Here is a 162,446-nt window from a genome sequence, read left to right as displayed (position 1 = left end):
TGCCGCCCGGAGATCCCACAACCGGGCCGTCACCTCCGGAACCAGCCGCGCTGAGAACCGTGCCACCGAATCCGTCATAACCATCCTCCAAAACTGCCAGATGGTGCGCTGACCGGTTGAACCTCCCGTGTTATTTATTCCGTTTCGTGAGCTGACCCCTGGTAGATCGTCTCGTGCGACACCTGTATCTCCGGCCGGTCAGGGAAAGATCGGGCGAGGTCGTCGCTGAGCTGTTCAGGACTCCAATTCTTCACCAGCCGCTCTTCGACCGCAGCCGCAAGTACCGGATCATCAAGCCGCCACAATTTCGGTCGACGAGCCCTCACATCACAACGCTTCTGCGCCGCGTAAGCACGCTCAAGACGGTTAGGCGGGGCGCCGACCGTGATCGGCAGCCTGTATCAGACTGCCACTCAGAAGGCGGCGTACGTCGTGCTGATCTTCGAGTTGGCCCAGAGCAGCCGCAAGAGGCACGCGCGTGCCGCGTAGTCCGCGATGGCCTCTTCTCGCCCATAGTATGTGTTTTCCCCGCTCGCATAGGTGTGCCCGTCGGTGAAGCGGGCTTGCATGTTGAGTTGTTTGGCGAGGTGGATCGGCGCCCAGTACGCGCCGCCCTGGGACGCGAAGGCGTCTAGTGTGCTTCCATTTGTCGTGACGGTCGTGCCGATCATGTCGAGGTAGGCAAAGTCCATCCGGCTTCCGAACCCCCAATCGTTCGCCATCGGATAATAGATGTCAGACGGGTCGCCGGCCACCGTTGACGTGCCCGAGTAGATCGGTCCGCCGGGGGCGTTTACGGTCGTCGGGACGTTCGGATCGGAGGCGTACTGCGCGGGTGCGGCGCCGGGTGTCCAATTCAGGTCGACCAACGCGTCGTAGACGGGCGCGAACCCTCTGATGTCGGCGGCCGGCGTCGCCTTGCCCGCGAGGCTCTGATCGAGCACGCCCTGAGCCGTTATGAGCGGATAAAGCATGTAAGCGGGGTGCACGCGGTTGTGGTTCACAACAGTCCCGTCGTCGTAGACGTTGGTGCCGTTCAGCCATTGCGCCAGCGTCTTGCCGTTGACGACAAGGTTGCGCTTGGCCGCGGACAGGTCGCTAAGTCGGGCATTGGCGCCCAGCGCCAGCTCGAGGCGCTTCTGCATCCACGAGTTGTAATTTGCATGGTTCGGCATCATCGCGGTCGCGAGCTGCAGGATATTGGCGTCCCATGCCAATTCCTCGGCCTTGCTGTCGCCGGGATACTGCACTGTGCCCGAGAGGTCGCGATAATAAGGGATGGTCCACCCGATCATCCGATTGGCCTCTGCCTCGACCATGTTACGAACCTCAGCTCGCTCTGTTGTGTTCAGATAATCCCAGAATATCCACGCCGCATTGCCGGCTTGCGAGGCCCACAGCGCCGTCTGCCAACCCGAGCCACCGCTGACGCTGCTAGGGTGCGCGGATGTCCCCCACCCACCGGCGTTCGAGAAGTGCGAGTGCGCAATGCTGTCGATGAGCTTCTTAGTCATTGCTGTCGCGGTGGCAGTCGAGACACCGGTTTGCAGGGGGTCGTAGATGCCGAGGCGGATCGACGTCGCTAGCCCCATGGCTTCTGCGGCGGGCGGGCGGATGTTGTCCTCGGCTCCCCCACCCAGGTTCAGATAGGTGCTTCCACTCTGAGCCGCGTAATTCTTGGCGGTGTTCCACCACGTCGTGAGGGCGTACTTATTTGAATTGCGAAGGATCACCCTCGCAGACACGGACATCGAGTCCGAGGGGATAATTGGAAGGGCGGAAAAATCAATGGGTACGACGTTGGGGTCCGATGCGTATGCCGGGGCCACTACGCCTGCTCCGCTGAGCACGCCCGCAAGGACTATGGCCACCAGTGCTCGACTTCGAAATGTATTATTCATGTCCTTCTTCCTCTTTTACCGTCGCTGCGTTGCGACGAAATTGCCCCGACGCGTGTCAGCGGGGTGCGGCCTCGGACCGAACTATGTGAGCCAGAGCCGTCAACGCGACCCGCGCGATTGCCATTTGTCCACGGAGGTTGGGATGCAGGCCGTCGGGCAGCATCATCGATTCCCGCTTATGGCCGGAGCTAAAGGCCCGCTCGAGCCGAGCGACTCGGCTGGGAAAGATGCGCTCCACGACGTCTGCTCTCGCCGTGACGTTTTCCTGGCACCACCCCACTCCGGCGAGCTCTGCCGACGGATCGGCTGACAGCCAACTCTCGACGATGGGCGGTGGCGCGATGAAGATACCGTGCTCGCCCGTAACAGCGAAGATCAGTCTGTCCAGCTCTGCGAAATTCTTTTCGGATTCAAGAACGGAAACTGCGCATGGCCCGAGGGTGTCGGCTCCACGTCCAGGACGGTATTGGCGCGCATCGTTTGTACCAGCGAGCACAACCACTAAGTTCGGGTGCACCTCGCGAACTGAGCTCGCGAATCTCGCGAGCAGATCACCGGTGGTATCACCTGAGCGCCCCGACGTGACGATCTCTACTTCCGGGGCCAGGGCGATCTTGAGAATCTCTGCCCAGGATTCGTGATCGGCCGTGATTGAATCCCCGAAAAGCACGACTCGTCGACCTCGCAATCCCTCGCGGGCGACATCGATATCGTCCGGATCCCCTGAGGTGAGCTGCGCAGCCGCGCGTTCTATAGCGTCGCTTGACTGAGCGATAAACGACGATAGTTCCGCCGCTGTGACGCCGAGCACCGCCGCCTGCACCGACAGATCGAGCTCCGCACCAGGAAGTCCGCACAAAAGTGCCTCGGTTCGCTGAAATCGCATGCGCGACCGCGTAATGGCGTCGTGAGGCGATCCTGCGACGACCGTCGCCTCTTTCATTCTTGGGCCGTTCTGTCGAAGAGCTCGGCTTCAAGATCGCCGCCTGCCATGAGATCCAGGATCTGGTTACGCGTGCGCTCTCCCTTCCGGAATGCGTCCGCGACGCGGCCCTGTATCAGCACCGTGAAACGGTCTCCGACAGCGATCGCGTGGGTTGCGTTGTGCGTGATGAAAATGACCGCGATTCCGGACCGCTTGGACGCCTTGATCTGCCGAAGCACGACCGAGGATTCCTTCACTCCGAGCGCCGAGGTCGGCTCATCCAGAATGAGTACCTTCGCTCCGAAATAGCTGGCACGTGCGATCGCCAACGCCTGACGCTCCCCGCCTGAAAGCGTTCCGACGAGCTGGTCCGGGTCAGTCACCCGAGTGATGCCCATCGCGTGTATCTGCTCGAGGGCGACGCGATTGGCGCGCTTCGTATCGGTGCGTCGCAACAGACCGCGCCCGACCGTGGGCTCGACGCCAAGAAAGAAATTCTTGGAGACTGACATCAGCGGGATGGCGGCCGCATCCTGGTGGACCGTTGCGATTCCCAGCGCTTGCGCTTCACGCGGCGACGATAAGACGTGGCGCTGCCCCTCGAAAGTGAGAGAACCCGAACTCAAAGAGTGAACTCCTGAGAGAAGTTTGATCAGCGTGGACTTACCAGCCCCATTGTCTCCCAGTAGGCAATGGACCTCACCCGGGAACGCCGCGAGGTCGATCGAGTCGAGAGCGACGACTCCGCTGAAGTGACGAGACGCATTCTCCAGGGTGAGTATCGGCTTGATCGGGACTTCCACGCTCATTTGTTGCTCACCTTCGACGCTCCTCCCACGGAGAGGGCGAATTTGCGGATCGAGTTGTTCCCGAGCACAGCAAGCAGTAGGAGCGCCCCGATGAAGGCGGATGTCCAGTCGGTGTCCCAACCCGTGTAGAAAAGACCGATGCTCACAATTCCGTAGATTGCTGCGCCGAGACATGCGCCGATCACCGATCCGTACCCTCCGGTGAGTAGAACCCCGCCGATAACCGCAGCCACCGGGGCTTGGAACACAAAGCCCTGGCCTGACACGGCGTTGCCCGAATTGACCTCGGCGGCCGTGATCACTCCGAGCAAAGCCGCGGCGCCTCCGCTGATCGCGAACAGCGACAGCTTGACCCGATGTGTGGGCACTCCGGCCCGGCGCGCCGCTTCAACATTGCCACCGGTTGCGAATATCCACGATCCGAACGGGGTTCGTGTAAGCACCCAAGTCGCAGCAGCGGCGATGACGAGCCACCACAGAATAGCCACGTTGAACCCCGCGAACGAGCCGCCGAGGATCGCCCCCACCGGACCGTCGACGGTGATCGAGACCGTCGTCGTTGAGGCGACGAGTCTTGAGATGCCCAGCGCCAGGCCGAGCAGGATGAAATTCGCGGCGAGGGTAACGATGAACGACGGCATCCCGGTGCGGTTGACAATGACTCCGTTGAACGCGCCAACGAGTGCCCCCATGACGATGGCAACCGCCGCTGTCAACCACGTTGGCAAGCCGAACTGGCCGGAGAGTATTGCAACCAAGATTCCCGAGGCACCGACAACCGACCCGATCGAAAGATCGAATTCACCGGCGATCATCAGCAGAGCGATCGGGATGGCGACTATGCCGAGTTCTGCCGCGGTATTTAGCCAACCAGCGAAGCCTGTTGCGCTGAGAAATCCCGCATTCGCCCCGGCGATGCCGAAAAAAACGAGCATCGCGATTGTTACAAGCAGCGCCCCGGCATCCGGCCGACCAAGTAGCGCACGGCCGAGCCTGCGGCCTGCGGGCCGTCGCTGGGACAACTGCTCGGCGGCAGGGGTTGGTCGGGGTTGGGTTGCGATAGCCATGATGGCCTTTCAGCGCGGGACCGCGAGAGGCGGCCCCGCGCACTGGGTCGTGGAATGGAAGTCGTCGTGCCGGGCGCTAGTTGGCGCCGCGAATCCCGGGGAAGTTCGACGCCACGGCGAGCACTTTCTGCACATTTTGCTTCGTGATCACATTGGGCCCGGTGTTTACGGCACCCGCAGGCTTGACGCCGTACTTGAGATACTGCGCCGCGATCTGCAGGCCGTAGTACCCCTGCAGGAATGGCTGCTGATCCACCGAGTAGAGCAGCTCACCAGACTTGATCGACTTGAGTACCGCCGCCGATAGGTCACAGGTACCGATCGAAATCTGCGGGCGACCCACCTGCTTCGCCGCCGCAATGGATGCCACTGCCGGGCCGGCGCCAAGCGAGAAGATGTCGTTGATCTGCGGGTTGGCTTTCAGCGCACCAGCCACGACCTGCTGAATCTTCGCATTGTTCTGGCCATCTTCACTCGCGATCTGAAGCACCGTGCCCGTGCCTCCAGCTTCCTTGAGCGCTCCCAGGTAACCTGCGCAGCGAGCATCCAGCGTCGGGTTGCCCTGAACGGTATTCACACACAGGCCGACCTTGGCTCCGGCCGCGGCGGCCTGCTTGCCCGCCTCCGCTCCCATCGCCTCGGGATCCTCCCCGACGAATCCGATCGCCCCCAGGCTCTCCCACGTCGTGCGGCCGGAGTTCGTCACAACAACGGGAATGCCATCCGCTACCGCCTGCTTGATCAACGGGCTGAGCGCATCGGGAAAGTAGTTGCCTATGACGATTGCGGCCGGCTTGCGACCGATCGCCGCCTGTGTCAGCTTCTTGTAGACGTTCACGATGTCGGTGAAGTCCTTGCCCGCCACATATTGGTAGTTCAGCCCGAGGTCTTTGGCCGCAGCATCCGAACCCGCCTTGGTCGCTCCGAAGAACGGGTCAGAGAGCGGACCCGAGATGTCGAGGATAAGTCCGCCCTCGGTGGCACTTTTCTTCTGCGGCGTCTCCGCGCCCGCGCAGCCGCTCAACATCAGCGCCGCAGCTGAGATCGCGGCCAGGGAGGCGATCGCGAATTTCTTGTGGGGGTATCTCTTCATTGGGTTACTCCTGGTCGGATGGTTGATCGTCGCGCCGGTGCGTCCAGTCCGCGGTCGGCCCAAGGGCCGCACCGCCGACTCAACCTCGAGGCGAAGACCGGGCTACCTAGCGGCGAACCGATGGGAGCCGCAAGGCATAAAATGGACTGTATCCGTGATTGACTGCGCAGTCAAGGAACTTGGATAGATATATGCTTGCGCAGTCAACCGTGAAGTCCAGGGAGCACCCACGTGATCGATCCGGCGCGAAAACCTACGATGACCGACGTTGCCCGCGAAGCGGGCGTTAGTCAAAAGACTGTCTCGAGGGTGTTCAATGGCGAGCCCAATGTGCGCCCACATATCCATGAGCGGGTGCTCCACACGGCTGAAGAGTTGGGATATCGGCGCAATAGTCTCGCGGCCTCCCTTACCAGTCCGACCCGCGGGCGCACGATCGGAGTTCTCATCGAAGACCTAGCGGACCCGTTCTGGGCAGCGATGATTAGTGGAGTGGAAGAGCAGACGCAAGCGCGTAACTATTCGCTCCTGATCGCCAGCTCCGCCGAGGACCCTGGTCGAGAGCAACAGAATCTCGATATGTTCCTCTCGAGACAGGTCGACGGCATCATTGTGGTGCCGAGCAGCTCCGATCACGCCTACCTGCGCGCCGACATCGCTCGGGGGACAGCAGTGATCTTTGTGGACCGGCCTGCGACAAACATCGATGTCGACACTATTTCCATCGACCACTTCGCCGGTGCCCGTGCCGCGGCGCAGCATCTGCTCGCTCATGGCCACACCAAAATCGGATATGTCGGGCACACCGATCAAGTGTTCACGGGAACGCAGAGACGTCGCGGCTTCGAATCCGCTCTTGAGGAGGCCAACATCCGATTGCCAAAGAAATATCTGGTGACCAACGTTACTGATGCCTTGTCTTCCGAATCAGCCACTCTCGATCTGCTCAAGACTCCAGATCCTCCGACCGCACTCTTCGCCGACAACAACCGTGCCGCAGCCGGCGTTGTGCGCGCGCTGAACAAGCGCGACGCTTCGCACATCGCAATGGTCGGGTTCGACGATTTCGAATTCGCCGAAATGCTCGGAATCACCGTGATCAGCCACGATGGCAGATCCCTCGGCCGCTCTGCGGCCGCTCGCTTGCTCGATCGCCTCGACGGCCAGTCGCATGAGATAGCGCACCTGACCTTGCCCACGACTCTCATTGCACGAGGCAGTGGAGAGCGCCCACCGGAGCGGACTGATGGCCTCCTTAGTGCGGGTGTGGCCGACCCTCGATAGATCAACTTTTCACTCGTTTTGACTGTTGCGGAGAATGCCTGCGCGGATTGTGATGGCAACCTCCGGGGACGCGAAGAGTATGTGAGGGGAGCCATCGATTCGAGCTCCTTAGCGAACCTGGGCTGAACTTTCCGCAGACGCGCTGAGCTCGAATCTCCGGTTTTTGGGTTTTTGCTCGCGCTACCGACCCTCGCGCGCGACTCGAGTTCTTTATGTCGCGCTCAAGCCAAGCCGAGGCTTTTGCGAGGCCCGTTGTTCAGGTCGAGAGCGACTGCTTCGAGGTCCTCGGCGGACCAACGGGAGAGGTCCGTGCCTTTCGGGAAGTACTGACGCGGTAGCCCGTTGGTGTTCTCGTTCGTCGGCCGCTGCCAAGGCGAATGCGTCCGCGTAGACAAGGTTCATGCCGTAAATTGCCTATCATTTTCGCGAATCAGCTCATTAGGCGCGGCCGTGGGAGGTGCGTGATCGCCGGGAGATCGAGTCGAGGGTGACGGCGAGAAGTAGCACGATTCCGGTGACGATGAATCGGAAGGACGAGTCGAGGTTGAGTAGGGTGAGTCCGCTTGAGATCGACTGGATCACGATGATGCCGAGCAGGGCCGCGAATGCGGTGCCTCGACCACCGAAGAGGCTGGTGCCCCCGATAACCGCGGCGGCGATGGCGTTGAGGTTGACATCCCCGGTTCCGCTGCTCTGGCTTGCCGATGCGAGCCGTGATGCCGCGAGGATGCCGCCGACCGCAGCGAAGGTGCTGCAGACCATGAAGACGGAGGTGTATACCCAGCGCACATTGATGCCGGATCGGCGGGCCGCTTCGACGTTTCCTCCGACGGCATAGACAGATCGGCCCCATTTGGTGCGGGTGAGCATGTAGTGCATCACGAGTACGAGAGCGACGAAGAAGACGAACATCCAGCCCACTCCGCGCGTGATGTTGAGGTAGTAGAAGACCAGGCCGAGTGCAACTAGGAGCGCGCCGCTCTGAGTTGCGATGAGACCGGTCGAACGCGCGGACAGGCCGGCCCGGCGGCGAGCTCGCGAAGTGTTGAAGCCAATGAGGAACAGACTGACGGCGGCGAGTAGGGCGAAGACATACGACAGCAGCGGAGGCACGAAGGCAAGCTGGGCGAAATACACAAGGGGTGAGTCGAATGGGATGTTTATGGTGCCGTTGCCCTTGAGTACGAATAGTTGGAGTCCGAGAAAGCTGAGGAGGCCGGCGAGAGTGATCACGAAGCTGGGCACGCCGAAGCGATTGAAGATCTGACCGTAGACGAAGCCGATGGCGGTGCCGACGAGCACGGCGATGACCACCGCAATGACCACATTCCAGCGCTGATTGACGAACAGGATGCCGAGGATCGCAGCCGACAGCCCACTTACCGAGCCTACGGAGAGGTCGATCTGAGCAACCAGCAGCACGCAGACGATGCCGAGCGAGATTACGCCGACTGCGGAAGACTCCATGAGGAGGTTCACCAGGTTTGCGCTCGAGAGGAATCCGGGGTTCAGGATCTGGAAGATGGTCCAGATGACGGCGAGGCCGAGCACGACGGGAAGCACTCCGAGATCGCCGCCGCGGATCTGGTCGATAGCGGCGGCGATAGCACCGCGAATGCCGGACCGGTCGCGAAGGCGCTCGTCCTGCTGGTCGGTGGGCCGATTGCTCGCCGCGGTGGTCGGTGGGCTGGTCGGAAGGGTGCTCATCAGGAGATCTCCAGGTCGGATTGGGGTGCCGAGCGCAGGTCGATCTGCGCGGTTCGGCGGGTGACGGCGTTGTCAGTGGCTCCAGTGATGGCGGCGATGATGGTTTCGGGTGACACGTCTCCCACTCGGAATTCGCCGTTGTTTCGACCGAGTCGCAACACGACCACCCGGTCAGCGACGGCTTGCACGTCGGCCATGTTGTGGCTGATCATGATCACCCCGAGGCCGTTTTCGCGAAGGCGTTCCACCAGGTTCAGGACCTCGGCGGTTTGGGCGACTCCGAGCGCCGCGGTGGGCTCGTCGAGGATGATCACCTTAGGATTTCCCACCAGTGATCGGGCGATGGCCACTGTCTGACGCTGACCACCAGAGAGCGCGGCAATAGGGATGCGCACCGAGGGGATCTTTGCGGAGAGCTGACGAAGCAACTCCCACGAGCGCACTTCCATAGCTACCTCGTCCAGGCGAGCGGCGCGGAGTTCGCGCCCCAGGAACAGGTTGTTGATCACGTTCAGGTTGTCGCAGAGGGCGAGGTCCTGGAATACGGTCGCGATACCGAGGTCGAGTGCGGCGGTCGGGTTGGGGATCGACACTTCTCGGTTTTGGAAGTGGATGGATCCGCTGTCGGGAAGGTGCACTCCCGAAAGCACCTTTACCAGCGTGGACTTTCCAGCGCCATTGTCACCCACGATCGCGACGACTTCGCCCGGGGCGACCTCGAGGCTGATATCGGTCAACGCTGCAACGGCGCCGAAATTCTTGCTGACACCGCGCAGCGACAGGATGCTGGTCAGAGTCTCTTGGTTGGTGGTGCTGGTCGGCATGGGTGCCTCGCTCGCTTCTCGCCGTTGAGTGTGGTGGATGGTCGCTGCCGTCTCGCTCTGGGAGCGAGACGGCAGCGGGGAGAGCCTGTGTTACTTGATGCCGGCGGTGGCGCAGGCGGCCGCGTAGTCGGCAGTGCACACCTCCGATGCCTTCATGATGCCGCTGTCGAAAAGGATCGCCTTGATGTTGTCGATGGTCACGACATCCGGTGTGAACAATTCGGAGGGTGTGTCGTAAAGCGTGGTCTTCGCCGCCACCTTGTCGCCCTTGGCAAGGGAGTAGGCGACCTTGGCCGCTGCATCTGCGACGATCTTGATCGGTTTGGAGATGGTGTTGTACTGGTCGCCGGCAATGATCCGCTGGGCGGCCGCGACCTCGGCGTCATTTCCGGTCACCGGCGGGACGGCGGTGACTCCGGCTGCCTTGAACGCTGCGATCGTTCCGCCGCCGGTGCCGTCGTTCGCGGCGACGACTCCGGTGATCTTGCTGCCGTACTGGGTGATCTGGCCGCTCACCCAGTCCTGGGCGTTCTGTGGCTTCCAGTCCGGGGTGTCAAACTCGGCCAATACCTTGTGGTTGCTCTTGTCGACGGCATTGTGGATGCCTTTCTTGATGAGGCCGGCTGCCGCATCGGTCGGCGAACCGTTCACGATCAGGATTTCGCCGCCGGGCGCGTCCTTGTCGAGTTTGTCCATCAGGGACTGGGCGATCTTCTGGCCGATGCCCTCGTTGTCGAAGGAGACGTAGTAGTCAGCCTGCTTGTCCGGTATCGGACGGTCGTAGGCGATGATCGGAATCTTGGCGGCATTCGCCGAGTTGACGATGCTCGCTGCACCCTTCGAGTCGACGGCGTCGATGACGATCGCGTTGACTCCCTGGGCGATGGCCGAGTTCGCCTGCTGCTGCTGCTGGTCGGCACTGGCATTGGCGTTCGAGTAGATCACCTTGCACTTCGGGCAGAGCACCTTCATCTCAGCAACGAAGAGCGGCTTGTCCTGCTGCTCATACCGCGTCGAAGCGAGGTCGGGCATGAGGAACGCTATCTTGTACGCGCCGTCTGCGGGAGCGGCGCCCGTTCCGGTCTGCTGCACACACCCACTCAGCGCGAGGGCGGCGATGCCGGCGGCCACTGCGGCCACCGTCAGCCGTGAATAGATTTTCTTCATTGAATCTCCTTGGTGATGGGGTCCGTCAGCGATGACGGCACACAGGTTATGCGACTGAATCCGGCTGTTGGCCTCTACGATTTCAGTCAACTCGGCGAGAATAACATTAAAGACGTGATTTAAGTCAATTGCAATGTTATTTTGAAGTCCGAACTGTTTTTCGGGCCAGTATCATCAGATCGGGCTCACACCGGCCCAGGATGAGGGCGAGTTGAACGACACCGGATCAAGCCGACAGTCCCGCACGGTGCGCCAGCGCCGAATCGTCGACCACCTTGCCGGGGTGCCTACGGCGACGGCGGCAGACCTGGCTGCGCTCACCGGGATGAGCCTGATGACCATTCATCGGGATATTGATGACCTGGCCCGTCGCGGCATACTGCGTAAATTTCACGGCGGGGTTTCCGGGATGCCGACGACGGTATTCGAAAGCAGCTCCGACTTCCGGCTGCAGACCCAGACCCTGGCTAAGAGCGCACTCGCGAAGGTGGCCGCGGACATGGTGGAACCAGGCATGTCGATCATGCTGGACGACTCCACAACTGTGCTTTCGCTGGCACGGCTGCTCAATGACCGCGGCCCTCTCACCGTGATCACCAACTACCGTCAGGTCATCGAGGAGTTTCGCGAGAATGATGAGATTCGGCTCATCGTCGCCGGTGGACAATATTCGCGCACCCACGACTCGTTTATCGGGATGCCGAGCATCTCGTCGGTGGACGCTTTCGCCGTCGACATCGTCTTCCAGTCCACCTCCACGATGAGCGCGCAGATGACATTCCACCAAGAGCAGGACATCGTCCTCATGAAACGCTCGATGCTCGTCTCCGGCAGCCGCCGTGTACTGATGATGGATAGCACGAAGGTCGGTCGCACCTCGCTGCACCGCTACGTGCCTGTGAGCGACTTCACCGATGTGATCCTCACCGACGACGTGGATCCGGAAATTGTGGAGCAGGTCTCGCAACTCGCTGTTGTGCATCTCGCGTCGCTGACGACGTGAAATGCGGTCATCGGCGAGCAAATACTACCGTCCGACTTGATGTAATTAACATTCAGCATGTTACTATCGGCCATCGGGTAAAGGTGCTCTGACCGGCCAACGCCCGCCTGACACCAGAAAGGCAGCCGAATGACTCGCATTCTCGCTGCGGGCGATCATTTCGTCGCACCGGAACTCTTCATCGACGCGATCCGCGCGCGAGTTGGTGAAAGCACCGATCTCGCATTCACCTCACTCACCCTCGACTGGCCGCTAGAGCCCTTCGGTCGCATCGGCACCGTGGACGAGGCCAGCGGCAGCATCCCGCGGCTCATCGAGGCGCTCGATGGCGTCGAGATCGCCGTTACTCAGATGGCCGCCTTCAGCCGAGAGGTGTTCGAAAACACACCGGATTTGCGCCTGATCAGCGTCTGCCGGGGCGGACCGGTCAATGTGGACCTCGCTGCGGCGACCGCCGCCGGTGTCATCGTCGCCTTCGCGCCAGGTCGCAATGCCGTCGCTGCCGCCGAATTCGCCATCGGACTGATGCTGGCCGCGATGCGCCGCGTGGTCACCTCTGACAGCGAGCTCAAATCGGGACAGTGGCGGGGGGACTATTACACCTATGAGAACGCCGGACTGGAGCTGGATGGGGCGACCGTCGGCCTCATCGGCTACGGAGCAATCGGAAGTATCGTCTCACGCGTTCTGCGCGCCTTCGGTGCGACTGTCTTAGCCCATGACCCCTACGCGAATGCCGCGACCGTCGCCGCAGACGGGGTCGAACTCGTCGACTTGCCGGAACTTCTCAGCCGCAGCTCAGTGGTGAGCCTGCACGCCCGCCTGACGGCCGAGACGCACCATCTGCTGAACGCGCAGAATCTCAAGTTGCTACCCCACGGCGCAGTCCTCGTCAACAGTGCACGCGGGGGTCTCCTCGACTACGCACCTCTGCCAGACATGCTGGCATCCGGCCGGCTGGGTGCGCTCGCCCTCGACGTGTATGACATCGAGCCCCCGCCACCGGAATGGCCTCTCCTGGCCGCGCCAAACGTAGTGATGACGCCGCACCTGGCCGGGGCCACCCGTCAAACGGCCCAGCGTGCCGCCACAATCGCCGCGGCCGACGTCGCCCTCTATCTGGATGGTGATCGACCGCGTGCCGTGGCAAACCCCGAGGTGTGGAGCGTGCTCGAGGGTCGGAGTGCTCGATGATCATCGGAGTGGACATCGGCACGACGATGACGAAGGCCTCAGCCATTCGTCATGATGGCTCCGTTGGTGCAACCGCGAGCATGCGATCACTCCTCGAACAGGGCGAAGGCGGAAGGGTCGAGCAGGATCTGGACAACGTGATCGCCTCCGTCGCCTCAGTGGTGCGCGAGATCGCGAAATCAGTCTCAGAAAGAATCGAGGCGGTGGCGATCACCGGCCAGGGAGATGGGCTCTGGCTTCGCGATGCGCAGGGCCGTGCTGTTCGTCCGCCGATCTCCTGGATGGATGCCCGCGCCGCCGACATCGTGGACGCCTGGAACACCGGTGGGGCCAAGAGTGTGTCCGATCGAGTCTTCCGCCTTACCGGATCGGGGTTGTTCCCTGGTTGCCATGCGGCACTGATCGCCTGGCTGGCCGCCAACGAGCCGGAGTCCCTCGAGGCGGCCGCCGTCGCGGGCTACTGCGTCGATGCGGTCATCCACTCTCTCACTGGCGTGATGACGACGGATGCATCGAACGCATCGCTGCCGTTCCTCGATGTGCGCAGACGCGAATACGTCGACGAGGCGCTCCAACTCTGCGGCATCGCAGAGTGGCGCCACCTGTTGCCCACCCCGGCGGAGTCGGGCACTATTTTCACACTCGACCCTCACGGAGCCGAATTGCTCGGTCTTCCGGTCGGCACCCCGGTGACCGGTGGACCGTACGACTTGCAGGCCTGCGGCTTCGGGTCCGGCACTACGCGCGCGGGCGAGGGAACCCTCGTGGTCGGAACGACCCTCAGCTGCCAGGTGCTCACCACCGACACGACGATCGACCCGAATTCCGAGCCCGCCGGCATGTGGCTCTGCACCACAGATCGGGAACTTTTTCTCCGGGTGATGCCCTCAATGGTGGGCACCGCGAGCATCGACTGGTTCGTAGAGCTGTTCGCCCTCGCGCCCAAGGACGTGAACGACCTCATTCTGCAGAGCCCGCCGGGAGCGAACGGCGTCGAGGTGTTGTCGTTCTTCTCTCCAGCCGGCGAGCGGGCACCGTTCATCGACCCGTCGGCTCGCGGACAATTCTCCGGCCTTCAGCTGCGCACCACACGCGCCGACCTCATGCGCGGGCTCTGCGAAGGACTCGCATACGCAGCGCGTCACTGCTTCGAAGAGATGGGTCTCGAAGGGGAGGTCACCGCATGCGGAGGTGGTCTGCAGTCCGAGGCCTGGGCAGCGATCTTTGCCGACGTGCTCGGGCGGCCGCTCCTGCTTCCGAACGACACGGCGGTCGGAGCACGCGGCGCGGCGATGATCGCGTGGGCCGGACTCGGAACCCCGGTGGACGAGGAGCTCTGGCGCTCCCAACGCCGCCGCATCGAACCCGACCCTTCGCGAACCAAGTTCTATGACGAGGGCTTCGCGCGGTACCGAGCGCAGCTCGAAAGCGCCCGCGCGCTCTGGAAATAGGTAAACAGTGAACCCGGACACAACATGCCGATAACTGCTCTCTGGGTCGGAATCGACCTCGGAACGCAGAGCACGAAGGTGTCGATCGTCGACGAAGTCGGGCTGGTGATCGGGTCGCATGCTCTGCCCCTTAGGAGTCAGCGCTCCGACGATCGACACGAACAGGACCCTCAGGAGTGGATCAGCCAGGCCGGCACAGCGCTCGCCGCTGCTCTCGCAGCGCTCCCACCAGCATCGCTCGGCCGCGTCGCGGGAGTTTCCATCTGCGCGACGTCGGGCACCATCACGACAGTGGACGCAACGGGGCGGCCGCGCTCGCCCGGCATCATGTACGACGATGCTCGGGCAGGTGAGCTCGGCCAGGAGGCGAACGCGGCGGACCCGGCGCTGTGGGGAAGACTCGGCTACCGGATCCAGCCCACCTGGGCTCTTCCTAAGGTTGTCTGGCTCGCGCGAAATGGCCTGCTGTCCGAGAACCGTTGGATCGCCCACCAGGCCGATGTTCTCGCGGCCGCCATTGTCGGGACGCGGGTCGCATCCGACTGGAGCCACTCCCTCAAGTCCGGCTATGACCTGCTCGAACTCGAGTGGCCGCTCGGCGCCCTAAATGCCCTGGGCATCGACCCGGCCCGACTGCCGCTCGTGGTCGCCCCGGGTACAGAACTCGGCCGATCCTGCACGGCATGGGCGGACGCGACCGGGCTTCCCGCAGGCACGCCCGTCGTTGCCGGAATGACCGACGGATGTGCAGCCCAGCTCGGCGCCGGGACCTTAGGACTCGGGGACTGGCATACGGTGATCGGCACGACCATGGTCCTCAAAGGGGTGACCGACCAGATCATCACCGACGAGGCAGGCGCCGTCTATTCACATCGCGCCCCCCACGATGGGAGATGGTTTCCCGGAGGAGCGTCGAGCGTCGGAGCCGGAGCGATCACGGCCGCCCTGCCCTCTATCGATCTGGCCGGGGCATCCGCCCGACTCGGCGGCAGCGCCGGCAAGATCAGGTCTCTGGCGAGGTGCTACCCGCTGGCCACTGTCGGTGAGCGTTTTCCGCTGATTCGCCCCGATGCGCACGGGTTCGTCACGGTCGACGGGGTGGACCTCAGCCTCGCTGAAGCCGCACAGCTCCTCGATCCCGATCGTCTTCTCGCATCGATCATGATCGGAATCGCCTGCGTGGAGCGCCTCAGCTTCACCATGATGGCCCGCGCGGGAGCCACCCTCGACGGCACATTGAGCAGCTCGGGGGGTGGCACGAAAAACGATTGGTGGACACAGCAGCGCGCGGACCTGCTGGCTCGACCGATTACCATCCCCCGGTCCTCCGAAGGGTCGATCGGCATGGCAATCCTCGCCGCGTGGGCAGGAACGGCCGGAGCCACGCTCCCCGAGACTGCCTCGCGAATGTCGCCCGTCGGGCGAGTCGTCGAGCCACGCTCTGCGCCGGCTTCGGAATTGAACGACCACTATGACGGGTTCATCGCAACACTCATCGCGAAGGGATGGATCACATCATGACGACTCTTTTTCTCGTTCGTCACGGCGAGACCATCTGGCACGCCGAGAACCGCTACGCGGGGAGCACGGACATTGCACTCACCACGCTCGGCGTAGCTCAGGCCGAGCAGCTGGCGCGCTGGGCCGAACTACAACCGATCGATGCGGTGTATGCCTCACCGCTGTCGCGCGCCGTGATCACCGCAACACCATCGGCGACAGCCCTCGGGGTGCCTGTCACGGTGGACTCCGAACTCCGCGAGATCGACTTCGGTCGAGGGGAAGGACTCACGTCTACTGAGATGAATGAGTTGTTTCCCGAAGCTGCCGCGCGATTCACCGCCCGTCCCGCAACATCGCCGCTACCGGGCGGTGAGCCAGGGGCGGACGGCGCCGCCCGCGCCAGGGAGGCCCTCGGGAGGATCGTCGCGGCGCACCCCGACGGATCGGTTCTCGTCGTCATGCACTCGACGCTCATGCGCCTCGTCCTGTGCCGCACCCTTGGAATCCCCCTCGACCGCTATCGCTCGGTGTTTCCTCGCGTGCTGAACGCGGGTATCACCACGGTCTCGTGGACTGCGGAGGAAGTCGCGCTTCTCGGTTTGAACGTGCCTGCCGTCTGACGTCTCGCGCTGGTGCACGCGAATCGCCTCGTTGACGACCACAGTCGAGTCGATAGATCCGCAAAATCGCCAATTCTCGTCAGGGCGTGTGAAAAGGTCGACCATGGTCGTTCCAGTTCGAGTTGATGTCGGAAAGATCGCGATGCTCGGTGTCCACCTCGATCACCCCACTGGCCGCGAAATCTAACGCCGCGTCGGCCATTTCTCTTCGACGTTCCGGCGAGTAGACGCCAGCTCCACTCCCCCAGACGTGCGAATCGCACATGCGAAGGAGGGAAGAGTCCAGAGGAACGTGATCTCCGTCGAGTGCACCAAGATTTACCCCACCCATTCGGAACAGCGGATGCGGCGCCGACCGCGCCAAGGCCGGAAGCGCGGCAATATCTGGCCACCCCGCTGAAAACGGCCACGGAGTGACCGACCCTGGCAGCCATGCATCCAGAAAACTTGCCACGGCGCACCACCACCAATAGACCCTGCAATGGGCAATCCCCGTCCTCACTGCGCTTATGACCACCTCGCCACCCATGGCGAAGAGCATCGCTCCATCGCCGGACTGCTTCGCCGCACCTTCTCGACAGACGAAGGAAGGTCAACGCCGACACCAGGCCGTCTCGTTGCTCGGCCCACTGGTGCGACGACCTGAAACGGGATCTTATTCAGGTGGCGCTGCGTTGTCTCCTGAGATAGGACGGTCGAGGGCTCGACGATAGAGGTCGATCTTGCGGGTTATCGCGTCGAGATAGCCTTGCTGTTCGGTCATTGTCGCTGCGACCGCATCACGATGTTGTTCGAGATGGCTCATTCGCAGGGAAGTGGTGTCGTCGCCGGCCCGCACGAGGTCGGCATATTCGCGGATCCTGGCGATGGGCATTCCGGTGCGACGGAGCTGATGAATAAACTTGACGGCGTTCAGCTCAGTCTGGCTGTATTCGCGCTGACCAGTACTGCTGCGGGGAACGGTGAGAAGACGCGCCGTCTCGTAATACCTCAGGGCGGAAATGCTGAGTCCGGTTTCGAGCGACACTTCCCTGATGCTGTAGGTCAGTTTCGTCGGTAACGATCCAGGGTCTGCCCCGGTCAGTTCACCCATGTCGCCGTCAACTCAGTTACCCGCGACCCGTCGAGATCGACAAGTTTCGTGCTGACGAAGTCGCGAGCCCACGCGGAGGTCTGCACACGAAACACAGGTTCGGTGATTTCCAGCGATTCGACCAACTTGTCTGCTACCTCGCCGGGCGACTGAGCGGAGCTCGGATCGAACTGCTTGAGCGTGCGATCCAGGTAAGCACTGAGTGCTGGGGCATAGGGTCCAGCGGCCGACAGCATCGCTTCCGGATCCAGGCCGGCGTTTGCCACGAATTCGCTCGCCACGGCGCCGGGCTCAACAATGCAAATGTCGACTCCGACGGTTTTTGCGACCGGATGCAGGGACTCCATGAACCCTTCGACGGCAAATTTCGCTGCACAATAGGCCTCGTTGAATGGCTGGCCGATCGCACCCCCGACACTGCTGATCGTCACCACACGCCCACGCGTTTCTCGAAGGTGAGGGAGTGCGGCTTTGGTGAGCTGGACGACGCCGAAATAGTTGACCTCCATCGCAGCGCGATACCCCTCGATATCCATTTGCTCGATCGTGCCAACCGAGGCAGCACCCGCGTTGTTGACGAGCGCGTCCAGGCGACCGTGGCTCGCGATGATCTCCTCTACCGCGGTTGAGATTGACACTGAGTCGGTGACATCCAGTTCACGAATATCGAGACTCACGCCGGCGACCGCGGCCGCGTCTTCAAGGCCCGATGACCGGGCAAGAGTCCTCATCGTGGCGACGGTGATCCATCCCGCCTTCGCCAGAGCAACTGCCGCCATCATGCCGATCCCGGATGACGTTCCCGTGACCAGCACCGTCCTTCCTTCAGCACGGGACTTCGACGAAGGATTGGCCATGATTTGCTCCTATTCGCAGCCCGAATCACGGACCAAAGTTGGATTCTTATACTGAATCCTCGACCGCGCTCGAGGTCAAGCGAAGCCACCAAAAATCCCGTTTCAGACCAACCTAACCAACCAACCATCAACCACTTCTGCCTGATCGAATACCACCCATCGCGCAGGCGGGCCGCCTGTTGCCTGGGTCCGGCACCGTGGAGCCCTGCGGACGCGAGCGGCCGGCATAGCTTGGCTTTCCGAAACGGTGCGTGGTGGGCCGGTAGGTCATCTCCAGGGTGCGCGGGGTAAAAACGCAATTTTCGAGAAGCTCAAGGTCGGGTCGACCGTAAGGGGGACTGAGGGTGCGGTCGACTTCACCGGTTCCGCTCGAGCGGGAGTGATCGCTGGGCCCTGCGAATGCCCGAGATGGCCTGTTGGCCGGACCGATTTCGCCCTTCGTCCACGCAGCCCCGACCGACCGATACTCGCGCCGATAACAGGCTTTATGTCAATGGTTTGTTACTCTGATTGCAGTTTATGCAAGAGTAGAAACGGTGTCAGTGCCCCGAATTAAGCTGCGACTGCCTTCCCTTCCTCGGTCAGGGGCGCATTTTCGTATGGTGTCCGTCAGGAGTGCGAATGACCGAATGGATCAGCGCGAGACAGTTCCACGACGAGCCGGGCACTACTGGCTGGCACGTGCTCTACGGCGGCGCGCAGACGGTGTTCCCCACCGGATCATTCGCGACGGGCGTGGAGTTTGTTCGACGTATCGCTGCAGAGACAGCAGAGGTGGGCCGCGAACCCGACATCGACCTGCGTCCGGAGGCCGTGGTTGTTCGTACGGCGGCGTCGCCCGGGGGTCGGATCGACGCCGCTGACGCGGAGCTCGCTCGGCGCATCTCGGCGATTGCCCGGGATCTGGGCCTCGAGCCCGATCCTTCGCGGTTGCACACCATCCAGATCGCCATCGCGGAGGCGGAAGGGGTCAGCACACGCGACTTCTGGGTCGCCGCGCTCGGGTACGAGGTGATCGGCGGACTTATCGTCGATCCGCTGCGACGTGGGCCGCGAATGTGGTTCGACGAGCTCCGCGCGCCCGGGCGCGGCCGCACGCACATTGATGTGGCCGTCCCGAACGATCGGGTCAAGGCGCGGGTGGCCGCCGTCCGAGCCGCCGGCGGCCGCTTGGCAGACGACTCGCACGTTCCGGACTGGTGGACGATGGCGTCCCCGGACAACCACGGTGTCGACATTGTCGCGTGGGGCGATGTGGACGACGAGGCGTGAAGCAACACTCCGCAAGCCTTCCGTCCTTCGATTTCGACGCGTTCGCCGACGCATTCGACACCGAGCGGCGCGCCCGCGGCCTGAGTTGGTTTGAGTTCGCAGACGACTTGTGGGACCAGTCGTCGGAGCTCAACACGCAACGGCCGGACGACAATTGCCTGTGTGGCGGTGCAGTCTCGCGGCTGAGTGCACGGGGGGCCACCTCGTGCCAGTACGCGCTCTTCATGCTGCGTTGGCTCGGCCGGGCGCCCGAAGACTTCCTGACTGATCCCGCGATCGACGTTGGCGATACCCGACTACCGGAGGCGGGCCCAGAGAGCCGGCTTCGATGGGATCTGGGCGAGTTGTACGCCGCTCTCAATGATCGGCGACAGCAGCTAGCCCTGACCTGGGCCGAACTGGCCGAGGTGCTTGGCTGCACACCGAATCGCCTCACCAATCTGCGAACTGCCCGCCTCGCCGACCTGGAACTCGTGATGCGCGTCACCCAATGGATCGGCAGGCCCGCCGCCGCTTTCATTCATCCCGCGGCTTGGTGAATGATCAGCCGCGTCCATGTGCCGCGTGGCAGCCGCGCCCCCGTCGATCTCAGCGCGCGAACGTCACCTGGATGACGCCGCTCTCGGGCCCCCAAGCGGGCGCGTCCTCCGGCAGCAGGAACGCGCCGCGCACGTCATCGGCTATCGCGGCCGATCTGGCGGCCCGGCGACGACGCGGCAATTCGTGTACGCGGCGACTTGCCCTTGCGGCCCCCTGCACGGCTTCGCTCGGGTGGCTTGCCTGGTCGACGTCGGCCTGACCTCGATCGGCCTGCACCCGTGAAATGCCTTCTGCTGAGTCAGCGCCCAGAGAATCACACCTTCTGGATCCTCACCGGCTGGATCCATGCGAAACGTCAGCTCGCTGAGCCGAGGCACTAGTCCTGAATCGGCGTCAAGGAATTGCGCGGCCGGCATCAGAGCTGTGCCGTCGGAAGTCCAAAGGTAAAGGGCACCACCTGCGGCGATATCCTGGTCGACCGCGTCGGTCGTCGTTCCTAGGTATTCCGCCAAGGCTTCTGCGTCGAAGAAGGGGCCGTACTCGGCTCAGGGATTCTCTCCCTGCTCAGACACCAGACGCTGCACGCTCAGCCAGCTGCGCCGCTGTGATGGAACCTGCGACGTACTCATCCGCCGCGCGCTCCCATGCCTCGCGCCTGAGTCGCAAACGCAGCGCTTCCTCCGGCGACCTGGCCGCTTCAATCGCGGCTGCCTGCTCCTGTTGCTCGCGTTCGCGAAGAGTCATGCCCAACTCGGATCCGCTGCTCCCGCTCATGTCCTCAGGATACGCCGGGCCGCCGGCAAATAGCCCCGGCTCGATGAACTAACCGACCTTCAGCCCAAGCCGGAGTCATCTTCTTTGGTCGAGGGAGACCTGCTCCGGCCAGGAATGCGAGGGGCCGGATGCTACTCTCCCAGCCGAGACCATCCCTCGACGACCGCCGTCAGCACAATCTGTTCTGCGGCTATTTCTCCAAGCCGGTCAAAGGATTCGAAAACGGAGCTCCCAGGCTCACCGAGGTGCGCGTAGAGAAACGCGGCTTCGCGCCCAGCGAGAACTTGCTGCTTCCTGATTCGTAGGCGGCGTTCAGGAGTGTCCTCTTTAGTAGCCATATTCAGCGCCTCTATTTCGGGGGCGCTTTGGACTTTCTCCATCCATCGCCCTGCCGGCGATCGCTGCTGGCTGGCCGGGACGCTGTAGGTCTGCATGTGACTATATGTGTGCGGCGGCTCAGAGTCGATGATCTGAGCTTTTGGCTGCCACGCCTCACACCGCATTTGCATCATCGGTTTTGTGTATCAGTCGGACAAGCGCTCTCGTATGTCTCCGTCGTAGCTCTAGCAGACAACTTGTTTACCTTCAGGCCCTATCTCATGGCCTCGCCGTCGAATGCTCACATGCCGCTTCAGCTCGCATCCGAGATCCTCCGAGTTGCCGAGTAGTTGGACCCTCTCCTCGTCGTGCTTGGCGGCGGGCCAAGTCACCTGTTTCGTGGTCGCACTACTCTCTCGCGAAGGTCGCACAATTTGCACAATTTGCACAATTGGGACAATTGGCACAATTGGCACAATTGGCACAATTCGCGGCGGTCGCCGCACGCGCGCACCACCAGAAGCGAAGCGCCGAGAACTGCGAGCACGAGGTGGGAGCGCGGCGGTCGCCGTGACCTGGACGAGCTGGCCGAAAAAGGAGCCCAACGGCGGCGAGTGACCTGAGTCTTTCGAGCGGTAAAGAGGTCGGGCGCTGGCGCACCCTCCACCCAATATGAACACCCATTCGGAAACCCTTGACGTCGACCCCTCTACGAAGATCATCTCGGCCGTTCTGAACGCAACAGCCCGCCGCCACCACCTCGACAACGCAACCTCCGACATAGAACGCAGCCGCCTTCGGCGACCGTCACACCGCCGACGCCGGCACGTCGGCTCCACATAACTTCCGGGCGCTGCGCCTGGGCTGATGCGCTTCGCACCTCAACCGGTTCCATAAGGCTGCGCCTTTCGGAACCCTCCCCCGCTCGCGCCTGTCCGGGCGCTGGCGCGCCCTCCTACCGTCCTTCTCTTCCCCCGCTCATCTGCGTCTGGCTGCATGTCCGCCGTCACGTTGCACCGTTACGAAGTGCGCGGTCACCGGGGTGCACGTAAGCTCGAATGCCTTCACGATTCGGGTCGTCCGACAGCGCGTCTGCCGGAGCGTTTCCCTGTCCCGCCGACTTCGTCGTCGCTCCCCTGCCGGGGCTCCACGCATGCTGGGGTTGAGCAGGTCGAGGGTGCGCTGCTGGGCTCGGATCGTTCACCGGATCGGACGTGCAGCTTCCCGGGTCGCCTGTCGGGACGTCCAGCGTTTCGGGTGCTTGTCGACGGCTGGGCGTGGTGCGGATGTTCGGCAGCGCTCTGCTCTTCCGTAACGAAGGACGGGGCGGCCGGCATGGCGGGATCCGTTCCGGTTCACACCACAGACTCTCCCACCCGACTTGCTTCGCAATCCGGTTGCCCTGCCACTGCTCCGCAGCACCAGACCCTGCCGGGGGCCTCACGCACGGTTGGGTTGGACGGGTCGGGGCAGTTCCTGCGGGGGACGGGACGATGGGCGTTTCGGATGGCGATTCGGTGCGGGGAAGACGTGCGCTGCGTTGCGAAATGCCCCGGCAGGTGGCCCCCGGCAGGGTTCCGGATCAGCGCAGCTTTGACGGAAACAGTCGGAGTGCGCAGCACCTCAGCTGGATGCTTCGTCAGCGCAGCTAATGCCGTTCACATCGCTCAGCGCGCAGCGACGAGCGTGGAAGAGGAGGAACGTCAAGATGGCGCACGGGCGTAGTCGCCTTATTGCAATGAACCAAGGCGCCAAAGGCTAAGACCGTTCTGGGCGAATCTCAGTGCCTGCGCAAACTCAATGCCATAGCGGGGCGAGAATTGAAATGCACGCGCGTTCTCCATCGCTGTCGGATGATTCTGCAATTTCATTTACTGGCCCAGCAAGCGCTCGAATTTTATAGGGTGCACCAGCCTTTGACGTTCAATTCCGCCAGACAGCAACTGACCCATAACGCATTCCTTGTGCACCGGCGTTGCTGCCGAAGTCGCGCTGCGCGCATATCGTCGAATCGTTTGTCACGAAGCGACCGCGCTCTCCCGAATCCTGTGGAGCACCTCCACAAGCACCAGCACCTGCGCCCCCGTGAATAGCGACTCCGGCCCGGTCGGCGCAACGCCGGTGAACGGCTCCTCGTAAATCAGCGCGGGATCGACTACTCCGCGCTGGGTCAGTTGGTCGATCAACAGCTCGACGAAGCGGATCTGGTTGCCAGTCAGCGTGCTGCCCGCGGTGAACTCGGCCAACGCAGCTATGGCTGCCGTGCGGTCAAGGCCGACCATTGATCGCACGAATAGACCCAGGCCGTGGGATTCTTTTGCGGCCCAGTCGAGTTCGTTCTTCTCAAGTCCGCTTGAAATCATGATCCGTTCGAGGGAGAGCAAGTCAAGCGCGGTGAGCTGCTGGCCGTGACGCAGTTTGAAGAGCACAAGGTCGTCTTCATGGGAGCGGAGGAACGCGAAAGCCTTCTCCCGGAATCGTGCGCGATCGACGGCGATGGCAACGATTTTGATATCGCTGGCTTCGGAGGCGCCGCCCACATCGGCGAAGTTCGTGTAGACAATAGGTCGATCAACGATGTCGATAAGAGACACAAGTCCGCGCAGACGGAATCGCATCATTTCGAGCATCGGCACGGTCACGTCTTGCCACCACTCGTCCGTGGCGATGGCTGTGATCAGCTCGAGATTCGACGCAATAATGGGGATGCTCTTCTGCGCCGCCAGAGCATTCGCGATCGCTTGAATCCGCTTCTTCGCGGCGACAAAACCGGGATCTCCAACGAGAACTCCCAGTTGGGTGCGAAGTGCGAGCAGGTCGAAACGTTTGGCGAATTCATCCTGATCCAACACATCTACCGATGACGGCAACCCGTGAAGGGTCGCGGCCGCGACATAATCATCGCCGGTCATTTTTGTCCAGACCGCGGCATCCGCGTAGCGCTCCACGGCTTGACGTTTCGTTCGCACGACAAAGTTATCGAGGCTCATCCCCGCGACCTGGCCGTGCATGCGTGCGCTTAACCCTTCACGCAGCGCACCGAGTTCGGGGTCATCGGATGCGCCGTCGATGCCGGCGAGCAACGCGAGGCGTGCATCGAACAGCCGCTCCCCCAATGACGCTGCCGCGACGCTGTTGTCCGGGGCGACCGGGGCGTTGAAGTACTCGATGTTCTGGCACACATCGAAGATCAGAAAGTCCTTCTTGTTCTCCCCCGGCCCATACAGGTTGGGGCGCAGTCGCGTGCCGCGTCCAATCATCTGCCAGTACTTGGTCTTCGAGTGCACCGGTTTGAAGAAGACCAGGTTGACGACATCCGGGATGTCGATGCCCGTGTCGAGCATGTCGACCGAGATCGCGATCTGCGGCAGCTTCTCCGGGGACGAGAGGTCGTCGATGAGGCTTTGCGCGTAGGTGGTTTTGTAGGTGATGATCCGTGCGAAATGCCCGCTATATTGCGGGTAGTTGGCGTTGAAGCGACGCTCGATGAACTCGGCGTGTTTATTACTTCGCGCAAAGATGATCGTCTTGCCAAGCTTGTCGCCGCCGGCGACCATCCGGCCCTCGGTCATCAGCGCTTTCAGCACAATGTCGATCGTGTCGCTGTTGAACAGCCAGCCGTTGACGGCGTTCGCATCAACCTCGTCGGGGGGCGGGCCGTCACCCCAGTCGAGGGTGTCCCAATGCTCCTTCTCCGACTCGCTCAGGTCGTCGTATTTGATGCCCTGGCGAAGAAACTGGGTCGCAACCGATCTTCCAACCGGCGGCACGAGGAAGCCGTCGGCGATCGCATCTGTGAGCTCGTAAGAATCTGTGGGAATGCCATCCTCAAGGTCAAAGAGCCCGTAGGTGTTGTGGTCTACCTCGTCCTTTGGCGTCGCGGTGAGTCCCACCAGTAGCGAGTCGAAGTAGTCGAAAATCGCCCCGTATTTTTGGTACACCGAACGGTGAGCTTCATCGATCACAATCAGGTCGAAGTAGCCGGGTCCGAATCGCCGGAGGTCATCTTCACCCTGGTCGATCAGCCCCATCATGGTCGGATAGGTGGACACGAAGACGCGCCCCTCCGAATCGCGATCCGTCACGAGGTTGACCGGTGCGGAATCCGGCAGGTGCGCCTTGAACGCGTTGGTCGCCTGGTTCACGAGCGCGACGCGATCGGCCAGAAACAGAACGCGTTTGGCCCAGTTCGCGCGCACCATCAGATCCGCCAACGAGATGACGGTCCGGGTCTTGCCGCTTCCGGTCGCCATCACCAGCAGCGCGCGGCGTTCGTTCTGCTCGAACGCCTCGGACACTTTGCGTATCGCCCGGTGCTGGTACGGACGTTCAGCGATGTCACTGTTCAGCGGCAGGTCGCCGAGTCGCTTCCGACTGGTGCGCCGATGGATGAGCAGGGCGAGTTGGTCGCGCGTGTAGAAACCCTGCACCTGGCGCGGTGGATACATCGCGTCATCCCAGATCCAGTGCTCGTACCCGTTCGTGTAGAAGATCACAGGACGCTGACCGGTCATTATTTCGAGGGCATCCGCATACAACTTCGCCTGCTGTTGCCCGGCGTTCGAGTCCTTCTTGGTTCGTTTCGCCTCGACCACACCGAGCGGGAGGCCGTCTTCCCCCCACAGCACGTAGTCGACGAAACCGGTGCCCTGCGCGTTCGGCATGCCGGTGACGGGAAACTCGATCTCGCGCGGCGCGGTCAGCGGCCATCCTGCCTCGCGAAGCAATACATCGATGAAGAGATCACGGGTTTCGTCTTCACGGTAGTCGTGAGTATCAACGACCACGGCATTGGCCGCCTTAGCGAGAACGACCTCCTCACGCAAACGCTCCAGCTCAGCCTGCAGGGATTCGTTGTCCGCACGGGATGTCGCAAGCGCAATGTCAGCGACAGCGAGTTGGGCAGCCAACGCCTGAAGCTGTTCGATCGTTCTCGCCGCCGCTCCGGACCGGGGACGCGGAATGGATGCCGCATCGAAAACCAGACCCGTCGATGGGCGGTCCTCAGCCTGTAGTGAGTACCGCGCAGCGATCCACACGAAGACATGGAAGAGCTCCCGGACCACCGGCAGGCTGTCGGTATGCCCCAGCGGTGCCATCCGATGCACGGCATAGTTACCTTGCGTGCGGATGATGTTCAGTTTTGCGAGGATCGCAGGGCCGACCAGCTGTTTAAACGTTGGCTCGTGCAGCAGCGCGGAGAGGTCGTCCTTATACGGTTTGCGCAACGATTCGTCCGCTTCGTAGAGCCAATTCACCAGCAGCTCGGCAGTACGCCTCGAGTAGAAGACTGCGGAACGGGGATCACCGAACGTGTAGTGCTCGGCTCGGCGCGCCTCGTCGGCGATCGCAGGCCACTGGGCACGCGCGAAATCGAAGTTGCCCAAGTGGATTCCTCACCTTCGCGTAGTTCTCCCAAGGCTATCGGCGTTGATGAGGGTCGGTGAGGAGAGGTCGGGCATTTTCGTCCCCAATTGGAGGGTCGAAACACGCAATGTCGGACGGTGCTGGTCAACTGCTCTACTTGCCACCCGGCGGGTCGTCGGCTCACAGCGTTACCGATGCAACCGCGTGGCTTGCCGCGCACCAATACCAGGAGACACCATGTCTGACAACACCAACCCGCCTGTTTTGGCGTCCGAACCGCCCGCCCCCATCCCACCTGCCTCGAAAGGGGGAGTGTCGAAGGCCGCTCTCGTGGTCGGCATCGTCGCGGCCGTGCTCGCGGTGATCCCCGGCCCAAGCTTCGTGGCGTTCATTCCCGCGATCGTCGCCATCGTGCTCGGTCTGGTGACGCTCATCCGCAAGCATCCGACGCCGAAGCGCGGCATTGCCGCCTCTGTGATAGGCGCGATCGCGCTTATCGTCGCGATCATTGTCAGCCTGGTGGTGATCATCGGCGGTGCGGCGGGGCTCTCCAAAGTCTCATCCGACTCGGCCGCCGGCACGAAGCCCAGCACGAGCAGCACTGAACCGAAGGCTTCCACCACCCCGTCCGCTGCGCCCAGCCCAGAGCCGACCACCCCCGCGACGCCCGTCGTCGCGGCGGACACCGTGTACACCGGCACCGGGGACTCCGTCGTTCCCGTCGTCCTCCCTGACGGTGACGGCCCTGCCGCTGCCACGATCACCGGGAACGGATCGAGCAACTTCGCCGTGTGGTCTCTCGACGCGAGCATGGCGCAGCAGGACCTGCTGGTCAATACGATCGGCGCATACACCGGAACTGTTGGCATGGACCTGAAAACCAGTCAGCACACGAAGGCACTCCAGATCACATCGAATGGGCCCTGGACAGTAACAATCCACTCACTGGCCAGCCTGCGCGCGTTCACGGGTAACGCGACGACGGGGACCGGCGACGACGTGGTGATCTATCGCGGCGCGGCAGGCGCCGCAGCGATCACCAACACCGGTAGCAGCAACTTCGCCGTGTGGACCTACGGCAGCCGCTCCAACCTGGCCGTCAACGAGATCGGCGCCTACACCGGAACCGTCGTCTGGCAGAAGGGACCGTCGCTGGTAGTCGTCACCTCCGACGGACCGTGGACGATGACGGTCAACTGAGACCGAGCGTGCCGGGCACCCGAGCCCGGCACGCTCTTCGGTTCGGAATGAAACCGCGACCGCCGAGATAGCCCCACAGACTCGCACTCTCTCACGCGCGAGAACACCGGGATCGCTGGACATTTCCACCCCGATGTACAGACGCAACGTGCATGCAGCTGGGCGACCGCCTCGACTTCTAACCAAGCCTTCTTGACAGCGGCCCGCAGGGATGTCTTACCCTGCGCTCAGCCCTCCTGGTCGTCGATTTCGTCCGTACCGCGCAGACGACGAAGGCGTTCAGCAAATCCGTTGGCGAGTCTGTCTTTCGTCGATATGGCGCGATCAAAGGTCTCAGTTCCGAGACGCATACCGGCATCGAAGGTCTCGTTTCCGAGCCGCTTGCCGGCGTCGACCCCCTCTACTCCCGTCCTCAGCACCGTGTCCCTCGCATCCGTGGCCGCGTCCATCCACCGTCTTGCTTCGACGGACTCGCGACCACGCTCAATGCCGAGGTGCCCGTGAAAATCTCCGATTCCACTCGCGACGTGGTTGCTCGACTCCACGACAGACCGGGAGGCTATCGGGTGGAGCAACACCTTCGTATTCGCTCTGGACGCAGACGCATCCATGCGAGCCATCAAATGTTCTGTGCTCCGCGCGATCAGTTTCAGCCGGTTCTCGCGGGCGGTTTTGAGACCGAGGCGGTGTTGGTTCAGATCTTCCGGAGTCGCGTCGAGTACTCGGTCTATTTCGAGCACCGCAAGGGCATCCTGCAATTGAAAACATCGCGCGAGAACCGCGAGCCACTCCCCAACCTTCGACTCGGCCTCCTTGGCTGTCAGAGCAAGATCAGGCAGGTTCGCTTTCAGCTCCAGCTTCTCCGCAAGCGCATCCAGTTGTCTCAACGAATATGCCTGGGTCCGCGCGATCGTCATCGACGTACCCTGCACCTTCGACCAGGTAACCTCCGAGACTCGGCCCACCTGACCTCGCACGGTCATCGCCTCCTCAATCACGAAATCCACACCGATCATGTCCGCGAAAACGGCGTCCTTCTGCGCGCGAAGCACATCGTCGACCTTCGCGTCAATGATGGCGAGATACTCAGTGATCTCATCCATGGCCTGCTGCAGTGCAAGCTGCGCCATTATGCCCGCAGCACCAGCCAAGGTCGCAGGATTGGCCAGGATCGAAGCCGGACCTTGTGCGAATTGGACGATGCCCTGAATGTGGCCGCCCGCCCCTTGAACCACTCCCATGCTCAGACCGGACGCAGAATTGGTCATCAAATCGTTTCCATGCTTCCCGATGAGCTGAGCAGACTGCTGGGTCAGTTGCACCCATCGACCTGAGCCCTCGGCAATCGCCGAACCCGCCTGTGCCAATCCGGTCGCCCTAGACAGGGCAGGCGATAGTCGATGCAGCCCAAGGTCCTTCGACTGCAACCCCTCCGAGACAAGAAAGCGTTCGACAGCCGATGGATCCCCGATGACTGCCAGGCCATCGCCGTCACTGATCAGCTGAATCTCGTTGTCCATCGTTCGCTCCTGGAGTGTGGGCACGCAAGGCCTGCGAAGGACGAGGTGCATTTCACAGTAAAAAGTCCCCTCCGACATCTTGCCATCGGTCCTTGGTTGGCGTGATCCCCAGAAAGGAGGCCGTGCCTGTGCGGCTCAGTTGAAGATGTCGGCGACGCTACTCGAAGTAGTCCTCGTCGACCTCGACCACGTCATACGTTCGCTTCACCTGCACCGCGACGCGATACCGAATCATCAATTGCGCCAGACGGGATCCATCGATCAGGACAACTCGGCTGGGAATGCGATCGACATACTCGATCGCGCCTGAGCTGAAAGTACTGGTGGTGACGAAGACACCCTGAGTGGCGCCCTTGTCGGCGAGTGCACCGACGAAGCCCTGCAGCTCTGGACGCTGGACCGCGTTCCCGACTCCGTAACGCTTCGCCTGAATATAAACGCGGCTAAGACCAAGGGCATCTTGGTCGATTACACCATCAACGCCTCCATCTCCTGTGCGACCCAACCGGGTGACACGCTGTTCGGCCCCGCCGTACCCCATCGCGATGAGAAGGTCTACGACTGCCTGCTCGAAGAAATCGGGATGCTGTTCTCGAAGCCGGCGGATGATCTCGATCGACACGTCCGCTTCGAATTTCGCAATGCCTGATTCGATCTGCTCAATGGGATCCTCGTCGCCGTCATCTTTACCGGACATTCTCGCGCTCCCGTTGGCAGCCCGCCCGCCCGTTGGCACATAGTCCTGAAATGCGGCGATCTGTTTGAGGGCCTTCTCCTCGATGCCACCGGGGTTCTCGTAAAGAAGCACCTTGCCAGCATCTGTAATCTGAAACTTCGCTCGTGCGGGCTTATCGATGCACTGGGCTCTCGTGAGGAACGACATCGCCCAGCCCACGCGATTCAACGCGCGATACTGGCCCGAGGGCAGAACCTCCTCACGTTCAGCCGAAGTTGTCCCCGCAATTTCCAGGACTGCCTCCTCAAGGGGTCGCTTATCCCAAACACTGCCGTCAGACAACACCTCGAGAAGCGGCTTCATAAAGGCCGGCCAGAGAGGGATGGTGGATACGCGCTCTGGGGTCTCGGGTGAAAGCGAGTCGCTCATAGTTCTCCTCTAAATGCGCGGTGCTGAAGCGAGGCGAAGAGTTCGTCGAATTCGGAGAGGTGAATTGAATGTGATTCGCGCAGGCACTCGATCTCAAGGATCCGCCGGGCGAAGTCCTCTTGGATTTGGAAAGGTGGTAGAGCAATTGATATTCCTAGGAGTACCGGCTGGGAGATATTTTTCATTGAACCGCCACTTCCTGTCGCTCGGTCGCTGATAACGCGCCGAAACTCGGGTCGCGAAAGCGCCTTCCAGACCCACACTGGATCGACGAGGCCATCTCGCTTCCATGCGAACTTCCAGAGCTTGTCTGGCAGAGTAACTCTGGGTACCGCGTGGAGGACGTACGCTGTCGCGCCAACAAGCTCAGCCGTGTTTGCCCTGCTGAAGAGAAGATCGCCCCGCTCGATGAAGTGGCTCTTTAGAGGTGTATATCCAATCGGGAGCGGCTTCGATTCGTTCGGAAGAAAAGTCCCGGTCGTCACTGAGCTGATCTTCAGCACCCGTGGAGACCGTTCATCTCGGTCATCTCCTGATCCGACAACGCTCTTGCCTGTAGTAAACCCGGCTACGAAGTCAGAAATCACCGCGGTTTTCCACCCTCGATCATTCCGGACAATGTTCCCGAACACTTCATTAAATGTCGATTCGGCGAGCTCGTCCAGGAGAGTCATCGCTTGGCGGCGCTTGGCGCGCAGGACGTCAGCGCGGTCCAGGATCTCTGCGATTCGGCGTTGTTCGGGGAGGGGTGGGAGGGGGATCGGAATTCGCTCGGCACTCGACTTAGTCAGTTTTCCTCGTGTCGAACCCGAGATGAAGGGCAACAGATTTCGATTCTCAAGAACACGGGCGAGATAAGCGATGTTCAATTCCGGTTTCGGACGAAGCACGTGCGCATGGTTATTGACCCATGACGGGCCGCAGATCGGATAGGCGACTCCCTTCTCACGCTCGTCGAAATGTCCTCCGTCCTCGGCCAAGAGCACGAGTGGTTCATCGAAGATGAACCCAGTTACAGAGTCCTGTTGTCCGTTCGCACCGAAGTAGGGCACGGGACCTGGCACCCGATCCTTCTCAGTTATCGGTCTTCGGAGGTGATCTAGAAAGGTGACGACACTCCCGAGGGGTACCTCGCGCCACGTCATCGGCGAGCACTCAGAGCGCTGGCGAGCTCGGCGGTCGCGTCCGTGATCTCGCGCTCTAGGGCGGCGAGGTCGGCGAGTATCTCGGCCGGGGCCCGGTGCGCGACCTCGTCGTGCTCAACCTCGCGGTAGCGGTTGAGGCTGAGGTCGTAGCCCTGAGCTACAATGTCGACCTTGGGCACGAGGAAGGATTGTGCGGTCCTGGGGCGGGAAAGTTCTGGGTTGTCGGGTCTCGACAGGCTTGACCATCGGGTTAGTGCATCCGGGAGGTCGTTAGCCTCGGTGGGCGTGCGCTTGTCGTCGAGGCTGAAACCGTCGGCGCGCACGTCGTAGAACCAGACGTTATCGGTGCCGCCCGAACTCGTCTTGGTGAACAGCAGTATCGCCGTGGAGACTCCGGTGTACGGCTTGAAGGTGCCGCTCGGCAGCTTGATCACGGCGTCGAGTTTGTGGTAGTCGACCAGCATCCGTCGCAGCGCCTTGTGTGCGTTGGACGATCCAAAGAGCACGCCGTCGGGAACGATGACGGCGGCGCGTCCGCCGTTCTTCAGCAGACGAATCGTCAGCGCGAGGAACAGAAGCTCGGTCTTCTTGGTCTTCACGACCTTGAGCAGGTCCTTGGCGGTCGTCTCGTAGTCGAGGCTGCCGGCGAAGGGCGGATTTGCGAGCACGAGCGTGTACTTGCCCTCGACACTCGGATCGAAATACTCCTCTGCAAGCGAATCTCGGCGCTGGATGGTGGGGTTGTCCACACCGTGCAGTTGCATGTTCATGCTGCCGATGCGGCTCATCGACGCGTCGGAGTCGAAGCCGGTGAACGCGAGACGGTTGAAATGGTCGCGGCTGGCGGCATCCGCCCAGATCTCCGGATGGTGCTCGCGCAGGTACTCCCCTGCCTCCACCAGGAAGCCAGCCGTGCCGGCGGCGGGGTCGATGATCGTGTCCTCCGGGGTAGGCGCCATCAACTCTACCATGAGTGTGATGATGTGGCGGGAGGTGCGGAATTGCCCGTTCTGCCCGGAGGTGGCGAGCTTGCTCAGCATGTACTCGTAGATGTCGCCTTTGGTGTCCCGGTCATCCATCGGGATGTCCTGCAACAGGTCGACCACCTTCGACAGCAGAGCCGGAGTCGGGATGGTAAAGCGCGCGTCCTTCATGTTTGTTGCGAAGGATGACCCGGTCTCACCGAGTCCGCGGATGAACGGAAACACGTTTTGGTCGATCACGTCGTACATCTCCTGCGGGGAGGAGTTCTGGAAGTGCGACCAGCGGAGGTCGCTGTAGGGGCGCGGGCGGCGACCCGTGTCATCCATGCCGTCGGGGAACACGGGGTTCTCGATGGGCGTGCCGAGAGTGTTGCCCTTGCGCTCGGCCAGCGTGTGCAGGTCATCGAGGCGTTTGATGAAGAGCAGGTAAGTGATCTGCTCGATCACCTCGAGCGGGTTGGCGATGCCACCGGACCAGAAGGCGTTCCAGACCTTCTCGACCTGGGATTTCAGTTCGCCTGTGACCATGGAGTGTTGCCCTTCGAGACTTACGCGCATCGTGCGCACGGTGTTGAGTCTTCCAGATGGTGACTCACTTGATCCTCATCCGCTGATCTGCGCAAGACGCCGACGATCTTTGAGCAGCACCTCCCTGATACCGCCCCATCTCGCTGGTCCCCGCAGATCCCGAACAGCAGGGATCACTAAAACTGCTGATCAAATGCCATATTTATGGACGCATCCCGGGATCCCGGGATTGCGGAGCGCAAGTAGTGGTCAGGTAGATAGTTAGAGCGAAGAGGTCAGTCGCCGCGACCCTCCATATATATACAAATAACTTGGGATCTTGGGATTCTTTCTTCTTCCAGCAGTGGATCCCTTTGTTTGCTTGCGTTTAACGATCCCCGGGACCTGGGATCCTCAGGGATGGTGGGGATCATTTTACCTCCGGCCGCTTCGCTGTTCGGATTGTGATGAGCCCCACCGGCTGATAGCGGCCGGGAATCGGCGACACCGGCGACATGCGGTTGCTTTTGTGCCGCCACGATCCACGTCGCCCCGAGTCCGTGGCTGAATGGAGGCTCCCGGGGATCTCGCAGCCCAGTAATCACGGCGATTCCAGCCGATTCTCGATACTGCGCATAGAGACAGCATGACCACCTTCCGAACTACCCAGCCCACCCACCCACTCACTCCCTGGACCGCTTCCGCGTATGCCCCTGCGAATTCGTTCTCTGGGGCCAACAAACTCGCCTCTTCTGGCGTGGCCCCACTGGTCGCGCTCGCTCGCGGCTACGAGACTCTCGAGCAGCCGCAGGTTGCTGAGTTCGCGAAGCACAATAGCCTCGGTGCCGCCAACTCCAAGCAGCATGGTCAGGTGCTTGCTGCGACCCGTCGCGGAGACGTTATGGTCGTGCGCTGGTATCGCGCCGACCAAGTCGCGACCGCTCACACAGCCGGACTGACACCTGTTGCGAGCAGCCTGCAGCTTCGTCCAGGCATCCCACGCGAGAGCCCCACGACCGGGAAGCTCCTCAAGTACGAGAACTTGGTAGGGAGCCAAAGCGTCATCGATACCAACCCGGCCACACCTGCGGAGTGGTTCACCTCGTCGCCAAAGATTCTCATCACTGAGGGTGTCCTCAAGGGAGACAGCGCGCTGACGGCGCTGCTCCGCGCGAACGGTGTCACTGACGAGCAGCTCTTTGTGAAGGGAAGGGTATCCCGCGAGGAGGCGATTAATCGTCTGCACGCAATCATGATGGGAATCCCAAAATCCAAGCAGGTGACCATCCTTTCCTTCGTAGGGGTGGGCAACTGGAAGGGCAACGACGTCTGGGTCAGCCTCAAGCTGTCCGGCCGTCAGCTCCTCCTCGCCTTCGACGGCGACATCGACAGCAACTGGAACGTCTGGTCCCAGGCGAACAACTTGTGGGGATTCGCGGAAGGCCGTAAGGCCCACGTGAAGCTCGTCGACCTGAGCGTCGACGCTGACGGTGAGATGGTGGAACTGCTCGCCGACACCGGTTCAGCCAAGCCGGAGAAGGTAGGCATCGACGACTTCCTCGTCCGCCACGGCTCATGGGACGACCTTCTCACCCGTATCAAGGATGAGCTTCCGGATGCGCCCGCCCGCTCACGCCACGACGTCCCTGTCGGGACGTGGCAGGTTTCGGAGGATGGCACCTCCGTTCAGGAGTACGTCGCGGGCCCTCCTGATGGCTCTGGGTACCCCGGGACCGCTCACTGGAAGGTGCAGGTGAACATTGGCGGTCGCGTCGTTGCGGTGGAAACCCACCGCGCACCCACCGAGGAAGAGGTTGAGACCGCTCACTTCGACGAAAACATCAACCCAGCCGACATCGCCACCGCCGATACGTGCCGCATCGAGCTTAAGTGGATTCAGGATGACGGAACTGTCACGTCAGGCGAGGTGACCGGCCCGGCCACCCTTCTGATGTACCCACCTTCCGAGTGGGACAAGCGGCACGCCAGCATCCCGAAGAGCCTGCTCCTGCACCCGGAATGGCCACCACGGAAAGGCTCCGACTGGCTTTCCGCAATCAAGGCCAACAACGAGACGCCCGCGGAGCAGAACGTCGCGTGGTCGACGATGGGGTGGGTGCCCGTCGAGAGCACCGCGGTGTGTGCCTTCATTTCGGGCCGAACCGTGATTGCGCCTACGGAAACGAGCCGCCTGCGCACGATAGCGGGAGTCAATGAGGTCGTGCTGCCTGGCTCATCGAAATTCAGCCTTCCCGAAATCGAGGGCGAGGTCATGGGCGAGGCGTGGAAGGCTCAGGTCCGCGAAGACCTCAACTCCCTCTACGAGCACTACATCACCCTCGCACCATGGACAAACATCGACATCGCCGCCGTCGTCATGGCCGCCGGCCTCCGACCTGCGGTCCCAGTCCGATGCACCACGAACCTCTATGTCCAGGGACCTCCCGGGCAGGGAAAGTCGTGGACGGTCGCCCAGATTCTCGCCTTCCACCAGGCCCGCAAGACGTGGAGCAACAAGATGCTCCCCGGGTCGATGAAGGACACCGGGACGTCCATCGAACAGGCCATCGCCCAGACCAACATCTGGGTAATGGACGACCTTGCCCCATCCCCCGACCGGCGCCAGAACGACCTCGAACAGTCCAAAATCGGGGACATCATTCGTTCGGTGCACAACGGTTCTTCCAAGCGTCGCTCCGGTACTGAGCTGAAGGCCCGGGAGGTGTTCACCCCCCGCGCTCTGATGATTACCACCGCGGAAAACGAACACACTATTAACTCCGTCCGTGACCGTTCGGTGATTCTGAGCCTTGGCAGGGGCTCGCTCCGCGATGGTGAAATCGAATTCGAGGGCCAGCCTGCGCGAACACCGGTTGAGATCATGGACGAGTTCCGGGACAACAACCGTGCACCAGGACGGCTGATGCGGGCTGCAGTTCAGGCGATGCAGTACGTCGCCGTGCTAAACGGCTGGGACGTTCTCCTCGAGCAAATCGCGACAATCAAGAAAGACCTCGAAGTCATTGCCCGCGCTGTCATCTCCCAGGTGAAGGTGGACGGCAAGTCCGACTCGCGCCACGTGGAAATGGCTGTCGACCTGATGCTTGGCCTCGCGCCGCTGAACATTCTCGCCGAGATGGTGGAAGACGACCGGTTACTCGCCATGTTCGAGCCCGAGACCGCCGACAACCTTCCGGAGCGGATTGCTCGCGTGCTGTCCGTGTCGTTCCAGAGCCAGGGTGAGTCAACGCCGGGCCGGGCAATTTTGGCCGCCCTCAGCGACCTGCTTTCGGCCGGTCGCGGTCATATCCTGAACGCGAACGACACAACTGCCGCACCCCTGACCGGCGACCACGCCGGTTCTAACCGTGCCCTTGGCTGGCAGGCCGACAGCCAAGGCAACTTCCGCCCGCTAGGAACTGCAATCGGCGTGCTCACGGCGGCTGGGAAGAACAGCCCCATGGACCTGATCATGCTGGACCCCACTGTCGCGTTCGACCTGGCGCAGAGGTATTCCAGCCGCACACTCCCGCCCGGCTCATCCGCCAAAATGGTGTGGCTCGCCTTGTGGAGTGAAGCGCTCGTCCATCCGATTTTCTTCAAGCGCAAACTGGACAAGGACGGCCGTCCCACAAAAATCTTCGTTGTGGACGGGCGGAAGCGGACCGGAATTCCCGTACACCTCGACAGCATTATTGGGGCGGAATCACTCCCGGGGGTGGCCTTGAAGGCGTAACCGACCAACGCCGAGACAAGGGTGATCCCCGAAGTGAGGGACGCCGTTCGCGCCGGTGCAGAGCGAAGCAACCTCTCGCTCGCCCTCTATCTTGAAGCTTTCGTCTTGAGGTGCATCCAAGCTGAAGGGGAGATGCCGCTCCTGACGGTCCACGGGAAGACCCCCGGCGACACAATCGACGAATCGACTGTGTAGTTCGGATCCTGTCAGGGCCCCACCTGTGACCCGATTATCTTGCCGGAACCTACTCGTCGTGCGACTAGGACGGCGATGAGTTGAGACGGGCAATTCGCAACTCTAAAAGCGGCAGATAGGCCGCCTCGCGTTCAATCCCGACCGCACGCACCCCAGCACGGGCACAGGCCTCGAGAGTAGTACCGGTGCCAGCGAATGGATCGAGCACCAGCTGACCTGGCCGCGTCGTCAAAGCCACGAGCCACTCCATCACCCCCACAGGCTTCACCGAGGGACCGGTGATTCCATCTACTTCTGGACGTTCCGCTCTGGTCGCCTTCGGGTGATGATAAAAACTTCGATAGAAACGGGACGCATCTTCGTTACGCCCTCTCTTGCTGAGACCCTGACGTCGTATCTCCGCGACTGGGCAACTCTCTTCGCACCGGTCTTCATCACACCCGACGGCGTGTTGGAGGAGGACGTTTCCCGGCAGCCGTCCGGCCGGCGGCGGTGATGACTTCCTCCCCTCCGGCCGATTCACCCGCCAAGTCGCCGTTAAGTTCACTTTCCCAGGAGTGCGGCTCCGCTCCTCGCCGCCGACCGGGAGACGAAGTGCGTCGACGTTGAAACCGCCCGCACCTCCGGCGTCGATGAGGGCTGGCAGCGAATCGTTCGAACCCAAATTTCGAGCCAGCACGATCGGCTCGAACGACGGTCGCAACATGTTGCCCCAACCTTCGTACTCGCTCGCAATCGCAGTCCCGCCAACTCGCCTCAGCTCATCGTCCAGGTGGCGGAATCCAGCAGGGTAACCCTGCCCATGGATCCAGGAAATTGTGTCTGCAATATCAAAACCAGCATCTTCAATCGCGACGGACATTCGCGCAAACGACTTCGGATGCCCCATCGCCACCAAATTAGCTCCGGGCTTCAACACCCGTCGGGCTTCCGCCCAAAACGTCCTGTCGAACGCGATCCTCGAACGGTCCCAATGCGGTCGTCCGACCTCCCGCTCGTTCTTCGTTATGGCGATTCCAAACGGCGGATCGGTGATCAGGCAATCAAAAGAGTTGTCCGGTAATTTCGCCAACGCATCGCGTGCATCAGCGTGGACGAAAGAAATCAAATCACCGGCCGTATCGCGCTCTTTCCGGACCGGATTGATTGTCATGTGAGACCAACCGTATCGCTCAACTCCCCTTCCAACTTCCGCCTAACCCAGGCTCGAGGGGTGACGGACCGAGACGGGCGGTGGAGGGGAGGCGTGCCTCTCATCCTTCTACGGCCCCACGACCGCAAGTGGAAGGCACCAATGGGGCGGGTGAAGGTGATCTCGCCGCAGAGCGATTCAGGGCTTCTGTGAGGAATGAGGGAATTCGGCTAGTTGGACGGCGCTGGTCGACTCGATTCCATCGGCGGAGTGGGGGAGCCGCAGCCCGTACCCCAATGAACGGACTTTGCGAGTGCCGCGCATGTACCTGTTGTAGCGGGACAATCCGGTACTTGAAAGGCCGGGAGGCCAAACCATGAACACCACAAGCTCTGCCGAACACATCCTCGAAAACGAGTCGCCGACTAGCTCGCCCTTCCTCACCGAGGAGCAGGCTGCAGCGCGACTGCAGCTATCACCCAGAACTCTCCGGAACTGGCGGAACCTCGCGCAGGGACCCGCTGCTCTGAAACTCGGAGGCGCAGTTCGGTACCACTCTGATGCACTCGACGCCTGGGCGCTCGGGAGCGCCGCCTGATGGCCCGCGCGAAGCTCAAGCCCGGTAGTTGGGGGAACATCTCGACTTCTGGCGAAGGGGACAAATGGGTCGCGAAGGCCCTGTACTGCTCCCCGCGGACCGGCATAACTCGACAGGTCACGAAGGCCGGAAGGACTCGTGAGCTGGCCGCATCGGCCCTGCTTGACCGCCTGAGGGGCGGCGACGGAAGCGTCAGCGGCGACTCCGTCCGCATAGGCGGACTAGACCCGGTCTCGAAACTCATCGAGAAAACCATGGCTCGCAAGGTGGCCGAAAAGAAGGCCGGCGCCCAGAGCATGGCTCGTTACGAGTCGACGGTACGCAACCATCTGCTTCCCAAACTCGGCGCATTCCAGGTCGACGCTTTGGATATAGTCGTGGTTGACGATTTCCTGATCACACTCAACGAAACTGCGCCGTCTGAGGCGAGACGCGCAAAAGTCCTCATCGCGGCGATGGTGAAGCTCGCCGCCACGCATAAGGCCATCCCCGACAATTTCATGGCGAGCACCTTCACGCCGCCCGCCAAGAAATACGACATCGTGATTCTGACGATGCCCCAGATTGACCGAATGCTCGGGGCGATCGACGCGTGGGGGCAAAGTCCGGATAGACGCGGCCCGCGCCCGGACGGTCGACTCGGTGAGGTCATCCGACTCGCCCTAGGTTCTGGCCTTCGAATTGGGGAGGTCGTCGGCCTCCGCCGACGCGACGTCCGGCCACCTTCAGCGGACGGTGCGCCGTGGACCGTCACCGTCGCGGGCACCATCGTCGTACCGAACCGCGGCCCAATTTTCCGCCAGGCTTGGCCCAAGACCGAGAATTCTGTCCGCACCGTTCCCGTCGCGTCCTTCGCAGCCGAGGTTCTGATGCACCGAATGTCCGAAACCAGCGACGCCGGACCGGACCAGATCCTCTTCAGCACACGCACCGGCGGGTTCGTTTCGCCCGCGAACCTGCGTCGGTCCTGGAGGAGGATTCGAAGCCAGGACGACCTCCAAGACTTGGAGCAAATCACGCCGCACGCTCTTCGTCGGACAGTCGGCACGCTTCTCGCAAAGGAGATCTCCCCGGAGTACGCAGCCAAATACCTCGGTCACGGACACGGCACCTCGGTCCTCTACGCCCACTACGTGAAATTCATAAACGAAGTGGACGATAGCGGCAGCGGAGCGCTCGACCACCTGCTGCCGCGTCGGGCGCTGAACTCCTGACGCCCTCGGATCAAATAACGAAACCCCTGCCATGTCGGCGGGGGTTTTGTTGTGTCAGCTTGGACTATTTCGGTGAGTAACCGGTGAGTTTCGCATTTGTACGCCGGGTCAAATTAGGTCTGACACCGATACAAACGCTGGTCGCAGTGCATAAAAAGTGCACCCCCCCGGACTTGAACCGGGAACCCACTGATTAAGAGTCAGTTGCTCTGCCAATTGAGCTAGAGGTGCGTTCGGTTCTCACGGCAAACGGGAGAACCAAGGGACAACATTAGCATCGCCGGGGAGGTGTCGCGAACCGTCCTCGGCAGACGGCGGATCCGTAGGATTGAGCACAGCAATCAGTGCAGTCGAAGGAGCACAGCGTGACGACATCAACCAAGCTCGAGGCCGGCCAGGCCGCCCCCGCATTCACCCTCACCGACCAGGACGGATCCCCCGTCTCCCTGAGCGATTACGCCGGCGACAAGGTCATCGTCTACTTCTACCCCGCGGCATCCACTCCCGGCTGCACGACAGAGGCCTGCGACTTCCGCGACAACATCAACTCGCTCAAGTCGGCCGGCTACACGGTGCTCGGGATCTCGAAGGATGCCGCACCGGCCCTCAAGAAATTCCAGACCGAGCAGGGACTCAATTTCCCGCTACTCAGCGACCCCGACCTCGCGGTGCACAACGCCTATGGCGCGTACGGCGAGAAGTCCCTCTACGGCAAGACCGTCACCGGCACCATCCGGTCCACCTTCGCCGTGGACGAGGCCGGCGCCATCACCCTTCCGCTCTACAACGTGAAGGCAACCGGGCACGTCGCCTCGCTGCGCAAGAAGCTGGGAATCGACGGCTGAGACCCGGCGCCCCTTCATCGATCGGGGCTACTCGACCGGGGCCTCGTCCCGGCGACGCGTCGCGGCGATCACCGACGGGGTGAAAAGCAGGATGATCACGCCCGCGGCCGGCAGGATGAGCAGCCACCCGATGTCCGGACGGGAGAACGGCGCCGAAAAACTGCCGATCCCCACGGCGATCTGGAGGATCTGCCAGGTGATCGCGCCACTACGGATCCAGGACCGGCCGCGCAGAGCATGAACGGCCATCGTGCCCACCCAGATTGCCGCCAACACGTCCAGCAGGAGCAGGGCGATCGCGGTCGCGATCGAGTCCGGACGGGCCACAAGAAGCTCGATGACGAGGTAGCACGCGACCGCGACGAGGGCCGCGCATTCGAGCGCCAGCAGGAACGCCAACAGGAGCAGAAGCGCCGGCCGGCGCGAGACTCTCGGTTCACTCATAGCTGTGGAACCCCGTCCGACTATTGATTTGCTACAACCAGTATGAGATTCTATGTGAGGTTGATTTGCACTCACAGGGCCGTGAGCATCCACCAAAACCCCCGGAAAACTTTCCCCAAGCTTGGGTCTACGACCCTGCTCAGGGCTCTATGGCCCTGCGTTCGCAACAAAAGGAGCACCCCCAGATGGACTGGCGCGACAAAGCCGCATGCCTCACGGCCGACCCCGAACTCTTCTTCCCCGTAGGGAACACCGGTCCGGCTGTCGACCAGATCGACAAGGCGAAGGCTGTTTGCGCACGCTGCAGCGTCACCGAGATGTGCCTCCAGTACGCGCTCGAGACCAGCCAGGATTCCGGTGTCTGGGGCGGACTCAGCGAAGACGAGCGTCGCGCTCTCAAGCGCCGCGCTGCTCGCGCCCGCCGCGCTTCCTAGGCGGCCGAGGGAGTCTCGATTCGGGCGCTGGAGCGCCCTACTCGACCACCGAAAACCGGCGCTAGAACGCCCTACCCGACCAGCGGAGTGGCTACTTCGTCAGCCAGGCCAGCGGAATCTCGATGGTCACCTCTGTGCCGCTGCCCACCATGGTGTGCCAGTCGATGGTGCCACCGAGTTCACCCTGAATCAGGGTGCGCACGATCTGGGTGCCGAGGCCTGAGCCGACCTTTCCCTCGGGCAGCCCACCGCCGTTGTCCCGCACCTGCACGGTGAGTGTCTCCTCGCTGCGGTCGGCGATGATCTCCACGTTGCCTTCGCGACCGGCGAGACCATGCTCGACCGCATTCGTCACGAGTTCGGTGAGCGCGAGCGAGAGTGGCGTGGCGTACTCGCTCGGCAGCGCACCGAAACTGCCGGTGAAAGTGGGATGCGCCTTCGTGTTGTGAGTGGATGCCACCTCGGCGATCAGCTTGAGCACCCGGTCGAAGACCACGTCGAAATCGACGTTCTGGTTCAGACCCTCGCTCAGGGTGTCGTGGACGACCGCGATGGCCGCGACCCGGCGCATCGCCTGGTTGAGTGAATCGCGTGCCTCGTCGGAGTGAGACCGCCTGGCCTGGATGCGCAACAGCGAAGCAACGGTCTGCAGGTTGTTCTTCACGCGGTGGTGGATCTCGCGGATGGTCGCATCCTTCGTGATCAGCTCGCGCTCCTGGTGTCGCAGCTCCGTGACATCCCGGCAGAGCACTATCGCGCCGACCCGTTCGCCGCGATCCCGGATCGGGATGGCACGCAGCGACACCGTCACCCCTTTGGCCTCGATGTCCGTGCGCCAGGGAGCGCGTCCGGTGACGACGAGCGGCAGGGATTCATCGACCACGAGCTTTCCGCTGAGCAGTGTCGTCGTCACCTCGGCGAGCGACTCGGCCTCGAGTTCACCGGCGAAGCCCATGCGGTTGAATGCGGAGAGCCCATTGGGGCTCGCGAAGGTCACGATGCCATCGACATCCAGGCGCAGGAGTCCATCTGATGCGCGCGGTGCACCGCGCCGGGGGCCGGTCGGGGCGCCGAGGTCGGGAAAGTCTCCCGCGCAGATCATGGCGAACAGGTCATTGGCGCACTCGTTGAAGGTGAGCTCCTGCCGGCTCGGCGTGCGCGCTTCGCTGAGATTGGTGTGCCTGGTGATGACGGCGATCGGATGCTCCGTGGTCTGCGAGCCCGTCACCGACAGTCGTCGAAGCACGGGTACCGCGCGCACGCGGGTGGGAGTCTCCTCGTACCAGTCGGGCGCCGCGGAGTCCACGATCTGCGCGGAACGGAATGCCTGCGTGACCTGGCCCTTCCACTCCGGCTTGATCGCCTGACCGACGAAGTCGCGGTAGAAGAGGGTTGCCGAGCTCGACGGGCGCGCATGCGCGACGGCCACGAAGTCGTCGTCGTGGGTGGGAACCCAGAGCACGATGTCGGCGAAGGCGAGGTCGGCGAGGAGCTGCCAGTCACCGACGAGGAGGTGGAGCCATTCGACATCCGCCTCGTCGGAGCGGCCCTGGGCGAGAACGAGGTCTGAGAGCGTCGACACGAGCCCCAGTTTAGGCGCGCTCGCGAGAGCCCCGGTTTCAGCCGATCACGCTCACGGTCAGGTCGGCGTCCGGCCCCCACCGGAATGCGAGGCGCGAGGAGGCGGTCACCCCGGCCGTCGCGTCGGCGGCCGTGGAGTCCACCTGGTAGTTGACCGGCGCGATGGAGAGCCCGCTGCGGGCGAAGGCCCGAACGGTCGCGCAGGCGATGACGTCGTGCCCGCTCGGTGCGGTGCTCAGCAGGCAGACCTGGTCATCGGAATCGCGGTAGGCGAACACCTGCACCCCATAGAAGGACCCGAGAAAGCGGGTGGTGTCGCGCACCTTCTGCCGCGCACCCGGCTGCCCACCGGTGAACACCGACGGGGCGATGTCGAGGGCGCCCTGCGGACGATTGAACACCTTGAGCAGACCCGCGGAGGGCGTGAGGGCCGGCGCGAGAGCGGTCGCTGTCGCCGGCACAACGGCTGCGACGAGAATTGCGGCGGTGGCGGAGAAGACCAGTACGGGGTACCGGCGCAACACTCGGGCGAACGGCCCGGACGGGGCGGATGGCACTGGCTCTGCCTCAGGCTCAGGCCCTGGCTCACGCTCTGTGTCCAACACCGCCGTGCGACGTGCCGTCGAGATGGCGTCGTCGAGCGTGTGAGCATCGCGCTCGAGGGTGCGCTCCAACAGCCGTAGCCGCGCCTCACTCTCCCCGATCCAGACGGAGCCCGAGGCATCCGCGATCTCGACCAGTGGTTCGTCTGCGATGGGGCGCCCGTAGACCCGTGCTCGCAGTTCGCCGAGCTCCACGGAGGGATCCGCAGCACCGGAGGCAGACGGCGTCGATGGGCAGAGGCGCCAGTGCAGCGCATCGTCGAGGGAACCCGGACCGGACCAGGATGCCCTGAGCGCGGCCTCGAATCCCGGCTCGGCCAGGAGCCGGGAGAGTTCGGTGCCGGACACAGCCACCGCGCGGATCGGATGATCGCCGCCCATGCCCAACAGGCTAGTCATTCCGGGCTCGCACGGAAAGGGGTCCTGCGTTACGGGGACTGAATGCGGGACAATGGGGCGGATGCGCGGATCTCACCGCGCCCGGTGTGAGGAGCACACATGGCAGAGAAATCGGCAAAGAAGTCGGTCGCCAAGAAGCTGAAGTCGGCGAAGAAGGCGATTGCTAAGAAGCCCATCGCAAAGAAGGCGGTCGCGAAGAAGCCCATGGCGAAGAAAGCCGTCGCAAAGAAATCATCCGACTCGAAGGCTGCCCGGTCCGAGCTGAAGAAGCTCCTGGTCAAGGCGGAGAAACGGGCCGCCAAGGCAGGCGAGAGAGCGTCCGCTGAGGCAAAGTCCCTGAAGAAGGCCGCGTCGAAGAAGACGTCGGCCGTGAAGAAGGATGCGGCGGCTCTCGTGAAGGCGGTCAAGAAGGACGCTGCGGCCACGGTCAAGACGGCGAAGAAGGATGCCGCAACGGTCGTTGCCGAGGCCAAGAAGGCGACACCGGTTCGCGCGCCGCGCACCCGGGTCGCGACGCCGACGACACCATCGTCCGCGCTGACCGTCGTGGCCCTGCGGGCGCGCGCCCGTGCGGCTGGAATCGTCGGTTATTCACGCATGAGAAAGGACGATCTGCTGGCGAGCCTCAACTCGAAGTAGCTCCGGGGCGGGGTCACGCCCGCACCGCAGCAGTGCGCCGGCGCCACCCGCGTCGCACCACGGGAGGCGGCTGTGGCAGGATGCACTCGCGCACGAAAGCCGCGACGGCCGCGCGCGCCGGTGACCTGGGGGCGACATCCACAATGCTGCGTCCGGTGAGGATCGCCGCGTCGAACGCCGGGAGGTCATAGGGCACGAGCACGGGACTCGAGATGCCGCCGAAGCGCTGCAGCGTCTGGCGCACCTGCCCGGATGCCCCTGGCCCGATCGCACTCTCGCGCACCCTGTTCATCACCACGGTCACCCGATCGGTATCGATGGTCTCGAGCAGGTCGACGTGGGCGCGCAGGAAGCGGGAGAGACCGACCGGATCGGCCGCTCCGACAGCGATCACCTCATCCGCGGCCCGCAGGGCGGCGATGGTCGCTCCGTTGCGTCTCGGCGCGAACAGGTCGCTGCTGATCTCCTCGTCGTTTTCCAGGCTCGCACCGGTATCGAGAATCGTGTAGTCGACCCAATCCCGGCAGGCCCGGATGGCCGCGGTCACCCGCTCCCCCGAGAGCTCTGGCCATCGGCTCGGTCTGCCGATCCCGGTGAGCACCCAGAAGCTGCCGCGAGCGGTGAGGTAGCGCTGGCCGATCCGCTCGAGTTCCGGTTGGGTGAGGGCATCCGCCCCGGCGAGCCGACAGGCCGCCGCGAAACCGGGCGCCTCGTCGAGCAGGCCGAGGGCAGGCGCGATCGAACCACTGTGCGTATCGACGTCCGCGACCACGACGGTGGCGCCCGACGCGGCAAGTTCGGCGGCGAGACAGATCGACATCGAGGTGCGCCCCGGTGCTCCGGCGGGGCCCCAGACCGCGATCACCGTTCCGTTTCGGGGTGCCGATGCGACCTCACCGGTGCCCGACTTGTCGGCAAGGAGCATCCCGACTTCGGACCATTCGGCGTCAGCGGCGACGACCTCGAGAAGACCGAGGCCCGCGGCATAGCGCCGATCGGCATCGGATTCGACGAGGGCGATGATGCGTACCCCCACGGCATCCGCCTCGACCATCAGGCGGTCGTTCAAGTACCGGGTGGATGCCGCGACGATCGCGCAATCGGGGGCGGTGTGCACCAGCTGGGAGGCCAGTTCGTCGGCGCTGGAACAGCGGATCGAGAGTTCGAAGCCGTGTCGTGCGAGCTGCATCGCGGTGCTGTCTTCGAGCTCGAGCGGGAGGGCGAGGGCGACTGTCGGCATCGGTCATCCCTTCGCGGGGATGCTTGTGGGCACCAACAACAGGGCATCGGCGTTGGCGATCGCCTCCAGGACCGCGGCGATCTTCGTGCGCGGAACCAGGAGCTCCACCGACTGGACGGTGCGGTCCACGATCACCCCGTCTTTCGCTATCACCCGCACCACGGTCGCAGAATCGACCAACACGGAGGGCGGACCGAAGACGTTGTTGTCGGTTTCTTTCGCGTTCCAGAGATCGACGACGCTGCCCTCTGCAATGGATCGGGCGAGTTCGCCGTTCACTCCGACCACGACCGAAGCCCCCACCGCGCCGGCGACCTCCCCGACCGCCGACGATGGCACGAGCTCTCCCGCCGACACGGGTCGTGTGACGACGAATCCCTCTTGCGGGACATCGCCATCGCGGAGGTATTGGGCGCCGAGGGATCCCAGTCGAACGCTGCGGGCATCCAGGTCGGCGGCCTTCACCCGATCGCCGGGAATGAGGGTGGAACGGGCCGCGTAGACCAGCACACTGCTGTCGGCTGCAGTGACCACGCCGACGACTCCGAGCACCGACACGATCACGAGACCGACGCCGATCGCAAAGCGGGGATCGAACCAGAACGATCGCGGAGCACGATCCGAGTCGGATCGGCTCCGACCGAATCCCGGGGCCTTGGGCGTGCGCCTCGGCGCCTGTACGGTGCTCACCAGTTGCCTCCTCGCCCACGCGGCCGCGCCGCAGGATTCCATGGTCCCGACCATCGCACTCCCCCGCGAAAGTTATCCACAGCCCCGTCGCGCGGATTGTGCGAGATCCATAATCGAGGGATGACGCCGCACTCGGATCCCCCCGGCCAGGATGCCGCGCTTGGCCGCTTCCTGACTCTCGCCGACACTGCCGACCTGCTCAATGTCTCTGCGAGCCAGGCCTACGCCCTCGTGCGATCCGGGGAGCTTCCGGCGATCAAAGTGGGCGGCCACGGTCACTGGCGCGTGGAGCGGGCCGTACTGGAGTCCTACATCGACGCCAAGTACGAGGAATCGAGGCGGAGGAGTCTCTGGCAGCAATCGGACTACGCGAGTCTCTCGGAGTACTCCTTCGGACTGCGGGGCGCCGCCGGCGCCGCATCACCCGAATAGCGGTTACAGTCTCACGAGCAGCACTCGCGAGAACGGCACGACCTGGTAGTGGGTCACGAGGCGCTCACGCCGCGCCGAGCCGACTTCGTGCACCGCGAGGTCCAGATGATCTCTTCCGACCCGATCGATGGTGCCGCTGACGACCCCGTCGTGCAGGACGAGTTCCACGGCTTGCCGGCGCCGGCACAGGTCGCGCAGCACGAAGGCGAGACCAAGCCGCCGGGACAGTCCCCGTTCGCTCTCCGGGGTGGTGGCATCCTCGAGACTGGTGCTCACCTGTGCGCGGCTGAGCCTCACGCCGGCGATCGCGTCGAGCGGCAGGATGAACTGGGCGCGGCGGGAGGACGCGTCGACCACATCCCCCGAGACCCAGTCCCGTCCGAATGTTCGCAGCGACAGCTCGAGTGTCACCCCGTTGGAGAGGGATACCCTCACCGGTTCGGAGCACTCACCCCGGCTCAGCGCCCGAAGGCGATCACGCAGACTGAGACGGCCGAGGCGCAGCCGTTCCTCCTCTGCACGCAGGTCGATCTCCTCGGCACCGAGCTCCTGCTCGAGCTGGCCCTCGAGATCGTCGAACAGGTTGTCCCAGCGCATGACGCGACGCTAGCGGGTGAGCATCCCTATCGAGCAGGTTATCCACACCCCCGCGTTGGGGCATGGACAGCATGCCCCCGCAACTGCTTTAGTGTGCTCACCCCCAATACGGGGGTAGACCCGTTCTTCACCCTCACCCGTGGGAACCGCATATGAGCGATGCACTTCCAGCACAGCACCGGGCACTCCCCGCGCCGGTCGAAGCGCTGCCGAGCAAAGTCATCCGGTCGCCGTTCCAGCCGGACGAGTTCTTCGGCTCGCAACCCGCGACGCGGGCCACCCTGCCCGATCCCCAACCTCTGCTGGAGAACCTCACCCGCTGCGTCATCGAGATCCTCGCCGGGGCCCGTGAGCTGGAGCAGATCTCCCGCTGGGTCACCGACGACGTCTATCGTCATCTTCTCAAGCGTGTCGTCTTGTCGACGCGCGCCCGCCAGGCCACCGGTCAGGTCGTGCGTCGGCCTACCTTCTCCATCGGATCGACGTCGGTGTGCGAACCTCGCGACGGGGTCGTCGAAGCCGTGGTCATCGTGCACGGCCGCGCCCGCACGAGGGCGGTGGCCTTCCGGCTGGAAGGCCTCGACAGTCGCTGGCGCGCGACCGCCATCAACGTTCTGTAGAAACGCTCCCTGGCCTAGCGCTCGGGGTGCTCGTCATCGTCGTCATCGAGTTCGGCGAGGGCCCCATCGCGGGACTCGCTTGCCTTGACCACGACGCGGTCACGTGCTTCCTCGCCGCGTTCGCGCAGCTCGGCGGCCGTGCTCGAGACGCGCTCCCGAAGCTCCTCCGCGGTCTCGGTGGTGCGACCCGCGACATCCTTCGCCATTCCGGTGGTTCGGTCGGCAACGTCGCGCGACATCGTGGTCGTCTTGCCGGCGACATCCTTCGCCACGCTGGAGACCCGCTCGGCGATGTCGGTGGCCACCGTGGCCGTGCGGTCCGCAACGGCCCGGGCGGCATCCGCCGTCGCTCGCGCGCCATCCGTCACCGCAGCAGGGGTGGCTTTGGCGATCGACTCCGCCTTCGCCCGCACCACCGGGGCCTGCTGGCGGGCGTATCCTTCGACCTCGGTGCGGGTCTTGCGCACACCGGGGCTCTGCCACAGCCGCTGGCCCGCGCGCTTGATCTGCTCGTAGCGTTCACGGCCCGCGCGAGCTCCGAGGACATAACCGACAGCGAGCCCGATGACGAGCAGGAACTTGGATCTCATGAGACCAGCCTATTGAGTGCAGTCGGAAGCGCGAGGGGGTTGACGCTCAACGGATCGGTGGTCCGACGCCGGGAGGCGGAGGATCAGCCCTTGCGCTTGTCTTGCGCGCGCCGCTCGGCCCGGTTCGTCGGGGCGGCGCCCGCGCCACCCTGGCCGAATGCGCCACGCTGGCCCTCGGCGGTGGCAGCCTTGCCGAAGGCCGATCCCGCGCCCGCCGCCTCCTGTGCTTCCTGCGCCTTGGCTGTCGAGGCCCGATCGAGCTGGCCGCGCGCATTGCGCACCTCCACCTCGCCCTGGTTGTCGGCATCCGGCGCGGAATAGCTCAGTCGTTCGGCCGGGGCGGCGTTTCCCGTGAGGCCCTTTGCCGCGACGGTCGGAACAGCGGCGGTGGCCTCGCCCCCGGTCACCTCGACCTCGAGGTTGAACAGGAACCCGACGGATTCCTCGCGGATCTGGCCCATCATGCTCTGGTACAGCGCGAAACCCTCACGCTGGTACTCCACGAGGGGATCGCGCTGCGCCATCGCGCGCAGCCCGATGCCGTCCTTGAGGTAGTCCATCTCGTAGAGGTGATCGCGCCAGCGACGGTCGATCACGGAGAGCACAACGCGACGCTCGAGCTCGCGCATGGCCGGTTCGCCGAGTGCGGTCGTGCGGGCGGCGTACTGCACCCGGGCATCCGAGAGGATCTCCTCGGTGAGGAAGGCCGTAGTGACGCGGTTGCGGGATCCGGCCTCACTGAGCAGCTCATCGATGGTGATCGACACCGGGTAGAGCGTGCCGAGCTCGGTCCAGAGGGCTTCGAAGTCCCAGTCGTCGGCGTGCCCGTCCGAGGTGTGCACGTCCACGACCTCGGTGATCACATCTTCGAGGAACTTGGAAGTGCGGTCCTGCAGGTCATCACCCTCGAGAATGTGGCGACGGTCACCGTAGATCGCTTCGCGCTGGCGGTTGAGAACGTCGTCGTACTTGAGCACGTTCTTGCGGATCTCCGCGTTGCGGGACTCGACTTGGCTCTGGGCACTGCGGATGGCACGGCTCACCACCTTCGACTCGATGGCCAGGTCATCCGGAACGCTGCCGCGACCCATCAGGGACTCGGCCGCGGCGGAGTTGAACAGTCGCATCAGGTCATCGGTGAGAGACAGGTAGAAGCGGCTCTCACCCGGGTCGCCCTGACGACCGGAGCGTCCGCGAAGCTGGTTGTCGATGCGGCGGGACTCGTGGCGCTCGGTGCCGAGAACATAGAGCCCTCCGGCGGCGACCACCTTCTCGGCCTCCTCCTGCACGACGCTCTTGACCCGGTCGAAGACCGTGTCCCACTCCTTCTCGTACTCCTCCGGAGTGTCGACCGGGCTGAGGCCCCGCTGGTTCATCTCGGCGACGGCGAGGAACTCCGCATTGCCTCCGAGCATGACGTCGGTGCCTCGGCCTGCCATGTTGGTGGCCACCGTGACGGAACCGAGGCGTCCGGCCTGGGCGACGATCGCGGCTTCGCGAGCGTGGTTCTTGGCGTTGAGCACCTCGTGCTTCACGCCGCGCTTGGCGAGCAGTTTCGAGAGGTACTCGCTCTTCTCGACGCTCGTCGTGCCCACGAGCACGGGCTGGCCCTTGTCGTGGCGAAGCACGATGTCTTCGACGACCTGGCCGAACTTGGCCTCTTCGTTCTTGTAGACGAGGTCGGACTTGTCCATGCGCTGCATCGGCTTGTTCGTGGGGATGGAGACCACGCCGAGCTTGTAGGTGGCCATGAACTCTGCGGCTTCGGTCTCGGCCGTTCCGGTCATCCCGGAGAGCTTCTTGTAGAGGCGGAAGTAGTTCTGCAGCGTGACGGTCGCGAGGGTCTGGTTCTCTGCCTTGACCTCGACGCCCTCCTTGGCCTCGATCGCCTGGTGGATGCCCTCGTTGTAGCGACGTCCCATCAGGATGCGGCCGGTGTGCTCATCCACGATCAGCACCTCGCCGTTCATCACGACGTAGTCCTTGTCCTTCTTGAACAGGGCCGATGCCTTGATCGAGTTGTTGAGGAAGGAGATGAGCGGGGTGTTCGCCGACTCGTAGAGGTTGTCGATGCCGAGGTAGTCTTCGACCTTCTCGATGCCGGGCTCGAGCACGCCGACGGTGCGCTTCTTCTCGTCGACCTCGTAGTCCACCTCCGGAACCAGCTTGGTTGCGAGGTTCGCGAACTCGGCGAACCAGCGATTCGCCTCGCCCGATGCCGGACCGGAGATGATGAGCGGCGTGCGGGCCTCGTCGATGAGGATCGAGTCCACCTCGTCGACGATCGCGTAATTGTGACCGCGCTGCACCATGTCGCTGGCCTGCCAGGCCATGTTGTCGCGCAGGTAGTCGAATCCGAATTCGTTGTTCGTGCCGTACGTGATGTCTGCGGAGTACTGCTCCGCTCGCTCCTGCGGCGTCTGGCCGGACAGGATGACGCCGGTGGACATCCCGAGGGCGCGGAAGATACGACCCATGAGCTCGGACTGGTAGCTGGCGAGGTAGTCGTTGACCGTGATCACGTGGACGCCGCGGGACGGGATGGCGTTGAGGTAGGCGGCGAGGGTCGCCACGAGGGTCTTGCCCTCCCCGGTCTTCATCTCCGCGATGTTGCCGAGGTGCAGCGCTGCGCCACCCATGAGCTGAACGTCGAAATGGCGCATCCCGAGGGTGCGCTTGGCCGCTTCACGGACGGCGGCGAACGCTTCGGGCAGAAGGTCCTCGAGCGACTCACCGTTCGAGTAGCGCTCGCGGAACTCCACGGTCTCGTTCTTCAGGTCCTCGTCACTGAGTGCACTGAAGTCGTCTTCCAGGTGGTTGACCGCTTGCGCGTATCGCTCCAACCGTCGAAGGACTCGACCCTCGCCGACACGGAGGACCTTTTCGAGAACGTTGGCCACTGCTAACTCCAGATGAATGTGGGATACGCCACGACAGCGCCGCGGAGCGGCGCCTGTGACCAGTTCGTAATAGTAACAAGACTAGCCGGTGGCATAGCTGTCGGTCGGATCCGCGCGTACTGTGAGCCCGCTGTGCGGCGACCCAGAAGTGGGGCCACCGCGACAGCGGTGGCCCCACGGTCTGAACAGAGCTAGCGGTCAGCCGCGCTTCTTGCGCGAGGCGGCGGACGCCTCCTGCAACTCGGCGGAGGAGTCATCCAGACCGATGACGCCGTAGTCCCAGCCCTTCCGCCGGTAGACCACACTCGGCCGGTCGGTCTCGGCATCCATGAACAGATAGAAGTCATGACCGACGAGCTCCATGAAGTACAGCGCGTCGTCGACGGTCATCGGCACCTGGGTGAACACCTTCTTGCGGATGACCACCGGACTCCAGGCCTCTTCCTCCGCTTCCGCATCCCCGTCTTCGATCACGGAGACGGAACCGGTGCGTACCTTCTCCATCACGGCGGCATCCGCCGGTCGCACGTCGGTGCCACTGAATCCACCGGCGGTCGCTTCTCGCAGCGAGGTCGGCCGATGCTGCCCGCGGTGTACCTTGTGGCGGTCCTTGGCCCGTCGCAGTCGCTCGACGAGCTTGTCCAGCGCGAGATCGAGGGCCACATACTTATCGGACCCGTTGGACTCCGCCCGCACGAGCGGTCCCGGTCCGATCAGGGTGAGTTCGACCCGATCGTCGCCACTCGAGCCATTCTTCTCGTTGTGTCGACTCACCTTGACTTCGAAAGCGAGGGCCTTATCTGCGAGGTGGGAGATCTTCTCGGCTTTTTCGGTTGCATATGACCGAAATCGATCCGTGATCCCTACGTTGCGACCGTTGATGGAAATTTCCATGGCGCTCCCCAGTTCCTATTGACTTGACGGCACGTCGCCCAGTGGAACCAGGCGATAATTCCGCGCCTCTTTTCCCCACCGTAGCCCTCGCCATGCATCGCTGTCACTGCTTATCTGAAGCTCTTACGACAAACCCAGTGAATGCCGAGGTGTTGCCGCGACGACCGCCGCCGCCACCACCTCGGCACCGCCCCCGCGAAGCGCGCGGATCGCTTCACTGAGTGTTGCGCCGGTGGTGAGCACGTCGTCCAGCACGAGAAATCGTCGGCCTTCGAGGCTTCGTGCTGCGATCATCGACCCGGCGAGGTTCACCGCTCGCTGTTCACGGTCGAGGGTCTTCTGGCTCGCGCGCTCGTGCAGGTTTGCGAGCTCCCGGACCGGGCGGGGCAGCCCCGCCACGCGTGCCAGCACGCGCACCGGGTCGTAGCCCCGTCGGCGAAACGACGCTCGACTCGTGGGAGGCACCGCGAGCTCCATCTCGCCGGCGGCCTGGGCGCCGGCGCGACTGACCGCACCGCTGAGCGCCACAGCCAGCGCCCTCGCGACATCCGTTCGACCCTGCTCCTTGAAGCCCAGGATGACCCGGCGCACCACTCCGTCGTAGGTGAGGGCCGACCACACCGGAGTGCCGTCGTCCAGCGACCTCGGGAATGGACGCGGGGCGAGCTGGGTGCGGCAGGCCGCGCAGAGTGCACGGTCGTCGCCGCCGCAACCGGCGCACGACACCGGCAGCAGAACCGCGAGGGCATCGAGGGCGGCCTCCCGTAACCGACTCGTCACTGCGACCGGCGTCTGTGCGGATGACATGGCACCAGTCTTGCTGGCTCACCCCGGTGAATGGCTCGCCTCGATCGATCCGCGGGCTCAGCCGGTGGCCGGAGCGCTGGGGAGGACGAGAGCCAGGGAGGAGGAGACCCACGGACGATGAGAGCCAGGAGAGCTAGCGCTGAGTCGCGATGAAGTCCACGGCGACCTTGGAGGACTGCCAGCTGCTGCCTCCCCAGGTATAGATGGCCGAGTCGTCCCGACCGACCACGCGGAGGCCGTCCTTGCCCTTGTTGCCACCCACGATCTGTCGCGAAGGGATCAGGGAACTGAGCGCGGTCTTCTGCCCACCGATGGCGAACAGTTCGACTCGGGACTCCCCATCGGCGGTGATGAGCGTGCCCACGGTCCACTGGTCGACCCACGTGGCGTCCACGGCCACCCCGTTGCCGAGGGAGACATCCACGATGGCGGGACCGAGACCGGTGGGCTCGAGCTTCTCGTTGCGCAGGATGGCTGCCACCATGAGCCGCGGCCCGGTCGGTGTCGACAGGAGCATCAACACCCGCGCGCCCTCCCGGGAGACCTCCAGGGAGACCATCTGCGATCCGTCCTGCAATTTGGCCGAGATGCTGTGCTGCGTGCCATTCGAGTCGAAGACGATGATCGAGTTGGGCGCACTCGCGGGAACCGACCAGAGGTACCCGTCTTCGTCGAGCGACGGCGCGATGAGATCGGGCCGCGGATCGATCAGGACGGGGGCTCCGCTCTTGCGCACGAGCGAGACTCCCGCGCTGCCGAGGACCGCAACGTCCTGCTGGTCCGACGAGAGCGTGGCATCCTTCGGTGCGAGCGCGACGACCTTCGAGCTGATGCCGGCGAGGTCGGCGACGCGGTTGTTGGCATAGAACCCGAACTCGTTCTTGCGCAACACCAGGGCCTGGCTGTCGACGGACATGTCGACCTGGGGCGCCGCCGCACCGAGATCGTCGATCTGCACGGGTGTCCCCTGGATCGAGAGACTCACCTGCGAGATGCTCGGCACCGACCGGAGGCTCTCGGTGAGTTGGAGGTACATGTACTGGCGATCCCGGGCGCTGGCCTCGAGAGCCTCTTTCGAGAGATCCACTTCCGCGACCCCCTCGACCAGGGTCACCACGCTGCTGGCGTCGGAGAGCTTCGTGCCGTCGGGGAACCGGGAGAATGCCGCCCCCTTGAGCCAGTCCGGCGGGCCCGCGAGCAATGCGGTCACGATGCGCGTGGATGCGGTTCCGCTCGCGTACCAGCGGATGTCGGGAACGAGGTACTGGTTGTCGGGCGAGAAGAAATACACCGGGTACTGGCGGAAGATGCGCTCGAAAGCCTGGTCCGCGAGCACGATGCCATCCGGTGCCGCGCTGATGCGCCACTGGCCGCCCTCCTGCACGAAACTGAAGGGCAGCGTGAAGGACTGGCTGCTCTGCGAGTAGGCACCCGAGCCGTCGACAGTGCCCGTGGTGTCGAAGGAATAGGTCAGCTTCGTGTCGTCGACCTGGCTGATCTGCGGCGCGCCCGAGCGCACCAGCACGCTCTGCCGCGGATCCCACTTGGTGGAGAACGCCTGCGACAGGAACTGCTTGGAGATGGCGTATCCGCCCGTGGCCGAGGTGAACGAGGCGATGAAGCCCTTGAGGATGCCCTGTTGGGTCGCACCGCGCTCCGGCCCTTCCGGGTTGAAGGCGACATTCGATCCACTGCTGTCTTCGCTCAGGGACAGTCCGGCGTTCACTGGCCCGGAATCGGGGATGCTCACGCAGGCGCTGAGCGCGAGCATGGACGCCGCAAGCGCGGCGGCGAGCAGCGCGCGGCGGAGCCCCTGGCCGCGACGCTCAGGCACCCTGCACCTCCTCGAGGTGGATGGCGTCGTCCGGCGGCAGCTCGAGAGGAGACGAGACGATCGGCAGCCCCCGCTCCCGCGGAAGAGTGAGACGGAAGCAGGTGCCCACGCCCGGCTCCGACCAGACCTCGAGCGTGCCGTCGTGCAGCGTGGCATCCTCGAGCGAGATCGCGAGACCGAGGCCGGTACCACCGATCGTGCGCTGGCGAGACGGATCCGCGCGCCAGAACCGGTCGAAGACCCGCGAGACATCCGCCGGTTTCATGCCGATGCCGTAGTCGCGCACCGTGAGTGCGATCGCCGTGGCATTGCTGTCCACCATCACCACGATCGGGTTCCCCTCACCGTGCTCCACCGCGTTGCCGAGCAGGTTGCGCAGTACGCGGCGGATGCGGCGAGCGTCGATCTCCGCCTCGAAATACCCTCCCGGCGCGACCAGCCGCAGCGAGGACCCGCGCTGCTCGGCGAGTGGCTGCATGCCGTCGACGGCATCTTCGACCAGGCGCACGAGGTTGGTCGGCTCCAGCTCGAGTTCCACTGCGCCGGCGTCATACCTGCTCACCTCGAGCAGGTCGGCGAGAAGCACCTCGAACCGCTGCACCTGGGTATGAAGGAGCTCGGCCGTGCGAGCCGTAGCAGGGGCGAAGTCTTCGCGATGGTCGTAAAGAACGTCTCCAGCGAGACGGATGGTCGTGAGTGGCGTTCGCAGTTCGTGCGAGACGTCGGAAACGAAGCGCTGCTGAAGTCGTGACAACTCGGCGAGCTTGGTGATCTGCTTCTGGAGGCTGTCGGCCATACCGTTGAACGAGCGTGCGAGGGTGGCGATCACGTCGTCCCCCTTCTCCGGAATACGCTGCTCCAATTGGCCGGCGGCCAGCTTCTCACTGGTTTCTGCCGCGAGCCTGACCGGCCCGACGACCAGCCGCACCACCGTGTACGTCACCGCGCCGATGAGCAGGACGAGCGCGAGCCCGCCGAGGGCAAGGGTTCGCTGCACGTAGCCGAGCGTCGTCTGCACCGACGAGAGGTCGTAGACGAGGTAGAGCTCGTAACTTCCGGCGGCCGGCACTCGGATCTGTGACCCGACGACGAGTCCGGGTGCGCCATTCGGAAGCGTCGCCGACTGGTATTGCACGTGGGTGACATCTTTGATCACCCGCGCCCGCAGCGAGTCGGTGACGACGCCATCGGGAAAGTTGGTGGATGACAGGGGCTGCATGTTCTGCGGGGTCTCCGCCTGACCCGGCGTGCGTTTGATGGCGAACTTGGTGCTGCCCGGCGCCGTCGTCGAGGGCAGGATCTTGTCGGTCACGGAGTTCGCGACGTTGTCCAGCTCGACCGTCGGCGCCTGGTCGTCGGCCGGCTGTGCGGCGTCGAAGGTGCTCTGGGCCTGATTGTGGATCGTGCGCGCCTCCTCCTGCACCTGCACGCTGCGCGACGCGAACAGGTTGTTGGAGATGCTCACGGAGATGAACGCGCCGATCACGATGACGGCCAACCCCGAGAGCAGCACCGTGATGGCCACCGTGCGGAACTGCAGTGAGACCCGCCAGAACCGCACGAGGCGGTTGACGTAGGAGCGCCAGTCGAAGCTATTCACGAATCACAGATCGTCATGACATACCGCTGGTGTCAGTTGCTGGAGCCCGCGCGATAGCCGACGCCCCGCACGGTCATGACGATGCGCGGGTTGTCCGGGTCTTCCTCCACCTTTGCGCGCAGTCGCTGCACGTGCACGTTGACGAGGCGGGTGTCGGCCTTGTAGTGGTAACCCCATACCTGCTCGAGCAGCATCTCCCGCGTGAAGACCTGCTGCGGTTTGAGGGCCAGGGCGAGGAGCAGTTCGAACTCGAGAGGCGTGAGGTTGATCTTCGAGGCGCCGCGTTTCACTTCGTGCCCGGCGACATCCAGCTGCAGGTCACCCACCTGCAACACGCTGGTCGATGCCGTCGGCGTGGGACGCAGACGGGTGCGGATGCGAGCCACCAGCTCCTTGGGGTTGAAGGGCTTGACGACGTAGTCGTCGGCTCCGCTCTCCAGTCCGCGCACGACATCCGTCGAATCCGACTTCGCGGTCAACATGATGATCGGCACTCCGGACTCGGTGCGGATCTCCGCGCAGACCTCGATGCCGTCTTTGCCGGGCAGCATGAGGTCGAGAAGCACGAGGTCGGGCTTGCTCTCGCGGAACGCGGCGAGCGCGAGGCTGCCGTCGCCGCAGAAGGAAGGCTCGAAGCCTTCGGAGCGCAGCACGATTCCGATCATTTCCGCCAGGGCGGTGTCGTCATCGACTACGAGAATTCGTGCGGTCATATTCCGGTCTTCATGGTGCGGTTCGGGTCTGAGACAGACTCAGATGCTTTCGCATAAGAGTAGTGGAGTGTGAAAGCATAATCCCATGGGCTGCAGAGGCCGCCGGATGCCCGCACACTGAGAGCATTGGCGCGACGAGGGGATCACCTGTGACCGACGGAAACGGCAGCAATGAACAACGGTGGGCGAGCCCGGGGGCATCGCCATCGCCCGCTCCACCCGTGCCGCCGATCGCACCGCCGCAGGACCCCCGGTTCATCGGGCAGGATGCCGGCAGCCCGATGGGGCCAGGATACGGATACGTCACCGGAGCACAACCCGGCTGGACACCGCCGCCGAAGCCCGGGCTGATCCCGTTGCGCCCCCTCGACCTCGGCACCATTCTCGGCGCCTCATTCCGGGTGCTGCGCCGTAATCCCAAGGCCACCTTCGGGGCGGCCCTCCTCATCCAGGGGAGCGTCTACCTGTTGCTGATCCTGGTGGTGGCGGGGGTCACCTTCGGGGCGCTCTCCCGGATCGACTCGAGCAGCACCCAGAATGCAGACCAGATCACCGCTGGGGCGACCGGTCTCATCGTCGTGGCATCCATCATCCCCGGCCTGCTGGCGGTCGTCGCCGCGGCCGTGCTCCAGGGCATCATCGTGCTCGAAGTCTCGCGCGGCGCCGTCGGCGAGAAACTCTCTCTCGGGTCACTGTGGAAGAGGGCCCGCGGTCGCATCGGGGCGCTCATCGGCTGGGCCGCCCTGCTCGTTCTGGCCTCGACGGTCGTCATCGGCATCATCGTCGTGATCATCGTCTTGCTCGTCGTGAGCCTCGGGAACAGCGGCATCGTCGCGGCGGTGATCATCGGCATCCTGGCGTTCTTCGGCCTCGCCGTGGTCTACATCTGGTTGAGCACCAAACTCGCTCTCGTCCCCAGCGCGCTGATGATCGAGCGGATGACCCTCCGAAGTGCCGTCGCGCGGTCCTGGTCCCTCACCGAGGGGTATTTCTGGCGCACCTTTGGGATCTCCGCGCTTGTCGCCGTGATCGTGGGAATCGTGAGCCAGGTGGTGACGTTTCCGATCAACTTCATCGCTCCGATCGCCACCAGCCTCATCGACCCGCAAGGCCAGAACGGCACCGGGACTGTCGTGCTCGTCGCCGTTCTCTCGCTGCTCGTCATCGTGGTCGCGGTCGTCTTCCAATCGATCACCTCTGTGGTGCAATCGGCCACCACGGGTCTCCTCTACCTCGACCTGCGCATCCGCAAGGAGGGCCTCGACCTGGAGCTGGTGCGCTATGTCGAGGCGAAGCAGACAAATTCCGCGGTGACGGACCCCCTTCTTCACGGCGTTCCGGTCGCGAGCCAGCCGGTGCCCGACGAGTCTCCGTGGGCGTGATCTTCACGCTCCTCGCGGATGTGCCGGTGGATCCGGATTCCGCCGAGGCCCAACGCTGGGTGATCCAGGAACTGTCGAAACCGGAATACCGGGCCGCGCAGCCCACCTGGTTCGACCGCGCCTCGAAGGCCTTTCTTGACTGGCTGCAGTCGCTCAAGATCGACAGCGGACCCGGCGTGCAGGGGCCGATCCTGATCCTCGCGCTGATCGTGATCGTCGCCGCCCTCGTCGCGGCGTTCTTCATCTTCGGGGCGCCGAGGCTCAACCGCCGGAGCGCGGCGAGCGGCATCCTCTTCGGCGACAACGATGCCCGGGATGCCGCCGCGATGCGCCGTGCCGCCGAAGACGCCGCCGGCCGGTCGGACTGGGTGCTCGCCATCGAGGAGAGCTTCCGCTCGATCGCCCGAGGGCTGGCCGAACGCACCCTCGTCACGGTCTCCCCCGGCACCACCGCGAGGGATTTCGCTGCTCGCGCCGGAATCGTGCTTCCCGGGTTCGCCGAGCGGCTCTCGACCGCGGCATCCGCCTTCGACGACGTGCGGTACCTCGGTCGGGAGGGTACGGAGTCGGCCTACAGCGATGCCGCCCGGCTCGAGAAGGACCTCCGTGCGCTCCGCCCCGCGGAGCAATCGACGGTGGGTGCACCATGACGGCGACGGCCGCGGCGACCACCCTCACGCCGACCATTCGCGCGGCGACGCGCCGGTCGCTGTTCTGGATCATCGCGGCGGTCTTCCTCATCCTGATCGCGGTGATCGCTCTCGCCGCCACCGGTGCCTCGAGCGGAGGCGTTCCGTTCTCGGCGACCAATGCGGCACCCGCGGGGAGCAAGGCCATCGCCGAGGTGCTGCGCCAGCAGGGCGTGGATGTGTCGGTGCCGGTCACCCTCTCCGGCGCAAAGTCCGCCCTGCGTGGCTCCACCGGCTCGACGCTGTTTCTCTTCGACCCGGACGGCAATCTCGACAAAGCCCAGTTGCGCAGCCTCACAGCGCTCGCAGATCACGTCGTGGTGCTGTCGCCCACCTACGCGCAGGTCTCGGCGCTGGCCCCGGAAGTCGGTCTCGCCGGCATCGTCGGCCGCAGCTCCCTCTCCGCGGGCTGCGACCTTCCCGCGGCACGCGCGGCCGGTCGGGTGAGCGGTGCCGGATCCGGGTTCCGGGTGCTGGATCCCGCCGCAGAGACGACCGCGTGCTTCGCGAGCGGAAAGCGCACCTTCTCCGTCGTGGATATCGCCCGGGCCGGCCGGCACATCACCGTGGTCGGCACGACGGACGCCTTCGACAACGAACATGTCTCCCAGCGGGGGAACGCGGCGCTCGCGCTCACCCTGCTCGGGCAGAGCGACCGACTGGTCTGGTACCTGCCCACGATCGACGACTCCTCCATCAGCGGCCCGAGCATCGCCGAGCTCACTCCGGCCTGGGTCGGCGGGGTGTCCGCACTGCTGATCATCGTGGCGATCGTCGCCGCCTTCTGGCGCGGACGACGTCTCGGCCCGCTCGTGGTCGAGAACCTTCCCGTGGTCGTGCGGGCGAGCGAGACGATGGAGGGCCGCGCGCGGCTCTACCAGAAGGGTGCGGCCCGCCTCCGGGCACTCGACTCGCTGCGCATCGGTTCCGTCTCTCGACTGGCCACCCTGTGCGGGCTGTCACGTCTGGCTTCGGTGGATGACGTGATCGCCGCGGTCGCGAGCGTCACCGCCAGGGATCCCGCCGACATCCGCGCCCTCCTCCTCACCGCGGACCCTCGAAACGACCGAGAGCTGGTGCGGCTCTCCGACGAGTTGCTCGAGCTCGAGCGCACCGTCGCCCGCGACATCCGACTGTCCTGACCCAGACCGACACCATGGAGAATGAACGAATGACCGAGACCGACCTGGCCGCACCATCCCCCGAATCCCCCGTGCTCGATACCGCAGCCGGATCGCCGGCACTCCGGGAGCAATTCGCCCGGGTGCGCGTGGAGGTCGGCAAGGCTGTCGTCGGGCAGGATGGCGCGGTCACCGGGCTCATCATCGCGCTGCTCGCCGGCGGTCACGTGCTGCTCGAGGGCGTGCCGGGCGTCGCGAAGACCCTCCTCGTGCGCACCCTGAGCCGAGCCTTGCAGCTCGAGACGAAGCGTGTGCAGTTCACGCCGGACCTCATGCCGGGAGACGTCACGGGCTCGCTGGTCTACGACGCGCGCAGTGGCGAGTTCGACTTCCGCGCCGGGCCGGTCTTCACCAACATCCTGCTCGCGGACGAGATCAACCGCACTCCCCCGAAGACCCAGTCCGCCCTTCTCGAGGCGATGGAGGAACGCCAGGTGAGCGTGGATGGCGAGACCCGCCCGCTGCCGGTGCCGTTCATCGTGGCCGCCACCCAGAACCCGATCGAGTACGAGGGCACCTATACGCTTCCGGAGGCTCAGCTCGACCGCTTCCTGCTCAAGCTCGTGCTCGAGATCCCCGAGCGGGCCGATGAGGTCGAGGTGCTCACGCGAAGTGCCGCAGGCTTCAACCCGCGCAACCTCCAAGCCGCGGGCGTCACCGCGGTGCTGGATGCCGCGCAGCTGGCCGCCGCCCAGGTGGAGGTCGGGCGGGTGCGGGCATCCCCCGACCTGCTCGCCTACATCGTCGACCTGGCGCGCGGCACCCGCCAGAGCCCGAGCGTGAAGCTCGGGGTGAGCCCGCGCGGCACCACCGCGCTGCTTTCCGCCGCGAAGGCGTGGGCGTGGCTCAACGGATTCGACTCGATCACTCCCGACCACGTGCAGGCGATGGTGCTGCCGGTGTGGAGGCATCGCATCCAGCTGCGACCGGAGGCCGAGCTCGAAGGGGTCGCGCCGGATTCCATCCTGCGCTCGATCCTCAGCCAGGTGCAGGTGCCGATCTAGATGCGGAGCCTCTGATGGCGTGGTCCGGACGGTTCGTGCTGCTCGTCGCGCTCGGGATCGTGCCGATCGTCGTCTTCGACCAGCCCGACTGGCTCGGCCTCTGGCTTCTTCTGGCTGCGCTCCTCGGGACGCTCGATCTGGTGCTCGCCGGCTCCCCCCGCCAGCTCCGACTCGAGCGAGAGCTGCCGGATCGGGTGCGACTCGGCGAGACCGTCGCATCCGCCCTGCTTCTCACGAACGCGGGTCGACGCACCGTGCGCGGCATCGTACGGGATGGCTGGCAGCCCTCCGCCGGCGCAGCACCGACACGGGCCCGCCTGACGCTCCCGGCCGGAGAGCGACGACGGATCGAGACAGCCCTCACCCCATTCCGTCGAGGCGAACGCCGCGCCGCGCAGGTGACCGTGCGGTCGTTCGGACCGCTCGGACTGCTCGCCCGCCAGGCGACGATCGAGCTGCCCGGCGCGATCAAGGTCCTTCCGCCCTTCAACTCCCGCAAGCACCTGCCCTCCCGGCTCGCCCGCCTTCGCGAGCTCGACGGTCGAACCAGCGTGATGATCCGGGGCCAGGGAACCGAGTTCGACAGCCTGCGCGAATACGTGCGTGGCGATGACGTGCGCTCGATCGACTGGCGCGCGACCGCGCGGCGCAGCGATCTGGTCGTGCGCACCTGGCGCCCAGAGCGAGACCGTCGCGTCGTGATCGTGATCGACAGTGGACGCACGTCCGCGGCGCGTATTGCGAACGAGCCGCGCATCGATACCGCCTTCGAGTCGTCCCTGTTGCTCGCGGCGCTCGCCACCCGGGCGGGTGACCGGGTGGACGTCGTGGTCTTCGATCGTCGCGTGCGCGGCAGGATCCAGGGTGCGAGCGGCCCAGAGTTGCTTTCCCGCATGGTCAATGTGATGGCCCCGATCGACCCGGAGCTCATCGAGATGGACTGGTCGGCAGTGCCCTCGCTCGTGCGATCGGTGACGAGCCAGCATGCACTTGTCGTGCTGATGACTTCGATCGATGCCGCCGGCGGATCGCGCGGACTGCTGGGGATGCTTCCGCAGCTCACGCGCAAGCACACCGTCGTCGTGTCCTCCGTGACCGACCCCTCGGTGCTCTCCGCCTCCGTGGAGCGAGGCGACCGGGACGAGGTCTACCGTGCAGCAGCGGCGGAACGCGCCATGCTCGACACCACCCGCGTCTCGGCGGCGATCCGGCAACTCGGAGCGGATGTCGTCACCGGCGCCCCCGCGGACCTGCCGCCGGCCCTCGCCGACCGCTATATCGCGCTGAAGGCCGCCGGGCGGCTGTAGCGGGCCTCGATACGGTCGCTGCACGACCTCCTCGACCAGTGCTGGTCGAGGAGGTCCCGTCCGCAGCGCGTATCGAGACCCGCGACGTTCTACTCGACCGGCACTGCCGCCGAGACCGCTTCGGTCAGCTTGGCGCCGAGGCCGGCATCAACGCTCGTCCAATACCAGAGGAAACGGTCCTTGATGCGGTCGACGGTCAACGAGTTGTACTGTCCGACCAGGGTGCCGAGGAGGCGCTCCTTCGAGGCATCGTCGAATACCTGGCGGTACAGCGTGCCCGCCTGGCCGAAGTCGTCGTCCTCCGAGTGCAGGGTCTGCGCCGCACGGATCAGCTCTCCGTCGGTGTCCCAGCCACCGACTCCGGCCTTGGCCGGATCGGCGACAGGTCCTCCGTAGGAGTTCGGCACGTAGGTGCGCGCCGTCGCATCGCTGAACTCGTAACGCATGTGGCCCTCGTGCTCGTAGTTGTGCACTTCGGCGGCATGCGGCTGGTTCACGGGGAGCTGGTTGTAGTTGGTGCCGACGCGGGCGCGCTGGGCGTCCGGGTAGGAGAACACGCGTGCCATGAGCATCTTGTCCGGGCTGATGTCGATGCCGGGCACGAGGTTCGAGGGCGAGAACGCGGCCTGCTCGATCTGGGCGAAGAAGTTCTCCGGGTTTCGGTTCAGCGTGTAGTGGCCCACCGGGATCAGCGGGTAGTCGGAGTGCGGCCAGACCTTCGTGATGTCGAAGGGGTTGAACCGGTAGGTCTTCGCATCCTCGTAGGGCATGACCTGGACGAACACATCCCAGGTCGGGAAGTCGCCGCGCTCGATCGCCTCGTGCAGGTCGCGGCGGTAGTAGTCCGCGTCGGCGCCGGCGATCTTCTCGGCCTCTTCCGCGGTGATGTTGTGCACACCCTGGCGAGACTTGAAGTGGTACTGCACCCAGAAACGCTCGCCCGCGGCATTGATCCACTGGTAGGTGTGCGACCCGTAGCCGTTGAGTTCACGCCACGAACGGGAGAGTCCGCGGTCGCCCATCAAGTAGGTGACCTGGTGGGCCGACTCCGGCGACAGCGTCCAGAAATCCCACTGCATGTCTGCATCGCGCAGCCCGGAACCGCCGAGGCGCTTCTGGGAGTGGATGAAGTCCGGGAACTTCATCGCGTCGCGAATGAAGAACACTGGCGTGTTGTTGCCGACGATGTCGTAGTTGCCCTCGGTCGTGTAGAAGCGGAGAGCATAGCCACGCACATCGCGCCAGGTGTCGGGGGATCCCTGCTCTCCGGCGACTGAGGAGTTGCGCTGCAGCACCTCGCTCTTGGTGCCCGGCTGGAAGACTGCCGCACGGGTGTACATCGACACGTCTTCGGTGACCTCGAACTCACCGAAAGCGCCACCGCCCTTCGCGTGGGGGTTGCGCTCCGGCACGCGCTCCCGGTTGAACGAGGCCAGCTTCTCGACCAGGTAGCGGTCGTGCAGAGCGGTGACCCCGTCGGGCCCGGTGGTGAGCGAATACTCGTCGCTCTCGACCGGCGTTCCGGACTGGGTGGTAGTCGGTTCTGTCACTGGTCTATCTCCTTAATCGTTGGCAGCAGAGAAGTCATGGGGAGCGCGGGGAGCACCGATCCCTGGCAGGTGGAGCACAGCCCCCAGAAGGTCACTTCGGCTGTGGCGATGGCGAAGCCGTTGGTGTCGATCGGTGTGAGGCAGGGAGCCGACCCGTGCGCACAGTCGACATCGGCGACCAGTCCGCAGGTGGTGCACACGACGTGGTGATGGTTGTCCCCGATACGCCGCTCGTAGAGGGCGGCGGATCCGGCCGACTCGATGCGACGGATCATCCGGGCGGCGGTCAGATCGGCGAGAACGTTGTGCACGGACTGGATGGAGAGACCGGCGCCGGATGCCACCCGAAGCCTCTCAGCGGTGGAGTGCGGATGCTCGGCCAGCGCTTCGAGCACGGCGAGACGACCCGGCGTCACACGCAGCCCTGCGGCACGAAGCGCGGTCCCCAGCTCGACATCCATCTCTTCCAGTGTGCCACTAATCGTGAACCACTCAAAATTGTGAGGATTCTCAGGCGGCGACGATCCTCCGGGCTCCCGCTTCGAACTCGTCGAGATCGCCGGTCTCGCCCGCACGCACGGCGCGCCTGCCGATGACCCACTGGTAGAACAGGAACGACCCGAGCGCCACAGTGCCGATACCGATCTTGATCACCCAGGGCCAGTCCTGGCGGGTGACGAAGCCTTCGATGATGCCGGAGACGAGCAGGGAGAGGATCAGGCCGATCGCCACGGCGAAAAGCGCGCGTCCCTCCTCGGCGAGCGCCTGCCCCCTGGTGCGGGCGCCGGGAGCGATCCAGGCCCAGAAGATCGTCATCCCGGCCGCCCCCGCCACGAAGATCGAGTACAGCTCGAGCTGGCCGTGTGGCGCGATGTAGAGGAAGAAGATATCGAGGCGGTCATGGGACGCCATGAGGGCCCCGGACAGCCCGATGTTCTGCGCATTCGAGAACAGGAGGTAGGGCGAGTAGACCCCGACGATGCCGTACGCGATGCACTGGGCCGCGAGCCACGCGTTGTTCGTCCAGACCTGCCCGGTGAACGACGACGGGGAGTGGTTCGAGTAGTAGTTCACGAAGTCCTGCTCCACGAACTGCTTGCGGAACTCCTCGGTGCCGAAGTGGGAGAGCACGCCGGGGGTGTTGAGCGCCCAGTAGCCGTAGAGCAGGGCGATCCCTGCCGTTGCCAAGGCGACGACAAGGCTGGTCCAGCGGATGCGGTACAGCGCCGCGGGAAGCTGCGCCCCGAAGAAGGTGGGCAGCTGGCTCAACACGTTGGTTCCGGCACCGGTGAATCGCAGCCTCGCCCGGGAGAGCGACAGCGAGAGCCGGTCACCCTGCACGGACTGCCCCGCGGTGGTCTTGATAGCGGAGAGCTGACTCGCGCCGGACTGGTACCGCTCGATCAGCTCGTCGGATTCGCTGCCGGTGAATCGCCTCTTGGCTCCGAGCCGGGCAAGGTCGTCCCACTCATCGCGGTGCGCGGCGGAGTAGGCATCGAGATCCATCTGTTTAGATACTAGACATGGCGACGGCGACGCAGGGTAGTGCGGGCATTCCCGACGGCTCGGACGAGCTGGAGCTCATGACCGGCGAGGCCGTCAGCCTCGACCTCAGGCCCACGAGCTTCGTGTTGCGCGCCGCCGGCGCGATCATCGATTTCGTCGTCTACTTCGGCCTCTGGTTGCTCATCCTGCTCGCCGTGTCTTCGCCTTTTTTCCGCGGATTCCTCGACGAGGCGAGCGCCGCGGCGGTCACCGTCACCGCACTCGTGTTCTGCCTCGTCGTCGCCCCGACCGCCGTGGAGACCCTCACCCAGGGCAAGTCCCTGGGCAAGCTCGCGGTGGGCGCGCGGATCGTGCGGGACGACGGCGGATCGATCGGCCTGCGCCACGCCTTCATCCGCTCGCTCACCGGCGTGCTGGAGGTGTTCTCGACCTTCGGCGGCATCGCGTCGATCACCGCCCTGCTGAACGGTCGGACCAAGCGCGTCGGCGACCTGCTCGCCGGCACCTACAGCCAGAACGAGCGCGTGTCCAAGGTCACGACCCCGGTGTTCGGGGTGCCTGTCGAACTGCTCGGCTGGGCCGCGACAGCCGACGTCGCCCGCCTGCCCGACGGCCTCTCGCGCCGCATCGCCCAGTTCCTCCGCCAGGCCCCGAGACTGACCCCGGATGCGCGCGCCCGCCTCTCCCGCTCGCTCGCCACCGAGGCATCCGTCTTCGTCTCACCGCTCCCCCAGGCGAACGCGGAACTCTTCCTCGCCGCGGTCTCCGCCCTGCGCCGGGACAGGGAGTTCACCGGCCTGACGCTCGAAGCCCAGCGTCTCGAGCACCTGCGTCCCGCCCTGGAGGGACTGCCGCACGGCTTCCCGGAGCGCTAGGGAATGGCTCTCACTGCTCGGTCCAGTACGGATCGCTGAGAAGTCGAGTGCCCCATCGCGCCCGAAGAGCCGCAATCTCGCGGGGAAGGACCGCCGCGTCGCGCGTCTTCGACTCGAAGTGCATCATCGTGGCGTGCGGCGTCCACAGGTTCCGCCGCCCGGTGGCCGCCACCTTCAGCGACAGATCGACATCGTTGTAGTTGCCGGCAAAGTCCAACGAGAATCCCCCCACCTCCCAGAAGGTGTCCGCTCGGATCATGGCGCAGGCCGCCGTGACGCCCGAAACCTCCCGGTCGACCTTCATCGACCCGAGCCGGTCGTCTCGGGATGCGTTCCAGCCCAGAGCACTGTGGCCCGCCCAGCTCGCGGTGTACAGGTGGCCACCGTGCTGGACAGTGCCGTCTTCGAAGAAGAGCAGCGTGCCGACGAGGCCGACCTCCTCCTGCTGGGCGAGACCGAGCAACGTCTCGATCCACTCGCGCGAGATGAGCTCGACGTCATCGTTGAGCAGAATGAGGTATTCACCCCGGGCGAAGAGTGCCCCTCGATTCATCTTTGCCGAGAAATTGAACTCCTCGCTCCACCTCACCAGACGAAGCCGTTCACCGCCGACGAGAATGAGTTGGTCGATTACGGCCTGCGGGGTCGCGTCATCGGCGACGACCACGATCTCGAAGGCGCCGTAGGTCGATTGGTCCACAATGCCGCGCACCGCGTCGACGACCAACACGCTCTGCCGACCGTGGACCAGAGCACTGCTCCCTCGGGTGGGGATGATGATCGACACGACCGGGTGCTGGCCCATCACCGGATATCGGATCCGCAGCGATCCGTCTTGGGATTCGATCGAGTGCGCGATCCCGAGTCCGTCGAGAAAGCGAGAAACAACCTCGCGATCGGCTGAGGGCGCCCGGAGGGAGGGCACGGTTTCGACCGAAAGCACCTCGGGGATCCTGAGCGTTCGCGCCGGGTACTGGCAGAGCCGCAGTGCCAATTCGAACGCGTGCGAGCCACTCGCGTTCGGCGCGAACCCTCCGGTTTGCCGCACCGCTTCAGTGCGGAAGCCGCGCACCGGTCCGAGGTAGTCCTGGGATCGCAGGCGAATCGGCGAGCCCGACGGCCGTCGCACGATCCCCCCATCGGGCTGGAGGCTGTCGCCGTAGAAGACGTCCACATCGAATCGCGCCAGGGCGGACCGGATCACCGTGAGAGCCCGGGAAGCAAGACCTACCGAAGAATCGGCCCAGACGATCCAGTCCGACGTGGTGCGTGCCAGCATCTCGTTGAGTTCGGCGGACCCGGCCGCTCCATCGACGGCACGGACGGTCGCCTCTGCCACTCCCGAGTGTCGCCGGAACGCTGTGAGGGCTGCGTCGATTTCTGACCGCACCATTCCTGAGCAGTCGACCCACCATTCGAGGATCGGCGAGCGATTCACTCGCGAGTACCGCGGTGCAGCACCCTCCCGGCGACCCGCACCGGAATGGTCACGGCACGACCGACCCTCCAGGGGAGGGACTCGCGCAGCGCGAGGAGTTGCTGCTCGGCGCTCAGTTGCTCCGATGGAGTAAGCACGGCACCTGCCGAGAGTTGAGCGAGCTGTGCTTCGAGCCCCTTCACCCGATCCACCAACTCCAGCTGCCGCTCGAGCGTGAGCATCCGGTCGTTCGCCTCGAGTCGCGCCTCTGGCCCCGCCCAGGCTCCGTCAATCGACTCGGTCACGGCGCTCGCTTCTCCCTTTTTCCTGCTGACAGGCCAACTGTACCGCCCCGGTGTGAGGGCGATCGGATGCCGCCGATAATGGTGTGTGACCGAAATCGAGAGACGAACGCGACCGATCGTGATCGCCGTCATCCCCACTTTCAGGCCCGATGATGGCGTGCTTCGAGGTGTTGAGTCGCTGAGGTCGCAGGTCGAAGCAGTCATCATCGTCGATGACGGCAGCCCGGCGGGAACTGCCGAAATACTGGATTCGCCCCCTCTGGCAGGCATCGAAATCATCCGCAGTTCCACGAATCTCGGCATCGCGGCGGCGCTCAATACGGGCATTCGTCGCGCGCTCGAGAGAGGCGCGGACTTCGTGCTCACCGTTGACCAGGACACTCAGCTTCCCGGACACTACGTCGCCGACTGCGTGACTGCGTTCCGAATCGCGTCACCAGAGACTCAGCTCGGCATCGTCTGTACCGACCGCGTCAATGGGCAACCGTCGATCCCCGAGCGCTACACGCCGGAGGGACTCGGGCTCGTGCGAGAGGCGATCCAGTCGGGATTCCTGATCAGTGCCGAATGCCTCACCGAGTGCGGGCTCTTCGACGAACGCCTCTTCATCGACTGCGTTGACACCGAATACTGTCTCCGCATCGCCCGGTCCGGCTACCGCATCGCAGTCGGACCGGGCACCGACATCAGCCACTCTCTCGGTGAACAGGCTCCTCTCCGACCATTCGGAATCACCCGAAGACTCCCTGACGGACGTCCCGAGACCTACGAGTACCACGGCCCGACGCGGCGGTACTTCATCGCTCGCAACAACGTGGATCTCTACCTGCGATACGCACGCATTCGCCCCCGCTGGGTGATCTCAGCGGTCAAACGCGAACTGTCGCCGACCTTCACCACCATCGTTTCCGGCCCTCGCCGCGGTCGCCAGCTACTCGCAACGATCGTCGGAGCGGTTCACGGCCTCATTCGAAAGCGCGGCCCGATGTCGCCCGGCCTCCGTGCGCTCCTTTCCGGATCGAGAAACTAGCGCGCTCGACGCACCCGGTCTTTCTCCAGCGATCGAGCATCGATCGTCTTCCAGTCGTCCAGCCTCACCCGGAGAGCCCGCCCATAGTTCCGCCACTTCGACACGTGGTACCAGGGATTGACCACCAGCCAGCGCACCCTCTCGCCAAACCCGAAGTCCCGGTCTCGGATGATGTGCAGGGAGTCCTTCAGGATTCCGTAGCCGGCGCGCAGGATCCGGTCACCGATTCCATAGACCCGACCCGATGCATCCACGCGTCGCATGGCGAGGGTCTCGTCGAAGATCCGCTTGCCATACTCTCCGAAGGTGAGGTCGTTCGAATGCTCGACCGCGGCTGCCGCAACGTAGGCCTTGCGATACCCCGCCTCGATGAGGTCTCGCGCGAAGGCCATGTCCTCCGAGTAGGAGAGATCACGGTAGGGAATCACGTCCAGCAGAAAGTCACGCCGGGTCGCGGAGTTCACGTCTGAGTAGAACGCCAGAAGGTCCATTTCGACAGGGGTGGGTTCTCGGTCACCGCGCTCATAGACCGTCACACCAGCGCCGAAGCGGTCGAACACCGCCTCGATCTCGTACCTCTGCAGAGGAAAGCAACCCGGCCTCGGATCCTGCCTGCCGAAAACTGCCACAGCGTCGATCCCGGTCGGGTCCAGCGGTGCGGTGATGGCAGCGAGCCATCCCGTGTCGAGGGGGATCGCATCCTGGGTCAGATAGGCGAGAAGCCTGCCTCGAGCGAGGCGTGCGGCGAGGTTGCGGGTCTTGCCGTGACCGAACTCGGAGTTGGGGATCTCGTGAAGCCGCACCGACGGATGCCCACGCACGATGTCGAGACTGCGGTCGGTCGACCCGGAGTCGATGACCAGGATCTCGACCGAACCATCGAAGTCCTGGCGCTCCAGCATGTCGAGGAGCCGCTCGAGGTAGAGCTCGCCATTGAGCACGGGGATGATGATGGTCGCGTCGAGGGATGCGACCTCACGAGTGTCTCCCGATCCGTCACCCACTCAGAGTGCCGTTCGCATCGCCGCTTCGAACGAACCGATGAACTGGCTCGCCGGGTCCGACCAGTCGGTCTCCCCGACCGATCGGGATATCCGCTCTCCGTGCTCGGCCGCGTCAGGGCGATCGACGATCGCGATGATCCGCTCAGCGATCGCTTTGGGCGACATGGGCACATACTCGACATTGGGGCTGTCGAAAACGCCGCGCGTGTTCGGGGCGTCGTTCACCACCGGCACGACTCCGCTCGCCATGAGTTCCATCGGCAGAAGCGACATGTTGGTCAGCGAGAGCACCAGGCCAGCGGCGCAACGGTTGTAGATCTCGTCAAGTTTCGCAATGTCGACAGCCTTGTGATTGACGTGCGGGAACGGCACGTCGTATCCCGACATGTCCCAGCCCACCAGATTGATGGTGATGTCCGGACGCAACCGGCTGACTTCGCTCAGCGCGAGGAGACCGAATTCGGTCGCCCGGCGGGGAGTGGGGGGACGGGCATAGAAGACGATTTCGGTGCGTGGAGCCGTGTTCCGATAGGTGTATCGACTGGTGTCCACGGCGAAATCGTACGCATCGCAGGACATGCCGAACTCGCTGCGCAACTTCTCTCCCAGCCACTGTCCGGCGGCGATTCCGTGGAAGCCGAGCCGATAAGAGTTCTCCGCAAGCACGTAGTCACTTCCCTGGGCGAAGAAATAGGGCTCGAAGTCCTGGGCGAAGTAGAACCTCTTCGCGTCTCCCTCGTACCGGTGGGCTGCGTAGGTGGCCTCCCAGTCCGACGCGACGATGGCGTCGTACCCTGGCGCAAAGCCTTCGGCCGGGTCGTAGAGCTTCATCTCTCCGGCGAGCGTGGGATAACCACTCATCGACCGCATCATCGACTGGATCTCCTCGACATTCACGCGGGGATAGCGCCCGGGGGAGTAGAGATACACAGTGAGTTCGTGCCCGGCCTCCTCGAGAAAGCTCATGAATCGGAAGGCATTCTGATGGCCGCCGCTGGTTCGGCTCGGGGGCGAAATCACCCACGCGACCTTGTATTTACCGTCCACGCCCTCGTTCACATGACCGTTGAAGTCCTGTGGCCTAGTCCAGTCGACCGCGATCACGTCGTCGCGATAGACCGACGAGAGAGGTGTGACGACGAAGGGCCCGAACCGGTTCGTCAGGTACTTGGCGCTCCGCCAGGCCATCGAGCGGACGCCCTCCGTCCTCAGCGTGGCTGCAGCGCGACCGAGAGCGTTCACGCGTGGGTTCCCAGGCGGAGGGTGGGCACTTCGGAGTCATGGATCACAGATAGACCCTACAGAACCCGGAAGGACCGCACTCCCGAAACGACCCGTTCGAGCTGGTCATCGGACATACCCGCCCAGAGCGGAAGCCGCACCAACCGGCGGGAGAAATCCTCGCTCTTCGTGAGGGGCTGGAGCGATCGGCCGTAGCGGCGACCCGCCGTGCTGCTGTCCAATGGCACATAGTGGAAGGTCGCCACGATGCCGAGATTCGCGAGATGGGCAATCAGCGCGCCCTGCGCATCCCAGGTCGGCATGAGCAGGTAGAACAGGTGGGCACCATGGATTCCGAGTGGTGGACTCATGCGCTCGACCCGATTCGCGTGCGCCCAGTCCTCGAGTTCACGGGCATAGTGATCCCAGACAGCGAATCGACGCCGCTGGATCTCGGCGAAGTCGTCGAGTTGCGAGTCGAGGACCGCCGCGTTGAGCTCGCTCGGAAGGTAGCTCGACCCCCAATCGACCCAGCTGTACTTGTCCACCTGCCCCCGCAGGAATTGCGAGCGGTTGGTGCCCTTCTCCCTCATGATCTCGGCACGCTCCACAAACTGTGGATCGTTGATCTGCAGGGCGCCGCCTTCTCCACACTGCACGTTCTTGGTGCTGTGGAAGCTCTGGGCAGCGAGGATCCCGACGGATCCGAGCGTTCGGCTCCCCGCGATCACACCCAGCCCGTGCGCGTTGTCCTCGATGATCGGAAGCCCGTGGTCCAGGGCGATCGCCTCGATGGAATCGATATCGACCGGCACTCCCCCGTAGTGCATGATCGAGATCGCTTTGGTCTGCGTTCCTACCGCTTCGCTCACCTGCTGAGGATCGAGGTTTCCCGTGGCGGGATCGAGGTCCACGAACACGCATCGGGCTCCCGTTCTCGCCACAGCATCGGCCGCGGAGGGGAACGTGAAGCTCGGCACGATCACCTCGTCGCCGACACCGATGCCGAGCAGGGATGTCGCCATCTCGAGCGCATGGGTGGCCGAGGTGGTCACGAGCACCTGCCCCGAGCCGCTGAGCGCGCGGATCTTGTCGGCAGCCGCCTTGGTGAACGCACCGTCGCCGTGAAGATGGCCGGAGGAGAGCACTGACTCGAGGTTGCGCAGCTCAGACTGGCTGCGATACGGACGCGAGAACGGGACTACGTCGGAAGCTATGCGGACCGCACTGTTCATCATCGACCACTAGGTTTTCGGCCGCCTCGGCGAGGCGAACTTATGTCAGCTTAGGATTCTCCAAGCTTTCACACTGGATGCGACGCGCCCCAGTTTCAGTCGAAACCGGGGGCGCTCGCAAGCCGTTAGTACCGGTAGTGGTCGACCTTGTACGGTCCGTCGACGGGAACGCCGATATACGCCGCCTGCTGGTCCGACAGCACAGTGAGCTTCACACCGAGGGCATCGAGGTGAAGTCGTGCCACCTTCTCGTCCAGGTGCTTCGGAAGCACGTAGACGCCGAGCGGATAGTTCTCGCCCCGCACGTACAGCTCGATCTGCGCGAGCACCTGGTTGGTGAAGGAGTTGCTCATCACGAACGAGGGGTGCCCGGTGGCGTTACCGAGGTTCATCAGGCGACCTTCAGACAGCACGAGGATGCTGCGACCGGTGGGCAGCCGCCACTCGTGGACCTGCGGCTTGATCTCGATCTTCTCGGTACCGGCGAGCTTCTCGAGGCCAGCGATGTCGATCTCATTGTCGAAGTGGCCGACGTTCGCAACGATGGCGAGGTGCTTCATCCCGAGCATGTGTTCGACAGTGAGCACGTTCTCGTTGCCGGTGCCCGTGACGAAGATGTCGACGTCGCCGACGACATCCTCGATGGTCGTGACCTGGAATCCGTCCATTGCGGCCTGAAGCGCGTTGATCGGGTCGATCTCGCTCACGATCACGCGAGCACCCTGGCCCTTGAGCGCTTCGGCAGCGCCCTTTCCGACATCTCCGTAGCCGGCGACGAAGACGACCTTGCCGCCGATGAGCACGTCGGTTGCCCGGTTGATGCCGTCGGGCAGCGAGTGACGGATACCGTACTTGTTGTCGAACTTGCTCTTGGTCACCGAGTCGTTGACATTGATGGCCGTGAACTGCAGTTCGCCGGCTCGTGCCAACTCGTACAGGCGGTGCACACCGGTGGTGGTCTCCTCGGTCACGCCCATGATCTCGGCGGCGATGTTGGTCCACCGGTCGCGTGACGACGCGAGCGAGGCGCGAAGGGTGTCGAGGATGACACGCCATTCGTGCGTGTCGCTCTCGGTGGCATCCGGAACCGCTCCGGCGAGCTCGTATTCACGGCCCTTGTGCACGAGGATGGTGGCGTCTCCGCCATCGTCGAGGATCATGTTCGGACCGGCCCAGTTCTCCCCCGCGGCGGCGGCCTCGGCACTCCAGTCGAAGATCTGGGAGGTGCACCACCAGTAGTCCTCGAGGGTCTCGCCCTTCCAGGCGAATACCGGTGATCCGGCAGGATTCTCGACGGTGCCGTTCGGGCCGACGGCGATCGCCGCCGCCGCTTCATCCTGGGTCGAGAAGATGTTGCAACTCGCCCAGCGCACCTGCGCCCCGAGAGCGACGAGGGTCTCGATGAGCACGCCGGTCTGCACGGTCATGTGCAGGGATCCCGCGATCCGCGCGCCGGCGAGCGGCTTCGACTCGCCGAATTCCTCCCTCAACGCCATGAGGCCGGGCATCTCGTTCTCGGCAAGGCGGAACTGGTGACGCCCCGACTCGGCGAGGGAGAGGTCGGCGACCTTGAACTGGAGAGCTGTGCTGGCGCTGGCGCTGGGAGCGGTAATGGTCATGGGTATAGGCTACGCGCCCACGAGATGCCGTGCCTGTCAGACCGCCCACAGTGGCGTGCGCTGCTTCCCGTGCGCTGCCCGGGCATCTTCGCGTGCCCGCCGCCTACTCTCTGATCAGTGCTCTCTGATCAGTGCGAGGACGGCGTCGCGGATGCGTTCCATCACCGCCGCTGTGCCGGCCTCCACGTTCAGCCGAAGCAATGGTTCCGTGTTCGAGGGGCGCACATTGAACCACCAGAACGGCTCGTCCTGACCGACCATTCCGGTGATCGTCAGTCCGTCAAGCTCATCGAAGTCGCCCGTGCCCGTGTAGGCCTCGACGATGCGGTTGTAAGCGGCCGGGATGTCCGTGACTGTCGAGTTGATCTCCCCGCTCATCGCGTACGGGGTGTACCTCTTCGAGATCGCCGAGACCGGCTCCGATCCCGAGCCGAACGCGGCCAGGAAGTGCATCGCAGCGAGCATGCCGTTGTCCGCTCCCCAGAAATCGCGGAAGTAGTAATGCGCGGAATGCTCCCCGCCGAAAATCGCGCCGGTGAGACGCATCTGGTCTTTGATGAGCGAATGGCCGACCTTGGTGCGCACCGGGATGGCGCCCGCCGCCTCGATTGTCTCCGCCACGATGTTCGAGGTGATGAGGTTGTGAAGCACGAAGATGTCGCCCTCCGGCTGCAGCCTGCGCACTCTGGTGATCTCCCTCAGCGCGACCACGGCGGCGACGGCGGACGGTGTGACGGCCTGGCCCTTTTCGTCCACGACGAAACAGCGGTCTGCATCGCCGTCGAAAGCGAGCCCCAGGTCGGCCGCGTGTTCGACAACCGCCTTCTGCAGAGCCACGATGTTCTTCGGATCCAAGGGGTTGGCTTCGTGGTTGGGGAAGGTTCCGTCCAGTTCGAAATAGAGCGGGATGATCTCGATCGGCAATGCCGGCAACCCGGCAGCGGTCCCGAGGACGGCAGGCACGGTCATCCCCCCCATGCCGTTGCCGGCATCCACGACGACCCGAATGGGACGGATGGCGGCGAGGTCCACCAACGAGCGCAAATAGACCGCGTAGTCGGCGATCACATCGACCGAGCGGAACGTACCCGGCTCCGCGACGGGCTCGATCGAAGCTTCGAGATAGGCCTGCGCGCGGTCGCGGATCCCCTTGAGGCCGGTGTCGAAACTGATGCCCTGCGCGCCCGCGCGACTGAATTTGATGCCGTTGTAGGTGGCTGGATTGTGGCTTGCGGTGCACATCGCTGCCGGAGCGTCGAAGTGGCCCGATGCGAAGTACGACTCGTCGGTGGAACACAATCCGATCGAGAGCACATTGCCGCCCCTGGCCTGCACGCCCAGCGCGAACGCCGCGGCGAAGCCGGGGGATGAGTCGCGCATGTCATGGCCGACGACGACCTCCTTGCCCGCGGCGTCGATCTCGTCCACGAACGCGGCCCCGAGAGCCGTCACGACCTCTGGCGTGAGCTGCGACCCGACGAGGCCACGCACGTCGTAGGCCTTGATGAACGGTGCGAGGTCGATGGGGGCAGTCATACTGCCAATTTACAGGGGTCGGTGTTGCTGCTCTTCTGCTGTGCCCAGCGAGACATGACGGATGACCTGCCAGCCCTGCGGCACCGAGAGTCGATCGGAGTGCTTCGCGCACAGGTCGTAACTGTGCGGCTCCGCGGTGCGACTGAGCGGCCCGAGCACCGCCATCGAGTCGGCATAGACATAGGTGAGCGTCGATACGGCGTCATTCGCGCACGCGACTTTGCTACACGGTCGACCGTCCATTTGACTCCACCCTAGCGCCGCATCCGTCCGAATCCCGCCGCGTAGAATCGGGGGATGGTCCGCTCCCGCATCGCCAGTCCGTCGGGGCGATCCGGATCGCGCGACCGACACGGCCGCGGGCTGCGTTCCGCGGTCACCGGGCCGCATCTGCCGCTCCTGCACACTCGCGCCGACCAATTCGACCTCACCGTGTCGGCGACGGCGGAATATCTCAAGGACCTCTGGCCGGACGACCTGGCCGGCGTATCCTTCGAGGTCGCCGGCCTCCCGAGCAAGATCGCCCCCGCCGGGGGAATCGACCGCTGGTGCGTGATCGTGCCCGAGAAGCGCGTGATCCTGTTCCGGCTGCCGATCGAACGCCTCGCCCGGCTGCATCGCACCGACGACCTGCACCGGCGAATGCTCATCGAGAGCTGTGTCTTCAGGGCCGTGGCCGAGCTGCTGGGCAAAGACCCCTGGGACTTGGCCCCGGAGCGCTTCCGCCACCTCTAGGGTCGCCCGTACAGCTGCGCTTCGTCAGGGGTAGATGACGATCGGGCGGGAGGCTGGTGCCGAAGGGCTCACGCTGAAGGTCGCGAGCTGTCCGTCACCGAGGTAGCTCACCGACAGCGCGAGTTTGTCGAATCCGGTGACGCGGTAGTTCGCTCCCCCGACCACCGCCTGGGTGATGGTGTGCCCCGCGGGCACGGCGACGGACAGGTCGGCTTCGCCCGAACGGGAGAGGGTGACCGTGGCATCCGTCTGGGTCGGATTCGCGAGGTGAAGCAGAGGTGTCGGTCCGGGCGCGATCGTCACCAGCGCGCGCTTCACCACACTGGTGGTCGAGGTCGACCAGGCGAAGTCTGACTGGCCAGCAGCGCCGACCGTGGAGATGCGGGCGCCAGCGACCAGCGGCTTGTCGGTGGCGATGGTCACTGTGTAACTGCCGTCGGGATAGGAGTCGAGCGGCACCTCGGTGACGATTCCGGGTTGCACCACCACCCGGACCGGGGTTGCGGCCTCCGAACCGTTCTCCGGAACTATCGTGATCTCGGCTTTGGCGGGGTCCGTGCCCGGCACATACAGGCGGATGATCGCACTCAGGTCGCCGAATCCGCTCTCGGCCTGGCGGGCGGCGACCGCCGTGCCGTTCGACAGCACCAGTCCCGGGATCACGGTGAGAGTGGAGGGCGCCGCCGACGTGCCGACGATGTCAACCCCACCGGGCTCCAGGGTGCGGACTATCGACTGCTGCAGGTCGGCGACGACCTGGCCGCCGCGACTCTGCACCCGCACGACCGGGGAGGTGATGTTCGGCGCGAAGCCGGCGAGCGACAGGACTCTCTGCCCACCGGGCGGCACGACGATGCCATCGGTGCCCGCTGCGACGATCGGGCCTGTCTCGGAGAAGATGCTGAGATTCACCGTCGCGACGACGTTGCTCGGGTTGCTGAGGGTGATGAGCGTGGTTCGACCGGTGTCCGTTGCACCGCCGACGAGCCAGCTGTCACTGCTGCCCTCTGAGCACTCGGCGGCAGCGAGTCCGACCAGGTCGCCCGAGGAGACGGCCTGGACCTGGCTGCCGGAGAGCAGCGGTACCGACGATGTGTTCGCACGCGGAGGGAGGGTCAGCAGGTCGGGGGCGACGCCCGTTGTGCTGTCCGTTGACGCAAGGGGCTCGAGGGTCGCCTTGCCGACGGTCTGGCCGTAGCGCACCGCTGGCCTGCCGACAGATGAGACCGAGGTCGCAGCTTGCCCGGTGTCATCCCCGAGTCGCAAGAGGGGGCCGGCGCAGATGCGCTGCTGGGCGGATGCCACGGGGGTGACGAGCCGGGAAGCGGGGGGTGCCGTGTGACTGGGCAACGGAACGAGCACTGCCGCACCGATCGCGACAGCAGCGACACCGATACCGATCACGCCGGTGAGCACCCGCGCGCCGACGAGAAGCGCGCCGCGCGCGGTTCTGGGGGCCTTCGCCACCGGCTCTGCGACATCCTCGACCTCGGTGACGTAGGCGCGAGTCTCGAGCGGCTCGTTTGGCCGAGCCTCGTTCGTGGGCGGAGTCTCGTCGGTCGGCTCAGTCATTCTCACCATCCCCGTCGAAGGTGTCGGCCGGCTGACCGGGGTTGGATCCGCTCACGGCGAGACGTCGACGGCGGCGAGCTGTGGGAATTCCGAGCAGCAGAGTCATACCGAAGACGATGACCTGGGAGATCAGGATCAGATTGCCGAGGGCGGTGTCGGTGTTGCCGACCGGAGTGATCGTCTTCTCGTTGGCAAGTCCGTCGAAGCGCCAGAGCAAGCCGTTGTCGGTGGCTCCGACCGGGGCGAACAGGGCATTGCTGTCGAGTGCCTCAGAGGTGCGCTTGTGCACCGCAGCGTCATCCGGCGACAGCAAGACGAAACCGATCGAGAGTCTGGTCAGTTCCGCTCCCGCGTCGAATCCGCTGCGGGATGCCAGGTTGCCCGAGACCGTCGCGATGCGTCGCGACGTCGCGTCGGCGGAGCTGGATGTCGCGGCGAGGGTCGACTGGTCGTCGAGTGTTGCTCCCGAGCCTCGTTGCACTGTGGCCGCCAGGGCGCCGCCGGGCTGGGGGGTGAGCACCAGGGTGCCGACGCGCGGATGCTCGTCGGCCTCGGCAGTGACCACTGCCGGCAGGATCCGCGACCCCGCCTCGACCACTGCCGTCTTCAGCAACACGCTTCCGAGCAGGGGCAGCACGAGAATCGTCGCGGTGACAGCCGTGAGGATGCCGACGGGCACGGCGAATCGCCCGAGCGCATCGAGCGCCACAATAGCGCTGGCGACCAGGCCGAGCCAGAACAGGCTGAGTCCCGCTCCGGTCCAGATGGGCACCGCGCTCGAGCCGAGATGCGCGACCTGCAGGTGCGACGCGGCGACGGCGGTACCGAAGCCGAGAAGCGCGAGGATCATGGACGGGACCGCCCGGCGGGATCCCGGAACGAAGAGCGCGAGGAGCGCGAGAACACCGATCGGCAGCAGAAGGGCCGCAACGATGACGGTCGCGGAAACTCCGGGAAGTCCGAAGGACTGCGCTACCGCCGACCATCCGTCGAGGCCCCGGGAGGGCGACAACAGGCTGAGGTGAAGTGAACTACCCGGCGCCGTTGGCGCGGGAACACCGGGGTCGGCGAACAGGGCGAGCGGATCGCCCCGCACCACCTGTTGCACGATGAGGGGCGCGAAGAGGGCCATCGCCGGAATGGGGATGCCGAGGAGACGGTGAACGCTCTTCGGCCGGGCGACGATCCAGGCGAGGAGCGCGATCACGAGGGCGGGCACGAGGCTCGGAGCGGATGCCGCAGTGGCAGCGAAGAGCAGTGCGGCCCCGGCCGACGCGGCCCACGAGCGCGGAGCATTGAGCGCTGCGAGCACGAGCCACGGAAGCAGCAGGTGGGCGATCACCGCTCCGAGGTGACCGCCGCTCAGCGCACTGGAGAGCGGAGGGGCGACGGCCCAGAGGAACGCGGCGAGGGCCGGAAGGGACGAACGGGTGCTCAGTTGCCGGGCAGCGAACCAGGCACCCAGAGCCGCGAGCGGAAGGGCGATCAGGTAGAGGAGCACGAGGCTGAAGGACGGCGACCAGAAGGTGATCGAGCCGAGCACGGCAAGAACGTAAGTGAAGGGGTCCGCCGCGCCGGTGAAGCCCACCCCGATGTCGCGCCACCCGTATCCGACGTGTGACCAGAGTTGTTGCACGGTGTCGCTGAGCGGCAACAGTGCTCCCCCGGTCAGCGACGGCGCCCCGATGAGGGAACCCCAGGAGATCAGGCCGATGAGGCCGGCAAGCACCACGATCCACAGACCGCCGTGGGATACGAAGCCGGCGCGAGCCTCGGTGACCGTGACGGTGGACTGGATGCGCTGGGCATCCCTCGCCTGCGCTCGCCGCTCGCGAACGGCTGCCGGCGGCATCCGGAGCGGGGCGATCGATGCCCACCCGACCCACTTGGTGCGCTTGAGGCTGCGGCGGGCGGGCCCGATTCGGCTACCGCCGAACGCTGCGGCGAGCGCCGAACCGAGCTCGCCACCGACCGCTCCGGGCCGCTTGGCGAGCAACTGGCCGATGGCGCGGATGATGGCGAGAGGGAGGAGCGACAGCCAGTGGAACGGCAGGGCAGCGGCGGGCGCGTAGACGAGTCGGCGGTGCAATTGCGCAGCACGGCGGGAGCTGGCCCGGCGGCGGTCGGACACGGTGGCGCGCCCGAACATCTCCGGCCCGCCGTCGCTGGCGACCTTCGCGCCCGGCACGACCACGACCCGGAACCCGGCGAGCCGCGCTCGCACCGAGAAGTCGAGGGCGGCATCCACCGTAGGCAGGGCCGGATCGAACCCGCCGAGGGCGGTCCAGAGGGTGCGCCTCACGAGCATTCCGCCGGCGGCCACCCCGAGCACGTCGGAGCGCACATCGTGCTGGGCCTGGTCGAGCTCGCCCTCGACGAGCGCGATCGACGCACCGTAGTAGGTCATCGTCTCGCCGTATTCGGCGATGACATCGGGCTCATCCCAGCGCATCAGTTTGGGACCGGCGACGGCGACGGATGGCGCGATCTCCACCGCGCCGAGCATGGCTTCGAGCGCGGCCGGCTGGGGTGCGTTGTCGTGGGCGAGCAGCCAGAGCCAGTCGTTCACGGATTCCGCCGGCGCCGCAACGGTGAGGGCACGGTCGATGGCGGCCCCGAAATCCACCTTGCCGGTGGTCGTCACGAGCTGGGTGGGGCCGGATGCCGCAAGCAGTTCCGCGGTGCGGTCGCTGGACCCGGCATCCACGGCGACTATCGCATCGGGTCGCCTGGTCTGGCGAGCGAGCCCCGCGAGGGTTCGTTCGAGGTGCGCCGCCCCCGACCGGGCAACGAGTATCGCGGTGACTCTCGTTTGCATCCTGTCGAGACTAAGCGCGCTCAGCGGTCAGCGCGACGTGACACGCACGGGAGCCCCATATCGTCGGTGGTCGAGTAGCGCCCTCCAGGGCTCGTATCGAGACCGCGGGGTCCGTCGCCCCTACGCGCGCTTTCGCAGCTTGCGTCGCTCGCGCTCCGACAGACCGCCCCAGATGCCGAATCGCTCATCGTTGGCCAGCGCGTATTCGAGGCACTGGTTGCGAACCTCGCAGGAGGTGCAGATCTTCTTCGCGTCCCGCGTTGATCCACCCTTCTCAGGGAAGAATGCCTCGGGATCCGTCTGTGCACACAGCGAATCCGTCTGCCATGCGAGCTGGTTTTCATCCGCAGCAATCGCATCGACCTGGCGCACACCGGGAACGCCGAGGCGCACCGGGTCCACGAACCAGTTGTCCGGGACGACGCCCCCTGGTACAGCGCGGCGATAATCTTCTGGCGCCATAACACAGTCTCCCCTCCGCGATCACGTACGACTTGCGCAAACGCGTTAGGGATAATTACACCGGTGTAGTTAGGCATTCGTCAAGTCGCAAATCGTAAAGGCTCAATCCCACCTCGAGGGTTCGCGACGCGCCGGGCCCCTCAAATGGGGGGCAGCATATAGTGCGCTTACGGCGGAATCCTGTCAGGCGCCTGAGTTCTGCCGGGCCACCCACGCGCTGGAGACCATGTCGGCGAGGCTGTGGCGCATCACCCAATCGAGGTCGCGGGCGGCGAGGTCGCCCGCGGAGACGATGCGCGCAGGGTCTCCGGGGCGCCGTGGGCCGATCTCCGGGGTGAACGGGATGCCCGTGACATCCGCCACCGTCGCCATGATCTGGCCAACAGAGACGCCGTCTCCGCTGCCGAGGTTGTAGGCGGCTTCGAGCGGCTCTCCCGCGTCGAGACGCCGAGCGGCAGCGACGTGAGAGACCGCCAGGTCGGAGATATGGATGTAGTCGCGCACGTTCGAGCCGTCGGCCGTGGGGTAGTCGTCGCCGTTGATGTGCGGAGTCCGCCCTTCGGCGAGCGCGTCGAACACCAGCGGGAAGAGATTGTGCGGACTCGTGTCCCGCAGCGACGGGTCTCCCGAGCCCACGACGTTGAAGTAGCGAAGGGAGGTGTGGCGGAGCCCGGTGGCGACCCCCTGGTCGCGCAACAGCCACTCTCCGATGAGCTTCGACTCCCCGTAGGGCGACTGCGGGTTCTTCGGGGTGTCCTCGGTGACCAGATCGACATCCGGCGTTCCGAACACCGCGGCGCTCGAGGAGAAGACGATCCGATCGACTCCACGGTCCTGCATCGCGGCCAGGAGAACCGCGGTGCCGGTCACATTCTGCTCATAGGTATGAAGCGGGCGCTGCACGCTCACCCCGGCGTACTTGAAGCCCGCGACGTGGATGACCCCGGTCACGTGGTGTCGCTTGAGAGTGTCGAGGACCAGGTCGCCGTCGAGGATCGTGCCGCGGACGAAGGGGACGCCTCTCGGCACGAACTCCGCGTGGCCGCTCGAGAGGTCATCCAGCACCACCGGCGTGAGCCCGGCATCCTGCAGCGCTCGAACCACGTGGGCTCCGATGTAGCCGGCGCCGCCGGTCACTAACCAGGTCATGCGTACAGGCTAGTGGGGTCGCTCGGGCTGGTGCCGATAGCCGTCCGCTCGACCGACGACGATCGAGGCGACCATGCCCCAGAGGGAGAGCGTTGCGATGATGATGGCGAGGACGATCATGGCAGAAAATCTATCTCTTGAGAATTACTGCCACGAGTGACAGGCTTGCCCAGTTCCGCTCATTCCCGCCACAGGAGTCGCCATGTTGAAGAAGATCGTGCTCCTTGCCATACCGGGCGTCGCTCCCTTCGAGTTCGGGGTGATCTGCGAGGTCTTCGGAATCGACCGGTCCGACATGGGCGGTCCATCTTTCGACTTCACCATCGTCACGGCCACCCCGGGGCCCGTGCGCACGAGCCTCGGCTACGACATGATCATCGAATCCGGCCTTGAGGTCGCAACGGATGCGGATCTCATCGCCGTTCCCGCTCACTCACTCGAGCGCGTGGATGAGCGCTACCTCGAGGTGATCCGCGCCGCGGAGGCTCGCGGCGCCTGGGTGTTGAGCGTCTGCAGCGGAGCCTTCGCCCTCGCCCAGGCCGGCGTCCTCGAGGGGCGGCGCGCCACGACCCATTGGATGCACGCCGAACAGCTCGCCGCTCGGTATCCGGGCTCGACCGTCGACCCCGACGTGCTGTACGTGGAGGATCGCAAGGTCGTCACGAGCGCGGGTACGGCGGCAGGCATCGACGCCGCGTTGCACATCGTGCGCAAGGAGCTGGGAGCGTCGGTCGCCAACGTCGTCGCCCGGCGTATGGTGGTGCCACCCCAGCGCGACGGCGGCCAGGCCCAGTACATCCAGTCGCCGCTCGGTGACGACTGCGCCGATTCCTTCGCCGAGGTCGCGGAGTGGATGCTGCAACACCTCGGCGAAGACCTCCCTGTCGAGCAGCTCGCGCGGAAAGCGCTCATGTCGCCGCGCACCTTCGCCCGGCGTTTCCGTGCCGACATGGGAACGACCCCCGCGGCCTGGTTGAACCGGCAGCGCATCATCCGCGCCCAGCAGTTGCTCGAGCAGACCGAGCTGAGCCTCGAGACGGTCGCGGCCGACACCGGTTTCGGCGCCGCGGCAGTGATGCGTCACCACTTCGTCAAGGTGCTGCAGGTGACCCCCACGGCCTACCGGCGGGCGTTCTGCGAGAAGGTGTCGGCGTAGCCGCCGGCGCGGGAGAACACTGCGGGGTTCGCCGACGTCGGTCGTTTGCCGACTCCAGAGTGAGCGGTCCGCAAGAAGGCCCGCGAACGCGATCGTTAGGATTGGTCGATCCGCGCAACATCAGAAATGACGCCAGCAATGACCCATGCCACCACTATTCCGATGAACGATCTCAGTCGCGCCCTCGATCGTGACAAGGACGCGCTGACCCGCGCCGCGCAGTCGGTTTTCGACTCGGGTCATGTCGTGATGGGGCCGCAACACGACGCCTTCCAGGATGCTCTGGCCGAGTATTGGGGGGTCGACACCGTTTTGGGGGTCGCGTCCGGGACGGATGCCCTCGAACTGGCGATTCGCGCGGCGATGCCAGCCGGCAAGTCGGCCGTGCTGACTGCCGCTAATGCGGGCGGGTACACCTCCGTTGCGGCGCGGCGGGCTGGATTTCGGGTTCGGTACGCCGACGTGGATGCCGTCTCGCTATGCGTCTCCGGGGCGACCGTGGCAGAAGCAATGGACGGGGATGTCGGAGTGGTGGTCGTGACGCATCTCTACGGGAACGTCACGGAAATCGACGACCTCGTCCGTGAAGCTCACCGGGTGGGAGTGCGCGTGGTGGAGGATTGGGCCCAGTCCATTGGCGCCCGGAAGCCGAATGGCACCACCGGAATCACCGGGGACATCGCAGCGACGAGCTTCTACCCGACCAAGAATCTGGGAGCGGTCGGCGATGGTGGGGCCGTGGCGACCAACGCTGCCGACTTTGCCCGAACGCTGGTGCAGTTGCGCCAGTACGGGTGGGACACGAAGTACCACGTCGCTGTAGCCGGGGGAACGAATTCTCGCCTCGATGAATTGCAGGCCGCTTTCCTCAACCTCCGCTTGCCCATGCTTGACTCCTTCGGCGAGCGACGGAGGTACATCGTTGAGCGCTATGCCCGCGCCGCGCAGGGCGGCCCGATCCGGGTGCTGCCGGCTTCTGGTCCGCACCATGTCGGCCACCTGGCCGTTGCGCGAACGGGTGACAGGGCCTCAGTTCGAACTCGCCTGAGCGACCTCGGCGTCTCCTCGGACATCCACTATCCGATTCCGGATCATCGACAGCCCGGTTTCCAGGTCCCTCCGCTGTCCCTTCCGGTCACCGAACTCGCGGCCGAAGAAATATTCAGTCTCCCCTGTTTCCCGGAACTGACCGATGACGAGGTGGATGCCGTGTGCACCGCGATCGAAGCGCTCAAGTGACCGCCGCTTTTCAATACTCTGTCGTCGTTCCCGTCTACAGGAACGCGGGGAGTTTGCCGGATCTCTGTTCGAGACTGGAACAGATCGCACACGAGCTCGACTCACCACTCGAAGTGGTCTTCGTCAACGACGGATCCCCGGACGACTCCTTCGAGATTCTTCAAGCCCTGCTCCCCAACGTCGGTTTCGCCTCTCAGCTAGTCGCGCACTCTCGAAACTTCGGATCGTTCGCTGCAATCCGCACGGGGATGGCAGCCTCCCGTGGCGAGTACATCGGGGTGATGGCGGCGGACCTTCAGGAGCCGCCCGAACTCATGCTCGAATTCTTTCGGCTCCTGGCAAGCGGGGATGTGGACGTCGCGGTCGGTAAACGTGAGGCACGCGCTGACCCGCGGGCGAATCGCGTGTCAGCGTCCCTGTTCTGGAAGCTCTACCGGGCGTGGATCTTTCCGCAGATGCCGGAGGGCGGCGTCGATATATTCGCGTGCAATCGAAAGGTCTCGGCCGAGGTCCTCGATCTCAAAGAATCGCACTCGAGTCTTGTCGGCCTGTTGTATTGGGTGGGATTCCGACGAGCGGAGGTCCCTTACGAGCGACTCTCCCGCGAGCACGGCTCGAGCGGGTGGTCATTCCGCGCCAAGATCCGCTACCTGCTCGATAGCGTGTTTTCGTTCACCGACCTCCCGCTCTCTGTCCTCATCGGCGTGGGCATCGTCGGCGGAAGTCTCACCATCCTTGCCGCCGTCATCGTCTTGATTTCGTTCATCGCCGGCGGAATCCGAGAGCCGGGGTACACGCCCCTCATGCTCGTCATCCTCTTCTCGACCTTCAGCTTGTTGCTCGCGCTGGGGATCGTCGGCTCGTATGTCTGGCGCTCGTTCGAAAACACAAAGCAGAGGCCGAGTGCGATCGTCATGAGCCGTTGGATCTCTGATGCGGCGACTGACAGTTAGGGCCGCGTTCGCGAGCCCCGCATTCCGTTTCCTCCTTGTCGGAGGATCGAACACCCTGGCGACCGGCCTGCTGGTGGTGGCTCTGAGCCTGATTCTGCCCGGGTGGCTTGCCTTCACCATCGCCTTCGCGCTGGGAATCTGCTTCTCGGTGTTCGTCACGGGGCGCTGGGTCTTCAGCTCCCACGTTTCACTTCGGCGGGCCGGTCTCTATATCGCGGCGTATCTCGCCATCTATCTGGTCGGCCTTGTGGTGATCGCGGCGCTGAAATCTTGGGGTGCCCCTCCCGTCGCGAATCTGGCAACGATAGTGGTGACGGCTCCGTTGAGCTTTCTTGCGGGCAAGTTCATCTTCACAAATCCATCTCCGGAGGAACAACAGCAATGACCACCTTCTTTGTCCACCCTCAGGGCCTGTGCGAATCGACTTCCGTGGGTGACGACACCACAATCTGGGCCTTCGCCCATGTGCTTCCCGGAGCGAAGATCGGCCGGAACGTCAACGTCTGCGATCAGGTGTTCATCGAGAATGATGTGCTGGTCGGCGACCGGGTGACAATCAAATGCGGTGTTCAGCTCTGGGACGGCATCGAGTTGGAGGACGACGTGTTCATCGGCCCGAACGTGACCTTCACCAACGATCGACTTCCGCGCAGCAAGCAATACCCGGCCGAGTTCGCGCGAACTGTTGTCGAGCGCGGGGCATCGATCGGAGGCGGCGCGGTCATCCTTCCCGGAATCCGCGTGGGCAAGAGCGCAATGGTGGGAGCCGGAGCCGTGGTGACTCGTGATGTTCCCCCGTTCGCGGTGGTCGTCGGAAACCCGGCCCGAATCACGGGCTACACAGACACCAACGGTCGCCGCACCCTCGCGCCGGCCGCGCCGGAGCCGGTTGTGCCCGCTGTCGGCCCGGTTCGCCGGCTGCATTCCGTCACCGATATGCGCGGAAGTTTGGTGGCAGCGGAGTTCGCGAATGATCTTCCCTTCACCCCCGAACGATTCTTCATGGTCTACAACGTGCCGTCGCAGGACGTGCGCGGTGAACACGCGCACCGCCAATGCGAACAGTTCCTCTTGTGCCTGAAGGGAAGCGTTCGTGCCATCGTCGACGACGGCACGACACGTGAAGAGTATTTGCTCGATTCGCCGTCAGTGGGTCTGCATATGCCAGCAATGACCTGGGGAACCCAGTACGCCTACAGCGCTGATGCCGTTCTGGCGGTGTTCGCGTCACTCCCGTATGACGATTCGGACTACATCCGCACTTACGCGGACTTCGAGAAGTTGATCGCCGAGGAGTGATTCACGACCGATTCAGTCAGTCACTCGCTTTCGCGAAGTCCCGCGCGAGAAGACTGCAGCAGACCAGCCGAGCGCGATGACGGCGCCAAGGCCGAACAGAATCCAGCCCCACTCCCTGCCTGCCGTGTGGTAACTCACCTTGAGGTCGTACTCGCCGGCGGACAGCGGAATCTTGATGACGCCTCGCGCACTCTGCTCGGCGGTCACGGGAGAGCAGTGCCCATCCTTGCCACACATCGACACCTGCCAACCGGAGAAGTAGGCCTCATTAAGGAACCCGAAGGTCTTCCCCGGTGCCGAAACTCGATACTCGAACGCCCCGGGTGTGTAGGAGATCGGCGTGATGGTGTCCGAGCCGCAGGTCCGTCCCTGTGCGCAGGCGTCCATCTCGGCGGCCGACGGCGACTGCTCCGGGGTCGTGAGTATCAATCCAGGTGCGGCCAGAAACCGAGCGAACGCTGCGCCCGCTGAGGGGTCGGACAGCGCGTGCTGCAGAAGCGCTTCAGTTTGCGAGCCCTTCAGATTGATGTACCCGCCCACCGCATCCTTTCCGGAGTAGAACGAGCCATTCCAGACAACGCTCAGTTGCTGCGAAAGTGACCTGTCATCGCCCAAAGGGGTTCGCGCGGGCCGCTGGACCAGTGCTGAAGTCGGTGGCCGCTGCGCCAACAGTGCCTCGACGGTCGTTCCGTAGGTGACTTTCTCGGAATCGATGCGGGATGCACGCCAAGGATCTGCTGTGGTGTTCGACCACACCAGGCCGGAGACGATGGTGATCGAGATCAGGACTCCAGCCAGCAATCCAGCGGAAGCATTTTTCCGGCGAAAAATGAGAAAGGCGAGAATCACGCCGGCGGCAAGCACGAGGAGGAAGAGGCCCGGAATCCAATCGGACCGCCGATATGGTCCACGCAACCCGGCCGCAGCCAAGATCACGCCCAGTACCAGCACTCCTCCTAGGGACCAGCGGATGTCGCGGGGCACGGACTTCGTCCGCGCCAGCGCGAGAAGGCGGGTGAGCCCTGAACAGGAGAGCAGCACCACTCCGAGAATGACGAAGACCTTGAAGTCACTCATGGTGAAGCGACTCAGCCCGAGGCCCGGAAGGGACTGCTCCGCGGAGTACCACGGCCAAAACGGCATCCCCAACAGCAGCGCAGGCACACCGATTGCCAGGCCGGCTTTTGCCGTGAGATCACGCCACCGGGCGAAGAATACGAGCACGAGCACAGCTGCGGGCACGAAAAACGAACGCATCGAGATGTCGTTGGGCAAGCTCGAAGCGCCGTACCCGAAAAGGAGTGTGCCGATTGCAGTCGGTGTGAACTGGGATGCTTCCGGAAGGCCCGCCGTCACGCCGCCCTGCAGCAGCGCATAGGGAAGGAGGCGGGGCATGCTGAGCAGTACCGCGGCCGCGAACGAGAGCCCGGTCGGCAGAAGATAATCGAAGAACCGACGGCGCTCGATGACCTGCCAGAAGACAACCCAGACGACACCCACATACCCGAGTGCGACGAGCATCCCGGGGTAGATGCCCGTGATGGACTGCCAGAGGATCACTGTTGCGAGTGGGACCGCCCAGAACCTCTTCCACTCCCACTTCGGCGAGAGCACCAACAAGACCCACGGGATCAGTGCGTAGCCTCGGGTGATGTCGACGTGCTCGGCGTTGCTGTAGTACCCGACCGCGAAGAAGCCGGCGGCCGTCGCGAGGAGTCCGACGGCGAACGAGGAACCCAGCGCCCTGGCCAGGAAATAGGTTCCTAACGCTCCGAGTGAAACGTGGAACGCAGCAAGGATTGCAGCGGAATGAAGGGTGTAGGGCCCGAAGATCGACAGGAGACCGACCGGCAGATACCACGCGCTGTTCTGCAGTACGAGCGCGGACGGGTAGCCAGCCCACGCACTGGTAGACCAGTCGATTGGCGTGAAGAACCCGCCCTGCGACCACCAGACGTAGGCGTCTGTGTTGTAACTGCCGAGAAAGTCCCACGGAGGAATGAGCGAACCGGTGAAGTACCCCGAGAAGGTCACGACTTCGAGTGCGAGAAGCAGGACTCCGATCGCCGTAGCTCGGAAGATGCGTCGCTGAAACAGCATTTCGAGCCGGTGTCCCACCGATCTGGGGACGGTCATCGGCGCTTGCACTGTCCATTGCGACTTCATGATGGGATGTCCTTCGGTGGGCCGTCGCCTTCAGCGATCGTCGAGATTACCGGCGCCTTCGATAGCACGTCTGAGTGCACCTGCCCAGCTTCGCACGGGTCCATTGTGCGCCACGACCGACCGATCTTATTCGCTCCCCGTCGTCGCCACGAACACGGTGCCAGAGCCCGTGAACCGCAACCCCGCCTCGTCCGGCGTGATGAAGACCGAGTCCCCGAGCACCAGGGAAGCGGATGACGCCGATCCGGAGATCGACACCTCGCCGGCCGTACACAGCGCGATCGCCGGCCCGCTGAGCGTGACCGAGGCGTCGAGGAACATGCCGTCCACACGAACGAGCGCGAAATCCGGCACATCCGGTGTGAAGGCCGCGACGCCTTCGGAGGGAGAACTCGACTGCAGGTAGGGCACCGGTACCGGTGTGAAGTCCAGCACGTCGAGCAGCTCCGGCACGTCGATGTGCTTCGGCGTGAGGCCACCGCGCAGCACGTTGTCCGAGGCGGCCATCAGCTCCACGCCGAGGCCGCTGAGGTAGGCGTGGATGTTGCCGGCCGGCAGGTAGAGCGCCTCCCCCGCCGTGAGCGTCACCCGATTCAGCAACAGGCAGATGACGATCCCGGGGTCTCCCGGATACTCCTCCGCGAGCTGAGAGACAGTCGCCATCTCGGCGCCGTAGCCTGCCACTCCGCGGGATGCCAGCGTCGTGACGAGCGACACGAGAGTGGCGACACCGGTGCGCCGACCAATGAGCCATTCGAAGGTCTCCGGCAGCGCGACATCCGATCCCGAGAGGGAGTCGAGCAGGTCTTCGAGCGGTTGCGGCTGAGGGTCCTCCAGCGCATTCGCCGCGTCGATCAACGCGTGAAGCAGCGTGCGAACCTCATCGAGCGGGCGGAATCCGCACAGCGCGTCGAAGGTCGGAGACAGCGCGTAGATCAGCTCCGGCTTGGGAAAGGCGTCCTTGTAGTTGCGCTCCGGAGCATCGAGAGCGATGCCGAGCTCGTTCTCTCGGTCGAATCCGGCCCGCGCCTGCTCGAGAGTCGGGTGTGCCTGCAGCGAGAGCGGGGACGCGGCGGCGAGCACCTTCAACAGGAACGGGAGTCGACCGGATTCCGCGAACCGCCCGAGCGTCGTCTTCGGGTCGGCCGCAATCCACTCCGCGAGGTCCGTCGCACCGCCCGTCTGGGTGGGATCGAGGATGACGCTCGGCGAGCCCGCATGCGCCCCGAGCCAGAGCTCGGCCTCAGGGTCTCCGGACACCTCACGACCGAGCAGTTTCGCGATGGCGGTCGTCGACCCCCACGCGTACGGCCGGGGGGTATTGGTGATGCCTACAAACATCCGCGGGTTCCTTCGATCGGGGGTTAGTCAAAACTACCAATCGCTTGGCCAACGCCCAGAATCGGCGTTTAAAGTGGCCGGAGATGTCTCTCTCACGCAATGGAGCCCCGATGACCCTCACCGCAGAAAACGCGAAGTCCGCCGCCGAACTGGCCCCCTTCACGCCACTGATCAGCGACTTCTATGGCTACGAGAGCCTGCTCAGCGAACACGAGAAGCAGTACATCGTGAAGCTCCGTGCGTTCCTCGAGTCCGAGGTGCGCCCGATCATGAACGACCTCTGGACCAAAGCGGAATTCTTCCCCCGTCACATCGTCGACGGCCTCGCCGAACTCGGACTCTTCGGGCAGTCCTACCCCGAGACCCAGCAGTTTCCGAACAGCGCCACGTTCCGCGGCTGGGTCGCCCTGGAACTCGCGCGAGTGGATGCCTCGGTCGCCACCCTCGTCGGCATGCAGAACGGCCTCGTGATGGGGTCCATCGCCGTGGCCGGATCTCCAGAGCAGCGCGCCGAGTGGCTGCCCCGGTTCGCCAGCGGCGAGCTGCTCGGGGCATTCGGGCTCACCGAACCCCTCTCCGGATCCGACACCGCCCAGGGCTTGCAGACCGTCGCGAAGCGCGACGGCGACAACTGGGTGATCAACGGCGCGAAGCGCTGGATCGGCAACGGTTCGATCAGCGACGTCACCATCATCTGGGCGCGCGATGCCGACGACAACCAGGTCAAGGGCTTCATCGTGCCCACCACCACCGAGGGATACTCCGCCAAGCGCATCGAGAACAAGCAGGCCCTGCGCATCGTGCAGAACGCCGACATCGTGCTCACCAACGTGATCGTGCCGGAGGCGAACCGCCTCCAGGGTTCCAAATCGTTCCGCGAGACCGCCGCCGTGCTGCGCCTGACGCGCGCCGAAGTGGCCTGGGCCGCGGTCGGCAACTCGGTGGGCGCCTACGAGGCGGCCGTCGAATACGCCGGCTCCCGCATCCAGTTCGGAAAGCCCATCGGCAGCCACCAGCTAGTACAGGAGTTGCTCGCCAAGAGCCTCGCCAACATCACGGCGTCGATCGGTGTCGTCACGCGCGTCTCCGACATGCTCGACCAGGGTACCCAGCGCGACGAGCACTCCTCGCTCGCCAAGGAGTTCACCACCCGGCACATGCGCGAGACAGTCGCCTGGTGCCGCGAGCTCTTCGGCGGCAATGGCATCGTCATGGACTACGGCGTCATCAAGTACTTCGCGGATGCCGAAGCCATCTACTCCTACGAGGGCACACGCGAGATGAACACACTCATCGTCGGGCGCGCGATCACCGGCAAGGCCGCGTTCGTCTGATCCGCACCGAAGCTCGAGTAGGTCGCCCAGCGGGCAGCCCCCGGTGGTCGAGTAGGTCGCCCAGCGACCGTATCGAGACCCCGAGTCGGTCTCGATACACGCGCCAGAGCGCGCTTCTCGACCAGCGGTTCCCCGCACCGCATACCCTGTTCTCTATGAACACACTCGACAGCCGCGGGTTCCGCCTGGGATTCGCGACCTTCGTGTTGTTCACCGGAATAGCCGGCGACTTCTGGAGAAACTCCTTCAGCTGGTACGGCTACGGCGTCTTCGTGGTGGTCATCGCCGTGATCTCGATCGTGGTGTTGGTGCACAATCGAGCCCGCTTCCGTCTCGGATCACTGCCCTATCCGCTGCTCGCCTTCATCGCCCTGGCTTTTCTCTCCATCGCCTGGTCGTTCTACCCCGGATTCACGGCCCTCGGCGCCGTCGTGCTGCTGCTGACCACCGCCTCGGCCGTCTCGATCGCGGTGACCGTGACCTGGCCGGAGCTTCTCATCGTGCTCGGCTGGGTCTTCCGGTTGGTGCTCGGGCTCTCGTTCCTCTTCGAATTCATCGTCTCGGCGATCATCCGGCATCCGATCTACCCGGTGTGGGTGACGCCCGAAAGCAACCCGGCCAAGTTGCTGTACTGGTCGCGGGACCTGCTCTTCGATCTCGGCAAGATTCAGGGCATCGTGGGCAACTCGAGCCTCCTCGCCATGGCCGCCCTGCTCGGGCTCGTCGTGTTCGCGATCCAGCTCGCCTCGAAGTCCGTGAAACGCGGATGGGGCTGGTTCTGGCTGGCCGTCGCCATTCTCACGATCGTGCTCACCCGATCCGCCACCATCTTCGTCGCACTGGCTGCCGTGGTCGTCGTGGCGCTTGCCGCGCTGATCGTGCGGCGAGCCGGTACTCCCCGCCGACGGGCCTATGCCTACGGCGGAATAGTCATCGTCGCCGCGGGCCTCGCGGTGCTGGCGGATGTCGCGCAGAGTCGCATCCTCGAGCTGCTCGGCAAGAGTTCCGACTTCACCGGCCGCTTCACCATCTGGCACGAGGTCATCGCCCTTGCCCAGCAGCGCCCGGGTGCGGGGTGGGGATGGCTCGGCTACTGGATCGTCTGGATCGCGCCATTCGACACCCTGAAGAAGGCGGGGGGCGTTCAACCACCCCACGCCCACGACGCCTGGCTCGATGTCTGGCTGCAGCTCGGTGTCATCGGCCTTGTCGTCTGCGGCGCGCTCGTGCTCGCGACCGTCGTGCGCTCCTGGCTGATCGCCATCGACCCGGTTGTCACGTCACCTCGCGACCCCGGCTCCCACCTCTGGCTCTCGCTTCTCCCCCTTCTCATCCTGACCGCGCAGTTGGTGCAGAGCATCGCAGAGAGCCGCATTCTGCTCGAGGGTGGACTGATGCTGCTCGTGATCTGGGCGGTCAAGACCAAGACCAGTCCTCTCGGCCTCGAGCCGGTATCCCCGCAGCTCTCCCCCGCCACCCTGCGGAGCAGACCGTGAGCATGGCCGGGCCGAGACATCCGGCATTCGAACTGGCCAAGAGCTTTCTCGGAGCGCCCCGTTTCTCGGCGGCGCTCACGCAGGTCATCATCGGGTCGCAACTCGCAACGCTCCTGCTGCACGAGCTGATGGGGTGGGCAGGTGCTCTCGCCATCCTCGGCGGCCTCGTCGTGCTCGCATCGTTGTCACTGCTCGCCCAGCGCGAGGAGATCGAGTGGCACGGCCTTCTGCCGATATCCCTCCTCGTCTTCGTCGGCTGGGCGACGATTTCGGTCCTCTGGAGCCAATACAACTGGGCGACCGCAGGCAGCGCGATCTACCTGCTGTCGGTGACGATGCTCGGCATCTATGTCGCGCTCATCCGTGACACGATCCAGATCGCCCGGGCCTTCGGCAACGTGCTGCGCGGAGCCCTGCTGCTCTCTCTTGTGCTGGAGATCTTCTCCGGCGTGCTCATCGACAGCCCCATCCATTTCCTCGCGATCGCCGGCAACCTCGATGTTCTCGGGCCGATCCAGGGCATCTTCGGAACCCGCAACCAGCTCGGCATCGTCACGCTCGTGGCGATCGTGACCTTCGGTACGGAATTGCGCACCCGGTCGGTTCCCCGCAACCTCGCGATCGGCTCGCTCGTGCTCGGTGGGCTCACCCTGTTGTTCGCCCGGTCTCCGATCGCCTTCGGCACCCTGGTGGTGGTGATGCTCGCCACCCTCGCCCTCTACGGCCTTCGCCGAGTGTCACCAGAGCGCAAGCGCATCTGGCAGTTCGTGCTCCTGGGATCGACGATCACTGTGGGTGCGATCGCCTGGGCCGTCCGCACGCCGATCATCAATGCCCTCAGCGCCAGCAACGAGCTGAACCAGCGACTTGCGATCTGGCGCCCGATCCGTTTGTTGATCCCCACCCACGAACTCGAGGGCTGGGGCTGGGCCGGCCAGTGGTGGGAGGGCATCCCCCCCTTCACCTACATCCGCGATGGGCTGCAGCCATCGGGCCTCAATGCCTACCTCGACGTCTGGTTCCAGGTCGGCCTGATTGGCCTCTTCGCATTCGTCTTCATGGTCGGACTGGCCTTCATCCGCTCCTGGCTCCTCGCCTCCCGCCAGCGCAGCTTCGTCTACGCCTGGCCGGCGCTGGTACTCGTCGTGCTGCTGGTGACCGGCCTTGCCGAGAGTTCGCTACTGGTGGAGTTCGGCTGGTTGACGTTCGTGGTGTGCTCGGTGAAGGCTTCGCGGGAGCTGAGCTGGCGGAAAGCGTTCGCGGCTACCCGCACGTGGGTCCCAAGCCCTTAGGGCGCCGTGCCCCACAGTCGGCAGTGGAATACTGTGGGATTGCGCTGGGGCGACTTACGTGGCGCATTCGGACGTTTGCGAGAGGTATCCACATGAGCTCCTCGGTCTCCGTCGCACTATGCACACACAACGGTGGTCGATTCATCGAGCACCAGCTACGCAGCATCCTCCAACAGACGACCCCGCCGCGGCAGATCGTTATTTCCGACGATGCCTCTACCGACGATACTGTTGCGCTGGCTCAGGCCGTTCTCGCGCAGTACGCCGAGGCCCCCGGCCAGCCAGCCCTTGAGACTGTCATCCTTCGCAATCCGGAGCCGCTGGGAGTTTCACGAAACTTCGAGACAGCCATTCTCGCGACATCGGGCGATCTGATCGCTTTGTGCGACCAAGACGACGTCTGGCGACCGGATCGCCTCGCGCGAGCCGTACAGGAGTTCGATTCGCGTCCCGATCTCGACCTCGTATTCAGCAATGCACGGCTGGTGGACGGCTCAGGAGCCAGCCTCGGTCGCACCCTCTTCGAGGTGCTCGAAATAAGCGAAGCGGATCGGCAGAGAATTCACGATACCGACGCACTCTCTCTTTTCATCAAACGAAATCTCGCCACCGGTGCGACCATGATGTTTCGACGCCGACTCCTGGCGGTAGCCGTGCCGTTCCCCTCGCGTTGGGTGCATGACGAGTGGCTCGCCATCATCGCCGCGGCAACCGGGCGGCTCGATATCGTCGATGAACCACTCGTCGACTATCGCCAGCATGGCTCGAATGTGATCGGTGTCGTCTACCCGACCCTCAGACGCAAGGTGCATCGCGTCCTGGAGCCGCGCGGAGATCGCAATGAACGTCTCTCGGCCCAGTTCGCGCAGTTCGCCGAACGTCTCGAATCGCGCGGGTCCCTCGTGCCGCTGGAAGTCCGCGGGCTAGCCCGCGACAAGGCGACATTCGAGAGTGAACGGCAGGCACTTCCCCCCGCCCGACTTCGCCGCGTTGCACCGATTCTCGCGGCGCATGGTCGAGGGCGGTACTCGAGGTTCGCCAGTCAGGGAAGACTTGACATGGTGCGGGACCTGCTGCAGCCGCACGGGCTCTGAATTCCCCTCCAGAGGGGTTGCCGTACCCGTCTCGTTAGAATGCTGACGTGACAAAGGTGAGGCCCGCGGGTCAGCGGACTCGGCGACTCTCCGGATTCGCCATCATCCTTATCGCGACGGCAATCGCTGGGGTCGCGTCCTACGCCGTTACCATCCTCGTACCGAATCGGATCGGCCTCGCCGAATACGCCATCTTCGCGGTGTTCTGGTCGTCCATCTATCTCGTGGTGGGCGCACTAGGAGGCATCCAGCAGGAGGTCACCCGAGCAACACTCCAAGCCGCGCCGGGCTCATCGCCCCGCGCTTCCCGGGCTCGACGGTTTGGGATCATCGCGGGGATTCTCGTTTTTGTCACTGTCGCAGCCACTGCTCCCCTCTGGGCACGATCCGTCTTCCCTACCGAAGGCTGGAACCTCGTGTGGCCGCTCGCAGTCGGAGCCGCGAGCTATGTGATGGTAGCGGTGCTTGCGGGCTCGCTGTACGGGGTGACGGCGTGGGTGCCCCTCGCTCTGATGATCTCGGTCGACGCGCTACTCCGGCTCATCTGTCTGTCGATCACCCTGACCCTGACGCGCGATATCGTCGCACTCGCCTGGGCAGTGGCAGCGCCATTTCCGGTGACACTTCTCGTGCTCTGGCCGATCATCCGCGGCTCGATAGTCGGTCGTTCACAGCTCGATGTTGGCTACCGGGCGCTCAGCTGGAACGTCGCTCGTACCGTCGTTGCGGCATCCGCCACCGCGGTGATGGTCAGCGGGTTCCCGCTTCTCCTCGGTCTCACTTCCGGCACGGAATCGCGGGGCGTTCTCGGGATGTTCATCGTCGCAATCACCCTCACTCGCGCTCCGCTCATAGTCATAGCAATGTCACTCCAGAGTTACCTCATTGTGCATTTTCGAGACAACGCGTTACATTTCTGGCGCCATTTCGTTGGCATCCTCGGTCTTGCAATGGCGGCCGGGGCGTTGCTCGCCGCCGCGGGCTGGTTGCTGGGCCCGGCCGTCTATCACTTCCTGTTCCCCGACAAGCTGCAGCCGGACGGACCCTTCTTCGCGATTCTCGTCGGATCGTCCGTACTCGTCGCCGCACTGTGCATCACGGCGCCCGCAGTCCTGGCGCGCGCAAACCACCTCATTTACAGCGTCGGCTGGGTAGCCGCAGCGCTCGCAACGATCGTGGCTCTCGTCTTGCCGCTCGATTTCGCAAGCCGCACGATCACCGCACTCTTGGTCGGCCCGAGCGTCGGTCTGATCATTCACGGCGCGTTCCTCGCCTTCGAAGGGCTCCGCGAGCGACGGGATGAACGGGCTTAGCGACTAGTGCTGGTCACGCCCCGTCGATGGCCCATTCTCCGTTTCGCGAATCCGTTCCTCGAGTACGCCGACTCGCATCTCCAGTAGCGCGCTCGTCTCAGCAAGAGTCCGAGTCTTCGCCTCGAGAACGGTGAGTTCCGCGCTGTGTTGGATGCAGACGAGAAAGAGCACCGCGACACTGACGAAGAACACCAAGTTCAGGGGAATAGCGACTCCGACCAGGCGCGCGGCCCACACCAGGGTTGTAGGGAATATCCCGATAACCAGTGCGAGAGTGCCGGCGATCAGCCACCAGATGGCGTGACGCTCCCGCAGTCGACGACGTCGCAGCATCTCGATCACCACAATGAGTGTGAGCACTGCCGAGAGCACCCCGAAGATGTAAGACGCGACGGTCATGACACCGTCCCTACCGAATCCTTGAGAAGTACCGGCGGCCGCAGGAGCGCGAAGAACAAGGCGAGAACAGCGCGAGCAAGGTACACCGCAGCCTTCACGGGATGATGCGACGGGCGACCACCGGATCGAACACGCATCGCTACCGGCACCTGGGCAATCACGCACTTGGCCCGCGCAGCGATGACCAGGGACTCTATGGTGTCACCGAGGTACTCGGCAGGGTAGTGCTCGGCGAAAAGCCGCACTGCCCGAGGCCCGCTCAAGCGGAACCCCGAAGTCGTATCGGTGAGCTTCGTATGCGCGGTGCGGCTGAGAAACCGCGACAGCATCAGCATCGCCCAGCGCCGAGGGCCCTTCACCGCGTAGTCCCCCTCGCCGGCAAATCGTGCACCGAGAACGAGATCCGCCGTCTCGAGACGCGACAGCAGCGCGAGGACACCCGCAGGATCGTGTTGACCATCGGCATCCACTTGGACGACGTTCTCGAAACCGTGCTCGAGCGCGTAGCGAAACCCCACGCGCATTGCTCCCCCGACCCCCAGGTTGAATGGCAGCTCGGCAACCAGCGCGCCGGCCGCGCGGGCTTCGGCAGACGTTGAATCCCAAGAGCCGTCATTGACCACAAGGCACGTGATTCCGGGCAGCTTCTCGAAGACTTCGAGCACTACCGCCCTGACCGACTCTTCCTCATTGAACGCTGGCATCACCACGAGCGTCTTTTCAAGGGGGCTGACCATACGGAGATAGTACCAACGAGGGTCTGGCGCTACTTCTTTCGCAAGCTGTCGAGGTGTGTCAGGTACCACTCGTAGGTGTTCGTGATGCCTTCGTGGAGATCGGTCGTCGCCGTCCAGCCGAGGTCATTCAGGCGACTCACGTCCAGTAGCTTGCGCGGCGTACCGTCGGGCTTGGTGACATCCTGGCAGAGCGTGCCCGTATAGCCGACGGTTGCGGCGATCAGGGCAGCAAGATCGTGTATCGGCAGGTCCTGGCCGACACCGACATTGATTGTTCGAGCATCGTCGTAGTTTTCCAGAAGGAAGAGCGAAGCCTTCGCGAGGTCGTCGACGTAGAGGAATTCGCGTCGCGGCGTACCCGATCCCCAGATCACCACCTCTGGGGCACGTTGCTCCTTGGCCTCATGAATGCGTCGCATGAGAGCAGGGAGAACGTGGGAATTCTCTGGATGGAAATTGTCGCCGGGGCCGTAGAGGTTCGTCGGCATCGCCGAGATCCAGTGCCGACCATATTGCTTGCGATACGCCTGCACCTGCATGATTCCCGCGATCTTCGCTATCGCGTAGGCATCGTTGGTCGGTTCGAGGATTCCCGTAAGGAGCGAGGATTCCTTGATCGGCTGGTCAGCGAACTTCGGATATATGCAGGACGAGCCGAGAAACAGCAGCCGATCGACATCGACCTCGTTGGCTGCGTCCATCACATTGACCTGGATCTGCAGGTTCTCGCTGAGGAAATCCGCCGAGAACGTGTCGTTCGCATGGATACCGCCGACTCGAGCAGCCGCGTCGATCACCACATCGGGCTTGTTCAGCCGAAAGAAGTCGAAGACACGATCGCGATCTCGCAAGTCGAGCTCGGAGGATGTCGCGCCGATGAGGTTCGAAAATCCCTCGTCGCTGAGATGCCGCCACAGTGCGGAGCCAACGAGCCCGCGATGGCCCGCAACATAGATTCTGGTGCTCCTGTCAAGCGGTTCCAACGGTTCTCCGATGTGCATTCTCGTTATAGTTGTGGGGCGCGTCGCGCCCGGTTCAACCCTCGACGGCTGACATTCATTCCCTGTGGCAACGCTCCAGAGGTCCTACGAATCGTAGCAATCCAGAAAGCGAGAACGATGTCCACCCCCGAGGTTCTCGTCGTCCTCCCGACACTGGGAGATCGTCTCGACACGCTGCGACTCAGCATCGAGTCGGTGAATGCGCAGCGTGCGGACCTGGGCGTGACACTGGTCGTCGTCGCGCCCCCGCAGGCTGTGGAGGCGCGGGAATTGGCCGAGTCCATGGGTGCGGTCATTGTCGACGACCCGAAAGAGGGAATCTCCGCCGCGATCAACTGCGGTCTCGCCGCACGCACGAGCGAGAAGTATTACGCCTGGGTCGGTGACGACGACCTCATTCGCCCGGGCGGTCTCGCGCTCCTCCGCTCCGTGATCGAGAGCACTCCCGGAACAGTGCTGGCGTTCGGCGGGTGCGAGTACATCGATCCAGAGGGCCGCACCATCATGGTGAGCAACGCCGGCAGACTCGCGACGGTCCTCCTTTCGTGGGGCCCCGATCTCATCCCCCATCCCGGCACGATGATCACTCTCGATGCGCTGCAGAAAATCGGTGGGTTCGACCCGAGCCTCAAATACGCCATGGATCTCGATGCCTTCCTCAAATTGCGGAAGCACGGCTCATTCGCATGGACTCGCACCCCAGTCTCAGCATTTCGGTGGCACCCGGACTCCCTGACAGTGGCCAACCGGCTCGGCTCGAGTAAGGAATCCGAGTCCGTGAAACGGCGCCATTTGCCCAAGGTCATTCGACCGATCAGCGGACTCTGGCATCGCCCGGTGCGGTGGGCCTCTGCGTTCGCAGCGGGGCGGGTCAATGCGCGGGCGCGCGCGCTCTAAACCTTGGCTGCGGGGCGCCTGCGCTAGGCTTGCGGCGTTTCAAAGCGACGCTGCCGGGCATGAGCCGATTGCAGCGCACCGTACAAATCGGAGTGAATTGAATGACTGAAGCCACGGCGAAGAAAGCCATCATCACCGGCATCACCGGGCAGGATGGCAGCTATCTTGCCGAGTTGCTTCTCGCCAAAGGTTATGAGGTTCACGGGCTGATTCGCCGGTCTTCGACGTTCAACACGGATCGCATCGACCATATCTACCAGGATCCCCACACTCCGCACCCCAACCTGTTCCTCCACTATTCCGACCTCACCGATGGCTCGCGACTTGTAACGCTGTTGAGCGAGATCCAGCCAGACGAGGTCTACAACCTCGCTGCCCAGTCTCATGTGAGGGTGAGCTTCGACGAGCCCGAGTACACGGGCGACGTCACCGGGCTCGGTACGATCCGACTGCTCGAGGCGATCCGCGCCATCGGCCTGACTACGCGCTTCTATCAGGCCTCGAGTTCGGAGATGTTCGGCGCTACACCGCCGCCTCAAGATGAGCAGACGCCGTTCTACCCGAGGTCGCCCTACGGCGTGGCGAAGCTCTACTCCTACTGGATCACAAGGAATTACAGGGAGGCCTACGGGCTTTTCGCCTCCAACGGCATCCTCTTCAACCACGAGTCGCCTCGCCGCGGCGATACCTTCGTCACTCGCAAGATCACCCGGGCCGTTGCCCGAATCGCCGCCGGTGTGCAATCGGAATTGTTCATGGGCAATCTCGACTCGGTACGCGATTGGGGCTATGCCCCCGAATATGTCGAGGCGATGTGGCGAATGCTCCAACACGACACCCCCGACGATTTCGTCGTCGCCACGAACACCGCCTACACGGTGAAGGATTTTCTGGAACTCTCCTTTGCTCATGTCGGTCTGGAGTGGCAGAAGTACGTGAAGTTCGACGAACGCTACATACGCCCGACCGAGGTCGATTCGCTGATCGGCGACGCATCGAAGGCGCGTGACCAGCTGGGCTGGACGCCGACGATCCTCACTCCCCGTCTCGCAGAGATCATGGTCGACGCGGACATCAAGGCGTTAGAGCTCGGTGGAACCCGGTATGTCGACAGCGTCCAGACCGAATAAGCGAATTTCGTGCCCGAACAGCCGCATGTGATCGAGGTGGCACTGTCGATGCTCACCCTGGTTCCCGGGGGGATGGGCGGCAGCGAGACCTACGCCAGGGAACTCACCCGCCAACTCGCGACCGCTCCCGGGGTGCGTGCGACCGCTTTTGTCCCGTCCTCGGCGGCGGGATTCAGCCAGGGTATCGACGAACGCGTCATCTCCGGAGTGCGCGGGGGTGGATCGACGATCGAACGCCTTCGCGCAGTCACAAGCGCGGCGATCCTCGCGCCACGCATCCGGCGTGCGATGGCAGACGCCGACGTGGTGCACTTCCCCTTCACGGTCCCCGTTCCGCGCCCCGGCCGAGGTCAGGCTTTCGTGCAGACGCTCCTCGACGTCCAACACCTCGATCTGCCTCAGCTTTTCTCCCGCTCTGAGCTCTTATACCGACGGCACTTCTACGAAGGTGCTGCCCGGCGCGCCGACGCGGTCATCACGATCAGCGAGTTCGCCAAAAAAAGGATGATCGAGCTGCTCGGCCTCTCTCCCGAGAAGATCCACGTTGCACATCTCGCCGTGGATCCGTCGGAGTTCATGCCCAATCCCGGGCCTCGCGAGAATTTCGTTCTCTACCCGGCTCGCGGATGGCCCCACAAGAATCATGCGCGCTTGATCGAAGCGATGGCGATCGTTCGTCAGCACATCCCCGACATTCGGCTCGTGCTCACCGGGGGCGGTCTGGACGGTCTCGGCGAGCTGCCCGATTGGGTGGATCGAAGGGGGCTGGTGGGTTACGACGAGCTGAAGGCCCTTTATCGGTCCGCAGCGGTGCTCGCATTCCCGAGCCTTTATGAAGGTTTCGGACTTCCGCCGCTCGAAGCCATGGCTTCCGGATGCCCGGTGGCAGCATCCAACGCCGGCTCGATTCCCGAGGTGTGCGGTGACGCCGCAGTGCTTTTCGATGCACTCGATGTCCAGGCGATCGCCTCGGGCATCCTCGAGGCGCGTGATCGGCATGACGAACTCGCTGCGGAAGGGGCTCGACAGGTGCAGAAGTTCACGTGGGAGCGATGTCGCGATGTTCATCTCGCGGTCTATCGGAGCGTGGCATGACCGAGAGATCCCTCGTCACAGGGGCGAATGGCCAGGATGGCGTCTATCTCGTCGAACGGCTGCTCGCGGCCGGGCATCAGGTCCACGGCATGTGTCACTCCGCAGACGGCGCACGGCGGCTGGTCGAGAAGTTTCCCACAGTCATCGTCCATGTGGCCGAGCTCGAGAACGCCAGCCGCATTCGTGACCTGATCGACGAGACCGAGCCGACCCTGGTCTTCAATCTTGCTGGCAACACCTCGGTCGCCCGCTCATGGGAAGAGCCAGCCGAGACCGCAGATGTTCTCGGCGTCGGCCCGATCCGGTTGCTCGAAGCATCCTGGAAGCTTTCGCAGAGGTTGGGTCGCGAAGTACGAATGCTTCAGGCATCCAGTGCCGAGATCTTCGGAGACGCCAGTGAAGTCCCGCAGACTGAGAACACTCCCCGGCGGCCGGTGACCCCGTATGGCGCAGCCAAGGAATTCGCCCACGAGATGGCGAGTGTTTATCGCGCTCGGGGCATGTACGTGAGTTCGGCGGTGCTCTACAACCATGAATCCCCGCGGCGTCCTGAGGCGTTCGTTGCCCGCAAGATCGCGAAAGCCGTCGCGAGGATCGCTCTCGGACAGCAGGAGACCATCACCCTCGGCAACATCGACGTCCATCGTGACTGGGGCTACGCCCCCGACTATGTCGACGCCATGATCCGCATCATTTCTCAGCCAGAGAGCGGCGATTACATCGTCGCGACCGGCGTCTCGCACTCGGTTCGCGAGTTCGTCGCGGAGGCCTTCGCCGTCGCCGGGGTTGACGACTGGGAGCCGCGGGTCATCATCGACCCCGGCCTCTACCGCCCGGCAGACCCTAAGCGGTTAGTCGGCGACCCGTCCAAGCTCCGCTCGATCGGATGGCGACCCAGCGTCACCTTCGACGAGCTCGTCAAGATCATGGTCACTGCCGAAATCGAGAAGTCGACTGCCTGACTCGGCGGTCGAGAGGATGCACCAATGCCCACAGTTCACCATGCATCGAGCCAGGAGCCGAAACGCCGCAACCTGCGCTGGAGGGTCTTTTTCGTCTCGTGGCTGGTGCTGTCGCTCATTGGGGGCGCCTGGTCGATTGCGACACCGATAGGCGCTGCCCCGGATGAGCCGGCCCACATCATCAAAGCTGCTGCGGTCGCACGCGGTGAACTCAGCGGCCGGAGTTCACCGAATGGGCAGGTGGTCCATGTGCCGGCTTATATCGCCTACACGCCAGCACAGACGTGCTACGCCTACAATCCGTCGCTTACTCCCACCTGTGCTGCTCCGCCGAGCGGCGACCAGTGGAAGGTCGTCACTTCATCCACATCGGCGGGACTTTACAACCCCGCCTACTACGCGCTCGTCGGGTGGCCATCGTTGATCTTCCACGATGACACGGGGGTGTACGCCATGAGAATGGTGAGCAGCATCCTGTCGTCGCTCTTCCTAGCCGCAAGCATCATGATGATCTGCAGCTGGCGCCGACGGGTGATCCCTCTTCTGGGGTTGATCGTGGCCACGACTCCCATGGTCTTCTTTCTCAACGGTGTGGTGAACCCGAATTCTCTGGAGGTGACAGCAACGCTTGCGGCCTTCGTCGCCGTGCTGAGCATCGTGCGGGATGGGGGACGCAACCTGCTCCGTGAACGCGCTGTCATCGCTATGATTTCTGCCGCGCTTGCAGTAAACACTCGCGGCATCTCGCCGGTCTGGGTCGCGATCGCTGTCCTCTCGCCATTCGTGCTCGCGACATGGCCGGAGATCCGAAGTCTCGCTCGGCTTGCGAGCGTTCGGATTGCCGTCGCCGTGATCGGCCTCGCTACTGCCGCTGCTCTTGCCTGGACGGTTCTCTCGAATTCTCTCGGGGCCGGGTTGGTCGCGACGCCGAATTCGGTCGCCGCTCCGGGAGTCGGTGCCTCGCCCCTCCGTGGCTTCGCCCAGATCCTGGCAGGCACGTTCGACTACGGTCAGGGACTGGTGGGGGTCTTCGGCTGGTTGGACACGCCAGTTCCGTCGCCCGTCTTCTTCCTGTGGTCGGCATTCATCGGCGCGATCATCTTGTCGGCCGTGGTCGCTTTGCGGGGACGAGCGCTCGCCCTCTCGGTCGGACTTATCGGAGCGCTAGTTCTGCTGCCACCCATCATCCAGGCGCTCTACATCACCGGCGGAGGCATCGTCTGGCAGGGAAGATACGCGCTCGCCCTATTCGTCTGCGTGATCGTGGGTCTCTCGGAATCCCTCGCGTCCCGCTTCCCCGATCTCGATCCGGTCGTCACGCGCAGGGTCGTCTGGCTGGTCCCGACGCTCTGGGCTGCGGCGCAAGCCTACTCATTCGCCTTCGCGCTCAAACGCTACGGCGTAGGGGTTCCCGCCACTTCCTGGAAGAAGCTGCTCCTTGATCCGATCTGGGCACCTCCAGGAGGGACGATCGCGGTTCTCGCCGCCGCCGTGGTGATCTTCGCAGCGGCGACAGCGCTCCTGATCGCACTGATCAAGCGTGTGACGTCGCTGGACGAGGTAACGCCCGGTTCAGCACCAGCCGGGTCGGCTGATACGAATGCCGTCCTCAGCCCAGCCAGTTCATAGTCTGCCAGCCGTTGCCGATCTGTGCTCCGCTGGAGAAGCCTCCGCGTCCGTTCCCGCCATACAGGTAGAGAAGGCCGGACGACGATTGGGCGATGACGTCGGTGTCGCCGTCCCCGTTGAAGTCCCCCGGGCTGAAGATCGTGGTCATCCCAGACCAGCCCACGCCGATCTGGATCCTCGGGCCCCACCCTCCGGAGCCGTTGCCCGGATAGAGCCAGAGGGTTCCACCAGAGTCCCGCGCTATCAGATCCGGCAGTCCATCGCCGGTGAAGTCACCGACGCTGGTAATGGCGGACATCACATTCCAGCCGTTGCCGACCTGGCGGCTGTTGAGAAATCCGCCCTGTCCATTGCCGGGATAGAGCGTCATGATCCCCGAGGTGCTGACAGCAAGGACATCGGGGAATCCGTCGCCGTCGACGTCGCCCGCCCCTATCACCGCAGCCATCGACAGCCAGCCGTTCCCGATCTGGATCCGAGGCAGGAAGCCTCCGCTGCCGTTGCTCCCATAGAGCCACAGAGCGCCCGCCGTGTCTGTAGCGAGGACGTCGGGCTGGCCGTCGCCGTTGAAATCGGTGTTACCGAGAGTCGCGGTCATGCCACTCCAGTCATCCGCAACTTTCGAACGAGCAAAGAACCCTGCGTGCCCATTGCCGGGATACAGCCAGAGCACCCCCTGAGTATCGCGGGAAAGGAGGTCCCTGGCGCCATCGCGGTTGAGGTCTCCCATCCCTGGTGAGTCGGTGAAGATCCTTCCAGCCGGAGCTCCGGCCCCGAGGACGCTCGCGAACGCTGCCCATCCAGATCCGATCTGGGATGGCGTCAGCCAGCCAGTCCGACCACTTTCCGGATAAAGAAAGACATTGCCGCCGCCATCTCGCGTAACGATATCGGTCCGACCATCTCCGTTGAAGTCACCCGCATTCACGATGGAACTGAATCCCTGCCAGCCATTGCCGACGACTACGGACCCCAACCACGAACCTCGCCCATTGCCGAGGAACACAATCAGTGACCCGGAAGCGGTGCGGGCGAAGACATCCTGATTGCCGTCGCCGTTGAAGTCACCGGCTCCGAGGAGAGAGGTGAATGAGCCCCACCCGTTGCCGATTTGAATGGGCGCGCCGAGTTTGCCGCGGCCCAGTCCCGGGTAAAGCCACAGGAGTCCGCCGGCGTCCCGCGCCATGATGTCTTGGTTGCCGTCGCCGTTGAAATCACCCGGGCTGAAGATTGCGGTCTTGGTGTTCCAGCCGTCCGAAATAGTCTTCGGGGTGAGGAATCCGAATCGACCGTCCGTGGGATAGAGCGACATCCTGCCGGCGGCCGTTACACCAATGACATCGCGGTGGCCGTCGCCATCGAAGTCGCCAACCCCGAAAGCAGCCGCCATTCCACCCCATCCATTGCCTACGGTGATCGGGCCGCGCCAGCTTCCCTTCCCATTGCCGGGATAGCTGAGAAGCGCACCGGAAGAGTCAATCGCCAGTACTCCCGGAGCAATATCCGGCGAGGCGGTGGAAAGGCCCTGAGTCGATCCGAACCACGAGTTGTAGTAGACCCAGAAGTTGCGGTTGCCGTAGGAGGAACAATAGTTTCCGAGTCCGGTGGTCGTAGCGAGCGCCTCGGCGTTGGGTTGGTACGGCGTGTAGTTGTAGAGAGCGGCAGTGGCGTAGTTGACCACGTTCACCACCGCGCTTCCACACCCCGGATCGGGGTTGAGGGCAATGGACTGCACTCCAGGCTGGCGACCGAACCGGGCGGCCCGGTAGGTCGTCAATTGTTTCGCTCCCTCATACAGCTGATTCCCGAAGCCGAGCGTCGCTGGTGCACAGGGAGCGGTATCCGGGCACGCCATCCCCATCGCTCGATCGAGTGCCGCCTGGCTGGGGGCCCGGCTCGTCACCAACCCCTGCTCTTTCTGCAGGGTCACCAGAATCACCTTTGCGCTGATTCCGCAGGCCGTCTGCACCCTGTAGATGATGGCCGCGGCGCTCAGGGTTCCCCCCGAGAATGTGTCGCAGACCAAATTGCCGGTACTACTCGACGTGATGCGAGCTCGACTGTTCACGGGCACGCTCAACGTGTTCAGGCACTGGCCGTTGAGGCACGACCCGACCTGCGCCTGCAGGAATGACTGGATCTCCGCCTGGCTCATGGCCTGCGAATCGTAAAAGAGTGAATCGCTGATTATGTTGCCGGCGACGAATTCGCTTCCGCTCAGCGCCCGCGCGGGCGAGGAGGCCTGCTGGCTCACGAGCCCGGCGCCCAGCACAGCCACCGCGACGACGAATACCAGTACACGACCGGCCGCGAATTTGTTCAACAATGGTGCCCCCACCTCACGGGACCAGTCGACGGACTGGACCAAGATCTACGATAAGGGAAATCGTTCAATTTGTCGGGGATATCGACGTCCAGAGAGCAATCTGGTCGCGTCAGTTCAATGCGATCGAGTTGTGCCGTGATTCCCAGGCGGATCCGACGATATCGGTGAGAGATCTCTTGGCTGACCATCCGGTGAGTCGATGGATGTCATCCACTGCGGCGACCACGGATGCGGGATCTCCCGATCGTCGGGCATTCACTACGGGAATGACATCACTACCCGCCGCTGAGGAGAGCGCCCGAATCATCTCCCGAACGCTCGTTCCCGTGCCTGTGCCGATATTGAGCGAGAGATGGCCAGTGCTTGAGGTCAGGGAATCGAGCACGGCAAGATGTGCCTCTGCCACATCCATGACGTGAACGTAGTCGCGAATGCAGGTTCCGTCGGGTGTGGGGTAGTCGTCGCCGAAGATGAGAGGCGGATCTCCGGCCGCCAGCCGGTCGAAGACTATGGGTATCAGGTTGAGTGCTGCAGAATCTCCGAGGTCTGGGCGACCGGCACCGCCTACGTTGAAATAGCGGAGGCTGACGGCGCCAAGACCCCACGCGCTCGCGGCGGAGGCTATGAGTCGTTCTCCGACGAGTTTGGTCTCGCCGTAGGGGTTGACCGGTCGGGCGTCATCACGTTCGGAGACCGCACCGTTCGCGTCACCATAGACGGCTGCCGAAGAGGAGAAGACGAGTCGCTTCACTCCGGCATCTTCCATCCCGAGAAGAAGGTTCGCAAGCGCACCGACGTTCTGTTGGTAGTACCACGCGGGCAGGCGAACCGATTCCATAACCTGCTTGCGCGCGGCGAAGTGCATGACTGCGTCGACTTTGTGCTCTCTCAGGGTCTGCGCGACCACCTGCCGCGCACTGTCCCCCGCGAGATCCACCTGAACCAATGGGACGTTTGCAACGCGGGCCGCCGAACCGGTACTGAGGTCATCGAGAATGACGACGTGGTCGCCGCGCTCTGCGAGCAATAGGGAGGCGTGGGCACCGATATACCCGGCTCCTCCGGTGACCATGACCCTCATGGCGCCAGTCTACGAGGTGCGCCACGACCCCAGCCGAGTGATCCACAGGGTGCCACCCGCTACGATTGAGAGTCTGATTAGGCGCCCCAAGCCAGCACTGGAGTTACGATGACCGCGCGTTCCGGGTACGTCCATCCCACAGCGGATGTAGCCGATACCGCGGACCTGGGGGCAGGCTCGAAGGTCTGGCACTACGCCCAGGTACGCGAGGACGCGTCGATCGGTGCCAACTGCATCGTCGGCCGGGGAGCGTATGTCGGCACCGGCGTGATCATGGGTGACAACTGCAAAGTGCAGAATTACGCGCTGGTCTATGAGCCGGCGAGGCTCGGCAACGGTGTCTTCATCGGACCCGCCGTCGTGCTCACCAATGACCATTTTCCGCGTGCGATCAACGCAGACGGCACACAGAAATCGGCCGATGACTGGCATCCGGTCGGAGTCGACATCCGTGAAGGCGCGTCGATCGGGGCTAACAGCACCTGCATCGCCCCGATCGTCATCGGACGATGGGCACTCGTCGGCGCCGGATCCGTCGTCGTGAAAGATGTACCGGACTTTGCATTGGTCGTCGGTAGCCCGGCCAAGCGCATCGGCTGGGTAGGCACGGCCGGACATCCCCTGGGACATCAGCCGGACGGCACGTGGCTCTGCCCCGTGACAGGAGCTCGCTACCACGAGATTGCGCCAAATCATTTGGCAGAACTGGAGAACGAATGATCCCCGCAGCCCGGCCAGAGATCGGCGACGAAGAGCGCGCTGCAGTCGATCGCGTGATGCGGTCCGGGATGCTCGCGCAGGGACCCGAAGTCGCGGCTTTCGAGACCGAGTTCTCCGCCATCGTCGACGGCATGCACTCGGTAGCCGTCAATTCCGGCACGTCTGCCCTACATCTCGCCTTTCTCGCAGCAGGCGTGGGACCTGGTGATGAGGTCATCGTCCCGTCTTTCAGCTTCGCAGCCACCGCAAATGCAGTCGCACTCGCTGGGGCTGTGCCCGTATTCGCAGACATCGAGACCGACTACTTCTCGATCGACCCGGCAGCCGTAGAGGCCGCAATCACCCCGCGCACCAAAGCCATCATGCCCGTGCACCTCTACGGGCATCCGGCCAATCTGGTCGCGCTCAAGGCGATCGCAGACAAGCACGGACTCCTCCTGTTCGAAGACGCCGCGCAGGCTCACGCAGCATCCGTCGATGGCATCCCTGTGGGCGCCTGGGGCATTGCCGGAAGTTTCTCCTTCTACCCGACGAAGAACATGACCGCTGGAGAGGGCGGGATGATCACCACGCCGTCCGAGGAAGTCGCCCGCCTGGCCAAGGTGCTGCGAAATCAGGGGATGGAGCGCCGCTACGAGAATGAAGTCGTCGGCTTCAATACCCGAATGACCGACATCCACGCGGCTATCGGGCGAGTGCAGCTGACAAAACTCGCCGGCTGGACGGCGAAGCGACAGTCGAACGCGGCGTTCCTCACCGCGAACCTCGAAGGCGTCATCACTCCCCCGACCGCCCCGGGCGCGGTGCACGTCTTCCACCAATACACCATTCGCGTAACCGACCTCGATCGCGATGCGTTCGCGGCGGAGCTCGGCAAGCGTGGCGTCGGAAGCGGTGTGTACTACCCCACGCCGATTCACCGACTTCCCTCGTTCCAGCTCGAGCTGGACCTGCCGGGCACGGAGCTCGCGGCATCGCAGGTACTCTCACTTCCAGTCTTTCCGTCCTTGAACGACGACGAGCTCGGTACCATCGTCGAAGCGGTCAACGCGGTGGCGAAGGCGGGTAGCTGATGACCCTTCGCGCCGGTGTGCTCGGCCTCGGTGTGATGGGGCGCCACCATAGCCGCACACTCAACAACCTTGAGGGAGTCGATTTCCTCGGTGTCTTCGACCCGGCGGATTCCATCGGTCCGACGATCGAGGGAAAGCCCGTGGTCAAGGACCTCGAGGAGTTCCTGGACATGGGATTCGACTATTGCATCGTCTCCGCTCCGACGGTCTACCATCTCGATATCGGGAGGTCACTCGCCGAGCGGGGAATCCACGCCCTCATCGAAAAGCCGGTTGCGTCGACGACCGCGGCAGCGATCGAACTGCGCGATCTCTTCGCCGCGGCCGGACTCATCGGCGGCGTCGGCCACATCGAGCGATACAACCCCGCGCTTCAATCCGCACGACAGCGAATCGAAGACGGCCTGATCGGGGACATCTACCAGATTGCGACCCGACGGCAAGGGCCTTTCCCCGGTCGCATCGCCGATGTCGGCGTGATCAAGGACCTGGCCTCCCATGACATCGACCTCACGGCCTGGGTCAGCCAGCAGGACTACGTGAGCGTGAATGCCCGCACCGCCCACCAGAGCGGCCGTGAGCACGAGGACATGCTCGTCGCAGTCGGCACTCTCAGCAGGGGCACGATCGCCTCGCACACCGTGAACTGGCTGACTCCGTTCAAGGAACGAACGACAATCATCACGGGGGAAAAGGGCACGCTCGTAGTCGACACTCTCACCGCCGACCTCACGTTGTTTCAAAACGGAGTCATGGCGGAGTCCTGGGCTGGTCTCGCATCATTCCGGGGAGTCTCCGAGGGCGACGTCACCCGATTCGCTCTGGTCAAGAAGGAGCCGCTTCTGGCGGAGCACGAGGCCTTCCGGGATGCCGTGCTCACCGGCGATACCTCGGCGATCGTCACCCTGGATGAAGGTACGAACGTCGTTCGTATCGCCGAAGAGCTGGCGCTCGACGGCGAGGACCATAAGCTCTCCCCCGCCGAGACGACTCAGACGAAGTAGCCGCCGATATACGTGCGGAGGGGGCCCTGTCTGGCGAAGGCAAGGAGCGGATTGCGCGGGATAACTACGTCTACTGAACGGTAATTCCACCGACGACGTATCAGACCCATCAGTTGTTCGGCAGGCTGAGAGTAATCAAGAATCCCGTCGAGCAGGGTCCTATCGAGCATGGATAGAAATCGCTCCGGCCGGTCAGCCCAGTCGAGTATCCTTCGCGCGATCTGAGCAAGCGCCTGGCGCTCACCGGACGGCCAGATTTCGAGGACCGACCGGTTCACGATCGCGTCGAAGAGATGAACTCTGATCAACTTGATCGTGAGAGCGATTCGCTGCTGGGAATCGAACTTCTCCATCATTGGGTCACCGAAAATATGGTCGAGAAATGCGAAGTCACTCGTTACAGGTCGGGGGGCGGAAGTTACTCGATCCTCCGCATCGGAATGCACAAGATAGCCAGGACCGCGCCGTGCGAATGAGATTCCGGCACCCGAGAACCAAAGCCGTGTGACATAAGGAAGGTCTTCACCGGAGGGGATCCCCTCCGCGAACCGGAGGTCTCCGAACACCTCTCGCGAGATGAGGCCAAGAGGCGCGCTGCGGTACGACAATCTGTCCTTGACCGGATCCAGGTGATGACTTCGCCCCGGACGGGCTGGCGGAGAGAGTTCCCTTCCGCCACCGGAGTGCCTCACTTGCGCGATTACTACAGACGAACCCGTTGCCTTCTGAAGGGAACACCACGAGTCGATAGCACCCGGCTCGAACTCGTCGTCCGACCCCATCACTGAAATGAAAGGGGCAGTACTCCGGCCGATTCCACGATTCATCGGTCCGGCCGGGCTCGGAATGCCGTCGGCTAATTCGAGTACCCTCACGCGCTCATCGAATGCGAGCGGACCGAGGTTCGACCGAATGAGTCCTACATCGACGTTATGAGCTACGACCGTCACGCGGGTGGGGGTCTTCGTATGGTTGACGACAGATGCCACGGCCCGCGCAATCGGCCGTGTGCGGGTGTGCACGGGGATCGTGACGTCGACTATCGGGTCCATGGCGTTCTCGACTATAGACGAGCGCCAGCGCTCAGGATTCTCCGCCACCGATCACGCGGTGCACGACCCCGGGCCAGTCTTCCGGCACGGTGGTGCGTCGACCATCGACCAGAGTCGCAATACCGGGGAGATCTGTGGGCCGGATCTGCCGATACGCCGCATGGTCGGCTTGGACGATGGCGGCACCGACCGGCTCGCCGAGGCGATAGGGAGTGAATCCGAGGGCGACGATCTCTGCGTCCTCGTATAGCGGATCATGAACGACGACGATCGCACCCCGCGCTTCTAGCGCCTCCACGGTCGGGAAGACTCCAGAGAATGCAGACTCCTTCACTCCGCCGCGATAGGAAACGCCGAGAACTGCAACCCGAACCCCTCGCAGCGCACCGTGCGCTCTCTCTAAAACACCGACCGCGTACTCGGGCATCTCCGCATTGGCGGAGCGGGCGGCACTGACGATCGTGGCGTCTGGATCATTCCAGAGATAGAGACGCGGGTATACCGGGATGCAGTGACCGCCGACCGCGATCCCAGGGCGATGGATGTGGCTGTAAGGCTGTGAATTGGTAGCCTCGATCACCTTCGCTACATCGATGCCGTTCCTGTCGGCGAACCGCGCAAACTGATTTGCCAGACCGATGTTGACGTCTCGGTAGGTGGTTTCGGCGAGCTTTGCGAATTCGGCAGCCTCCGCTGACTCGAGATCCCACACGCCATTGGGACGAACGAGATCGTCGCGTTCGTCGAAGTCGAGCACGTCGTCGTAGAAATCGATCGCACGCCTCACGCCATCGGCTGACAGCCCACCAACCAGCTTTGGATAGCGCCGAAGGTCTGCGAATACGCGGCCGGTGAGCACTCTCTCGGGCGAGAACACCAGGTGAAAGTCTCGGCCCTCGACGAGGCCGGAGCCTTCCTCCAGCATCGGTTTCCAGCGTTCGCGCGTCGTACCTACGGGAAGGGTCGTCTCGTAAGACACCAGTGTGCCCGGCGTGAGGGCAGCAGCGAGAGACCTGGTGGCACTGTCGAGCCACGCGAAGTCGGGCCGTGCCTCCGAATCGACAATGAGCGGCACTACGAGCACCACCGCGTCTGCACCACTAACAGCATCGTCGTATTGAGTCGTCGCAACGAGGTTTCCCGTGCTGACGACCTGAGCGAGCTTGTCCGCGAGGTCGGCTTCGCCGGGAAAAGGCTCCGTCCCCGCGTTGACGTAAGCGACCTGTGACTCATTCACATCGACGCCGACCACCTGATGACCCTTTGACGCGAATTGCACCGCCAGGGGAAGCCCTATTTTTCCGAGGGCTATCACTGCGATTTTCACGGGCGTCCTTCGGTATCTTCTGCTTGAGGCAACCTTGCAATTGTAGTCGGCGACAGCCCGCATCCAGTCGAACGAGGCTGACGATAGACTTCCGGCGTGAAGGTGCTGAGTGTTGTCGGAGCCCGCCCGCAATTCGTGAAGCTTTCGGCGGTTGCAGCAGACTTTAGGGATAACGAGATTGAGCACGTTATCGTGCACACCGGCCAGCATTACGATCCGATGCTCTCCGACGTGTTTTTCCGGGATCTCGCCATCCCGGCGCCTGATGAGAATCTCGAAGTCGGATCCGGGAGCCACGGTGCCCAAACCGGCGCCATCCTTGCAGCTCTAGACGACGTCCTTCTGCGGCACTCGCCAGACTGGGTCCTCGTCTATGGCGACACTAACTCCACTTTGGCGGCCGCGATAAGTGCGGTCAAATTGCATTTGCCGGTCGCTCACCTCGAGGCTGGGCTTCGGTCTTTCAACCGTCGAATGCCAGAAGAGCACAATCGGGTCCTTGTCGACCATGCGGCTGATCTCTGTCTCGCGCCAACTCCCTCGGCGGTCGCCCAGCTCACGACTGAAGGCCTCGGCGCTCGAGCTGTGAACGTCGGAGACATCATGGTCGATGTTCTCCATCGCACGCGCGATGCTCTTGCGATCAATGGTCGATCCGAGCGCATTGTTCCCGAGGGGGCATTTGTAGCCACGATCCATCGAGCGGACAACACGGATGATCCGGCCAGGCTGAGAGACGTCATCACAGGACTGGCGGAAATCGGCTCACCCGTGGTCCTCTTCGCACATCCGCGGCTCGTGGCAAAGGCAGAGGCTGCTGGCCTGACATTGGCAGGGACGAATATTCGCGTCAGGCCCCCTGCCACCTATCCTGAACTCGTCCAAGCGGTGCTCGACAGCCGTGGAGTAATTACAGATTCTGGTGGTCTCCAGAAGGAAGCCTTCCTGCTTCGGGTTCCCTGCACCACCATCCGATCCGAGACCGAATGGACAGATACAGTCGAACTCGGCTGGAACGTCCTCGCGGACTCTCCTGACGAAATCGCCAGATCCGCGCTCCGCTCAAGCCCACCCGAGACGGACGCCGCACCGTATGGCGTCGGTGACACTGCTTCACGGGTGCGCACCACGCTGCTCGAGTGGCGGGTGGAGCACTGAGCTCAGCGAGCAGCGAGCGTGTCTATGGCTGCAGCCCAGATTTTGACCTGCGAATCCGCGGAAAGGGGTTCTGCTGCCAGATGTGACTTTAGCTTCCAACTCTCGACGCGAGCGGGCGTCAGATCATCCATCACCGTGCGTATCTCTGTCACGCTGAAATCGGCGGACACTGCTCCAAATCCATGTGCGAGGAGGGTTCTCGCCATCTCGGGAGACGGGCCGATGATGAGTCCGAGGCGAGACTGCACATAGTCAAAGAACTTGTTGGGCAACGCGTTCGCGTTGTTGAAGCTAGTCGGCGGTAGTACGTGAATGCCGACGTCGTAGGCATTCAATGCTTCAACGAGTTCCGACTGCGGCAGCGGATCTCGGATCCGTATGCGCGGGCCGAGTTCGGCAGCGAGGCGCTTGAGCTCGGATAGGTACACCGTGTCGTTCGGCATCAGGTAGAGGTCGAGTGTCACATCCGACGCTGTCTCGGCCGCGGCCCTCATTATCAATTCGAGCTGTCGACTCGGTTGAGCATTGCCACTGTGGACGAGTCGGATGGTGCTCCCGACCGCGGTGGGTGATAGCTCATATCGTGGGGTGGCGTTCGTCACGACCCCGCAGTCGAGACCGTATTTGAGATAGGCCCGGGCGATACCCTCACTGACGGTGGTCGCCGATCGTGCTTGCGCGGCATAACGACGCACGAGCCAGGAGAGGTATGCAGTCTGCCGGCGGGAGAGAGCTGTCAAATTGTCGTGTATCCCAGGGAAGAACTCGTGCAAGTCCGCATGCACACGATCTCTCCCCGCCACATCGATCGCGAGTGCAATGGTATCGACATCGTTCGCGAGCGCGACATCGAAGTGCCGGCCCTTCAAGAGACGTCGAGCCTCGCCAACATAGGAGATTCGAGCGTATATCCAGGGAAAAACCCTGAACTTGGCTGCCACAAGGTCTATGGCCGCCAACGGGAAACGAAGTATCCCTCGAGCTGCGCCTCCAGCCGGGGTGTCGACCCTGAGGTGCTCCACGCTTGCGAGCGGCGACTCCCCGAATCCGCAGGTCGTCACGTGATAGGACTCACTAAATTCCCTCACCTGCTTGAGAACACGCGCGTCTTTGGCTATCTCCGAGAACGAGATGATTAGCAACGTTGGCTTCATCGTGATTGCTCCAGAGACTTGAGAAGTATGGCGTCCACAGTTTTCCCCGACACACTGGCAAGAGCATTCCGAAGCACCCAATTGCGTCCCTCGACAGCGAAAGCACGAGTCCTCAATGGATCCTCAAGGAGCTCACGGAGGTGATCGGTCACCCTGAAGTGTTCGGTGACCAGCCATGCCTCGTTCGAACCCGGAGGAAGTTGCCGGTCGAGGTGCTCGTCTGCACTCGTGAGAAGCGCACAGCCGGCAGCCATTGCCTCTACTCCGAATACCCCCGGCACGTAGGAATAGAACTCGTTGAGCACGATATGGGCGCGGTTGAGGGCACTCGTGACGATTTCGTGAGACACACCCGTCAGTTCGATGTACTCGAATTCGTAGCCCTCCGCACGCAATTGGTCGATCGCCGCACGCACGAGTTGTGTGCCCTTGAGAATCGGTGCCGATGGCGCGTGGACGATCACCCTCTTCGAACTGCTCTCGAACTTCGAGAAGTCGTCGGTGACCTCGCTATCGGGATGGAAATAGAAGAAGGGGTGTGAGGGGCGCTCGAGGTAGGACCGCTGATCGAGATCCGCATTGAAGACGACATCCGAATAGCGATTTGCCGCAGCCGCGATAGCGCGCTTTGTATCGTCGTAACCGACCGAGGTAAAAACTCTGTTCACATCGCCGAGGTAGGTTCCTAGATTTGGCCGCCCTGTCTCACGCTCGAGTTCTTTCATCAACCGGGGTGATCTGATGTCATTGCCCGTGAAATAGGTCGCGATGCGCAGGCCGTGCTTCTTGAGAAACCGAAATTCATAGTCTCGCTGATCGTGCGCGGAATTCAAGAAGCCCTCGGCGCTCATATAGATGAACCCGACACTCGTGCGCGCCAGCTCTCCGAGCTTCCACGGCCCGAGAAGCCACGATCGCAGAACTCCGGAAGCGGGATAGGTCCGCTCGCTCGGCGCCCAGCCGTAGTCGAAATTGAAGAATGGATGCCGCGCAAGGATCACGGAGCGGGCGGAGGAAAGCGACTGGGCCAGTCGATAAACCATTCCCGCGATCTCATACGGTCCGACAATCCATTCTTGAGATTGGCTGTTGCGGGCTCGGTGCGTCAGAAAGCTCAGATTCAGCACGACGACTTGAACGAGGAATCGAAGCCTCACCACTGAGCGGTAGATCATAATCAGCGCTTGCAGAACTTGACGTAGAAGCTCTTCGGCACCCGATTGAGCTTGAGGAGGATCCAGAAGAGCGGGCGGAGAGCCTCAAATCGCCGTTTGTAGGTCGGGTAGTCGCGATAGGTCTTCTTGGGCATTGTGAGATAGGCGTCGAACTGCTGGTCAGTCAGTCGAAGCCGCTTCTTCACCAAGGCGATGAGTTCCGGATCGGGGTAGCGCGGCGCGAAGAACCGTTCGCGTGCCTCGTCCCGATCCAGTTGGCCCGAACGCACCAAGGCGGAGAGCTCGATCTGCCGGAAGTTGATTCCGAAGCGCTTCGGCAGGAAGAACGTGTGGTAAAACGCCGTGAAGCGGTTCTCCAAATGGTGACCGCCGTACCAGCGCCAGCCGAATTCCTTGGCAAGGAAGACCTTCGCGTCCTCCTTGTTGTAGTCGAGCCAATAGAGGGGGCGGGTGCGCTCGATGCCGCTGAATGCGGACCATTTGAGGAAGTGGAAGAAATCGAGGTTCGGGTACGTCTTCATCGGCACCGTCCCGAACTTCTTGTGGACGGACTTGACGTACCCACCGTCCATGTAAAGCCAGCCCATCGGGGAGACACCCTCGGTGCGGAAGGAGTGGCCCTCGACGATGTGCTTGATACCGTGCTTCTCCGCCGAACGGTACAAGACTCCCATGAAGCCGATGTCAGTCGGGGCTTCGATGTCCTTGACCCCAGCCTTGAGAAACGAGGTGTAAATATCGTCGTATTCGGTGTTGTCCACCACGTAGGTTTCGAGGTCGACGCCCAGCTTGTCGAGCACGGCGTAGATATTGGACGTCGCGGTGGGAGAGTTCCAGGTGTTATCAAAATGCACCGCAAGGGGGCGAACACCGAGGCCGACGAGCACGTGCGCGAGGAACGACGAATCCGTGCCGCCGCTCACTCCGAGAATGCAGTCATACTTCTTGCCCCGGCCCGCGCGCTTGAGCTTGTCCGCGAAGGCCCGAAGAGCCGCCGTACTCGCGGGCCCGATCGGATACTGCCTGTCGAGTTCGTCATGCAGGCCGCAATAGAAACAGATCGGGCTCACATCGAGTTGAGCGTTCGGCACGTCGGAGGTTATGAGACACCGCTCGCACATGACAGTTTGGGAGAGGTCCCGACCAGGGATCTCGTAGCGCGGGTCGACACTCTCAGAGATTTCCGCGAACTGTTCACCAGGGCTGGCCGCATGTCGCAGGAGCCCCGCGAGTTCAGAACTCGAGGGGTAGTTGACGAGGATGCTCTGCCGACCACCTTGCATCACGAATTGGCTGCCCGCTGCCACCCCAGACGCGTCAGCAAGGGCCATCGGCTCGGCCAATTGAGCACGCGTACCGGCACCACCGTGAGCGATCACGGGAACATCGACACGAGACGTGACCTCACGCACGAGATCGAGATCTATTCCCGAGCGTGTGCCTTCGCGGTCGATACTCGTGACGAGCACCTCTCCTACGCCGATATCCATGGCGAGTGCGCACCACTCGTCGATCGTCAAGCCTGATGCCGCAGTGCCCGATCGCCCGAAAGTCTCATAGGCGCCATCGACGGAACGAACATCGAGCGCGCCGATGACAGCCTGCGAACCAAGCGATCTGACGACGGTGCGCACTATCTCGGGCGTCTCGAGGAGCGCGGTATTGAAGACGATCTTCTCGAAGCCTGCGCGCACCAGCGCTTCTGCATCAGCCAGCGATGCGACTCCGCCCCCATAGGCCATCGGCACGAAACATTCGGAAGTGAGCTTCGCGAGGTACTCATGCTGAATTCCAGTACGAGACGCTGCTGCTCCGATATCCAAAAGCATGATCTCGTCGACTTCCAGGTCATTGAAGATGCTGAGCACGTTCACTGGATCACCGACGTAAAGAGGGTCCTGAAACTGCTCGGTCTTGACGAAACGCTGTTCCTGGAGAAGGAGCGCCGGGATGACCCGTGGGCGGAGGCTGTCGTTCATGCTGCCGCGAAGTCGGAAAGAAGCTTGAGTCCGGTCTTATGGCTCTTCTCCGGGTGGAATTGGGCACCGATGACCGTTCCCCGTCGCACCATCGAGGTGAACGGAACCCCATGCTCGGTCGTCGCCATGCGGTCGCCCTCATCCAACGGATCCGCATAGTACGAGTGGACGAAATAGAAGCGATCGCCTTCTGCCACGTTCGGAAGAGTGTCGAGGTGGCCGGCCCGATGAATCGTGTTCCACCCCATATGCGGGACCCGGAGGTTCACCCCCGCGACGTCACGGGGGAATCGGCGCACACGGCCCGGAATGATGCCCAGACCTGGCTCAACCCCCTCCTCGCTCTCATCGAGAAGCAGTTGCATCCCGAGACAAACGCCGAGGATCTGCGCTCCCGCGAGAGCGCGCTCGACCACGAGTGCGCCCAGCCCCGTCTCTCTGAGCTTGATCGCGGCCCTGTCGAACGCTCCGACACCAGGCAGGATTATCTTGTCAGCGGCGGCGATCCGCTCAGGATCTCCGGTGAGCTCGCTGTCGTATCCGGCCTTCTTCAGCATGTTCGCGATGGACGCGACATTGCCGACCCCATAGTCGACGATCGAAATGGGGGCGGTCATGGTCTGAGCCTCGAGCCAGCGACTGCCTGCCTCATCGAAGCGGCGACAGACTCCAGTTGACCATTCTCTAGCTGCGGATACAGGGGAAGCGTCAAAGCACTGCGCTGTGCGCGCGTCGCGGCGGGAAGCTCTCGATCGTCGATGCCGAACCGTGAGCGGAAGTACGGCTGGAGGTGCATCGAATACGTGCCGAGAGTTGTCTCGATGTCCGCCTCGCGCATCCGGTCGATCACAGCGTCACGATCGACGTCATCCTCGAGCAGCACCACGTAGGACTGATAGGAGTGCAGATCACCCTCGGGCACCGACGGAGGAATCACCCCGTCGACGTCGGACAGGAGGTCGTCATAGATCGAGGCCAGCGAACGTCGCCGCTCCAGGATGAAATCGAGCTTCCTCATCTGCGCGATACCGATGGCTGCGTGGATGTCGCTCAGCCGATAATTGAAGCCCGCGTCAATGAAAGACATGAAGTGGGACCCGCGAACGGCGCCATGCGACCGCAGCACGGCGATCTTGGCGGCGAGCTCCGGATCCGAGGTGGAGATGAGTCCACCTTCCGCCGTCGTGATGATCTTGCGGGGATGGAAGGAGAATACTCCGGCGAGCCCCAGCGTGCCTGCTTCTCTCCCGCGGTGCGTGGCACCGAGAGCGCAAGCAGCATCCTCGATCACGGGGATGCCGTGACGCGCGGCAATCTCATTGATCGCGCTCATATTCGCCGTGAGCCCGAACGCATGAACCGGCATGATCGCCGTCGTCCTCGGACTGATCGCCCGTTCCAGCAGGCTTGGGTCGATATTGAAGGTATCGAGTTCGATGTCCACGAATACCGGAATCGCACCCTGCTGGATCACTGCGTTCGCCGTAGCCGGGAAGCTGAAGTCGGGAACGATCACCTCATCACCCGGCTGCACTCCGATCGCGTGAAGGGCGAGGTGCAGTCCGGTGGTCGCGGAACTCGTACCGAATGCCGAGGTAGAACCGATGCGATCAGCTATCAGCCGCTCGAATTCAGCCGTCTTGGGACCCTGCGTGAGGAACCCCGACTCGAGCACCTCTCCAATCGCTGCGAGTTCCTCCGAATCCGTCAGCGGCACGTTCAACCTCACGAAAGCTCCCTGACGTACCAGTCGACCGTCTCGGTAAGAGCCTCTTCGCTCAGCACGGCCGGCTGCCGTCCGATCAGCGAAACGAGCCGAGAGACGTCTGCGAGATGGCGGCGCACGTCACCCGGGCGCTCCTCCGTGTGGATTATGGGGTGATCGGGTGCGCTCATGATCGACAATATCCGGGCCACGAGCTCGTTCACCGACGTCCCGACGCCGGTCGCGACGTTCAGCTCTGCTCCGCGACAGGCCGGTTCATCGTGGATCGCCACGGTCAGGTCGACGGTGTCGCGCACAAAGGTGAAATCGCGGGTCTGCTCGCCATCGCCATGGACCTCGATGGGTTCGCCGGACAACACCCGCTGCACGATTATGGGGATGATTCCGGCGTATGACCCGGGGTTCTGCCGAGGCCCGTAGTTGTTGAAGGGTCTGATCACAGTCGCGTCGATACCGAATGTGCGCACATAGGAACGAATTATGTGGTCTTCGGCGGACTTGGCCGCCGCGTACGGCGTGATCGCGTCGTGGGGGTGATCCTCATCCATCGGAACGTAGCGCCCGGATCCGTAGGCCTCTGAGCTCGACATGTGCACCAGCCTGCCGATGAGTCCTCGGCGAGCGATCTCGCAGAACGTCGACGTAATACCGATGTTGGTCTGCATGGTCCAGTGCGGATAGAGCAGCGATGTGGGCAGCGGGACCACGGCCAGGTCGAAGACCGTGTCGATCTCGAATTGTGTGACGACATCCTGCATGGCCGCGAGGTTCGATGCATCGAGTCGCAGGACCTCTACATCCGGCCGATTTCGCCGGGCATCGTCGAGATTCCGTTCATTGCCGAGAAAGAAGTTGTCGACGACGACGATCTTCTTCGGATTCTCGAGAATGAGGCGATCGACGAGATGACTACCGATGAATCCCGCGCCGCCGGTGACGAGAACTGAACGAGATCTGATCGGCACCAATTGGCCTTTCGCTTACTGTGGACGGGCCCATTCCTTGAGCCAAATGAAGAGTCTATCTCTCGGAAAATCGCAGCATTGCTCGACAAACATCCTCGGAGCTCTATCGGCAGGCTGGTCAAGCGCTCAGAGGACGGAGGAGCGCTCTGCGTGGAAGAATTGCCTGTCAAAGGGATTTACCAAAGGTAAGGTGTTATGGGCCCAGCCTGAAGGAGACAACTTGAAATCACCGAGAATTGCTGTGTTGGGGACCAAGACAACATGTCTTCGACTCGTCGAGGCTCTTCTTGCTGATCGATCTGTTAACGTCGCAGGCATCATCACTTTGGACGACAGTACGGACTCTCGTTCAAGACTGCCGGACATCATCGAGGCGGGTAAATCGAGAAGCTGTCCAACCGAGATTTCGGCGTCGCCTGCGGCTGCGTATCAATTCCTGTTGAGTTTAGGTGTTGATCTCGTGCTGGTGGCAGGCTGGTACCGCCTGATACCCTCGGCGGTCCTTCAAAGCATTCCCCAAGGATTCTTTGGTCTTCATTACTCACGGCTTCCGAGCTATCGGGGATCCGCTCCGGTGGTGTGGGCAATCATGAACGGCGAAACAAGAATTGGGTATTCGCTCTTTAAGATGAGTGACGAAATGGATGAGGGTCCGATCGCGATTCAAGGAAGCGTCCCCGTAGACGAATCGATGTATGTGTCGGATATTTTGAATCGACTGGACCATGCAAGCTCGCTTGCAGTTGCAGGTGCAGCACACGCGATCGCCTCTGGCGCTCACACGCTTTTCCAGCAGACTGATGAATCCCCATCATTTTCGGGCGCTCGTTCGCCACTAGATGGTCGAATCAACTGGAGCCAACCAGCCTCAGTGATCGCGAGAGCTGTAAGGGCACAGTCCAAGCCATACCCGGGGGCTTTTAGCACTCTGAAAGGGGAGCGGGTAGTTATTTGGAGGGCATCGCCTGACAGCGACGCTAAGTACTATGGCGCGCCGGGACAGGTGATCAGGATGATCGGTTCAAGCCCTGTGATTGCCTGCGGGCAAAGCTCGGGTCTCATTCTTGACGAGATAGAGTCCAGGATCGATCCAATCAGGTTCAGTCTGCTGACTTCGAGATTCCTTTGAGAAAAATTCCTGATGCTCGAACTCGAGCAAATTTACGAGGTCTTCGCGCTTCTGGAGCACGCCGATTCGCGGAGTTCGGAACCGTCGAGTGACTACCACTGAAATTCTGTCGCAACGAATGCCGCGGATCGATGCCCTGACCGGACTTCGGTGGTACGCGGCCTTCTTCGTGTTCACCTTTCACATGCTCGTGTTCGCCCCGCTTCCGCCACTGGCCAGCGCGTTCCTCGGCGAAGGCTTCTATGGCGTGACGTTCTTCTTTGTGCTCTCGGGCTTTGTCCTCACCTGGTCAGCGTCCGCGAAGGTATCCCAATCCACGTTCTACTGGCGCCGCTTTGCTCGGGTCTGGCCATCACACATCGTCGCGTTGCTCGTTGCGATCCCGGTGTTCTACAGTTTCGATCCGAATCCGGCTCAGACGTGGGTCAAACCTGTGAGCCTCGGCGTCCTCGCTCTCTCTGTCGTTCTCCTTCAGGGCTGGTCCCTGAACCCGACGATCCTGTTTTCGGGTAATCCCGCTGCGTGGACTCTCACCTGCGAGGCATTCTTCTACGCGCTGCATCCCTACATATCGCGATTGCTCGGCCGGATGCGGGTGCGCGGCTCGCTCATATTCATGATCGTTGTGGTGGCGATCGCCTTTGCATTCCGCGCACTGACCGCGTCATCACCAGGGGAATGGTTTTCCCTGATTCCCCTGCCTGTCACCCGGGTGACCGAGTTCGCGTTGGGAATGGCTCTCGCGTGGGCCATGCGCTGCGGTTGGCGCCCCAGGGTACCCGCGTGGGTCGGTCTCACTTCGATCGTCGCTGTGCTTGTCGCTCTGGTCCTGATTCCCCGATATCGCGCCGGCGGCATTCCCGCTCTACTCGTCACGACCTTCTCGAATGAGTTGATCACCGTAGCCTGCGTGCTGGCGATCCTGGGTGTGGCGGTTCGAAGCCTTTCGGGTCGGCCGTCGGTCTTTGCACATCGCTTTCACGTGCGGCTCGGAGAGTTGTCTTTCGCCTTCTACCTGGTACACGCGACGATCATGTACGTCTTCCTCTCGATTTTCGGAAGTCAGCCGGCGAGTTGGTTGAACCTCCTCTGGTTTGCGCTGCTTCTTGCGCTTGACATCGCCGTGGCTGCAGCGCTCCACCATTTCGTGCAGAGGCCGATCGAGAAGCGACTGCGCCGATGGAAAGACACCCGTGCAAATCGGTCCGCGCTGGTCTCTGGCTAAGAGTCGCTGCCGGCAGCCGTGATCCAGCCTGCCCGGAGAGCTTCAGCGCTCATCTCTCCAGAGTGCACGCTACGAGAGAAGATGCGGCCGGCATCTGCCGCCTCGGATCCGCGGCTTCGGTCCGCAATCAGCCCGAGCAACACCTCACGCAGCGATTCCGGGTCAGCTTCGACAATGGGCAGTTGGAGCCCCGTGAGTTGCCCCACGCGCGCACGGGTCTCCGGCAACACGTGGCCGACAACAATTCGGCCGGAAGCCATCGCTTCTACGGCGGCGACTCCGTAGGCACCCAGAAGGAACTGGTCGAGGACGATATCCGAATCCCCGATCAGAGAAGGCATGAGGCTGGAGGATACGCCGGTGATGCTGCGATATTCGATCACCCCTGCACCATCGAGCTCCCTCAGAAGAGGTTCGATGAGCTGCGTGCCCTTGATCGAACCCATGCTCGGGATATGCGTCACCACCGGCAGCGTCCGGCTGTACAACTCGCGTCCGCCAGACCAGCGATCTGCGTCCACGACAACCGGGCACCAGGTTCCCCACGGAACATCGGTGAGCAAGTCGGGCGTGGAAACGAATACCGGCAAGCCCGTCGTCCTCAGCAGGATCAAGTTGGCGTCCGCATCGGCCTGAAGTGCCTGATTCTGTGCCGAGAGTTCGCGGAACGGTGACCAGCGGTTGTCGGCCGCATGAGCAGAGGGCGATCGTATGTCAGTGCCATGACAAAGAAAAGCACACGACACACCCCGGCGCTGAAGCTCCTCGATTTCCCGTTTGACTTCGCGGTTGAACAGGCTCCCGAACAGCGGTCGCTCTGCCTCGATGAGCACGTGGCTGAATCGCTCCACCGCAGCCAGCTCAGCTTTCTGCCAGCGGGGCGAATGGTTGTAGACAGACACCGGCACAGAAGTGTCGGCGTCGAAATGGAAGCCGCCCGGGAGCTCGACAGCCATGTTTCGCGCCCCGAATCGGCCATCCGTTTCGAGTGCGCGAGCCCACAGGTAGCCCTGGCCGGCGTAATTGGTCGGACCGATGAAGACCCGGATCGGCTTGTCCGGTACTGGGGTCGCGGGTGGCACCTGCGATCGACTCGAGCCGCCGAGGAAGAAGGATGAAATTCGTGAGAGGACCCCATCGGGGTTCTTGGCGACGTCATCGATGAGTCGATTGACGAAATGCGGCAACCGGTGCCTGTTTCGCACCAGTGAGGAAGAGAGCGTGTTGGCCAGCTTCGCGATGCGGTTCACTTTCGGGCTCCGGAGAGCGACTCGCGCACGACAGTGTCGGCGATCGCAGAAAGCGAGAAGCTCTGCCGCGCCCAGTCGCTCAGTGCCTGACGGCGCGGCCGCGACACTGGATCGGCGGCAATCGAAGCCAGGGCGGAAGCGACGGCGTCGACGTCGTAGTCGACGGCCAGACCGGCCCGACGGGAAGGATCGATCCCCTCGAGGAAGTCCTTTGTCGGACCGATACCGGTGAACACAGTCGGACAGCCCACCGCAAGTGACGAGTAGACCTTGGTCGTGAATGCGTAGTCATACCCTCCGCCCGGCTTCAGGCTTGCAAGGGCGGCATCGGCCGATGCGAGCAGGGTGGCCAACTGGGCTGCCCCTATCGATTCTAAGAAGTCCACCGAATCCAGGCTGAGTTCTGCGGTTCGCTTCTCCAAGAGTGCGCGATCGGTGCCGTTTCCCACGAAGACAAGCCTGTATTCGGGATGGTCAACCGAGAATCGCGCGAAAGCGTCGACGAAGATGCCGGCTCCGTGCCATTCGGAATAGGTTCCCGCATAGACGAAGTAGCGGTAGTCGCTGGGTTTCGCCTCTTCGAATCGGAAGACGCCGACGTCAACGCCGAACCCGATCACAGTGGTCGGAGTATGGATGTCGAGCTCACGCATACGATTCGCGACGCCACTAGAAATGGTGAAAGCCCGGCGCGCCCCACGCATCGCGAACTTCTCCACGAGGCGCAATAGGCGGAGCACCAGGGCTGACGATGTGGCCATGCTCGCGGCATCCGACCAGATATCAGCTGCATCGTAAAAGTACGGACGACGGACGAGGGTCGCCACTGTCCGCACGACCGCCCCGGTCGTTGGCGGGGGCTCGACGAAATATAGGTCCGCCCGGCGTCGAAAGAGCATCCGGAAGAGGAGTGGAATGTCGAAACTCAGGTAGGGAAGATATCCACGCACATATCCAGTGCGGTCCCTGAGGACTGGGAATCGACGCACGATGACGCCCGGGAGATCAACGGGGGACGTACCGCGGGGCGGCGACGTCGTCAGCACCACCACCTGGTGGCCGGCGGCGGCAAACCCCCGCGCTACAGCCTCGAGCATGAAGGACGCGGCGGCAGGCTCTGGTGAAAAGATCCGGCTAGCAATGATGATGCGCATGGGCTGTGGTCCCTAGTGGATTGTCGGTGTCCGCTCAGGACCGAAGGAAGTTCTGTTCGAGGGCTGTCCGAGCCATACCGCCGTCGTGGAGTCGTGCGACGAATGCCGGGCCTTGCTCGGCAAGCGCGCGACCCCGCTGACGGTCGACGACGACTTCGCGCAGAATTCGCTCGAGAGAATCGATATTCGCCTCGAGGATGGGAATGGGAAGTCCCGCAGTCTGAGCGACGACATCCCGCGCCTGGTCGCTCAAGTGGGAGACCACGAGTCGTCCCGCCGCCATCGCCTCACACGCACCGACCCCGTAGTCGCCGAGACGGAATTGGTCGAGCACGATATCGGATTGTGCATATGCAGCAGGCATGCTGTCGTGACTGACGTTTTCCTCGCGGATGTATTCGATGACCCCCTCGTCATGGAGCTTGTAGAGGACCGGCTCGATCTCCGCCGTGCCCTTAACGAGGGAGTTCGACGGCACGTGCAGCACTCGGGGTCGACTCCGCTGCAACACCGGTGTGTCCGAGGCCCATCTGTTGGGTTCGATCACGACGGGAAGCAGGTGCGCATAAGGGACATCCAACAGGAGGCCCGGCGTCGAGACGAAGGTCGGGAGCGCCAGGTCGTCGAGGAGTCTTCGGTGATCGGCAGCCATTTCTTCGACCTCGCGCACATCCACCCAGCCATCGTCCTGAAACGGAGACCATTGCTCGAGGGCACGATGACGACTGGGAAGGCGGATGTCCGACCCATGGCACACCATCGCCACTCTGGTTCCGCCGTCCTGAAGCGCTTTGACCTGGCGCCGGATGTCTTGCGCGTACAAGCCGCCGAGGGGTGGGAACTCCGCCTCGATGAGCACGTGTGTGAAGTCTTCGGTGAGCGCACGGAGTTGTGCCCGTTGCCACCGGTGTGAATGAGTGACGGTTCGCCAACGCACGGGAAAATCCGCGTCATAGCCGAATGGATTCATCTCCGTGTAGACCATGTTGCGCGCCGAAACCCGAGGGTCGAGTTCGACTGCTCGCGCCCACCGGTACCCCTGTCCCGCATAGTTCGCCGGAGCGATGAACAGCTTGACCGGCGTTCCACCCGCGGTCGGAGGCTCGGGGATCTTCTGCCCCTGCACGCGGTCGACTGCCATAGCCACGACGTCCTGGACCGGTTTTGGGGTCGCTTCCCAGAGCGTCTTGGCAAAAGCAATCATGATGGTCTTCCGGATACTCACGTCGAGTGGAGATCGAGCCAATCGGCTTTCAGTACGGCGGCGCTTCGTCGGCCATCATGTACGGCGGAGACGAAGTCGATTCCAGCCAGCCCTCTCGAAACCAGCAGGCTCCTGTCTGCCGCGATCGTCTCGAGTACGTCCTCAAGGCTAGTCGGAGTCGCTTCGACTATCGGCAGCGAAAGGCCTGTGGTCCGAGAGACCTGAGCTCGCACATTGTCGAGGACATGGCCGATCACGGTTCTGCCTGCAGCCATTGCCTCGCAGGCCGCAACGCCATAGGCGCCCAGCCGAAACTGATCGAGAACGACATCGGCGTCGCGAAATATCTCCGGCATCCGGGAAGAGGCCACACCGACGACAGGCACGTAGTCGATCGTTCCTTTTTCGGCGAGGCGGCGGAGTGTCGGCTCAATCAGGGGGGTGCCTTTGATCCGTGGCGAGGTTGGTGCATGCACAACGCGCAGTGGTCGAGAGGCTTGTGTGTCAGGGAGGAGACCGAACCACTTCGGGGGATCGATCACCACGGGGCACCAGCTGGCATTCGGAAGGTCTGCCAGCAGATCCGGGGTGGAGACGAAAACCGGACGGCCGGATTCGGTGAGCAGGTCGATGTGTTCCTGTGCTCGCCGCTCGAGCCGTGCGAGGTAGATATCCCAATCGAGATACGGCGACCATGGGGTGGATGCCGCGTGCCGACTCGGCAGGCGAACATCTGTTCCGTGCGCGATGTAGGCCACGTCAATGCCCGCTGCGATCAGCACTCGCGACTCCTCCCGCACGTCCCGGCCGAACAACCGGCCGAACAACGGCTCCTCGGCTTCGATGAGCACGTGGCTGAACTGCTCCGCAGCGGCGAGCTGTGCCTTCTGCCATACCGTCGAGTTGTTATATGCGGGCACGGGCACGATGAGATCGGCAGGAAATGAGAACCCGCCAGGAACGTCAACCGCCATGTTGCGAGCAGCGATTCTGGGGTCCGCGGTTTCGAGACTTCGCGCCCACAGACGTCCCTGGCCCGAGTAGTTGACCGGGGCGATGAGGACTCGAAGCGTTCGGCCGTCGACGCTGGAGACCGCGGGAACTTCCTGAGGAGTTCCGAGCCTTCGCGCCGCAATTCGACCGAGCAGCCCCATCGGGTGATCCGCGACATAGTCGATCGCCCGATTCACTGCCGGAGGGAATCGATTTCGAGATCGAAGCAGCCTGTCGACCAGGCCGGTCATGACGTCGGGTGAACGATCTTGCCAGCCAGGCCAGCGAGCGCAACCTGCTCACCGAACGCAGGCAACGAAAGTGCGAGCTGAGAGAATGTGCCCTTGCCCGCGATTCTCCCGTCTTCGAGGTAGCAGACCTGGTCGTAGTCCTTGATGGTCGACAGGCGATGGGCGACCGATATCAGGGTGACTTCCCCCCGAAGCGCTCGAATTGCCTGGGTCACATCGTCTTCGGTCTTGGTGTCGAGCGAACTCGTGGCTTCGTCGAGCACGAGTACGAGAGGGTCTGAATAGAGCGCTCGCGCGATGCCCAGGCGTTGCTGTTGGCCGCCGGAAAGGGAGAATCCGCGTTCGCCGATGCGCTCATCGATGCCCCCTTCACGGGACGAGACCAGACTCGAAAGCTGGGCGCGCTTGAGCGCATCGATGACACGGTCACGATCGAAGTCGTCGTCCCACGTCAGAGCGACGTTTTGGGCGATGCTCCCATCGAACAGGGCAACCCTTTGGGGCACATACCCCACCCGACTCCTCCACGCCCGGATCACCGAAGTGAGCGGCTGGCCATCAATGCTGATCGAGCCGCTGGAGGGAGCGCTGAGACCGAGGAGGAGATCGATGAGTGTCGACTTGCCCGCTCCCGAAGGTCCTACTATCCCGAGAGAGCTGCCCAGCGGTATGTCCAGTTCTATGCCGCGAAGCACTGTCTCGATCGAGTTCGGATACTGGAACGTGACAGCATCAAGGTGAAGGAATCTCGGCGATTCGGGCAGTACACCGCTGTCGACGACGCTGGAGGTGTCAGCGATGTCCCGCTCGGCCCCATTCAAATCCCCGATGACATCCTGCGCCGACGGAATACTGGCCGTTGCTTGAATGAAGCTCCCCTGAATGCCGTTTATCGCGGGGATCAGACGGAATCCGGTCGCAGCAAATAACGCGACTGCCGCGAGAGCACCCGTCAATCCGCCGGTGAGATAGTTGGCGAAACCGATGAGCAGGAACCCTCCGACGAGTGCCGCCTCGAAAGAGTAGAGCGGGATAATTCCGAGGAACGACGAGTTCGCCCTGGCCCGAACTGCGTGAACTCGGTTCTTCGTCACGACGCCGGCCACCTGCGACAGTCGATTCCTCAGGCTGAGTTCCTTGAGGGCATCGACCATCTCGGTCATGAGGATCGCCACCCGGTAGCTGTAGTCACGATTGACGACGCTTGCTTCGAGAGCCCGCTTGGTCACCACCTTGTGAACCACGAACGCGATAAGGGAGAGGTAGACGAGAGCGATCAGCGCCGTCGTCGGGTTGGCCACGAGAAGCACGACGAGGATGAGGACGAAACTCACGACCGCGCTCGGCAGGACCGCAAGGGGAAGGATGAAGCCCATGATCGTATTCGCGATGCCGGCATCAGCAATGCGGGTGATCTCCGGCACCGTGCGCTTCGAGCGCTCCTCCCAACTCGAGTGGATGTACGCGCTGAAGAGCCGGTTGCCGATCTCCAGCTCGTAGCTGGCGAACCGCCGCGTCGCGATCCATTGGAAGAAGACGGAGAGCACGCTCTTCAGAATGATCAACAGGCACGCGACAAGCACCACGATGGGTGTCGCACTCGGCGGAAGTTCACCGATCACCGGCAACTTGAGCGCGGTTCCGCTGATGGTCGGACTGATGACAATGGCGAGAAGGCCAAGGGCCGCAACGTCGAGGACGGTGATGAGGCTCATCATCACCATGTACCAGACGAAGAAACGTCGAGCCCCTCGAGGGAGCAGGGGGAGCAAGTTTCGGAGCGTGCTCCAGATTCGTTTCATGTCGCCGCTCAGGCTATCAGGGAGCCGCTGAGCGCCTCACAAGTCTTGCCGACGACGGTCACCTCTGCCCGTCGTCGTAGCGCTCGCCGGTCGGGGGCAAGCCATTCCCTGGGGCGGGAGGCAGCACATTCTGCAGCGCAAGCTGTCTCGTCAGACGCGTGATCTCCGATTCGAATTGGCGAAAGCGCCGGTAGGTCGTCGCAACGAATCCGATGAAAATCAGAACCATGAAGTAGAGAAGAAGGTCAGCGCCGCGCCCGATCCCCAGGAGGTTTGCAATCCAGGTGAGAATCTGCGGGAAGAAGACGGACGAAGCCGCCACGACGATGAAAAGCAGCAGCAGCACCCGGCGCATCGCCAGATGCCGTGCTCCGGCACCTCGAAAAATGAAATAGCCCGCGACGGCTATCACCAAGATGGCGGCGATTTGAAAGACGATTGTCATGGTTTACCTGAACAGGAGCTCGACGAGGATGTTGATGGAGTTGAGCAACGACTGCCCCTTCGAACGCGAGTAGTCGCTGTAGACGATATGGGTCGGATACTCGGCCCACGTCGCCTTGAGGTGGCCCACCTGTTCGATGAGTTCCGAAGCGTGAGCCATGCGGTTCTGGGAGAGGTGGATCTTCTCGACGAGAGACCGGTCGAGTACGCGTAACCCATTGTGCGCATCGGTCAGTGCCATGCCCGTCGACACCCGGGTGTAGAAGGCGGCAGTGCGGAGTACCGCTCGCTTCGATCGCGCCAGGGTCGTGCGGTCATCAAGGAAGCGGGATCCGACCACGATGTCCAGGTGCTCGCTCCGCAGCTTTGCCACCATGCCTCTCGCATCATCCACCTGGTGCTGGCCGTCTGCATCGAAGGTGAGCACCTCCGTCATCAGCGGATCCAGTAAGGCGAAGTCGAATGCGGTCTGCAGGCTCGCCCCCTGGCCGAGATTGACCGGGTGCCTCACCACGTAAGCGCCGGCGGCCCGCGCAGCAGCGGCGGAAGCGTCGGAACTGCCGTCGTCGATGCAGACGACATGCGAGAAGTCCCTCAGCACGTCCGCGATCACTGCACCGATCATCGTCGACTCGTTGTACATCGGGATTGCGACCCATGTACGACTCATTGCCTTAGTTTCCCACACTGGCTCGCGTGCCGACCGGTGCCGAGACCGCCGGTACAACCCGGGATGCCTCACGCGCGAGAATCCAGATCAGGCCGGCGTAACAGAGCGAGCCGACGATCAGCACGACAATCGGAGAAATGGGAGTGTCCCACCACCATTTGATGCCCGAGTTGAGATTCAGGCCGCCGAACCCAGCACCAGTGATGTAACGGCGCATCGTCGTCTGCAGGGCGACGGCCTGCACCACGGCGAGCGTCACCGTCACCAGGATGACCTGACCCCTGGTGAAGTGCACTCGGCGCTGTCCCGATTGGAGCACCAGAAGTCCTCCGAGCATGACGATGAGGGGCAATATGTATCGGGGTTGCACCTGCTCTCCCACGATATCGCTCCCCCGAGTGAGCACCACCACCGGCACGACGATCAGCGAGAGTGCGACGATCGCCAGCGAGACTGCTTTGCGTTTGGTCAGGCGGGAGAAGCCCACCGCAGCTACGGTGATAAATGCTCCGACGGCGCCATACAGCACCACCTGAGGCATCGCCACATCCAGCCAACCCAGTCCGAAGCTCCCGAAGACTCCAGCCCAGAGCACCGGGATGTTGAGCAGGTTGTAGATGAGCAACTCAGAGAGCGAACGAGTCTCGCCGGGAACCCCAGGACTGTTAGCCCCACCGAATCCGTTCAAGCCGCTGATCACCTGCTGGGCGCTGATGAAGTAGTAGACGCAGACAGCCATCATGACGAGGGGAAGAATGCAATCCAGCGCGAAGCGCCGAGAGCGTTCGAACGACAGGAGCACCGCGACCACTATCCCCAGAGACGCATAGATCGCGCCGTCCCCCCGCGAACCGGCAGCGATCAACACCGAGAGCGCAAAGACTGCTCCCAGGCCGATCTTGCGACGGCCCACTGTTTCGAACCAACCGAGAAGAGCAAGCCACGAGGACCCGACACCGATCACGGCCCAGGAACTCGGGTTGTTGGAAGCGATGATGAACAGTCCCAGCGGCACGGTGGTCGCGATCCATCCCCAGATCAGTGCCGGCCTCCGGGAGCGCGGCAACAGGAGGAACAGCGCGGTGGTCAATCCCACGAAAAGTACGACAGACACCAGCCGCATGAGGATGACCGATTCGAGGATGTTCGGACCGACGAATAAACCCATGACGTCGTAGAACAACGGGGGGTAGCCCCCGACGAAGTTCCCCCGGTCGGTGAGCACCGTCTTGTTGGGGTCAAAGTCGGTCTTCAGCTGGCAGGCCGCACTCACGCCCGGGGAGGCCTGGTAGCAGATCGAGGTGAGGAGCGCCTCCGGCACTCTGCGGTTGCTCGGGGCGGTTCCCGCGGTGCAGTTGGCCGCGGGACTGGCGCTCGAGCACCAGGTGCTCACGAGATGGAAGTTATCGTCTGGGCTCGACCCCATCGGGGTGCCGACGGCCCAGGCGGTCAAGGCGATGAGTGCAAGAACGGGCGCCAGGTAGATCAGCCGAAAACGCGATATGAGACTTCTCACCGGACTCCTCCCCTAGATGCGAGTCGGCGGCGGAATCGCTGGCGCATCGCGCGGAGGTGGTTTCGAACGCGTGCAGCCACCCGTAGCGATTTCATGAGCGGCTGAGAGAGCTTCCATCCCCTACTCTGCAATATCCGCCGATAGTCCTCCTGGTCGACCAGCAGAGCCCTGATGATCTCTATCGACCCCGGGGGAAGAAGGACCGGCCTCGAATCCGCCTTGCGGATGACGCGCGCCTCCGACTCGGCCCACACGCCGGTCGAATGGTCGAGGTACGAGGAGTTTCCGGTTGCCCATCGCCGGTAGACAGCGGTGAGGGCGGGGACATCCGCGACCCCGCAGAGGAGGGAGGTGCGGAGGATCATGTCCCAGTCCTCGCACACATCGAGTTCTTCGTCGAAAGTGAGTCCGAGGCGAGAAAAGATGCTGCTCGGAAAGGCAAAACTCATGAAGGGGGTCTGATTGACCCGGAAGTGCTCAACCAGATCGAACTCGGCATGGTGCTCTGCCGCAGGCCAGCTCGACGTTCGAAAACCGCTGTGCCCACGAGGCCAGGTCTCTGGCGAGAGGGATTGAACCGCGGTCACTGCTCTCAATAGCCGGCCCTCAGACTGAGCCGACGACCGATGGAACTCTTCGACCCAATGCGCGAAGACCAGGTCGTCATCGTCGTATACCGCTACGAATCTTCCTTTGGCGCGCCGGAGTCCTTCGTTGAGGGGCGTGCCACGAGATCCCCCACGCACCTCAACGAGCTGGATCTTGTCCCTGAGGCGCGCTTGCTGCTCTTCTACCGCCTGCGCAACGGCCGAATGCGCCTCCTGGTTCGCGTCGTGCACGAGCACGAGCACCTCGAAGTCCTGGTCGCTCTGGGCGCTTAGGCACAGCAGCGCATCCCGGAACGGTTCGAGCCGAGAGCCCTGAGTGCGCATGAGGATGCTGAGGAATGGACGGGTTTCCTCATCGGCTTCTCTGAGCGATTCCGTGAGGTGGCCCAGCGCGGAATTCACCTCGCCGTTTCGGACGCTCTCATCCCTCAGGTCAGTGAGGAAACGGGTGAGGACAAACGGCGGATGGGACCTGTCGGACCCGGAATCCGTCGTCGCCAGGGGGCGAGAACCAGCAAAGCTCGGCACTATCAACTGCCTGTCTAGTATCGGTGAACGGCATAGTTGCCATTGATGAATTGCCCGACGGCATGGTCGGGGTCGAGCGAAGCAGGGAGACTGCCCGCGGATCGCCGCCGCTCAAACTCGCCGGCCGCGCGAAGCAAGTGCTCCTCAGATGAATCATGGAAAGCGGCGAGGATCGCGGCGACGATGTCGAACTGCGAATATTTGTGCGCGAGGAGCAACCCGGCTTCTGCAGAGTAGTAGACCTCCGCCGAGCTCGCGATGATGTCACCGGTGACCTCGAGCCGCTTGTCATGGAACACCCGCGCTGATGGTTCGTGACGAACGTCGAACCCCGCCAGTTTGAGTCGCCAGGAGTAATCCACGTCGTCGCAGTAGAGGAAGAAGGTCTCGTGATCGAAACCACTCACCGCCTCGAATGCCCGCCGCGACGTGAGCGAGCACGCGCCGGATGCCCAACTCGTCTCGCCGGTGGCTTGATCGAAGTCTTTCGGGTGCTCGAGGGGCAATTGCCGGCCATCGACAACGCCCACGGCCTCTGTCATCACTTCGACCAGCGACTGGATGGTGTTAGGAGCCAGCACCGCATCCGGGTTGAGAAACAGGAGAAGTTCCGACTCTGTCAGCGGGGCGAGCCGATTGTGTCCACCCCCGTGCCCGAGGTTCTGGCCGAACACCTCGTGAATGAAGGTTCCCCCCGACATTTCGACACCGGCCTTGATGCGCTCGATCGCCTGCTCATCGAGGGTCGCTACAGCGCCGCAGTCTCCGAGAACGAGCGCCCAACCGGCGATCGAACCGGCGGAAATGGCGATCTTCGCGGAGTTCGCGGTGGCCTCGGCGGCCCTCACGATGCTCTCCCGATCGTTCTCATAGAGAATCGACTGCACTGTCAGCGTCCGAAGATCAACCACGCCGTTGGTCCAACTGGTCGAGGATGTACCGACCGTATCCACTCTTCACCAGAGGCGTTGCGATCTCGCGCAGCTGCTGGTCGCTGATCCATCCAGAGCGCCAGGCGATCTCCTCGATACATCCGACTTTGTAGCCCTGTCGATCCTCGATGACCCGCACATATTCGGACGCCTGCATCATCGATTCGAAAGTACCCGTGTCGAGCCACGCGACTCCTCGATCCAGCACCTGCACCTGCAGCCTGCCTTCGGCCAGGTAGCGTTCGTTGATAGTAGAAATCTCGAGTTCTCCGCGAGCGCTTGGTTTGATTGTCTTGGCGATCTCGATCACCCCGTTGTCGTAGAAATACAGTCCGGGCACCGCGTAGTTGCTCTTGGGCGAGACCGGCTTCTCTTCGATCGAAACGGCGGCCATGTTCTCATCGAACTCGACAACGCCATAAGCACGAGGGTTGCTCACATGGTAGGCGAAGATCAAACCACCGTCCAAGTCACCGTGATCCCGCAAGGACTGACCGAGTCCGCCGCCGTGGAAGATGTTATCGCCGAGCACCAGGGCGACACTGTCGTCACCGATGAACTCCTCGCCGATGAGGAACGCCTGCGCCAACCCATCCGGTGAGGGCTGCACGCCGTACTCGATGCGGATGCCCAGATCGCCTCCGTCCCCGAAGAGGGCCCGAAACTGCTGGTTGTATTCGGGGGTGGTGATGATCAGCACATCACGGATGCCCGCCATCATGAGCGTAGACAGGGGGTAGTAGATCATCGGCTTGTCGTAGATCGGCATCAGTTGCTTCGATATGCCTCGAGTAATCGGCCAGAGCCGACTTCCGCTGCCACCCGCCAGAATGATTCCGCGCACGGCTAGGCCATCCCGGCATTCAGGCTCGAGTAGTAGTCGGTTGTTGCTTGCCAACTAGGCAGCAGTCCGCCGGATGCGGCTTCGGCGAGGGAGGGTGCTCCGACGTCTTTGGGGGACAGGATCAGTTCCGGACGCGGAAGGCGAAAATCCAGTGCGAGCTGTTCATCGAGGGGGTTGATGCCGTGCTCGCGCTCCGACCTGTAGACATCGGACACCAGGTAGGTCACGACGGCTCCCTCGGTCAGGGCCACAAAGGCGTGTCCGAGTCCCTCGGCAATGTAGACGGCTCGGTGATCGATGTCATCGAGGACAACCGAATCCCAGAGGCCAAAAGTGGGTGAGCCCACGCGGATGTCGACAACGAAGTCGAGCACAGCCCCATGGGTGGCCGTGACGTATTTCGCCTGCCCGATGGGGACGTCAGCGAAGTGGATGCCGCGGACGACGCCTTTCTTCGAGGTCGAACTGTTTGCTTGGCGCAAGTCGAGGGAGTGCCCGATCGTTTGTTCCAACCGGTCGTGCCGGTACCACTCGAAGAAGATTCCTCGATCGTCGGAGCGCTGGATCGGGGTTACCTCGTAGGCATCCGGAATGGAGAGTTGACGGATTTGCACGCCGTTGATCCTATCCGAGAGACATCTACCCCAGGATCGGGGCCGAGTTTCACGGTCCAGTCGGAAGCGTGTCGAGGTATGCCTTGATCGTGGGAGCGGCCGAGCCGACGGTCTCGAGCTTCCCCTTGTTGAGCCAAGCGGCCTGGTCGCACATCGCCTCGACTGTTTCCATGGAGTGACTCACCAGGATCACGGTCTTGCCCGCCGCTTTGAAGTCCCGGAACTTCTGGAAGCACTTCTCTTGGAACTCCCCATCCCCCACAGCGAGCACCTCGTCGACGACCAGGATGTCGGGGTCGACATTGATTGCGATCGCGAAGCCGAGTCGCACATACATTCCCGACGAGTAATTCTTGACCGGCTGGTCGATGAACTGTTCGACGCCGGAGAAATCGATGATCTCGTCGAGCTTCCTCGTGACCTCTTTCTTGGTCATGCCCAGAATCGACCCGTTGAGGAAGATGTTCTCGCGGCCGGAAAGTTCAGCGTGGAAACCGGACCCCACCTCGAGCATCGCGGCGATCTTGCCGAAATGGGTGATGGTTCCGGAGTTGGGGTAGTAGATATTCGCCAGGCACTTCAGCAAAGTGGACTTGCCAGAACCGTTGCTGCCGATCAGGCCGAAGGTCGACCCTGTCGGCACATCGAAGGTGACGTCTTCAAGGGCGAGAAAAGTGTCATGTACGGATGTTCGGCCGCGCATGACCGCGGATTTCAGGCTCTGGTTTCTTTCGTGGTAGAGCCGAAAGGTCTTGGAGACGTGATCGACTCGAACTGCTACCTCGGTCACAGGGTCTCCGCCAAGTTTCTCTCGTTCTTGCGGAACACAAGCATCCCGATGGCGACGGCCGCAACAGACCAGATGAGGCAGATGAGCCATTCGGACGGATCGGGCCAGCGGTTGTCATAGAGCACCTGCCGGAACAACGCCACATAATGCACCATGGGGTTCACATCGTAGAGGCCGAGAATCGTCACCGGTGTGCCGAAAAGCCCGCCGGTCTCCGTCGATTTCGCGGCCACCCGTTCGATCGGGTAGATGATCGGGTTGAGGTAGATCCAGAGCTGCAGGACGATCGTCAACAGGTATTGAGTGTCGCGGAAGTACACATTTGCAGTTGCGAGAAGCATGCCGACCCCCGCGGCGAAGGCCGCAAGCAACACCATGATCACGATCAGAAGCGGAAGCCACGGAAGCACGAAGGCACCCGCGACGCTGAGCGCGATGAGCAGGACCGTCATCTCGAACAACCAGTTGTAGGCACTCGCCCCCACCGTGGCCAGCGGGAGGACTATGCGACTGAAAGACACCTTCTGGATCAGGTTCGAGTTGTCGACAAGCGACGCAGCGCTAGAACTCACGACCGTCGAGAAGAAGATCCAGGGGAGCAGACCGCACAGTAGCCAGAGCGGAAAGATATCGATACCGCTCGGGTTGCCCGCGGGGGGAGAACTCTTGAAGAGCACCCCGAAGACGAGCGAGTAGATGAGCATCAGCGCCAGTGGATTCGCGAACGACCAGAGCTGTCCGAAAACCGTGCGTTTGTACTTACCACGCACCTCGCGGGAGACGAGATTGAAGAGGAGCTCTCGCGAGCCCCACACTTCCTGCAGGTATTTCATTCATCCTCGCTGGGTATCCACGACGCTCACGAATCAGGCCGTGAATCTCGGAACAATCTAGCCTAGAACTATGATTACCTCCCGATGGCACTCTCTTCGCAGCCCCCGCGCACGCCCGTGGTAGCCGTGACGACGGTCAGCTACCGATCGGGCGAGGTGCTCGAGGGATTCCTCCAATCGGTGCCCGCATCGAGTGCGGCTCCATTGTTGGTCGTGGTCGCGGACAATGACTCAAACGATCCGGTGGTCGCGAAGCTCACTGCGGCATCATCCGCTCACTACCTGCCCCTCAGCCGAAACCTCGGATATGGCGGCGCGATGAACGAGGCGATCCGCTCCCTGCCTTCCGATGTGCGGTGGGTGCTGGTCAGCAATCCGGATGTGGTGCTCACCCCGGGCGCCATCGATGCACTTGTGGCCGCGGGCGAATCCGACCCTCGCATTGCCGCCGTCGGGCCGGCGATCATCACCGATGGTGAGGTGTACCCGTCGGCTCGCGCCGTACCGTCGCTCCGCACCGGGATCGGGCATGCGCTGTTCGCGAACATCTGGTTGGGCAACCCTTGGACGCGTGCGTACCGCCGCGATTCCAGTAGCGATCCGGTGCGCCGGGATGCGGGCTGGCTCTCCGGTGCCTGTGTGTTGGTTCGGAAGAGTGCCTTCGACGAGCTGAGCGGATTCGACGACGGCTATTTCATGTATTTCGAAGACGTGGATCTCGGGTATCGACTCGGCAAGGCCGGATATCGCAACGTCTACGAGCCCGCGGCCGTCGTCGTGCACAGCGGCGCCCACTCCACAAGCGATCATTCCGCGCAGATGATCGCGGTGCACCACCAGAGCGCTCGCCGCTTCCTCACACGGAAGTATTCGGGGTGGTACCTCTGGCCCGTAAGAGTGGCCTTGATCATCGGACTGGACCTGAGATCGGCGTTCCTCAGCCGCCGCGCCACCCATCACTAGAATCATCCAGACTGTGCCAAGGAGGCATCCACTCCCATGAAAATCCTCGTCACCGGCGGCGCCGGTTTCATCGGCTCGAACTTCGTTCGCCGCGCTCTCGAAGACGCCTACGCCGGCCTCGAGGGTGCCGAGGTCATCGTGCTGGATGCCCTCACCTACTCCGGCAACCTCGAGAACCTCGCGCCGATCGCCGACTCCCCGCGTTACGAATTCGTGCACGGGGACATCCGCGACTCCGAGCTGCTCGACAAGCTCCTCCCGACCGTGGATGCCGTCGTGCACTTCGCCGCGGAGTCCCACGTCGACCGCTCGGTGCGCGACTCCGGCATCTTCGTTGAGACGAACGTGCTCGGCACCCAGCGCCTGCTCGACGCGGCCCTTCGCGCCGATCTCCAGCGCTTCGTCCACGTCTCCACTGACGAGGTCTACGGATCCATCGCCGAGGGTTCCTGGGACGAGTCACGGCCGCTCGAGCCCAACTCCCCCTACTCCGCCTCGAAGGCCGGAAGCGACCTGCTCGCCCGCAGTTACTTCCGCACCCACGGCCTCAACCTCTCGATCACCCGCTGCTCCAACAACTACGGTCCGTATCACTTCCCCGAGAAGGTGATCCCGCTGTTCGTCACGAACCTGATCGACGACAAGCACGTTCCGCTCTATGGCGAGGGCAACAACATCCGCGACTGGCTGCACGTGGACGACCACTGCCGCGGCATCGCGATGGTGCTGGTCGGCGGACGCGCGGGAGAGATCTACAACATCGGTGGGGGTACGGAGCTCACCAACAAGGAGCTGACCCAGCTGCTGCTGGATGCGACGGGCAAGGACTGGTCCTATGTAGACCGGGTCACGGACCGCCTCGGCCACGACCTGCGCTACAGCGTCGACATCGGCAAGATCCGGGCCGAACTCGGGTACGAGCCACAGGTGCCGTTCGAGCAGGGGCTCGCGGATGTCGTGCAGTGGTACCGCGACAACCGCGCCTGGTGGGAACCGCTGAAGGAGCGCGCCGCGCTGTGACGAAATACCTCATCACCGGAGCATCCGGAATGCTCGGCCAGGACCTGCAGAAGGCCCTTGCCGGCCGGGAGTTCACTGCTCTCGCTCGCGCTGACCTCGACGTCACCGACCTGGAAGCCGTGCGATCAGCGGTGGCCGGGCACGACGTCGTGATCAATGCCTCCGCCTACACGAAGGTGGATGACGCCGAGACCCACGAAGCGGAGGCTTTCGCCGTGAACGCCACGGGTGCGCAGAACCTCGCCATCGCGGCTTCCGAGGCCGCCGCGAAGCTCGTGCAGGTCTCCACCGACTACGTGTTCGATGGGTCGGCGACGTCGCCCTACGACGAGGCGACTCCGCTCAACCCGATCTCGGCCTACGGTCGCACCAAGGCTGAGGGCGAGCGTCTCGCGCTAGCGGCGAATCCCGAAGGTACCTACATCGTGCGCACCGCGTGGCTCTACGGCGCCGGCGGCCCCAATTTCGCCAAGACCATGCTCCGACTCGCAACGAGCCACGACACGGTGAGCGTGGTGACCGACCAGCTGGGACAACCCACCTGGACCGGCGATCTCGCCCGCCAGATCGTCGAGCTGCTCGACGCGGATGCCGCTCCGGGCATCTATCACGCCACCAATTCCGGCGAAGCGAGCTGGTACGAATTCACCCGCGAGATCTTCCAGGTGGTCGGCCTCGACCCGGATCGGGTGAAGAGCACCACGAGCTCGGAGTTCGTGCGCCCCGCCCCCCGTCCGGACTACTCGGTGCTCGGGCATGATGGCTGGGCGGCCGCAGGTCTCTCGCCGATGAGGAATTGGAAGGCCGCTCTTTCTGCGGCCTTTTCCGCCGGAGCTCTGGATCTCGCTCGCTGACTTCTAGCGCGATGCTCCCGCACGACGAACTATGCACACGACGTTGGATGTCGAGAGCACGACAGGCAGTCCGGGAAAGTACAACGCTCTCTTGATAGCGGCTGAAACCGAGATCACCGGTCCCGCGACGAGAGCGTAAATCCCATTGGCGACTGACGTCGCGAAGCCATGGCGCCGAGCACCACGGAAGGCGACAACCTCGAGTCCGGACTGGAGTGCGAAGAACGTCATTTTGAGATACCCGATGGCGGTGACGTGGGTCGGATCACCATTCTGGAGAGGATTGCCCAGCCAACTGTCGGCATTCGGGAAGCGGAAAATCATCTTGCCCCCCTCGCGGAGAGAGCTGGACAACTCGATGAGAAATGCCGGCACCGACTCCTGCGGTATGTGCTCGAGCACATCGAAGACCGCGATCAGGTCGAAGGTGCGGCCGGCGAGTTGATCCATTCGATCGGCGGCAAAGACCTCATAGCCAGAATCGATCCCCGCCTGGACCAGACCGGGATCAAGCTCCGTTCCCGTGACCTTCCAGCCTTTCGACCGGCAGTACGCGAGGAACGATCCATTGCCGTAGCCGATTTCGAGAACATCCCGGATTCCGTCCTGACCCGCACGCACGTCCTTCAGTTCGCTGGTGAAATAGGCCGCCTCGCCAGCCGAAAGGAGACCGAACGGCGTCTGGTCGACCCACCCTTTCCACTCCACATAGTCGGAGCTGCCGGAGCCTGGTTCGTCATTCGACACGTGAGGACTTTCCATTCGAGAGCTTCTTCGAGATTGCACTCCCATGATGGCACGGCGTTTGAGGGGATCGGAGCCGCGGGATGATGACGGGAGAGGCTGTGAATGCTGCCCCCCATTCGCGGGGTCTGCGGCTCGCTGGTAATGTCGAGGCCGGGGGAATCGGCGATCCCCGACAACTTCATTGGAGTGGCATGACGACGACCCTGCGCGTGATCGTTGACCAGATCGTCGCCCCGATCCCCGGCGGCATCGGTCGCTACACGGAAGAGCTCACCCGCGAACTGATCCGTACCGCGCCGAGGGGCTGTCACGTGAGCGGTATCGTCTCGTCTTCTCCCGAATCGGACTACGAACTGATCGAGACAGTTCTGCCCGGCCTCGACGGGCTCTTCAAGAGTGCCCTCGCTCGCCGTGAGTTGGAGTTGGCCTGGCAACACGGATTCACCCGCCTGCCGGGGAGCGGCATGATCCACGCGACCGGACTGTTCGCTCCGCTGTTCAAGCACGATCGAGTGAACAGCGTCGGCGAGCAGATCGCAGTGACCATCCACGACGCCATCCCCTGGACCAATCCGGAGGCGCTCTCTTCGCGTCGCCTCGGCTGGTACAAGGCGATGGTCAAGCGCGCCCACAAGTACGCGGATGCCGTGGTCGTGCCGACCCATACTGTGGCGTCCCAGCTCGCCGAGATCCACGATTTCGGCGATCGGGTGCGAGTGATCGGCGGAGCAGTGAGCTCGAAGCTCACCCTTCCTGTGGATCCAGACGTTCGTGCGGAGCGCCTCGAACTGCCGGAACGATTCATTCTGAGCGTCGGCACGCTTCAGGCGCACAAGGGCATCGCCGAACTCATCCGGGCCATGGCGGCCCCCGAGCTGGACGGCTACACCCTGCTGATCGCCGGACCCGAGGGATCCCAGGGTCTCGATGTCGTGGGAATCGCCGCGGAAGCGGGACTCGCGGAGGGACGCGTGCGGGCGCTCGGTTATCTTGCCGACGCTGATCTCGCGGTCGCCCTCGACCGCGCTTCGGTCTTTGTGTTCCCCAGCCTGGCCGAGGGTTTCGGCTTGCCCGTGATCGAGGCGTTCAACTTCGGAACCCCGGTGGTGCACTCCGATGCGCCGGCGGTGCTCGAGGTGTCTGCGGGAGCCGGCCTCGCGGTGGCACGGGAACCCGCGGAGTCGTACTCCGATCGGTTGGCGGAGGCTATCGCGTCTGTCGCCTCGGACCCCGCCCGTGCGGAGCGCATGGGATTCGCGGGTCGGGACCGCGCGCGCACCTTCAGCTGGAAGGATTCCGCCGAGAAGGTGTGGCAGCTGCACGCTGACCTGTAGCCGCGCACCTGTAGCTGCGGAGGACCGGTCTCGATGCGGGCGCGGAGTGCCCTACTCGACCAGCGGAGGCGCGGAGCGCCCGCCTCGACCACCACGGTTCCGCTGGTCGAGTAGCGCCCGCCCGGGCGCGTATCGAGACCCTAGGGCGCAGGCGTCGCCGTCGGTGGACGCGTCGCCGCCTGCACTGCCGCATGGAGCTTCGCATAGTCGGGGTGTGTCTGGTCGAACGCGGGGGGCACCAGCTCGAGCTGGGTCACTGGAAGCTTTCGGGCTTTCTCGGCGAGGTCGACGAAACCGGGCAGTGCCGCCGAAGGGATATCCGTCTTCACCACCTGCGCTCCGGCCTTGGCGATGTCCTGGAATTTCGTCAGCACGATCTGGGGCTGGAACTGCTTGAGCATCGCCTCCTGCACCACCCGCTGGCGGGCCATCCGCTCGTAGTCGTTGCCCATGTAGCGGGATCGCCCGTACCAGAGCGCGAGCGCACCATCCAGGTGCTGGGGACCCGCCGGGAAGGTGCCGTAGGGCTTGGTCGCTGTCACGGGTCCGTAGGGGAGCTTGGCGGGCACGTCGATCGTCACGCCGCCGAGCGCATCGATCAGGTCGGCGAAGCCCTGCATGTCGATGAGTCCGTAGTACTGGATCTTGAGTCCGGTGACGCCCTCGGCGGCATCCTTCATCGCCTCGATGCCTGCCGAGCTGCCCTTCGATTCAGCATTCGGGTAGAGGGACTTGTGCTCGTCCGCATAGGTGTACAGGTAGTCGATGAGGCACTGGTCGCCACAGTCGTAGCCGTTCGGGAAGGGACCGTAGAGCGGCGAACCTTTCGCGAACTGGATCTGCTCCATGTTGCGGGGAATGCCGATGATCGTGGTGGCTCCGGTTTGCGCGTCGATGCTCGCCACCGAGGTGCTGTCGGGTCGGAGGCCGGTGCGGTCTGGCCCGGCATCGCCTCCCAGCAGCAGGATGTTGTATCGACCGTCGACCGGCGCGGCCATGTCGCTTCCGGCGAAGATCGCACTGACCGCGTTGCGCGCGCTGCCGGCGCTGACGGCCCCGTAGCCGGCGACCCCGGCAGTGGCGACGAGGGCGAGGATCGAGAGGGCGGCGATCGCGGGCCGCATCGCCGGCGCGGTGGCGATGAGCCTGGTGAGCCGAAGGGTGTCGAGGGTGAGCACGATCCAGAGCGCGGCGTAGGCGGCCAGGACGACCTGGATGACGGTGAGCCCGATCGGATTGGTCACGATGCTGAGGATCACGGTATGGACGACGATCCAGGTGGTGATGCCGACGATGCCGATGCCCCACAGCAGGAACGTGGTGCCGACACCGAAACGTCCGAGACGACGATTGCCCGCGAGAATCTGCGCCGAGCCGGGGATGAGCAGGTTGAGACCGACGAGCCACCATGCTCGCTTGGTCATGGTCGGGGTAGACCGCAGATCCGGGGTTCGGATCGGGCTTGTCGCGGTCATCGCGCTCACAGGCTCGACTTCAGCGCGGTGTTTTTGGCCGCCACGGAGGCTTCGAGATCGCGAGCGAAGCCGGCGAGCGCCGCCGAGAGCGCGGGATCGGAGATCGCCAGCATCCGGATCGCCAGGAGCCCGGCATTTCGTGCGCCGCCGATCGACACCGTGGCCACGGGGACTCCGGCGGGCATCTGCACGATCGAGAGAAGGGAATCGAGCCCGTCGAGCTTCGCCAGGGCGACAGGCACTCCGACCACGGGAAGGGTGGTGACGGCCGCGAGCATTCCGGGAAGGTGGGCGGCGCCACCGGCACCGGCGATGATCACGCGGATGCCGCGGCCCGCTGCATCCCGCCCGAAGGAGATCATCTTCTCGGGGGTCCGATGGGCCGAGACCACCTCCACCTCGTGGGACACGTCGAACTCGGCGAGGACCGCCGCGGCGTCTTTCATGACGGTCCAGTCGGAGTCGGACCCCATGACGACGGCCACGATGGGCCGCGCAGAAGACAGGGGCTCGGGCATAGCGATCAGCCTAAAGGTCAGTTCTGGTAATGCTCTGCAGCGGCACGCGCCTGGAACACGACCTCGTCGAGGTCGGCTCCCACTGCCGTGACATGGCCCACCTTGCGCCCGGGCCTCGGCGACTTGCCGTAATTGTGCACCTTCACCGAGGGCTCGTCGGAGAAGGCGTGCGGATAGCGGTCATCGAGGTCGCCTGTCGCCGGACCACCGAGGATGTTGACCATCACCGACCACTCGTCACGGCATCCGGTCGCGCCGAGGGGCAGGTCGAGCACCGCACGCAGGTGTTGCTCGAACTGGCTCGTGGTGGAGCCGTCGATCGTCCAGTGCCCCGTGTTGTGGGGGCGCATCGCGAGCTCGTTGACCAGAAGCCGATCGTCGGTGGTCTCGAAGAGCTCCACCGCGAGCACGCCGGTCACCCCGAGGTTCTCCGCGACGGACCGCGCTATCTCCTCCGCGACATCCGCGAGCCTTCCGCGGGACGAGGGAGCGGGGGCGATCACTTCCGCGCAGACGCCGTCGCGTTGGATGCTCTCCACCACCGGCCAGCAGGCGAGTTCACCCGACGGGCGACGGGCGACCGACTGGGCGAGTTCGCGTCGGAATTCCACCAACTCCTCGGCGAGCAGCGGATGCCCGAGGGCAAGCCAATCGGAAGCCTCGGACGCGGTGCGGACCACCCGCACCCCTTTGCCGTCGTAACCGCCGGTGGCGGTCTTCACCACGGCACGGCCGCCGTGGTCGGAAAGGAATTCGGCGAGCTGAGCTTCCTCGTCGATCCGCGCCCAGTCCGGCACCGGGAGGCCGAGAGCCGACAGGCGCTCACGCATGAGGAGCTTGTCCTGGGCGTAGAGCAGGGCTTCGGGGTCGGGGCGAACCGCCACGCCCGCCTCGAGGAGGGCCGCGAGCACCTCCTGCGGCACATGCTCGTGATCGAAGGTCACGACATCCACGGTGCGGGCGAAGGGAAGGACGTCGGCGACGTCCCGGAAGTCGCCAAGGGTCGTCACCGCGAGGGAAGCCGATTCGCCTGCGGTCTCGGCGAACACACTCAACTCGATGCCGAGGTTCACCGCCGCGGGAATCATCATTCTCGCGAGCTGTCCGCCACCGATCACACCTACCCGAAGAGTCACGCTGCCAGCCTACTTTCGGATAAGCATCGGGGCAGCCGGTTATGATTCTCGAGCCCGTTCACCGATCCCTCGAAGGAGGGCGCCATGCCCTCCCGCCTCGTCACCCTCGGACGTCTGCTCTACGAGAAGCTCCTGCGGTACGTGCTCAAATTCGGAGTCGTCGGTCTCGCCGGTTACTTCGTCGATGTTGGGCTCTTCAACGCCCTCCGCCTCGGTGCTTTCGGCGACGGCCACTTCTTCCAGGGGCCGATCGGCGCAAAGATCCTCTCGGCCGGCATTGCGACCGTCGTCACGTGGTTCGGAAACCGCTACTGGACCTTCCGGGAACATCGGCGCAAGAACTACCTGCTCGAGCTCGCGGAATTCAGCGCGGTATCGGTGGGGGGCATCCTCATCGGGCTCGCCTGCCTGTGGGTCTCCCACTACCTCCTCGGCTTCACCTCGCTCCTCGCCGACAACATCTCCTCGAACCTCGTCGGACTGGTGCTCGGCACCTCGTTCCGCTTCCTGCTCTACCGCTTCTGGGTCTACGGACACCATCGTGCCGACGGCCTGACGGCCCGCGAACACACGGCCGAGGCGGCGCGCCTCGCGATCTTCGAAGACGAGAAGAGCGCGAGCGAAACCGCTGCGAGCTGAGGCTACGGCCGGCCGAGGGCGCGATAGCTCCAGCCCGCGGCACGCCAGGCGACCGGATCGAGGCAGTTTCGCCCGTCGAGGATCGCCTTCGTGCCGACCAACCCGCCGAAAGCCGCCGGGTCGAGGTCACGGTATTCGCGCCACTCCGTCAGCAGGAGCACCGCGTCAGCTCCCTCCGCCGCGTCGGCAGCGGATGCGACGTAGTCAACGTCGGGGAAGCGGCGTCGCGCCGTCTCGACGGCCTGGGGGTCGGTGGCACGCACCGTTGCCCCGGATTCGATCAGCCGGAGTGTCACATCGAGGGCCGGCGAGTCACGCACATCGTCGGAATCGGGCTTGAACGCGAGCCCGAGCACGGCGATGCGTTTGCCCGCGAGCGAACCCCCGACGACTTCCTTCGCCAGGTCGACCATGCGCTCGCGACGCCGGTTGTTGATGCGGTCGACCTCGCCGAGGAAGGTGAGCGCCTGGTCGACGCCGAGCTCTTTGGCCCGCGCCATGAATCCGCGGATGTCCTTGGGCAGACATCCGCCCCCGAAGCCGAGGCCGGCGTTGAGAAACCGGCGTCCGATCCGCGCGTCGTAGCCGATCGCATCAGCCAGCTGTGTCACGTCGGCCCCGGTCGCCTCCGCGACCTCGGCCATGGCATTGATGAAGGAGATCTTCGTGGCGAGGAAGGCGTTGGCTGCAACTTTCACCAGCTCCGCGGTGGCGAAATCCGTGACGACCTTCGGGGTACCGCCGGCCAGCGCCCGGGCGTAGACGGCGTCGAGGGTGCCTTCTCCCCGACTGTCGCTCGCATCGAGTCCGTAAACGAGACGATCCGGATCGAGGGTGTCCTTCACGGCGAAACCCTCACGCAGGAATTCGGGATTCCACGCGAGAGTCGCGCCCGAGCCGTGGGCGGTGACGATATCGGCCAGCCGCCGGGCGGTTCCCACCGGCACCGTGGACTTTCCGACGACGAGGTCGCCCGATGCGAGCTGCGGAAGGAGGGAGTCGACGGCCGCCCACACAAAACGGAGATCCGCCGCATCGCTGTCCGCGAGCTGGGGCGTTCCCACCGCCACGAAATGGACCTCGGAACCGCGAACCTCCGAGATATCGGTGCTGAACCTCAAGCGGCCGGTCTGCATGGACCGCGAGAGAAGCTCCGGAAGGCCGGGTTCGAAGAAGGGCGGGGTGCCGGCCGCCAGAAGCGCGATTCTGTCCGAGTCGACGTCGATGCCGATGACCTCGTGACCCAATTCGGTCATGCATGCGGCGTGCACTACGCCGAGATAGCCGCAACCGATCACAGATATTTTCATGACATCCCTCGGGCAGGTGAGACACACGATCAGGTGAGACACACGATCAGGTGAGACCCACGTTACTGAACTCAGCGCTGTCCCCACGCGGTCGTCTCGTCGCTGGGTGCTGCATTCCGCCCCGAACGCGAGGCCTCGGCCTGGCGCCTCGCCGCAATAGGGTTGAGACTTTTCTCCATGAGATCGTGGAGCGCGGCCTGCACGAGGTCCGCCCCGGGCACGTCCCGAAGCACGACGGGCTGGTCGAGCCCGGTGTTGATGAGGATGTTGCCGCTGCGGAACACGCTCTGCAATCCGTTCTGGCGCACCGTCACGTCGTAGCCCCGGCTGTGCAGGAGCTCCTGGCGGATGCGCACGAAGAAGCCGGTACGCAGGATGATGCGGCGCGTTGTGATCACGTATCGCTTTCCCAGCCACGCCACGAGCGGGAGCAACCACAGGAATACGACCACGAGGGCGGCACCGGCCAGAAGGGCGATGTTCTGCCAGGACTCGGCAAAACTCCCCTGGAAATATCCGACGGCGGCCGCGACCGCGATGAGCAGCACGCTCGGCCAGAACAGGACGCGGCCATGCGGCCTCAGCCGGGCCACCACCCGCTCCGTGTCCTGTACGTCGCTCATCACCTATTCATACCGCAGATGGGTCACGTCGCCGGCGGCGACAGCCACTACCCCGCCATCCGAAGACTTCTTCACCGTCAGCCGGCCGCTGCCGTCGATGCCGACCGCTGTGCCGAGAAGCTCATTACCACCCGGGAGGAGCACTCGCACCTGGCTGCCGAGAGTGCTACACAGGTCGCGCAGCTGCTCCCCGATGCCGCTGGCCTCCGGGTCGGCTCCGAAGCGCAGGAATTCGGCGTACAGCCTCCCCAGCTCGCCGAGATAGCCGGCGAGCGCTCGGTCGGCGAGTTCGGCATCCGAAGCGACCGGATCGTTGAGTCCCACGGAGGTCGCGGTCGGCGTCGGCAGGTCCGCCTCGCCGATGCTGAGGTTGAGACCGGCGCCCATCACGACGGAACGCCCGCCGGGGAGCAGCTCGGCAAGCAGCCCCGCGACCTTCCGCCCATCGATCTGCACGTCGTTGGGCCACTTCAGCCGCACGGAATGCGCCGGAACGAGTGGCGCGAGCGCGTTCGTCATGGCGATTCCCGCGATGAGGGACAACCACCCGTAGTGGTCGATCTCGAGGGGCTCTCCGGCAGGAAGGCGCGGCCGAAGCAGCACGGAGATCGCGAGAGTCTGGCCCGGCGGCGCAATCCAGACGCGGCCGAGTCGCCCGCGCCCATCCGTCTGGTTCGCAGTGACGAGAACGGAGAAGTCGGGCCAGCCGTCCCCGTCGGCACCGGACGCCCGGGAAGCCAGCTCGGTGTTGGTCGAGCCACACTCGTCGAGGATCTCGAGGCGGGAGGCGACTGCGGCGCTGCGGGGAAGCTGCATCCCCCAAGGCTACGGGCACTCTGCCGCGATCGGTGTGGGGAGGGGCATGAGGGGGATGGGGCGGGGAGGCAGTATCCGTCGCAACGGGCTGCGGCGACCAGCTTTGTAGGATCTCACCACCGGGTCGCGCGGAAGCCCGACGGTAAAGTGAACGCGTGACTGCAGATACGAACGCCACGAATGACCTGTACACCACCGCGGGCAAGCTCGCCGACCTGAAAGTTCGCTATCACGAGGCCGTGACCGCGAGCGGTGAGGCGGCCATCGAGAAGCAACACTCCAAGGGCAAGAAGACAGCACGGGAGCGCATCGAGCAGCTGCTCGATCACGGATCCTTCGTCGAACTCGACGAGTTCGTGCGCCACCGCACCCACGCCTTCGGTATGGAGAAGAAGCGGCCCTACGGCGACGCGGTCGTCACCGGCACCGGCACCATCCACGGTCGCCAGGTCGCGGTCTACAGTCAGGACTTCACCATCTTCGGCGGATCGCTCGGCGAGGTGGCCGGAGAGAAGATCATCAAGGTGATGGATCTCGCCCTCAAGACCGGCGTGCCGATCATCGGAATGCTGGACTCGGGAGGCGCCCGCATCCAGGAGGGCGTCGTCGCCCTCGGCAAGTACGGCGAGATCTTCCGCCGCAATACCGCCGCCTCCGGGGTCATCCCCCAGATCTCGATCATCATGGGACCGGCAGCCGGTGGCGCGGTCTACTCCCCCGCGCTCACCGACTTCGTGATCATGGTCGACAAGACCAGCCAGATGTTCGTGACCGGGCCCGACGTGATCAAGACCGTCACCGGCGAGGACGTCGGCATGGAGGAGCTCGGCGGAGCCCTCACCCACAACAAGATCTCTGGCGTCGCGCACTGGCTCGCCAGCGATGAGGATGACGCGCTCGACTACGCGCGCACGCTGCTCAGCTTCCTGCCCGACAACAACCTCGCCGAGCATCCGGTCTACGAGAGCGATGTCGAACTCGAGACGACGGATGCGGACCGCAAGCTCAACACGGTGATCCCGGACAGCCCCAACCAGCCCTACGACATGAAGACGATCATCGAGCACATCGTCGACAACGGCGACTTTCTCGAGACCCAGCCGCTCTTCGCCCCCAACATCGTCGTCGGCTTCGGCCGGGTCGAGGGGCGCGCGGTGGGTGTCGTCGCGAACCAGCCGAACGCCATGGCGGGAACCCTCAACATCGAGGCCGGCGAGAAGGCGAGCCGCTTCGTTCGGTTCTGCGACGCCTTCTCGATCCCGATCCTGACCCTCGTCGACGTTCCCGGCTACCTGCCGGGCACCGACCAGGAATGGACCGGGGTCATCCGCCGCGGTGCGAAGCTGCTCTACGCCTACGCCGAGGCCACCGTGCCGCTCGTGACCGTCATCACCCGCAAGGCCTACGGAGGGGCCTACATCGTGATGGGTTCCAAGCAGCTCGGAGCCGACCTCAACTACGCCTGGCCGACCGCCGAGATCGCCGTCATGGGCGGGCAGGGGGCCGTGAACATCCTCTACCGCAACGAGATCAAGGCCGCCGAAGCGGCGGGAGAGGATGTTGCTGCGGTACGCACGAAGCTCGCCAACGAGTACACCTACAACGTCGCATCTCCCTTCCTGGCTGCGGAGCGCGGTGAGCTCGACGGCGTGATCGAGCCGGCCGCGACCCGCGTAGTGGTCGTGAAGGCCCTCAGGGCGCTCAGGACCAAGCGGGCCACCCTGCCACCCAAGAAGCACGGGAACATCCCGCTGTGACCCTCCAGCAGCCGGGGATCGACGATGGGGAGCCTCGCGAGGCGGGCGACGGCCCGGAGTTCGAGGTGATCGCGGGGCGCCCGACCCCCGCGGAGCTGGCCGCGGTGACCGCAGTGCTCACGTCGATGATCGAAGAGCTCGAGGACGGGCAGCGCGCTGAGGGCCTCGCCGTCAGTGCGTGGCAGCGCAGCCAGCGCAGCATCCGCAGACCGCTCGTTCGCGGCGCGGGAGCCTGGCGCTCCTTCTCTGGATAGCTCGCAGGCGAGAATGTGACCCCTTCGGGGGTGATACTTCGGTATCGCGCAAATCCGGGCTCGAAATATACGGATTCCGCAGCGATCGCTACGGAATCAGTGTCGCTGAATGACGGACACCGCTCAATAGCTCAGCGAATTGCGAAATGTACCCCTTGATCCGTCGAGGGGGACAACAATATATTGGCTCTGACGGGGCTATTTTCTGAACAGGGGGACAAAACTGTCCCCCGAATGTCCCCCGAAGTGTCGACTTTGCGGGGGTGCCCCGGGGCCGCAGTATTGATCTTGCTAGGTGTTGCTCTTTGAGTTACACCGCCAACCATGGACCGACTAGGGTAAGCGGGTTCATGGCTTGGGGGCGGGTCAGGGCAATATTCGGGTTATTGCCCTGACCCGGAGCTTGAAACGGGATCGGCCTTCGGGGGCCGGTCCCGTTTTCCACGTCCGGGGCATTCGCGGCCGGGCTTGGTCTTCGGACCTTGTCTGTTCCGGGCTTTCAGGGCTGGGCATCTCGCTCCGGGCACTGTGAGCGTCGCTCGGCGTCGCGGACGAGCCGCCGGTGATACCGGCTCAGGCGGAGACCGTCACCCCGGTGCGGGGAATCTCGAGCCAGAGATCCACCCGATCCTCTTCGTCGTCGATTCCCTGGCTGCCGAGCGCACTGGAATGTCCCTCGTCGAACGAGGAGAGCCCCACAACGGTCACCGCGATATCGGAACCCTCGGGCACGGTACGCGCGATGAGCTTGCCGGTCTTCGTGTCACGGATCGCGTCTGCCAGCCGATTCAGCACCCGTTCGAGATCCGCGTCCGAGAGGTCATCGATGCCTCCCTCGTCGAGAAGGGTGACGATGGTCCCGTTGCGGCGGGCGATCATGATCTGCTCACGCACGCGGTCGTTCAAGAGCTTTCGACCGCGGATCTCATCGCGGATCGCGCCCTCGAGGTAGAGGCATTCGAGGCGCTGCGAGTCGGTGAGTTCGCCACCGACCGCCACGATCTGGCGCAACATCGGCAGTGACATCCGGCTCGTCTGGCCGAGACGGAACTGCCGCTCGGAGACATGAGCCTCCTGGGCGGCTCGCCACTCCACGGCCTCACGCTCGGCGAGGGCATACTGCCGGGTGTCCCTGCCCGCCTTCGCGAGGGAGAGGGACAGTGCCTGCGAGACGGCGACCCAGCCGACGCTGCCGATCACCCCGTACGCGACGAGACCCCCGGGGCCGGCCCAGGCCACGGTCTGCACCACGAGGGCTGCGGTGCCGATCCAGGCGAAGGTGTGACGTCGCCGGGTGGAGGTGATGACCATCAGCGTGCCGATGGCGGCCGTGTGCCAGGCGGCGTACGTGCCCTTCGCCTCGGCCTGGTCGAACTGGCTGGTCACGAGCAGGGGCACAACGACGGCGACGGCGACATTGAATGCGGCGACCCACGTCGGCATCCGCTGGGTGCGCGAGAGCAGGAGGCTGAGCAGGGTCGCCAGCCCGTACAGCACCATCGCGGCGATGTAGGGAGCCTTCTGGTGGGGCACATCGATCGACACCACGGCGAGCACGAGGTGGTAGGCCGAGAAGATCGCCGCGAGGGAGATGATGAGGAGTCGGGGCACGGAGACGATCACAGGGTTTGGCCTTCCCCGGTCGTCGCGGCAGTCGGCGTGACAGCGCCGGTCGTGACAGCGCCGGTCGTGACAGCGCCGGTCCTCACAGGGGTGCCCGCGGCCGTCGAGGCCTCGGTAGCCAGGTCCCCGTGCCCGCCCGAGGCAGAACTCACCTGGGGCCAGGTGATCCAGATCACGGCGCCCCGGTCGATGCCCGCATCCACCTCGACGGATCCGCCGGCGTTCGCGACACGCTCGATGATCGACACCCGGAGCCCGAGGCGCTCGCTCGGAACGCTGTCGAAAGCGAATCCCGCTCCATCATCACCGACACCGATGCGGATGCCTCCCCCAGCAGCCCCCTCGACGACGAGCCAGCGATGCACATCGTCGCCGGTGCCGGCGTGCTGGAGGCTGTTGACCATCGCCTGCATCGCGGCCGAGTGGACTGCTTCCGAGGACTGAACCGGGATGGTTCCCGTCCCGGCAGCCCGCGTCCGCAGCTCGAAGGGCCCGGAGAGTGTGCTCATCGAATCCACGATCCGCCGGGCGAGCTGATCGAGGGTGACCGTCGCGTCGTCGTCGGGTGACGCGGCCGCGGCATCCTTCAGATGGCCCATGGCGTTGCGGGCCATGCGCGTGGCGAGGTCCTTCGCCTCCGGTGTGTAGGCGCGGGCTGCCGAGAGCAGGGTGGTGAGCACGCTGTCGTGCACGATGGAATCCACCTGCACCCGCTCCACCTCCGTCGCATGCTGCCTCACGGCGTGCGCGTAGCGGTCGAGCGCGGTGCCCTGCGCGTTGTCGACGGAGGCAGCGGCCTGTCGCAAGAGAGTGATCAGGATCAGGACGGCCCCGCCCAGGATTATCGCGTACGCGATGTCGAGGGTCGCCGAAGCGACGCTCGCTCCGCCGCCGGCCGGCGTGATCCGCACGAGGCCGTAGATCACCGGGGTGACGAAGAGATACGCGGTGGCCTGCCAGGTGGTGAAGGCGATGGCGGCTGTGGACGTGGCGACCGTGCACAGGAGCCAGAGCCACGGGCGCTCGGTCACCACGGTGAGCGGCTCGTCGACGACGAATGGCCATCCCGTGAGGGCGACGAGGTAGGCGAATGAGACGTACGCGTTGACACCGCGCACCCATCGCTTCGCGAAAGATGCCACGAGCGTGGCGACGATACCGCCGTAGATGCCGACACCGAAGGTGATCGCCCAGACTGTCGACGCGGTCGGCAACTGCTGAAGCGCCGCAGGAACGGCCTGGGCGCCGAACACCAAACCGAAGATGGCCACGGATCGAGACACGACGGTCTCGATCTGCGGTCGACTGATCGGATTGTGTGGTTGCCGGGCCAGTGATCCGGGCGGCGGCGAACCTCCCTTAGCGGCCATCACCACCATCCGGGTCGAGACCCGGCAGGATTCCGTCTTCCACAGCGCGACGCAGCAGATCGACCTTCGTCGGCGCCGGTCGACCGACCTCCACGTACTTCACGCGGATGCGGTCGAGGTATTCCCGTGCGGTCGAGTACCCGATGCCGAGCTGCTGGGCCGCGAGCTTCAAAGGAAGGCCAGACGCGTACAGGTGCAGGATCTCGCGCTCGCGACGCCCGAGCTGAGCCTTGGCGAAATCACGGTCCGCGTCGATCGCGGTCGCCCATTCGAGGTTGTTGAGCACCTCGCCGCGCGCGACGGTCTCGACCGCCGACATGACGGTCTTCGTCGCGGATGATTTGGGGATGACTCCGGCCGCTCCGGCGGCGAGCGCCTCTCGAACCGAGGCGACCCGATCGGCGATCGAATGGATCAGCACGGCCGAGCCGGTGGCTTGCACCCGCTTCACGTTCTCGGTGACCGTCGAACCATCGCCGAGCGACAGGTCGAGCACGACGACGTCGTTCTCCCGGCCGTAGAGATTGTCGACGAATTCCTGCACGGATGCCGCGGCGAGAATGAAGTCGAATCCGGCTTCGATACAGGCGGCCTTGAGCCCCAGTCTCACCGATTCATGGTCGTCTACGACCGACACCCGTACTGCACTCTGGTGCATTCGGGGTGTGGGTTCCTCTGTTGTGGTCTGCGCCATGGTCGATCCCGTCTGCCCCCGTGTTGCTGGTAATTCAGTCATTCCCCCGGAGACCATGGTACCGGCCACCAGAGCACCCGGAGGCGAGAGCGGCGGCATCCGAGCACGTGTGTCGCAATTGGTCGTCGAGCTCACGCCCCCCTTCTTGCGGATCGAGGGATGCGGCGGTGCAGCGTCACGGCACTGCGGGATCGTCGGTGTCTACGCCTTCGTGAGGGTCGCCACCGCTTCGACGTGGTGCGTGTTCGGAAAGAGGTCGAAAGCCCGCAGCCGGGTGAGCGCGTAGCCTCCGGCGGCGAACAGCGCGACATCCCGCGCCAGGGCCACCGGATCGCACGCCACATAGACAACCTGCGCCGGGTCGAGGGTGAGCAGTTCGTCGACGACGGCCTTGCCCGCCCCCGCACGCGGCGGATCGAGGATTACCGTTCCCGCACCGAGCCTGGTGCGTTCGCTCGGGCTCGCGGTGGATCGAAGCTGCCGCAGGAAGTTGTCCACTCGTGCGGTGACGGCCGCGGCGCCCACCCACTCCGAGAGATTCTCGGCGGCGTGATCGGTGGCCAAGGGGTCGCTCTCCACCGTGGTGATGCGCAGGTGGTTTCCGAAACGGTCCCCGACGGCGGCCGCGAGCAGTCCGACTCCGCCATAGAGGTCGAGATTCGCCGCACGCGGGTCGAACAGACTCGCGTCGATCGCCTCCTGGACGGCGAGAGTGAGGGTCTCCGCGGCATGACGGTGCACCTGCCAGAAGCCGCGGGCATCAAGGCGGAACTCCCGGTCGCCGACCCGCTCGACGATGCGTTGGGCCTTAGGTCGCTCGGCTTTCTCGCCCTTTCCCCGCTCTCGGCTGGGCTTCGGGGCGTTGCCGGTGAGAACGAAGGGATTGCCAGCGCTCGGCACGACCACGTCCACGTGGTCGAAACCGGGGAACCGCTCATCGAGGGGAGTGATCGCCGCGACCTCGGCGGTCGCGAGCGGGAGGTCCGTGACCTCGACGACGTGGTGCGAGCGCGCGGCATACGGGCCGGGCGTGCCATCGGCCGCGACGTGCAGTCTGAGGCGGGTGCGCCATCCCGTGCCATCCGGATTGCCGGGGATCGCGTCGACGGAGACGTCGCTCTCGATACCGGCCATGCGCTTCAGGGAATCGGCGAGCACCTGGCGCTTGAGCTCGCGCTGGTGACCGATCTCGATGTGGCCGAACTCGGCACCGCCGGCACGCTCTTCCGGCGCACGATCGATGGATGCCGCGCCCCAGATGTGCGGCTGGCGGTGTTCGGATGCCGTCACCACGGCCACCGTCTCGGCCCGCCAGAAGGACTTCTTCGAGTCATCAGTAATCCGCGCCAGCACCCGCTCTCCGGGGATGGCGTCGCTCACGAAGATCACGCGGCCCTCGTGCCTCGCCACCGCAACACCCCCGTGGGCTACGTTGGTTACGTCGATCTCGACCTCTGTGCCCAGCAATTCACCCATCCCTCGAGCTTGCCACAGGAGGCGCCGTGCCCCACTCATCCGAGCCTCGATCGCCCACGCGCCTCTACCTCGCCTCCACCTCTCCCGCCCGGTTGGCCACGCTTCGCGCCGCGGGGATCGAGCCCGTTGTCGTGCCCTCGTATGTCGACGAGGATGCCGCGGTGGAGGCCGCAGCGCCGATCACCCCGGTCGACATGGTTCTCCTGCTCGCCCGGCTCAAGGCATCCGCTGTGCTCGGCCCGGAGGTGGACGGGTTCGTGCTCGGCGGGGATTCGGCCTTCGAGCTCGACGGCATCGTCTACGGCAAGCCGCATCTGCCAGAGGTGGCCCGTGAACGCTGGATGCTCCAGCGCGGCCGCACGGGACACCTCCACTCCGGACACTGGCTCATCGATCATCGGGGCGGACGGCTTCGGGGAGCGGTCGGCGAAGTCGCGACGGCCGGGGTGACTTTCGCCGCCGACATCTCCGATCACGAGATCGACGCCTACATCGCCACCGGCGAACCACTCGAAGTGGCCGGCGCGTTCACGATCGACAGTCTCGGCGCGCCCTTCATCACCGCCGTGGACGGTGATCCCCACGCGGTCGTCGGGCTATCCCTGTCGACACTGCGGTCGCTGCTGCTCCAGTTCGACGTGGGCTGGCCGTCGCTGTGGAACCGGTGATCTTGTGGAACCCGTTAAGGAGTCATCCGTCATTTTTGTAGCCCACCACCAAAGGGTGCCCGTCTTCGCCCCATAGGCTAAAGGACTATGCCCCGCATCACGAAGGTCCTGGTCGCCAATCGCGGCGAAATCGCCGTTCGAGTCATCCGGGCCGCGAAGGACTCGGGAATCACCTCCGTGGCCGTCTACGCCGACCAGGATCGGGATGCCCGGCACGTGAAGCTCGCCGATGAGGCCTACGCCCTCGACGGGGCGACCAGCGCGGACACCTACCTGCGCATCGACAAGGTGCTGTCGATCGCCCGGCGTTCGGGAGCGGACGCCGTTCACCCGGGATACGGATTCCTGGCCGAGAACGCGGAGTTCGCCCGCGCCATCATCGATGCCGGACTCACCTGGATCGGGCCGTCGCCGGATGCCATCGAGAAGCTCGGCGACAAGGTCTCCGCCCGTCACATCGCGGAGAAGGTGGGCGCCCCGCTCGCACCCGGGACCCTCAACCCGGTCTCCGGTGCCCAGGAGGTACTGGACTTCGTCGACATCCACGGCCTCCCCGTCGCCATCAAGGCGGCCTTCGGTGGCGGAGGGCGCGGGCTCAAGGTCGCGCGTACCCGCGACGAGATTCCCGAGCTGTTCGAGTCCGCGACGCGCGAGGCGATCGCCGCCTTCGGTCGGGGAGAGTGCTTCGTCGAGAAGTACCTCGACCAGCCGCGACACGTCGAGACGCAGTGCCTCGCCGACGCCTTCGGCAAGGTCGTCGTGATCTCCACCCGTGACTGCTCGCTGCAGCGACGTCACCAGAAGCTCGTGGAAGAGGCGCCGGCGCCGTTCCTCACCGACGATCAGAACGCACTTCTCTACTCCGCCTCCAAGGCGATCCTCCAGGAGGTCGGCTACCTCGGCGCCGGCACCTGCGAGTTCCTCGTCGCCAAGGACGGCACCATCTCGTTCCTCGAGGTCAACACCCGACTTCAGGTCGAGCATCCCGTCTCCGAAGAGGTGACCGGCATCGATCTCGTTCGCGAGCAGTTCCGCCTCGCCGAGGGAGGTGCCCTCGACTACGACGACCCGGTTGCCGAGGGGCATTCCTTCGAGTTCCGCATCAATGGCGAGGATCCCGGACGCAACTTCTTCCCCGCTCCGGGGCCCGTGCACGCGTTGCGCTTCCCCGGCGGTCCTGGTGTGCGCGTCGACAGCGGCGTGACCACCGGCGACGTGATCAGCGGCGCATTCGACTCGCTGCTCGCCAAGCTGATCGTCACCGGGTCGTCCCGCGAAGATGCCCTCGAACGCTCCCGCCGCGCCCTCGACGAGTTCGAGATCGCCGGACTGCCGACAGTGTTGCCGTTCCATCGCAAGATCGTGCGCGACCCGGCCTTCACGTCGTCGCCCTTTTCGATCTACACCCGCTGGATCGAGACCGACTTCGTCAACGACATCGAGCCGTGGAGCGGATCCCTCCCGGATGCGGCGGCCGCAGCCGCACGCCAGACCATCGTCGTCGAGGTTGACGGCAAGCGCATCGAGGTGTCGCTCCCGGCTCGCCTTGCCGCGGCATCCGGGGGCGCCTCTGCCACCCTCGGTGCCGCTCCCAAGCGCCGCGGTGGCGCGGGGGCCGTCGTGACGGCCACCGGCGACTCGGTCAAGGCACCGATGCAGGCCACCATCGTGAAACTCGCCGTCGCCGAGGGCGACACCGTGGTGAAGGGCGACCTGATCCTGGTGCTCGAGGCCATGAAGATGGAGCAGCCGATCGCCGCCCACAAAGACGGGGTCATCGCCAACGTGAGCGCTGCCGTCGGCGAGACTGTGTCGTCGGGCTTCCTGCTGCTCGACATCGTGTCCTGAGCGGCGGCTGCGCCCCGCCGCACTCGCACTAGCCCCCTTCCCCGCATCATTCAGGAACTCCTGTGAGTCACGGTGAAGGAGTGACGCTCGAGGCGTACACGCGACTCTTCAGCCTCACTGGCCCCACACGTTCCTGAATGATGCGAGGCAGCACGGTTGTTCGAAGGGCGGGTGGGTGATCGTCAGTGCAGTGCGGCGAGTGTCGCGAGGATCATCCCCTCGCACCACGGCCAGTCGTTCATGATCCGCTGGTAGGTGAGCCGGATGACGGTGTACCCGCGTGCCACGAGTTCAGCGTCGCGCCGACGGTCGCGTTCGAACGCGATTCGGTCGCCATGGTAGAGCCAGCTGTCGACCTCGATGACGATGCGCGTGCCGACCAGCCCGAAGTCGACCCGACCGACCGAGGCTATCTCCACCTGCTGCCGGTAGGGAATGCCGAGTTGGTCGAGACGCTGGCGCACGAGCGACTCACTTCCGGAATCGCTCCCAAACCGGCAGCGCGATGCCGTGAGTCGATCGGATGCCGAAGCGGCCGCAAAGATCTCGGCGATCCGGGCGGGCGTGCAGTTCGCCACCGCGAGGGCGGTGTCGAGGCACGCGACCGCGGTCTCGGTGTCGCACCAGGCGACCGTCTGGCGAAGGCACTGTTCGAAGGTGGTCCGCCAGCATTCCGGGCCTCGTTCGGCAACGGCCCCTCCGCCAATCCAGTGCAGTGCGATCGGTCGTCCCGAGGAGTCCGGAGTGAGCGTCATCCGGTCGCTGAACGAGGGAGCGACATTTGTGCGCAGACGTGCCGAATTGCGGCCGACGCTGATGTGGAGTCTGGGGTCGAGGCCCGCCCACAGTCCGTATGTCGCCGCGGCACTCGGCCCGGCGAGCAGGCCACCGACCCTCGCAGCGGCGACACGGTCGATGTGCGCCGACGGCGAGGCATAGCGCGCTTGCCGGATGCGTCTTATCCCGCCACCTCGAACGGCACGAGTGAGGTCGGTGCCCGTGAAGCCGATCGCGAGGAGCTGCTGCCTGGTCGCGATGCCGCCGAGGATGTCGATGGCGTGAGCAAGGTCTGTCATCGCGCCAGCGTGGGCTGCCGGCATCCACTCCGCTCGCCCACATCAGCACCCGGTGGAGAAGCATCATTCAGGAATCCCTGTGAGGGAAGGGGCTAACGGGGCACGAGACCACCCCACCGTGCAGTCCCGTAACTCCGGTCACACACCTTCCTGAATGATGAAACCCGCAGGGGCCGAGGTAGCGAGGGGTGTGGGGGCGAGGGGCCTGGGGGCGAGGGAGCTAGTTGACGATGTGCAGTGCGCGCGCGGCATCAGTGATGCTGTCGGAGAGCGACGGGTAGACGGCGAAGGCGCGAGCCACCTGGTCGACGGTCAGCCGGTGTTCGACCGCGATCGCGATCGGGAGGATGAGCTCGGATGCCCGGGGCGCAACGATCACGCCGCCGATGACGGTACCGGAGCCGGTGCGGGCGAACAGCTTGACGAAGCCGTCCTTGATCCCCATCATCTTCGCGCGCGGATTAGAGGCGAGCGGAAGCTTGTAGATGACGCCCTGCGCGATGCCGTCCTCGATCTGCTTCTGCGACCAGCCGACCGTTGCAATCTCCGGCTGCGTGAAGATGTTCGAGGTGACGTTACGGAGCTCCGTGGGGTTCACCGCATCGCCCATGGCGTGGAAGACG

The 162,446-nt window shown here is 63.8% G+C and carries 142 protein-coding genes, 1 tRNA gene and 3 pseudogenes (1 of these 146 only partly in view); 55 read left to right on the top strand and 91 right to left on the bottom strand.

Features of this window, described 5'->3' with window-relative positions:
* Positions 1-413: 413 nt before the first annotated feature.
* The 5 genes from VLI63_RS15010 to VLI63_RS14990 form a co-directional block, all read right to left on the bottom strand.
* Complete coding sequence (locus VLI63_RS15010; protein ID WP_409157661.1) at positions 414-1,733, bottom strand: hypothetical protein; 1,320 nt, start codon at positions 1,731-1,733, stop codon at positions 414-416.
* Between the two features lie 223 nt (positions 1,734-1,956).
* Complete coding sequence (locus VLI63_RS15005) at positions 1,957-2,844, bottom strand: SGNH/GDSL hydrolase family protein (RefSeq protein ID WP_409157660.1); 888 nt, start codon at positions 2,842-2,844, stop codon at positions 1,957-1,959.
* A complete protein-coding gene (locus VLI63_RS15000; protein ID WP_409157659.1) occupies positions 2,841-3,635 on the bottom strand; it encodes an ATP-binding cassette domain-containing protein in 795 nt (264 codons plus the stop codon). The genes VLI63_RS15005 and VLI63_RS15000 overlap by 4 nt, the downstream gene beginning before the upstream one ends.
* Positions 3,632-4,702: an ABC transporter permease gene (locus VLI63_RS14995; protein WP_409157658.1), complete on the bottom strand. Its 1,071-nt coding sequence runs from the start codon at positions 4,700-4,702 to the stop codon at positions 3,632-3,634. The genes VLI63_RS15000 and VLI63_RS14995 overlap by 4 nt, the downstream gene beginning before the upstream one ends.
* A 76-nt stretch (positions 4,703-4,778) precedes the next feature.
* Positions 4,779-5,795: a substrate-binding domain-containing protein gene (locus VLI63_RS14990; protein ID WP_409157657.1), complete on the bottom strand. Its 1,017-nt coding sequence runs from the start codon at positions 5,793-5,795 to the stop codon at positions 4,779-4,781.
* A gap of 231 nt (positions 5,796-6,026) precedes the next feature.
* On the opposite strand from VLI63_RS14990, the gene VLI63_RS14985 reads away from it, so the two are divergent.
* The gene (locus tag VLI63_RS14985; protein WP_409157656.1) at positions 6,027-7,079 is read left to right on the top strand and encodes a LacI family DNA-binding transcriptional regulator; all 1,053 of its coding nucleotides are present in this window, start codon (positions 6,027-6,029) and stop codon (positions 7,077-7,079) included.
* Between the two features lie 221 nt (positions 7,080-7,300).
* On the opposite strand, the pseudogene VLI63_RS14980 reads toward VLI63_RS14985, so the two are convergent.
* The 4 genes and pseudogenes from VLI63_RS14980 to VLI63_RS14965 form a co-directional block, all read right to left on the bottom strand.
* Positions 7,301-7,459: pseudogene (locus tag VLI63_RS14980) on the bottom strand (transposase); the annotation flags it as partial.
* Between the two features lie 58 nt (positions 7,460-7,517).
* Positions 7,518-8,786: a sugar ABC transporter permease gene (locus VLI63_RS14975; RefSeq protein ID WP_409157655.1), complete on the bottom strand. Its 1,269-nt coding sequence runs from the start codon at positions 8,784-8,786 to the stop codon at positions 7,518-7,520.
* A pseudogene (locus tag VLI63_RS14970) lies at positions 8,786-9,535 on the bottom strand (ATP-binding cassette domain-containing protein); the annotation flags it as partial. The gene VLI63_RS14975 and the pseudogene VLI63_RS14970, both read right to left, overlap by 1 nt.
* 165 nt (positions 9,536-9,700) lie before the next feature.
* Positions 9,701-10,777, bottom strand: a complete 1,077-nt coding sequence (locus tag VLI63_RS14965; RefSeq protein WP_409157654.1) for a substrate-binding domain-containing protein — start codon at positions 10,775-10,777, stop codon at positions 9,701-9,703.
* A gap of 247 nt (positions 10,778-11,024) precedes the next feature.
* On the opposite strand from VLI63_RS14965, the gene VLI63_RS14960 reads away from it, so the two are divergent.
* From VLI63_RS14960 to VLI63_RS14940, 5 genes are all read left to right on the top strand, one after another.
* Positions 11,025-11,780 (top strand): DeoR/GlpR family DNA-binding transcription regulator, encoded by a 756-nt coding sequence (locus VLI63_RS14960; protein ID WP_409157670.1) that lies wholly within the window; start codon positions 11,025-11,027, stop codon positions 11,778-11,780.
* A gap of 129 nt (positions 11,781-11,909) precedes the next feature.
* Positions 11,910-12,974: an NAD(P)-dependent oxidoreductase gene (locus VLI63_RS14955; RefSeq protein ID WP_409157653.1), complete on the top strand. Its 1,065-nt coding sequence runs from the start codon at positions 11,910-11,912 to the stop codon at positions 12,972-12,974.
* Positions 12,971-14,425: an FGGY family carbohydrate kinase gene (locus tag VLI63_RS14950; RefSeq protein WP_409157652.1), complete on the top strand. Its 1,455-nt coding sequence runs from the start codon at positions 12,971-12,973 to the stop codon at positions 14,423-14,425. Before VLI63_RS14955 ends, VLI63_RS14950 begins: the two co-directional genes overlap by 4 nt.
* A 24-nt stretch (positions 14,426-14,449) precedes the next feature.
* On the top strand, positions 14,450-15,946 hold the full coding sequence (locus VLI63_RS14945; RefSeq protein WP_409157651.1) for an FGGY-family carbohydrate kinase: 1,497 nt from the start codon (positions 14,450-14,452) through the stop codon (positions 15,944-15,946).
* Positions 15,943-16,548, top strand: coding sequence for a histidine phosphatase family protein (locus VLI63_RS14940; RefSeq protein ID WP_409157650.1), 606 nt, complete (start codon positions 15,943-15,945; stop codon positions 16,546-16,548). Before VLI63_RS14945 ends, VLI63_RS14940 begins: the two co-directional genes overlap by 4 nt.
* A 79-nt stretch (positions 16,549-16,627) precedes the next feature.
* On the opposite strand, the gene VLI63_RS14935 is transcribed toward VLI63_RS14940, so the two are convergent.
* The 3 genes from VLI63_RS14935 to VLI63_RS14925 all read right to left on the bottom strand — a co-directional run bounded on the left by VLI63_RS14935 (position 16,628) and on the right by VLI63_RS14925 (position 18,498).
* On the bottom strand, positions 16,628-16,750 hold the full coding sequence (locus VLI63_RS14935) for a hypothetical protein (RefSeq protein WP_409157649.1): 123 nt from the start codon (positions 16,748-16,750) through the stop codon (positions 16,628-16,630).
* 453 nt (positions 16,751-17,203) lie between these two features.
* Entirely contained in the window at positions 17,204-17,641 is a 438-nt protein-coding gene (locus VLI63_RS14930; protein WP_409157648.1) for a MerR family transcriptional regulator, read from the bottom strand.
* Complete coding sequence (locus tag VLI63_RS14925; protein ID WP_409157647.1) at positions 17,629-18,498, bottom strand: SDR family oxidoreductase; 870 nt, start codon at positions 18,496-18,498, stop codon at positions 17,629-17,631. Before VLI63_RS14925 ends, VLI63_RS14930 begins: the two co-directional genes overlap by 13 nt.
* A gap of 621 nt (positions 18,499-19,119) precedes the next feature.
* Here VLI63_RS14925 and VLI63_RS14920 point away from each other — a divergent pair.
* A complete protein-coding gene (locus tag VLI63_RS14920) occupies positions 19,120-19,770 on the top strand; it encodes a VOC family protein (protein WP_409157646.1) in 651 nt (216 codons plus the stop codon).
* The gene (locus tag VLI63_RS14915; protein WP_409157645.1) at positions 19,767-20,309 is read left to right on the top strand and encodes a hypothetical protein; all 543 of its coding nucleotides are present in this window, start codon (positions 19,767-19,769) and stop codon (positions 20,307-20,309) included. Before VLI63_RS14920 ends, VLI63_RS14915 begins: the two co-directional genes overlap by 4 nt.
* 906 nt (positions 20,310-21,215) lie before the next feature.
* On the opposite strand, the gene VLI63_RS14910 is transcribed toward VLI63_RS14915, so the two are convergent.
* Complete coding sequence (locus tag VLI63_RS14910; protein WP_409157644.1) at positions 21,216-21,464, bottom strand: hypothetical protein; 249 nt, start codon at positions 21,462-21,464, stop codon at positions 21,216-21,218.
* A 1,956-nt stretch (positions 21,465-23,420) separates the two neighbouring features.
* The gene (locus VLI63_RS14905) at positions 23,421-26,789 is read right to left on the bottom strand and encodes a DEAD/DEAH box helicase family protein (RefSeq protein ID WP_409157643.1); all 3,369 of its coding nucleotides are present in this window, start codon (positions 26,787-26,789) and stop codon (positions 23,421-23,423) included.
* 217 nt (positions 26,790-27,006) lie between these two features.
* Between VLI63_RS14905 and VLI63_RS14900 the strand changes: the two genes are divergently transcribed.
* Positions 27,007-27,969, top strand: coding sequence for a hypothetical protein (locus VLI63_RS14900; RefSeq protein WP_409157642.1), 963 nt, complete (start codon positions 27,007-27,009; stop codon positions 27,967-27,969).
* 227 nt (positions 27,970-28,196) lie between these two features.
* Here VLI63_RS14900 and VLI63_RS14895 read toward each other — a convergent pair whose 3' ends face one another.
* The 4 genes from VLI63_RS14895 to VLI63_RS14880 form a co-directional block, all read right to left on the bottom strand.
* Positions 28,197-29,489 carry a hypothetical protein gene (locus VLI63_RS14895; RefSeq protein WP_409157641.1) on the bottom strand — a complete coding sequence of 431 codons (1,293 nt, stop codon included), beginning with the start codon at positions 29,487-29,489 and terminating at the stop codon, positions 28,197-28,199.
* A gap of 157 nt (positions 29,490-29,646) precedes the next feature.
* On the bottom strand, positions 29,647-30,594 hold the full coding sequence (locus tag VLI63_RS14890; protein ID WP_409157640.1) for a restriction endonuclease: 948 nt from the start codon (positions 30,592-30,594) through the stop codon (positions 29,647-29,649).
* Positions 30,591-31,739, bottom strand: a complete 1,149-nt coding sequence (locus VLI63_RS14885; RefSeq protein ID WP_409157639.1) for a restriction endonuclease subunit S — start codon at positions 31,737-31,739, stop codon at positions 30,591-30,593. The genes VLI63_RS14890 and VLI63_RS14885 overlap by 4 nt, the downstream gene beginning before the upstream one ends.
* On the bottom strand, positions 31,736-33,250 hold the full coding sequence (locus tag VLI63_RS14880) for an N-6 DNA methylase (protein ID WP_409157638.1): 1,515 nt from the start codon (positions 33,248-33,250) through the stop codon (positions 31,736-31,738). The genes VLI63_RS14885 and VLI63_RS14880 overlap by 4 nt, the downstream gene beginning before the upstream one ends.
* Before the next feature lie 625 nt (positions 33,251-33,875).
* On the opposite strand from VLI63_RS14880, the gene VLI63_RS14875 reads away from it, so the two are divergent.
* On the top strand, positions 33,876-36,965 hold the full coding sequence (locus VLI63_RS14875) for a hypothetical protein (RefSeq protein ID WP_409157637.1): 3,090 nt from the start codon (positions 33,876-33,878) through the stop codon (positions 36,963-36,965).
* A 259-nt stretch (positions 36,966-37,224) separates the two neighbouring features.
* On the opposite strand, the gene VLI63_RS14870 is transcribed toward VLI63_RS14875, so the two are convergent.
* A complete protein-coding gene (locus VLI63_RS14870) occupies positions 37,225-38,313 on the bottom strand; it encodes a DNA-methyltransferase (protein ID WP_409157636.1) in 1,089 nt (362 codons plus the stop codon).
* A 355-nt stretch (positions 38,314-38,668) separates the two neighbouring features.
* On the opposite strand from VLI63_RS14870, the gene VLI63_RS14865 reads away from it, so the two are divergent.
* On the top strand, positions 38,669-38,890 hold the full coding sequence (locus tag VLI63_RS14865; RefSeq protein WP_409157635.1) for a helix-turn-helix transcriptional regulator: 222 nt from the start codon (positions 38,669-38,671) through the stop codon (positions 38,888-38,890).
* Entirely contained in the window at positions 38,890-40,104 is a 1,215-nt protein-coding gene (locus tag VLI63_RS14860) for a tyrosine-type recombinase/integrase (protein WP_409157634.1), read from the top strand. The genes VLI63_RS14865 and VLI63_RS14860 overlap by 1 nt, the downstream gene beginning before the upstream one ends.
* A 158-nt stretch (positions 40,105-40,262) precedes the next feature.
* On the opposite strand, the gene VLI63_RS14855 is transcribed toward VLI63_RS14860, so the two are convergent.
* Positions 40,263-40,335, bottom strand: a tRNA-Lys gene (locus VLI63_RS14855).
* A gap of 134 nt (positions 40,336-40,469) precedes the next feature.
* Here VLI63_RS14855 and bcp point away from each other — a divergent pair.
* Positions 40,470-40,949, top strand: coding sequence for a thioredoxin-dependent thiol peroxidase (gene bcp, locus VLI63_RS14850; protein WP_409157633.1), 480 nt, complete (start codon positions 40,470-40,472; stop codon positions 40,947-40,949).
* A 27-nt stretch (positions 40,950-40,976) separates the two neighbouring features.
* Here the strand turns inward: bcp and VLI63_RS14845 are convergent, their stop codons facing one another.
* Positions 40,977-41,393 (bottom strand): hypothetical protein, encoded by a 417-nt coding sequence (locus tag VLI63_RS14845; protein ID WP_409157632.1) that lies wholly within the window; start codon positions 41,391-41,393, stop codon positions 40,977-40,979.
* Positions 41,394-41,578: 185 nt separating this feature from the next.
* On the opposite strand from VLI63_RS14845, the gene VLI63_RS14840 reads away from it, so the two are divergent.
* The gene (locus VLI63_RS14840) at positions 41,579-41,827 is read left to right on the top strand and encodes a WhiB family transcriptional regulator (protein WP_147784762.1); all 249 of its coding nucleotides are present in this window, start codon (positions 41,579-41,581) and stop codon (positions 41,825-41,827) included.
* Positions 41,828-41,918: 91 nt separating this feature from the next.
* On the opposite strand, the gene VLI63_RS14835 is transcribed toward VLI63_RS14840, so the two are convergent.
* Both VLI63_RS14835 and VLI63_RS14830 read right to left on the bottom strand, forming a co-directional pair.
* Complete coding sequence (locus VLI63_RS14835; RefSeq protein WP_409157631.1) at positions 41,919-43,409, bottom strand: sensor histidine kinase; 1,491 nt, start codon at positions 43,407-43,409, stop codon at positions 41,919-41,921.
* 37 nt (positions 43,410-43,446) lie between these two features.
* Positions 43,447-44,391 (bottom strand): hypothetical protein, encoded by a 945-nt coding sequence (locus VLI63_RS14830; RefSeq protein WP_409157630.1) that lies wholly within the window; start codon positions 44,389-44,391, stop codon positions 43,447-43,449.
* 117 nt (positions 44,392-44,508) lie between these two features.
* Between VLI63_RS14830 and VLI63_RS14825 the strand changes: the two genes are divergently transcribed.
* On the top strand, positions 44,509-45,048 hold the full coding sequence (locus VLI63_RS14825; protein ID WP_409157629.1) for a hypothetical protein: 540 nt from the start codon (positions 44,509-44,511) through the stop codon (positions 45,046-45,048).
* Positions 45,049-45,061: 13 nt separating this feature from the next.
* Here the strand turns inward: VLI63_RS14825 and VLI63_RS14820 are convergent, their stop codons facing one another.
* Positions 45,062-46,288, bottom strand: a complete 1,227-nt coding sequence (locus VLI63_RS14820; protein WP_409157628.1) for a CpaE family protein — start codon at positions 46,286-46,288, stop codon at positions 45,062-45,064.
* Between the two features lie 3 nt (positions 46,289-46,291).
* Entirely contained in the window at positions 46,292-46,978 is a 687-nt protein-coding gene (locus VLI63_RS14815) for an SAF domain-containing protein (protein ID WP_409157627.1), read from the bottom strand.
* A 120-nt stretch (positions 46,979-47,098) separates the two neighbouring features.
* Here VLI63_RS14815 and VLI63_RS14810 point away from each other — a divergent pair, with 120 nt between their 5' ends.
* Positions 47,099-47,410, top strand: coding sequence for a helix-turn-helix domain-containing protein (locus VLI63_RS14810; RefSeq protein ID WP_409157626.1), 312 nt, complete (start codon positions 47,099-47,101; stop codon positions 47,408-47,410).
* A 3-nt stretch (positions 47,411-47,413) separates the two neighbouring features.
* On the opposite strand, the gene VLI63_RS14805 is transcribed toward VLI63_RS14810, so the two are convergent.
* Complete coding sequence (locus VLI63_RS14805) at positions 47,414-48,007, bottom strand: hypothetical protein (protein ID WP_409157625.1); 594 nt, start codon at positions 48,005-48,007, stop codon at positions 47,414-47,416.
* A gap of 152 nt (positions 48,008-48,159) precedes the next feature.
* On the opposite strand from VLI63_RS14805, the gene VLI63_RS14800 reads away from it, so the two are divergent.
* Complete coding sequence (locus VLI63_RS14800; protein WP_409157624.1) at positions 48,160-48,627, top strand: Rv3235 family protein; 468 nt, start codon at positions 48,160-48,162, stop codon at positions 48,625-48,627.
* A gap of 14 nt (positions 48,628-48,641) precedes the next feature.
* On the opposite strand, the gene VLI63_RS14795 is transcribed toward VLI63_RS14800, so the two are convergent.
* The 7 genes from VLI63_RS14795 to mtrA all read right to left on the bottom strand — a co-directional run bounded on the left by VLI63_RS14795 (position 48,642) and on the right by mtrA (position 57,965).
* The gene (locus VLI63_RS14795; protein WP_409157623.1) at positions 48,642-49,217 is read right to left on the bottom strand and encodes a protoporphyrinogen oxidase; all 576 of its coding nucleotides are present in this window, start codon (positions 49,215-49,217) and stop codon (positions 48,642-48,644) included.
* An 83-nt stretch (positions 49,218-49,300) separates the two neighbouring features.
* Positions 49,301-52,117, bottom strand: a complete 2,817-nt coding sequence (gene secA / locus VLI63_RS14790; protein WP_409157622.1) for a preprotein translocase subunit SecA — start codon at positions 52,115-52,117, stop codon at positions 49,301-49,303.
* Between the two features lie 198 nt (positions 52,118-52,315).
* Positions 52,316-53,011 (bottom strand): ribosome hibernation-promoting factor, HPF/YfiA family, encoded by a 696-nt coding sequence (hpf, locus tag VLI63_RS14785; RefSeq protein ID WP_409157621.1) that lies wholly within the window; start codon positions 53,009-53,011, stop codon positions 52,316-52,318.
* A 123-nt stretch (positions 53,012-53,134) separates the two neighbouring features.
* Entirely contained in the window at positions 53,135-53,818 is a 684-nt protein-coding gene (locus VLI63_RS14780; protein WP_409157620.1) for a ComF family protein, read from the bottom strand.
* A gap of 133 nt (positions 53,819-53,951) precedes the next feature.
* Entirely contained in the window at positions 53,952-55,652 is a 1,701-nt protein-coding gene (locus VLI63_RS14775) for an LpqB family beta-propeller domain-containing protein (protein WP_409157619.1), read from the bottom strand.
* A complete protein-coding gene (gene mtrB, locus VLI63_RS14770) occupies positions 55,645-57,252 on the bottom strand; it encodes an MtrAB system histidine kinase MtrB (protein WP_409157618.1) in 1,608 nt (535 codons plus the stop codon). The genes VLI63_RS14775 and mtrB overlap by 8 nt, the downstream gene beginning before the upstream one ends.
* A 32-nt stretch (positions 57,253-57,284) precedes the next feature.
* Positions 57,285-57,965: an MtrAB system response regulator MtrA gene (gene mtrA, locus VLI63_RS14765; RefSeq protein ID WP_185202580.1), complete on the bottom strand. Its 681-nt coding sequence runs from the start codon at positions 57,963-57,965 to the stop codon at positions 57,285-57,287.
* Positions 57,966-58,114: 149 nt separating this feature from the next.
* Between mtrA and VLI63_RS14760 the strand changes: the two genes are divergently transcribed.
* The 5 genes from VLI63_RS14760 to VLI63_RS14740 are packed head-to-tail and all read left to right on the top strand — an operon-like array spanning position 58,115 to position 63,528.
* Positions 58,115-59,347 (top strand): hypothetical protein, encoded by a 1,233-nt coding sequence (locus VLI63_RS14760; RefSeq protein ID WP_409157617.1) that lies wholly within the window; start codon positions 58,115-58,117, stop codon positions 59,345-59,347.
* Complete coding sequence (locus VLI63_RS14755; protein ID WP_409157616.1) at positions 59,344-59,997, top strand: DUF4129 domain-containing protein; 654 nt, start codon at positions 59,344-59,346, stop codon at positions 59,995-59,997. Before VLI63_RS14760 ends, VLI63_RS14755 begins: the two co-directional genes overlap by 4 nt.
* The gene (locus VLI63_RS14750) at positions 59,994-61,178 is read left to right on the top strand and encodes a DUF4350 domain-containing protein (RefSeq protein WP_409157615.1); all 1,185 of its coding nucleotides are present in this window, start codon (positions 59,994-59,996) and stop codon (positions 61,176-61,178) included. The genes VLI63_RS14755 and VLI63_RS14750 overlap by 4 nt, the downstream gene beginning before the upstream one ends.
* A 29-nt stretch (positions 61,179-61,207) precedes the next feature.
* Complete coding sequence (locus tag VLI63_RS14745; RefSeq protein WP_409157614.1) at positions 61,208-62,221, top strand: AAA family ATPase; 1,014 nt, start codon at positions 61,208-61,210, stop codon at positions 62,219-62,221.
* A gap of 14 nt (positions 62,222-62,235) precedes the next feature.
* Positions 62,236-63,528 (top strand): DUF58 domain-containing protein, encoded by a 1,293-nt coding sequence (locus VLI63_RS14740; protein ID WP_409157613.1) that lies wholly within the window; start codon positions 62,236-62,238, stop codon positions 63,526-63,528.
* Between the two features lie 89 nt (positions 63,529-63,617).
* Here the strand turns inward: VLI63_RS14740 and VLI63_RS14735 are convergent, their stop codons facing one another.
* The 3 genes from VLI63_RS14735 to VLI63_RS14725 are packed head-to-tail and all read right to left on the bottom strand — an operon-like array spanning position 63,618 to position 66,584.
* Positions 63,618-65,078: a catalase gene (locus tag VLI63_RS14735; protein WP_409157612.1), complete on the bottom strand. Its 1,461-nt coding sequence runs from the start codon at positions 65,076-65,078 to the stop codon at positions 63,618-63,620.
* Positions 65,075-65,539: a Fur family transcriptional regulator gene (locus VLI63_RS14730; protein ID WP_409157611.1), complete on the bottom strand. Its 465-nt coding sequence runs from the start codon at positions 65,537-65,539 to the stop codon at positions 65,075-65,077. The genes VLI63_RS14735 and VLI63_RS14730 overlap by 4 nt, the downstream gene beginning before the upstream one ends.
* Before the next feature lie 49 nt (positions 65,540-65,588).
* Positions 65,589-66,584 carry a stage II sporulation protein M gene (locus VLI63_RS14725; protein WP_409157610.1) on the bottom strand — a complete coding sequence of 332 codons (996 nt, stop codon included), beginning with the start codon at positions 66,582-66,584 and terminating at the stop codon, positions 65,589-65,591.
* Between the two features lie 17 nt (positions 66,585-66,601).
* Between VLI63_RS14725 and VLI63_RS14720 the strand changes: the two genes are divergently transcribed.
* Complete coding sequence (locus VLI63_RS14720; RefSeq protein WP_409157609.1) at positions 66,602-67,459, top strand: RDD family protein; 858 nt, start codon at positions 66,602-66,604, stop codon at positions 67,457-67,459.
* Between the two features lie 10 nt (positions 67,460-67,469).
* On the opposite strand, the gene VLI63_RS14715 is transcribed toward VLI63_RS14720, so the two are convergent.
* Positions 67,470-68,798 carry a glycosyltransferase gene (locus VLI63_RS14715; protein ID WP_409157608.1) on the bottom strand — a complete coding sequence of 443 codons (1,329 nt, stop codon included), beginning with the start codon at positions 68,796-68,798 and terminating at the stop codon, positions 67,470-67,472.
* A gap of 95 nt (positions 68,799-68,893) precedes the next feature.
* Complete coding sequence (locus VLI63_RS14710) at positions 68,894-69,181, bottom strand: hypothetical protein (RefSeq protein ID WP_409157607.1); 288 nt, start codon at positions 69,179-69,181, stop codon at positions 68,894-68,896.
* 85 nt (positions 69,182-69,266) lie between these two features.
* Here VLI63_RS14710 and VLI63_RS14705 point away from each other — a divergent pair, with 85 nt between their 5' ends.
* Positions 69,267-70,211: a glycosyltransferase gene (locus VLI63_RS14705; protein ID WP_409157606.1), complete on the top strand. Its 945-nt coding sequence runs from the start codon at positions 69,267-69,269 to the stop codon at positions 70,209-70,211.
* Here VLI63_RS14705 and VLI63_RS14700 read toward each other — a convergent pair.
* The 6 genes from VLI63_RS14700 to VLI63_RS14675 all read right to left on the bottom strand — a co-directional run bounded on the left by VLI63_RS14700 (position 70,208) and on the right by VLI63_RS14675 (position 77,069).
* Positions 70,208-71,215 carry a glycosyltransferase gene (locus VLI63_RS14700; protein ID WP_409157605.1) on the bottom strand — a complete coding sequence of 336 codons (1,008 nt, stop codon included), beginning with the start codon at positions 71,213-71,215 and terminating at the stop codon, positions 70,208-70,210. The two genes, VLI63_RS14705 and VLI63_RS14700, sit on opposite strands and share 4 nt — an antisense overlap.
* Complete coding sequence (locus VLI63_RS14695) at positions 71,216-72,457, bottom strand: glycosyltransferase family 1 protein (RefSeq protein WP_409157604.1); 1,242 nt, start codon at positions 72,455-72,457, stop codon at positions 71,216-71,218.
* 56 nt (positions 72,458-72,513) lie between these two features.
* Positions 72,514-73,674, bottom strand: coding sequence for a dTDP-4-amino-4,6-dideoxygalactose transaminase (rffA, locus tag VLI63_RS14690; protein ID WP_409157603.1), 1,161 nt, complete (start codon positions 73,672-73,674; stop codon positions 72,514-72,516).
* 122 nt (positions 73,675-73,796) lie between these two features.
* Positions 73,797-75,290 carry an adenosylhomocysteinase gene (ahcY, locus tag VLI63_RS14685; RefSeq protein ID WP_409157602.1) on the bottom strand — a complete coding sequence of 498 codons (1,494 nt, stop codon included), beginning with the start codon at positions 75,288-75,290 and terminating at the stop codon, positions 73,797-73,799.
* 114 nt (positions 75,291-75,404) lie between these two features.
* Entirely contained in the window at positions 75,405-76,826 is a 1,422-nt protein-coding gene (locus VLI63_RS14680; protein ID WP_409157601.1) for a phosphomannomutase/phosphoglucomutase, read from the bottom strand.
* 9 nt (positions 76,827-76,835) lie between these two features.
* Positions 76,836-77,069, bottom strand: a complete 234-nt coding sequence (locus VLI63_RS14675) for a DUF3499 family protein (RefSeq protein ID WP_409157600.1) — start codon at positions 77,067-77,069, stop codon at positions 76,836-76,838.
* A gap of 54 nt (positions 77,070-77,123) precedes the next feature.
* On the opposite strand from VLI63_RS14675, the gene VLI63_RS14670 reads away from it, so the two are divergent.
* A complete protein-coding gene (locus VLI63_RS14670; RefSeq protein ID WP_409157599.1) occupies positions 77,124-77,561 on the top strand; it encodes a metallopeptidase family protein in 438 nt (145 codons plus the stop codon).
* A 24-nt stretch (positions 77,562-77,585) separates the two neighbouring features.
* Here the strand turns inward: VLI63_RS14670 and VLI63_RS14665 are convergent, their stop codons facing one another.
* The 4 genes from VLI63_RS14665 to galE (VLI63_RS14650) form a co-directional block, all read right to left on the bottom strand.
* On the bottom strand, positions 77,586-79,133 hold the full coding sequence (locus tag VLI63_RS14665) for a DUF5719 family protein (protein ID WP_409157598.1): 1,548 nt from the start codon (positions 79,131-79,133) through the stop codon (positions 77,586-77,588).
* Complete coding sequence (locus VLI63_RS14660) at positions 79,126-81,951, bottom strand: glycosyltransferase family 2 protein (RefSeq protein WP_409157597.1); 2,826 nt, start codon at positions 81,949-81,951, stop codon at positions 79,126-79,128. The genes VLI63_RS14665 and VLI63_RS14660 overlap by 8 nt, the downstream gene beginning before the upstream one ends.
* A 120-nt stretch (positions 81,952-82,071) precedes the next feature.
* Positions 82,072-82,413, bottom strand: a complete 342-nt coding sequence (locus VLI63_RS14655; protein ID WP_185202566.1) for a WhiB family transcriptional regulator — start codon at positions 82,411-82,413, stop codon at positions 82,072-82,074.
* A 183-nt stretch (positions 82,414-82,596) separates the two neighbouring features.
* Positions 82,597-83,562: a UDP-glucose 4-epimerase GalE gene (gene galE, locus VLI63_RS14650; protein ID WP_409157596.1), complete on the bottom strand. Its 966-nt coding sequence runs from the start codon at positions 83,560-83,562 to the stop codon at positions 82,597-82,599.
* A 202-nt stretch (positions 83,563-83,764) separates the two neighbouring features.
* Here galE (VLI63_RS14650) and VLI63_RS14645 point away from each other — a divergent pair, with 202 nt between their 5' ends.
* The 5 genes from VLI63_RS14645 to VLI63_RS14625 all read left to right on the top strand — a co-directional run bounded on the left by VLI63_RS14645 (position 83,765) and on the right by VLI63_RS14625 (position 88,209).
* Positions 83,765-84,718 (top strand): GlxA family transcriptional regulator, encoded by a 954-nt coding sequence (locus tag VLI63_RS14645; RefSeq protein WP_409157595.1) that lies wholly within the window; start codon positions 83,765-83,767, stop codon positions 84,716-84,718.
* 138 nt (positions 84,719-84,856) lie between these two features.
* Complete coding sequence (locus VLI63_RS14640; protein ID WP_409157594.1) at positions 84,857-85,957, top strand: DegT/DnrJ/EryC1/StrS family aminotransferase; 1,101 nt, start codon at positions 84,857-84,859, stop codon at positions 85,955-85,957.
* A complete protein-coding gene (locus tag VLI63_RS14635; protein ID WP_409157593.1) occupies positions 85,954-86,910 on the top strand; it encodes a glycosyltransferase family 2 protein in 957 nt (318 codons plus the stop codon). Before VLI63_RS14640 ends, VLI63_RS14635 begins: the two co-directional genes overlap by 4 nt.
* On the top strand, positions 86,891-87,295 hold the full coding sequence (locus tag VLI63_RS14630; protein ID WP_409157592.1) for a GtrA family protein: 405 nt from the start codon (positions 86,891-86,893) through the stop codon (positions 87,293-87,295). Before VLI63_RS14635 ends, VLI63_RS14630 begins: the two co-directional genes overlap by 20 nt.
* Positions 87,292-88,209 carry a WxcM-like domain-containing protein gene (locus tag VLI63_RS14625; protein ID WP_409157591.1) on the top strand — a complete coding sequence of 306 codons (918 nt, stop codon included), beginning with the start codon at positions 87,292-87,294 and terminating at the stop codon, positions 88,207-88,209. Before VLI63_RS14630 ends, VLI63_RS14625 begins: the two co-directional genes overlap by 4 nt.
* 12 nt (positions 88,210-88,221) lie before the next feature.
* Here the strand turns inward: VLI63_RS14625 and VLI63_RS14620 are convergent, their stop codons facing one another.
* A complete protein-coding gene (locus VLI63_RS14620; protein ID WP_409157590.1) occupies positions 88,222-90,345 on the bottom strand; it encodes a hypothetical protein in 2,124 nt (707 codons plus the stop codon).
* A gap of 156 nt (positions 90,346-90,501) precedes the next feature.
* Positions 90,502-91,716 (bottom strand): mannose-6-phosphate isomerase, class I, encoded by a 1,215-nt coding sequence (gene manA, locus VLI63_RS14615; RefSeq protein ID WP_409157589.1) that lies wholly within the window; start codon positions 91,714-91,716, stop codon positions 90,502-90,504.
* 110 nt (positions 91,717-91,826) lie between these two features.
* Between manA and VLI63_RS14610 the strand changes: the two genes are divergently transcribed.
* The 5 genes from VLI63_RS14610 to VLI63_RS14590 all read left to right on the top strand — a co-directional run bounded on the left by VLI63_RS14610 (position 91,827) and on the right by VLI63_RS14590 (position 98,245).
* Positions 91,827-93,050 (top strand): acyl-CoA dehydrogenase family protein, encoded by a 1,224-nt coding sequence (locus VLI63_RS14610; RefSeq protein WP_409157588.1) that lies wholly within the window; start codon positions 91,827-91,829, stop codon positions 93,048-93,050.
* Between the two features lie 155 nt (positions 93,051-93,205).
* Positions 93,206-94,546, top strand: coding sequence for an O-antigen ligase family protein (locus tag VLI63_RS14605; protein WP_409157587.1), 1,341 nt, complete (start codon positions 93,206-93,208; stop codon positions 94,544-94,546).
* 2 nt (positions 94,547-94,548) lie between these two features.
* Positions 94,549-95,838: an O-antigen ligase family protein gene (locus VLI63_RS14600; RefSeq protein ID WP_409157586.1), complete on the top strand. Its 1,290-nt coding sequence runs from the start codon at positions 94,549-94,551 to the stop codon at positions 95,836-95,838.
* 92 nt (positions 95,839-95,930) lie between these two features.
* The gene (locus VLI63_RS14595) at positions 95,931-96,932 is read left to right on the top strand and encodes a glycosyltransferase family 2 protein (RefSeq protein WP_409157585.1); all 1,002 of its coding nucleotides are present in this window, start codon (positions 95,931-95,933) and stop codon (positions 96,930-96,932) included.
* Positions 96,933-96,979: 47 nt separating this feature from the next.
* Positions 96,980-98,245: a hypothetical protein gene (locus VLI63_RS14590; RefSeq protein ID WP_409157584.1), complete on the top strand. Its 1,266-nt coding sequence runs from the start codon at positions 96,980-96,982 to the stop codon at positions 98,243-98,245.
* A 3-nt stretch (positions 98,246-98,248) separates the two neighbouring features.
* Here the strand turns inward: VLI63_RS14590 and VLI63_RS14585 are convergent, their stop codons facing one another.
* The 3 genes from VLI63_RS14585 to VLI63_RS14575 are packed head-to-tail and all read right to left on the bottom strand — an operon-like array spanning position 98,249 to position 100,382.
* Positions 98,249-98,644 carry a DUF2304 domain-containing protein gene (locus VLI63_RS14585; protein WP_409157583.1) on the bottom strand — a complete coding sequence of 132 codons (396 nt, stop codon included), beginning with the start codon at positions 98,642-98,644 and terminating at the stop codon, positions 98,249-98,251.
* The gene (locus VLI63_RS14580; RefSeq protein ID WP_409157582.1) at positions 98,641-99,381 is read right to left on the bottom strand and encodes a glycosyltransferase family 2 protein; all 741 of its coding nucleotides are present in this window, start codon (positions 99,379-99,381) and stop codon (positions 98,641-98,643) included. The genes VLI63_RS14585 and VLI63_RS14580 overlap by 4 nt, the downstream gene beginning before the upstream one ends.
* 29 nt (positions 99,382-99,410) lie before the next feature.
* Positions 99,411-100,382 (bottom strand): GDP-L-fucose synthase family protein, encoded by a 972-nt coding sequence (locus tag VLI63_RS14575; RefSeq protein ID WP_409157581.1) that lies wholly within the window; start codon positions 100,380-100,382, stop codon positions 99,411-99,413.
* 117 nt (positions 100,383-100,499) lie between these two features.
* Here VLI63_RS14575 and VLI63_RS14570 point away from each other — a divergent pair, with 117 nt between their 5' ends.
* From VLI63_RS14570 to VLI63_RS14550, 5 genes are all read left to right on the top strand, one after another.
* Positions 100,500-101,279 (top strand): glycosyltransferase, encoded by a 780-nt coding sequence (locus tag VLI63_RS14570; protein WP_409157580.1) that lies wholly within the window; start codon positions 100,500-100,502, stop codon positions 101,277-101,279.
* A 101-nt stretch (positions 101,280-101,380) separates the two neighbouring features.
* On the top strand, positions 101,381-102,409 hold the full coding sequence (gene gmd, locus VLI63_RS14565; protein WP_409157579.1) for a GDP-mannose 4,6-dehydratase: 1,029 nt from the start codon (positions 101,381-101,383) through the stop codon (positions 102,407-102,409).
* Between the two features lie 9 nt (positions 102,410-102,418).
* Positions 102,419-103,504: a glycosyltransferase family 4 protein gene (locus VLI63_RS14560; RefSeq protein ID WP_409157578.1), complete on the top strand. Its 1,086-nt coding sequence runs from the start codon at positions 102,419-102,421 to the stop codon at positions 103,502-103,504.
* Complete coding sequence (locus VLI63_RS14555; RefSeq protein ID WP_409157577.1) at positions 103,501-104,466, top strand: GDP-mannose 4,6-dehydratase; 966 nt, start codon at positions 103,501-103,503, stop codon at positions 104,464-104,466. Before VLI63_RS14560 ends, VLI63_RS14555 begins: the two co-directional genes overlap by 4 nt.
* A 24-nt stretch (positions 104,467-104,490) precedes the next feature.
* Positions 104,491-106,095 (top strand): DUF2142 domain-containing protein, encoded by a 1,605-nt coding sequence (locus VLI63_RS14550; protein ID WP_409157576.1) that lies wholly within the window; start codon positions 104,491-104,493, stop codon positions 106,093-106,095.
* Here VLI63_RS14550 and VLI63_RS14545 read toward each other — a convergent pair.
* On the bottom strand, positions 106,076-108,463 hold the full coding sequence (locus tag VLI63_RS14545; protein WP_409157575.1) for an FG-GAP repeat domain-containing protein: 2,388 nt from the start codon (positions 108,461-108,463) through the stop codon (positions 106,076-106,078). The two genes, VLI63_RS14550 and VLI63_RS14545, sit on opposite strands and share 20 nt — an antisense overlap.
* A gap of 67 nt (positions 108,464-108,530) precedes the next feature.
* On the bottom strand, positions 108,531-109,502 hold the full coding sequence (galE, locus tag VLI63_RS14540) for a UDP-glucose 4-epimerase GalE (protein ID WP_409157574.1): 972 nt from the start codon (positions 109,500-109,502) through the stop codon (positions 108,531-108,533).
* Positions 109,503-109,610: 108 nt separating this feature from the next.
* Here galE (VLI63_RS14540) and VLI63_RS14535 point away from each other — a divergent pair, with 108 nt between their 5' ends.
* From VLI63_RS14535 to VLI63_RS14525, 3 genes are read left to right on the top strand one after another with little or no spacing between them, the layout of a single operon-like run.
* Positions 109,611-110,222 carry an acyltransferase gene (locus VLI63_RS14535; protein ID WP_409157573.1) on the top strand — a complete coding sequence of 204 codons (612 nt, stop codon included), beginning with the start codon at positions 109,611-109,613 and terminating at the stop codon, positions 110,220-110,222.
* Positions 110,219-111,295, top strand: a complete 1,077-nt coding sequence (locus VLI63_RS14530) for a DegT/DnrJ/EryC1/StrS family aminotransferase (RefSeq protein WP_409157572.1) — start codon at positions 110,219-110,221, stop codon at positions 111,293-111,295. The genes VLI63_RS14535 and VLI63_RS14530 overlap by 4 nt, the downstream gene beginning before the upstream one ends.
* Positions 111,295-112,299: a Gfo/Idh/MocA family protein gene (locus VLI63_RS14525; protein WP_409157571.1), complete on the top strand. Its 1,005-nt coding sequence runs from the start codon at positions 111,295-111,297 to the stop codon at positions 112,297-112,299. Before VLI63_RS14530 ends, VLI63_RS14525 begins: the two co-directional genes overlap by 1 nt.
* Here VLI63_RS14525 and VLI63_RS14520 read toward each other — a convergent pair.
* The 3 genes and pseudogenes from VLI63_RS14520 to VLI63_RS14510 all read right to left on the bottom strand — a co-directional run bounded on the left by VLI63_RS14520 (position 112,287) and on the right by VLI63_RS14510 (position 114,678).
* On the bottom strand, positions 112,287-112,655 hold the full coding sequence (locus VLI63_RS14520; RefSeq protein ID WP_409157671.1) for a hypothetical protein: 369 nt from the start codon (positions 112,653-112,655) through the stop codon (positions 112,287-112,289). The genes VLI63_RS14525 and VLI63_RS14520 overlap by 13 nt on opposite strands.
* 210 nt (positions 112,656-112,865) lie before the next feature.
* Positions 112,866-113,351: pseudogene (locus VLI63_RS14515) on the bottom strand (glycosyltransferase family 2 protein); the annotation flags it as partial.
* A gap of 31 nt (positions 113,352-113,382) precedes the next feature.
* Positions 113,383-114,678: a nucleotide sugar dehydrogenase gene (locus VLI63_RS14510; protein WP_409157669.1), complete on the bottom strand. Its 1,296-nt coding sequence runs from the start codon at positions 114,676-114,678 to the stop codon at positions 113,383-113,385.
* A 96-nt stretch (positions 114,679-114,774) separates the two neighbouring features.
* On the opposite strand from VLI63_RS14510, the gene wecB reads away from it, so the two are divergent.
* On the top strand, positions 114,775-115,836 hold the full coding sequence (gene wecB / locus VLI63_RS14505; RefSeq protein ID WP_409157570.1) for a non-hydrolyzing UDP-N-acetylglucosamine 2-epimerase: 1,062 nt from the start codon (positions 114,775-114,777) through the stop codon (positions 115,834-115,836).
* Positions 115,837-115,838: 2 nt separating this feature from the next.
* Here wecB and VLI63_RS14500 read toward each other — a convergent pair whose 3' ends face one another.
* The 6 genes from VLI63_RS14500 to VLI63_RS14475 are packed head-to-tail and all read right to left on the bottom strand — an operon-like array spanning position 115,839 to position 122,835.
* Positions 115,839-116,990 (bottom strand): glycosyltransferase family 1 protein, encoded by a 1,152-nt coding sequence (locus VLI63_RS14500; RefSeq protein ID WP_409157569.1) that lies wholly within the window; start codon positions 116,988-116,990, stop codon positions 115,839-115,841.
* Positions 116,987-118,147 carry a glycosyltransferase gene (locus VLI63_RS14495; RefSeq protein ID WP_409157568.1) on the bottom strand — a complete coding sequence of 387 codons (1,161 nt, stop codon included), beginning with the start codon at positions 118,145-118,147 and terminating at the stop codon, positions 116,987-116,989. Before VLI63_RS14495 ends, VLI63_RS14500 begins: the two co-directional genes overlap by 4 nt.
* Positions 118,148-118,167: 20 nt before the next feature.
* The gene (locus tag VLI63_RS14490) at positions 118,168-120,144 is read right to left on the bottom strand and encodes a HisA/HisF-related TIM barrel protein (RefSeq protein ID WP_409157567.1); all 1,977 of its coding nucleotides are present in this window, start codon (positions 120,142-120,144) and stop codon (positions 118,168-118,170) included.
* A complete protein-coding gene (gene hisH / locus VLI63_RS14485; protein WP_409157566.1) occupies positions 120,141-120,761 on the bottom strand; it encodes an imidazole glycerol phosphate synthase subunit HisH in 621 nt (206 codons plus the stop codon). Before hisH ends, VLI63_RS14490 begins: the two co-directional genes overlap by 4 nt.
* On the bottom strand, positions 120,758-121,873 hold the full coding sequence (locus tag VLI63_RS14480) for a DegT/DnrJ/EryC1/StrS family aminotransferase (RefSeq protein WP_409157565.1): 1,116 nt from the start codon (positions 121,871-121,873) through the stop codon (positions 120,758-120,760). The genes hisH and VLI63_RS14480 overlap by 4 nt, the downstream gene beginning before the upstream one ends.
* Positions 121,870-122,835 carry a dTDP-glucose 4,6-dehydratase gene (locus VLI63_RS14475; RefSeq protein ID WP_409157564.1) on the bottom strand — a complete coding sequence of 322 codons (966 nt, stop codon included), beginning with the start codon at positions 122,833-122,835 and terminating at the stop codon, positions 121,870-121,872. Before VLI63_RS14475 ends, VLI63_RS14480 begins: the two co-directional genes overlap by 4 nt.
* Before the next feature lie 220 nt (positions 122,836-123,055).
* Here VLI63_RS14475 and VLI63_RS14470 point away from each other — a divergent pair, with 220 nt between their 5' ends.
* Both VLI63_RS14470 and VLI63_RS14465 read left to right on the top strand, forming a co-directional pair.
* Entirely contained in the window at positions 123,056-123,964 is a 909-nt protein-coding gene (locus VLI63_RS14470) for a methionyl-tRNA formyltransferase (protein WP_409157563.1), read from the top strand.
* 88 nt (positions 123,965-124,052) lie between these two features.
* Entirely contained in the window at positions 124,053-125,189 is a 1,137-nt protein-coding gene (locus VLI63_RS14465; RefSeq protein ID WP_409157562.1) for an acyltransferase family protein, read from the top strand.
* On the opposite strand, the gene VLI63_RS14460 is transcribed toward VLI63_RS14465, so the two are convergent.
* From VLI63_RS14460 to VLI63_RS14395, 14 genes are all read right to left on the bottom strand, one after another.
* Complete coding sequence (locus VLI63_RS14460) at positions 125,186-126,145, bottom strand: glycosyltransferase (protein WP_409157561.1); 960 nt, start codon at positions 126,143-126,145, stop codon at positions 125,186-125,188. The two genes, VLI63_RS14465 and VLI63_RS14460, sit on opposite strands and share 4 nt — an antisense overlap.
* 290 nt (positions 126,146-126,435) lie before the next feature.
* Positions 126,436-127,536 carry a glycosyltransferase gene (locus tag VLI63_RS14455; protein ID WP_409157668.1) on the bottom strand — a complete coding sequence of 367 codons (1,101 nt, stop codon included), beginning with the start codon at positions 127,534-127,536 and terminating at the stop codon, positions 126,436-126,438.
* Positions 127,537-127,627: 91 nt separating this feature from the next.
* Positions 127,628-128,734, bottom strand: coding sequence for a glycosyltransferase (locus VLI63_RS14450; protein ID WP_409157560.1), 1,107 nt, complete (start codon positions 128,732-128,734; stop codon positions 127,628-127,630).
* An 80-nt stretch (positions 128,735-128,814) separates the two neighbouring features.
* Positions 128,815-129,648, bottom strand: coding sequence for a hypothetical protein (locus tag VLI63_RS14445; protein WP_409157559.1), 834 nt, complete (start codon positions 129,646-129,648; stop codon positions 128,815-128,817).
* 389 nt (positions 129,649-130,037) lie between these two features.
* Complete coding sequence (locus VLI63_RS14440) at positions 130,038-131,843, bottom strand: ABC transporter ATP-binding protein (RefSeq protein WP_409157558.1); 1,806 nt, start codon at positions 131,841-131,843, stop codon at positions 130,038-130,040.
* Between the two features lie 58 nt (positions 131,844-131,901).
* The gene (locus tag VLI63_RS14435) at positions 131,902-132,288 is read right to left on the bottom strand and encodes a DUF2304 domain-containing protein (protein WP_409157557.1); all 387 of its coding nucleotides are present in this window, start codon (positions 132,286-132,288) and stop codon (positions 131,902-131,904) included.
* Between the two features lie 3 nt (positions 132,289-132,291).
* Positions 132,292-132,957: a glycosyltransferase family 2 protein gene (locus VLI63_RS14430; RefSeq protein ID WP_409157556.1), complete on the bottom strand. Its 666-nt coding sequence runs from the start codon at positions 132,955-132,957 to the stop codon at positions 132,292-132,294.
* A gap of 4 nt (positions 132,958-132,961) precedes the next feature.
* Positions 132,962-134,473 (bottom strand): DUF2142 domain-containing protein, encoded by a 1,512-nt coding sequence (locus VLI63_RS14425; RefSeq protein ID WP_409157555.1) that lies wholly within the window; start codon positions 134,471-134,473, stop codon positions 132,962-132,964.
* Positions 134,470-135,483, bottom strand: a complete 1,014-nt coding sequence (locus VLI63_RS14420) for a glycosyltransferase (protein ID WP_409157554.1) — start codon at positions 135,481-135,483, stop codon at positions 134,470-134,472. Before VLI63_RS14420 ends, VLI63_RS14425 begins: the two co-directional genes overlap by 4 nt.
* A gap of 140 nt (positions 135,484-135,623) precedes the next feature.
* Complete coding sequence (locus VLI63_RS14415; RefSeq protein ID WP_409157553.1) at positions 135,624-136,520, bottom strand: hypothetical protein; 897 nt, start codon at positions 136,518-136,520, stop codon at positions 135,624-135,626.
* Positions 136,513-137,385 (bottom strand): glucose-1-phosphate thymidylyltransferase RfbA, encoded by an 873-nt coding sequence (gene rfbA / locus VLI63_RS14410; RefSeq protein ID WP_409157552.1) that lies wholly within the window; start codon positions 137,383-137,385, stop codon positions 136,513-136,515. Before rfbA ends, VLI63_RS14415 begins: the two co-directional genes overlap by 8 nt.
* Before the next feature lie 2 nt (positions 137,386-137,387).
* Positions 137,388-137,999, bottom strand: coding sequence for a dTDP-4-dehydrorhamnose 3,5-epimerase family protein (locus tag VLI63_RS14405; RefSeq protein ID WP_409157551.1), 612 nt, complete (start codon positions 137,997-137,999; stop codon positions 137,388-137,390).
* Between the two features lie 49 nt (positions 138,000-138,048).
* A complete protein-coding gene (locus tag VLI63_RS14400) occupies positions 138,049-138,789 on the bottom strand; it encodes an ABC transporter ATP-binding protein (RefSeq protein WP_409157550.1) in 741 nt (246 codons plus the stop codon).
* Entirely contained in the window at positions 138,786-139,622 is an 837-nt protein-coding gene (locus VLI63_RS14395; protein WP_409157549.1) for an ABC transporter permease, read from the bottom strand. Before VLI63_RS14395 ends, VLI63_RS14400 begins: the two co-directional genes overlap by 4 nt.
* An 84-nt stretch (positions 139,623-139,706) precedes the next feature.
* On the opposite strand from VLI63_RS14395, the gene VLI63_RS14390 reads away from it, so the two are divergent.
* From VLI63_RS14390 to rfbD, 3 genes are read left to right on the top strand one after another with little or no spacing between them, the layout of a single operon-like run.
* Positions 139,707-140,585, top strand: coding sequence for a glycosyltransferase family 2 protein (locus VLI63_RS14390; protein ID WP_409157548.1), 879 nt, complete (start codon positions 139,707-139,709; stop codon positions 140,583-140,585).
* Between the two features lie 36 nt (positions 140,586-140,621).
* A complete protein-coding gene (rfbB, locus tag VLI63_RS14385; protein WP_409157547.1) occupies positions 140,622-141,605 on the top strand; it encodes a dTDP-glucose 4,6-dehydratase in 984 nt (327 codons plus the stop codon).
* Entirely contained in the window at positions 141,602-142,459 is an 858-nt protein-coding gene (gene rfbD, locus VLI63_RS14380; RefSeq protein ID WP_409157546.1) for a dTDP-4-dehydrorhamnose reductase, read from the top strand. The genes rfbB and rfbD overlap by 4 nt, the downstream gene beginning before the upstream one ends.
* 3 nt (positions 142,460-142,462) lie before the next feature.
* Here the strand turns inward: rfbD and VLI63_RS14375 are convergent, their stop codons facing one another.
* On the bottom strand, positions 142,463-143,221 hold the full coding sequence (locus tag VLI63_RS14375; RefSeq protein ID WP_409157545.1) for a class I SAM-dependent methyltransferase: 759 nt from the start codon (positions 143,219-143,221) through the stop codon (positions 142,463-142,465).
* Positions 143,222-143,397: 176 nt separating this feature from the next.
* Between VLI63_RS14375 and VLI63_RS14370 the strand changes: the two genes are divergently transcribed.
* Complete coding sequence (locus VLI63_RS14370; RefSeq protein ID WP_409157544.1) at positions 143,398-144,540, top strand: glycosyltransferase family 4 protein; 1,143 nt, start codon at positions 143,398-143,400, stop codon at positions 144,538-144,540.
* Positions 144,541-144,680: 140 nt separating this feature from the next.
* Here VLI63_RS14370 and VLI63_RS14365 read toward each other — a convergent pair whose 3' ends face one another.
* Genes VLI63_RS14365 through VLI63_RS14355 form a run of 3 tightly spaced genes read right to left on the bottom strand, consistent with a single transcriptional unit; the run spans position 144,681 to position 147,669 of the window.
* Positions 144,681-145,964, bottom strand: coding sequence for an LCP family protein (locus tag VLI63_RS14365; RefSeq protein ID WP_409157543.1), 1,284 nt, complete (start codon positions 145,962-145,964; stop codon positions 144,681-144,683).
* Between the two features lie 56 nt (positions 145,965-146,020).
* Positions 146,021-146,533: a 5-(carboxyamino)imidazole ribonucleotide mutase gene (purE, locus tag VLI63_RS14360; protein WP_409157542.1), complete on the bottom strand. Its 513-nt coding sequence runs from the start codon at positions 146,531-146,533 to the stop codon at positions 146,021-146,023.
* 17 nt (positions 146,534-146,550) lie between these two features.
* The gene (locus VLI63_RS14355) at positions 146,551-147,669 is read right to left on the bottom strand and encodes a 5-(carboxyamino)imidazole ribonucleotide synthase (RefSeq protein ID WP_409157541.1); all 1,119 of its coding nucleotides are present in this window, start codon (positions 147,667-147,669) and stop codon (positions 146,551-146,553) included.
* 84 nt (positions 147,670-147,753) lie between these two features.
* Here VLI63_RS14355 and VLI63_RS14350 point away from each other — a divergent pair, with 84 nt between their 5' ends.
* Positions 147,754-148,308 carry a GtrA family protein gene (locus VLI63_RS14350; RefSeq protein WP_409157540.1) on the top strand — a complete coding sequence of 185 codons (555 nt, stop codon included), beginning with the start codon at positions 147,754-147,756 and terminating at the stop codon, positions 148,306-148,308.
* A gap of 2 nt (positions 148,309-148,310) precedes the next feature.
* On the opposite strand, the gene VLI63_RS14345 is transcribed toward VLI63_RS14350, so the two are convergent.
* The 3 genes from VLI63_RS14345 to VLI63_RS14335 form a co-directional block, all read right to left on the bottom strand.
* A complete protein-coding gene (locus VLI63_RS14345; protein WP_409157539.1) occupies positions 148,311-149,618 on the bottom strand; it encodes a UDP-glucose dehydrogenase family protein in 1,308 nt (435 codons plus the stop codon).
* A 71-nt stretch (positions 149,619-149,689) separates the two neighbouring features.
* A complete protein-coding gene (locus VLI63_RS14340; RefSeq protein ID WP_409157538.1) occupies positions 149,690-150,241 on the bottom strand; it encodes a PH domain-containing protein in 552 nt (183 codons plus the stop codon).
* Positions 150,242-150,244: 3 nt separating this feature from the next.
* Complete coding sequence (locus VLI63_RS14335; protein ID WP_409157537.1) at positions 150,245-151,057, bottom strand: biotin--[acetyl-CoA-carboxylase] ligase; 813 nt, start codon at positions 151,055-151,057, stop codon at positions 150,245-150,247.
* A gap of 155 nt (positions 151,058-151,212) precedes the next feature.
* On the opposite strand from VLI63_RS14335, the gene VLI63_RS14330 reads away from it, so the two are divergent.
* The gene (locus VLI63_RS14330; protein WP_354574090.1) at positions 151,213-152,814 is read left to right on the top strand and encodes an acyl-CoA carboxylase subunit beta; all 1,602 of its coding nucleotides are present in this window, start codon (positions 151,213-151,215) and stop codon (positions 152,812-152,814) included.
* Positions 152,811-153,068 carry an acyl-CoA carboxylase subunit epsilon gene (locus VLI63_RS14325; RefSeq protein WP_409157536.1) on the top strand — a complete coding sequence of 86 codons (258 nt, stop codon included), beginning with the start codon at positions 152,811-152,813 and terminating at the stop codon, positions 153,066-153,068. Before VLI63_RS14330 ends, VLI63_RS14325 begins: the two co-directional genes overlap by 4 nt.
* Positions 153,069-153,641: 573 nt before the next feature.
* On the opposite strand, the gene VLI63_RS14320 is transcribed toward VLI63_RS14325, so the two are convergent.
* The 4 genes from VLI63_RS14320 to VLI63_RS14305 all read right to left on the bottom strand — a co-directional run bounded on the left by VLI63_RS14320 (position 153,642) and on the right by VLI63_RS14305 (position 158,231).
* The gene (locus VLI63_RS14320; RefSeq protein ID WP_409157535.1) at positions 153,642-154,691 is read right to left on the bottom strand and encodes a hypothetical protein; all 1,050 of its coding nucleotides are present in this window, start codon (positions 154,689-154,691) and stop codon (positions 153,642-153,644) included.
* A complete protein-coding gene (locus VLI63_RS14315; RefSeq protein ID WP_409157534.1) occupies positions 154,688-155,974 on the bottom strand; it encodes a sensor histidine kinase in 1,287 nt (428 codons plus the stop codon). The genes VLI63_RS14320 and VLI63_RS14315 overlap by 4 nt, the downstream gene beginning before the upstream one ends.
* Before the next feature lie 76 nt (positions 155,975-156,050).
* A complete protein-coding gene (locus VLI63_RS14310; RefSeq protein ID WP_409157533.1) occupies positions 156,051-156,755 on the bottom strand; it encodes a response regulator in 705 nt (234 codons plus the stop codon).
* A 201-nt stretch (positions 156,756-156,956) separates the two neighbouring features.
* On the bottom strand, positions 156,957-158,231 hold the full coding sequence (locus VLI63_RS14305; protein ID WP_409157532.1) for a class I SAM-dependent RNA methyltransferase: 1,275 nt from the start codon (positions 158,229-158,231) through the stop codon (positions 156,957-156,959).
* A 26-nt stretch (positions 158,232-158,257) separates the two neighbouring features.
* Between VLI63_RS14305 and VLI63_RS14300 the strand changes: the two genes are divergently transcribed.
* Together VLI63_RS14300 and VLI63_RS14295 are read left to right on the top strand one after the other, a co-directional pair.
* The gene (locus tag VLI63_RS14300; RefSeq protein WP_409157531.1) at positions 158,258-158,899 is read left to right on the top strand and encodes a Maf family protein; all 642 of its coding nucleotides are present in this window, start codon (positions 158,258-158,260) and stop codon (positions 158,897-158,899) included.
* A gap of 87 nt (positions 158,900-158,986) precedes the next feature.
* Complete coding sequence (locus tag VLI63_RS14295) at positions 158,987-160,747, top strand: acetyl/propionyl/methylcrotonyl-CoA carboxylase subunit alpha (protein WP_409157530.1); 1,761 nt, start codon at positions 158,987-158,989, stop codon at positions 160,745-160,747.
* Between the two features lie 182 nt (positions 160,748-160,929).
* Here VLI63_RS14295 and VLI63_RS14290 read toward each other — a convergent pair whose 3' ends face one another.
* On the bottom strand, positions 160,930-161,823 hold the full coding sequence (locus VLI63_RS14290; protein WP_409157529.1) for an endonuclease domain-containing protein: 894 nt from the start codon (positions 161,821-161,823) through the stop codon (positions 160,930-160,932).
* Between the two features lie 220 nt (positions 161,824-162,043).
* Positions 162,044-162,446, bottom strand: the end of a protein-coding gene (locus VLI63_RS14285; protein WP_409157528.1) for an NAD(P)H-quinone dehydrogenase. It continues 1,034 nt past the right edge of the window; 403 of the gene's 1,437 nt are visible here — the last part of the coding sequence; its start codon lies off the right edge, out of view — the gene reads right to left on this strand; it ends in the stop codon at positions 162,044-162,046.

It is taken from the genome of Lacisediminihabitans sp. H27-G8, from assembly GCF_046156175.1.
GTDB lineage: Bacteria > Actinomycetota > Actinomycetes > Actinomycetales > Microbacteriaceae > Lacisediminihabitans.
Note: the sequence above shows the minus strand (reverse complement) of the source record. Positions and strands in the feature narration are given on the sequence as shown.

Bases quoted from the DNA above. Each gene is read 5' to 3' on its own strand.
- VLI63_RS14660 (WP_409157597.1), bottom strand. From the start codon at position 81,951: ATGCAAACGAGAGTCACCGCGATACTCGTTGCCCGGTCGGGGGCGGCG.
- VLI63_RS14605 (WP_409157587.1), top strand. From the start codon at position 93,206: ATGAACACACTCGACAGCCGCGGGTTCCGCCTGGGATTCGCGACCTTC.
- VLI63_RS14530 (WP_409157572.1), top strand. From the start codon at position 110,219: ATGATCCCCGCAGCCCGGCCAGAGATCGGCGACGAAGAGCGCGCTGCA.
- VLI63_RS14830 (WP_409157630.1), bottom strand. From the start codon at position 44,391: ATGGGCGGCGATCATCCGATCCGCGCGGTGGCTGTGTCCGGCACCGAA.
- VLI63_RS14630 (WP_409157592.1), top strand. From the start codon at position 86,891: ATGCGGCGACTGACAGTTAGGGCCGCGTTCGCGAGCCCCGCATTCCGT.
- VLI63_RS14340 (WP_409157538.1), bottom strand. From the start codon at position 150,241: ATGAGCGACGTACAGGACACGGAGCGGGTGGTGGCCCGGCTGAGGCCG.
- VLI63_RS14810 (WP_409157626.1), top strand. From the start codon at position 47,099: ATGACGCCGCACTCGGATCCCCCCGGCCAGGATGCCGCGCTTGGCCGC.
- VLI63_RS14930 (WP_409157648.1), bottom strand. From the start codon at position 17,641: ATGGGTGAACTGACCGGGGCAGACCCTGGATCGTTACCGACGAAACTG.
- VLI63_RS14455 (WP_409157668.1), bottom strand. From the start codon at position 127,536: ATGCTCGAGGCTGTAGCGCGGGGGTTTGCCGCCGCCGGCCACCAGGTG.
- VLI63_RS14625 (WP_409157591.1), top strand. From the start codon at position 87,292: ATGACCACCTTCTTTGTCCACCCTCAGGGCCTGTGCGAATCGACTTCC.
- VLI63_RS14965 (WP_409157654.1), bottom strand. From the start codon at position 10,777: ATGAAGAAAATCTATTCACGGCTGACGGTGGCCGCAGTGGCCGCCGGC.
- VLI63_RS14870 (WP_409157636.1), bottom strand. From the start codon at position 38,313: ATGACAATCAATCCGGTCCGGAAAGAGCGCGATACGGCCGGTGATTTG.
- VLI63_RS14290 (WP_409157529.1), bottom strand. From the start codon at position 161,823: ATGACAGACCTTGCTCACGCCATCGACATCCTCGGCGGCATCGCGACC.
- VLI63_RS14570 (WP_409157580.1), top strand. From the start codon at position 100,500: ATGTCCACCCCCGAGGTTCTCGTCGTCCTCCCGACACTGGGAGATCGT.
- VLI63_RS14800 (WP_409157624.1), top strand. From the start codon at position 48,160: ATGAGCGATGCACTTCCAGCACAGCACCGGGCACTCCCCGCGCCGGTC.
- VLI63_RS14595 (WP_409157585.1), top strand. From the start codon at position 95,931: ATGAGCTCCTCGGTCTCCGTCGCACTATGCACACACAACGGTGGTCGA.
- VLI63_RS14675 (WP_409157600.1), bottom strand. From the start codon at position 77,069: ATGGACGGTCGACCGTGTAGCAAAGTCGCGTGCGCGAATGACGCCGTA.
- VLI63_RS14780 (WP_409157620.1), bottom strand. From the start codon at position 53,818: ATGTCATCCGCACAGACGCCGGTCGCAGTGACGAGTCGGTTACGGGAG.
- VLI63_RS14745 (WP_409157614.1), top strand. From the start codon at position 61,208: ATGACCGAGACCGACCTGGCCGCACCATCCCCCGAATCCCCCGTGCTC.
- VLI63_RS14945 (WP_409157651.1), top strand. From the start codon at position 14,450: ATGCCGATAACTGCTCTCTGGGTCGGAATCGACCTCGGAACGCAGAGC.
- VLI63_RS14895 (WP_409157641.1), bottom strand. From the start codon at position 29,489: ATGGACAACGAGATTCAGCTGATCAGTGACGGCGATGGCCTGGCAGTC.
- rffA (WP_409157603.1), bottom strand. From the start codon at position 73,674: ATGATGAACAGTGCGGTCCGCATAGCTTCCGACGTAGTCCCGTTCTCG.
- VLI63_RS14375 (WP_409157545.1), bottom strand. From the start codon at position 143,221: ATGGAAAGTCCTCACGTGTCGAATGACGAACCAGGCTCCGGCAGCTCC.
- VLI63_RS14310 (WP_409157533.1), bottom strand. From the start codon at position 156,755: ATGGCGCAGACCACAACAGAGGAACCCACACCCCGAATGCACCAGAGT.
- VLI63_RS14920 (WP_409157646.1), top strand. From the start codon at position 19,120: ATGACCGAATGGATCAGCGCGAGACAGTTCCACGACGAGCCGGGCACT.
- VLI63_RS14435 (WP_409157557.1), bottom strand. From the start codon at position 132,288: ATGACAATCGTCTTTCAAATCGCCGCCATCTTGGTGATAGCCGTCGCG.
- VLI63_RS14335 (WP_409157537.1), bottom strand. From the start codon at position 151,057: ATGCAGCTTCCCCGCAGCGCCGCAGTCGCCTCCCGCCTCGAGATCCTC.
- VLI63_RS14535 (WP_409157573.1), top strand. From the start codon at position 109,611: ATGACCGCGCGTTCCGGGTACGTCCATCCCACAGCGGATGTAGCCGAT.
- VLI63_RS14935 (WP_409157649.1), bottom strand. From the start codon at position 16,750: ATGGCCGACGCGGCGTTAGATTTCGCGGCCAGTGGGGTGATCGAGGTG.
- VLI63_RS14880 (WP_409157638.1), bottom strand. From the start codon at position 33,250: ATGGTCACAGGCGAACTGAAATCCCAGGTCGAGAAGGTCTGGAACGCC.
- VLI63_RS14825 (WP_409157629.1), top strand. From the start codon at position 44,509: ATGGCAGAGAAATCGGCAAAGAAGTCGGTCGCCAAGAAGCTGAAGTCG.
- VLI63_RS14975 (WP_409157655.1), bottom strand. From the start codon at position 8,786: ATGAGCACCCTTCCGACCAGCCCACCGACCACCGCGGCGAGCAATCGG.
- VLI63_RS14750 (WP_409157615.1), top strand. From the start codon at position 59,994: ATGACGGCGACGGCCGCGGCGACCACCCTCACGCCGACCATTCGCGCG.
- mtrA (WP_185202580.1), bottom strand. From the start codon at position 57,965: ATGACCGCACGAATTCTCGTAGTCGATGACGACACCGCCCTGGCGGAA.
- VLI63_RS14730 (WP_409157611.1), bottom strand. From the start codon at position 65,539: ATGGATGTCGAGCTGGGGACCGCGCTTCGTGCCGCAGGGCTGCGTGTG.
- VLI63_RS14995 (WP_409157658.1), bottom strand. From the start codon at position 4,702: ATGGCTATCGCAACCCAACCCCGACCAACCCCTGCCGCCGAGCAGTTG.
- VLI63_RS14580 (WP_409157582.1), bottom strand. From the start codon at position 99,381: ATGGTCAGCCCCCTTGAAAAGACGCTCGTGGTGATGCCAGCGTTCAAT.
- VLI63_RS14430 (WP_409157556.1), bottom strand. From the start codon at position 132,957: ATGAGTCGTACATGGGTCGCAATCCCGATGTACAACGAGTCGACGATG.
- hisH (WP_409157566.1), bottom strand. From the start codon at position 120,761: ATGACCGCCCCCATTTCGATCGTCGACTATGGGGTCGGCAATGTCGCG.
- VLI63_RS14655 (WP_185202566.1), bottom strand. From the start codon at position 82,413: ATGGCGCCAGAAGATTATCGCCGCGCTGTACCAGGGGGCGTCGTCCCG.
- VLI63_RS14365 (WP_409157543.1), bottom strand. From the start codon at position 145,964: ATGACCAAGCGAGCATGGTGGCTCGTCGGTCTCAACCTGCTCATCCCC.
- VLI63_RS14795 (WP_409157623.1), bottom strand. From the start codon at position 49,217: ATGAGATCCAAGTTCCTGCTCGTCATCGGGCTCGCTGTCGGTTATGTC.
- VLI63_RS14820 (WP_409157628.1), bottom strand. From the start codon at position 46,288: ATGCCGACAGTCGCCCTCGCCCTCCCGCTCGAGCTCGAAGACAGCACC.
- VLI63_RS14680 (WP_409157601.1), bottom strand. From the start codon at position 76,826: ATGACTGCCCCCATCGACCTCGCACCGTTCATCAAGGCCTACGACGTG.
- VLI63_RS14845 (WP_409157632.1), bottom strand. From the start codon at position 41,393: ATGAGTGAACCGAGAGTCTCGCGCCGGCCGGCGCTTCTGCTCCTGTTG.
- hpf (WP_409157621.1), bottom strand. From the start codon at position 53,011: ATGGAAATTTCCATCAACGGTCGCAACGTAGGGATCACGGATCGATTT.
- galE (WP_409157574.1), bottom strand. From the start codon at position 109,502: ATGAGGGTCATGGTCACCGGAGGAGCCGGGTATATCGGTGCCCACGCC.
- VLI63_RS14305 (WP_409157532.1), bottom strand. From the start codon at position 158,231: ATGGGTGAATTGCTGGGCACAGAGGTCGAGATCGACGTAACCAACGTA.
- VLI63_RS14910 (WP_409157644.1), bottom strand. From the start codon at position 21,464: ATGGAGAAAGTCCAAAGCGCCCCCGAAATAGAGGCGCTGAATATGGCT.
- VLI63_RS14350 (WP_409157540.1), top strand. From the start codon at position 147,754: ATGCCCTCCCGCCTCGTCACCCTCGGACGTCTGCTCTACGAGAAGCTC.
- VLI63_RS14645 (WP_409157595.1), top strand. From the start codon at position 83,765: ATGTTGAAGAAGATCGTGCTCCTTGCCATACCGGGCGTCGCTCCCTTC.
- VLI63_RS14575 (WP_409157581.1), bottom strand. From the start codon at position 100,382: ATGCACATCGGAGAACCGTTGGAACCGCTTGACAGGAGCACCAGAATC.
- VLI63_RS14520 (WP_409157671.1), bottom strand. From the start codon at position 112,655: ATGATGGAGAAGTTCGATTCCCAGCAGCGAATCGCTCTCACGATCAAG.
- VLI63_RS14875 (WP_409157637.1), top strand. From the start codon at position 33,876: ATGACCACCTTCCGAACTACCCAGCCCACCCACCCACTCACTCCCTGG.
- VLI63_RS14950 (WP_409157652.1), top strand. From the start codon at position 12,971: ATGATCATCGGAGTGGACATCGGCACGACGATGACGAAGGCCTCAGCC.
- VLI63_RS14665 (WP_409157598.1), bottom strand. From the start codon at position 79,133: ATGACTGAGCCGACCGACGAGACTCCGCCCACGAACGAGGCTCGGCCA.
- VLI63_RS14805 (WP_409157625.1), bottom strand. From the start codon at position 48,007: ATGCGCTGGGACAACCTGTTCGACGATCTCGAGGGCCAGCTCGAGCAG.
- VLI63_RS14990 (WP_409157657.1), bottom strand. From the start codon at position 5,795: ATGAAGAGATACCCCCACAAGAAATTCGCGATCGCCTCCCTGGCCGCG.
- galE (WP_409157596.1), bottom strand. From the start codon at position 83,562: ATGACCTGGTTAGTGACCGGCGGCGCCGGCTACATCGGAGCCCACGTG.
- purE (WP_409157542.1), bottom strand. From the start codon at position 146,533: ATGCCCGAGCCCCTGTCTTCTGCGCGGCCCATCGTGGCCGTCGTCATG.
- VLI63_RS14725 (WP_409157610.1), bottom strand. From the start codon at position 66,584: ATGGATCTCGATGCCTACTCCGCCGCGCACCGCGATGAGTGGGACGAC.
- VLI63_RS14555 (WP_409157577.1), top strand. From the start codon at position 103,501: ATGACCGAGAGATCCCTCGTCACAGGGGCGAATGGCCAGGATGGCGTC.
- VLI63_RS14885 (WP_409157639.1), bottom strand. From the start codon at position 31,739: ATGACGTGGCGCGAGGTACCCCTCGGGAGTGTCGTCACCTTTCTAGAT.
- VLI63_RS14670 (WP_409157599.1), top strand. From the start codon at position 77,124: ATGGTCCGCTCCCGCATCGCCAGTCCGTCGGGGCGATCCGGATCGCGC.
- VLI63_RS14940 (WP_409157650.1), top strand. From the start codon at position 15,943: ATGACGACTCTTTTTCTCGTTCGTCACGGCGAGACCATCTGGCACGCC.
- VLI63_RS14585 (WP_409157583.1), bottom strand. From the start codon at position 98,644: ATGACCGTCGCGTCTTACATCTTCGGGGTGCTCTCGGCAGTGCTCACA.
- VLI63_RS14740 (WP_409157613.1), top strand. From the start codon at position 62,236: ATGGCGTGGTCCGGACGGTTCGTGCTGCTCGTCGCGCTCGGGATCGTG.
- VLI63_RS14345 (WP_409157539.1), bottom strand. From the start codon at position 149,618: ATGAAAATATCTGTGATCGGTTGCGGCTATCTCGGCGTAGTGCACGCC.
- VLI63_RS14460 (WP_409157561.1), bottom strand. From the start codon at position 126,145: ATGGCTGTCGAGCTCCCGGGCGGCTTCCATTTCGACGCCGACACTTCT.
- VLI63_RS14550 (WP_409157576.1), top strand. From the start codon at position 104,491: ATGCCCACAGTTCACCATGCATCGAGCCAGGAGCCGAAACGCCGCAAC.
- VLI63_RS14865 (WP_409157635.1), top strand. From the start codon at position 38,669: ATGAACACCACAAGCTCTGCCGAACACATCCTCGAAAACGAGTCGCCG.
- VLI63_RS14840 (WP_147784762.1), top strand. From the start codon at position 41,579: ATGGACTGGCGCGACAAAGCCGCATGCCTCACGGCCGACCCCGAACTC.
- ahcY (WP_409157602.1), bottom strand. From the start codon at position 75,290: ATGACCATTACCGCTCCCAGCGCCAGCGCCAGCACAGCTCTCCAGTTC.
- VLI63_RS14610 (WP_409157588.1), top strand. From the start codon at position 91,827: ATGACCCTCACCGCAGAAAACGCGAAGTCCGCCGCCGAACTGGCCCCC.
- VLI63_RS14860 (WP_409157634.1), top strand. From the start codon at position 38,890: ATGGCCCGCGCGAAGCTCAAGCCCGGTAGTTGGGGGAACATCTCGACT.
- VLI63_RS14525 (WP_409157571.1), top strand. From the start codon at position 111,295: ATGACCCTTCGCGCCGGTGTGCTCGGCCTCGGTGTGATGGGGCGCCAC.
- VLI63_RS15000 (WP_409157659.1), bottom strand. From the start codon at position 3,635: ATGAGCGTGGAAGTCCCGATCAAGCCGATACTCACCCTGGAGAATGCG.
- VLI63_RS14600 (WP_409157586.1), top strand. From the start codon at position 94,549: ATGGCCGGGCCGAGACATCCGGCATTCGAACTGGCCAAGAGCTTTCTC.
- VLI63_RS14295 (WP_409157530.1), top strand. From the start codon at position 158,987: ATGCCCCGCATCACGAAGGTCCTGGTCGCCAATCGCGGCGAAATCGCC.
- manA (WP_409157589.1), bottom strand. From the start codon at position 91,716: ATGTTTGTAGGCATCACCAATACCCCCCGGCCGTACGCGTGGGGGTCG.
- VLI63_RS14490 (WP_409157567.1), bottom strand. From the start codon at position 120,144: ATGAACGACAGCCTCCGCCCACGGGTCATCCCGGCGCTCCTTCTCCAG.
- VLI63_RS15005 (WP_409157660.1), bottom strand. From the start codon at position 2,844: ATGAAAGAGGCGACGGTCGTCGCAGGATCGCCTCACGACGCCATTACG.
- VLI63_RS14440 (WP_409157558.1), bottom strand. From the start codon at position 131,843: ATGAAACGAATCTGGAGCACGCTCCGAAACTTGCTCCCCCTGCTCCCT.
- VLI63_RS14925 (WP_409157647.1), bottom strand. From the start codon at position 18,498: ATGGCCAATCCTTCGTCGAAGTCCCGTGCTGAAGGAAGGACGGTGCTG.
- VLI63_RS14390 (WP_409157548.1), top strand. From the start codon at position 139,707: ATGGCACTCTCTTCGCAGCCCCCGCGCACGCCCGTGGTAGCCGTGACG.
- rfbB (WP_409157547.1), top strand. From the start codon at position 140,622: ATGAAAATCCTCGTCACCGGCGGCGCCGGTTTCATCGGCTCGAACTTC.
- VLI63_RS14500 (WP_409157569.1), bottom strand. From the start codon at position 116,990: ATGAAGCCAACGTTGCTAATCATCTCGTTCTCGGAGATAGCCAAAGAC.
- gmd (WP_409157579.1), top strand. From the start codon at position 101,381: ATGACTGAAGCCACGGCGAAGAAAGCCATCATCACCGGCATCACCGGG.
- VLI63_RS14450 (WP_409157560.1), bottom strand. From the start codon at position 128,734: ATGGCAGTCGACCGCGTGCAGGGGCAGAAGATCCCCGAGCCTCCGACC.
- VLI63_RS14890 (WP_409157640.1), bottom strand. From the start codon at position 30,594: ATGAGCGACTCGCTTTCACCCGAGACCCCAGAGCGCGTATCCACCATC.
- VLI63_RS14620 (WP_409157590.1), bottom strand. From the start codon at position 90,345: ATGACCGTCCCCAGATCGGTGGGACACCGGCTCGAAATGCTGTTTCAG.
- VLI63_RS14720 (WP_409157609.1), top strand. From the start codon at position 66,602: ATGGCGACGGCGACGCAGGGTAGTGCGGGCATTCCCGACGGCTCGGAC.
- VLI63_RS14640 (WP_409157594.1), top strand. From the start codon at position 84,857: ATGACCCATGCCACCACTATTCCGATGAACGATCTCAGTCGCGCCCTC.
- VLI63_RS14900 (WP_409157642.1), top strand. From the start codon at position 27,007: ATGTCTGACAACACCAACCCGCCTGTTTTGGCGTCCGAACCGCCCGCC.
- VLI63_RS14955 (WP_409157653.1), top strand. From the start codon at position 11,910: ATGACTCGCATTCTCGCTGCGGGCGATCATTTCGTCGCACCGGAACTC.
- VLI63_RS14370 (WP_409157544.1), top strand. From the start codon at position 143,398: ATGACGACGACCCTGCGCGTGATCGTTGACCAGATCGTCGCCCCGATC.
- VLI63_RS14395 (WP_409157549.1), bottom strand. From the start codon at position 139,622: ATGAAATACCTGCAGGAAGTGTGGGGCTCGCGAGAGCTCCTCTTCAAT.